We start from the raw sequence: 230,686 nt of genomic DNA, 5'->3' as shown, positions 1-230,686 counted from the left end.
CTGCCTAAAAATGAGGAAGGTATAAATCCAACTCAACATTATTATTTAGCCACGATTACCGATCCTAATTTACTCAATAATCCAAGTTATGCTGAAGAATTTGCACAATATATTTTCAAATTAGAACCACGTCATCGTGCAAAAAATCTAGAAAATTATGTTCAACTCACCGCTCGCTATCAGTTTGGCTTAATTTCAAAAAAACGTTCTTCCACCTATTTAATTGAAACAGATAATCAGCAGAAAATTACTGCTCAGGAAGTTTCTTCACAACAACAAACGCAAATTGGGGGTGGATATTAAGCCCAAAATAAGGATAAAAAAAGACCACGTTTTGGAACGTGGTCTATAAAAATGGTGGCTATGACGAGACTTGAACTTGTGACCCCCGCATTATGAGTGCGGTGCTCTAACCAACTGAGCTACATAGCCGTAAACTGTGCGCGCATTATGTGGTTTTCTCACCAGTACGTCAAGTACCTTGCGCGCTTAATTGATCAAAATTTGTTGAAGTGAGCCGATAAGCCGGGTTCTGTCGAGAACGATCATTCCTCTAGGCGTACAATCACTCATACGCTCAAGCGACCTACCCGGATCCAGCATGGGCCATGCCTAAAGGATCCCTATTTGGTCTTGCTTCCGGTGGGGTTTACCATGCCATGAACTGTTACCAGCCATGCGGTGCGCTCTTACCGCACCCTTTCACCCTTACCTCCGATTTCGATTGCTCGAAACCATAATGAAGGCGGTCTACTCTCTGCTGCACTTTCCGTCGGCTCACGCCGCCCAGGCGTTACCTGGCACCTTGCCCTATGAAGCCCGGACTTTCCTCCCCTGCTTCAATCACGGAGATCTCCACAGCAGCGATCGTCTGGCTCACTTCGAGGCGCATAGTATCAAATCTTAGACTTAATTGCTTGCGCTTTTTTGAGCAATCAGCTTTTTATATTTATCCATGAGCTCATCCTCAGTTTCCGCATGATTGGGATCCAACGGAATACAATCCACTGGACAGAACAATTGACACTGGGGTTTATCATAATGTCCGATACACTCTGTGCATAAGTCTGGATTGATTTCATAAATCAATTCCCCCATGAAAATGGCTTCATTGGGACACACAGGTTCACAAACATCACAATTGATGCATTCATCGGTTATATATAAAGACACGCTACCAACCTTGTTGATGTTTACGTTCAAAAGCAGCAACCACAGCTTGCGGTACAAACTTAGTCACATCACCTTTTAAACGTGCTATTTCACGAATCAACGTCGATGAAATAAATGAATACTGTTCTGACGGCGTTAAAAATACCGCCTCAAAGTGTGAATCAAGTTGACGGTTCATATTGGCTAACTGGAACTCGTATTCAAAGTCAGACACTGCACGCAATCCTCGCAGTACAGCCGTTGCTTTATGTTCACGGAAGAAATTCACCAACAAACCATCAAAACCTACAAACTCAACATTATCAAGATGGCTTAATGATGCTTTGGCCAAGCTCACACGCTCTTCTAAACTAAAGAGAGGGTTTTTATGATGACCAATGGCAATGGCTACCACCACTTCATCAAACATACGTGATGCACGTGTAACCAAATCAATATGACCATTGGTAATTGGATCAAAAGTCCCCGGGTAAATGACGCGAGTTTTAGACATCCATTTTTACTCTGTTGATTTTGTAGAGCCACATTTTAGCAAAAACTTGTTTTATAGGTGAAGAAACTCCATAAATTTGAAAAAACTTCACCTTAACCCTGCTTTAAGGCACAATAGGTACATTGTTGGAAGTAATTGATTATGGCGAAAGCAACTGTAGTTAAAAAAAATACCAGCGGGACGATTGCACAGAATAAACGTGCACGTCACGACTATTTTATTGAAGAAAAATTTGAAGCTGGCCTGTCACTGCAAGGCTGGGAAGTGAAATCATTACGTGCAGGTCGTATGACGCTGTCTGAGAGTTATATCACCTTTAAAAATGGTGAAGCTTTCCTGTTCGGTGCTCAAATTCAGCCTTTACTCAGTGCATCTACGCACATTGTTCCTGAAGCGACCCGTACCCGTAAATTATTGTTGAACCGTCGTGAACTCGATAAGCTACTCGGCGCAGTCAATCAAAAAGGTTATTCGTGTGTTCCGCTTGTTGCTTATTGGAAAGGACCACGTGCGAAATTAGAAATCGCTTTAGTGAAAGGCAAACAGCTGCATGACAAACGTGCCACGGAAAAAGACCGTGACTGGCAACGTGATAAAGCCCGTATTATGCATAAATAATAAAAAACCTCCCATGTGGAGGTTTTTTATTATTAATAATCAGCTTTTAGCTCGACCAAATATTTTCCGAACTTTCGAGCAGTTTCCAAGTCGCCTTCGGGTGGGGTTATTTCAATACTGGCGTTGTCTGACTGCGTCATCAAGCCTAAAAAGCTCGACATCCGATTAATATCGTGTTGGCTACGTCCCGTCGGCATAAACGGTAAACCAGCCCACAACATACCATGCTGCATAGCAAATAAATTAATCTGTTGTAATACCGCCAGTTTATCGCCACTTAAGCCACCACCATTGGTAAAGCCTGCAGCCAGTTTTCCTTGCCAAGCCCGTGCTAACCAACGCTTAGAGGAATCTTCCATAAACTGCTTAAGCGCTGCTGTAAGACTGCCCATATACGTTGGGCAACCCATCACAATAATATCGGCCTGATCTAACAAGTCCCACTGCACTGCAGCAACAGAAATTAAATGCACATCAGCACCCGCCTGCTCTGCACCTTGTGCAATATACTGAGCGACTTTCGCCGTATGACCATAGGCGCTATGATAAACCACACACACATGAACAGGTGCAGCAGAAACAAGATCAGGTACAGACATGGAAACTTTTAAGACCAAAGAATTGAGTTAAGTTTAACACTTCCACTCGCTAAGTGGGGAGTAAGTGCAAGGATTAAAACAGCCAAGCACTTCATCAAAAGCCAAAACTATTGCATAAACACAAAGGTCGCCATACGCCCAGTTTTGGCATGACGGCGATACGAAAAATATTCATCAGACTGGCTAAATGAACACTGATCACCGCCAGAAACCACTTGAACACCATGCTGTTTTAGAATGAATTTTGCGATCGCATATAAGTCAGCATAATATTTTCCAGCTTGTGCACCTGTTTGAAATGCAGACTCAAGCTCAGCATACTTTGAACAAAAAGCTTCTTTTACTTCCGCCCCAATTTCAAAACAAGGTTGGCTAATAGCCGCACCCAACCAAGCCCATGTCGGCTGAGTATTCATACTGGCAATGGTATTTTCAATAATGCCATGTGCCAACCCACGCCAACCTGCATGCAAATTGGCCACTTCAGTTCCATCCGCATTGCCTAAAACCACTGGCAAACAATCGGCTGTCATCATCATCAGGGCATGCTTCGGGCGCTGCGTCACCAAACCATCCCCTTCTTGAGCATCAAAGTCAATTTGCTCATTCACTACACGGCAAATGGTGCTGTGAGTTTGCGTCATCCACGTGATTTTATCGACCCCATAGCCTGCAAATTCTTCGAGCAAGATCATGCGATGCTGTTGCACACGTGCAGCATCATCCTGTACATGCAAAGCCAAATTAAAGCCTTGTAGTTCAGATTGAGTGGTTTCTAAAGCACGATCATGATGCACACGGGTTTGCCCCACAAAAACACCTGCCGGAAGTCCTTGAACAAATTGCATATATGGTCCTTATGATGATTCAGCTATAACTTAGTAGGCTTTGTTCTCCGTACGGAGTACATCGACAAGGGTCGCCAAGTCTGCAGGCCACGGCGCTTTAAACAACATTTCTTCACCTGTACGAGGGTGTTTCAAACCGAGCTCTGCTGCATGCAAGGCTTGGCGTCTGAAACTACGTAAAGTCTCATCTAAAAGTTCTGTTGCACCTGCGGGCACGCGTACACGTGGCATATACACAGGATCGCCAACTAAACCAAAACCAATATAACTAAAATGCACACGAATTTGATGTGTACGTCCAGTTTCAAGACGAGCTTGAATACGGGTGAAATGTTGGAAGCGTTCTTTCACGTTGTAGTGTGTTACAGCGTCTTTACCACCTGGTAATACCGCCATTTTGACACGATCTACAGGGTGACGTTTAATCGGCTCATCCACCGTGCCGCCAGCAATCACATTGCCATACACAATCAGGTCATAAACACGGTAAACCGTTTTTTTCGCCAATTGCTTGCTCAGTGAAAATTGCGCTTCTAAATTTTTCGCAACGACCAATAAGCCTGACGTATCTTTATCAATACGATGCACCAATCCCGCACGAGTCAGTTCTGCCGATTTTGGATAGTGATGCAATAATGCATTGACCAACGTACCCGATGAGTTGCCCGCACCTGGGTGAACCACCATCCCAACAGGTTTATTAACAACAATAATGTCGTCATCTTCATAGACGATATCCAGCGGAATATCTTCAGGCAGACTACGAGTTTGGGCTTCTAACTCAACTTCAAGGGTTAACAGTTCAAATCCTTCACATTTATATTTCGGTTTGACACTGTTACCATTTACCAACAAATGGCCTTCTTTTAGCCACTGTTTGAGTTTTTCACGCGAAAAGTCGCTCCAAATCGTTGCTGCAACTTGGTCTATACGCTGTCCGAGATAAGTTTCATCCAATTGAAATTGCAACGATAAACGTGTTGCAGTAGAGCTTGAAGTATGGTTATCTGCATCCTCAGAATCTTCAAGTAAATTGAAATCAGTTTCAGGGAAATTTGGATCGGAAGATTGTGCTTGAGCCATTTGATCATTCAAATAAAAGTGATTTAATAGCGCAATTGTAGCTCATTGCCCGTATTAACAGAGGAATTTTTATGTCGCTACCACATTATAAAATGACAATGCTTGCTCTAACGATTGGCATTGCATCTGCAATGGTAGGCTGTAGCAGCAATCCCAAGAAAGAAGTGGTAGATACCGGTCCACAATCGAGTGAACAGGTTTATATTCAAAAAGCAGAAAAAGCACTGCAAAGTGGTCAATATACCGACGCTGCAAAACACTTAGAAGCATTAGATACCTATTACCCTACAGGTGAATATGCGCAACAAGCTCAACTAGAGCTGCTCTATGTGAAGTTTCAGCAAAAAGATTATGAAGGTGCGATTGCACTGGCTGATCGTTTCATTCGTTTGAACCCTCAACATCCAAATGTGGACTATGCCTACTATGTCCGTGGCGTAGCTAATATGGAACAAAACTATGATGGTTTGATTCGCTATACATCTTTAAAGCAAGCACATCGCGATGTGAGCTATCTTAAAGTGGCATATCAAAACTTCGTAGACTTTATTCGTCGTTACCCTTCAAGCACTTATGCTGTAGATGCCGCACAACGCATGAAGTTTATCAGTAATGAGTTGGCTGAAAGCGAAATGAATGCAGCACGCTTTAATATCAAACGTAAAGCATGGGTCGCAGCACTAGAGCGTGCTCAATGGGTGATTGAACATTATCCACAAAGCCCTCAAGTGCCTGAAGCTTTAGCAACTGTTGCTTATTCGTATGACCAATTGGGCGACAAGCAAACTGCTCAACAATATACCGATGTCTTGAAACTAAATTATCCAAATTTAGTAAAATCGAATGGTGAAGTGAACTTACGCGCTGCACGTAAAGAAGCAAGTTGGGTCAACCGTGCGACTTTAGGTGTGTTTGGTCGCGAAGAACAAAACAGTTCTGAAGAAAAAATCGAACAGCCGAAACAAACAACAGAGCGCAGCTTTACCAACCGTATCAGTTTCGGTTTACTGGATCGTCCTAAAACACAGCAAAACATCAATACTGAAACCGAATAATTCCTCTGAAATATTCGCTATTTTAGAAAGGGCAAGTTATCATACTTGCCCTTTTGTTTTGTACGATTTCCGCTTGATCAAAACGCCTAAAAGGTATACAAAACAATCTAGATTCGATGGTTTTTTGCATTTTAAAACCTCCATCTCGGCTTCTTTTCACGGTTCAAAACATCAGCGACTGACGATTCGACATGGCTATTCCTCAACACACCATTGACCAAATTTTAGATCGGACCGACATTGTCGACCTGATTGGTCAACGTGTGAAACTTAAAAAGTCAGGTCGCACCTATTCAGGCTGTTGTCCGTTCCATCAAGAAAAATCACCATCTTTTCACGTGTATCGTGACAAACAGTATTTCCACTGTTTTGGTTGTCAGGCCAATGGTAATGCCATTCGTTTTTTAATGGACATCGACAGTCGTAGCTTTATTGATGTGATGAAGGATTTGTCGAGCCAAACAGGTATCGAACTTCCAAAAGACAACCGTGACTCGAAAAAACTGGTGTATAAGCGCGAAGCTAAACCTGTCCAAAAACCACAGGTCGATGTCGCAGAAGCGAAGAAAACTGAGCCAGCTCCAGCACAACCTGAGTTTCAGATTGAGCATGATCCTTTTGCTGAATTTCAGTCCATGGACTACCAAGAAGGCTACGCTGATTTTGATACTTTCGAGGGATTCAACACCGCCCCCGTTCAGGAAGGCAACTTATACGACCTGTTAGAAAGTATTGCGCAATACTATGAGCAACAACTACCGCATAGTCGCTCTGCTCAGCAGTACTTTAAACAGCGTGGTCTCAGCCGAGATACCATTGCATATTGGCGTTTAGGTTATGCACCTGAAGACTGGCAACACTTAGAAAAAGCCTTTCCGCAAGATATCGAAGGCTTAAAGCTACTCGGATTGATTCGCACCAGCGACAACGGTCGTGACTTTGACTTGTTGCGGGATCGTGTCATATTTCCGATTCGCGATGCCAAAGGTCGCGTAGTGGGCTTCGGTGGTCGTGCCTTAAATGACGAAATTAAACCCAAATACATCAACTCGCCAGACTCTGAAGTATTTCATAAAAACCAATTACTTTATGGTTTATATGAAGGCCGTAAACAAAAAGCCCAAGACTGGCTGATGGTCGAAGGCTATATGGATGTGATTGCGCTACAGCAGTATGGGATTGCAGGTGCTGTGGCGACCTTAGGAACTGCCAGTAACACCGAACACTTAAATATTCTGTTTAAACAAAACAACCGTATTACCATTGCCTTCGATGGTGACGTAGCTGGACAAAAAGCGGCTCGCCGTACTTTAGAAATTGCATTACCGTTGCTCAATGATGGTCGCGAGCTGAAGTTTTTTGTTTTACCAAATGATCATGACCCTGACTCACTGATTCGTCGCGAAGGTATTGAAAACTTTAATAAACTGCTCCAACAGGCTCCTCTTCTATCAGACTTTGTTTTTGCACATCTAACGCAGAACCATGACATCAGTAGCCCTGAAGGTAAAAGTCAGGTCATGAGTGAGTTACGTCAACTGACGGACTTATTGCCCAAAACAGGCTCTTTCCGTTATTTGCTGAATCAATCCTTTAAAGAAAAACTCGGTTTTGGTCGTCGCTGGACACCTCAAGTCAGCAACGATGCCTCGTTGTCTTTTAATATTCGCACCAAAGATGAAGACTTCGCCCTCGCCGTTCTGATCCATCACCCGTTTTTGTATATTCACTTTGAAACTCTACGCGCCTATTTACCTGAAGATGAACTTTTAGCGCATGTGCTACAAGTCTTAGATGGCATCTTTGATGATTTACCTGATGACCAAGAACTGGCAACCTATTATGTTTTGGGTGCATGTAGCCGTTATGCCAACGCAATTGCCGATATTATGCAGCGCACCAATATTGAAGTTCTGACCAAAACACCTGAAATGGCCGACAAACTGGCCAGTGAATATGCTCTCTCGCTTGAAGAAAAATATTTGCGCCAAAAACTAAAAGCGCCTTTAAGCCTGCTTGAATCGCGTAATCTACGTCAAAAACTGAATGAATTGACCAAAAAAATAGGTTTAAGACTGATTACTTAAACCTATTGCATTTTTATATTTAGATTTACTTTTTAGTTTTACGACGTTTAGCAAAAGTCTCATTTAAACACGTTTGCATTTGTTCAAAATGACTTGGATCTTCTGATTTGGCTGCTTCACGCAGCATAATCGAGGTCGGATGTAGCAACTTCTGCGTCAAACGATGTGCAAACTCTTGCATCACCCGTTCAGGCTTTTCTCCTTTCGCAATCCGTGCCAGCGCTAGATCTAATTCTTCTTGTCTTAACTGTTCACCTTGCTGACGGTAAGCATGGATGGTTTCACCTGCGAGATTAACCTTCTGCTGGGTCACCAATTCGGTTGCTAATTGGTTGACCATCACCTCAGCTTCAACCGCCGCCTGACGACGTTGAGCAAGGTTTTCATCAATCACCGACTGCAAATCATCTACGCCATATAAATAGACGCCATCCAAACTTTCCACTTTCGGATCGATATCACGCGGAACAGCCAAATCCACCATCAACATTTGTTGATAACGACGCTTTTTTAAAGCAGCTTTGACATCTGGATAATGAATCACTTGATGTAAACTACCGGTACAACTGGAAATGACATCTGCACGCGCTAAGTTATTGGCCAACTGATCAAATTCAATGATTTCAACATCTACACGATGAGCTATTTCTTGAGCCAAAGTTTCAGCCCGTTCACGTGTACGGTTACAAATGAGGATTTTTGCGACTCCCATTTCAGCCAAATGCTTCGCAACTAAGCTATTCATTTCGCCCGCAGCCACCACCATGACCGTCAACTTTTCAGGCTTACTAAACACTTGTAATGCCAGCTGAGCCACCGCGTAGCCCATCGATACGGCATGACTACCCACAGCCGTTTCAGAGCGGACGCGTTTCGCCGCATAGAAGGCATATTCAAAAATTCGGTTTAAATGAGGAGAAACAGTATGAGCCGTCTTCGCTAGAGATAATGCAGATTTAACCTGCCCCAAAATTTGCGGTTCACCAAGCATGAGTGAATCTAAACCGCTTGCAACACGCATCAAGTGAGTGACAGCCTGCGCATTTTCATAACGGTATACATGATTCAACAATTGTTTAACATCTATGCCATTTGCTTGGGCGAGCCAGTTCAATACCATATCTGAGTTTTCAGACATGGCATACACTTCTGTTCTGTTACACGTAGACACCACTACCATTTCATTTAAGTCTTGGTTTTGGCCTTGTTGCTCAAGCAGTTGCGTTAACTTTTCAGGGTTAAATGCAATTTGCTCACGCAATTCTACGGAGGCGGTTTGATGGTTGACACCCAATGCAAAGAAAGACATATCAGATCATCATTTCGCTAAATTTATGCTATTGTGCAATAACGGTGTCATAAAAAGCATTACTTGGATCAAGAAAAATTGCGTCAAACACATTGCCGACTGAGCGGCGCGAGAATTAAGCAATATTCTACCACATTCTTACTCGTCGGTAGCATGGCATCTAGTGCTCATCTTAGAGCAGCTGGAGATTTTTCGCTATCTAATTATGATGCAATTCAACAAAGTATGATTGCCGAATTTGCACTGGCTTACCAAGACAGCGCGACTGCCCTGCACAACTATACTGTGCTGGCGATTAAAAGTAATTCCACCACCATTAAACAGCGTGCTTTAAATATTGCCCTTGAACAAAATGACTTGCATGCCGCACTCGACATTGCAACGCATTGGGTGGTGCAAGAGCCCACCGATGTTCCAGCCTTATTTTATTTGTCGCACATTGCACTTAAAGCACATGAATATGAACTTGCAGCTGAAACACTCGACAAAATTCTAAACATTGATGCCAATGCCGATTTAGAGCAAATCCTTGCGGGGATTGCTCCTGAAGAACCTGAAGATCAAGAAATTCTCATCCAAGCGTTACGTTCGAGTAAAGAGCGGAACAACCCCTCTATTTTAGCGTTGATTGCAGGTTTAGAGGCGCAAAATGGACAGCTTGAGCAAGCCCTAGCCACCATTAATAAAGCCCTAAAAAAGCGTGGAAAAGTCACAGGCTACATCCTGATGAAAGCCAACTTACTCAGCGCACTCGGTCAAGAGGAAGAAACCCGCAATTGGTATGCAAAATCAAGTCGTAAACACCGCGACAATGTCGATATCCGTTTAGCCGAAGCCAAATATCTGATTAAAATTAATGCGTCGAATGAGGCCTTAACCAAGCTTGAGAGCCTGATTAAAAAATGGCCTGACCAAGAAGAAGCCTTGTTTATTGCGGGGTTAACCAGTATTGACTTAAAGAAGTACGAAAAAGCGGAAAAATATCTGGTTGAACTACGTAATTCAGCCGAATATCAAAATGAAGCCTATTACTATCTCGCGGTGAATGCTGAACGAAAACAGCATTTTGAAACAGCAAAAGCCTACTATCGTCTTGTCGATGGTAGTCTGTATACCGTATCTCGTCGTAGCCTCATCAGTATCTATACCCAGCAAAACAAACCCAATGATGCTTTACGCTTTTTAACCCAAGAGCGAGTGAACTATCCACAACATGCAAGCTTCTTGTATCAGGCACAAGCCGATATTTTAAAGCGCATGAATAACAAAGCCGCGGCCATGCGACTGTTAGATGAGGCAATTAAAAACTTACCGGATGATCCTGAACTGATCTATTCTGAAGTGCTAATGTTGGATCCACATACGGATAAAGACAAACTTGAAAAGTTGCTCAATCAACTGTTAAGTATTGAACCCAATAGCCCAACCTATCTCAATGCTTATGCATACACTTTAGCCTTGCAAAACAGACGCTTAGATGATGCGCGTAGATTTGTTGAACATGCTTTAGAATATGCTCCTGAGCAAGCCTCCATCTTAGATACCTTAGGCTTTATTTGTTACTTACAAAATGACTTTAGCACTTCAGCCAAAGTCTTAGAAAAAGCCTACCTCATCAGTGGTAGTGTCAACATTGGCGTGCGTTATGCGCGTTCAGTCTATATGCTCGGTGATCTGCAAAAATTCTCCACTGTGTTACAACAACTCAAACAAAAACATCCAAATGATCCTCAATTGGATCAACTCAATACTTTATTGTTACCCCAACAACTGAAAAAGAGCTCATAGTTTTTATGCGTATTTTCTCAAATCTGAGCTTAAGCTTACTTGCTGCAAGTAGCTTGGCACTAACAGGCTGTCAACAATTTACCAAACCTCAGCTTGATCCAAACAGCATACAAACCGAATCGGATCAACACTTTAGCTTACAGGGTAAAATTGGGGTGCGTACACCTGAACAGACAGGCAGTGCTTTTTTCACATGGGTACAACAACAACAAGAGTTTGATATTGAGCTCAGTGGAATTTTAGGCGTTGGTAAGACGCAAATTACTGGTCGTCCAGGTGAAGTTAGCCTGAATAGTGCTAAAACTGGCCTCATCCAAGCTGAAACTCCTGAAGAACTTTTAAAAACAGCAACAGGTTGGCAAGCACCCATCACCCATTTAGTCAATTGGGTTCAAGCCAAACCCGCAACAGTTCAAGCACAAATCCAACGTGACAGTGCCAAACGCGCAATACAGATCATTGAAGATGGTTGGAGCGTTGAGCTGAGCTATAACGAACAAGCCCATATGCCAAATCGGTTGATTTTAAAACAAGCACTTGAAAATGGTGCAGAAAACCGTATTACAATGGTCATTCAAAACCGCTAGTTTATCTCGTTATGATCCGTATCCCTGCCCCATCAAAGCTGAATTTATTTTTACACATTACGGGTCGCCGTGAAAACGGCTACCACGAACTGCAAAGTATTTTTCAGTTGATCGATCTATGTGATTGGTTGGAATTTGAGCCTCGTAAGGATCAAGAGATTCATATTGAAGGCTTAAACAGTGTCGATTTGAGTCAAAATTTGATTTATAAAGCGACGCAGATACTTAAGCCCTATGCACAAACAGCTACCGGTTTATCCATTCGTCTTGAAAAAAATATTCCGATGGGTGCAGGCTTAGGTGGTGGTTCATCGGATGCCGCGACGACATTAATCGTGGTCAATCAACTGTGGCTGTGCGGGCTAAATACTGAGCAACTAGCAGACTTGGGGGTTCAGTTAGGCGCAGACGTTCCCATCTTTGTCCATGGTCGCAATGCATGGGCTGAAGGTATAGGTGAGCGCTTAACATTCATAGACTTAGATCAAAAACAATACATTGTGTTAAAACCTGATTGTTTTATCAGCACTCAATTGCTTTTTTCACAAAAAACATTGACAAGAAACACGAAGAGCTCTAAATTTTGCGCCTATCAGTTAAAGCCATCTGATTTTGGAAATAATTTTGAGCCTTTGGCAAGAAGTTTATATCCAGAAGTAGATGAAGCAATGCAATATCTCGACCAGTTCGGTGTTGCAAAACTTACAGGTACAGGTGCTTGTGTTTTTGCTGAAGTAACGAGTGATATGAACATTGATGATGTTCTTGCAAATGCACCATGTAAAGCTTACTTGGTCAACAGCTTGAATGAATCACCAATAAGACATTTCCACGTTACCTGATAGGGGTATCGCCAAGTGGTAAGGCACCGGTTTTTGATATCGGCATCCGTTGGTTCGAATCCAGCTACCCCTGCCATTTTATTTCACCTGTAGATGACTGTACTAGGGGTATCGCCAAGTGGTAAGGCACCGGTTTTTGATATCGGCATCCGTTGGTTCGAATCCAGCTACCCCTGCCATTTTACAGTAATCAAATTTAGGGGTATCGCCAAGTGGTAAGGCACCGGTTTTTGATATCGGCATCCGTTGGTTCGAATCCAGCTACCCCTGCCATTTTCCAAAAAAGACAGAACAACACTTTGCTGTTCTACTGTTAATTTACCTTGACAGAAAGACGCAAAAATATTAAAGTTCTGCCGCATTAGGGGTATCGCCAAGTGGTAAGGCACCGGTTTTTGATATCGGCATCCGTTGGTTCGAATCCAGCTACCCCTGCCATCTAATTCCTAAATTGCCAACCGCCAAGGGTGCTTCATGCCCAATCTTGTCGTTTTTAGTGGATCTGCACATCCACAATTCGCCCAAAAAGTCGTAAGCCACTTGCACATCCCTTTAGGTGCTGCATCTATTGGTCAATTTTCTGACGGTGAAATTGCTGTCGAAATTACTGAAAATGTTCGTGGTAAAGACGTATTTATCGTACAACCTACTTGTGCCCCAACGAATGATAACCTGATGGAAATCCTCGTTATGGCTGATGCTTTGCGTCGTGCAAGTGCTGGTCGTATTACCGCAGTGATTCCTTATTTCGGTTATGCACGTCAAGACCGTCGTCCTCGTTCATCACGTGTTCCAATTACTGCAAAAGTTGTCGCAGATATGCTGACAACTGTAGGAATTGACCGTGTGGTAATGATCGACCTTCACGCTGACCAAATCCAAGGTTTCTTCGATATCCCTGTAGACAACATCTACGGTACACCAGCGCTTTTAGCTGACCTTCGTCAACAATCACATGATAACCTCATGGTGGTTTCCCCTGACGTGGGCGGTGTCGTTCGTGCACGTGCTGTTGCTAAACAAATGGGCGATATTGACCTTGCTATCATCGACAAACGTCGTCAAAAGGCAAACGAATCACAAGTCATGCACTTGATTGGTGATGTTAAAGGCCGTGACTGCGTGATCGTAGATGACATGGTGGATACTGCAGGTACGTTATGTAAAGCTGCTGATGCATTGAAAACATTTGGTGCGCGCAAAGTGGTTGCTTATGCAACTCACCCTGTTTTATCAGGTAAAGCTATCGAAAACTTGAAAAACTCTGTGATTGATGAATTGGTCGTTACAGACACCATTCCTCTTTCTGAAGAAGCTCAAGCTCTTGGTAAGATTCGCCAAGTTTCAGTTGCGAGTATGGTTGCTGAAACAATTCGTCGTATTAACAACGAAGAATCTATTAGCGCAATGTTTGATTCTTATCTATAATATAGCGCTGAATTTTAAAAGCCCTGCCCAGTGCAGGGCTTTGTCTCACTAGGTCGGTCGCAGATCTAGTTTATTTAAAACTTAAATTAAGGATGTCTATCATGGCAAACTTCGTATTAAACGCTCAAGCGCGTGAAGCAGCTAACCAAGGGAAAGGTGCGAGCCGCCGCCTTCGTCACGCTGCTCAAGTTCCAGCTATCATCTACGGTGGTGCTGCTGAACCTGTAGCTGTTACTTTAGAACTTCGTGAGCTTGTTAAAGCTTTAGAAAACAACGCTTTCTTCGAAGAAGTTGTTGAAATCAAAGTTGGCGACAAAGTTGAAAGCGTTAAAATCAAAGCGTTACAACGTCACCCAGCTAAAAACACGCCTATGCACGCTGACTTCGTTCGCGCATAAGTGTTATTGGTGTAATTAGTGTCAAATATTTCACTGATTGTTGGTTTGGGCAACCCAGGTTCTGAGTATGCCCAAACCCGCCATAATGCAGGGGCCTGGTTCGTAGAACGCCTTGCAGAGCAATATGGCATTACCCTCAAGAAAGACCCGAAATTCAATGGATTTAGTGGTCGTGGCAATATCGAAGGTCAAGACGTTCGTCTTCTTCTACCTACAACCTTTATGAACCTTTCCGGTAAAAGTGTTGTTCCTTTCGCCAAATTCTACAATATCGCACCTGAATCGATCCTGATTGCCCATGATGAACTGGATATGAATCCTGGTATCATTCGTCTGAAAACGGGTGGTGGTCACGGTGGCCATAATGGTCTACGCGATATCGTGCCGCATATTGGTTCAAACTTCCATCGCCTGCGTATTGGAATCGGTCATCCTGGTGCCAAAGACCGTGTTTCTGGTCATGTGCTCAGTAAAGCGCCCAGCAGCGAACAAAAGTTAATGGATGATGCAATTTCACATGCGCTCGCACGTACCAAAATGCTGGTGAATGCAGAAGTACAGCAAGCCATGAATCAAATTAATGCCTATAAGCCTAACTGATCATTCAAAAATCGCTGGACAATTCCGCTTGTCAGAAAGATCATTTAAGCGCAAAATGCGCAAGCCTACCCACTTATCCAGTGTCGTAGAAATTGATTCAACCATATGATGATCAAAGTCTTAGTTCAACTCAGGGGACGCTAGCCATGCTATCTCGTTTATTAAAATGCAAAATTCACCGCGCTCACGTTACACATGCAGAATTACACTATGAAGGTTCATGTGCAATTGATGGCGTTTTGATGGATTTAGCTGGCATTCGCGAATACGAAGAAATTCATGTGTGGAACGTGACCAATGGTAAACGTTTTGCAACTTATGCCATTCGTGGCGAAGATAATTCAGGCATCATTTCAGTCAATGGTGGCGCTGCACATCAAGCCGATGTAGGCGATATCATCATTATTGCAACTTTTGGTGATTTCACTGAAGCTGAAGCAAATGCACATCAGCCACGCTTGGTCTATGCAAATCCAAACAATACCGTCAGCCATACTGCCAACTGTATTCCGGTACAAGTCGCTTAAGTCGATTCGACCAGATTCCCAAAGCTCGCACCTCGCGGGCTTTTTTATGGCCAGAATGACTAAATATAATTAACTGCCCTGCCGCCAGCTTTTAGAACTTTCACAATTTAGGAGCTTTAAATGGGAGTCAACAAGATTAACCAGTAAAGCCTTTCCATTTTCCTTAAGCTTAAGTTCGGCAAATTTGGCATTGCGATAACACGGCTCCAGGCCTTCGGCGAATAAAAAACTTCTCGATGCAGGATAAAGCTCGCTATAGCGATTATTCGGGTTTTGTAAAATCAGTCGAGCTGTACGAACATTTTTCGGCAACTCAAAATAGCTATGGATCACGCGCCTCTGTGAATCGAGTTCAACATGAGTGAGCACCGAAGATTTGTTCTTAATCACTTCATCAAAATAATGACCTGAAAAAATCTGATCTTCTTGATTGCTGTTGGCTTGGCTGGTACTTTTTGGACTCAAATGCTGATGCGCAAAATAAAGTTGATAATTCAGCGCCATATAATCCCCCTGAATAATCGAACGCGGGTCTACAGGTTGCAAACGCACATACATGGTTTGACTATTGTTTAAGTGCCATTCATTTTTAAAAATTAAGCCTAAAAATACCGCGATGCTGAGTAACGCCAAAACAAGAGGAATCATTTTCTTCATATGCCGAACTCATCTTTTTGCTTAAATAGCATTAAGCTCAATGTCAGCAAGAGCAACATCAGACCTGACAAGAACATGCTTAAACTTTTAATTAGAAAGGTCACATCAAGGGAATAATATAAAAACCCTAAAATTAAAGCGAAAGTTGCCAGCGCAAATCCATAGATCACTTTATCTTGTGTTTTTAATGCCCATGAAATGATGGCCAAACAAATAAAAATATCGAAATAACCATAAAAAATCAGCCCTACTGCAAAAGCAGTCAAAATAAAATGCGCAAATAATTGAAACTGCTTTTGAATATGTAAAAAGACAAAAAGTACAAACCATAAAATCGGTAAGCCAAAAGCCAATATCGGAATGTGCTCAATTTTCGCTAATTCATATTTTCCAAATAAAGTATAAAAGCCCATGGAAAATAGAATAATCCCAAGCAATGCAAGCAATACACTGCGTTGATATTCAATTGGCTGTATGAATTTTATAGCCAGAATTCCCAGATAAAAAACATAATTCCAAAGTGCTAAATAAACAAAATTTTCAACAATATTACGCCAACTGAGATATGCATTGATATCCCAAATACACGCCACACCTGCTGCATATAAACCCAAAATTTGAATAAAGACAAAGAACCAATGTGTTCGCATGAAATAAGCGAGTGCTAGCATCGCCAATTGTAAAAATAGAATAGGAAGAATTTGATTCATTAAATCAACGGTGTGAAAGATGACCGCAATTTGTCCTGCAACCCAGAGACAATAAGCGAATTGTCTTAAAAATAAACTTTGTTTAGCTTTCAATAAGTAAGCCGCCAAAGCCACAAAAACAATGCCCATAATCAAAGAGAAATTTCCCCAAAAGGTCAGCATCAACGTTGCAAAGACGATGCCCGCAATCCAAGCTCCCACAGCAAGTGGAATAGCATTGAAACGACTATGTGGAATAAATTTAATCAACATGTAAGTGATGAAAGCAAACCACGCAAAAATAATCAGTGCGATAAAAAATAATTCAAAAATTTCATTCTGACCAAACCACTCCGTCACCGCCTTCACAATGATCAAGGTAAAGCTAATGCCTAAGCCAACGGCTGAAAGTGCGCTACATAGCTGATCTTTATTTTGATAATAGTAAGCCAGTGAAATGCCCAACAAGAGAAAAGACACTGTGAAATAAAGAATGCTTTTATCCGCATAGAGATACATCGCCATATGCCAAACCGAGAGAATGGCAAACCACAGCAAGAATAAATAACGGAGTTTCGAATAATATTTATTGCAGAGATAGAATTGAATCAGTGCAAATACATGAATACTGATTAAGAAGAGATCTGGATATTGGTCTCCCCAAAAGGTTTGGATAAAAAACAGAAACAGCGCCAATTGGCTGGTAATACATAAAAGAAAAAATACACCGATATTCGGACGATATAACCACGGTAAAAGTAGCACAGACCAAAGTAGAAATAATAAATAGCTGTCAGCACCCGTTTGATAAATTTGACCAATCACAGCCAGACTTAAACCAATCATCAAACCACAGATACTATGTAAACATTGCACGAGAAAATCATGTTTTGTCAGCCACAAGCTGCAAACCGCACTGAGGAATAATAACAACTGAGGAATAGCCAGCTGAATATTGTGTGGCAACATAAACCAATTGGCGGCAACCAAATACAACATACTGACCGCAATGAGTGTAAAACCAAAAACTTGCAGATGCTTTATAAAGGATTCAGCACTCCAAGGGTAATCATATTGTTGAATTTTGATCAATTCTAACTCCTCACTCTTATTTTTATCTTGATCATTTCAAACCATTCAAACTATAGAAAAACTTCTTATTCATGTTTATGGTTTTTCTCAGATATTCATTTTTGAACATTAAACTCATACTAAGTGAAATCATACACAGAGAGTGTTGGTCTTTAGCAAACCAATAACATAAACAACCCTATAGCAAAAATTGTTCTATGTATAAAACTGATCATTCTAAAACTCCCCCTGTTTTTCTAAATATTTAGCACTATAATGGGCTTACATCGCTTCAGGGCGGGGTGTAATTCCCCACCGGTGGTAAGTTCAGTTAAATGACTCAGACTGAATCAGCCCACGAGCCAGCCAAGCAGAAATCATCTATTTGGCTCGCAGATTTGGTTCAATTCCAAAGCCGACGGTATAGTCCGGATGAAAGAAGACGACGTGACCAATAGAATCGCAGGTGCAAACCTGTGAGGATTTATTGCTACGCCAATTTTTCAAAGTCCTGAAATGTTCAACCGTACTTCAATTTTACGCGAGCGTTTCAATGTCTAGTTTGATTCAACCCGAAATTTTCTTTTCAGCCCTTTCTCCAGCTGAACAACGTATCCAGCAAGCTTTAGAAGATATCCGCCAAGGCAAACCTGTTTTGGTGATGGATGACTTTGACCGTGAAAACGAAGCCGACCTCATTGTTGCTGCTGAAACTCTCACCGTCGAAACAATGGCACGCATGATTCGTGATGGCTCTGGTATTGTCTGTTTATGTCTGACCGATGAATTGGCCGATCATTTAGAGCTTATGCCTATGGTGTCAGATAACTCAAGTCAGTTTAAAACAGCTTTTACGGTGACAATTGAAGCTGCAACTGGCGTGACCACAGGTGTGTCTGCGCAAGATCGCACCACCACAGTCAAAGCAGCAATTAAAGATGGGGCTGTTGCCAGCGACTTAAACCGCCCTGGTCATGTATTCCCGCTTCGTGCACGCCAAGGCGGTGTACTCACCCGTCGCGGTCATACCGAAGGGACGATTGATTTAGCACGTTTAGCAGGCTTAAAACCAGCAGGTGTCTTGTGTGAACTAACCAATGCCGATGGGACTATGGCCTCTGGCATTCAAGTGTTGGCATATGCGCAAACGCATCAATTGACTGTGATCACCATTGAAGAATTGGTGCAATATCGCATTAAACACGGAGTCTAATTTTTAGGCTCCTAATCAAAAAGCCTCCATGTTGGAGGCTTTTTGATGCAGCACCATCAGCATCAAGCAAAGACAGTATAAATACCATAGAGCGCAATACTGAACAATATCGCACCACAAACGCCTAATAACTTATTGTACAAAGCGGACTGCGATAGTTTATTAAAACCCAAATAAACCAAAGACAATGTGCTGAAATCTAGAATAATCCAGAGAATGGTCAATAGTACAAGGCTGACATCGACATTACTGGTGACCCCAATGAACTGTGGGAAAAATGAAGCAAAGAAAATAATATCCTTCGGATTTGCAATACCCACCAAGAAACCTTGCTTAAAGCCTCCCTGCACCGCCTTTAGTTGCACAGGTGATGTTTCTGTTTCTTGTGCAATGGCTTCTTTTAAAATTTGAAAGCCAAGATAAGCAATATATACGCAGCCTAAAATCTTAATCGCATTTAACCAATGCTCTGCAATGTTTAAAAATTCTTTTAAGATGAGCACAGATAGTACAATAAGAACCAAAGAGGCTAAATTCGTCCCAAAAATGGTTTTTAAGGCTTGTTTATACCCACCTTTTAGACCTGCACTGGCAACCAACAACATCACTGGGCCAGGTGTTGCGATCATGACCACCACAGCCGTACAGTACAACGCCAGTTCGAATACATTCACCATCGAAAAACCCTTTCCCGCAGTTACTCTCGCAAATAGCTGAGGTATGCGGAGTATTCTTTTTCTATATCAAACCAAGAGGACTTATTCGTCCTCTTCCACATGGATGAGATGTTGTCGAATTGCGTCAGCACGCAAAAATGCCAAATCATAACTGGCTGTAGCAAGTGCAAGAACACGGCGTTCAAACTCTTGCCAAATCGGTTTCACTTGCTGCGCTTGAATGCCTAAACCACTTTCTTCGGTAAAGTTCTTATTTTTTTCACATACTTTTAACGCATGATAAAGCTTCCGCCCTTTTGATGCGTCGGGACGTAAACGAACGCGTTTAGATAAAACAAAAGCTTCGACCTGCTGCACATCAGCAAAAGGCAACATTGGCACTAAAATTTGGTCTAGTTGCGCATCTAAGCGTTGCCAAACTGAACGATGCTGCTCCGAAGTGTAGGTGTTCCACTGAATCACTTCATGATTAAAACGACGACAACCACGACACACAGAATCACCAAATACCGTTGAACAACGCCCTGCACATGGGGTCAAAGAGGCAATTCGACGATCTGTACTCAAAACATACTCCTGTTAATAAACGCACCAAAACAAAACGGATTTTGTCTTTGGCAACTGAATATACACGCTCACCTACTACTTGAGAAGCCATTTAAAATGTTTACTTATCTCGCATCTTGATTCAATTCCATGTAAAATGTGGGCCTTAAAATTATCTATCAAAATACATTGGAGTACTCCATGAACGCTACTGTAGAACAGCTTGCACCTGTAGAACAGCAAGCGACGACTGGTTGGGTTGTTGCCGCACTTTATCAATTCAAAGAAGTTCAAGATCCTGCTGATCTTCAACAACGTCTTTTAGACTTGGTAAAAACCATCAACCTATGTGGTACTCTGATTGTAGCGGGCGAAGGCATTAATGGTACGGTTGCAGGCGACCGTGCCGCGATCGATATGATTCATCAATTCCTTCTGAATGAAGGTTTTAACGAAATGGAATACAAAGAGTCTGACAGTGCAGACAAACCATTTCGTAAAATGAAGATCAAACTTAAAAAAGAGATCGTGACTTTAGGCGTTGAAGTAAAGCCACGTGATTTAGTCGGTCACTACCTTGATCCGAAAGAGTGGAATGACCTGATTGCTCGTGATGACGTCATTTTGATCGATACTCGTAATGACTATGAATACAAAGCCGGAACATTTAAGGGCGCTATTGACCCTAAAACAGAAAGTTTCCGCGAATTTCCAGAGTACGTTAAGCAAAACCTTGAACAGCACAAAGATAAAAAAATTGCGATGTTCTGTACAGGTGGTATCCGTTGTGAAAAATCAACCTCCCTTCTTCTTCAAGAAGGTTTCAACGAGGTTTATCACTTAAAAGGCGGCATCTTAAAATACTTAGAAGAAACCCCTGCTGAACAAAGCATGTGGGAAGGCGAATGTTTCGTTTTTGATGGTCGTACTGCGGTCACTCATGGTGTTGAAGAAGGCCTTAACATTAAGTGTCATGCTTGTGGTTGGCCACTTCTTCCTGCTGAAGCAGAAGAAGCTAGCTATGAACATGGTGTGTCATGCAAATACTGTATCGACAAAACCACAGAAAAACAAAAAGAAGGCTTCCGTATGCGCCAGTCGCAGATTGCTGCGGCTAAACGTAAACGCCTTTAAAATCATTCAGATGATTTAGTTCAAGAATAAGCCCTCATTTGAGGGCTTATTTTTTTATCCAGTTCGCGTTTTTTAAAAATATTTAACAATTTTGTCACAACATTGAACTCAATCTGAGTCATACTGTATAAATAATAAGCTAAAGTGGTGTCCTGTAGGTCTCCACATAACAATAAAAATGACATGCCTAAACGACGAAAATAGGATGATTGCCATGCATAAAATAATCATGCCCCGCCATCGCACATTGATTCGCAATGCCGCAGCAAACCGTATCGAGCAATATCACAATACCAGCTTCAACGAAATCAAAAGCAAGCTTGAACAACGCACGCATTTGTTTATTGTGGTTTTGGGCATGTTGATTGGTTCAAGTATCGCGCTCGGCATTGGTTACCATTTAAGCTCAAATCTCTTAAATTATACGTTGCTCAGTTTAATCCCGATTGCGTTGGCCTATAGCTTACGTAAAGTCTATATTCACACCCTGACCCACACTCGTTTCGACGAATAGAAAACAATACATTTCAATTCTTTACCCACATGCGATAAGTCCTTAAGATAACTTATCGCATTTATTTTTATGGTCTATATGAACCTCACTGCATGGATCATCTCCGTCATGGAACAACTGGGTTATTGGGGAATAGCCTTACTGATGTTTCTTGATAATGTTTTTCCGCCTATTCCTTCTGAAATTATTATGCCTTCTGCAGGTTATGCCGCATCACAAGGTGAGTTGGTGTTAGTTGGGGTGATTATTGCAGGATGTATTGGTTCACTCTTTGCCGCGGCAGTGCTGTATTGGATCGGCTATCAATTTAAACAAGAGTACATTTTCAGATGGGTCGACCGCTATGGTAAATATCTATTTATCAAATCCGCCGATGTGAAAAAATCCTTAGATTGGTTTGAGCAGTATGGTCACCGTATTGTATTTTTTGGTCGCATGATTCCTGCAGTGCGTTCACTGATTAGTATCCCTGCGGGGATGAGCCGTATGCCCTTTTGGAAGTTCATGTTTTATAGTGGACTCGGTACAATTATCTGGACAACATTTTTAGCAACAGTCGGCTATTACTTTGGTGAAAACCAAGCACTGATGCATCAAATTTTTAGCAAAGTCGGTTATGTCATTATTGCCATTGTCGCTGTGATTATCCTTTGGTTTTTATATCGCAGACATTTAGGTAAAACACGCGGCTAATTTATTTATTTTGGGGAAATACATGAAACACTATTTACTGCATTTTGCGGCGGTATATAGCATTGCTTTGGTGCTGTTAATCACCGTACTGGTCTTTGGTTTAAACCTTGGCGGCTTAACCTTAATTCCGACTTTAGTGGCTTGTGCACTAATTAGTGTCGGGCACTTCGTAAAAAAAGAACACCGTGTTCCAAACAATCATGAAAAAATTCAACTGGTTTGGGGTTCAAGTGCTGTCGCAATTATCATCGGTAGTTTCTTTGTACTGTTTTTAGTACTAATGAATCCCAATGCTGAAGCGATTATGAAATCCGTCGATAATGCTGGCATTGGACTCACCGCTGTCGTTATGCTGTGTATGGTCGCGATTCATGGCGCTATTTTTCATATTGCCTATGGTTGGTACGCAGACTATTGTTTTAAACAGTTGCCATAAAAAAAGCACCTCGTTTGAGGTGTTTTTTTTATGCTTGATAGATAACAATCAAATGCCACACGTGATTAGTGCTTTTGAGCGGAAAGTGCCATTAACTTTGTTTGGCTGGCTCTCATTTCTTCAATCAACCAATCTTTAAAAATGACTTTATGCGGATCATCCTCAAAAGGAGATGCGGAAAGTAAATAATAAGCAGAGCCATCTTGCACAATCGGGCTAAGCATATCTAACATTTGAAAATCGAGCTCTTTTTCAACCATATAGGCTGAAACCACTGTTGCCCCTAACCCTGCTAAACATGCCTCTATACACAAATAAAAATGTTCCAATGCTACTTTTTGAAAATGCGTAAACTGCGCTTTATATGCATCTTTAAATTGTGTCCAAAGTTTAGGTCGCGGACTGGAAATAAACAGCTGTGAGGTCAGGGCTAAATGCTTGTGACGCGATACACCAACCATATGCTCATCCGCCATTTTTTCACTATAAATGGCCTTGCCCCACTCAAAATCATTACGCCTTAAGGCCAAGTCAATGTTTTGCACTTTAAAATCCGCTTCTCCACCAGCTGTTAACAAACTGATATCAATCTCAGGATAACGCAGCTTAAATTGAACTAAACGCGGAATCAGCCATTTCATGGCGATAGTCGGTTCACAGGATAAGATTAAGGTCTTCTTCTCATTCTTCTTTTCTCTTATCATCTGCACGAGGCACTGGTCAATCTGAGGAAACACCTGCTCACAACAATCAAACAGTGTTAAGCCATCTCCCGTCAGCTGTAACTTTTTGCCGTCACGAAGAAATAAACGACGCCCCAGTGCCTCTTCCAAATTTTTTAACTGTTTACTGACCGCCCCTTGAGCGACAAAGAGTTTTTCAACAGCGATAGTTACACTGTCATAGCGGGCGACATAATAAAAAAACTTAAGAGAATTCAGTGATAAACGCTCAATCATTCTAAAAACTCATCAAAAGGAAAGAATTAAAATCGATTTCCACTATAGCAAATATATGAAAAATATATAAATCCTTTAATTCAATCCGAACAAGGATCAATGAGTGAATGAAATGATAGCGATTGCAATCATTACCCTACTTGCAGTCATTAGTCCTGGTGCTGACTTCGCTTTGGTCAGCCGAAATAGTTATCTATATGGGCGTAAACAAGGGATCTATACCGCATATGGTATTGCTTGTGCTGTATGGATCCACATTAGCTATAGCGTACTGGGGCTCAGTTTCTTAAAGCACTACATTTCCGAACCTATTGCATATCATTCAGTATATTGGCGCGCTGTATCTGATGTATATCGGGTACAAAACATTTACCCAACAGCAAATTAGTGACCATGCCACTCATACTTTACTGCATCCACGTCAAGCATTTATACAAGGTTTTCTTGGCAACAGTTTAAATCCCAAAACTACACTATTTGTGATGAGCATCTTTGCACAGTTGTTGCGAGGCAATAATGGTCTGATGCATTTAATCGGTTATGGCATTTTTATCTCGGCCAGTCATCTATTGTGGTTTTTGCTCATTTCACTATTCTGCTCTACCCCAGTGATCCGAAATAAAATTTTACGCAAACAAGTGAGCATTAACCGTGTCATCGGTACCGTACTCGCAACTTTAGGACTTTGCTTATTTCTCACAAACTAAGCATGAGTGATACCTGCGTTTAAACACTAAAATTTGGGCATAAAAAAACGTCCTCTAGGGACGTTTTTTTATTTGCTTGCTAATGCCTGCGTCGCTGATGTCACGACGCAAGAACAATTATGCTGGCGTATGATACATGAGATAAAGTTCGTTTAAGTTCTCTGGAATTTCTTCTGCAAGCTCATCCATTAACTGACCGTTACGACGGAAAGTTTCCATTTGCGGATCTTCTTCATCAATCCCACTAAATACCATAATTGGTAAAGTAAGATCGACCAATTGCTCTTCAAACTCAGGCGTGAACCATGCATCTTCATTGAGGAACATTGCATCGACAAAACCAACGCTCCAATCCCCTAGACTTGACTCAACATCGGCCTCTTCAATTTCAAAAGGAAATTCAATCCCTTCTTCATTGGCAAGGTTTTGACGAATAGACTCAAGCCAAGCTTTCACTTGCGCGATGATCTCGGCAGGCACTTTCTTTTGATTATTATCAAAAAGTTCATCCAACCATTTTACAAAAGTAGGACCAACTGCAATTGCACACAAGAAACCATGAGTCGCTGCAAAATCTAGACCATACTCATTTTGGTCACCATCTAGATATTCGCTCAATAAGTCTAAATCTAAAGCACTCATTTCAAATCCAAATTCAGAAACTGATTAGGGCATTAGCATAGCATTTTCAGACACGATGCTACATCTGATTTTAGTCTTCTTCGTCGTCAAAATCGTCGTCATCGTCGATGTCGTAATCAAAATCTTTAAGCTCACGTTCCAAACGGCGCTGTGCAAGAAGGTCATCAATCAGGCGACGTTTTTCTAATGATTCTTTCGCACTAATTTTACTTGATGACTCATCAAAATTAACATCATCATCAGCGTAGTTATCATCTAGTTCAAAATCTGTAGAAGACACTAAAACTACCTCATAGTGAAAAAATGTGAAGGGTCTTAGCCGCTATTTATATGGGTTACAGAACCTTGTCAAGTTTTATTTGCATTTAGAGCAATTAATTTGATTTTTAGTCTTTATTTCTAACCAATTTTTATGGCATGATATAATCCACCCTGCGTCTTTGTAGTTTACGACTTTAAATGGTCACATAAAATCCAAATTGTTCAGATTTCAAATTTGGGTTTTGAACTTGAGTACGCTCGGGATGAACTTGAAAACAACAAATTCACCCCCATCTAAATCACTGAATTTATATTTTTAATATTTTATCAGGCAGCTTTTGGCTGACTATCCCTGATGGAATACGCAGTTATTTACAAATAAGTTTATGAAGCGAATTGTGCCCAGATGCACAGTTTTCCACTGCCACAGATTCAACGAAGAGTAAGCAAAGATGAGCGATATGACTTCCCCTACTTCACAAGTAGCGGCTCTGATTAGCCGAGGCAAAGAGCAAGGTTACCTAACTTACGCTGAGGTTAACGATCATCTCCCAGACTCGATCACTGAAAGCGAACAGATTGAAGACATTATTCAAATGCTTCAAGACGTCGGTATTCCTGTGCACGAACGTGCACCTGAATCTGATGATGCAATGTTTGAAGGTGGTAATGAAGCTGCCGATGAAGTTGCTGAAGAAGAAGCCGCTGCTGTTCTTGCCTCTGTAGAAAATGAGCCTGGTCGTACCACTGACCCTGTCCGCATGTATATGCGTGAAATGGGTACTGTTGAACTGTTAACGCGCGAAGGCGAAATTAGTATTGCAAAACGTATTGAAGAAGGGATTCGTGACGTTCTTCACTCGATTGCTTACTGGCCAAATGCGGTTGAAGTGGTATTACAAGAATACAAAGATTATGAAGCGGGCGAACGTCGTCTTGCGGACATCCTTTCAGGTTATTTAGACCCTGAAACCGATGAAGCTATTCCAGAAGTCCTCGAAGAAGAGTCTGAAATTGATGAAGAAGAAGACTCTTCAACCAAATCAACCAAAGATGTAAAATTGGATGATGACGAGGAAGAAGAAGAGTCTGAAAGTGATGATGATTCTGAAGGTGAATCTGGCCCAGATCCTGAAATTGCCAAAGCGCGTTTTGACGAACTGACTGCGGCTTGGAAAAACACCCGAACCATCATCGAGAAACATGGTCGTTCAAGCAAAGAAGCAGAAGACGCTTTAGAGTCACTTGCAACTGTGTTTATGATGTTCAAATTTACACCACGTTTATTTGACATCATTTCAGAAATGATTCGTGGTACACATGAACAAATCCGTACCTCTGAACGTGAAGTAATGCGCTATGCAGTACGTCGTGGTCGTATGGATCGTACTCAGTTCCGTACCTCTTTCCCAGGTCAAGAGTCAAACTTTGCTTGGTTAGATGAACAAATTGCGAAAGCTTCGCCAGACCAAAAAGGCTATCTTGAAAAAGTACGCCCTGACGTTTTAGCGTTCCAACAAAAAATTGCAGACATTGAAAAAGATTTGGACCTTGATGTGAAAGGCATCAAAGAGATTTCAAAACGTATGGCTGTAGGCGAAGCGAAAGCACGCCGCGCGAAAAAAGAAATGGTTGAAGCGAACTTACGTTTGGTCATTTCGATTGCGAAAAAATATACCAACCGTGGCTTACAATTCTTGGACTTGATCCAAGAAGGTAACATTGGTTTGATGAAAGCGGTAGACAAGTTTGAATACCGCCGTGGCTATAAGTTCTCGACTTATGCAACGTGGTGGATTCGTCAGGCGATTACTCGTTCGATTGCCGACCAAGCACGTACCATTCGTATTCCAGTACACATGATCGAAACCATTAACAAGATCAACCGCGTATCACGCCAACTTCTGCAAGAAATGGGCCGTGAACCAACACCTGAAGAACTAGGTGAACGTTTGGAAATGGATGAAGTTAAAGTGCGTAAAGTGCTGAAAATCGCCAAAGAACCAATTTCGATGGAAACACCGATTGGCGATGATGAAGATTCGCACTTGGGTGACTTCATTGAAGACAGCAACATCACGTCACCTGTCGATGCTGCAACGTCTGAAGGCCTAAAAGAAGCAACTCGTGAAGTGCTTGAAAACTTGACTGAACGTGAAGCGAAAGTCTTGAAAATGCGTTTTGGTATCGACATGCCAACGGACCATACTTTGGAAGAAGTGGGTAAACAGTTTGACGTGACACGTGAACGTATTCGTCAGATTGAAGCGAAAGCACTGCGTAAATTACGTCACCCTTCTCGTTCTGAACACTTACGTTCATTCCTAGAAAATGACTAATTAATACCGATACATTGGAGACTTGAAATTTAATCTCGAGTCTCCATTAAGTATTTAAGAGCAACACCTAACGCCTGCAGTTTCGCAGGCGTTTGAAATAAGGGGGACTGACGCTCATGACTATGTTAGACCGTACACCATCACGTGAATTACAAGAACATCTTTGGGTATTCCCTATGGACTACCCGATCAAACTCATTGGCTTTGCCAGCACTGAGTTACATGTTGCAGTGGTTGAAATTTTAGTCAAACACTTCCCTGAGTTTGATGGTGAATCGATCCAAGTCCAGCCATCACGCACAGGTAAATACCATTCTTTAACTGCTCAATTGCGTTTTGAAGAATTAGAACAAGTTCATCAACTGTATGCAGACCTTGCGGCTTGTCCGTTAATTAAAACGGCGCTGTAATTCAAATGATGTATCAATGAGACACGCTTACGAGCGTGTTTTTTTGTGCCTAAATTTTTGATCTATTGAATTCAGCTTATTCACTGAAGAAATCCCCCTACGCTCTAGATCTTTTCTTTATAATTTCAGACATACTTTTTGTTTTATAAGGACGCAAGTGCCGTGTCTGATGCCGTTCTCAAACCACAACTGATTATTCGCCAGTTTGATAATTTAACTTCATATGCTGACCGCTTTGTAGAAATGAAAGCACTGACTGAACAACGAGATGCAGACACACCAGATGAACTTTGGATTTTGCAACATCATGACGTGCTCACCCAAGGTCAAGCTGGAAAACCTGAACACATCCTCATGAGCAGCAACATTCCCGTAGTACAAACGGATCGCGGGGGGCAAGTCACTTGGCATGGTCCTGGTCAGTTGGTGGCCTATTTTATGTTTGACCTCAACCGACTTGGTTGGAACGTCCGCACCTTGGTGTCTTATGCTGAAAACCTAATGATTGAGTTACTCAAAAAATATAACATTGAAGCCTATGCCAAACCTGATGCACCCGGCGTGTATGTCGATGGACGCAAGATTGGCTCATTGGGTTTTAAAATTCGTAAAGGCCGCAGTTATCACGGTTTGTCCTTAAATATTGATTGTGACTTATTTGGGTTTCACACCATTAATCCATGCGGCTATGCGGGCTTAGAAATGGTGCGTATCTCAGACCTCAAACCAGACTACCCGCACTTTGAAAACTTATGTGCCGACATTATTGAAACTTTACAGCACAGCGGTTACTTTAAAGAAGTTCAAGTACAGCATATATAAAGGCTTTGCTTTTCATGGAAAAATAAATTAGAGTATTTACTCTAAACTAATAATTATTTTTAGAAAGGACAACAGCGAGTGATTAACGTAAATTCAGTGAAACCCGCTCTGCAATTGACCTATGTCAAACTTATGATGGATGTGATTGGCCGAGGATTGGTCATGGCCAGCCAAGTCGATAGTGAAATTCAGCAAGAAGTTGCCAAATTTCCAGCCAATTTCACCTTATCGATGAATGTCTTTCCAAACGGCCCGGCTTTTTTAGCCAAAGTGACCGAAGACCATCAACTTGAACTGCTGACACCTGGCAGCCTAAAAGCAGATTTAACGATTACTTTTAAACATTTAAGTCATGCCTTTTTAGTATTTTCATTTCAAGAAAGTACAGCACAAGCATTTGCACATGATCGTATGATCGCAGATGGCGATATTTCCTATGCAATTCGCCTCGTCCGCTGTCTAAATAAAATGGAATCCTTGATTTTGCCAAAAATGGTTGCAGAACTTGCCGTCAAAGAATACCCAACTGAATTGGGCTTAAAAGAAAAACTCACTGGTGCTGCAAATATTTATCTCAAAGTAGCCCAATCATATTTAAAACGGAGTGCATAACATGGCGAAGCCTTATTACGAATTTTTCTGTCCTGTAAAAGTGATCACTGGTCATGCTGCTTTAGAACACATTCCGTTTGAACTGGCAACATTAGGGGCAACCCGACCTTTAATCATTACCGACAAAGGTGTACGTGCCAATAACTTACTGGCACCCATTGAAGCAGCATTTGAGTCTACCGATGCGGTAATTGGCGCAATTTTTGATGATGTTCCACCCGATTCAAGCTTAGAGACAGTACGTAAAGCGGCCAATTTATATCGTGAACACCAGTGCGATGCGATTATTGCTGTCGGTGGTGGATCGGTGATTGATACCTCGAAAGCCACCAATATTTTGGTGTCTGAAGGTGGTGATGACTTACTGAAATACTCTGGGGCACACAACCTACCTAAACCACTCAAACCCTTTTTTGTGATCCCAACTACATCAGGTACAGGGTCTGAAGTCACCATGGTTGCGGTGGTGTCTGATCCAGAGAAAAATGTCAAACTGCCTTTCGCATCATACTATTTAATGCCGCATGCTGCGATTCTCGATCCACGTATGACTCAAACCTTGCCACCGCACTTAACCGCGATGACTGCAATGGATGCCATGACCCATGCCGTCGAAGCCTATACATGCATGGCACACAATCCCATTTCAGATGCTTATGCTACAGCTGCAATTAAAAAAGTCAGCAATCATTTGTTTAATGTGCTGGATAATCCAAGCGATGCCAACGGCCGCTTAGAATTGGCTCAAGCTTCGACCATGGCTGGCATTGCATTTTCAAACTCGATGGTGGGCCTTGTACACTCACTTGGACATGCCTTAGGTGCAGTTGCACACTTGCCGCATGGACTATGCATGAACCTGTTCCTCCCTTATGTCCTTGAATTTAACAAGGAAGTGAATGGTGACAAGGTTGCAGAGCTCCTGTTACCACTTGCAGGGCCAGACATTTATGCGCAGACTCCTGCCCACTTACGTGCAGACAAAGCCATCAGCACATTACTCACCATGCGTGATCGCTTATTTACCCTAACCAAGTTACCCCGTACCTTGAGAGAAACAGGAAAAGTGACCTTAGAACAACTGGATGAGGTGGCAGAAAAGGCCCTCAACGATGGTTCAATCATTTACAATCCGAAAGAAGCCAGCTTAAAAGATTTAAAAGCAATTTTAGAAAAAGCTTGGTAATTCATAAAAAATCAGCCAATATAGCGACAATCTTAGCCTGATGCTTTTTTAAACATCGGGCTTTTATTTGCCATAAGGAATAATGCTTTCCTTATACCTATTGGCATAAAAACTGCTAAAAAATCTGAAAAAGTTACTGACAAAAGCGGCCAAATTAATGTAGATTGGCGCACTTTTGAAATTAAACACAGGGGGGATCGTTCGTCTCAAACGATCCTTATTAAACATGACTGATCCTTGATCAACGATTAAGAGGATAACGCCGTTGACTAATATTTCTGGGACTCAATCGGCAGCTAAACTGCAAAAAACGCTAGGTCTCTGGCACATCATTATTATTGGTTTAGCTTATATTCAACCAATGACATTATTTGATACTTTCGGTTTAGTATCAGAAGAAAGTCATTATCATGTGCCAACGTCATATATCATTGCTTTAATTGCAATTTTATTCACGTCGATCAGTTATGGTCACATGATTCGTCGCTACCCTTCCTCGGGTTCAGCCTATACCTATGCGCAAAAGTCCATCCATCCGAATGTCGGATTTATGGTCGGTTGGTCATCATGGTTAGACTATTTATTGTCTCCAATGGTCAACATCATTCTTGCCGTGATTTACCTTGAAGCCTTATTCCCTGATGTAAACCATTGGGTCTGGGTGGTTGGTTTAACTGCATTTATGACCGCGGTCAACTTACGTGGTGCACGCTTCGTTGCAAACTTTAATGGTTTGATCGTTTTTGTACAGTTAGGTGTGATTGCTTACTTCACGTGGATGGTTTACAGCTTACTTGCTGGTGGCGTCAACGCAGATGGTACTTTGGTCAATGCGAAATATCAGTTATGGAGTTTAGAGCCATTTTGGAATGAGCTTACTTCACTGGGTGCCCTGATTACAGGTGCAACTTTGCTGTGCTTCTCATTCACAGGTTTTGACTCGCTCAGCTCGCTGGCAGAAGAAACAAAAGATACCGAGAAAACACTACCTAAAGCGATTTTCTTAACGGCACTCTTGGCTGGTGTGATCTTTATTATCAGCACCTACTTCATGCAGATTTACTTCCCGAACGATCCAAAGACTTACTTTGAAGATGTTGCTGCAACACAGCCTGACATTTTACAAGCCGTCGGTGGCGTTGCGTTTAAAACGGTGGTGTTGTACTTTGCAATTGTGACTGTTATGGCATCAGGTATTTCGGCACATGCAGGCGTTTCACGCTTAATGTATGTGATGGGCCGCGATGGCGTGATTAACAAGAAGATTTTTGGTCATATTAGCCCGAAAAGCTTCACACCGTCTTATAACATTCTCATTGTAGGTGCTGTAGCATTAACCGCTGGCTTCATGGACTTAGACATCGTTATTTCGATGATCAGCTTCGGTGCATTAACTGCATTTACCTTTGTAAACTTATCGGTGATTTCAAGATATGCACTGCGTGATGGCCGCACAAAGAATATTAAAGATATCTTTAGCTTTGTGATAATTCCAATGTGTGGATTCCTCAGTATCTTTGCCATGTGGCTAGAGATTGAAGAAACCGCGTTGAAATTCGGTTTATGGTGGGCAATGTTTGGTATTTTATACTTAGGTTATAAAACCAAAGGCTTTAAGCAACCTGCACCACAACATAATGAATTTGACGATCCGCTCTAATCTTTCATTCAAAAAGAAAAAGACGCCAAGTGCGTCTTTTTCTTTTTTAAACTAGAGCTAAAAAACTAGCCCTTAAATTGTTTAGTCATTTTAGCAATACGCTGTGCATAGGCTTTTGTGGTTTCGAGATCCCCGGCTGGGATTTCATCCGTACTTGCATCCGATGGTGATTGCACCAACAAGCCTACAGAACCACCCAAATTATTTACATCTTGACGGGTTGCCGCTTTACTATTAGCAGGCAATAAGCCCAAGCTTACCCAAATACCGCCATGCTGTGATGCTAGTGTTTGTAGTTGAATTAAGGTCACTTGCTTATCACCATTTAAGCTTGCACTATTGGTAAAGCCACCGAAAATTTTGGTGGTGTTTCAAAAAGTATGCTAGTTAATTCTGTCAATAGAGAAATTGAAAATAAGTAAATTAAATTCACTATATTTTTAATGCTTTATGAGATTTCAATTGTGGTTAAAATATAATCAGCATACTTTTTGAAACACCACCAAAATTTTATCTTGCCATGCACGAGTAAACCATTTTTTTGAAGATGCATCGGCAAACTTTTTAAATTGCCACGGCGCAGTGCCCATATAAGTTGGTGCACCAAATACAATTGCATCAGATTGATCCAATGTCTGCCAATCTTGTTCTGGAATGTCTCCATTTGGATCAATCTCCACCAGATTTGCACCAATTTCTTGCGCAAAAGTTTGTGCAATCACTTTGGTATGTCCATAGCCTGAATAAAAAACCACTGAAATATTCGACATTTTATTTTCCTCTTTTGAATCACTTGATTGACATTGCTTCGTCAAGCATGACGCTGCGTAAACCATTAAAAATAAATAGTATGAAATATCTTAAACACTTGCCTGATCGGGCTTAAGTTTCACATAACTTGCAACTTCATCGCTTAGGCCCTGTTTCAACTGCTGGGTCTTTTCACCGACCAAAACTTCATAAGCATTTTGCTCGATGCCTTGAAAGATTTCTTGAGCTACTGTTTCCGGCGCAATCTTCGGAATGGGTAATGAACGAGTCAGATCGGTGTCAATAAAACCCACATGCACCCCCATGATCTGAATATTAAATTGAGACAACCACTGACGACTTGAGTTGGTATATGACCATGCTGCCGCTTTAGAAATGGCATAACTGGTCAAAACAGTGCTTGGCTCCCAGGATACATCCGAGAGAATATTGACCACATAAGCCTGTTGGTTCTTTTTCAAGATCGGAGCAAAAATTTGCGTCACCCGCATCAAGCCCAACAAATTGGTTTCCAAAATTTTTTGCGTAGTCGCAATGATATTAGCATCGACAGGATGCTCATTCAGAAGCGCAATGCCCGCGTTATTCACAAGAATTGTGGTATCTGCGCATTGTTCTGCTGCCTGCTGAATAGATACTTCATCATTTACATCCATTTGAATCGGGGTAAGCCCTTCTTCCTGAAAACTCCCAATCGCATACCCACATAGATCTTTTTAGCGCCCTGACGACGTGCCTCCCGAGCGATGGCAAGTCCTAAGCCACGGTTCCCACCCGTAATAAAAACAACAGCCTCTGAAACTCTCATTATGTGATCCATCCAATTGCTAGCATCTTGCGAAAGCGTAGTCTGATGACAGCGCTGCATTAAGTCTGTACTCATGATACACTTATGAAACCTAGTATCAATTAGTTACTACTTGGTAACTGGTCTGATTGATTGTTTCAAATGAAGATAGAACGTAAAAGGAGCATGGTTAAAAATGAATAAGCCAATGAAATTTAATATTTTTCATCCAGATTGTCCTGCTCGTCTTTTTTTTGAAAAATTTGCAGACAAGTGGATTTTATTGATTGTGTATACGCTGGATCAAGAGTCGCAACATTTTAATGAGCTCAAGAAAAATGTTTTAGGTATTTCCCCTAAAGTGCTGTCACAAAAATTAAAGATCTTAGAGCGCGATGGTTTTTTGACGCGAACCATTCATGAAGATAACGTGATTCGAGTGGAATATGCGTTAACCGAGATTGGCAAAGACTTTGCTCAAAATGCCTATCAAATGAAAGATTGGGTCGAAGCCAATATGCTTAAAGTTTTAAAATCCAGAGCTGGATTCGATCAAAAGCTAGAAAAAACAGAGCCCGCTTAAGCGGGCTCTGTTACAGCAATTTGATTAGGCTAAAGGCTTAAAACCCTGCTGACGCCATGCTTCATACACAACCACGGCGGTCGCATTGGATAAATTCAAACTGCGCGAGTTTTCAGCCATAGGTAGACGAATCCAATGCTCTTTTGGAAACAACATACGAATCTGCTCAGGCAGACCACGCGTCTCAGGTCCCATGAGTAAAGCCACGGGGCGATTCAAATCCGAAGTATGCGGCGTTTCCGTTCCTTTGGTGGTTAGAGGATAAATCGCGTTTATATCGACACCTTTTAGGGCTAAATTTGCTAAACACTCATCGAATGTTTCCCAAATTTGCATGCGCGCCCACTCATGGTAGTCCAAACCTGCACGTTTAAGTTTTTTATCATCCAGTTCAAAGCCGAGAGGCTTAACCAAATGCAGCTGCGCTCCAGTATTGGCACATAAACGAATGATATTGCCTGTGTTTGCAGGAATTTCGGGCTCGTATAAAACAACATGGATCACAGCTTTTCTCTACTCTTTCAATTTGGCAAAAGTTAATCTTGCCACTGTAATTGTTCACGCAAGCTTACTACATCACCAATGATGGTCAATGTAGGCGCTTGAATATGATTTTCTTCAACTTTTGATGCGATATCCGCTAAGGTCCCGACCACCACTTTTTGTTCTGACGTGGTACCTTTCGAGATCAAAGCAACGGGCATGTCTGGGCGCTGCCCATGCTCAATTAACTTTTCACAAATTTTTTCTAAACCGACCAAGCCCATGTACAGCACAAGCGTTTGATTCTGATAGACCAACTCATCCCACGGTAACTCAGGCGAACCTTCTTTTAAATGTCCCGTAAGAAAACGCACGCTTTGCGCATAATCGCGATGTGTTAAAGGAATACCTGCATAAGCCGAACAACCCGAAGCTGCTGTAATCCCTGGCACTACTTGAAATGGTACGCCCGCGGCAAAAAGCTCTTGAATTTCTTCACCACCACGACCAAAGATGAAAGGATCGCCGCCTTTTAAACGGCAAACACGTTGACCTTTTGAGGCAAATTCTACCAACAAAGCATTGATGCCTTCTTGCGGAACAGCATGGTTAGAACGGGCTTTACCCACATAAATTTTTGTTGCATCGCGACGGCAGAGTTCCATAATCGCAGGAGAAACCAAACGATCATAAATCACCACATCGGCTTGTTGCATCAAACGCAATGCTTTGAGGGTCAGCAACTCAGGATCACCTGGACCTGCACCAACCAAATATACCTCACCTTTCGGTGTTTTCCACTCCAACAGCGCTTGCTCGATTAAACGATCTGCTTCTACAAGATTGTCATGAAAAACCTGTTCTTTCAGGGGACTTGCATATAAGTCTTCCCAAAAAACACGGCGCTCATCAGGATTAGAAATCTTCGCTTTCACCGCTGCACGCCATTTTCCTGAAAACTCAGCCAGCTTACCCATGCCATGTGGAATACTGGTTTCAAGCTGGGTTCGAATTTGGCGAGATAAGACGGGGGATGTACCATTGCTGGCCACTGAAATCACCAAAGGCGAACGATCGACAATAGCAGGAACCATGAAACGGCAATGCGGTGGATCATCAACACTGTTGACCAGTATTTTCAGCGCTTCACAGTCCTCAAAGACTTGAGTATTCACCGCATAATCATCTGTTGCAGCAATCACTAACCGATAGTCATTGAGTTGAATCTGCGCAGGATATAGCGCTTGGATATATTGCCCTTGGCTTTCTTCAACCAGTTGCAATAAATTTGCATCAATATCAGGAGCAATGATATGAATCACTGCCCCTGCTTTATGTAACAACACTGCCTTACGGTAAGCAATATGCCCACCACCGACAATCAGACAAGGTTGCTGCTGCAACTTTAAAGAGATTGGAAAAATATCCACACACGACCTCAATGAGTTTTATCTGACAGTCTTAAAGCAATTATTGTGCACAAAACTGTGCAGTACATCGACTTTATTAGTCAATGTACTCAGCACCGCCCATATATGGACGAAGCACGGTTGGGATTTCAATCGAACCATCAGCACGTTGGTAGTTTTCCATGACCGCAAGTAAAGTACGGCCCACAGCCAAACCTGAACCATTCAGCGTATGTACAAATTCAGTTTTCTTTTGGTCTGCACGGTAGCGTGCTTTCATACGACGCGCTTGGAAATCGCCCATGTTTGAACATGAAGAAATTTCGCGGTACGTATTTTGACTTGGTACCCAAACTTCAAGATCGTAAGTTTTAGTTGCACCGAAGCCCATATCACCACCACAAAGAATGATCTTACGGTACGGTAAACCAAGTGCTTTCAAGATCCCTTCAGCATGACCTGTAAGCTCTTCAAGTGCTTGCATTGAGTCTTCAGGTTTAACAATTTGCACCATTTCAACTTTGTCGAATTGGTGTTGACGAATCAAGCCACGCGTATCACGACCGTATGAACCTGCTTCACTACGGAAACATGGCGTATGCGCTGCATATTTCAGTGGTAAACGGTCTGCATCAATGATTTCATCACGCACGAAGTTGGTTACAGGCACTTCCGCAGTTGGAATGAGGTAATACTCTTTTTCACCTTGTAATTTGAATAAATCTTCTTCAAATTTAGGCAATTGGCCTGTACCACGGAGTGAGTCAGCATTGACTAAATATGGCACATAAGCTTCGGTATAACCATTTTCCAAAGTATGTGTATTCAACATGAACTGTGTAATCGCACGTTGTAAACGAGCAAGTGGTCCTTTGAGCACGCTGAAACGAGAACCTGTCAATTTGGTCGCTGTTTCAAACTCAAGACCACCCATCCACTCACCAAGGTCAGTATGGTCTTTAATTTCGAAGTCAAACGTACGCGGCGTACCCCATGTGAGGATTTCCACGTTATCACTTTCGTCTTTTCCTTCAGGAACAGACTCATCTGGCAAGTTTGGAATGCTAAGTGATTTTGCTTCAAGTTCAGCTTGTAATTCAGACAAAGCGACTTCTGCGGCTTTGATTTCATCACCAATCGCTGACATGCGCGTCATAATTTCAGATGCATAACCACCAGCTTTTTTAATTTGGCCAACTTGTTTTGCACCCGAATTACGTTCTGCCTGAAGAGATTCAGTTTTGGATTGAATCTCTTTACGGCGAGCTTCTAGTGATGCCCATTCTTCAACATTCAGTTGTACACCACGTTTTGCTAAGGCTAAATTTACAGCCTCAATATTATTTCTGAGTAATTTCGGGTCGATCATAGCCAATCTTTTGCAAAGAAAAAAACTGGCTATAGTGTAAGCGCTTCAGGCCGAAAAATACAGTCACGCGATCACTAGCTGTGGCTTATTACAGCAATTTTCATGGCTTTTCTTTGCTCGCTTTTTCTCGTTCAGCTGCATAATCGACAAAACTCGGCAAATATTCCGCCTTAATTAAGCCGCTGGCTTGTTGATACGGTAAAACCAATTCAGACATCCCTTCTGCATAAGACGCTAATTCATATAAGGGATAGACGAACACCACACCTTTGGCACTCATATAATAATTATCTGTCAGCTTCAATTGCTCGCGTGAAATATTATGATCGGACAGCCACATGCTATTGGCACTATATAATGCATCTAATAATTGCGATTCAGTCTTGTCTACCACGATATCACTCAGCGCAACCCGTTTTTTCGTTGCCAAATCTAAGGTGATGTATTCGTTGTGATACATGCCATGCGCGGCACGCGCTGGGTAGTGATAATACATCAAGACAAAATCAGCATATTTTCCACGCTGCGCCACATAACGGACATCAGACAAAGTTTCACTGAGCATGTTTTCATCGATCTGTGGCTTTGCTTGCTTCGAGCTTTCAAATGCCACAGGATTGGCTTTTTTCATCCGTTCATCAAAATATTGATTGATCCATGGGACATTGGTGTCCAAGCTGTACAGCTGGTATTGGGTACATCCTTCCTCATCACATGCAATAGAACGCGCCAATTGTAATGGTCGAACTTTTGCCTCAATCAGTGGTAAAGTCTGTGTGACTTGAGCTGGTTTAGTTGTCTCTTCACTTTTTGCAGCATTACTGTCATTTCGTGGCTGACATGCGCTGAGCAATCCCGCGCACAACATCATTGCGAAGACAGATCCAATTTTATTGTTATGAAGTAATATCATGATTTACCCGCAGTTAAGTATTCAATAGCACAGACTATACAAAGCACAGTCATAACTTCCCACCACGTTATGTAACTGAACGTGATCCAATAAAAAACCACCCGAAGGTGGTTTTAAACAACAGGCTCATATTATTGGTCAATAATGTCTGTGCCTTTAGGCGGAGTAAAATTAAAGGTTGAAGCTGGAATATTGGTATTTACCTTAGTGTTATTAAAACGTACATAGGTTGTTTGTCCCAAAGAATCCTCTAAGATCATTAGCGTCGGCGCATTTTTCGCACCAAAACTGATCGTTAAACTTTGAAATGCACCATCATCGCTTTTTGGGTACAAGGTATAGTAGGTTTTGCTCTGATTTGGTTGCGTAATACGGTATGACTTACGAATCTGTTCCGTATTCCCTGACAATAATAGTGCAGGGGTATTCGCCACCTGTTCATCTAAAGTCTGACGAACTGCTTGCTGTAAGTCTGGATCATAAATCCAAACCGTTTTGCCCGAAGTCACAATGGTTTGTTTTGCAGGGCTTGTTGTTTCCCAATAGAATTTCCCTGGACGCTCAACTTTCATCACCCCTTTAAAGGTCTGATTCATATGCTGAGCAGATAAACCTTGTTTCTTCGGTGCTTTAGATGAATTTGTGACTTTGGTGGTTTGCTCAAAGTTAGAACTGATACTTTGAATACCACTCAACTGTTTCACTAAACTCGTCGTCGCTTGTTGCTCCGATGCTGCAACTGGAGCTGCAAATACTGTACTGCTCATAACAGGGCCAAGTGTTACTACACCTACTGTCATTGCACATAAAGTCTTACGAAGCATTTTCATAATCTCACCTTTTATAATTTGCGCAGTCGCAATTTGTTAGATGAGCTATCTTAAATCAAATTTTATGGCTAATAATTGAGAATATAAGAAGATTTGTATATTTATTGGTGCTTAATGTTGTGAAATATCCATCATGATGAAGATCAGATGTGCTCTTTACATATAGAAAAGCCTCTGAATGTGCAGAGGCTTTTCTAACTGAGGTTAAGAATTATCACTGTCATTTCCATTGCCAACCAATTGCTGCACCTGCACCGAAGTCTCCTTCACTATTGGTTGTCACAGCTACTTTGTATACATATTTGTTACTTTCAGTCACACCGCTGAGACCAAAAGCATAACCTTGCTCACCTTCCCATGTACCCACGCCGGCACTAAACATATTGTAGCCAGCATCTGTCGGTTGCGGTAAAGATGCTATTGCGATACTTGATGCCACTGCTGCATAGGTTCGATCTTCGAGTTTTCGCATATCTCGGTTCAAGGCATTTACACGACTATCCGTATAAGCATTTGCTTGATTGAGGGTTTGTTGCCCAACTTGGTTCACATAAGTTTTTGCTTCATTCAAGATGTAGGTATCAGCAGCATCCATCACTTCTTTAGAGATCCCATTGGTACCGTTTGTACCTTTAAGACTTGCTAACCATTGAGTAATGCTGCCCTCAAAGCCATTACCAACTGCAACATCATAAGCACTAAAACCTGTTGCACCAGTCATCCCTGTATTACCCATATCGCCTTTTAAGCTCGCAAGCCATTCAGTGATGCTACCGTCAAAACCATTAACTTGCGCAACTTGATAAGCATTGTATCCTGTTGCACCTGTTGCTCCAGTATCACCTTTTACACCTTGGAGGCCTTGCTCACCTTGCGCTCCAGTATCACCTTTGGCTCCAGTAGCACCTGTTGCTCCGGTATAACCTCTGTCACCCTTATCGCCTTTCACACCTTGGATACCTTGCTCACCCTTATCGCCCTTGGCTCCTGTGTCGCCTTTTTCTCCTGGGATGCCCTGTGGTCCCTCTGGACCTATTGGTCCTTGTGGTCCCATAGGACCTGGAGTTCCAGAACCGTGTCCATGTCCGTTACCATTTCCATGTCCGTTACCATTATCATGCGAACCATGACCATACCCATTTCCGTTCCCATGTGACTCGTGTCCTTGTCCCTGCCCTTGATGATTATCTCCCTGAGTTGCCCATGCTGCATTCCCCATGGCCAATAAAATACTCAACAACAATAATTTCGGAGTAAGTCTCAGATTAGCAACAACGCTCTCTCTCAACGTGTGATCTATGAGGAATGCGTAACACTGTCTCTTTCATCATATGGTTTTGTTCAATTTGACTGTCTTGTTTTGCAACAGAAACCATATGGCAGCAGGATTTTCCCAAGACTTTTGTGAATATTTTGTTCATATCTGTCTGCCTTTCTTTTAGTTTTGTTTTTTTATTACACTCCTATTTTTTGTGACACACATCGCTATTTATTGGTATTTAGTGTTTTATTTAAAAATTAAAAATACAAGAAAAATAAGCTAACCATATGAATAGACGAAAAAAAACCCACAAAACTGTGGGTTTTTTTACTATTAAAACTTACGCTTCAACAGTTACGTAGCGACGGCCAAACTGACCTTTCACTTCGAATTTTACTACGCCGTCAGCGGTTGCAAACAAAGTATGGTCACGGCCCATACCAACGTTTTGACCTGCGTGGAATTCTGTACCACGTTGACGAACGATGATGTTACCAGCAGTCACAGATTGACCACCGTAAATTTTAACACCAAGCATTTTAGGGTTCGAATCACGACCGTTCTTAGTCGAACCACCGGCTTTTTTAGTTGCCATGTCTCATTACTCCTCGTGATTAGCCTGAAATAGCTGTAATTTTCAACTCAGTGAACCATTGACGGTGACCTTGTTGTTTACGGTAGTGTTTACGACGACGCATTTTTACAATACGGATTTTGTCGTGACGACCATGGCTAACTACTTCAGCAGTTACAGTAGCACCAGCAACAACTGGAGCACCGATTTGAATGCTGTCGCCATTTACTAGCATTAATACGTCATCAAACGTAATAGTTGCGCCAGTTTCAGCTTTCAACAATTCAACTTTAAGGGTTTCACCCTCTACAACACGGTGCTGTTTACCACCGCTTTGGATTACTGCGTACATAATGTACTCCAAACATGCCCGTGTCGTCGTGCCGATAAAGGAAGATATCGATCTTAATACGAACGCCACTGGGGTTAATCAAGGGCAAGGATTTTAAGTGATATTCACTCAAACAACAAGAGATTTGCCGAACTTATTAGACTAAATTAACGATTATTTAATAATCGAGAAAAACTCAATCAACAAATTAAAGTTCAACTCTTGCTTGACTTTGCTTACAATGAAATAGATTTTTAAAATCAATCCGCTATAGTATGGATGAATTGATTTTTAAAATGTAAATAAGCCTACAAATGCAGTACGCTTATACATTGGGTAAATAAGGAACTGTCTTTCGTAAAATATAGCCTCGCACGCTAGCGAGTCTCATTTATGATTAAAATGAATCATTTAGACAGGTATCCCTATTTGCACAATATTGGTAATGCTGATTTTTATCACTTTATATAGATGAGGCCGCTCTTCAAATGACCATCGACTTTAAGCAAGATATTCTCGCCCCTGTAGCTCAAGACTTTGCCACGATGGACACATTTATTAATGAAGGCATTACCTCTAAAGTGGCATTAGTCATGGCGGTGAGTAAACATGTGGTTGAAGCAGGTGGTAAACGCATGCGTCCCATTATGTGTTTATTGGCCGCCAAAGCCTGTGGTGCAGAAGACCTTGAACGCCAACGTAAACTTGCTGCAATCATTGAAATGCTGCATACCGCAACTTTAGTCCATGATGATGTGGTCGATGAATCTGGCTTACGACGTGGTCGCCCAACGGCCAACGCGACTTGGAACAATCAGACCGCAGTACTGGTGGGTGACTTTCTAATTTCACGTGCCTTTGATTTATTGGTCGATCTCGGTGATATGACCTTACTCAAAGATTTTTCTACAGGGACTTGTGAAATTGCCGAAGGTGAAGTACTACAACTTCAAGCACAGCACCAGCCTGAAACCACAGAACAAACGTATTTAGATATTATTCACGGTAAAACCTCACGTTTATTTGAACTAGCAACTGAAGGTGCTGCCATTCTCTCTGGGACACCGCAGTACCGTGAACCGCTGCGTTTATTTGCAGGCCACTTTGGCAATGCCTTTCAAATCATTGATGATATTTTGGATTACACCTCAGATGCGGAAACATTAGGTAAAAATATTGGCGATGATTTAATGGAAGGCAAACCGACTTTGCCGTTAATCTCAGCATTGAAAAATACAACGGGTGAAGAACATGACATTGTTCGTCGAAGTATTGCGACAGGTGGAACGGCAGATCTTGATCAAGTCATTGCTATCGTAAACAGTTCTGGCGCACTCGATTACTGTCGACAACGGGCGCATGAAGAAACCGAAGCCGCACTTCAAGCATTACAGGCTTTACCTGACAGCCAATATCGTCAAGCACTGGTCAATTTAACCCAACTGGCTTTACATCGAATTCAATAACAAATGATGCTTTAAAATGTTTTTAACTTGCCTATGCATATAAAATTTAATGATCTGTTTTCTCAAATGCAGCAACAGCTTGAGCAACCTCAAGCTGTTTTAAATGATCAACTTTTAATTGAGTTGGTGGAGCGTATTCGTCCAATAGATGCGTATCAAACCGATGAAATCCACCAAAAATTTCAAGCGCTCATTCAAGCATTACTCATCACTCCCGATGCCGCATCAACCTTACAAAGCTTTGTACTGCGGCTTATTTCCCAATATAAACAAACCAGTCTTTATGCCGATACAGGTATCTTGTCTTTAGATGGGTTTTGGAACCAATTGTCACAGCGTTTAGGGGCACATTTTCTCCCGCTGATTAATGACGAAACTCAACTGCAAAATTTAGTCCGTCGCGTTTTTCCCAACCGAAGTGACAAATATTGGCTCGATAACATCCGAGACAGTGACTGGCTACAACTGCTGAACCTGCTCAATCACGGGCATGCCAATCAAAAAGAAAAAGTCAAAATTCGCAGTGAAGTGATTAAAGCCATTACGGTGTTGTCTTATCGGATTAGTGGTATTGGTTTATATCCAGAGTTTATTAATGCGCATCCTGAGCTGACCGAATATGAATCGCCTTTTTTAGTGCAGAACCGCGAAATTGTCGAATTCATTCAACAGTATAAAAAGGCACATCAAGACGCAGAAACCTCGAGTGTGGTTGCCCCACCCGACGCTTCTCAAGCGCTGGTCATGATTGAGCAGTGTCGTGATGTGGTATTGAAAATTCGTCGTGCGACTAGACGTATTGGAGTCAGTGTCAGTTTAACCTATCTGATTTCCTTACTTGAGCAATGCTTAGACCGCGTCGAACTGTTGCTCAATTTAATTGTAGAAGAAGGCGAAGTACACTATGAAGCGGTGAGTATGCTCTTGGTCGATATTACCGCTGCGATTTATAGCGAACGCAGCGTACGCTCTCTACTCACTACCAATAGTGAACTAATTGCGTTACAGGTAACTGAAAATGCCAGTAAAACCGGGGAACACTATGTAAGTACAGACAAACAAGGCTTTTTAGCCATGTATAAGTCCGCAGCGGGTGCAGGAGTTATTATTGCCATTATGGCAACGCTCAAAACCTTGTCGGCACGTATGGTCATGGCACCACTCATGCAAGCCTTTATTTACAGTATGAATTACTCACTAGGTTTTATGCTGATTCATGTATTGCACTTTACTGTAGCGACCAAACAACCCGCAATGACTGCTGCAGCCCTTGCAGCAACAGTACAACACCGCAAAGGTTCTAAAACCGCGCAAATTGCTGAATTAGCAGCATTGATTATCAATATTATCCGTACCCAGTTCATTGCTATTTTGGGAAATATCTCGATTGCCATACCCGTTGCAGCCTTTATTGCATGGGCTTGGGCAACGGGGCTACACGAACCGCTGATGACACATGCAAAAGCCAGCAAAACACTACACGACCTGAATCCATTTACCTCTTTAGCCATTCCCCATGCTGCTATTGCTGGCGTGTGTTTATTTTTGTCAGGTCTGCTGGCGGGTTATTTTGACAATATGGCGGTTTATCGCAAAGTTGGCCCACGCTTAAAAGCACACCCTCGCCTCAAAACCATCATGGGACAAGAACGACTCGACAAATTTGCAGGCTATATAGAACGTAACTTAGGTGCGTTAGCGGGTAATTTTTTGTTCGGAATTATGCTAGGAAGTATGGGAACGATTGGCTATATTTTGGGTTTACCCCTAGATATTCGCCATATTGCCTTTGCTTCAGCAAACTTCATTCAAGGCCTGATGAATATTAATGGTAGTCCTGAGATTGGCTTGATTATTGTATCGTTCCTCGGAGTGCTCGCTATTGGTCTAACGAACTTATTTGTCAGTTTTACCCTCACGATTATTGTGGCTTTACGTGCACGTCGAGTTCGATTTGAACAATGGAAACCTTTAGCAAAATTGGTCCTCACCCATTTTCTGACTCGCCCTAGTGATTTCTTTTGGCCCCCGAAAGTCCCACTTGAAGTTGAAGAAAGTTCAAACAGTACAAAACACCATCCAAAATGATTTTGTACTGATTTTGAGCTCTTGTTACACTGTAAACAAAATTTTATACATGATTAATCAACACTTGAATTAAAGTGTACTGATGAGTACACTTTAACCCAGTAAATAACCGCGCTTAAATCGGTTGAAATGACACGAGTTCCAGCATGCCTTACTTGTTGCTTTTTATCGGTATTATTTTATTTATAATCAGTGCATTAGTTCTAAGCATTCAACCACTTACAGATTTAGATCTGGCGATGGTCGAATATTTCAGCACATTAAGAACTGAACCTATAGATAAGCTTGCAATACTTTTATCAGCACTCGGCGGCATGCCGTTTGTATTATTTCTAACCACTCTATGGTGTTTCCATCGTGCATGGTATAAAAAGTATAGAGATGTTGTTTTTATTGGTTTAGGCGTTGTTGGAAGTATTGCTTCTGCTTGGCTACTTAAATTTCTAATTTCAAGACCACGCCCACCAGAAATGTTTCACCTAGTGACGAGCTATGGTGCTTCCTTTCCGAGTGCGCACAGTATGTATGCTGCCACTTTGGCGTGTCTTGCCATTTTCTTAAGTCGACCATTTCCTGCACATCGTTATGTTGTATGCATTGCTCTTTTATGGATGCTGATGATGGGAATTTCAAGGGTCTATCTTGGAGTACATTTTCCGTCCGACGTTCTCGCAGGTTGGAGCATTAGTATTATCTGGATTTCACTGCTTTACATCTTGTGCGGCAGATATACCCAATTAAATACACATTATTTTTAGATAAGAATCTAATCGAGGTGGAACAATGATGTCGGCAAAGCTTTGGGCCCCAGCCCTTACCGCTTGCGCATTAGCAACGAGTATTGCACTTGTTGGTTGTAGCAAAGACCCAAAAGATGCGCAGCAAGCTGGCGCTTCTCAACAAACGCCACCTACTGAAGTCGGTGTCATTGTTGCACAACCACAAAATGTAGAACAATCTGTAGAGTTATCTGGCAGAACCACGGCATTTGAAATCTCTGAAGTTCGCCCACAAACGAGTGGAATCATTCTAAAACGTTTGTTTGCGGAAGGCAGTTATGTACGTGAAGGTCAAGCACTTTATGAACTTGATGCTCGTACCAACCGCGCAACATTTGATAATGCCAAAGCAGCATTATTACAACAAGAAGCGAATTTAAGCACACTCAGAACCAAACTAAATCGTTATCAGCAACTGGTTTCAAGCAACGCTGTTGCGAAACAGGACTATGACGACTTAGTGGGTCAAGTAAAGGTTGCTGAGGCACAAGTGGCCGCAGCACGTGCTCAAGTTAAAAATGCTGAAGTGGACTTAGGTTATTCAACCATACGCTCACCAATTTCAGGTCAAACCAACCGCTCTACAGTTACTGCGGGTGCTTTGGTGACTGCAAACCAAACAGAGCCATTGGTGACAATTCAACGTTTAGACCCAATCTATGTTGATATCAACCAATCTAGTTCTGAACTTCTTCGTTTACGTCAACAATTGAGTAAAGGTAGCTTAGACAGCAGTAACAACACCCGTGTGAAACTGAAACTTGAAGATGGCAGTGACTATCCAATCGAAGGCCGCTTAGCGTTCTCTGATGCCAGTGTCAACCCAGATACAGGGACAGTGACGATTCGTGCGGTGTTCCCGAACCCGAATCACTTGTTGCTTCCTGGTATGTTTGCCAATGCACAAATCGTTCAAGGCGTAATCCCGAATGCGATGTTAGTGCCGCAAATTGCAGTGACTCGCACACCAACAGGTCAAGCGATGGCAATGATTGTGAATGACAAAGGCGTAGTAGAGCCTCGTCAAATCACTACAGTTGGTATTCAAGGCCAAGACTGGATTGTAACTGAAGGCCTTAAAACAGGTGAAAAAGTTATTGTTGACGGAATAGCGAAAGTTAAAGCTGAACAGAAAGTTGTTGCTAAACCGTATCAACCTAAAGCAGCCGCACCTCAAGCTCCAACAACAGATGCTAAAAAGACAGAAGCTGGTGCAAAAACTGAACAAAAAGCTACTTCAAACGCATAAGGGGTAGACTGAATGGCTCAATTTTTTATTCATCGCCCCATTTTTGCGTGGGTGATTGCACTGGTGATTATGTTGGCGGGTATTATCACGCTGACAAAAATGCCGGTTGCCCAATATCCGACGATTTCACCGCCCTCGGTGACAATCTCTGCAACTTATCCGGGTGCTTCTGCACAGACTGTTGAAAACACAGTCACTCAGATCATTGAACAACAAATGAATGGTCTGGATGGTCTACGTTATATCTCTTCAAACAGTGCGGGTAACGGTCAAGCGTCTATTAACTTAAACTTTGAACAAGGCATCGATCCTGATATTGCTCAAGTTCAAGTACAGAATAAACTACAATCGGCAACGGCGCTTTTACCTGAAGATGTACAACGTCAAGGTCTAAAAGTCACCAAGTCTGGTGCGAGCTTTATGCAAGTTCTTGCATTTTACTCTCCAGATGGAAGCTTATCTGCTGCCGACATTAAAGACTATGTAAACTCAAACATTTCTGAACCGCTGAGCCGTGTTGCAGGTGTGGGTGAAGTCCAAGTTTTTGGTGGTTCATACGCGATGCGTATTTGGCTTGATCCAGCGAAAATGACCAGTTTACAAATTACTCCAAGTGATGTTGCAACTGCCATTAATGCGCAAAACTCACAAGTGGCGGTAGGTCAGTTAGGCGGTGCACCATCTGTGCAAGGTCAAGTGCTGAACGCAACAGTGAATGCTCAAAGTATGTTGCAGACGCCTGAGCAGTTTAGAAATATATTTTTGAAAAATACAGCCTCAGGTGCTCAAGTTCGCTTAGGCGATGTTGCTCGTGTTGAACTCGGTTCAGATAACTATCAGTTCGACTCTAAATTTAATGGTAAGGCTGCTGGCGGTGTTGCGATTAAACTGGCAACTGGTGCAAATGCACTAGATACAGCAGCGGCTGTAGAAAAGCGCCTGAGTGAACTTCGTAAAAACTACCCAAATGGTTTAAAAGATCAACTGGCTTATGACACCACACCGTTTATTAAGCTGTCGATTGAAAGTGTTGTACACACGTTGATTGAAGCTGTCGTGTTGGTATTCATTGTCATGTTCTTATTCTTACAGAACTGGCGTGCCACGATTATTCCAACATTGGCTGTTCCAGTGGTTGTATTGGGCACATTTGCTGTCATTAACATCTTCGGTTTCTCAATCAACACGCTCACCATGTTTGCGATGGTCTTAGGGATTGGTCTTCTGGTCGATGATGCGATTGTTGTGGTGGAAAACGTCGAACGGGTAATGCAAGAAGAACACCTCGACCCTGTAGCTGCGACCGAAAAATCAATGCAACAGATTTCTGGTGCCTTGGTCGGTATTACCAGTGTATTAACTGCGGTATTCGTACCGATGGCATTCTTTGCAGGTACAACCGGTGTTATTTACCGTCAGTTCTCGATTACGCTAGTTACCGCAATGATTTTGTCACTGATCGTGGCATTAACATTCACTCCTGCCCTGTGTGCAACCTTGTTAAAACAACACGATCCGAATAAAGCAGAAAGTAATAATATTTTTGCGCGTTTCTTCCGTTGGTTTAACAGCAGCTTTGAAAAGCTATCCGTAAAATACCAAGGTGGTGTCAACCGTATGACCCATCATAAAGTATTTTCTGGTGTGGTTTATTTACTGGTGATTGCAGGCTTAGTTGGCCTATATAAAGCTTTACCATCCTCATTCTTGCCTGACGAAGACCAAGGTGTCGTCATGACTTTAGTTCAGCTTCCACCAAGTGCAAGCCTTGAACGTACCGATAAAGTCATCACCACAATGACAGACTATTTCATGAATAAAGAAAAAGAACATGTAGAGTCTATCTTTACTGTTTCTGGTTTCTCATTCACAGGTGTTGGTCAAAACGCAGGTCTTGCCTTTATCAAGCTGAAGGACTGGAGTGAGCGTACGACACCTGAGTCGCAAATTGGTGCCATCATCCAACGTGGTATGGCATTGAATATGATTGTGAAAGACGCATCTTACATCATGCCATTACAGTTACCTGCAATGCCTGAATTAGGTGTATCTGCTGGTTTTGACATCCAATTAAAAGATGCGAGTGGTCAAGGTCATGAAAAACTGATTGCTGCACGTAATGCGATTTTAGGTATGGCAGCACAGGATAAACGCCTTACAGGTGTGCGTCCAAATGGTCAAGAAGATACACCTCAGTATCAAATTAGTATTGACCAAGCACAAGCAGGCGCAATGGGTGTCAGTATTGCGGATATCAATACAACCATGAGCATGGCTTGGGGTGGTTCATATATTAATGACTTCGTAGACCGTGGTCGTGTGAAAAAAGTCTATGTGCAAGGCGAAGCAAATGCACGTATGATGCCTGAAGACTTGAACAAGTGGTATGTACGTAATAGTAGCGGCACAATGGTTCCTTTCTCAGCATTTGCAACAGGCGAATGGACTTATGGTTCACCACGTCTAGAGCGTTATAACGGTGTATCTTCTGTAAACATTCAAGGTACTCCAGCACCGGGCGTAAGTTCGGGTGATGCAATGCTCGCGATGGAAGAAATTATTGGTAAGTTACCATCTATGGGCTTACAAGGTTTCGACTATGAATGGACAGGCTTATCTTTAGAAGAACGTGATTCGGGCAATCAAACAGCTCCGCTGCTTGTTCTTTCAATGCTTATCGTCTTCTTATGTCTTGCCGCATTGTATGAAAGTTGGTCTATCCCTGTTTCAGTATTGCTAGTTGTACCACTCGGTATTCTTGGTGCATTTGCACTGACATGGTTAGGTATGATCATTAAGGACGATCCAAACTTATCGTTCAACATCTACTTCCAAGTTGCGATTGTTGCCGTGATTGGTCTTTCTGCGAAAAATGCGATCTTGATCGTAGAGTTTGCAAAAGAGTTGCAAGAACAAGGTGAAGACTTGTTTGATGCAACCCTTCATGCTGCAAAAATGCGTTTACGCCCAATTATCATGACCACCCTTGCATTCGGTTTTGGTGTTCTTCCGCTTGCCCTTTCAACAGGTGCTGGTGCAGGTAGCCAACACTCGGTAGGCTTTGGTGTCCTTGGTGGTGTAATTAGTTCTACACTGTTGGGTATTTTCTTCATTCCAGTATTCTTTGTTTGGATTCGTAGTATTTTCAAATACAAACCTAAGAAACAAAATAATCAGGAGCAAACATCGTGATGCAAAAAGTATGGTCTATTTCAGGTCGTAGCATTGCGGTATCTGCACTTGCGCTTGCTTTGACTGCATGTCAAAGCATGCGTGGTCCAGAACCCGTCGCTCAAGCGGATATCCCAACAGGATATATTGGTTCAACGACAGGTCCATCTGTTGCAGAACAAGGCTATAAAGACTTTTTTGCTGATCAGCGTTTAGTCCAAGTCATCGAGTTAGCACTAGCCAATAACCGTGACCTCCGTACGGCGACTTTAAATATTCAACGTGCTCAGCAAGCGTATCAAATTAGCGAAAACAACCAACTGCCAACCATTGGTGCAAGTGGTAGTGTGCTTCGCCAAGATACACTCAGCAGCAAACCTATGACAACCTATAATGTTGGCCTTGGCGTAACTGCGTATGAGTTAGACTTTTGGGGTCGTGTTCGTAGCTTAAAAGACAATGCTTTAGACAGCTATTTAGCGACTCAAAGTGCACGTGATGCAACACAAATTTCGTTGATTGGTCAGGTTGCGCAAGCATGGCTGAGCTATTCGTTTGCCAATGCCAACTTAAAACTGGCAGACCAAACCTTAAAAGCACAGCTTGAATCATACAATCTGAACAAAAAACGTTTTGATGTCGGTATCGATAGCGAAGTCCCTGTACGTCAAGCGCAAATTTCGGTTGAAACCGCACGTAATGACGTTGCGAACTACAAGACTCAACTTGCACAAGCACAGAACTTACTCAACCTGTTGGTGGGTCAGCCTGTTCCTGCAAACTTATTGTCTCCTCAACCTGTGAAACGCATTACCCAAAGTACGGCGTTGACAGCGGGCTTACCAAGCGACTTGTTAAATAACCGTCCTGATATCCGTGCTGCGGAATATCAATTGTCTGCTGCGGGTGCCAACATTGGTGCGGCAAAAGCACAGTTGTACCCAACTATCAGCTTAACGGGTACGGCAGGTTATGCATCGACAGATTTAAGCGATTTGTTTAAATCAGGTGCCTTTGTATGGTCACTTGGCCCAAGCTTGGATATTCCAATCTTTGACTGGGGTACACGTCGTGCCAATGTGAAGATTTCAGAAACTGACCAAAAAATTGCGTTGTCAGATTATGAAAAAACCATTCAAACCGCTTTCCGTGAAGTGAATGATGCCTTGGCAGTACGTGAAAATATTGGTGACCGTCTAGCAGCGCAACGTCGTCTGGTAGATGCAACCAACACCACCTATAAGCTTTCAACGGCCCGCTTCCGTGCAGGTATCGATAACTACCTCACTGTACTTGATGCACAACGTACATCGTACTCGGCGGAACAAGGGTTGTTATTGCTTGAACAAGCAAACTTAAACAACCAAGTTGAAGTATATAAAACTCTCGGTGGCGGTGTAAAAGCCAATACGTCGGATCAAGTGGTGAAACAGCCTTCTTCTTCAGATGTGAAATACAACAAAACAGCGAACTAAGGTTTGCAACATCAAAAGCTCACTTCGGTGGGCTTTTTTATTGCTTTTTGCTGGGCTTTTTCCTATCTTCAAAGATAATCAAATCATTTAAATATTGAAAATTATGTAAGCGTCCGCTGAACCCCATGTCTATTTTTTAATTTGAGTTGGATTTCCAGCGGTGTGGTAGCAATTCTTCTATTTGGGTCACTTTATGGGTCGGCAATCTTTTCAGCACATCACTTAAATAGGCATACGGATCCAGCCCATTCAGCTTTGCTGACTGGATTAAAGTCATGATGTTTGCCGCTCGCTGACCACTACGCAGCGAACCTGCAAATAACCAGTTCTTACGTCCCAACGCCCAAGGCCGCACCTGGTTTTCCACCCAATTATTGCAAATCGGTAGATTGCCATCATCCAGATAGCGGCTTAAAGCTGGCCAACGCTTCAGAGTGTAATTGATGGCCTTGGCGGTTGGAGAACTCGATGGCACCGTCAGTTGATGCTGGTTGAGCCATTCATACAGTTGTTGCATCACCGGTTGACTATGCTGTTGTCGGTATTCGCGGCGCTGTTCTGCTGTACCATCGGTCTTTCTCCTGAGTTCTGCTTCTATGGCATACAGTTTCTGAATCAGCACTAAGGCCTGTTCAGCGACCTGACTTTTCTTGGTCACATGCAGTTCATGGAATTTACGACGAGCATGCGCCATGCAGCCCACCTCAATGACTTGGCCTGATTTAAAGCGTGCTTTATAACCACTGTAATCATCACAGACTAGATGGCCCTGCCAGTCTTTCAGGAACACTTCAGCATGCTGGCCTGAACGACTATCCTGAAAGTCATAAATCACGGCTTGAATTGGATTATATTGGGTTGTTGCATAGGCCCAGACATAACCTTTCTTCGGTTTTTTCTCATCATCACTCATCCGCATGATGGTGACCGGCGTTTCATCGGCATGGATCACCCGCTGTTGCAGCACCACCTCTTTTAAAGCATTGGCCAGAGGTTCCAGTTCTACACCGCAGCGACCTATCCAGTCAGATAAAGTTGATCTAGAAAGCTCGATTCCCGCCCGCTGATAGATCAGACGTTGACGGTACAGCGGTAAATGATCTGCGTATTTCGAGACCAACACATGGCTAAGCAGTTCAGGACTGGCAATGCCTTTATCAATCACATAGGCGGGCATCGCTTGCTGAGTCAGTGTGTCACACTGATCACAGACCCATTTGCCACGCACATGCTGTTCCTTATAGAACTGTGCCGGTCTGAAATGTAGTTTTTCACTGATATCTTCGCCGATACGACGCAAGGTGCAGCCACAAGCACATTGGGTTGATGTTGGTTCATGCTCGATACGGATGGTGTGTAGATGATCGGGCAGCAGTCGACGTTTAGGTTTGTTGACTGTGGCTTTGTGTGTCGCTGCATCAGTTTTATCTGCATTCAGCCGTTCCAGTTCCAGATCAACAGCGGCAATATCTTCTTCGACCGCTTCATCCCAGAGATGGATTTGTTTTGCGGTGAGATGTTCGTTTTTACTGTCGAATTTGTGCTTTTTAAACAGCGCAAGTTCATGCTCGTATTTTTGATTGAGAATGGAAAGATGCTGAACTTTGGCATCTAATTGCAGATTGGATACTTCAAGATGCTGAACTTTGGCATCTAATTGCTGGTTTGATTGTGCCAGAGACTGATGTTGCATTGCCAACTGTCTAGTAAATTCCAGCAGTTGTTCATGGGTCAGTTGGCTTAAATCAGGCAGTGTATTCATGACCGCAGTATGCCTGAGGTCATGAGAAGAATGAAATAGAACGTTTGGAGAATAGCAACTTGGACCAAGCTAGTTTAGAGCATTGTGACCACTTGCTGTCGTCCAATGCGCTGCCAAGGCAAACCCTGGATCAGTGCCTGTAACTGTTCTGGGCTGAGGGCTACGCTTTCACCCTGGTGAACTTTAGCCCAGTGAAATTTTCCCTGTTCCAACCGCCGAGCACACAGCCAGATCCCCAGTCCATCATGTACCAGCACTTTCATGCGATGGCCACGTTTATTACAGAACAGGTAAGCACAATGCGGTTTGATGTAGCCAAAGGCTCTCACCACCTGAGCCATGGCCGTATCCATACCTGCACGCATGTCCATGGGCTGGGTAGACAACCAGATTTCATCGATACGGATCATGTTGTAAGTGCCTTGAGTAATTCTGCTAAAGCAGATATTTCTGATACTTGCCATTTCAAGCCAATTTCTGCTTTTGAGTGGGGTAAAGTAATTTGAACCGTTAACATGCCAGTAGAAATAGGATCTAATGGTGCAGAGCAAGATAAGGCAATAAATGCAGGTTTATTCGGTAGTAGTGAGCGATCATTCCCTGGCTTAGCATCAATTAAGCGAATCCATTTGGATACAAGATTTGTATTCAATCCATGTTGCAAAGCGACCGAAGCAATTGAAACCTCCGATGCTTTACACGCCTGAACGATCTGCTGTTTAAATTCAGCACTATATGTTCTTCGTTTTATCGTAAGAGATGCGATGGATGTCTGGTTATTTGTAGTCATAAATTTAAGTTCCCACTTGTTTTTAAGTGAGGACTAAATTAAGGCTTATAGGACGAATTCATAAGGTGTGTTCAGCGGACGCTTACAAAATTATGCTTTTAAGTAACCTTGAGTCTGTTCCTGGACATCGCATTTCTCAACAACTGGATGTAGTCTATGGCAGTACGGTTCGGAGTAAACATGTCGGGCGCGACTTTTTGGCAGGGTTAAAAAATATTGTCGGTGGTGAGCTCACTGCCTATACCGAGCTTTTAGAAGAATCCCGCCAAGAAGCCATGAATCGTATGATTGCAAAAGCACAAGACTTAGGGGCCAATGCCATTGTAGGTATTCGTTTTTCAACCTCAAATATTGCCCAAGGTGCATCTGAGTTATTTGTTTATGGCACTGCAGTCCGTGTCACACCGTTAGACAACCATCTCCCCGATCCATTTCCAACACAGGCCTAAGCAATGGAAAGTTTAGTTTTCCAACTGCTGATCTTTGCGGTGCTCTTTAGCGTCGGTTTTAGCTTTGGTCGCTACAATGAACGCAAACATTTGGCGCAGCTTGAACAGAATGAGAAGCGTCTTGCTTACATTACCGTGGGTAATTTACGCAAAGTAAGCTTCGAGCAGCCTGGGCACCTGATCAGTAGCAATGTTGTGATTTCTCATGATTATTTCAAATATGTGTTGGCGACCGTGCAAAACTTTTTTGGGGGTAGACTCACCAGCTATGAAAGTGTCATCGATCGTGCCCGTCGTGAAGCTATCGTCCGACTCAAACTTGAAGCGGAAAAGCACGGCGCAACGCATATTGCTTGTATGCGACTGGCGACCACAGAAATGGGCATGCAAGGCGGTATGGTTGAAGTCTTTGCTTATGGGACTGCCATTCAAAATCCTTAAACAGCGACTATTGACCAATCATCCATTCACTAAACTCAAATAGCATGAGCGTTCAAAATAGCTCATGCTCGCTCACCTTCTATCGTACATTCGGTTGGTGATTACTCACTAGAGCATAATTCTCTACACTAAACATAATAAAAATGGACTTCACCTACACTACAAAGAGGTCACAGATAATGAAATCTTTAGCACTGAAAATAAGTATGGCTGTACTCAGCATGATTGCACGTGTAGCCAAAGCTGAATTAATTGTACTGGCATCGCCTCAAAGTAATGATGCGTACTATGCAAAAATGATTGATGATATTTTTGATTTTCACGTCGATTATGCAAAAAAAAATTATTAAAAACGGAGACAATGTCGTTGTTCTGACGGACAAAGGCCTCTACCCCGACTATGTAAAAGCTTTGGGCAACAAGCATGTGGCAATCGCACCGATGCATGACATTTGGATGCGCGACTTCACCAGCGCCAATCCTGCTCAACCCGTCATGTTCCGCTACACGGCGGCAGGACAAGGTGGCGCTAAAAAAGGTCAGGCCATTTCAGATGAAGTGCAAGACGAATTTAAGTACTACAGCCAAAAGGCTGGCTTACAGTTTTCGCAAAGGAAACTATTGAATGATGGCGGAAACTGGGTGGAAGATGGTTATGGTAATGTCGTCCTCAGCACCAAATTCCTAGCGGATAACAAGCTCACCGAAAGCGAAGCCCGTAAGAAACTCATGGCGCTGACGGGTGCAAAGCAGATTGCGTTCATTGAAGCCGATGAACAAGGGGGCTTGGAACATGCCGATGGCGTAGTAAGCTTTGTCGACCAAAATACCTTGGTGATTAACTCCTACCCTGAAGATCCCGACTATGCCAAGCAACTCAAAGCAGATTTAAAGCGCGGCATTCCCAATGTTAAAATTCGTGAAATCATCACCCCTTATGATGGCAGCGAAATCTACGATGAAAAATTTGGTTCTGCATGTGGCCTATACACCAATATGCTGGTGACGCCTGAACGGATTTACTTCCCGCAATTTGGGATTAAAGAGGATGCTGTCGCTTTACAACAAATTCGTAGCGTAACGAAGCGTACTGTTGTTCCAGTACAGTCTTTTAATGTCTGTCATATGGGCGGCGGTGTGCGCTGTATGTCTTGGCAAGTACGTGGGAAAAATGCGGAATTGTTTTTAACTATTTAAATAAAATCAGTAAGTAGTACAGCTCTCCCCCCCCCCTATCAAAGCATCATAGGTATCTACACATCTTGATGTACCTAATGCAATTGTTGCGATTTCATTCAGTTCATCTATTGAATATTCTGAGAGCAGTTGAAGAGTGTTCAGTAAAATCGAAAGTCCTGCCAATATTGCAGGTGCACTTTCCAACTTACCTCTCTTCTGCTGTCGGCCTGAAAGACGGGCCAGAAATATACGAATTTTCTGATTTTGTTCATCTTCAGAACGCTGTATTCGCCAAGTCAGTACACACGCCATACTGCTGATCAGGAGCCGTCTTAAAATCGCTGCAGGTGTGGTCTGAAGCCATGATTCAACGTCATGGCCTGCCTGCTTCAGAAGCTTGAAATAGCACTCAATTGTCCAGCGCCAGTAATACCAGGTGGTTAATTCTACCGCATCAATCTCTGAAGAAACATTGCTGATCAGCGACCATCTCGCGACTGTTTTACCTTGAGCATCTTTCACCACAGCAACAATTAATCTGGCTGTAACTGCCTTGCCTGGCTGGGGAGCAACCCGTTGGCCTAAATCATCTTTTCTCTTCGGTTTTGCTGCACGCGTTATCCGAATATCGGTTTCTCCAACATGCAGCATATGCCTGTTTCCTTTATAAGCAATCGGCTTAACTTGCTGAGTTACTACTTTTTCTGCGACTTCTGCAACTTTGTAGGTTTCCCCTTGATGCTCAATCCGATGGCTTTCTTTGGCCCGAATCAACCATTTGAAACCATGGCTGCTGATTTCCCTCAAGTGGGCAATCGAGTCTCCTTCACGGTCAATGATATGGACTTTTGTTTTCTCAATCGGATACTGTTCAATCGTTTTGATTTGTTCTGCGAGTGAGTCCAAATGGGACTTGCGCTCGCTGTATTGTTCACTGAATGTGGAATAACAGCCGGATGCATCTGTTAGCGTCTGAGCTAATGGCGCAATTGGGAGCCCTGATGACGCATCGACAAGTAAACTGCTTTGCAATTCATAGCCTGAATTCGCCTCTGTTCTTTGAAGACGCCGAACCTTATGACTGTGCTTCACATACTGCAGTTGAGACCAGTCATGAACGATTAATGCATACTGATGCGGTGATGTCTTGATCTGTTCGCATGCAAGAAGCTTAATCGGCTGGTTTAATTGACTAAAAGAGATTTTATTATTATTCAGGAATCGCCAAACAGCCTGTGTAGTTGAGAAACTCGACTTTTGGGTAGAGGCCAGGTCTTTGATTGCGGGAGCAAGTGAAGCAAGAGGATTCATATTGAGTTTTACAAGGCTGTTATAACGTTTGACAAGACGCTGATCCAGACCAGAGATGTTAAATTGAAGAGCATGCTCTTCAATTTAACGCAAAGCTCGGAAATTGTGTAGATACCTATGATCAAAGCATAGGGGAATATGGGAACAACATCCCCCCCCAAAAAGGCAGGTGGAAGTGACTTTCCTCCTGCCTTTTTAAATTTACTTCACTTTCATCTTACGAATCATTTTATACAACGTGGTAGGCGATAAACGAGACACCAGAACCCCCATTTTCTCCTTACGTCCACCGACTACGATGTATTCTTCACCTTTAATCAAAGCGCTCACCACCGTTTGCGCAAAAATATCGGGTTCTAAACCATTTTCAATCGCTTCGTCTTGATGACCCTGTGGTTTACCCGCGCCATTTAAAGCATTAAACGAGACATTGGTTTTAACAAAGCCTGGGAAAATCACCGATACATCTACGCCCTCATTGGCCACTTCGGCACGCAGGCTATTTGCCCACATATGAATGGCAGCCTTGGCTGCTGAATAGCTGGCACGGTACTGCGTCCCCAACAACCCCGCAACACTCGAAACAAAAGCAATACGGCCAGATTTTTGCGCTAAAAATGTCGGCAGAACGGTTTTGGTTAAAAACACTTGTGAGAAATAATCCACTTCCATAATCGCACGTTCAGTCTGCATGCTGGTATCAGCAATCAAGGCACGTTGGCTTAAACCCGCATTATTAATCAGCCAATCAATTCGACCTTTTTTCTGTAGCACTTGCTCATAGGCATGACGAACTTGAGCTTCATCGGTAATGTCGGCACAAATGGAAATGTGTTGATCTGGATTGAGCAGCCCGACACGGACTTTTTCGAGTTCATCAAACCGTCTTGCCGTGAGTATCACCTCTGCCCCTTGTAAAGCACACTCTTTGGCTAGTGCTTCACCTAACCCAGAAGATGCCCCCGTAATCCACACCACCTTAGCGTCTAAACTGTTTAACTGTGCCATGTCCTTATTGCCTCATACCGAAGTTTTATTTGCAGATTGATCATTTAAAAAAGTCAGGAAATGATCGAAATATTGACTCATCATCTGCGCATCATAGATACGCCCTAACTTATCAAAACGTTTATAGCCCAACTGAGTCGTTAAGTTAATCACCCCATTTAGTGTTTTATCGACCACCAGATTAAATTTAAGCATTTTTTTGGGTTCACGGACCAGACTGGTCACCCCTTGATCGACAATTTGTGTAAATACCTTCAAAGCTGGAGCAACATAACTGTTATTGCCCTTTTCCATCTGTTCCGCACAACCCAAAAGTTCGGTAACTAAGGTTTTTTCGACTGGGTAGCTTAAAAAATGCGGTGGTGTTTCAAAAAGTATGCTGACATTAAATGAAACCATTATTGATGTAAAAAAAGGTTAAGTCGAAGGCTTTAAAATGGTTTTCAATCTTTTTGGAGAAATTACAACTCTTTCTAAAACCGCGCCTAATTCTATGCCTTATTTTACAATTATTACCTTCAATACCTACGGTAAAAAACTTACCAATACTTTGCTTGCAGTTTTTAAAAGCAGTGATGAAACTGTCCCAATGATCACTTGCAATTCGGGTGTAATGAATACCTAATTGTTTAAGCTTTGTCTTCAACCGTTGGACTGTAGCTAAATCTCTCTTACCCCAAACATAAGCAACAATCTCACCTGTTTCTCGATGGTAGGCGTAAATAAGCCATTGTTTATTATTTTTATTTCCAACAAAAGTCCAGAATTCATCTACTTCGAGAGATTCATAATGACTTTGTTTAGGCTGAATTTGATAGGTCGATTCAGTTAAAGTCCGTAAAACTTTACCGATACTAATGCGCTCAACTTCAGCGATATCTCGTATACCGCTGCCTCTGACCATCAACTGTAATATTTTACGAGTAATGCCAGAATTACATCCTAGATAGCTCAGAGCATGGTCACCAATAAACTGACGTTTGCAGTCTTTGCATTGATAGTTTTGTTTCCCATCTACTTTGATGCCATTTTTCTTTATACTGTCACTGAGGCAGGTTGGACATTTGATTTCTAGAGTTATTTGCATTTCTCTATTTTATCAAAATTCAACCTGCTTTTTTTCAGCATACTTTTTGAAACACCACCAAAAATGCATGCTCTCGGTGTCATACATCATTTGCTCTAGATAATTCACCATTGGAATTAGACGGTCATTTGAAAAAAACGACACGGACCACGGCATGTACTTACGCATAGTGTCCACAATATGCTGAATAATTTTCTCAGACTCCCCATCGCCTGAGGTAGACAAGCGTGCAAGATCACCAAAGACTTGATCAATCACTTCACATGAAATATCCGCTAAAACCTCACCCAAAGGTTTGGCAAGGCTTTGGCTTTCGCCTGCATTAAGCTGTTGATGAATGTGGGCAAAGCGTTGGTGAGTTTCAGGTTTTAATTTTAATGATATTTGATAAGTCATAGTGATCCCCCTTTTTTTGATTTTTACTGCGAACAAAGCGCACTCTAGGTTTAGACACATCATAAAGCGCTCTGCATCATGTCGCAATTGCTAGATCAACGCATTTGCTTTACATACCCCCATTTGCGATTTCTTTGCTACAATAGATGCAATTTTTTATCTACTTTTGAACTGTTTGAACTATGACTGATTCAGCGCAAAATATCGCTACAACTTACGATCCGACCGAGATCGAGAAAAAATGGTACCAAACTTGGGAAGAGAGTGGCTATTTCAAGCCCTCTGAAAAAGGTGAGTCATTTTGTATCATGATTCCGCCACCAAACGTCACCGGTAGCTTGCACATGGGTCATGGTTTTAACAATGCCATTATGGATGCCTTAACACGCTACAACCGTATGTCAGGTAAAAATACCTTATGGCAACCGGGTACCGACCATGCGGGTATTGCCACGCAAATGGTGGTTGAGCGTCAGTTGGGTGCTCAAGGTGTGAGTCGTCATGACCTCGGCCGTGAAAAATTCATCGAAAAAATCTGGGAATGGAAAGAGCAATCAGGCGACACCATCACCCGTCAAATCCGTCGTTTAGGGTCATCAGTCGACTGGTCTCGTGAACGCTTCACCATGGATGAAGGTTTATCCAATGCCGTCAAAGAAGTGTTCGTTAAACTGCACGAAGACGGTTTGATTTACCGTGGCAAACGTCTGGTAAACTGGGATCCAAAACTGCAAACTGCGCTTTCTGACTTAGAAGTTGAGTCGGATAAAGAAGAAGCAGGTTCACTGTGGCACTTCAAATACTTCTTTGAAGATAAAAACTTACGTACCCATGATGGTAAAGACCACATCGTTGTTGCGACCACACGTCCTGAAACATTGTTAGGTGATACCGCTGTTGCTGTGGCACTGGATGATGAGCGCTATACTCACCTTGTGGGTCAAAACATTATCCTGCCAATTACAGGCCGTGCTGTTCCAATCGTTAAAGATGAATATGTCGATAAAGAATTCGGTACAGGCTGTGTGAAAATCACTCCTGCACATGACTTTAACGACTATGAAGTCGGTAAGCGTTGTGAATTGCCTATCATCAATATCTTCAATAAAAATGCAGAAGTATTGGCTGAGTTTGAATATATCGCGAAAGCGGGTGAACAAATCTCGAAAACCATTGCTGCCCCTGCGGACTATATTGGTTTAGAGCGTTTTGAAGCACGTAAAAAACTGGTTGAACAAGCAGAAAGTGAAGGCTGGTTAGATCAAATTCAACCATACACCTTGAAACCACCTCGTGGTGACCGTTCAGGGGTAATCGTTGAGCCATTATTGACGGATCAATGGTATGTGAAAATTGCACCATTGGCGCAACCTGCCATTGAAGCGGTTCAAGATGGTCGTATCAAATTCGTGCCTGAACAGTACAGCAACATGTACATGGCATGGATGAACAACATTCAAGACTGGTGTATCTCTCGTCAACTTTGGTGGGGTCACCGTATCCCAGCTTGGTACGATGCTGAAGGCAACATCTATGTCGGTCGTGACGAAGTGGAAGTCCGTGAGAAAAATAACATCCCTGCTGATGTTGCGCTTAGCCAAGATGAAGACGTACTCGACACTTGGTTCTCTTCTGCACTTTGGACGTTCTCAACTTTAGGTTGGACTGGCGATGCCAAGAAAGATGCGGAAAACTATTTCCTCAATACCTTCCACCCAACGGATGTATTGGTGACTGGTTTTGACATCATCTTCTTCTGGGTTGCTCGTATGATTATGTTTACGATGCACTTCATGAAAAATGAAGATGGTACGCCACAAGTTCCGTTTAAAACGGTCTATGTTCACGGTTTAGTCCGTGATGGTGAAGGTCAAAAAATGTCGAAGTCGAAAGGCAACGTGCTTGACCCACTCGATTTGATTGACGGTGTAGACCTTGAGACTTTGGTACAAAAACGTACGACTGGTCTAATGAACCCGAAACAAGCGGCGAAGATTGAAAAATCGACCCGTAAAGAGTTCCCAGAAGGCATTCAAGCATATGGTACAGATGCGGTTCGCTTCACTTTCTGTGCACTTGCCAACACAGGTCGTGACATCAAATTCGACATGAAGCGTGTTGAAGGCTACCGTAACTTTGCCAACAAAATCTGGAACGCAACTCGTTTCGTGATGATGAACTGTGAAAATCAAGAAATTGGTAGCGAAGTTCGTCAAGACCTTTGGGAATTACCTGAACAGTGGATCGTAAGCCGTCTACAAAAAGCAGAAGCAGCGGTACAACAAGCTTTCGCAACTTATCGTTTAGACTTGGCTGCACAAGCGATTTACGAGTTCATTTGGAATGAATACTGTGACTGGTATGTCGAACTGACAAAACCTGTTCTGAATGATGAAAACGTATCGGTTGAGCGTAAAGCTGAAGTTCGTCGTGTACTCCTTGCAGTCATGGAAGCGTCTTTACGTCTTGCACATCCGCTTATGCCGTATTTGACTGAAGAAATTTGGCAGACGCTTGCACCGAAACTCGGTATTTCTGGCGAAACTATTATGCTGGCGCAGTACCCTGTTGCCAATCCTGAGCGTGTAAACGAACAGGCTGAAGCAGATATGCAATGGCTTCAAGGTTTGATTGGTGCGGTACGTAACATCCGTGGTGAAATGGGCTTAGGTAATGCACGTCTATTACCAGTGCTTCTACAAAACACAACGGAAGCTGAGAAAGCACAGATCACACGTATTGAAGCGTTGTTTAAAGCCTTGGCGAAAGTTGAAAGCATTACGTTCTTGGCGAATGGCGAACAACCTCCATTGTCTTCTTCCTCTGTGGTTGGACATGCGTCTGTCTTTGTTCCTATGAAAGGTTTAATTGACCCGAAAGCAGAATTAGGTCGTTTACAGAAAGACTTGGACAAAGTGCAAAAGCAACATGACGTCATTGCAGGCAAACTTTCCAATGAAGGTTTTGTGGCTAAAGCACCTGCGGCTGTAGTTGAAGGTGAGAAAGTGAAACTTGCTGAGTTTGCTGACCAGTTAGCGAAAATTAAAGCGAATATGGAGCAAATTGCAGCGCTTTAATGTGTTGTTAATTTAATCAAATTTGTAGTATAAAGGGCTGATTATTCAGCCCTTTATATTAACTATGACTTTAGAATTTGATGCAGTAAACGGGAAAAAATATTATTTATCTAAGAGAGCTTTAAAACATATTATTGATGGTGAGTTTGCCACTCAACCGATTGGAAATGGTCAAACAAAGTCAATTTTAACTAGTGGATTACATATTAAAAATGGCTTTGAGTCTTTCTTAAAAAACCACCCAACTATAGCGCACTTATACAACTACAATTCCTCGTTACATGAGGATTGGTTCTATGTTCGAGAACTACAAAATGGTGTATTAACAGCGAAATTACCAAGAACCTTATTCAATAAACGTGCTGCATCAGCAACTCTAGCAGTAGATAAATATTATATTTCTGGTTATCTATGGAAAACTTTATTTCCCGAAGAAACAGATGAAACAAAATTAATTGAGTATATAAAAGAAGGTTTAGAAAATTTAGATTTGGAAAATTCTAAAAATGATCAATTAATCGGTTACTGTAATATTCAATCAGATCCAACTAAAATTATACGTTTGATGTATTTTGTACATGATGATAAGAATATTGCTTCATGCTTTCCAACATGGACACAGCCATATACAGGAAATAATGGCAAAGCTTTTAGTCACAAACATGTTTTATCCTATCCTATTGTACAATCTACTATGATGATAGATTATGAATTCGATAGAAAACAATTACCTCTGACCAAGTTAGATACGGAACTACTAGAAAATAAAGTTAGTTTACTTACAGGCGAAGATCATTTTACAATTGAAAAAGACATCCAAAATTTAAACATTAGGTTAACCTCTAATCGAACTCCTACTGTTATTTTATTTGAACATGAAATTTTCAGCTTATTAGCAAATACACCAAGAATTTTTTTAGAAAGAGAGATTCCACAACCTTTACATTATGAAGAATATGAGTCAAATAGAAATAAGATATTTAAGAAAATTACTAAAAAGCAAAAAAATAGAAAAAAGAATATTAAAGAATTTATTGAATATATAAAATCAATAAGCATAATAAAATACAATTTTGAATATTCAACATACATATACAATAATTTTTCTAGAATAGTATTTCATTTTACTCATCTCATCAACTGTGCTAATATTTATGAAAACATTGTAGAATCTATAAAGATAATTTATATTTGTGATAATAAAGATAAATCTATATATCTATTAGAAAATCTTGACCAATTATTAGAAAATCTTATTACTTTTAATTTCTATGATCATTTGCAAAAAAGCGGATATTAACTCTAATTGCCAATCTGTGCTATACATATCACGATACGAAAATAATTGAAAAATTTCTCAAATCTTTAATGAAATGCCCTTCACGTTTTAATTTATTAAAAGAATACAACCAATGTCGCATGTCTCTTAATTTAATTAAAACTCCTAAAATATATAATAATATTGGTGAACTTTTAGATGAAATTGGCTTAACCAATAATTTAGGGTTCTCAATTCCTGATGTAATTGATTTTCTGAAAGAAACATTAGAAGAAAATTATCTCATAACCCCATTACAGATGGATTTTGATGAGTATCTTTTAGACTTAATTTTTAAACAAAGTCCAAACTTCCCTCTACTTGTACAAGACCATTGTAGATATATAAATGACATAGATTTTATGAGCTTTTCAGCTATTTTATGTAGTCATATAGATAAATTAATTGAGAAAAATATTTATAATGATGAATTAGCAAATAATTTATATGAATTACTTGATGAATATATCAAAATTCAAGTAGCACAAAGAAAGCAGTTAAATTTACTCTATAGGATTAAATATAATGCAAATCATGAAGAAGCTAAGAAATTAGAATTCCCACTGACTTTAACTGAACCAAATAAATATACAATTTGTCTATATATAGAAAGATTCTTTAACTCAATGTTTTCTCAAAGATTATGTAATGAATTAAAAGAATACTTAACACAAAATAACAATACAACATTGATTCAGAAGATTGAAGAAAAAATTGAAGTCAAAATTGGAAAGGATATTCCACCAAACCCAGAGTTTTTACCTGAATTTATTAAGGAAAAAATTGGTTTTCAATAAATAAACTACATACTTGTACCTTGTAAATTTAAAAGCTTGTTTTCCTCTCCTTTTAGGAGAGGGCTAGGGAAAGGTGCTTTTAATTTTTTCATTATTAAACCGACCCTCTTCCCCCGCCTTCTCCCAAAGGGAGAAGGAGCTTACATTATTGATTTACTTTCAGTTCAAAACACACCTGTCACAAATCCTCCAAAACCCCATCCGTCAGCACCAACACATCAGAATTCCAGTACCGCACGGCAGTTAAGCCCAAAGCCTCTAAAAAAAATTGGTTCGTTCAACATCATATGCCATGAGATCATTAGTTCCATGCTGACTGCCATCCAACTCAATGATCAAGCCAATTTCATGACAGTAAAAATCCACAATATACGGTGCAATCACATACTGTCCGCAAGGAGGTGAGGGAAAATCAAAGTACCCCATGTTCCAACAACATCTCCACCCCACTCAGCTTTTTCATATACACATGCTCGGCTTTTACTTTTTTGCTTATTTATTATAGATATGCAAAGCCATCTACGCCACCAAAGCAATCAAGTCATTAAAGATGGAAAATACGCTAATCGATCAAAAAGCGTAAAGTCTTTCCAACGGAGATGCTGTGCGTAACGTGATTTATCTAGCAATTGTGATGCAGCGTCTAAAAAGTGAAATACGCTTATCTTGCGCTGCTGTGCAGCTCATGGCGTTTAGCCATGAGTCGCTTTATTATTGAATTTGTTGACCGCCCCTAAGCAATCACCTTTAATTGATGAAAATCAATTACACAAAATTATTTACAGGCTCAACCCACTTTAAAAATTAAATGACCAGCCGAATGCTCTATTTTTAAGTAAGTTTTTTAAACAATCAAAATCCTTATAACTATTTAAACACTGTTCATCTTGCAATAGCTTTCTTCGAATTTCTGTCAAATCATATTGGTACTTCTTTGCCAAATCAGCAGGTTTAAAAGTCTGTTTATAAAAACCTGAGCTTTCCCAATCAAATGAGTAAATAATGTGATCTAACTCAATTTGCAATTGCTCAATTTGATCTTCTAGCAATAGATTATAAGATTTCAAATGTTCATTTGCGATTTTAACTGCTAGTTTTTGATCACCTTGTTCTGTATAAGCACGTAACTTTAACAGCGTAAGTAAATCTTTTTCTTCAAGTGCAGTATTTGCTTGCTGCAAAAGCTCAGTTTTCTCTATACGTTTTTGCTCATCTCGTTCACGGTCAGGATGGATCATAGAGGCAATTTTTAAATAAATGCTTTTTAATGACTGCCCTGCCATTTTTTTTGCATCTTCAAGTTGCATTTGCTTCTTTAAAATTTTCTTTTTTTCTTTTTCTGCAAACTTTTGATATGCCTCACGTTCATGATCATTAAGTTGATTTTGAATGAAATCAGCTTCCTCTCGATCAAACTTTTCTTTTACTTTTTGCATAAACTCTTCAAGATTTTCGAGATCAAAATCAAAGTCAATCCAGTCCTCAGACACACCTAATTGATCTGCAAAAATTTCTTTCATCACTTGTTTTTGCATCATTTCATCAACATCATACTCTGAATGAAAATCATCTTCTGTATTCTCTACTTGTGAGGTAAGCAAATGATCACGGTCTTCTAAAATTTTATAAAATTGAGCAATGACGATGGTCAATGCATGTTGCTCTTCAGACAGATTGGGATTATCTAACAGTTGACTCACTAAAATTGAGATTTTTTCATCTAAACGCTCTAAATGGGTTTTAGCAAATTTATGCGATTGTTTATATTGCCAAAGTACCTCTAGTTGACTAAATAAAACTTGGTGCCATTGGACATATAATGGCAAGAGTTCAACACTTGCATCCTGTTGTACTTTTTGTTGTGCTTGTTGCCACTCAACCAAAGAGAGTTGTAATTTCTCAATTTTTTGAATCTGACGATTAAACTTTTTTTGTTGTGGAGATAAATTTTCAGTTTCTTGATACAAACTTAAATCTAAAATGCTCATGACTTTATTTCAATACAAATGCGATTTGACTCAATATTTTAACAGAAAGCATGCCTACGACTATTTGTTTAAAAAGTAAAATCTTATCTCATAAAACCCCATGCCCCAACAACATCTCCACCCCACTCACCTTTTTCATATGCTTTAAACGTTCCTTTTCCCATTTCACCTGCTGCCTTAACTCAGCAGCATCCTTATCTATCACCTTATACACATCACTCATTTTGAGCTGTTTGGTGTTGATATGACTGCTCAAGTGAAAAGACGCAAAGATCACCACTAACTGGCTTTGCAAATTCTGACTCTGTGCTTCCAAAGACAACTGATAAAACTTCACTTGTTCCGAACTTAAAGCTTTTGAGCTTAGGCCTTTATTGGTCTCTAGCTGTAACTGGAGTTTCAATAGATAAAATAAATCCTGCTCTGCGTAAGCTTCATTGACCGTCTGCAAAAGTTCGGTCTTCTCTAACTTCTTCGTTTCGTCAGGTTCACGGTCAGGGTGAATCATCGCGGTAATTTTTAAATACACCGTTTTCAGTGACTGCGCTGCCATTTTGGCGGCTTGCTCGCGTTTTTCTTGTTGTTTTAACTGCTTGGCACGTTCTCGCTCTGCTTCATATTGGGCAGAATCGTATTCATAATTTTCCCAGTCTACATCCACGTTTTGTTCTACTATTTCAGCGAGGTCATGATTTTGTATTGAGTTCGCTTTGGTTTTCTTCGAGCGTATATGCTCTGCATGCTGCATATAGAAAGTATCAATTTTCTCTACTTGCTCTTTCTGCGCTGAAGTTAGCATTTGTGATTTTCTTAGCATCTTGGCTAAAGCGGCTATTTTGGTGTCAATCTGCGCCAGATCAACTTTGCTAAAGCCATCGCTGGCTAAGTGATTCCATAGAGTATCAAGCTGTGCAAATAAAACCGTGTGTAACTCGCTATACACAGGTAAAAGCTTACTGCGCGTATAGTTTTGAATATCGGCTTGCGCATTTTTCCATGCTGCCAGTTCTTGTTTTTGTTGTTCAATCTGGTCAATTAAGCGATTTAATTTTTTCTGCTGCGGGCTAAGCCTCGCCTCTGGCTGAGCCGTCGTTTTTAACGCTGAAGACATAACCCATCCAATCCAATACAAAGGAGAAATTATAGCGCGATCTGAGCGTACAAGCAGTGCTACTCTCTTTGAGCCAAGTTTAAAATCTGAGTGATTCAAATTTTGAGTGAAAAAAAGCCCATCATTCGATGAGCCTTTTATTGAGTGAAATAGCTTTACCAATAGTTTTCGACCGCAATATTTCCTTCACCACGGCGGTTCATGGTCAGACCACGTGCTTTCAGGGCTTCTTTGGTGTCTTCAACCATTTGCGGGTTACCACACAGCATCACATGGCTGGTTTCTGGGTTGAGACTCAAACCAACTGCTTTTTCAAGCTCACCATTTTCAATCAGTACAGGTAAGCGGTCATGCAATGGCGCATGCGGATCACGGGTAATAATCGGCACAAACTTAAAGCCTGTATGCCCTTCACCAAAAGTCTCTGCAATTTCTTGAATACGTGTTGCATACGCCAGTTCGGAGGCTATACGTACACTATAGACCAGAGTAATGCTCTCGTACTTCGACCACGTCTCAAAGTCTTGTAACATTGAAATAAAAGGTGCCAGCCCTGTGCCTGTGCCCAGTAACCATAAATCTTTTGGTAACGGCAGTTGATAACGCGCCAAAGTCAAAAAGCCGTACGGGATCTTTTCGAGGTAGATGTCGTCATCGACTTTTAAGTGTTGTAAGTTCGAAGTAAATGCACCTTCAGGCACCACAATCGAGAAAAACTCTAAAGTTTCATCAAAGGGAGAGGACACCACCGAATACGCTCGAACCACCAATTCATCACCCACTTTGATGCCAATACGGGCAAATTGTCCTGCGGTAAACTTAAAATGTGCAGGTCGCGTCATAGTGAAGCTAAAAAGTGTATTGGTCCAACGGTGTACGGATAAAACCTTTTCTAGGCTAAATTTTTCAATTGACATGATTTCAGCGTGGCATCAAAGACGTTGCTCATGTTAGCATGACCACATAATTTGTTAATATTTTTTAAATGTTAAGGCTATATTCATGCGCATGACTTTACGCCAGTTGGCGGTTTTTGTAGCAGTTGCTCAAGAAGGCACAGTAACCAAAGCCAGTGATGCGGTTCGACTCACCCAGAGTGCTGCGAGTATGGCTTTAGCAGATCTAGAAGACGGTTTGGGAGCTCCTCTGTTTGACCGTCTAGGTAAGCGTCTTCAGCTCAATGATCTGGGTCGTTTCCTGCTGCCACAAGCTTTAGAAATTTTGGGTCGCTGTGATGCTTTCGAGCAAGCCGCTAAAGGTGAGTTACAAAGCATTGATTTGCGTTTGGGTGCAACCCTGACCATCAGTGACTACCTCATGCCTGACCTAATGGCTGATTTCTTACAAATTCAGCCTCAAGCCCATTTACAACTGCAAGTTGGTAACACCCGTCAAATGATTGAGGCGGTGAATCAGTTCCAACTGGATTTGGCCTTGATTGAAGGCTCTTGTCACTTGCCACAACTGCAATGTATTCACTGGCGGGACGATGAATTAGCGGTCTGCTGTGCACCAGAACATCCTTTGGCGCAGTTAAATCGCACATTAACGCCTGAAGACTTTAAATCGGTCGAGTGGATCTTGCGCGAAGAAGGTTCAGGTACACGTGAAGTATTTGATAATGCTATTTTGAAAGACTTGCCTGATGCCAATATCCGTCTGACCTTGGGTCATAATGAAGCGATTTTAAAAATCGTGGCAGGTGGTTTAGGGATGTCATGCATTTCAAAACTGGCAACGGAACCTTTGCGCGAAAAAGGCCAGTTGGTGGTACTTGATACTCCGTTCTGGTCTCTAACGCGTCCACTGTTCATGTTGGTGCATCGTCAGAAGTACCAAGGCCCAGGACTCAAAGCCTTTATGAAATTCTGCGAAAAATAAGTAAGCAAAAAGCACCCGAGGGTGCTTTTTTTATTTCCCAAATTGGCGCTCACAAGGTTCACCATCATTGTTCCCATCCATTTGGGTATTTGGACAGTTCCTTAAGAAGTATAGCGCTTCTTCATAAGAACGCATTTGAGAGCAATGGGTTCGCCCATCGCATTTAAACTGCCCTGGACTGACAGGTAAACGACCATTTTGTTTATCAATACTTTCAGTCACACGTTCAGAACGGGGTTGATTGGTCTGGTGTAGACCTGCATCTAAATTACGCTTCCCTTGCTCAGAAAGGATTTGATCGGGTAACTTTCCTAGAGCTTTACGCTGTTCTTCTACAATCTGTTGTTGCTCGAGCATCAACTGTTCAGCTTTACGCTGTTTTTCTGCACTATAACTTTGATATTTCCCATAGGTCAAAAAGCCCAATACCGCGACGATAATGATCCCAATCACGGTGATAAGGGTACTTTTATGACCTGCCTCATGGTAACGTGGTGAGGCTTGGGTACGCACTTTTTTCTTATTGGGTGATGTCGTTGCTTTGCTTTCTGAGGTCAGACCAAGCCGCTGGATATTCCCAGCCTTAAACTTGCCTTGGCCTTCTACAATCATAAACTGAAGTGCTTCACCAAGCTTGGGCTCAATGTTGTGCTGTGGCAAATCTTTGATATGAAAAAACACATCATCAATATCCCCTTCCACCTCAATGAAACCAAAACCACGTGAGGTACTAAAGCTTTTGATTTTCCCTTTCAGAAACATAATCTGCTCTATTCAACTGTATTTTTCGTATTGTAATCAATAAAAAAGAGGCTAAAAAGCCTCTTTGCTTCAAAATGCAAAGATTAATCTTTGCACGATTGAACTCTGAATCAACGCTGACTTAGCGTCTAAAATTAGACAATAAGTCTGTGGTGATCGATTTATTATGGCTTGAGACTTTCGACTTCTTGGCTTTGGTAGAGTTATCTTCAACCCGCTCAATTTTAATCGCTTTATAGCGATCGCCATTTTCAACCACATTAAACTTCACGCGTTCATTGCGTTTCGGCTCACCTGAGTCTGCAGGAAAATCCGAGATATGAAAAAATACGTCGCCTTCAGGTGAGGAAATAAAGCCAAAACCTTTGTCAGCGTTATATTGCTTAACTTTTCCTTGATATTGCTCGGCCTTCATAAACAGATCCTAATATGTACACGCTTTGTTGTAGTATATAAAAAAGAGGCTATAAAAGCCTCTTTTTGCTGGGGCTCAATCTTAATCTTTTTGAACTGAACCAAAGATTTTGTCGCCCGCATCGCCTAGACCCGGCACGATATAACCATTGGCATTTAAGCCTTGGTCAATTGAAGCCGTGAAAATAGTGATATCTGGGTGCGCATCCAAAACACGTTTAATACCTTCAGGCGCCGCAACCAACACCATCACACGGATGTCTTTACAGCCACTTGCTTTCAATACATTAATTGCAGCAACCAATGAAGAACCCGTTGCAAGCATTGGGTCGATGATCATCGCTAAACGGTTTTGTACATCTGGAACTAACTTTTTGTAATAAGTACGTGCTTCAAGCGTTTCTTCATCACGCTCTAAACCCAATACAGAGACTTTAGCACTGGGAATCAGGTTTAAAAAACCATCTAACATGCCAATACCCGCACGTAAAATTGGTACAACCGTGATTTTTTTACCCACAATGCGATCTACTGTTACTTTACCATTCCAACCATCAATTTCATGGTCGCAAACAGGTAAATCTTTGGTCGCTTCATAGGTCAACAGCATGGTCACTTCTTGAGCCAGCTCACGGAAGTTTTTAGTGCTGATATCGGCACGACGAAGAAGACCAAGCTTATGACGAATCAGTGGATGACGAATTTCATGGATAGCCACGGGAGAGCACCTAAAAGGTAAAATAAAATTCCTTACATTATAAAGCTTTTTATCGTGCGATAAAAACAAAAAAGCCCCCAATTCATGGAGGCTTTTTTGTTAAAACGAAACGTTTTTAAAAATTAGTGCTGTTGAGAAAGCATAAAGTGGATTGGAGATAGAATCTCTGACTGAAGTGCTAACTTGATAATTGGATCTGGATAGATACCAATCACAAGCACTGCTGCCGCAGCTAAAAGCACCATAATACCACCCACTTTTTGGCCCCAATGATCCACAGCATCTACACGAGGTGCATCTGGTGGTGTCATGTACATAACAACCATCACACGGAGGTAGTAGTACAGACCAATACCAGAACCAACGATGATCATCGCAGCAAGGAACCAGTGCTGAGTCGTTACCGCAGCCATGACTACAAGGAACTTACCAATGAAGCCCGCTGTCAATGGAATACCCGCAAGCGATAGCATCATCACGGTTAATACGGCAGTCAACACTGGACGACGCCAGAATAGACCGCGGTAGTCCGCTAAACTTTCTGCTTCGTCTACGTTGTTGTATGGGCTAGACATCAATGCAACAGCACCGAACGCACCAATCGTGGTTAACACATAAGTGATCACATAGACCGATACGTTACCAAGGCTTGCATACGTCATGCTGATTAAACCAATCAACAAGTAACCAAAGTGTGCAATTGAAGAGTATGCCAAGATACGTTTCAAGTTCACTTGTTTCACTGCAAGGAAGTTACCCACCAAGATCGATAATACCGCAATCACGGTTAAGATCGTCACGATTGAGTCAACAAGAATCGCACCTGATGTTAGGATGTAACGTACAAACAAACCAATCGTCGCTACTTTTGCAGCTGTAGCAAGGAAAGTTGCGATCGGAGTTGGTGCACCTGCATAAACGTCTGGTGTCCATTTGTGGAATGGCGCTAAAGACAGTTTGAATGCCACAGCAAAAACAATCAGGCCTAAACCTAAAAGTACCATTGGCTGTTGGATGTTTTGCATTAACGCTTGAACATTGTCATAGAACGACATTGAACCTGTGTACGCGTAAATATAAGCCATACCCATCAACAACATTGCCGAAGCTGTTGCTGAAAGCACCAAGTACTTCACACCCGCTTCTAAAGACTTAGAGCGCTGGTGTGTATAGGCCAATAAGCCATATACAGGAATCGACATCAACTCAAGGCTAATGAAGAACGATGCATAGTGAGAACTTGCCACCATTAACATTGCACCAGTCACTGATGACAACATTAAGATATACAGTTCTTCACGATTATCTTTATAGCTTTCAATATAAGCATGCGACAGAGTACAGCATGCCAAAGCAGCAATTAGAATAATTACTTGGTACAGCAAGGTGAACGCATCCACCATAAACATACCCATCACGTTCGCTGGTTTAAAAGCACCACCGAACATTGTGAAGAGTACATATGCTGCTGCAAGGTTTAAGCCCACCACTGATGCTGTTGCAATTAAGTTATGGTTACGCTTAATTGCAGTAAGAATCATCACGACGATCGTTGTTAAAGCAACGATCATCACAGGAGCTAAAGGCATAAGCTCAGAAAATGACATTGTGAAGTTCATGACTTATTGCATCTCCACATTTTCGAGTTGAACAGTTGCTTGACTCGCAACGTCAACTACTTCTTGTACAGGAATGTAGCTGTTCGCTAACCACGCCATGCTTGAATTTGAAATATCAAGGAAGCTTTGTGGGTACAAACCAAGCCATAACAGACCGAAAGCACAGATTAACAAGATCACTACTTCACGCACATTTAAATCTTTCAATGGGTTGTTGTAGTGCTGCTGTTGTTCTTCGTTTGGCGTACCAAACAACGCTTTGTGGATCAGAATCAAGCCATAAAGACCTGCAAATACTAAGCTTACTGCTGCAAGAATAGTAAACACTGGGAATTTTGCATAAGAACCCATCAGGATCAGGAACTCACCAATGAAGTTACCTAGACCTGGAATACCCACAAGCGCCGCCACGAAGAACATGAGGAAGAATGCAAGATATGGGAACTGACCACGCATACCGCCCATCAAACGCATATCACGTGTATGAACACGCTCGTACACTTGACCACACATAATGAACAATGCAGCAGATGACAAGCCATGTGCCAACATCATGATCATCAAACCTTGGAAGGTTAAGATGTTACCTGCGTAAATCGCAAGTAAAACAAAGCCCATGTGTGAAATTGACGTGTACGCAAGTAAACGTTTCATATCGGTTTGCTGGAAAGCACACCAAGCACCGTAGAAGATACCGATTAAACCGAAAATGATCGCGATGTCTGCAAACTGTGCAGAAGCCGCTGGGAAGAATGGAATCACAAAACGTAGTAAACCATATGCAGCGGTCTTAATTAAGATACCTGCAAGGTCAACCGAACCTGCTGTAGGTGCTTGTGCATGCGCATCTGGTAACCAGCCGTGTAATGGGAAAACTGGAAGTTTTACCGCAAAACCGACAAATAAACACAGCATGAATGCATAAGCAACGGTAGGTAATTCTTTGTCTAAAGTGTTGGCTACAGCTAATAAGTAGTTGTAATCAAAACCGATCATACCCGTCATCATGTAACCATAAACCACAAGGCCTAGGATACCGATCAACATAATAAGACCAGCGACTTGCGTATAGATAAAGAATTTGGTTGCAGCGTAAACACGTGATTTACCTTCTGCCCCTTTATGACCCCAAAGCGCGATCAAGAAGTAGATAGGTACAAGCATCATCTCCCAGAAGAAGAAGAACAAGAACATGTCAATCGCTAAGAATACACCGATCACACCACCCAAAGACCATAAAAGGTTTAAGTGGAAGAAACCAACATTCTTTTGAATTTCACCCCAAGAACAGCCGACAGCCAACACACCTAAAAGTGCCGTTAAGCCCACCATTAATAGAGATAGACCATCCACCGCTAAGTGAATGTTAATGCCTAAAGTCTGAATCCATGGCAACATGAATTCAGCAGACCACGATGGCACTTTCGCGCCAAGTTCGTAGTTAAATGTACCTGTCTGCCATAGGGCAACAGTTAAGCCCAAAGTAATGAGCATACCCACTAACGCGATATAACGCGGCAGTTTGTCGTCGAGTTTGTCGACTAACCAACAAATAAAACCAGCAACGAACGGAACTAAGATCAGCGCGGGTAGAATCCAGTTGTTTGTGATTTCCATCTTATTTCCCCACGATCTGAGTGACGATCAAGACCATTAGCAATACAAAGATACCTAATGCCATGCTTGATGCGTAATCACGCAATGAACCCGTCTGACGTGAACTTGTGAAGCTGTGACCGCCTTTTACAAGTGCAGGCAAGACTAACCACAAACGATCAATTGGATCACGACCTAAAATCTTCGCAATAAGCAAATATGGTTTCACAAAAACGATGTCATACAGCGCATCGAAGCCCAGTGCATTACGGCAAATGTTTGCAAGACCTGCACCCAATGACGTTTTAGCAAAGCCTTTCACTGCGCTATAAGCAAACGCGAATAAGACCACACCAATCACTAAACCAACCAATGCAATACCTACAGCAGTCCATTCAGCGCTATGCATGCCATGTTCTAAAGCTTCAGGAATCACAAATGCTGGAATTTTTGCTGCATTTAAAATGCTTTCCACAGGTGCTTTAAGTGCCGCACCGACGAAAGTTGAAAGTACAGCAAGAATCGCCAAAGGACCCCAGAAGGTAATGCCTTTAATCGCATGATACGGCGTATTTTCTTTACCAAAGAACACAACCCAAATGAGGCGGAATGTGTAAATCGACGTTAAGAAAGCACCAGCTACACCCACCCAATACAATGAGTTATATACTGCGATTGATTCGCCTTGTACCCAAACTGCGCCCAAGATCGCGTCTTTCGAGAAGAAGCCCACGGTGAAGTATGGAATCGCGGCCAATGCACCGCCACCAATGGCGAAACAAGCAAATAGGAATTTGTTCTTGTAGAACAAACCGCCCATCTTGAAGATGTTTTGTTCGTGGTGGTAAGCCAAAATCACTGCACCTGAAGACAAGAACAATAATGCCTTGAAGAATGCGTGAGTCAGCATGTGGAACAGGCCTGCTTGGTAAGCTTCAGCACCCACAGCCATAAACATATAACCCAGCTGACTCATCGTTGAGTAAGCCAAAATACGTTTGATGTCGGTTTGAACCAATGCAGCAAAACCAGCCACCAACAACGTTACCGCACCAGTGATTGAGATAAACATCATCACTTCAGGGGCCATTTCAAACACGGTGTACATACGGCAGCACAGGTAAACACCTGCAGTTACCATCGTTGCAGCGTGGATCAATGCAGATACAGGAGTAGGACCTGCCATTGCATCGGCCAACCATGTTTGTAATGGGATCTGTGCAGATTTACCTGCAGCACCCAAGAACAACATCAGTGCTGTCCAAATGGTTAAAGATGAACTTTGTGTCATCACTGTTGGTGCAGCTGCAACCACTTCAGCAATGTTTAAAGTACCGAACTGTTGGTAAATTAAGAACAAAGCGATCAGTAAGAAAACGTCACCGACACGTGTTACGGTAAATGCTTTAATTGCTGCAAAACCATTTGCAGGGTTTTGGTAGTAGTAACCAATCAGCAAGTAAGAGCATAGACCTACGCCTTCCCAACCTAAGAACAATAACGCTAAGTTATCGCCCAATACGAGCAGCAACATGCTGGCAACGAACAGGTTGAAATAAGAGAAGAAACGCGCGAAGTCTTCTTCACCACGCATGTACCAAGATGCAAAGATGTGAATCAGGAAACCCACACCCGTCACCATACCCATCATGAGCAGTGATAGACCGTCAAGATGTAAGCTAATGCCTGGGCTTAGGTTACCTACATTGAACCATGTCCAAAGATGTTGAACATAGGTCACTTTGCCATTGTTAACAAAGTCTAAACCAGCGATCAAAGCAACCAATGCAGAAAGGCCAACCGCCCCCACACCAATAATAGCAGCGACATTTTCAGGAAGCTTGTTGCGACCTGCCGCTAAAAGGACAAAACCAATGAGCGGGAATAATACTGTTAAATATAAAAAACTCATCCGCGCATCTCACTAGCAGCATCCACATCCAAGTGATGGAAGCGATGGTAGAACTGAAGGACGATCGCAAGACCAATACAAGCCTCTGCCGCAGCAAGCGTTAAGATCAGAATAAACATGATTTGTCCGTCTGGTTGTACCCATGCACTACCAGCCAAAACAAACGCAAGCGCAGCTGCGTTCATCATGATTTCAAGGCTCATTAACATAAATAATAGATTGCGTCGCACCATCACACCGTAAAAACCCAGTGCAAAAAGAATGGTTGCAACAATCAAACCATGTTCTAAAGGGATGTTGCCCATTATTGTTTGTCCTCTTCTGCACCTGGTTCACGTTTGCCAAGATGGAATGCTGCAACCAACGCAGCAAGCAATAACATGGCAGCAACTTCAACCAATAATAAATAGTGAGTAAAGAGTGCTTGGCCAACGGCTTTTGGACCCACAACTTCGGTACCCATAACAGGGCCAGCCACTGTGTAGTCAGAGCCGAGCATCCACACCAACACCAAGCCCATTAAGAAGCTCATGAGTGCTGGATATGCCCAAGCAGACGATGTTAACCATTTACGTTCTTGTTCAACGGTGTGTTGACCAAGGTTTAACATCATCACTACGAATACGAATAACACCATGATCGCGCCTGCATAGACGATGATCTCAAGCGCGCCAGCAAATGGCGCACCTACGATCATAAACATGCCTGCAACCGCAAGAAGTGACACGATCAAGCTTAATAAAGCGTGTACAGGATTCGCGTTGGTCACAACACGAATCGTAGAAACGATGGCCACAAGTGCCATCAAATAAAATGGCCACATCATGGTAATAAGCTCCGTACATCAACTGGTGCGCTTTCACGCTGCGCTTGACCTTTGTCTTTTCCAGTTACAGCCATACCTGTTACACGGTAGAAGTTGTAGTCTGGGTATTTACCAGGACCTGAAATGAGTAAGTTTTCTTTCTCATATACCAAGTCTTGACGAACGTATTCACCCAACTCGAAATCTGGAGTCATTTGAATTGCAGTCGTCGGACATGCTTCTTCACACATACCGCAGAAAATACAGCGTGAGAAGTTGATACGGAAAAACTCCGGATACCAACGACCATCTTCTTTTTCTGCTTTTTGTAGTGAAATACAGCCAACAGGACATGCAACTGCACATAAGTTACACGCAACACAACGTTCTTCACCATCTGGGTCACGTGTTAACACGATACGACCACGGAAACGTGGTGGAACAATTTGTTCGGCTGGCACTTCTGGGTAAAGAATGGTGTCACGTTTACGTGTCACGTGTGAGAAAACCATCCACAGTGAACGTACGATTGACCCGAACCCAGCTAGAATTTTATACATTTTATTCTCCCTGCCCTTACCACAGAATCACTGCGCCAGTAACTAATAAGTTAACTAACGCTAATGGTAAGCAAATCTTCCAACCAAAGTTCATCACTTGGTCATAACGCGGACGCATAAGTGAACCACGAGCCAAGACAAACATCATCACAAAGAATGCTGTTTTGATAATGAACCAGAATACGGGTGGAATGAACGGAATATCGATGTTAAATGGCGCTAACCAACCACCGAAGAATAGCGTGACGATCAATGCAGAGATCAGAACTACGTTGACGTATTCCGCAACGAAGAACATCCCCCATTTCATACCGCCGTACTCGACGTGGTAACCTTCCGCCAATTCTTGTTCTGCTTCTGGTTGGTCAAATGGGTGACGGTGAGTGACCGCAACACCTGCAACCACGAAGATTAAGAAACCTAAGAACTGTGGGACGACAAACCATACATCTTTTTGTGCTTCTACAATTTCACGCATGTTGAATGAGCCTGCAATTGCAACCACACCCATCAATGAAATACCCAAGAACACTTCATACGAAATGGTTTGAGCTGCAGAGCGTAGACCACCAAGCAATGCATATTTGTTGTTTGATGACCAACCACCAAACAATACGGCATAGACTGCAATACCTGCCATTGCCATAAAGAACAATAGACCGATGCTCATGTCTGCAACACCTAAGTATGGTGATACAGGAATAACCATGAACGACATCACCGCTGTTGCCATGGCAACAGCAGGAGCTAAACGGAAAGTCAATTTGTCAGCAAACTTTGGTGTCCAGTCTTCTTTGAACATGATTTTCAACATGTCAGCAACGATCTGGAACATTCCCCCAGGACCTACACGGTTCGGACCATAACGGTCTTGCCATAAGCCCAGTAAACGACGCTCAATAAAAGACATCAACGCAGCGATGAGTACTACAACGAGTAAAATCACAATCGCTTGAATGACTGAGTAGGCAATTGGCCAGTTCTCAGCCCAAAGCGGCGTTTGACGGATTAATTCTTGTTGCATGAATTACGCTCCTACCGCGACTGATACAGGCTCAGCAAGTGAAACCGTAGGTGCAAGACCAACTGGATAACCAATATAACCTGTAGGTAAATAATCAATCACTTGAACTGGAAGTACGATCGAAGTCTCACCTGATTTCACAGTGATTTTTTGACCATCTTGAACATTCAAACGAGTTGCATCTTGCTCACCCACTGCAAAGACCGCTTCAGGAATACGCGATTCCATCGCAGGTGTTTTCACAGTAAATTCACCAGAAGCAAAAATGTGATGCATCGGCACTAAACGGAAGCTTTCAGGGTTTGCAACCACAACCGCTGGAGCAACGAAAGTACGTGCTGGGCGCTTCGCTAAACGATCGAATAAACGCACACCCGAATCACCACCTTTTAAGTGACCACCCACGTTATCTTGGAATTTATTCCAAGCTTGCGGTGAGTTCCAACCTGCTGACCATGCAAATGGTACCAGTGGAGACGGCGTCTGGTTCCCGACATAACCTTCCATAGAGAAGGTTAATGCCGAGTCGATATCTGTCGGTTGTTTCGGCTCATGCACGTTCAATGGTGCACGCATAGAGGTACGACCAGAGTAACGACGCGGTTCACGCGCAACTTTCAAACCATGGACACGGAAGCCCGCATCTGGAGCCACATCTTGAATCGCAGCAAGTGCAGGTACGTTTTTCGCAACTGACTCGATGACATCGTCAAGCAAGGTCCAAGAAATCGCTTTGCCCTTCACGCCGGTTTCAATGGCATGTAACCAGCGCCAAGATTCTTTGATCGCCAGTTCAGGTTTGTAGTAGCTAGGGTCATACACTTGGTAGAACCGTTGTGCACGGCCTTCTTGAGAGACAACCGTACCATCACCTTCAGCAAATGACGCAGCAGAAAGTACGATATCCGCTTTCTTCACAGTTTCAGTTTCAGAGTGATCTAGAACAATCACGTTTTTACCAGAAAGTGCTGCTTCAACTTGTACCGCTGGCAAACGACGGAATAGATCATTTTCAACGATCACAACCGTGTCATAATCTTGTGCAAATGCTTGCTCTAAGCTTTGTCCACCGAAGATTGCTAAGCCCATAGAGTTCACTTCAGGAACCGTTAAGCTTAAGCCAGCATTTCCACCAAGGTTTTGCGCAACTTGTGCAGCAGCTTCCATGATTGATGCGTCTTGTAAACTTGTACCTGAAATGATCAGTGGTTTCTTCGCCGCTTTCAATGTATCTGCAATGTTCTGAGCAAATGCTTTCGCATCATCCGCTAGACCAAGAATTGCATCACCTTTTACAGCCGAAGCAACGGCAAAACCTAAACGAGCGATATCGTTTGGAGAAGCAACCACTTCACCTGCAGCAACATCAGCTAAGCGTGTTTGCGTTGCCGCAAGGATGAAAATCGGTGATTTCGCATCTTGAGCAATACGTTGTAACGGTTCTGCTAACCAGTCTTGGGTACGACGTTCCGCAGCCATTTCTTTGGCTTTGTTTTTCGCCGCTTGACGAACAGACAACGCCATACGTGGCGCAGTTTGCGTTAAATCTTCACCCAAAATGAGCACAGCATCATAGCTTTCGATTTCACGCATACCTGGGTTATATACACCTTCGGTTTGCATGATCGATGCAGCCAATTCAACCAAGTTTTGCTCTTTTTGAGACATACCTGTTGAATAGTTCTCTTGACCAACTAATTCGCGAAGCGCGAAGTTCGACTCAAGTGATGCACGTGGAGAACCAATACCCAAAACTTTTTTGCCTTGGATATTTGCAATCACGGTATCTAATGCCTGATCTACAGAAACTGTAGTTGCTTCAGCACCATCACGGAACTGCGGTTGACGTGGACGATCTGCACGGTTCACATAACCTGTACCAAAACGACCTTTATCACAAAGGAAGTATTGGTTCACTTCACCGTTGAAACGGTTTTCGACACGACGAAGTTCGCCATAACGCTCACCCGGAGAGATATTACAACCCGAAGAACAGCCTTGGCATACGCTTGGCGCATACTGCATGTCCCACTTACGGTTATAGCGTTCTGAGTGAGTTTTGTCGGTGAATACACCTGTAGGACATACTTCAGTCAAGTTACCTGAAAATTCAGACTCTAAAGTGCCTGACTCAGGACGACCAAAGTAAACGCGTGACGCGCTTGCATACACACCAAAATCTGTACCACCCGCATAGTCGTTGTAGTAACGAACACAACGGTAACATGCAATACAACGGTTCATTTCATGTGAAATGAATGAGCCCAGCTCTTGGTTGTAGTGTGTACGTTTAGTGAAACGGTAACGACGACGGTCGTGTTGAGTCATCACTGTCATATCTTGTAAATGGCAGTGACCACCTTCTTCACAGACTGGACAGTCGTGTGGGTGGTTGGTCATCAAGAACTCAACAATTGACGCACGGAAGTCTTTCGCTTCTTTGTCTTCAATCGAGATGTAGGTATTGTCAGATGCAGGCGTCATACATGACATGACTAAACGACCACGCGTATCTTCAGGATTCGCGTATTGAGTCACAGCACATTGACGGCAAGAACCGACAGAACCTAAGGATGGATGCCAACAAAAGTACGGGATATCAATACCCAAAGACAAACATGCTTGCAGCAAGTTCTCTGAGCCATTGACTTCGTACGATTTGCCATCGACATGAATTGTAGCCATAGTCGAATTCCTTAAGCTTGTTCTACGTTGCTAGTTTGCGCAGCAGCATTTACTACTTTTGCTTCAAACTCGCCACGGAAATATTTGAGTGCACCCATCAACGGTTCCATTGCACCTGGAGCATGCGCACAGAAAGTCTTACCAATCCAAAGCTTACGAGTAAGTTCTTGTAAGTGATCGATATCTTCTTTCTTACCTGTACCATCTTCCAATGCTTTCAGTGCTTTCACCGCCCACGGTAAACCATCACGACAAGGCGTACAGAAACCACATGACTCACGTGCAAAGAATTCTTCTAAGTTACGTGTCGCTGAAACCATACATTGCGTTTCATCAACCACCATCAGCAAACACGTACCTAAACGTGAACCTGCTTTCATGATGCTCTCAGCATCCATCGGTAGATCAATGTGTTCAGCAGCCAAGAAGTCTGTAGACGCACCACCCGGTAACCATGCTTTAAGCTTTAAGCCATCACGCATACCGCCCGCATAGTCTTCAATGACTTCACGCGCAGTTGTACCAAATGGAAGCTCCCAAAGACCAGGGAATTTCACCTTGCCAGATGCACCATAAATTTTTGTGCCTGGATCTTTCGACTTACCCGCAGATAAGCCGATATACCATTCAGGACCACGCAACATGATTGCCGGTAAGTTATTGTAGGTCTCTACGTTGTTAACAATGGTAGGACGACCCCAAGCACCTGCAACTTGCGGGAATGGTGGTTTCGTACGTGGGTTTGCACGGCGACCTTCAAGCGAGTTGATCAATGCAGTTTCTTCACCACAGATATAACGACCCGCACCCGTATGCACATGCAACTCGAAGTTCCAGCCAGTTCCAAGGATGTTCTCACCCAAGTAACCTTTGGCACGAACTTGCTCAAGCGCTTCATTTAAGTACGCAGCTGCTTCAATGTACTCACCACGAATGAAGATATAACCATGGGTTGCTTCTAGCGTATACGCTGCAATCAACATCCCTTCGATCAATTGGTGAGGAAGTTTTTCCATCAACAAACGGTCTTTAAAGGTCCCTGGTTCCATCTCATCGGCATTACAAATCAGGTAACGTGGCCCTGAATTGTCATTTGGCGCCATCAAAGACCATTTGATCCCTGCTGGGAAGCCTGCACCACCACGACCTTTTACGGTCGCAGCTTTAATCACTTCAAGCACATCTTTCGGCGGCATGGTGATTGCTTTTTTCAGACCCGCGTAACCTTCAAGCGCTTCGTAATCATCTGCATTACGAACGTGCTCTTGCTTACTCAAACGCCAAGTTAATGGATGCGTTTCTGGGTTACCTTCGCCATAAATTGGTTTTGGTTCGGTATTCATACATACTTCTCCAATAACTGTTTCACTGAAGAAACTTCAACCAAACCGTGAGTGTCTTCATTCACCATTAAGGTTGGGCCTTTGTCACAGTTACCTAAGCAGCAAATCGGCAGCAAAGTAAAACGACCATCAGCAGTCGTTTGACCAAACTGAATGCCTAACTCGCGCTGAAAAGCTTCTGCTAAAGTTTCCGCACCCATCAAGAAGCATGCGATCGAGTCACAAAGTAAAATGACGTTACGACCCACGGGTTGACGGTAAATACGGTTATAGAAAGTTGCAACACCTTCCAAATCAGCAACACTGATTGTCAATAACTGAGCAATGGCGTTTAGCTGCGCGTCATCTACCCAGCCATTACGGCGCTGTACACACTTCAAAGCATCCAAAGATGCTGCGCGTGGGTACGGGTAGTGACCAATGTGATGTTCAATTTCGTGGATTTCGTCCGCAGTCAAAATCCCTTGAACATTCACGCGTGGCTTTTTATCAGTCAAAATCATCATAATGCGTTTACCCCTTAGCGATCCACGTCAGCCATAACGACGTCAATTGTCGCTAAATAAATGATCAAGTCAGATACCAGACTGCCGTTAATCACAGAAGGCATTTGCTGTAAATGCGTGAAAGTCGGTGTACGAATACGGGTACGATAACTCATCGTTGACTTGTCTGAAGTCAAGTAGTAATTCGACGCACCTTTGACCACTTCCGCCATTACAGATGCTTCACCTGCAGGCATTACAGGACCCCAAGATACGCTTAAGAAGTGCGTAATCAAGGTTTCAATGTCTTGTAAAGTCTTGTCTTTTGGTGGTGGAACAGCCAATGGGTGATCTGCTTTGTATGCACCAGAAGGCATGTTGTCTAAACATTGCTTCACGATTTTGAGTGATTCTTCAATTTCACGGAAGTGAACCATCACACGTGCATAAGCATCTCCTTCGTACTCAAGTGGCACATCGAAGTCGTAGTTTTCATAGCCACTGTACGGGCGATATTTACGAACGTCGAAATCAATACCTGTTGCACGCAGACCTGTACCAGTCACGCCCCAAGCCAATGCAGATTTTGCATCATATTGAGCTACGTTACGGGTACGACCAATAAATACTGAGTTGCGTAATGCAGCGGTGTAGTATTCATTCATACGCTTCGGCATCCAATCTAGGATTTCACGAATCAGATGCTGCCAGTTGTTTGGCAAGTCATGCGCTGTACCACCGATACGGAACCATGCTGGGTGCATACGGTAACCGGTGATTGCTTCAATCGCGTCATAGATTTTTTGACGATCCGCAAACATGTAGAAGACTGGTGTCATACCGCCGGCATCTTGAATCGCAGTACCGATATACAATAAGTGGTTATTGATACGGAACAATTCAGACATCATGACACGGATACATTGTGCACGGTCAGGTACAGTAATACCCGCCATTTGCTCCACACCCATCACATAAGGCATGTTTTGCGCACAACCACCTAAGTAGTCCACACGGTCGGTATAAGGAATGAATGAATGCCAAGTTTGACGTTCAGCCATCTTTTCCACACCACGGTGGTGATAACCGATATCAGGCACACAGTCTTTCACTTCTTCACCATCCAACTGCAAGATTACACGGAAAGCACCGTGAGCAGATGGGTGGTTAGGACCCAAGTTCAAGAACATGAAGTCTTCGTCTTTATTACCGCGCTTTAAGCCCCAATCTTCAGGCACAAAGCGTAGGTGTTCCTGCTCGAAGTCTTGTTTAGCTTGGTTTTGCATGTACGGGGTATATTCCGTAGCACGTGCAGAGTATTCTTTACGAAGTGGGTGACCTTCCCAATAGGTTGGCAACAAAATACGACGGAGCATTGGATGCCCTTCGAAATTGATCCCGAACATATCGTAAGCTTCACGTTCGTACCAGTTGGCATTTGGCCAAATATTGGTTGCAGTTGGAAGATTTACATCATTTTCACTCAATGCAACTTTGATACGAATATCACTATTACGCTCAAGCGATAATAAGTGATAGAACACAGTAAAGTCAGACGCAGGCAAACCGTCGCGGTGTGTACGTAAACGTTCATCTACCGCAGACAAGTCAAACAACATCACGTATGGACGTGACACTGTACGCAAGAACATTAAAACTTCTTGTACGCGCGCGCGCTCAACCCAGACCGTTGGAAAGTCTTCAAAAGTCGTTTGCACATAGAAGTTCTCGCCAAATTTGGTTTTGAGCTCTTCTACAATTGCAAATGCTGGGCGTGAATCAACTTGCGCTGACTCTGGCATAGCGTTTTCAGTTTCAGCCATTGGCTTGGCTTCCTATTTAATACAAATTCATTCAACCTAAACGACAACTACACCCAGACCGAGTGCATCAAAACAACTGTCGTTTAAATTATTTAATTTCATCCATAGAGCGTAAGTTTTTCACTGCAATACGTTCAGCATTCTTACGGTCACGTTCTGGCATCATCTTTGGCTTATACACTGGCTTAAGATCATCACCAATCACGGCAGAAAGTGGACGGCGCTCTAATTGAATTTGGTCTTGTAACAACATTAATGCTTGGATTAATGCTTCTGGGCGTGGTGGGCAACCTGGAATATAAACATCGACTGGGATGATTTTATCCACACCTTGTACAACTGAATAAATATCGTACATACCGCCAGAGTTTGCACATGCGCCCATTGAAATAACCCACTTCGGTTCCAACATTTGTTCATATAAACGTTGAATAACTGGAGCCATTTTAACGAAACATGTACCTGCAACAATCATCAAGTCAGCCTGACGAGGTGAAGCACGGATTACTTCGGCACCGAAACGCGACAAGTCATGCACGCCAGTTAAAGTCGTTGCATACTCTACGTAGCAGCAAGATGTACCAAAGTTAAACGGCCAAACTGAGTTCTTACGACCCCAGTTCACTGCTGTATGTGCCACGTCCTCTAAACGAGTCATGAACACATTTTTATTCACTTCTTCTTCAAGCGGATCCGTTACGATTTGACGCTCTTGAAGTGGATATTGATCAGCATCCGGATTCGCACGGGTTAATGTATATTTCATCCCGAGTTACTCCTTAATAGATGATGTAGCCGGTGTTTTTGCTTTCACACGACCAGAAGATTGAGCTGGAATTTGACCTGTAGGGTCCATAACCAACTCTTCGATAGAATTAAAGCGAGTAATGTCTGCAAGGTTCATATTTGCTGAACCAATTTTCGATGGCACACTTGCTGATTTACGACGATCGGTCGGCGCCCAATTTAAAGCACCTACAGAAATTGCATAAACCAAAGCAATCAATAAGTCGACCACAAAAATCACTACAGTTGTAAAACCGAACCAACCGACTTCACGCACTGATGTTGCCCAGGCGTAGAGATAAAGTGCTTCTAAGTCAAATACTACAAAGAAAATTGCAACCAAGTAAAACTTAGCAGACAAGCGGATGCGTGCTCCACCAGCACCTACCACACCTGACTCAAATTGCTCTTGCTTGGCACGGCCCCATGACTTACCCCCAAGGAGTAAAGGAACTGTGAGCATAAAGACGCAAAGAAATGTAACGCCGATCACGAAGGCAATAATTGCCCAATCGTATGGAGTAATGGCACTCATGCGGGGATAACTCCTGGCAGGCCTAATTTATTAACAAAGAATGTATGTATTGGCCTTCAAATACACCAAACACAAAATTAATCCCGCCAATTGTACCCGATTGCTGACGTAAGTTGCTAGCTTATAGACCTTCGTCTTTAGGATGATTTCTCTTCGTTTTTTGAGATTTTTTCGATGAAAGCCCTTTTATTTCGAAACCAATCGTTTTATCTAATAAAACACTACTATTCTATTATTTTTCCAAATTTTGACATTCAAACAAAGCCTATAAACCATTTTTCAACCTCATTCCGATAACAATCACACAATCAGCAGTTTAAAAAACGCAGCTCAGCAACCGCAGCATTTTGCTGATCTAAAAAGTACAAAAGTAGATTAAGTCACTCATATTTTTTGTATTTTTTTGCAAATCGCCCCAATCAATTAATGCACTTGGCTTTTTCTTGTGCTATTGATATAGACAACCAACAACAAAGAATAAGGAGCACCACATGAGTCTGGAATTCACCCATAAACCTAACTATTTTTTATTTGCCCAGTTGCTTATTCGCCATGTTGAAACTTATGTTCGTAAACACCCCGATGCCAACAATGCCATCTTTGATTTACGCGACATTTATGAACTTTTTCGCCAAGACAAAGCTTCAGCCACCACCAACCTTGATGGCATTATGAATATTGTGGATGAATATAAAATTGAAACGATTAATGGTGATCAAAAGCTCATTAGCCGTTATGGCATAGATATGCAAAACAACTCGTTATTGATTGACTTTAATGCAGATGCGCTTGAAAGCCTAAAACAAGGCAAGCAGATTATTTCTCCCGATGCTAGCATCCAAGAATAAGTCAGCATGAAAAAATAAAAAAGCACCGAATTTCGGTGCTTTTTAATGCTTAACTTTTTGAGTCTGTATTATCTTTGACACTATATTTCTTTTTAGACTTACTAAAGTGGTGTGCCGGCCATGTCATGGTAAAACGTGCACCACCGAGACTTGGGCTTTGATCCACTTTAACGCTACCACCAAACCAATAGGCAATTCGGCTCACAATCGACAAACCCAAACCATAGCCACCCGATGCTCGAGTCCGGCTATCATCCAAACGTGCAAAGGCTTCAAAAACGCGCTCTCGCTCGTCTTCTGGAATACCAGGCCCATCATCTTCAACACAAACATAGGCCATACCGCTGTCATTAATACCACCACTGACCAGTACCTGATGGTCGCCATAACGAACCGCATTACCAACCAAGTTCTGCACCACGCGGTGTAAATAACGACGTTCAGCTTCAACTTTTAAGGTTAAAGGAGGAGCATTTAAATGAATTTCTTTCTGGGTTTTTAAGGCTTCCGTCTCAACCACCACCTGATCTAAGACTTCAAACAATACAATGTTTTCAATATCGAGTGATGGTGTGCCCTGCTCTAACTTTGCGTAGGTCATGATTTCATCAATGAGGGTATTTAAGGCCTCAATGTCTTTATCAATCATATCGACTTGCTGAAGACGATATTCATAATCATCTTCTTCAGCCAACATTTCCATACCAAAACGAATCCGAGCAACAGGCGTACGAAGCTCATGTGATACCGCACGCATCAGCTCACGCTGCGCCTCGATGAGTCGCTGAATATGATCCGACATGCTGTTATAGCTATTGGCTAGACTGGCCATTTCATCCGTGCCGTCGACAGGCAAACGTAGGGTCATGTCACCCGCTTTCATACGGTTTAAACCATAATTGACCTCACGCAGTTTACGCTGCATCGGTACAAGCAAGCCATACACCCCCAAACTCAGCACAAACAGGCTCAACAAGGTAATCCCTGCTGCGAGCTGAAACGGCATCCAGTTGAAAATAGGCACAGGACCCAATACCAAAACCTTGCTCGGTGAACTAGGTAAAGGTGGAGACACAATAGAAATGGTGGTGCCACGCACAGAAGCACTATCACGATATAAGATCACGCTATGATCTAAACGCAAACGACCAATCTGCTCCGACTCTAAAGCCAGATTTTGTACTTCTTCAATTTGCACAGGATAAGAGAAATGTTTCTGTACTTTTTCCAAGTACTCTTCTTCTTGGCCTGGGTAATACACCAGATAATCTAGGATAAAAATCGGGAGTGCTTTCATTTGCAGCTCACCAATTTTATCTACTTTAATATACAGTAAATGATTCGGATCATCTTTTAGACCAATGATCAGGTACGCCACTTGCGTTTGCGCATCATAACGCACAGCCGCTTTACGCTCACTGATCCGCTTTAATTCTGCACGACTCAAATCCACTTTATCGGCTGGGATCATATTAATCGGTAGTTCAAGCAAATCTGAGGCATCTGAAATCCAGTCTGCTTTTTGCTGTGCATTGGTCTGACGGGATACACCTTCACTAATAATAAAGGAAATCCCGTCCGTCAAAGACTCGCGATATTCTTGCACTCGCTGATAGTTAATAATTTGTACAAGCAAATATCCCATGAGGGCAACAATAGCGACCAGCACTACCAGCCCAGCATAGATACGCAAGAATATACTGTGTTTGAACACTAAAAATGTCCCGTTTTAACGAATCAAATAAACGGCTTAAAGACCATTGGTTTCTTTTACAAATAAGTAGCCTTTACTACGTACCGTTTTAATACGTTTTGGATTTTCAGGATCATCACCAATTTTTGGACGAATACGCGAAATACGCACATCAATTGAACGGTCTTGACCGTCATATTCGATACCACGTAAGCGTTCGAAAATGTCTTCGCGAGAAAGAATGCGGCCTGCATTTGAAGCCAACAACCACAATAAATCATATTCAGCGCTGGTAAAGTCAACCAACTCACCATTTAAAGTCACTGAACGACCACCGTTATCGATCACCAGATCATCAAATTCGATACGCTGTGCAACTTCATCTTCAGGTGCTTTGTCAGTACGACGTAATAAGGCACGAATACGTGCAAGTAAAACACGTGGCTGAACTGGTTTTGCAACATAGTCATCTGCACCCATTTCTAGACCAAGCACTTGATCCATATCTTCGGTACGTGCAGTCAACATCAAAATCGGTTGGTGATAATGTGGACGAACTTCACGGCAAATGGTTAAACCATCTGCACCTGGAAGCATCACATCCAACACCACCATATCGGGTTGTTCTGCAATAATACGGCGAATGGCACGGTTACCATCGGGTTCTACCCCAACCTCAAGACCATTACGGATCAGGTACTCTTGAGTTAAGCGAGCTAGGCGCTCATCGTCTTCTACGATTAAAATTTTTGGTAACTTTTCTTCTTGGCTCATGGAGTGCCCCTTTATTTTGACGACTTAACGTATCCTTTAAAATCCAAGGGATACGCTCTGATATATTTTGCAATATACACACGTTTACATTGTAAACAAGATCTTGTTCACCAAACTGATACATCAAAGTAGCATTTTGTTATACATTTTTTCAGCCTCCAAATGAGCGCTTTCTCGCGTTTGCTGTATATCCAACCAAAGCAAAAGAAACGTTTCTTTACAAAATGACGATTTTTCATACCAAGTCACTGTTTGAACAGTTTATAACTCACTCATTCGTCTGTTTTGAACTTATCCACAATGTTATCTATAAGCACTTAAACCGAGCTTTGTTATGCTATCGCCTTGTCTAATAAGGCTTAATACAAGAATCATAAAAAAGGGATCTTTTTGAGATCTTTTCGAGACCAGATCGATCAAAATATTTAATAAAATGTCAATATTGATCTACCCTGAATTTTCCCGTATCTTGTGTTCAATTAATTTTTAAACCACTAGGTCTTGTGTTTAAACCTCAAACACTGTGGCATAAAAATTGCCCAGTTCAAACGGTCCATAGACATAAAAATAGATGACAAAATGGAGCTATGCTAGCATGAGCGTATCGAATTCAACCCCTGGTCAAATTCAGGTGATTAAACGCACTGGAGATGTTGCCAGCTTTGACGCAGAAAAAATCTCTGTTGCCATTGGTAAGGCATTTTTGGCTGTTGAAGGCCAACAAAGTGCTGACTCAAGCCGCATCCACGATCGTATTTCTCAACTTACCGAGATGGTATTAAATACGTTCAGTCGCCGCCTACCTTCTGGCGGTACAATTCACATCGAAGAAATCCAAGACCAAGTTGAACTTGCGCTGATGCGTACAGGTGAACAGAAAGTTGCTCGTGCGTATGTCATCTACCGCGATCAACGTGCTGATGCACGTAAACAAGCAGGTGAAAACCATCACCCAACCTTACAAATCACTGACGCCAATGGACAGCTTCAACCGCTTGACATGCGTAAGCTTGAAGCGACTGTAACAAAAGCGGCTGAAGGTTTAGAAGGCATCAATGTTCAAGCGATCATCGATGAAACCATTAAAAACCTTTACAACGGTGTAAAAGCGTCAGATATCGCAACCACGATGATGATGGCAACACGTACCCGTATCGAACAAGAACCAAACTATACCTACGTGACGGCTCGCCTACTTCGTGATGAATTGGTCGCAACTGGTTTAACTTTCCTTGGCTTGTCTGAAGACACAGCTGAAGGCGATGCTTTAGAAACTTTCCTGAAGAAAGGTATTGAGCTAGACCTACTTTCACCAGAGCTTCTCAACTTTGACCTTGCGAAATTGGCCGCAGCGATTCAACCAGAACGCTCAAACCAATTTACGTACTTAGGTCTACAAACATTATTTGACCGTTACTTCATCCACTCAGATGGCGTACGTTTCGAATTGCCACAATTATTCTTTATGCGTGTTTCGATGGGTCTTTCACTCAACGAAGCAAACCGTGAAGAACGTGCAATCGAGTTCTACAACTTATTGTCTAGCTTCGATTACATGGCGTCTACGCCTACCCTGTTTAACTCCGGTACGCTACGTCCTCAATTGTCGAGCTGCTACTTGACCACGATTGATGATGACCTATATGACATTTATGGCGCGATGCGTGATAACGCAATGCTATCTAAATGGGCAGGCGGTTTAGGTAATGACTGGACGCCAGTTCGTGCTTTGAACTCGTATATCAAAGGTACAAACGGTAAGTCACAAGGTGTAGTTCCATTCCTTAAAGTGGCGAACGATACTGCTGTTGCAGTAAACCAAGGTGGTAAGCGTAAAGGTGCAGTCTGTGCATACCTTGAAACTTGGCACTTGGACATCGAAGAATTCCTAGAGTTACGTAAAAACACCGGTGATGACCGTCGCCGTACGCATGACATGAACACGGCAAACTGGGTTCCTGACTTATTTATGCAACGTGTTTTTGAAGATGCTGAATGGACACTGTTCACGCCGTCTGAAACACCAGACCTACACGACTTAATGGGTGCAGAGTTCGCTGAACGTTATGCACACTACGAAGCGATTGCGAAAGAAACAAACATGTTGCACAAGAAAATCCGTGCAAAAGATTTGTGGCGCAAAATGCTGTCGATGTTGTTTGAAACAGGTCACCCGTGGATCACATTCAAAGACGTATGTAACTTACGTTCACCACAACAACACGTTGGTGTAGTTCACTCTTCTAACTTGTGTACAGAAATCACATTAAATACAAGCAAAGATGAAATTGCGGTATGTAACTTAGGTTCGATCAACCTTGTACAACACGTTCAAGGTGGTGTGTTAGACCGTGAAAAGCTTGCACGTACAGTTAAAACAGCGGTTCGTATGCTCGATAACGTGATCGACATTAACTACTATGCGGTTCCACAAGCGAAAAACTCGAATTTGAAACACCGCCCAGTAGGTATGGGTATCATGGGCTTCCAAGATGCGCTGTATGAAATGCAACTCGCTTATGGTTCTGATGCAGCAGTAGACTTTGCTGATGAATCGATGGAAGTGATCAGCTACTACGCAATTTCAACATCAAGTGATTTGGCTGTTGAACGTGGTACTTATGAGACATTTAAAGGTTCACTGTGGGATCAAGGTATCCTGCCAATTGACTCACTAGACCTTGTTGCTAAAACACGTCCTGAGCGTATGTTTGAAGTTGACCGCACTCAACGTTTGGACTGGGACACTTTACGTGCCAAAGTTCAAAAAGACGGTATGCGTAACTCGAACGTGATGGCCATTGCACCGACTGCAACCATTTCAAACATTTGTGGTGTGTCTCAGTCGATTGAGCCAACATTCCAAAACTTATATGTAAAATCGAACCTATCAGGCGAATTCACAGTGATCAACCCGTACCTAGTACGTGCGTTGAAAGACCGTGGTCTGTGGGACTCTGTGATGGTGAATGATCTGAAACACTTTGAAGGTTCGGTTCAGAAGATTTCTCGTATTCCTGAAGAGCTTAAAGCAATCTTCGCGACGGCATTTGAAGTTGAGCCACGCTGGATTGTGGATGCTGCATCACGTCGTCAAAAATGGATCGATCAAGCGCAGTCTTTAAACCTTTACATCTCTGGTGCAAACGGTAAGAAACTTGATTTGACCTATAAAATGGCTTGGTTACGTGGTCTGAAAACAACGTATTACCTTCGAGCTTTAGGTGCAACTTCTGCTGAGAAATCAACCATTAACACTGGTGTATTGAATGCAGTAAAACCTGCAACTGTAACGGCAGCGCCTGTTGCAGCAGTTGCTCAGGAAGTTAAACCAGAAGTGGTTGCTGAAGATGAAGGCTTCGGTCAAGCAGCTCCAGTGCCAATGGCGTGTTCAATTGACAATCCAGACTGTGAGGCTTGTCAGTAATCACCTCCCCTAACCCCTCCTAAAAGGAGGGGAATTACACCAAACTTATTGAGGTGTGAAAATCCTTCTTTAAAAAGGGGGATTTAGGGAGATTAAAAAATTAAAGACAACCTAGGAAATCACCATGCTCCATATGACACATAACTATATGTTAGGTCTTGCGACCTTGGTGATTTCCTTTGTGGTTTTGTTTTATATGCCGATTGCCTACTTTTGGGTAAAAGCAAACCAAAGCAAAAAGCGAAAGCAAAATAAGTCGTGAGAATCACGTTCTATGCACAGTTTTAGAACAACGGTTGGCAAAACTTAATTTTGCTTTCACAAATTAAGCGTATAGTAAGACATCTCAGCAATGCTGGATGTCGATAAAAGATATAAAGCAACGTAGAGAGAATTGATATGTCTATCCTAAGTTGGGACGATTTCGAAGATGATTCGCAAAAACCGGCTGCACCTGAACACAAGTCTGCGCCCGTCGAACCGCAAAAAGCGGCTAATCCGCAGATGGTATCTTCTACAGAGCAACCACAGAAGAATGTGGCAACTGCACAACCCGCTTCAACCCCTAGAAGCCGATCAACAAATCCAGCCGATCCGTTGGCAAGAGCATCTAACGCCTTAGAAAGTTTAGATGTTGCTCCTGGTCTAGAAGAACTAGAAATGGGTGCGCAACGTGTACAGGTTGACGACAAAGCGATGATTAACTGTCGTGCGGACTTAAACCAACTTGTACCGTTCAAATACGAATGGGCTTGGCAGAAATATCTAGACGGTTGTGCAAACCACTGGATGCCACAAGAAGTCAACATGAACCATGACATCGCGCTTTGGAAGTCTGAAAATGGCTTAACTGAAGACGAACGTACTATTGTTATGCGCTCTCTTGGTTTCTTCTCTACAGCAGACTCATTGGTTGCAAACAACTTGGTATTGGCGATTTACCGCCACATTACCAACCCTGAATGCCGTCAGTACATTTTGCGTCAAGCGTTTGAAGAAGCTATTCATACTCACGCTTACCAATACTGTATCGAATCTTTAGGTATGGACGAAGGCGAAGTCTTCAACATGTACCGCGAAGTTCCATCAGTTGCGCGTAAAGCAGCTTGGGGCTTGAAATATACGCAGTCTTTAAGTGATCCTACTTTCCAAACTGGTACACCTGAAAACGACCAAATTTTGCTGCGCAACTTGATCGCGTTCTACTGTGTCCTTGAAGGGATCTTCTTCTACTGTGGTTTCAGCCAAATCTTGTCGATGGGCCGTCGTAATAAAATGAATGGTGTTGCTGAGCAATTCCAATACATCTTACGTGATGAGTCGATGCACTTGAACTTTGGTATCGATATGATTAACCAAATCAAGATCGAAAACCCAAGCTTGTGGACTGCTGAATTCCAAGAAGAAATCATTCAAATGATTCTTGAAGGCACAATGCTTGAAATCGAATATGCGCGTGACACTATGCCACGTGGTGTATTGGGTATGAATGCTGCGATGATGGAAGAATACTTGAAATTCATCTGTAACCGTCGTTTAGCACAGTTGGGCTTGCCTGAGCAGTTTGCTGGTGTGAACAACCCATTCCAGTGGATGTCTGAAATGATGGACTTGCGTAAAGAGAAGAACTTCTTCGAAACGCGTGTGACAGATTATCAGACTGGTGGTGCGCTGAGCTGGTAAGGTAAACCGTCACGCGACACATATGTTGTCATAGAAAAAGGCTGCTATTTGCAGCCTTTTTCTATTAGAAACAAATTATAGTAATTCTTTGATCATACTTATTGAAATCAAATATTCTTGATGATCATCTCTAAATTTACAGAGTAGCGTACTTCTGTACTTTAATCTTTTTCACAGCGCAAAAAGGCTTTTATTCAAAATCACATATCACCAGCTGCCAATAAATCATGATGTTTATCACAATATATTCATTATACCAAGTATAATTCATGTCATTATTCACACTTACAAAGATCCATAAAGGTATATCGACCAATGATTTTGGGGCAAGTTTGTTATTTAAAAAAATGAATCTACTATCTTTCTTGGGCCATTCAGGCATTTCATTATAAGATCTCTCTGTACACGACAAATTTCACAGAACCCTTATCCTATCAGGGTTCTGCCTTCTTAAAATTGCCAAAATTTCCTTAAACTCTTCTTTTTTCCCAAAACCAATTAAACGCTGAATCGCCATTTGAACATAGTCTAAACCATAGCGAAATAAACTCATTGAGAGTCGTCCATGCTTCTTTATTTTTATCGCTTTTTTTTGATCATGTTGCCATTCACCCGTTAAGTAACACCAACAGAAGCTTATAGCTAACACCGCAATCAATTTTTTCACTCGTCTAGGGTCTGTCAAGCGCGTATTTTCAAGATTAAACCCGCGTCCTTTGAGACAACTGAATAAGGTTTCAATTTCCCAGCGTAATGCATAATCCTGAATAGCATTGGCATTAAACTGAGGAGAAACGACGAGTAAAAGCTCTCCATTTTCTAACTGTAGTGCACTTATATATAGTTTCACCCGACCAACCAAAATCCGTCGTTTACGACATTCAATTTGACCAACTTTAAGATGGCGAAATAAATCACTAATTTTATGATTCTTTCCTAAATGATTGGTGACAATGAAGTTTTTTTAACACGAATGCAGAAGTTGATGTCTTGTTCAATTAACCATGTAAACCACTGCTCACCGATAAACTCTCTGTCTGCGAACACATTCACAATACGGTCTTTACCAAAAATGGCTATAAAGCGTTGAATCAAAGCAATGCGCTCTTTCGTATCTGAATTTCCACGTTTATTAAGCAATGTCCAAAGGATAGGTATCGCTATTCCACGATAAACGATTGCGAGCATCAGGATATTAATATTTCGTTTTCCCCATTTCCAATTGGTTCTATCTAAAGTCAGTTGCACTTGGTCGAATGAAAACATATTGAAAATCAACTGAGAAATTTGACGATAATCAAAATACTGACCTGCAAAGAAGCGCTGCATACGTCGATAAAATGATTGTGGTAAGCACTTGATGGGCAAGGCTTTAGATGCAGAAGAAAGATTACATGTTTGCTTTAAAATAATCACAAGCATGATGAGCGCAAAGCACTTTAAATGTGACTTGTTCCATTTTAGAGATTTGTTTAAGATAAGATATAACTCATTGAGATGTATCATAGTATTCGTCGTTAGAAAACAATTATTGTGACATTATTTCAATGAGTTATCTATTTTTGTCGTGTACAGAGATAAGATCTAATAGAATTTCCTAAATCCAACTCCTTAACGAGGATCTTCTCCAAGCATTCACAAATATGTATTTCCTTACTTTTCACTGAAATTTCTCAACACTCTTTCCCCCATCTTACTGAAAAACAAATATTTAGAGATAGATCACTATATACAGAAATAACTCCCCAATTATAAAAATATTCTGTATATGGTTTTACATCATCTACTTTTTTATTCGAAAATTGTGTTTTATCAAAATAACCTAAAAGACTATCCATCTTTAGATCAAATTCATCATAAGATTGAACCGTACCAGGTTTGTCGGAGACTTTTTTATTTAAGTTAGGCCACCTGACCTAACGGGTTAATCTTATCATAGTACATTGCTTCAAACTCAAAAGGCGATACATAACCCAGTGCACTGTGTACACGCTTTTTATTGAACCAATCTACCCAGTTTAGTGTCGCAAGTTGTACATCTGCTAAACCTTGCCAATCTGCTTTTAAATATTCAATCACCTCTGTTTTGTATAAGCCATTCACCGTTTCAGCCAGAGCATTATCGTATGAATCACCAGTTGTACCGACTGATGCTCGTAAATTTGCAGCTTCTAAACGATTGGTATAGCGAATAGAAAGATATTGAACACCTCTATCGGAATGATGAATCACATTCTTTGGCATGCCTCGATCGTGCAATGCTTGCTCCAATGCATCGAGCACCATATCTGTATTCATCCGTGTCGATACTTTCCATCCAACAATTGCTCGTGAGAACACATCAATAACAAATGCGGTATATACCCAGCCTGAATGAGTTTGAATATAGGGGTGAGTAGACCAAGGGAATTTCACCCTTAGCCCCTCGCAGAACCGGACATGAACCTCTCAGCTCATCCGGCTCCCATTATCCAACCGATGGTAAACATCCCATTTTCCAGTGCACAAAGGCATTTGGAAAATCACGCGCAAGTCGCCCTAAGGCATATCTAGCCCGTCTTTTATGACGGGCCAAGTTTTTATACTTACGCCTCATCCAGCGTATAAGATAAGCATTCATGTGTTGCCAGATCGCTGACATTGCTGAACCATGGAATCGACCATAGTATTGCTGCCAACCTTGAAGAATTGGATTGAATATTGCAGATAAATCACTTAATTCGCGATTACACATCAGATGTAGATGCCATTTCCGAATAGTCTGTCGCATTGCTTTAAGTGCATCACGACTGACTGCAGGAGAGAAATTTACATAAACTCTTTTATACTTGTCCACAGCCTTACGGGGCCTAAACGTGTACCCGAGAAAAGTAAATTGAACATCGGGATATGCTTTACGACGATTAATATCTTGGCAATAAACAATCTTTGTCTTGTCTGGATGCAATTCGAGACCACATTCACGAAATCGTGCATCGATCTTTTGTAAAACAAGTTTGGCTTGAGATAAACTCCGACAATGAATTACGCCATCATCTGCATAACGGCAGAACCGTACACTTTGAAGATGTTTCGTAATCCACATATCAAAAGCATAATGCATAAATAAATTCGCCAATAAAGGACTCACAACACCACCTTGTGGTGTGCCGCGATTCCTTTCTAAAAGATGGCCATTTATGTGTTGCATTGGTGCTTTTAACCAACGTTGCACATATAAAAGAATCCATGGAATTTCACAGTGTTTCTTGAGTGCACGCATGAGTAAATCATGGTCGATGTTATCAAAGAGACCTTTGATATCAAATTCCACAACCCAGTCATAATCCCAACTTCGTCTCCTCACTATCGCAATTGCATCATGGGCAGAACGCCCCGGACGATATCCATATGAGTTTGGATGAAATAATGGATCAATTTTCGGCTCTAATAAGAGCTTAACTGCTGTTTGCGCGACTCGATCTGCAACTGTTGGAATACCTAGTATACGCACGCCACCTGACTTCTTTGGAATCGGAACAGCCTTAACTGGCGGTGGAAAATAACTGCCAGAACAAAGTCGATTCCATAGTTTGTATAGGTTGTTCTTTAAATGCTTTTCGAATTGCTCAATAGATTCATGATCAACGCCTGGAGCGCCACCATTCTCTTTGACTTTTTTAAATGCCTCCCAAATTAACGCTTTAGGAATATTAAATGGTTTGGTCATAAAGTTTTGCTCCTCCTGCTTGCACAGTTGACAAATCCGTAGACCTGGATAATGCAACCCCTTCGCTCCATTACCATTACAGTAACTTCAACACTACTACGAGTTGCTCCGCCCCTTGGTGACGCATTGCTATTATCAGCCTTGCCTTTTGAGCTTGTGCCTTTCGCTTGACATCGCCACCGAAGGTTCCCGCAGTTCAACGTAAGAGCCTGAATTAGGATCGCGCTGCCTCTACGCCGGACACCGAATGGCCCGTAAGCAGGTAACGGCCAAACTAATCGCGGGGTAACTTCCATCCCCGGTTTTGATGTCATTTGAGTACTTTCGACACTTGAACGGCAGTTCACTGTTGTTCGCCTTCCTAATTCTTACCTGACATCTCTACGATACCTTTTCCATAACGCTCACGACCGGGACTTTTGATCCAAGCCGCTTATGGTGGTTTGCTACCTGCTCCTGCAAGCCGATAGCGAGGGGCCATACCCTCATCTCTTACGCCGCTTGCTGCGGCACACTAAAGTCACCCACCCATAGTTGGTTTGGATGATCAGCATTAAAATTACGTTTCACTAAATCATCTGCCCGTTTTTGGTCATCTCGGCTACGGGTGGTTTGTTTATTCTTACCTCGCCAAACACCTTGTATACCTAGTTTTTTCATTAATCGAGCAACAGTACAGCGTGCAATAATATAGCCTTCACGTTTTAATTTTTGCCAGACTTTACGTACACCATATCGACCTGAACTTTCCTTCCAAATTCGTTTAATCTCCTCAGCATGATGCAAGTCATGTAAATCTCGCTTTGCTCGATGTTCCCTTGCGAAGCAATGCTTCTCATCGCAGAGATCTAGAGTCCGGTAATAGGTTGAAGGTGCGATCGGTAAAATTCTACAAATCGCATCAACACCATATAAGTCTTTATTGTTATGGATGAAATCCACCATTATTTGTGTGGGCGGTCGAGCTCCGCCTGGGCGAAAAAAGCGGCTGCTTTACGTAGAATTTCATTGGCACGTTTTAATTCTTTAATTTCACGTTCCATTTGCTTCATTTTTTCTTGATCAGATATCTGTTGTACTTTAACTGGATTTTGTTTATCTAAATATTTTTGATACCAAACACGTAGTGTTTCAGGAGTACAACCTATCTTGGGAGCAATAGCAGTGATCGCAGCCCAATTCGATGGATAATCTTTTTCAGATTCAATCAATAATTGAACCGCTCTTTCTCTGATTTCAGGGGTATATTTTAATTTTGTCATCGGAATAGTCTCTCAGAATATTGAGTCTCCGACAAACCCGGTACGGTTCATATCCTTGGTTAGAGGGCCCTTATTTTATATAAAAAGGAACATCTTAAGTTCCTTATGGCTCACATCAATGACTTAAATCCAAAGACCAAATCTCTTCATACAAAAGGTGATTTTGAAGCTCAGGCAACACTTGTCATTACCCTCAACATTCGCTCATTAATCTTAAGGTAGATATTGACTTCGAGCATAATCAGCCAAGTCTTTAGGATAATAGGGTTTATCCCGATAGCTACTATCATCTATTCTTAATATAACGGTAACTGCCGCGGCTTCAAGTGACCAATAGCCTGGAAATTGACTACTCTTATGCCGATCATGATAAGGCTCTCGTTTACTGGCGCCATACCAGTCATCTAGATACTGTGAAATCAGTTTTGGGCGGTCTTCTTCTTTGGCTGTAAAGACTTTATCTAGCTTTCGATAAGGCAACTGCCTTAAATATACAGCTGAAATTTCACGCTCAGGTAACCATGGTGATACCAACTTATCTAACAAGGCATCTTGTTCATCATTTTCATAAGCCAAAATATCCATGATCGTAGGCAAATGTTCAGGTTGAACAAACAGAATCGAAAAGCAGACTAACTGTAGTGCTTCCCAATAGTCACCTGTAACCAATTCTAAATGTGGTACTAAATGACCATCACACTCACTACTTTGATGAAAGTCTAAATGACAAGATTCTGCTTGTTTAAGAGCATAAAGTACATTTGGAAAGTATTCAGACAATACCTTTGCAGAAACACCTGCCGAATAACTAAAGACTATAAGTTCCAAAGAAGCTTCAAAAAAATGATTAGATGATAGGTAAATTGCACCTTTCGGTTTATCTTTTAAAAGTTCTTTGTCGTTGAGTCTCTCTCCAATTGTTTGGACGGACTCTAAAGCTTGATTTATAACATATTCATAATCTTTATATTTTTGATATGGTTCTCTTTTTTGTATTTTCCAATCACTTTCATTCAGTAATCCAATCATCAAAGTTATTCCATCGTTGCTATATCTGACAGTAAAATTATTGGTTGTTTTAAATTGTTTCGTTTACTTTTGGAACAATCATACCCTTGGTTAGAGAGCCTTGATTTTATATAAAAGGAACATCTTAAGTTCCTTATGGCTCACATCAATGACTTAAATCCAAAGACCAAATCATTCCCACCACATATATTGACTGCGAATTTTGGCATAATCTTCTGTCCAGTTTAAAAGATATAGGGAAAGTTCTTAAATAAATACAATAGACTTCCGTCATAAATCAAAAAACGTACAATTTATTTGATCTTAAATTAATCAGCAAAATTATTTAATTCAAGAGATAATCCTTGGATGAAATTCAAAGATATTCAAAAATTATCAGACGTTAAGTTTCGTAGGCTTACCGGTGTTAGTTGGGCTACATTTAACCTCATGTTGGCCGAGCTAAATAAGCATTTACCTCGTCATATTGGTAAAGGACGACCGCATAAATTACCGTTGGAAGATCGTTTGCTCTTATGTATAGAATATTGGAGAGAATATCGAACATTTTTCCATCTTGGTATGAGTTACGGTGTATCTGAAACGAGTGCAATTCGTATCACACGTTTTATTGAAGATACCTTAATCGGTTCTGGAAAATTTAACTTGCCAAAACAACTTCCTAATCGAGATGAAGTGGATTGGGAAGTTGTTGTGATTGATGCAACTGAAATATTAGTTCAACGTCCAAAAAAAACAGAAGAAATGGTATAGCGGTAAAAAAAAGCGACATACCTTTAAATTTCAGCTATCTATGCACTATACAACAGGTGAAATACTGAGTGTATGTGGAAGTCATGGAAGCATGCATGATTTTAAAATATTTAAAAAAAGCATGAGGAAATTAAAATTTAAGCCCTTTTTTATCGTTGATAAGGGGTATTTAGGGATAAAGAAATTGGGTTTTGGATGCCTCATGCCATCTAAAGCAAAGAAAACTGAAAAACTAGATTCTGAATTAAAAAAGTTAAATAGAGAGATTGGTCGTAGACGAATTCAAGTAGAGCATGTATTTGGAAGGATGAAATGTTTTAAGATTTTATCTTGTGTATATAGAAATCGTCGTAAAAGATTAAACCTGCGGTTTAATTTACTTGCTGGCATATACAATTTAGATTGGGTGAAAGATAAACAATTAAATTGATTGAAAAATGATTTATGAAGGAAGTCTAATATCCTCGCCTTAAGAATATTGTAATGAAATAAAATTTAAGGCATCTTTTAATCTTTGATGCCCAACAGTCTAATTTTACTGGATTTAGCATTTGCCTTATATTTTTGAAAACCGTCAGTTACTGAATAAATGCCATTTAAAAATTCATCACAACATTCCTGATAATCTAGTTCTGTTAAATAATTATCTCTAAAATTTTCATGAATTAATATTTTTTGATTAGATCGCTGTTCCCAATCAATATTTAAATCACTTATTTGGTTATTCAACTCTTTTACTCCGGCAACATTTCATTTAGTAAAAGTAAAAAACCATCCAAACGTAGATGGCTTTTCTCAAATGATTCAATTAATTTTCATCATCCCAATACCAATAGACCTCTCCCCAATCTAGTTCTGAAAAGGTTGGAAGAATATCACCTTGTTCAAAATACTGTCGTAAATCCGGTCGTGCTGGAGTTTGCCAATAGCCTGTTTGTGGGCATGGCTCTCCACCTTTCACTTTAAGTTTTTCTTCTTCCAATGATAGGTTACTAACCTTATTGACTCGTTTGCCTTCAGGCCAACTGCTATCTTCATCAAAACGGGCAATCCATTGGGGAGAACTTTCTATATCAAATCTTGGATTAGGGTCATCATCCCATGCATCTAACGTAGTTAGCTTCAAGTCATTACAACGTATTGGTTTTATCAGGTCATTTGCCCTCACCAATAAATCTGGAATACCCTCTTCAACAGGATAAAGTGACAGTTCCCCAAGTTGAATCCAAAGACTGAATTTTTCAGGATCTGTTGCATCTAGCAATTTGGTGATCTCTATCCGTGGATCATCTAGTTTTAAGCGGATTTTCTCCTCGCTTAAACCTAATTTATCGATCCAATAGGGAGATAATAAAAAACACCAAGTTGGGGTGCGAATTCCTGCGGCTAATGAAGGTGTATAGATAAAGCCATCCAAATCATCATGGGAGTGATTCATATTAGGATGATCTATATCCAGCCCATAAAAGTAATCACTAAAAATACGTTCTGCTGTTTCAAACTCAGGCGAAACAATATTAAAGTTTGTCGAATTTCCAATTTCATAGCCACTATAAGCTTGTATCGGATTAAGTTTAATTAAACAATGTTGAACAAACTGATACCATTTTGACTTATGTTCTCTATACCATTTTTCACCAAATGACAGCTTTAATGTCGTATACCTACTATTATTGTTATCTGAAAATTGAGCACAAAAAGCCCAACGGGCACTTTGAATTGAAGAGTCTGCTGTCGTTGCAGCAATAAAATAAACAAAGTATTTTTTATAGCCCTCATGCATTTGCTCCATCATTTCTTGACGAGTTTTTTTCCACTTCTCAGCTTTCTTCCATGTACTTGCTCCATCTTTTGCTTTTCTATAACGCAACTTAAATGGCCTATCAATTATTTCATTTTCAAATGCTTCATAAACGTCAATTGCTTTATTAGCAACCTCCTCCACTTCATCATCCTGATGATAAATGTAAAAAGTAATATATGGAGCTATGCCAAACTCTTCTTGTTCATAGCCATAGATATGGTCACTATCTTTTTTAAATTCTGCTATATAGTCAACGACTTCTTCTTCGCTTAAAAATAATTTATCATCATGTATTGCATCACTCATCGTCTTGTACCACTTCCTTTCGACTTCTTTAACTTCTGCTGTTGTGATTGATCCTTGGGACTCACATCTTCTAGATAACGGAATGATGACCATTTAAAACCTTCGCCTTGGTATTCTATGGACTTGATCCCTACGAGTTTTTTGGTATCAGGCAACTTACCGACTTGATCAAATTTGGTTGAGCTACGTTGTGCCTCATAAATCCATCCAGCCACAAATAATCTATCTATGGTGATCTCATCGAGCAATTTACTCCGCCATATTTATTAGATAATTTAGCCGTTATAAAAAACCATCCAAGTGAGGATAGCTTTTCTCAAATGATTCCAATTAATCTTCACCGTCAAACTGCCAGTACACATCCCCCCAATCACTTTCAAAATCAGGAAAAATGTCACCTTTATTAAAAATCTTCTTGATTTTTTTTTGCTGTAGTGTACCAATAGCCTGATTGAGGGCAATGCTCCCGACCCCGAACATTATTTGTGAATTGATGATCAATAGGATCGTTAAGTGGATGTGTAATTCTCTCCCATACTTCTCCATTGAATCGAATCAATTTTTTATAAGAAAGAACCCATAGAATACCTTCTTTTTCCTCTATAGACGTAATTCCTTTAATATCTTTAATGGCATCAACTAATTGATAAATTCCTTCTGCATATATATATAGGCCATCTTCTGATGCAATATATAACTTATCTTTATAGTAAGCGGTAGAATAGAAAGTAGAGTTGATACTTATATTTTTTAGATTTTTAAAACCATCTTTAAAATTACCCTTTATTAAAGTTCCATACGCTCCTGAAATTATAATGTTCTCTTTATCTGGGCATATTGTAATTCCATATAAAGGGGAAGGAGTTATTCTTTCAATAACATTCCAAGATGATCCATTATAATGGGATATGAAACCTTCATTTTTTTTATACCACAAATATAAATATCATTAGAATTAAATCCATTTATATCATAAAGATTAATATCAAAGCTCAACTCCAAATCCATATTTAATTCATCTGTTTTTGGAATATTTAATACTTCTTCAGAAAAACCTATTCCTAATGCTCTCCAATCCTCATTATGATTCACATAAATTTGAGATCCATCGCCACAAACATACAACAAATTATCTATAACTCTAATTCTATTGAATTGCCCTTGGATTTTGGAATCATCAATCTCGCGAATTTTTTGTAGTCGATTTTTATTTTCTTGAAAGATGCATAAGTCACCATCTTGCTCAAGTGCAAGCAAAGAAGATACCCCTGAATTTTCAAAAAAGGCTACGGAAATAACTTTCCAACCATCTAAATCTATACCTACCCATTCATTAGATTGGTGTTTATATATGAATGTTTTTGAAAAGAGATCCCAAGTATCTAAGCTATCAAGATTAGAAGTCAGATAAAAATTTGATTGGCTTATAGCACAACCAGTAATAAATGTTATTGATGAATTATTCATTTAGCTTAATCTCGAAGTCATTCACTTAATAGGTGATCCAAAAACATTGGGAGGTAGTGTCCTAGCAGTGTTACCCCTTACATCTACTCGTACTCGATAAGTAGGAGCTAATCCTTTTGCCTGATGATAAACACGCAATTGAGTAGCTAGACTTACTGCACTGCATTATCTAACTTCAAGGTGTCTATAAAATTGGTTACTATTCAATGGTAACGTTCTGTAGAGACTGCCTAAACTATCAACAAACTACTCTCTACCCGCCCAATACCAATAGACCTCTCCCCAATCTAGTTCTGAAAAGGTTGGAAGAATATCACCTTGTTTAAAGTATTGTCGTGAATCAGGTCGTGCTGGAGTTTGCCAATAGCCAGTTCGTGGACATGACTCTCCACCTTTCACTTTGAGCGCCTCTTCCTCTAACGATAATCCATTCACCTTATTGATTCGTTTTCCTTCAGGCCAACTGCTGTCTTCATCAAAACGACGCATCCATGCAATACCCTCTTCGTAACTCAGATGCTCATTTGGATCATCATCCCATTGTGCATAACCGACCAGTTTCAGCTCATCACAACGTATCGGCTTAATTAAAGCATTGGCATAAACAGGCAAAACAGGCACACCGTCTTCAACAGGATACATGGAGAGTTCCCCAAGTCGAATCCATAATCCTGTTTGATTTTCTGGATACTCGATTTCCTTAATTTCAACTTCTTTAAAGCGGTTAAAGTAAGCTTTGATCTCTTCGGCAGTTTTATCTAATTTTGTAATCCAATATGGATCCAGTAAAAAGCTCCAGACAGGTGTTCGAATGCCAGAGCCTAATTTTCGTTCATTGATATAACCATCAGGGTCATCATGAGTATTACTGCCATTAAAACTCGGATGATCAATATCAACTCCATAGAAAGCTTGAGTAACAATCTTTTCTAAACTGTTAATTTCATAACTACCTAAATGCAAAGACGCGGCTTGAGCTATCTCAAATCCACTGTAGGTATGACGAGGCTTTAATTTATCAATACAACGTTCAACAAACTGATTCCACTTCTCTTTATTATCCTGACTTGCAATATACCAAGCATACCTAAAGTTCATTTTTAAGACACTATATGTATCAGTATATGGCGTTACTCTAAAATAATATGCCCATACTGCTGAGCTAATTTCTGTATCATCTGAGGCTGTTGCAGCAAATGATAAAAAATCATCTCTAGCATATTGTTTTTGGCAAGTTTGCTCTAAATCTGCCAATAACATTTGAGCATTTTCAGATTTAACAAATATATCTTTAACAGGATGTTTGAAAGAAATCCATTCTTCATTTTTGATTTGGTTAAACTCATTAAAGATTTCAATGAACTTATTAATCAGTTGTGGGGCTTCTTCTGCTGAGTGATAAACATAAAAAGAAACATAGGGTCCAATACCGTATACATCCCCCCCTTCGTCACCAATTACCCAGAGTTTATCCGTTGCTTTAATCTTTTCAATCCATTCAGCTTGGTCTGCTTCGCTTACAAAAGGTTCAACCGTACTCATTATCGCCCACCTCCAGCAGACTTCTTGGTTCCTGTTTTTTCATTCGGTTTTTTCTTACCTTCTTCTAAGGCGATATCTTCAGGGTATCGAAACAAAGAAATATAGCCACCTTCATGTACGCCCTTACCCGAATAGTTGTTATGTTTGCCATACTTTTTCTCCTTTGCCTTTTTACACGCCTCTAATAATCGATCATATTGGTTAAACTGCTTATCTTTAATCGAATCCTCCTGAAACTTGATTTCTACAATCGCAAAAAGATTTGTTTTTGAGATCGGTTCCAAACGAGATTCTGCAATAACTAGATCGGCAGCTTTGGTCGGACTGCGTTGTGCCTCATAAATCCATCCAGCCACAAATAATCTATCTATGGTGATCTTATCGAGCAATTTACTCCGCCATATTTTTTAGATAATTTAGTCATTATAAAAAACCATCCAAATAAGGATGGTTTTTTATAAAATGATTAAATTATTTTTCACCATCCCAATACCAATACACTTCCCCCCAATCGAGCTCGATAAGTGCAGGAACAATCTCACCTTGTTTAAAGTATTGTCGTGAATCTGGTTGTGCTGTTGTTCTCCAATAACCTGTTTTAATACAGGCTTCTCCACCCTTAACTTTCATTCGTTCTAATTGTTGATCATCTAAAACTACTTTTGACTGTGTTCGAGCAAAATCAACCAAATCTTTTGGATAGAACTGATGTTCACGATATGACGTATCATCTATATCCAGCAACCACGTTACCGCTGCTGCTTCCCATGACCAATAGCCATAGTAACCTCTTCCTGATCTTAAATCAGTTTGAGGATGCTGATCATAATAAGGCTCTCGGCGGCTCGCCTCATACCAATCTTCTAAATATTGCAGCATTAAAGCTGGACGCTGTTCAGGTGAAGCATTAAACACGTTAATCAGCTTACGATAAGGCAAATGTCGTCTTGCTTCATCTGGTGGAGTTCCACGATCTGCAACAAATGGAGCAACTAAACGTTCAATTAATCCATCTTTTTCCTGTCCTTCAGGTGTTGCTTCTACATAGTCAATGATTGGCATAATCCGATCCATCTGGTCTGCATAGCCAGTCAACAGCCCAAAACAAATCAGACGTAAAGCAATATACCAATAGTCTTCTGTTCCCAAACTAATATGCCAAACAAATCGTCCATCAGCATCAGGACTTAAATTATATAAATGGCTTGCTTCTGCGTACTCTTCTGTCCAATGAAGTAGATATGGATATATTTCTTTTAAAAACTCAAGACTTCCGCCTGCCGAATACTGTAAAGACATTAAATTTAAGACATCGTTTAAACGCTGATGACCTGCCGCAATATAGCCACCATATTTTTTTTCATTTTTATAATTACTAAAACCATCCGTTACGGAATATATCCCATTCACAAATGTATCAAATCTTTTGCTATACATTTTTTGTTCAAGCAAATTATCTCTAAATAAAGCAGGGTCTTTTATTTCTAAACTTAACCACTTTTGCCAATCTATTGTCTGCTCATTTACTTGTATGGACATTTATTAACGCTCCAGCATGTCATTCGGTAAAAGTAAAAAAACCATCCGAAAGAGGATGGCTTTTCTAAAATGATTAAATTATTTTTCACCATCCCAATACCAATAGACCTCTCCCCAGTCTAGTTCTGAAAAGGTTGGAAGAATATCACCTTCTTCAAAATACTGTCGTAAATCCGGTCGTGCTGGAGTTTGCCAATAGCCTGTTTGTGGGCATGGCTCTCCACCTTTCACTTTAAGTTTTTCTTCTTCCAATGATAGGTTACTAACCTTATTGACTCGTTTGCCTTCAGGCCAACTGCTATCTTCATCAAAACGGGCAATCCATTGGGGAGAACTTTCTATATCAAATCTTGGATTAGGGTCATCATCCCATGCATCTAACGTAGTTAGCTTCAAGTCATTACAACGTATTGGTTTTATCAGGTCATTTGCCCTCACCAATAAATCTGGAATACCCTCTTCAACAGGATAAAGTGACAGCTCCCCAAGTTGAATCCAAAGACTGAATTTTTCAGGATCTGTTGCATCTAGCAATTTGGTGATCTCTATCCGTGGATCATCTAGTTTTAAGCGGATTTTCTCCTCGCTTAAACCTAATTTATCGATCCAATAGGGAGATAATAAAAAACACCAAGTTGGGGTGCGAATTCCTGCGGCTAATGAAGGTGTATAGATAAAGCCATCCAAATCATCATGGGAGTGATTCATATTAGGATGATCTATATCCAGCCCATAAAAGTAATCACTAAAAATACGTTCTGCTGTTTCAAACTCAGGCGAAACAATATTAAAGTTTGTCGAATTTCCAATTTCATAGCCACTATAAGCTTGTATCGGATTAAGTTTAATTAAACAATGTTGAACAAACTGATACCATTTTGACTTATGTTCTCTATACCATTTTTCACCAAATGACAGCTTTAATGTCGTATACCTACTATTATTGTTATCTGAAAATTGAGCACAGAAAACCCAACGGGCACTTTGATTAGGAGAATTCCCTGTAGTTGCTGCTATAAAATATACAGGATACCTCTTAAAACTTTGGTGCATTTCATTGATTAACTCTTTATGAGAAGGCTTCCATTTATTGGCATTTTTCCAGACACCTGTATCCCGATAGCGTCGCTTAAATGGCTTATCAATTATTTTATTTTCAAAATCTTCATAAATATTGATAATTTTATTGGCAATTTCCTCTACTTCATTATCCTGATGGTAAATATAAAATGTGATGTAGGGACAAATGCCAAACTCTTCTTGTTCGTACCCATAAGTGTGATAACTATCTTTTTTAAACTCTGCTATATAGTCAGTCACTTCATCTTGACTTAAAAATAACTCTTCGTCATTCATTATATTTTACCCTTTCCTTTTGACTTCTTTGGCTGTTGCTGTTGTGGTTGATCCTTAGGACTTACATCTTCAGGATAACGAAACAGTGACAACTTAAAGCCCTCACTTGCCGTTATCTTGCTGGTTTTCTTTTCTGCAGCACATTGCTTTTTTAAATCGTCATAAGCCTTAAATTGCTTATCATCAATTCGATCACCTTGAAACTTGATTTCAACTAATGCAAAAATATTGGTCAGAGTTAAAGGTTCACCACGATACTCAGGAATAATAATATCAGCACCAATTGTATTCTTTCCTTTATAGGGCATCGGCCAGAATGGATTGATATCAGAACCTGTACGCTTGATTCGTGTTTTCCCCTCTAATAAAGGTGCAAGGTACTTCTTCGTTTTAACATCATAACCAAAACAGACTTCAGCTTTTAATGGACTTTTCCATTTGACAATTTCATCCATGAATTCAAACATAAAATTTACAGCAAGTTGTTTCAGTCTCACAATGATATATTCATCAACATTTGCTCCTGCCAGTTCTTGAGCACTCATTTTTAGAAGCTTTGCAACAACATCCACTTTACTTTTAGGAACTATATCCTTTAACTTTTTCCCTTTCTGCTTTCTCAACTGAATCATAGGTAGTTGTTCTGCTTTTTCACAAACCTGACTTATGATTGAACGAAATGGTGTCTTTTGTTTGATTGCAGCAGTAATCACATTACTTTTTGTCTGGGGTCTCCCAGATGCAGCTTTGGTATTGTTACTTTGCTTATCACCAGTAGTTAATGTCGTTAGTAAGACCTTTTCTTTTTCCTTATCAATTTTATCTGAAATCTCTTGACCAAGATTTTTCATGATTTTTTTAATTTCTTCTTTAGCCTTTTTAATGTTGTCCTGATAGTTTTTCACCTCACCATAAGCATTAGAAGCTGTACGGTATATTTCATATGCTGTTATTGCATAACCTGCCAATTTAACAACGACAATAATAGCTGGAAGCATCGTTACTCTCCATCCAACTCAGATTCTAGTTTTTTTGATTTTTCTTCTAATTTTGCTTCCCAATTTTCAGTCAATCGCTCGCTTTCTCTCATCACCGATTTATATCCAATAATTCTTTCTCTAGTTTCCGTAACAACCTGCTCTGTAAATCCGTACTCATCTGTAATACCTTCTTTCATTAAATTATTCTGATTATCAGAAATAAAGTACTTATATCCTTTAAAATTTCGACCATCTGCTTTAAATAGTTGATATTGCGCTGAGTAAGGTGACTGAGCAAATTCTAGTTTAGGTAATTGGGGCAAATTAGGTGAAACCTCTCCCCCGCTCATAAACTTATGTTGCCCCGCCTTAACCTCAAACTTTCCACTCGTTGTTGCAAAGACTCCAGAACTATTAATCTTAAGTTCCGAACCATCAGCGATTAATTTAATTTCTTTAGGGCTGGTAATGTAAATGGCATCTTCAGTTGAAATGATCTGTACACCTTTACGTGCTATCAAATCAGCCCCATCTGCTTGAGCCTGTATTTCAACTTTGCCTTTACCTGCATAGAATTTCGCACCGTCCTGTGCTGCAAACAAACTGATTTTACTTTGTGCATGTGCAAGTAAATTCTTTTGGGTACTAAAATTAATACTGCCCCCTGCACTATGACCAATTTGACCATCTGCTGAAAGGTGAACATCTTCATTTGTAGTCAGAGCAATCGAATGGGGGGAGGTCAATATCATTAAAGCTTGTTTAAATGCTTTTGCCTTCGCCTCACTTTCTTGTTCAATTTGTTCAATAAACTCTTTTAGATTATCCAGTATTTCTAATGGATCGGTTTGTTGATTTTTAGCAATATCACTTAAAGCTTTACTGTTCGTCTGACTATCTTCTAGTTGTTTCTTGGCAATTTCAGCATCTAGATGCTCACCTTTGGCTTGATCTTGTTTATACGTGGAAACAAGTAAGCCTTGCCCAGCACGGACGGCCCCCCACTGGTCAGTACGCAGTTCAAAACCTTCACCTCGTCCATCACTTGTGTCCGTTTCTTTAGGATGACTCAGATTCCCTAAATTCAGTTGTGTCGCACCATGACTGCTTTGTAGTTGGGTACTGATCTGACCCGTCGTGTCATCAAAGCGTAGTTGCCCGAAGCCCTCTCCTTGGTACTCTTTTGATCGAATCCCTGCCAGTTTTTTCGTATCAGGCAGTTTGCCTGTATTGTCAAATTTGCTTGGATGACGTTGTGCTTCATGGATGCGCCCCACGACAAAGGGTCTGTCGATATTGCCATCAAAGAAGTCGATAACCACGATTTCACCAATACGCGGTAAGAAGCGTGCACCATAACCTTCACCAGCCCAAGGTGTGAGCACATCAACCCAAGCAGAATCTGTGTCATTGTCATTTGAACCTGCACCGCCATCGTGAGTATTGTCTTCACTACGGGTGAACAGGAAACGGACTTTAATACGCCCCCATTCATCCACGTGAATTTCTTCACCACTTGGTCCAACCACTTTCGCGCGTTGTGGTGATGCAATAGGGCGTTGTCGCAGCGGATTGTACTCTGGAACAATGCTGATATTACGTCGTTGTAAAACAAGGTGATTGGCTTGGCGTTCGTCTTTATTATTTGTTGTAATTTCAGCCTGTTGCCAATTGGTTTGTTTCAGCAAAGCTGTGATTTGATCGGTCAAATCTTTAGGTAAATTATTCTGATTATAGAATTTTTTTGATGTGATAAAAATTCTTTGTCCGAACCACTATGCTGATCAATTTCAGGGTGCTCATTGAGTTCAAACCAGTAACCCACTTGTGCATCTCGTACAGTCGAGGTAGCCATAAATTGTTTGGCTTGTAAGTCGTAATAGTGACCAAGATTTTGATTAAACTTTTCAATCTGACTATTGCCTGATTTGGTCGTTCCATCTTCACCTTTAAGGTCTTGTATCCATGCAGGTGAGAAATGCCACGCTTGCTCTAAACCTAGGCTGGCGTTGTCTTGATTATCACTATGAATATGTTTACTTTGAACTGAGCCCGCACCTTCTTCTACTTCTAAAGTATTTGCTTGCCAATGTTGAATATGGACAGATGTTGGTTGTATAGAACGCTGCCCGACAAAATTTGTAATCGAATCACTGCTTTCTACAGCACTGCTACGATGGAAGCGAATATTCTGACGCTCTAAACTTTGATATTGGGCATTGTCATCAATCAGTCTAAGTTTTTGTGGCTGAATAGGTTCACTTGAACTGGACACTTTGAGCTGAGATTCATCAATAAGCCAGTTAATCCCCTCTGAAGAGAGCAGCCTTTGAATAAACTCACTATCCAATTCATTCGCTTGCATAATGAATGGGCGCACATCATATTCTTTACTTAAACCACTTTTATCCAAAATCAAACTTGAAGCAAATAAGGGACTACGTTGCAGCCACTCGGCAAAAATAGTTTGAACCACATCAACAACAGACTTCGCCATGAAAACTCTAGAATTACGTCGATGCTTCCATAAGGCTGTCGGGTCTTCCACGGTTAAACGGTATATGGTTAAAGCGCCATCGCTTGCTCCTACATCGGCCTTGGTGATGATGCCTGAAATACGATTGAGTTCTGATTTATCAGTGACAATATCGACAGCCACCTGACTACCAATAAATTGCTTTAACGGAATATGAGCGGAGGTAGATAAGCAAAGAAGCTGTAACTCTATACCTGCATTCAGTTCATGCGTTCCATCTATGCGCTGAAGGAATACTTGTTCGTTAAGCGAAGTATTACTGAACTGAATATGAATGGCACGTTTTTGTGCACTAAGTCCAAGTTGCTCTATTGCAGCGTAAATATTATTGGGCATCGTTATTATTAAATTTTAAGTTGTGGCTGATTGTACAAAAGTCTCAAAAAAAATCTTTAATTTTTTGTAACTTTAATCTTTGTACACGACAAAAAAAGATAACTCATTGAAATAATGGCATAATACTTGTTTTCTGACGACGAATATGATGACACATTTCAATGAGTTACATCTCATCTTAAACAAATATCTAAAGTGGAACAAGTCACATGTAAAATGTTTTACACTGATTATGCTTGCATTAATTGTAAAACAGACATGTAATCTTTCTTCTGCATCTAAAGCCTTACCCATCAAGTGCTTACCACAATCATTTTATCGACGTATACAACGCTTCTTTGCAGATCAGTATTTCGATTATCGTCAAATTTCTCAGTTAATTTTCAATATATTTTCATTTGATAAAGTCCAATTAACTTTGGATAGAACTAATTGGAAATGGGGAAAACGAGATATCAATATCTTGATGTTAGCCATCGTCTATCGTGGAATAGCGATACCTATTGTTTGGACATTGCTCAATAAACGTGGAAATTCAGATACAAAAGAGCGTATTGCTTTGATTCAACGCTTTATCTCCATTTTTGGTAAAGATCGTATTGTGAATGTGTTTGCAGACAGAGAATTTATCGGTGAGAAATGGTTTACATGGTTAATTGAAAATGACATTAACTTCTGTATACGTGTTAAAAAAACTTTATTGTGACCAATCACTTAGCCAAGAATCATAAAATTAGTGATTTATTTCGTCATCTTCAAGTTGGTCAAACTGAATGTCGTAAACGACGTATTTGGGTTGGTCGAGTGAAACTGTATATTAGTGCGCTACGATTAGAAGATGGAGAACTTTTACTTGTTGTTTCTCCTATGTTTAATGCTTCTGCTATTCGTGATTATGCATTACGCTGGGAAATCGAAACCTTATTTAGTTGTCTCAAAGGACGTGGATTCAATCTTGAAAATACTCGTTTAACAGACCCTAGACGAGTCAAAAAATTGATAGCAGTGCTAGCTATCGGTTTCTGTTGGTGCTATTTAACAGGTGAATGGCAACATGATCGAAAAAAAGCGATAAAAATAAAGAAGCATGGACGACTTTCAGTAAGTTTATTTCGCTACGGTTTGGACTATGTTCAAATGGCTATTCTACGTTTGATTGGTTTTGGAAAAAAAGAAGAATTTAAGAAAGTGCTCGCAATTTTAAGAAAGAATAAGCCTGATAGGACAAGGGCCCTGTGAAATTTGTCGTGTACAGAGAACTTTAATAGAATTTTTAAGTTTCAGAGCCTTTTTTCAATAAATGACCGATCCATCTGTAAGTTTCTATTTTTCTAGTTTTTATATTATCCCCCATATTCGCTTAACCCAATTCATTCCTTTATCCATTCTAGAAATATTAAAGTTTTTCAGTTAATACCAGACCACTAAAATTTTATTTTTTTCATACTGGTTTGCAATTTACTCAAACTTCATTTAACCCGTTAATAATTACAGCCTTCTACATAACCCGCAATTCTTGAAGCTGTTGCTTTTCAGGCAATATAGGCACTCCCCCATAGATGATACAGTAGGCTACTACCAATAGCTTATACATAGTAGCAATTGAGCTGCTATCGACAGACAGTTTAGATCATCACCTTATGCAGGATAAATACAAGTTAAGTACATCAATTATTATTCGAAAAAAAGACCCAGTTATTCACGTTAGATTTTTAAATTGAGATCCAGCCAGCTTATGTATATCAATATATGGCATAGAATTAATTACACAGGAAAGATGAGAAAAGCTGAATGAAAAATTATAGTTTATTATAAGTTATACGCGTGATTTATTGATTATCTCTGCAAATTTCAACGGTTGTATTGGTCACGAATTAAATCAAGATTGCAACTTTCCGGATTTGGTATAGCTCAAATACATTAAGTTATACATAAAAATTAAAAACTGAGTGTTTATAGTTTCTTTGGGCTTTGTTGCACAAACCTATCTGTAAAGGGTTTTTCAGCGATATAATTTTCAAATGAAGAAGCCTACACACAAAATCTACCGCACAACCAATTGGCCCGCATATAACCGAGCACTCATGAGTCGCGGAAATATTGCCATTTGGTTTGATCCTGCTACGCAATGGTATGCGCCATCAAAAGGCAAACAAGGGCGAAATCAAACCTACTCCGACGCAGCCATCCAATGCTGCTTAATGATTAAATCCTTATTCCGTCTGTCTTTACGTATGGTCACTGGCTTTGTGCAAAGTCTGATTAAACTTTGCGGATTAAATTGGATAGCTCCAGATTACACCACGCTTTGTAGAAGACAAAAGCATATTGATATTGTAATCAGCTACCAAAAAAGTAGCGATGGGCTGCATCTACTCATGGACTCTACAGGCATGAAGTTTCTAGGTGAGGGCGAATGGAAACGCAAGAAACATGGACCTGAATATCGTCGCCAATGGCGTAAACTTCATATTGGTATAGATGCTAAAACCCTACAAATACGAGCAGTTCAGCTTACAACCAATAATGTCAGTGATTCACAGGTGCTTGGTGATTTACTTAATCAGATTCCACAAGATGAGCGGATTGACTCTGTTTATACCGATGGAGCTTATGACACCAAGCAATGCCGTCAGGTCATTGCAGATCGGCAAGCGCATGCGGTGATTCCACCTAGAAAAAATGCGAAACCATGGAAAGATACAAAGAGTAGCTCGCTAGAGCGAAATGAATTACTTCGAACAATTAAACGTTTAGGCAGGACACTATGGAAAAAATGGTCAGGCTATCATCGGCGAAGTTTGGTTGAAACTAAGATGCATTGCATCAAATTATTAGGAGATAAACTCAGTGCAAGGAGTTTTGATAGCCAAGTGAATGAGATCCATGCACGTGTAGCAGTCCTTAACAGATTTACGGAATTAGGTCGACCACTTACCCAAGTTACGCCTTAAATTTGGCTCAATTAGGGGCGCTTTGCATTTCAAATCTTTGTGCAACAAAGCCGTTTCTTTGAATCATCCTATTTTATAATATGTTTTATCCTCAATTCTTTTGGCTTTAATTCCCTCAATTCACATAAACAACGAATATGATTTAAACCCTATTTTTAAATAGTTTAATGTCAAACTACCCAAAGCTTGATCATAAAAAGCACCATTAGCTCCCCTATGCGCTTGTTTTGGTGCAACTCTAAAAACACTTAGACTCACTCAATTAATCCAAAGCTTTACTCTCAACCAATTGATTTATAAAAATTATAACTAAAGATAAATAAAATTGATTAGATTGGCATAGATTCTGCATTTTTGTATTCCATCATGTATACAAGTTGGAATGCAAAAAATGAGTCAGAACAAATGCATTGGCTGGACACTTCAAGAATGGCAAACCGCTTATCTCAACCAAGATATTCATCTTGAAGATTTAATCGACTATGTAGCGCAACTACCCCAACCTGATCATGCATGGATTTCAATTGCTACGACAGAAATACTTTCCCAACAAATTGAAGCCTTAAAGCAAAAAGCAGAGCAAGCTACAGACCTCAGCAAAGAATTACCTTTATACGGTATTCCGTTTGCAGTGAAAGATAACATCGACGTTGCTGGTTTTGTCACCACGGCCGCATGCAAAGCCCTGACAACTGTTGCTACACAAGATGCAGAAACCATTCGCCTGCTTAAAAATGCAGGGGCAATTGTTGTAGGAAAAACCAATTTAGACCAATTCGCAACGGGGCTTGTCGGGACACGCTCTCCCTTTGGTGCAGTCAGTAACACGTTTAATGCTGACTATGTCAGTGGTGGCTCTAGCTCTGGTTCAGCCAGTGTTGTGGCTCGTGGCTTGGTACCCTTTGCACTCGGAACAGATACCGCAGGCTCTGGCCGTGTTCCTGCTGCATTTAACAATATTATTGGGCTAAAACCGACTAAAGGTCGTTTTTCAAATCGTGGTTTATTACCAGCTTGTAAAAGCTTGGACTGTATTTCAATTTTTGCATTAACGGTAACAGACGCCGACACCATTGCCCAAACGGTAGAACATTACGATGCGTTAGATAGCTATTCACGCCAGCACCCCAAAACTACACCTGCGAAACTCTCGGCTAAACCACATTTTGCTATTCCCCAAAAACTAGAATTCTTTGGAGATGACCAAGCTAAATATGCCTTCCAACTGGCTGTAGAACAGTTAAAAGTTCTCGGTGCTGAAATTACTGCAATTGATTTTTCAGCGTTTGAACAATTGGCAGCCCAACTCTATCAAGGCTCATGGGTGGCAGAACGTACAGCGGCGGTTGCCGAGTTGTTGGCGCAGCAGCCTGAGGTTTTCGATCCGACAGTGCGTGCAATCATTCAAAAAGGTCATGATTTTAGTGCAATTGATGCCTATAACGCGGAGTACTTAAAGCAAGACTTAAGCCGAAAAATTCAAGACACTTTGGCCCAATTTGATGCATTGATTGTTCCCACCTCTCCAACCATTCACACCCTTACAGAAATGGAACAGTCACCGATTAGTCTGAACTCTGAGTTTGGGACTTATACCAATTTTACCAACCTCGCCGATTTAAGTGCCCTCGCCCTACCCGCGGGTTTCCGCACCGACGGTTTACCTTTCGGTATCAGCCTAATTGCACCTGCATGGTATGACCAAGCCCTGATTGAATTTGGGAAAATTTGGCAGACGCATTTGAACTTAAAGCTGGGGGCTTTAGACCGATATGCATCTATTCCAAAGCTACAGAACACAGTCTCTCCACATCATATCCGTGTTGCGGTGGTTGGCGCACACCTGACTGGAATGCCGTTGAACTTCCAATTGCTCACACGTGATGCTGTGCTTGTGGAAACCACGCATACCGCTGAGCACTATGCCCTGTTTGCACTGAATGGCACGATCCCGCCTAAACCCGGTCTAGCCCGAGTCGATGAACACGGTCAACAGATCATTGTTGAACTGTGGGATGTACCCACCGCTCGCTTTGGAGAGTTTGTCGCAGAGATTCCGACACCACTAGGCATGGGCAATGTCGAACTGGCAGACGGTCGATGGGTGAAAGGTTTCATTTGTGAACCTTATGGCTTGAACGATGCCGAAAACATCAGTCATTTTGGTGGTTGGCGTACCTATATCCAGCACCGTAACAATTCAAAAGTAGAACAAGCTTAGTCAAATTTAGGAATTTAAAATGTTTAAAACTGTATTGATTGCAAACCGTGGCGAAATTGCCGTACGTGCAATTCGCACTTTAAAAAAACTGGGGATGACCAGTGTAGCGGTATATTCAGACAGTGATCGTTACGCACAACATGTCAAAGACGCGGACATTGCCATTGCTCTAGACGGCTTAAAACCATCCGACACTTATTTAAGCATTGAAAAATTGATTCAAGCCGCTCAAAAAACGGGGGCTGAAGCTATTTTCCCGGGTTATGGCTTCTTATCAGAAAGTGCTGAATTTGCAGAGGCTTGTGAGAAAAATAATATTGCCTTTATGGGGCCAACAGCGACACAAATTTTAGAGTTTGGCCTGAAACACCGTGCACGTGAGCTTGCCGCCGCAGCTCAAGTGCCCATGACACCAGGTACAGGCCTACTTGGCAGCTTAGATGAAGCAATTTCTGCGGCTACAGAGATTGGTTACCCCATCATGCTGAAAAGCACCGCAGGCGGCGGTGGTATTGGTCTCACCCGCTGTGATAACGAACAAGCCTTAGTTGAAGCTTATGAAAGCGTCAAACGTTTAGGCGCACAATTTTTTAAAGATTCGGGCGTATTTTTAGAACGATTTATTGACCGTGCACGCCATGTCGAAGTTCAGATTTTTGGTGATGGTCAAGGTCAAGTGGTTGCATTGGGCGAACGCGACTGTTCATTGCAACGTCGTAACCAAAAGGTAGTGGAAGAAACCCCTGCGGCTCATCTGCCCGAAGCCACACGTCAAAAACTACACCAAGCAGCAGTTGAACTAGGCAAATCGGTCAATTACCGCAGCGCAGGTACGGTCGAATTTATTTATGATGCTGCACGTGATGAATTTTACTTCCTTGAGGTCAATACCCGACTACAAGTAGAACATCCTGTCACTGAGATGGTGACGGGTTTAGACCTGATTGAATGCATGCTTAAAGTCGCTGCGGGCGATGCACTGGATTGGACTGCGCTTAGCAACATCCAACCGCAAGGTGCGGCGATTGAAGTGCGTATTTATGCAGAAGATCCAGTTAAGAACTTCCAACCCAGCCCAGGTGTACTGACCGAAGTTGTATTTCCAGACAATTGTCGTGTTGATACATGGGTCTCAACAGGAACAGAAATTTCGCAATATTTTGACCCGATGATTGCCAAAATCATCGTACATGCTGACACCCGTGCACAAGCCATTGAGCAACTAAAAAGTGTGCTCTCTCAAACTCGTTTAAATGGTATCAGCACCAACTTGGACTATGCACATAACGTAATTTCCGATGAACGCTTTGCACAAATGCAAATCTGGACACGCCTGCTAGACGACTTTGACTACGTGCCGAATGTGATTGAAGTTCTCAAAGCTGGCACACAAAGCTCGATTCAAGACTTTCCGGGACGTGTTGGTTATTGGGATATCGGTGTACCACCCTCGGGTCCTATGGATGACTATGCTTTTCAATTGGCCAATCAAATTGTGGGGAATGATGCTAGCGCAGCAGGCTTCGAGTTCACTCTGCAAGGCCCAAGTCTCAAGTTTCACCAAGACAGTGTGATTGCACTGACAGGTGCGCCATGCCCTGCGCAACTCGATGATAAGTCCGTGACCTTTTGGCAGCCGATTCACATTCGCGCAGGTCAAGTACTCAGCTTAGGACAGGTCGAGTCTGGTTGCCGTAGCTATTTAGCACTGCGTCATGGACTCGATGTCCCCCTATATTTGGGCAGTCGTTCGACTTTTGCTTTAGGTAATTTTGGCGGGCATGCAGGACGTGTACTTCGTGCAGGCGACATGATCAAACTCGTCAACACAGCCCATCCAAATAGTGATATCCCTTTAGCCATGCAAGAACCACAGGCTCTATCTCCTGCACTGATTCCAAGCTATGGCAAAGAATGGAAAATTGGGGTGCTGTATGGACCACATGGTGCACCTGACTTTTTTAAACCCGAATATATTGAAGAGTTTTTTGCATCCGAATGGACCGTACACTTTAACTCCAACCGTTTAGGCATCCGACTATCAGGGCCAACACCAAGCTGGGCACGTGAAAATGGCGGTGAAGCAGGGCTCCACCCATCCAATGTCCATGACTGCGAATATGCTATTGGTGCGATTAACTTCACAGGTGACTTCCCTGTCATTTTAGCCAAAGATGGGCCAAGTCTAGGAGGTTTCGTTTGCCCTGTAACTATTGCCAAAGCTGAACTTTGGAAAGTGGGTCAACTTAAGGCCGATGATAAAATCAGCTTTTATCCTTTAACTGTTGAACAAGCCAATGCCTTAGAACAACAACAAATTGAACGGATCGAAAACTTTGCCCACGCAGCCCTTAATTCTGAGCCGCCAAGCAGTGACATTCCGCCATCCGCAATTCTTGCCAGCTTAGAGGCAACTGACGTGTCTCCACGCACGGTATACCGCCAAGCGGGTGACAGCTATATCTTACTGGAGTACGGTGACAACGTTTTAGACTTGGCCCTGCGCTTGCGCGTTCACCAATTGATACAATTAATCCGCGCAGCCAATATTAAAGGCATATTGGAACTGTCCCCCGGTGTACGCTCGCTGCAAATCAAATATGATGGACTCACGCTTCCACAGCATCAATTGATCGCATTTCTACTCAAGCTTGAACAGCAAATGGGGGATTTAAGCCAAATCAAGATTCCGTCACGGATCATTCATCTACCCATGGCATTTGAAGACAGTGCAACTTTAGGTGCTGTTGAACGCTATCAAGAAAGTGTCTGTGCCAAAGCGCCTTGGCTACCGAACAATGTCGATTTTATTCAACGCATCAATGGCTTAGACAGTCGTGAGCAAGTCAAAGAGATTATTTTCAATGCTAACTACCTCATTTTAGGCCTTGGTGATGTTTATCTCACCGCCCCATGTGCAGTACCGATTGACCCACGCCACCGCCTATTAAGTTCAAAATACAACCCTGCACGTACTTTTACCGCTGAAGGTACCGTAGGCATTGGCGGCATGTATATGTGTATCTACGGTATGGACTCTCCAGGCGGCTACCAACTGGTCGGACGCACTCTACCCATTTGGAATAAGTTTAAAAAGAACAAACAGTTTGGCGACAAACAATGGTTTCTAAACTTCTTTGATCAAATCAAATACTTCCCCGTATCTGAGTCAGAGTTAGAGCAATGGCGTGCCGACTTTGAAAATGGTCAAGCACAAATTCAAATTGAAGACACTGAATTTGACTATGCCGCGTATTTACAACTGCTTGAAGATGAAAAAGACAGCATTGCCGAGTTTAGAGCACAGCAACAACACGCTTTTAGTGCTGAAGTGGGCTTATGGAAAGAAAGCGCTGATCATCAAGAGCATCTGATTGCAGAAGTACCTGATGAGACTGACTACAGCGCCTATGCAGCACTACATGCTTCGATGACCGGTAATATTTGGAAAATATTAGTGGAACAAGGTCAGATTGTGAAAAAAGGTGAAACCATTGCTATTATTGAAGCCATGAAAATGGAATTACCGGTGTACGCTGCGGATGATGGTACTGTCAAAGCCATTATTTGTCGGGCTGGACAAACCGTTCATAGCGGTGAGCCTTTGGTTTATATGGAATAACGCATGCCGAATATGACACGTGCAGGTTCAAGTTCAGACAATTTGTCTGAACTGGTTTACCAGCAAATAAAAAACGATATTTTTGATTTCAAATTGATGCCGGGTGAACGTTTTACCGAATCCGAAATCGCCTTGAACTATCAGGTCAGTCGTACGCCTACACGACAAGCGCTATATCGTCTGCAACAAGAAGGCTATGTAGAGGTAGCATTTCGTAGTGGCTGGACTGTCCGTCCATTGAACTTGCAATACTACGATGAGCTGTATGAGCTACGCATCATGATTGAGCAGTACGCAATTCGAAAGTTATGCAGCAGTGCATCTCAGCCATCGAAGGAAATGAAACACCTACACAAAATTTGGATGGTTGCACCTGAGCAGTATCTGTCAAGTTTAAAAGCCATGGCGAAAATTGATGAAGATTTTCACTGTGCATTGGTTCGTGCCATTGGCAATCAAGAAATGATCAAAATTCACCAAGAAGTCAGTGAAAAAATTCGCATTATTCGTCGCCTCGATTTTTCAAAAACAGATCGGATTGAAGCCACCTATGCGGAGCATCAAGCCATTTTGAATTATATAGCACAGCAACAGACGGAGCTTGCCGTTGAAAAGATCAGTACTCACATTCAACAAAGTCGAGATGAGGTAAAAAAAATTACCTTAGGTATGCTTAATCAGCATGCTGTTGTGAAAGCAAGTCGCTAAGCACTCGATCAACATTCCACTCTCAAATAAAAAAGGCGCTTCATGCGCCTTTTTTAAACCTTTGGACTTAAGCAGGAATACGCAGCACTTGGCCTGGGAAAATATCATCTGCATCTTTCAATAGCGGACGGTTGGCCTCAAAAATTTTATTGTATTGGTTGGCATCGCCATAAAATGCTTTGGAAATTTTCGATAAGTTATCCCCCGATTTAACTGTGTAGAACTTACTTTCAGGTTCAGGGCTAGCTACAGTGAGTTGATCATCGACTTGTGCCACATGGTCAATATTACCAACGGCTAAAACAATCTTTTCTTTATCGGCTTGGGTCTGAACTTGCCCTTTCACGGTCGCCAAATCCGTGGTGGAGTTATAGCTGACTGAAAGTCCCGTCACAGATAAGCCCAATGCTTTGATATGACCCAATAACTTGTTGGCAATTTCTTGAGCCGATGGCTCTGCTGGTGTGCTTGGTGCGGCTTGAGGCTCGGCTGCTGCTGTGTTCTTCTTACCAATGCCTTTAACAAAATCAAAAAGACCCATGTGTATGCTCCATCTTGTTATATCGGTGTTGTTATATTGAATGCTCAAAAATGAGACACCCTTTTTTATACCCAAAAAAGACAACAGATTTGGTAGCGAATAGTCCTCTTAAAGTAAAACTTTGTAAGTTACCCGAGTAAATAAAAGATTTTAAAGGTGGGTTAGGCGCTTTGCGTTTTTTGAAAGGCATAAAAAAGCCACCCAAGTGGGTGGCTTTTTCATTCAGCAAAGCTGAAACAATATGTATTAACCTAGTTTCTTAGAAACATAGTCAATCGCAGATTGTACAGTTGTGATTTCGTTAGAATCTTCATCTGGGATTGTGATGTCAAAGTCGTTTTCGAAAGACATAACAAGCTCAACAAGGTCTAAAGAGTCAGCACCTAAGTCATCCATGAAAGATGCTTCGTTTTTGATTTCTTCAGCCTTAAGACCAAGTTGTTCTGCAACTGCTTGCTTGATGCGTTGTTCGATATCGCTCACAGGAATTCTCCTCATTGCTTGTGGCGTTTTTAATGCCGTTAGTTTAATTGAATCTTTAAAATTTTGAAAGTTTATCCATCAGCCAATTAGCTCATGTATAGACCACCATTTACATGCATTACCGTACCAGTAATGTAATTTGCTTTGTCTGATGCCAAGAAGCTCACCGCATTTGCAATATCTTGTGGATCACCTAAACGGTTCAAGGCCACTTGATCGCTCATTTTTTTACGGATGTCTTCGCTTAATTGCTCAGTCATTTCTGTTGCAATAAAACCAGGCGCCACTGAGTTTACAGTGATTTGACGGCTGCCCATTTCTTTTGCAAGGCTACGGCTAAATGCTTCAATACCAGCTTTCGCGGCTGAATAGTTGGCCTGACCTGGGTTGGCAAAATGCGCAACCACAGAACTAATATTAATAATTCGTCCAAAACGCGCTTTGGTCATACCCTTTAAAACGCGTTTCGACAAACGGTAAACTGCTTTTAAATGGATATTTAAAATGTCATCCCAGTCATCTTCTGACATACGAAGTAACAAATTATCTTTGGTAATCCCAGCATTGTTCACCAAAACCAACACAGGGCCATAGTTTTGTTCAATGTCAGTTACAAGCGCATCAATGGCAGCACCATCACGAACATCGAGTACTTTACCTGCACCGTGTTCACCGAAGCTTACAGCAAGTTTTTCTGCACCTGACTCAGATGTCGCAGTACCCACAACAAAATAACCGTCTTGAATAAGTTGCTGAGCGATGGCAGCACCAATCCCTCGACTTGCACCTGTCACGAGTGCAATTTTGCGTTCCTGTGTCATGCAATTTTTCCTTCAGCCACTAAAATGGCATTTAGTGCATCTTCCAAGCGTGATTTACTATCGAGTGGAAATGCTTTTTCAATATTGGGTAGACGTTTTGCCAAGTTTGCCAAAACATTGCCTGGACCACACTCTGCAACATATTGGATCCCTTGATCCTGAATAGACTGCATGGTTTTGGTCCACTGTACAGACTCATATAACTGAGCCGTAAGTGCTTGGCGGACTTGTACTACATCTGTAGCAATTTCCGCGCCCACATTTTGTATTACAGGTATGCTAGGCAGCTCAATGGCAGTTTGTTCCAAAGCTTGTGCGAACTGCTCTGCAGCAGGCTTCATCAATGAACAATGCGATGGAACAGAAACTGGGAGTGCAATCGCTTTGCCGCTGTTTTCTTTGGCTAAAGCCATGACTGCTTCAACTGCTGCTTTTTCACCCGCAATGACCACTTGACCTTGAGCATTGTAGTTAGCCGCTTCAACCGAACCCTCAGCCTGACTCGAAACCTGTTGGCATAAAGCAACAACTTGCGCATCGTCCAAACCTAAGATGGCCGCCATTGCGCCCTTTCCTTGCGGTACAGCACTTTGCATGAGTTTGCCACGTAAGTTTACCAACTTGGCTGCATCGCCTAAGCTTAGGCTTCCTGCTGCAACCAATGCACTGTACTCACCGAGTGAATGTCCCGCCAAATACTTGGGTACAACACCACCGAGTTCTAACCATACACGCCACAAGGCAATGCTGGCAGTCAACAACACAGGTTGGGTAAATTCAGTTTGATCTAAACCTTCGCCAGATTGTGCAATGTGCCACAAATCGAATCCAACCGCTTTAGAGGCTTCTGCAAATGTTGCTTCAACACTGGCAAATTGTTCTGCCAATTCAGCCAACATACCAACCTTTTGTGAACCCTGACCGGGAAATACAAAAGCTGTCTTTGTTGCCTGAGCGACTTGATCAAGTTGTTTCGCAGACATAAAAAAGTCCTTTCTTGTCTTTGCTCTCGTTTATGGAGCGAAAATTTAACACTTAATTTAGGTCGATGTAATTGCCAAATACAACAAAAACCAGCGCATTAAAATTTAGAAATAAAAAAAGGGAGCTTTACGCTCCCATTTTTTTCACTAAGCTTTACGCTCAATGCTTCGACAATTATTCAGCAGATGCTTTAGCGAATAATTGACGACCACGGTAGATACCATCTTTAGATACATGGTGACGACGGTGAATCTCGCCAGTAGCTTGGTCTACAGTTAATGCATTCTCGGTTAAAGCGTCATGTGAACGGCGCATGTCACGGCGAGAGCGACTTTTACGGTTTTGCTGAACGGCCATGATGGCTCCTTACAAATCGAAAAATATGGATCAGAACAAATTCAGTTGTCTTATACAGAAGAGTATAACACAAAAATTAGTTAAGTTTACCCTTCAAACCTGCCAAAACATCAAACGGATTATCCCGCTTTTCTTCAACAAGTTCTTCAACGGCAGGTTGGTGCTTATGTTCACAAGCGTCATGCTTAGCAGACAAAGGCATCAACAATAACAATTCATCTTCTATCAGAGACAGTAAATCAGCCGTCGCAGGCGCATCATAGCTACCTTTTGTCGTTGCTTCACTCTCACCTAAGACGATGAAATCAGCATCCTCATCCAAGCGCTCTATCAGTGACTCATCATCCACTAGAGCTAGATGAAAATCTAAAACGAGTTCAATGTTTACCGTGCCTAAACAGCGCTGGCATTCCATTGGAACATTCGTTTCAACGTGACCATCTAGCCATACAATACGATGATACGCATCCATTGATAGCTTACAGTCTATGTTAATCAATTGATCATCAATTGATCCAACAGCTTCACGAGCAATACGAACAAAGCGAGACAATGGCAGTGTTCCTGCCCATGTAAAGCCTTGTTCGGCCCATTTAAACGGCTCAATCTGTGCCGGAAAGGTATTTGCTGACATAATTAAGGCGGCAATTCTACAAATTCATCAGTACTCTGTCAAAGATTAAGATACAATTTCGTACTTATTTAGACAGACCATTTGGGTAACTTAAGTCATGCATCTGTTGCAGCCGCAAACAGAAGTGAGTATTTCATCACTTGTGAGCACAATTTCAACTATCAATTCTGACATTTCAAACCGCCAAGCGCAACTCTCGACGTGGAAGAATTTGTGTACAGAAGCAGAACAAGTTGATTGGCTCATCTTACACTTTAATCGTTGGTTTTCCCACCTGAATGTCAACTTGGTTAAAGGTGACTTTGAACCTGAATATTTTCCAGCTACAGACAGCACCCCTGCGCGTATCCAATTTGCCCATGGTTTTTTTAATAGTGCCTTGCATGAAATCAGCCATTGGAGCATTGCAGGAAACAAACGTCGTCTACTCCCCGACTTAGGCTACTGGTATGCACCCGATGGTCGCACAGCGGAACAACAAGCTTTATTTGAACAGGTTGAAATTAAACCGCAAGCCATTGAATGGTTATTTGCCACAGCTTTTGGTCGGAAGTTCCGTGTTTCCTTAGACAATCTGACTGGTGAAGGAGGTGACGGCAACCGCTTTAAAGACCATGTTTTCGCTCAAGTTCAGGCTTATTTTTCAGGCCAAGCCCAATTACCGCGCGATGCGAAACACTTCATTGACTGTATTTGCCTATGTACTCGTGCTAGCAAAACATTACAGAGCGATGAATTTCAAAGAGAAATGCTCGACTAAATTTAGCACGATTCACATTTTGGTCATTGAACATCACCGAGATAAAGCGCGATAATGTTGAAAAAACCATCAGGAGATAAAAACGATGCTTCATTTAAGAGTCCATCCTGATAACCCTCAAGCACGCTCAATCAGCCAAGCAGTAGAACGGATTCGCGCAGGCGATGTGGTGGTGTACCCAACTGATGCCGCTTATGCCATTGGCTGCCAGATTGGGAATAAAAATGCCATGGAGCGGATTGCTCAAATTCGCGGCCTTGGGGCCAAACATCAATATGCCATCATTTGTGCAGATCTGTCCGATATTGCCACTTATGCCAAAGTGGACAATGCTATGTATCGTTTACTGAAAAACAATACACCAGCCGTGACCACCTTCATTTTGCCTGCAACCAGTGAAGTTCCAAAACGCTTGATGCATCCAAAGAAGAAAACCATTGGTTTACGCATTCCAAGTAACCCAGTGTGCCAAATGTTACTCAAAGAGTTAGGCGAGCCGCTACTAACCAGTACCTTAATCCTGCCGAATCAGGAAGAACCGCTGGATGATCCCTATGATATAGAAATGCAACTATCAAAACGAATTGATGTGTTTATCGACAGCGGGCTGGGCACATTAAGCACCACCAGTATTGTCGACTTATCAGGTGATCACCCTGAAGTGATTCGCCGTGGGCTTGGCGATGTCAGCGCATTTGAGTGATGCGCTGCATTTATTCGCTAGGGAAACTGAATCTCACATTCTCAATAGATCAACATGACCCTGTTTACGGTTTTGCTCAATCTGAATCAATTTCCCGAGCAACATAGTTTATATGTGCAGCGTCCTTGGACACTTGAGTCCGAGACTTTGGTGCAAAACCCGAGTTCAATCAACTGCATTATGCGGGAAGAGAATCTGTATAGCTATTTCCTGCCGATCGCGACCATCCAACAATACTTCAAATATCTTGAACCCAAAAATCTCTGCCTACAAGACAGCTGTCAGCGCATCATTGAATTTGCGCTACAAGGACCTGAGTAAATTGTGGATGAATCTTTTCCTTGGCGTCAACTGACGCATTTATGCATATTTTGGACGTACTTTACATCCCTAGGCTTTCAAATCAGTACACATCCATAAAAATTAAACCACTTCACCTGTGTGGCTTTAGCGCTCACAACCGATGTTACTGCAAAGAGCCATCTTCATTTTAAAGTGCGGAAAAAACAGCCAAGTCCATTCTTTTGAGTGGTTCATCTTCCGAAGCAGTTTGCTACTGTACGGCCAGAACATCAAACATACTTCGCCGTACATTGACGATGGATCGTCATGGGCATGAAAAACAGCCACATCATAATCAAATCAATAAGGACAAAAAATGCCGAACCAAGGGAATATAACAAGATTAGGCCTGTTTGCAGTTTCAACTACTCCAGTGCATCTAAGCCAATCCATTACATTCAGTTTCCAACTATTCAGGTTTCCCCCAAACAGCTATCTCAGCTTCGTTTAAATCGAACCTGCAACAGGTTGCATGAGATGAGGCAAAGTTGAGAAAGCCTCATGTCTGGAGTTCTAACTCAATCGGAATACCCAAACATCTAAGCCTTTTTATTCTGTAGGTCTTTTCTTTCTACTTCGCATTTTCGCGCATTTTTTTCAAAACTAAATACGGTTTTTCAACACCACAACAAGGAAACTTTTAATAAGGGATTGTATATGAACAAAAATAGACCATTGAATTCAATACCGAAACCACTGACACGCATCCTCACCTTGGTCGCAGCTATTACAGCATCACATGTCGCTTTAGCCGCCGCCGAAGACCAAAGTACTCCACATCAAGCCCTCAATCAGACAGGCTTGGTCTTACCCCAACCCACACCCGCATTTAAAGGGGTGATTAAAGAAACCTTTGAAGGCTCTAAACAAGATTTCCCTCAACCGATAAAAGCATCTAAAGATGCACCCAATGTGGTGGTGATTTTGTTAGATGACTTGGGCTTTGGGCAAGCTGGCACCTTTGGGGGACCTGTGCCGACACCTGAAATGGATGAACTTGCAGATGATGGTGTAATCTTCAATCGTTTTCATACCACAGGGATTAGCTCTCCAACACGTGCAGCGCTTTTAACGGGACAAAACCCACATCAAGTTGGAGCGGGAACCATTACCGAACTTTCAACGGGTTATCCGGGGTATAACACGATATGGCCTAAGGAAAGTGCCAGTGTGGCTAGAATCCTTAAAGACAATGGTTATGCCACTGCGGCATTTGGTAAATGGCACAACACCCCTGACTGGGAAACATCCCCTGTTGGACCTTTTGAGCGCTGGCCAACAGGTCTCGGTTTCGAATATTTTTATGGCTTCTTTGGTGGTGAGTCGAGCCAATGGGAACCACAGCTGATCCGCGGGGTGACACCCGTTGAACCCACTAAACGACCAGAGCAAGGCTATAACCTGAATGTTGACTTGGTTGATGATGCAATTGGTTGGATCAATCGTCAAGGCTCAGTCTCTCCAGATAAACCGTATTTTGTCTATATGGCACCCGCTGCCGTCCATGCACCACTGCATGTCAATCAAGAATGGATTGATAAGTTTCAAGGTCAGTTCAAGCAAGGTTGGGACAAAGTCCGTGAAGAAACCTTGGCCCGTCAGAAAAAACTTGGTATTGTCCCTAAGAATACCGACTTGACTCCTCGCCCAGACAGTATTCAAGCTTGGGCTGCTCTGAGTGCAGATGAGAAGCGCTTGTTTGCAAAACATCAAGAAGTCTTTGCAGGTTTTCTCGCACAAACAGATCATGAAATGGGACGTTTGATTAAAGCCATCAAGAAACTTCCAGATGCAGACAATACCCTCATTATTTTTATTGCGGGGGATAATGGTGCCAGTGCTGAAGGGACGTTAACGGGTACTATCAATAACCTAATGACTCAAAATGGTTTTCCAGATACCGTTGAAAATCAATTAAAACACATTGATGAAATTGGCGGACCAAAGCACGAAAACCAATATCCTGTCGGTTGGGCATGGGCTGGCTCTTCCCCGTTCCAATGGATGAAACGCGTTCCTTCTCACTTCGGGGGAACACGTAATGGCATGATCGTTTCTTGGCCTGCGAAAATTAAAGCCACGCATGCGATCCATAACCAATTCCATCATGTCTCCGACATCACCCCAACTATTTTAGAAGCAGCCAATATTCCGCAGCCCAACTTAGTAGATGGTGTAAAGCAAACGCCAATGTCTGGCATTAGCATGGCATACAGTTTCAATGATGCAAAAGCCAAAGATCAGCGTCATACCCAATACTTTGAAACGGGTGGACATAGAGCCATCTATCAAGACGGTTGGGTTGCCTTATCCTTCCATGGCGTACCGTGGAAGCTCAGTGGCTCTTTAGGCTTTAAAGATAGTCCATGGGAACTATACAATATCAAACAGGACTTTTCCCAAGCGCATGACCTAGCAGCCAAAGAGCCTCAACGCCTAGCAGAAATGCAGAAACTGTTCGACCAAGAAGCAGGCAAATATGGTGTGTACCCATTAGATGCCCGTTTTGTGGAACGTGCCTTTAATCCAGAACGGCCTTCTTCAGTTCGTGGCCGAAAGCAATTCACCTATTCAGCAGGAACCACGCGTCTACCTGAAGGCAGTGCACCACCCATGTATCAACGCTCACATAGCATTACAGCTGACGTTGTCATTCCTAAAAGCGGTGCCAATGGTGTAATTGTGGCTGAAGGTGGTTCAGGTGGTGGCTTCTCTTTGTATTTGGAAAATGGCATACCTGTATACGAATACAACTTCTTTGTCCAATCGTATTATCGGATTGCTGCCACTAAAGCATTAGCACCGGGTAAACACACCATCGTCGTAGACTATCAACAAACTCCGCGTGAAGGTCGACATGGTATTGGCGGACCCGTGACCATCAGCGTCAATGGCGAAACGGTTGCCCAAGGTCAGGTTGAAAAAGTGGTTCCTTATCGCTTCTCCGCAACTGAAACCTTCGATATCGGTATGGACTTAGGCTCAACCGTTTCACCTCGCTACAATGAAAAAGCGCCGTACCCATTTACAGGTCAAATCGATACCGTCACAATCGATTTAAAAGACTAAATATTTTTAAACACGACGATCTGAGATTGATCAACACCCCAAAATTTGAGACTTCAAAGTCTCTGAAGTTGGAGCAGCACTGAAATACGTTCTTCGTATTTCAGCGCTATTCTTTAAGGTATTCATCCAATGCCTATTTTGTAGGCTGCTTTTGAGATTCATAATGCCGCACTATGCAGCCCCATCTAGCTACTTACAATAAATCGATTATTTTTCAAACCACAGGACTAGGCCCTAAGTCCGTCATGTTCTCTTAAACCCAACCCATTTCTGCAGATTTAGCCACGACATCAGCAGATAAAAAGCATCACACAAATAAATACTCTCTATTTATTTACAGCTTTTTTTGTTATTTGGTCGGTGAAATCATGTATTCATGCCGCAATTTGTTTTACACTAAGCCCTATTAAAATTATGTATTTTTTAAATCGCCTCTACTTTTTCTCCTTAAGTACTGATTCGAAAAAACATAATCATGCCTTTGAAAATTCGCGTGGCCAATAACTGTAATGAATCAATCCGTCCATAATGCCATGGAAGATCTTCCACAAATCCGTGTTATGGATGAGTGGCATGACTCCATCCCCGAGGATTTATATATTCCTCCAGCTGCATTTGAAATTCTTTTAGAGCATTTTGAAGGACCACTCGACTTTCTGATTTACCTGATTCAAAAAAATGGCTTCGACTTATTACAGTTAGATATTGCTCCGATTGCAGCGCAATACCTGTCTTATATGGATGCCATGAAGTCGCTTAACATTGAGCTGACAGCAGACTATATGGTGATGGCCGCGCTCTTGGCTGATTTAAAGTCACGTTTGCTGTTGCCAAAAGCACCGAATGCAATCCAAATTGAAAAAGACCCAAAACAAGAGCTGATTGACCGTTTAGAAACTTATCTCCGTATTAAACAAGCGGCTGAACGCTTGGGGCAGATGCCTATATTAGAGCGAGACACCTTCTCAACCAATGTCAGCTTAGGCCAAACTCTGGATAATAATGATGGTCATGATGTACAACAGCTGCGTGATGCACTGTTCTGCGTGTTTAACCGACCTGAGCCGATCACCCATCAAATTGCACAAGAACCAGTTTTACTTGAAGAGCGTATGGCTTTTATTGAAAGCAAAGTCGCTTCAGGTGAAGTTTTAGTTTTTGAATCTTTGCTGCGTCCCATTCAAGGACGTATGGGCATGGTCGTGACGTTTATGGCCATTTTAGAGTTAACCCGCCAGCAACGTATTCAAATTGTGAGTTCAGGTGTTGAAGCACCGCTTTCGATACAAGGAGTCAAAAAATAATGTTAGAACAAACCGCTCCTGTAACGAATGAAGACAACTTGCATGAAGTACTGATGCAGTTAGAAGCGATTATTTTTGCCAGTGATGCGCCTGTTTCACTTGCGCGATTGAAAGAATCGTTCCAAAATCAATATAGCAAACAAGATTTACGCCAGTTTTTACAACAACTTGCCATGTTACAACATGGTCGTTCGATTGAACTGATTGAAACTGCTCAAGGTTTTCGTTTTCAGGTTCGAGCAAAATACCGTCAAATCGTTGCACAAACGTGGCCAGAGCGACCAACTCGTCTCTCGCCATCGCTACTCGAAATGTTGGCCGTGGTTGCTTATCATCAACCCGTCACTCGAGCAGATATAGAACAAATTCGAGGAGTCTCAAATAACAGTCAACTGTTACGAACGTTATTTGATTGGAACTGGATTAAAGAATCTGGTTTTCGTGAACTCCCAGGAAGACCTGCGTTGTTAGTTACGACGCCCCAATTTTTAAATGCATTTGGCCTAAATTCTTTAGGTCAGTTGCCTCCCCTGCAGGATGCCAAGGAAGCTTTTATGGCGCTCGATGCGAATGCACCGAAGTCGTAAATAGGTGAACTGTTGATGATAATTTCTAAGGTTATGCTGTCATGAGTGAAAAGTTGCAAAAGGTACTCGCACGAGTTGGTTTGGGTTCTCGCCGTTATATGGAAGAAGTCATTGCCGCTGGTCGTGTGAGTGTCAACGGCCAAGTTGCCCAAGTAGGCGAACGTATTGAACCAGGTGATGAGCTTCGCATCGATGGTCGTAAAGTATCGTTCCAAATTGAAGATGAAATTCGTCGTCGTGTTCTGATTTACTATAAACCAGAAGGCGAAATTTGTTCACGTAATGATCCTGAGTCACGTCCAACTGTATTTGAGCAATTGCCTGCAATCGCGAATGATCGCTGGGTAATGGTCGGTCGTCTGGATATTAACTCAACAGGTTTACTGCTATTTACAAACGATGGTGAGTTGGCGAATCGTCTGATGCACCCATCGAATGAAATCGAACGTGAATATGCTGTGCGTGTTATGGGTGAAGTAACTCCGCAAATTAAAAACAACATGCTCAAAGGCGTGGTGTTGGATGATGGCCCTGCTAAGTTCGAATCATTCTCTGAAATTGGCGGTGAAGGGATTAACCGTTGGTTCCAAGTGGTGGTAAAAGAAGGTCGTAACCGTGAAGTACGTCGTATTTTTGAATCACAAGGTTTAAAAGTCAGCCGTCTACTCCGTACACGTTATGGCACGGTTATTTTACCGCGTGAATTACGTACGGGTCGTTGGATGGAGTTGGACAAAAACGACATCGACAACTTAACCAAAGCGGTTGAGCTAAAGCCGCGCCAAGGCACTGGTTTATACGGCATGGCAAAACGTCGTACTGAACGTATGCAAGAAAAACCAATGGCTGCGCGTCGTGGTGGTTTCTTACGCCAACAGCGCCGTGACAATGAAGATGAAGGCCAACAACAAGCGAAGCCAGCTTTCAACCGTGAACGTCGTGAAAATCCAAATGGACATAGCCAACGTCGTCAGGACAATGCACAAACTGGTTATGGTCAACGTGAACCACGCCAAAACTCAGGCTATGCACAACGTGACAGCCGTCCAGAGAACTTTGGCAACAAAGGCACTTATGGTCAACGCGACACGCGTGATGAAAATGCGCCACGTAAACCTTTTGGAAATAAAGGCTTTAAGAAGTTTTAATTTTTAAAGTCAAAATTTGAGCCACTTTCGAGTGGCTCTTTTTATATGTGTTTACGATGCAATAATCACTTTCTATTCTGTAACACGAACAAGCTGCAAACCCCTCATAAAAAACGCCCAATCTATTGAGCGTTTTTATTATTACAACAACAGCCACCCATTCATGACACACTTTGCGGAATAGCACTAAGTAAGCGTTTGGTATATTCATGCTGTGGTGACTGGTACAAATCATCTGAATTGGCTATTTCCACCAAATCACCATGATTCATCACCATAATTTGATCTGAAATATATTTCACCACTGATAAATCATGTGAAATAAAGATATAACTCAGTCCAAATTCATCCTGTAAATCTTGCAGCAAATTAAGTACTTGGGCTTGTACCGAAACATCCAACGCTGAAACCGACTCATCACAAATCAAAATTTCAGGTTTTAAGGTTAAGCAGCGCGCAATGGCAATACGTTGACGTTGCCCACCAGAAAACTCATGTGGATAACGATAAAAAGCCTGTGCAGGTAAGCTCACGCGTTCTAACAAGTCCAAAGCCATCTGTTTACGTTCAGCATCATTCGCGCCGATACGATGCACTTGCATCGGTTCCATTAAAATCTGCCCGACAGTAAAACGAGGATTGAGTGATGCATAGGGATTTTGGAAAATAATTTGAATCTTGCGTTGATACCGAGCAAACTCTTTTTCTGACATGGCCAAAATATCTTGACCTTCAAACAGCGCTTTACCCCCTGTTGCCTCCTGTAAGCGCATCAGCAATAATCCGATGGTGGTTTTCCCCGAACCAGACTCACCCACCAAGCCCAAAGTCTTGCCTTTTGCCAGTTGAAAACTCACGCCTTTGACCGCTTGAAATTCCTCTTTTCCGAATAGTCCTTTACGACTATAAAATGACTTTTTAAGGTCACGCACATCTAAAATGATCTCTTCTTGGCCAGTTAAACCGCGAGATCTTTGTTGAAGTGACTCGACATCGACGGTATGCGTTTCAATATAGTCATCGCCCTTTTGTTGCATAAAGTCACTGATCATCGGCAAACGCATAGGACGTTTAGATAGTTGCGGACGGCAGTGCAACAACGCTTTGGTATAGACATCTTGAGGGCGTTCAAGCACATCTTTAACCCAGCCTTGTTCACGAATTTGACCCTGCCGCATCACGATCACCTGATCAGCAATTTCCCCGACCAAAGCCAAATCATGGGTAATAAACAGCATCGACATTTGATGCTTCTTCCGCAAAGACTCCAGCAAATCTAAAATTTGCTTTTGAATGGTGACATCCAGCGCTGTTGTCGGTTCATCCGCGATTAATAGTTTTGGTTTACATGCAATTGCCATTGCAATCATAACGCGCTGCTGCTGACCACCCGACAACTGCCCCGGATAAGCATCAATCTTGGTTTCAGGAGATGGAATTCCCACTTCTATCAAGAGTTCCAAAGCACGTGCACGCGCCTGCTTACGACTCATGCCCAAATGTAACTGCAAAATTTCGGCTATTTGTGAACCTACCGTAAACACAGGATTTAAGGATGACATCGGCTCTTGAAAAATCATGGCAATATCTTTACCACACTTTTTCCGCATTTCACGGCGCGGTAAGTCGAGTAGGTTTTTCCCCTCAAACAGAATTTTACTGTCCGAAGCAATTTGACTGCTTTCTGTAGGTAATAGCCCCATAGTCGCTAGCGATGTGACCGACTTCCCACTGCCTGACTCCCCAACCAAGGCCACAGTGGTATTCACTGGAATACTAAAACTGATGCCTTTGACCGTTTCAATGTACTGCTTTTCTTCATTTCTAAAGCTGACACGCAAGTTTTCCACCTGAAGTAAGGCTGGCGCTGTCATATGATTAAGTTCAGACATTCTCATGCTCCTATTTCAGTTTTGGGTCTAATGCATCTCGCAGTGCATCGGTAAACATTGAAAATGCAGTGACCAGAATAGCCATCGCCACAGAAGCGGCCGCTAACTGCCACCACTTGCCTAAAATCAACTCACTTTGTGCTTCATTCAACATGCTGCCCCATGACACCACACCGACAGGGACACCAAAACCTAAGAAGCTCAAAATCACTTCTGACTTAATAAAGGCCACCACCAATATTGACATTTGAACCAGCGCAATATGACTGACATTGGGAAATATATGCACAAAGATGCGTCGGCTATGACTCACCCCAATCGCTTTTGCAGCCAGCACATATTCCCGCGAAGTATGCTTCATATATTCTGCACGAATTAAACGATATACCCCTGTCCACCCCGTTAAACCCAAAATCAAAACAATGGATAAAACACCTTTTTGTTGCAATACTGCGGCAATCGCTAAAACCAAGAGCAGATAAGGAATCGAGGTAAAAATGTTATAAAACCAGTTCAAGACATCATCGACCCAGCCGCCAAAGTAGCCCGAAATGGCACCTAAAACCGTGCCAATCACGACAGCAAGAAAAGCTGCGACTAAGCCAACAATAATTGATGTTTCTGCACCTTTAATGGTTTTCAGTAAAACACTTTGTCCCCATTTGTCGGCACCTAAAATCAGGCTTTGCTTGAGTTCCGCTTGTTGATCTAGTAAATGACTATCCAGCGCTTGGTCAATCGCTTTCATATCTTCGGCTAAAGGATCAACAACCCCATAGTAATCAATAGCACCAGCTACACCCTGTTCAGCAGCAATTTCTGCATTGAGCTCACGAATCACATCTTTTAAAGGATCAACAGGATTTTCAGGAACAATCTCTTCAATTTTTTGCGCTTCGTTTTGCGGGAGTGGCACTGCAGCTGCCCCGATAAACGTAGGCGGTGCATAACTTACAGCGACTTCTTTGTTCCAGTTTTTTGCAATTAAGCCAGTCGATGACAAAATTAAAAGTACAAAATAAAACAGTACGATTAGGAGAGAAAACATGGCGATTCGATCGCGTTTTAAACGGCGCATGGCGAGTTGCCATAGCCCTGTAGATGCTGTTGTAGGTTCAGCAGTATCTGGTTTTCTTTTAGTGAGAACACTGAGCATAATTCACCTACTTCAACTGTACACGTGGATCGACCCATTTATAAATCAAATCGGCAATCAAGTTGAAAAACATCGTTGCGAAAGCAACGTACACAGTAATGGCTTTAATCACAGGAAAATCACTACGCTCTACTGCAATAATCACTTCACGACCAATGCCCGGAATACCAAAGAAACGCTCAATCAAAAATGCACCAATCAGCAAAGCAGGTAAACTTGCCATCACGTCTGTAATAATTGGAATCGAGGCATTACGTAGCACATGCACACCTAAAATGCGCCGTTCGCCAATCCCTTTGGCACGTGCAGTACGAACATAGTCTTGATTGACTTCATCCAAAACAAAACTACGATACAACCTTAAAGTCGGGGCAATACTGACCACCAACATGATCAGAATAGGCAATAAAGCATACTTAAACAGGTTCTCGCTAAAGCTATCGCTCCAGCCTTGGACTGGAAACCAGCTCAGCTGATAGGCAAAGACATACTGAAAAACAATGATATACACCAAGATACTGATCGACATACCGATGGTACACATCATCATCACCATACGATCCGTTAAACTGCCGCGCACCGCTGCTACCGCCAAAGCCAACACAATAGAAATGATGGTTTGTAAGATCGTCAGTGGAATGAGCAAAGTCAGCGAAGGCCCGAGTCGTGTCATAATGATTTGCGATACTGACTCCCCTGTACTCCAACTTAGCCCATAATCAAATGTCAAAATCTGCTTAATGAAGATCCACAATTGCACATAATAGGGCTGATCGACCCCAAGCTGTTGTCGGATATTTTCAATCTGTTCAGGGTTCGACATTTTCCCTGCCAAAATATAGGCAGGGTCGCCACCGACCCAATTAAACAAGAAGAAAATCAGCAACACCACCCCAAGCATGGTCGGGATCATTTGCCAAATTCGACGAATAATATATGCCAGCATAAAAATGCCCCTTATTTCACCCGTTGACCGGTAATTTCATCGAAAAAGGCTTTGTTATCAGGCTCACGACCCAAAAAGTCTTTGACCAATGCTTTGGCAGGTTTTTGACCACCTTGGGACAAAATCGTTTGACGATAGTGCTGTCCCACTTCAGGGTTATTTAAGTTATCACCAAAGGCTGAAAGCATGTCCAATGCCATCACTTCTGACCACATATAGCCGTAATACCCGACTTGATAACCGCCCATGATGTGACCAAACTGCCCCGGAAACTCGGTGGTTGGAACATAACCCAAGGCCGTTGCGCCTTCCATTTTTTCCCAAACCTTTAAGGGCTGAACCTCTCGTGCATCACTGCCATGTAGCGCCATGTCATACTGCGCATACAACGTCTGACGAGCATAATGCAAACCACGCCCATAACTATGCACGGCATTGAGTTTCGTAATCAGCGCATCATCCACGCGTGGGCAGTCAGGTTTGCAGTAGTCTGCCACCTTTGACAAAGTCTCTTTACGTCGCGCCCATTCTTCATACATTTGTGACGGCGCTTCGACAAAGTCCCGTTCAACCGAAGTTCCTGACTGAGATGAAAAGCGTGTGTTGGATAAAATGCCATGCAACGCATGACCAAACTCATGTACAAAAGTTTCTAACTCATCACTATTTAAACCATTGCGGTTAAAGTTAGTCACCAGTGCTGAAATCGGTTTGCGCCCAGTTAAGCTACTCCCGCCATAAACACCCCACACAGCAGCATGTCCATATTTACCTTTACGTGGAAATTTATCCATATATAAGCCGCCGAGCAGTTGCCCAGTTTTGGCATCGGTCACATCGTAATATTCCACTTCATCTTGCCAAACCTCGACTTTGGCAGGCTTAAACTTGATGCCATACAGGTTTTCAGAAATGGCAAATAGCCAGTCTTGAGAGGCTTGCGTTGGGAAGTATTGACGTAGCTGTTCTTGGTCGACCTGATACTTGGCTTTGCGTAATTTTTCACTCCAATATGCTTCGCTCCAACGCTCAATACGGGCTTGCTCAACAGGAATATTTAAACTTTGCGCTTTAAACTCACGTAGAGTTTGGACTTCCTTTTTCTCTAGGGGAGCTACGGTAGCATGTACATCTGCCAAGAATTTATTCACGGTTTCAGGGTTTTTCACCATACGACTTTGCAATACCCACTCGGCATAACTGGACTTACCAAACAGTTGTGCTAACTCATAACGTAGGTCCATGGCTTGCTTCAGCAGCGCTAAATTTTTCTCACCGCCACGTCGGGTAAATGCAATTTGATAACGCTTACGTGCTTCATCGTTATCTGCCAACTCCATAAACGGACGATAATCGGGATACTCAAACCCTAACAGATAATTACCCTTGTCATTTTTCTTTAAGCCGTCGATATAACTTTGTGGCAGGCCTTTTAGCTCATCAGGGCTAAATTCGAGTTTTTCAGGATTATCACGAACATTACGCGCATACTCTTGTTCAATTTTTGCCAGTTCATCAAAAATCGCTTTTAAGCGTGCTTGTTTATCCGCTGAAAGCTGTATCCCTGTTTTTTCAAAGCCCTCCAAAATATCTTCACGGAACTTGGCTTCAATCGGATCAGCAATTTTTATTTTCTTAATTTGTTGATATAGCTTTGGATTCTGATACACATCGGTTTGGAATTGGCTAATTTTAATTTCACAGTCTTCAGCCGCTTTACGCAGTGCTTCATCAGGGTCAACATTGCTATACAGACCAATCGGGCCATAAAAGTCTTCAAATGATGCAAAAATACGATCCCATTCAGCCAATACGGGCGCTGCTGTCGTTTCGTTTTTAAGGGGCTTATTTTCAAACGTTTTAAGTTGCTTTTTCACATCCGCAATTTTGGCATTACAGATTGCAGGGATGTCTTTAGCTTGAAAGCTGGGTAATGTTTGGCGCGGTGCTGTTTCCGCCAAAGCCATCTGACTCATCCCTAGGCCCAACATGCACAATGCAGTGAATTTAAAATGTTGCTTTTTCATCATGACTCCAGTTTTGTTTAATTTCTATTTTTTCAAATCAATATCGATATACATCCACTCTGCGGGCAGTATGGGATGCTTTTTAAAACCAATCACACGCGGTTGTGCCAAGATATTGCGGTAACGCGCCCCAATCACCTGCACAGGCATATACACTTCCAGCAGGCGTGACATTTTGGCGTAGATTGCATCGCGCTCTGGGCTTGGTGTCATCTTTTGGGCTTGTTCATATAGGCGGTCATATTCAGGAATTTTGACGCAGCCATTGTTGGTGATCTTGATGTTTTTGCCATAAAACAACTGCATAAAGTTATCTGCATCTGGGTAGTCTGCAATCCATGCTGATGCTTTAAACATGGTTTTACATTGTTTTTCTAATTTCAAAGCCTCAGCAAAAGGCATCGACTTGGTGGTCATTTTAATTTTGATACTGTCTAAGGTTTTCTTCCAAAACTCGGCCTGTTGCTGACTGCGTAAATTATTGCCCGAAAGCGTCATCTCAATCACCAAAGGTTTCCCATTCGGCTGAGTACGCCAACCATCCGCAGCTACTTTATAGTGATAACGATCTAACAATAAATTTGCCGCTTTGACTGAGTAAGGAATACTGCTTCGATAATTGGGATCGTAGCCCACCACACCACTTGGAATCGGTGCTTGCAGTTTTTGCGCATCGCCTTTTTGTAAAATATTGATGTAATTATCGGCTGAAAAAGCCATTGCCATAGCACGGCGCAGGGCAATTTTATCTTTACTTAAGCCGCCGACTATTGGGTTTTGCATATTCCAATAATGATAGTCAATCGAGGGATCGGTGATTCGTGACAGCTGTACGCCTTTCTTAACCAATTCCGGTTTTAGTTTTCCATCTTGCAAGGCTTGAACCGTCAGCTCACCATCTAAGGCAAACAAATCCACTTCATCTTTAATAAAGGACAACCATCGCGACTGGCCTTCTTCCATCACCTGAATATCAATCACGCCAATTTGCGGCATCTTTTTGCCTTGCATGGCTTTGACAATCTTTTGGTCATCAGGCGTACTGGCCTTAAAGTTCCAAACAAAACTTCGGAAATCAGGATTGGCCTTTAAAATAATCCGCGAACCTGGCGTCCAACGGCTGAGCATATACGGCCCAGTGCCTATTGGATGCCCCATCACAAAACCCGCTTTGTCACGATATTTTTCGATGACTTCCCGTGCAACTGCACCCGCAGGCTGATGTGCTAGCAACATTGGAAAGTTCTGATCAGGGCTGGTCAGGCGAATAACCAAGGTATAACGGTCTGGTGTTTGCAAGCCTGCGACAGATTGGTCGTAATTGAATTTCCCCGTTTTCTGCGCCTGTTTCAGCAAAGCCTCCATCCCTAAGATTCGCCCATCGAGCAGCCAACTGTTGGGTGAACGCAAGCTCGGATCCAGTAAGCGTTTAAAGGTATACACATAATCAGCCGAAGTCAGCTCACGCTTTTTACCTTTAAACACTGGGTCTGCAGCAAAATAAATCCCCTTTTGCAAACGAATGGTATAGGTCAATCCATCCGGGCTCACCTCGGGTAAAGCCGCAGCTGTTCGTGGTACCAATTTCGCAGGTGAGGCCAAATAATCATAGGTAAACAACGTTTCAAAAATCGATCCATTAACATGAGCCGAGTACAAGTCATGCACGCCCGCAGGGTCAAAGCCTGTTTCAGCCACAGGAAAAACATAACGTAAAACTTTTTTCGGGTCGGCAGGGCTTTGTGCAAAACTGGAAACTGAACTGCTCAGCAGAATGCTGCCTGCCAAAATTCCCAAACCCCATCGTTTCAATGTCTGATTTAGATCTCTCATTATGTTCTACATCTCAATTATTTTTTTATGGGCTGAATATCAAGATATTGCCAGTTGGTGTTCATCATCGGATGTGCTTTAAAACCCTGAACTTGTGGATGTAACAACCAATTTCGAATACGACTGTTATGAATAATCCATGGATTATCGGCCTCAATTTGACGACTGAGTTTTTCATAAAATGGCAAACGCTGAGGCGGTGGTAAGGCCATAGCCTGTGTATAAAGTGCATCATAGGCTTTGGACTGGTAGCAACTGAGATTGCCCTGAGCCGAATTGGGCCCATACAGCAGTTGGGCAAAGTTTTCCCCTTCAGGATAGTCTGCAATCCAAGCCCCACCCCAAATCATATATTTACATTGCATCGCTGCTTTTAAATTGTCAGCAAAGTTACTCACCACAAAGTCGGCACGCAGACCAATCGCATCTAAATTTTTCTTCCACAGTTCAGATTGAATCACGGAACTGGAACTGTTTTCAGTCATAAACTTAAGCGTTAGAGGCTGACCATTCGGTAGCCGACGGTAACCATCTCCCCCCTTTTTATAACCGAAACGATCCAGTAATTTATTCGCCAAGAGCGGGTTATAGGCCACGCTACTCCGATAATTCGGATTAAAGCCTTGTACCCCCTCAGGCACCAACATCTCCGACTTCACCGCCTGTCCTTTATACAGTTGTTTAATGGCTTCTGCTTGGTTATAAGCCAGACTAATCGCACGTCTTAATGCAACTTTTTCAAGCCCAAAACCGCCCACTGTAGGGTCTTGCATATTAAACATGGTATAGGTGATTTCAGCGTCTTTATTGGGGAAATGTTGAATGCCTTGCTTGACCAGTTCAGGTTTGAGTTGCTTACCATTTAAAGCCTGTGGTACCGCATTGGAAGTCAGTTTGTCAAAGTCGAGTTGCCCCGATTTGAACGCGAGCCAGCGAGACTGTTCTTCTTCAATAATACTGACGCTGACTTTGCCGATTTGCGGCATTTTTTTGCCTTGCATCTCCTTGACCAGACGGTTGTCCCAACTCGAACCTGTAGATTTAAAATTCCATGTAAAACCACGATATTTCGGGTTGGCCACCAGTTCAATACGACTCCGCGGTACATATTTACTCAGTTGATAAGGCCCTGTCCCCACGGGATGCTGCGCGATTCGGTCCCCATAAAACTCCACCACTTCCCGCGCTGTTCCACTAAATGTGGCGTAAGCTAAGATATAGGGAAAATTATAGTCAGGACGAATTAATGTGATTTGTAGTGTGTATTTATCGAGGGCTTTTAAACCCGGAATCGCGGCATCATAATTAAACTGGCCTGTTTTCTTGGCTTGAGCAACAGCAGCATCGCCACCGACAATTTTGCCCTCAATAAATGAATAGGTCGGTGAGCGATTTTTCGGATCCATAATCCGCATCATGGAATAAATATAATCCTGCGCGACCAACTCCCGCGGCTTGCCTTTGAAAGCCGCGTCATCACTAAAATAAATATTGGGCTGAATTTTAAAGATATAGACTTTGCCCTCTTGTTCTATTTTTGGCATCGACACTGCTGTGTTTGGAACCAATTGAGCGGGGCGTGCCAAATAATCGTATTTTAAAAGTGGTTCAAAAATGGCTTGGGCAATACTACCACTATAAAAATTATAGGTTTTAACCGTATCAAAACCATCATCAGGCGCTTCATAAGCGATATTTAATACTTTGTTTGGATCTGCAGGCGACTTTGCATAGGCAGAAAAGCCAAAACCCATCGCAAGGGATAAAGCAGCAAGCTTCAGTTTTTTTGAATTCAAGTTCATACCTTTACACATCTTTTTTTTAAGCAAGGTGATCTCACGCCATCCATGTTCAATGTCAGTGTTTTATTTTTCAGACCACACTGACAAAAACTTAAAACATAAACCCATGTTTTATAAATTAAATTTTAATTATCAAAATTTAAAAAACGGTCATGGGCAAATATTCACCTCAGCAACAAAGCGAATATCATGCCACGCCTATTTTTTTATCATTCTAATTTAACATTTTGTAAGAAAAATATATGGATATTAATTAGTTATAAATCAGAGGCTCAACTCACATCGGAACATTTTGCCAATTAGTAGCTATTTTTAAACATTAGGTTTAAATAAACTATTGCACAGATTTAATACACCAATGATTCAAATTCGAACATCTCAAGAAATACAAAAAACCAAATAAAACATCACAAGTATTTATTTATTAAAGATAAATATTAATATTTCAGTATAATTACAAATAAGATTTTGTATTAAAAATTCAAAAAATCACGACTCATTTTTGATCACTTATTATATGAATAATCATTTTATGATTATTTTTTAATCGATTTATAAGTAATTTTTTGCTATTTTAATTTTTTAAATTCTAGAAAAATGAAAACAAGTTACATAAATCCATACAAATAATAAAATAAAACAATATTTTCCAATAACTTAATTCACAGTCTTTTGTCTATCCCTGAAAGTTGGCATTTGCCTTGCACTCCCTCAGCACAGCAATACCGCTAAATATAGAAAAAGAAGGGTTGAATTTACGATGCAAAAAAACAAATTTGTTCGATCTATGGGGACCCCAACCATCAGCAAATCAATACTTAAACTAAGTACCCTGACTTTAAGTATGATGTGTTTGTCTTTAGCTCATGCAGAAGAAACCGAAAGCTCAGTCTCAGCAGAACCAACTAAAAAAGTTGCTAAAGTGACTGTCACTGGCTCCTCTATCAAAGGAGTTGCAGCTCAAAGTTCTTCACCCATTACGGTCATTAAAGTCGATGAAATTCTCAAACAAGGCGTTACTACCACTGAAGAAGCTTTATCTAAAATCACTGCCAACCAATCAAACTTTGTAACCGCTTCAAATGTTGGTACAAGCAGGACACAGGGTTCATCAGCAAATTTAAGAGGATTAGGTGCAAATAAAACATTGGTTTTACTCAATGGTCGGCGTTTAGCAGCGAATGCTTATGATAGTGGTGTCACAAACTTAAATATCATTCCACTTGCTATGCTTGATCGCATTGAGGTTTTAAGGGACGGTGCTTCTGCTGTCTACGGAACAGATGCCATTGGAGGCGTAGTCAACTTTATTACCAAAAAACAGTTCAATGGCTTAAATTTTAGTGCCGACTATCAAAAGCCTGAAGAAAAAGGTGGAGAACAACAAAGTTATTCAATTTTTGGAGGCTTTGGTGATTTAGAAGAAAATGGTTTTAATGCTTTTGGGGTAATTGATTATCGTCGCGGCGAAGATATCATGGCGCAAGATCGTAAAGCCAGCCGTCGCGGTGGTGTCTTACCCGAGTTAGGGGTTAATAGAACCAGTAGCGGATCATTTCCAGCTAATTTATATGATACAGCAACGGGTACATTTGGTAACCCTTATGCAAAAACAGGTTGCGGTAATAGCCCTCTCGTCTTCAGTAATGATGGTTTAACTTGTCGTTATAACAGTCAGGCTGTTATTGGTATCATCCCTCAAACAGAAGACATATCTGTAATGGGGCGTATCACTACAAAAATTAATGATAATTTTAATGCAATTGGTGAGTACGTCTACGCGCGAAGTGAAGTCACGACATCAGTTGCTCCAGACGTGTTCTTTGACTTACCCATGAATCCATCTAGTAAATATTATCCTGGCAAAGGAATTACGCCTGCAATGGATAATGTCAGCGGCCCTCTTGAGTTATATCTTCGTTCTCAAGCTGGTAACCGAGTTAGTAGTAGTGTGAATGATTCACATCGTATATTTGCAGGCCTAGAAGGGGATGCATATGGCTGGGATATTAACACCGGCGTAACCTATGCCCGTAGCAACGCAGCCGATAATATTTTAAGCGGTTATCTCAATTATGATAAAACAGCTGCGGCATTATTGAATGGCACACTCAATCCCTTTGGTGCACAAAGCGAGGTAGATGGCAATGTATGGAGTGATTTAAGTGTTACAGGGCAATATTTAGATGCCAAATTAGATTCAACCACTGTCGACTTTACCGCAAGCCGCCCAATTTATACTTTACCAGCAGGTGACGTAGGATTTGCTATCGGCGCAAGCTATCGCCGTGATGATTGGCAATCAAAAACGCTTGCAGAAATTGCAAGTGTTGCCCCAAGCACAGGCGTAGATCCCACAGAACCTGTCAATGAAGGTTCGCGCAATATTAAAGCTGTTTTCACCGAATTACACATTCCTTTGCATAAAACTTTAGAGGCTCAACTTGCAGCCCGATACGATGATTACAGCGATTTTGGTGACGCATTCAATCCAAAATTTTCTCTTCGTTGGGAACCACTTAAACAATTAATGTTCCGAACAAGCTATACAAAAGGATTTAGAGCACCAACCTTACAAGAAATGTATTCACCAAAATCGGTAACTAATACAGCAGCAACTTACAATGACCCTGTACTTTGCCCTGGAGGCGTACCTGCGACAGGATCGCTACCAGCACGTGATTGCGGTATGCAGTTTGATCGTCAGAATGGTGGTAATAAAGACCTTGAACCAGAAAAGTCTGACTCATTTACTGCTGGCATCGTCTTTGAACCTATTAAAAATCTTGTATTTACCTTAGATTATTTCGATATCAAAGTGAAGAATCAAATCACAACTATTTCTGAGACGGCCATTTTTGCTGACCCAGTAAAATATGCGGATAAATTTATCCGCAATGCTGATGGTTCTCTCAACTATATCAATACAACGAATCAAAACTTAGGTGGTATTAAAACTTCTGGTTTTGATGCAGGTATCGCTTGGCGTTCTCCAATGACAACTACTGGACAGTTTGGAGCGAGTATTGATGGCACTTATGTAACAGATTACCAATACCAAGAAAACAAAGGTATGCCTTGGATTGGCGTAGCAGGTAGTTACGCTGGCTTAGATTATCAAGCAATTGTTTTACGCTGGAAACATACCGCCAATTTAGACTGGCGCTATGAAAATTGGGCAATAAACTTACAACAAAATTTCTCTAAAGGCTACACAGATCAAAACTCAGGCGGCCAAGACCACAAAGTAAGCGATTACATAACCTACAACTTATCTGGTACTTATAAAGGTTTTAAAAATTTAGAGCTCACCATGGGGCTCAAGAATATGTTTGATGCTGAACCACCAGCGTCAAATGTACTAGATAACTTCCAAATGGGATACGACCCACGTTATGCAGATGCAGTAGGACGTACCTACTTCGCTCGTGGTACCTATAAATTCTAATACATCCTTACCACTACAACATGGTTTTCCCTCTGTTGTAGTGGCTCAAACTAACTCTTTAATTTAGAAAATTATTATTGTTTTGATCACAATTTAGCAACTTCATTTCTAGAGTTATGTACGGATCAAAGATTACATTTTAGGAGTAACTATGGGCACTACATTTGAAGATTTAGAAAAAAACTCCGCCAAAAAACTCACAGGTATTGGCGTTGTGATTTTCTTACATGTTCTTGTTGGCTTGGTGCTAATGGCGGGCTTGGCAAAAGATATTGTCAAACCCTCAACCGAACCTGTGGAATTGGTCATTCTGCAAGATATCAAGCCGCCTGAGCCTGAACCACCTAAAGAAGTTCCACCAGAGCCACCAAAAATGGTGAAAAAAGTAGCGCAGCAGCCTGACCCTAAACCTGTAGAAAAAGTAGTCCCAGTGCAAAAAACAGTTGCTACACCCGTCACTAAACCGACGATAAGCACGCCGACGCCAGTTGCATCATCGCCTTCTCCAAGCCCATCTCCAACCCCAACACCGACTGCCGCTGCTCCATCACCTGCACCCAAACCCACAGGTGTTACACGTGGAGTATCGGAAGGTGAAGCTGGATGTAAAGCACCAAGCTATCCACGCGAAGCAGAGATGAGTGGTATTTCAGGCACCGTACTGATTTCGGTCTTTGTCGATACCAATGGTAAAGCCCAAGAAGTCAAAGTAAAGCGTTCTACAGGTGACCGTACTTTAGACCGTGCTGCAACGAAAGCGTATAGCTTGTGCACATTTAAACCTGCAATGAAAGATGGCGTAGCTCAAAGCGCTTGGTTCGACATCCCATACGAATTTGTTCTCGAATAATTGAAAAAGATCAGCCGACATTAGGAGTTACACAATGCAAAAATTAAAAAACTTTACCGCAGCAAGCCTACTTGGAATGAGCACATTACTTCCTCTACAAGCTGTTTTTGCAGAGGAAACCGCTGCGCCCACTACAGCACTAACTACACCAGCCGCCACGACTGAAAAAACAGCAACACCTGTTCCCCCACCCTTAGCTGAAAAAGCACCTACTGTTTCAGAAAAAGTACATAACCCTTATGGCTTAGAAGCAATGTGGAAAGAAGGTGATCTGGTGTCTAAAGTGACACTGTTTATTTTGGTGATTATGTCGATTGGGACATGGTACATCATCATCACCAAGTGCTTACAGCAAGGCAAAATTCGCAAACAAGGCCAACATGCCGATAAAAACTTTTGGGAAGCAACCTCTCTCGATAGTGCAACTGAAGGTTTAGATGATGCCAGTGTGTACCGCTTTATTGCTGAAAAAGGCATTAAATCCACAAAAAATCATGGTGGAACATTATTAGAGCGTATCGACTTTAATACTTGGGTCACTATCTCGATTCAACGCGCCATCGACAAAATTCACAGCCATTTAAGTGGTGGGCTGGCTTTTCTTGCAACTGTAGGTTCAACCGCACCTTTCGTGGGTTTATTCGGTACCGTTTGGGGCATTTACCATGCGTTAACCGCGATTGGGGTATCGGGTCAAGCATCTATTGATAAAGTCGCAGGCCCTGTGGGTGAAGCCTTAATTATGACTGCAATTGGTTTAGCCGTGGCTGTTCCAGCAGTGCTTGGTTACAACTGGTTAACTCGTCGGAATAAAGCCGTGATGGAAGAAGTTCGTACCTTCGGTTCAGACCTGCATGCGGTGTTGTTAAGTGGTGAAATCAGCACCAACAATCCTGTTAACCGTGACATGAAATAAGAACATGAGGAATCAGCCATGGGAATGACGGTAAATTCAAATGACAGCGATGATGATGTAATCGGAACCATTAATACCACCCCTCTGGTTGATATTATGTTGGTTTTACTGATTATTTTCCTCATTACAGTGCCTGTTGCGATTCATACCGTGCCAGTCAATTTGCCTGAAGAAAGGAATGTGCCTTATGAAACCAAACCTGAAAATATTCAACTCGCAGTCAATAAAAATGGCGATATTTTCTGGAATGAAAGTTACATTGCCGATAAAGCAACATTACTCACTCGGTTACAGACAGAGGCACAAAAGAGACCTCAGCCCGATGTTCACATTCGTGGTGACCAACTTACGCCATACGATGCGATTGACCAAGTCATTACTACCACGCAGCAAGCGGGGATTGGCAAAATTGCCTTTGTCACCACACCGCCCTCTTCACCTTAATCAAAGAAGGATTCAGCTATGGGTATGAATGTTGGTTCCAACCAAGATGATGAAGATGTGATGCTTGATGTCAACATGACGCCTTTGATTGATGTCATGTTGGTATTACTGATTATGTTCATTATCACGATTCCATTGCCAAACAACGCCATTAATATCAACCTCCCGAATGGCACACCACCACCAGTTCAGGAAAAACCACCTGAAATCGTGGAACTACGCTTAGATGCTCAAGGCAAAATGTTTTGGAATGAACACGCTGTGGAGTCCAAACAAGCGCTCGAAGCCTTGTTTCAAACCGTTGCTCAAAAAGCAGATCAAGACCAAATTAAACTCAAAGCTGACCGCGCAACGGAATATAAATACATTGCGATGGTCATGGCCGCAGCCCAACGCCTTGATGTGAAAAAAATTGGAGTCGTGAGTAATCAATAAATAAAACCGTCAAAAAAACCGCTGACAGCTTTTGCTGTTCGCGGTTTTTTTATTTTTTTAGAGACTCTGCGAATTACTTCAATACGGGGATGTCCATCCACAAGGCTTGCGGAAAATGTGTCGCCAAATAAGCTTTTAAATAGGTCGCAGTATCTTTAGAAATGAGTTCATCTTGTGACTCATCATTTAAGTTATAGGCTAAAGCGTAAAGCTCTAAACCACGGTTTTTCAGTGCTTCTAAACTTAAAATGGTATGGTTAATACTGCCCAAACGCCCTGAACTTACCAAAATGACAGGCAGTTGCTTAGCTGCAATATAGTCAATACTGAGCAAATCCGTGGTTAAAGGCACCATCAAACCACCCGCACCTTCTAACAACACCACCTCATATTTTTCAGCCAGCTGCTGAGTAGCACGCTCGATTTTTGCAAAATCAATCTCACGACCATCAATTTTAGTCGCTAAATGTGGCGATGCAGGATAACTAAAAATTTCAGGCATGGTCAGCTTACTGTCATCTTCAGGAAACCAACCCATACCCATAATTTTACGGTGCTGTTCAATGTCTTCAGAAACATCCACATTACCCGTTTGCACTAGCTTTTGGGTAATGGTTTTTTGGCCTTGTTCATTCCAAAGCTTGGCTAAGTAGCCCGTAGTATAGGTTTTCCCAATGCCTGTATCGATTCCACTGATAAAGTAAACTGATCCAGTCATGGCATTCTCCGTGCAATACAATAAATAGGGTGATAACTCAGGCGATAATGAATCTGTCCTGATGTATCGAGTTGTGAAAACTGTTGATAATCTTGATAAAAGCGTTCAAGGGAGTGCTTGGTCCAACGAAAGCTCGATGCAGTTGCCGTGACACCTGTGGCTTTTAAATGTTGCAGTACCTGTTTCGGTGTCGCAAAGTCTAAGTACTCAATTTGTTCAGACAAATGCAGAACATCAAAACCTTGGTTTTGCAATTTTTCCCGTAGTTGATCGAGGTTTACATAATCTAAACCTTGCCCCGTTAAAGTCTTAATCTCTTGTAAATTCCGCTCGCCAAAGGTGGAAAAACAAAATAGACCTTGTGGAAGCAGACTGTCATTCGCTTTCTGAAAAACAGCAGCAAGATCTGTCATCCACTGCAGTGCAGAGGTCGATACAATCAGTTCTAAATGAGCTGGAAAAACAAGCTGTTCAATATCGCCTAATAACCAGTCTATATTTGAATAACTCTGAAAGTGCTGCTGCACCTCAGCATATAAGTCATTCAGTAGATAGTGCTGAATTTGGAAATCCTTCAGCAAAAGATGGCTTAAATTGCCTGAACCACAACCAATTTCAAACACCCGCTCAAATTGCGATTTAACAGCATAACGTTGGATTAAATTAAAAAGCTGGCGTGCAATTTGTTTTTGCACAACCGCATGTTCACTGTAGCTTTGCCCTGCCTGAGCAAAGCGCAATGCGACTTGTGCTTTATCAATCTCTAAATTCTTCACGACTCACTCACAACAACTGAATCAACTGATCTAAATCAGTATGGCGAACTTGAGCGGTTAAGGAAATACGTAGTCTAGAACTATGCTGCGGCACAGTCGGCGGTCGTACAGGCATAATATAAAAACCTGCTTGTTGCAAAACTTTCGCCTTCTCCACCGTTTTGCTCGAATCACCGATGATCACAGGGATAATTTGAGACGTTGATGGACAATCAAAACCTTTGGCCTGAACCGCTTGCTGCAAGGTCTGACTGATACTGTGTAAATGCTGTCTTGAGGTCTTTAACTGCAAGACTTTTTGCAAGATAAAATTGCTCCACGCCATGCAAATCGGCGGTTGTGCCGTACTAAAAATCAATGGGCGCATCGTATTGATGAGATAGTCTCGAATCACAGGATGACAAATCAGATAGCCGCCGATTGAAGCCATAGCCTTACCCAAAGCACCAACCAAAAAGTCGATCTCATCAATCACTTGATATTGCTCGGCACAGCCCAAACCTTGCTCACCACGCACACCAATACCATGTGCTTCATCGACATAGAGCATGACTTTTTCAAACTGTTTTTTGATGCGGACCAATTCAGCCAAATCGGTTTCGTCACCATCCATACTAAAAATGGACTCGGTCACCACAATGATTCGCTCAAAAGCATCATCGGTATGATACTTCTGCAAAAGTTGGGTTAAATGTACCAAGTCATTATGCCGATAACGTACCAACTTCGCTGTCGATAAACGAATACCATCAATCATGCTGGCATGAATTAATTTATCAGCCAGAATTAGGGTTTTACTGTCCGCTAACGCAGGTAAAATACCAATATTCATGTGATAGCCGCTGTTGAATACCAAAGCCGCTCGACCATGAAAAGCTTGACTCAGACTGCTCTCAAACTGTTCATATTCAGGAAAATTACCCGTTAATAAACGTGAAGAAGCTGAACTCATCCAGCGCTGCGCATTTGGTGTTTCATCGAAAAACTGTTCTCGTAATTCGATATTTGCAGCCAATCCTAGATAGTCATTCGATGCCAAATTCAACATCTCATGATCATTGATTCGAATCATCCGCCCTTGCTGCACATTGGACGTAAACCGGCGCAAATTGCCTTGCTGTTTAAGGATATCCAACTGCGCTGCAAAATGCTCTACATGCCTCATACAACAGGCTCCTGCATCTGCACCACCACTTCAACCAATTGCTCAAGCAAGGTCTTCAGTTCCTGTGAGGTAATCACATAAGGGGGCATCACATAAACCAGTTTTCCAAATGGTCGCACCCAAATACCACGGCGGACAAACTCCTGTTGTAAGGTCTTCATATCTACATTAAACGTCAGCTCAACCACACCGATGGCACCCAATACACGAACCTCGTGTACATATTCAAGTGACTGCAACGGGGGCAAAGCGGTACGAAGTTGTGTTTCAATGCGTTGAATATTGCTTTGCCAATCTCCTGAGATTAGGAGTTCTGTACTTTTCGCCGCCACCGCACACGCTAAGGGATTAGCCATAAACGTTGGGCCGTGCATAAACACACCCGCTTCGCCTCGACTGATGGTTTCAGCAATATGCTTCGTGGTTAAGGTTGCAGACAAAGTCATATAGCCGCCTGTCAAACCTTTACCCATACACATAATGTCAGGTTCGACCTGTGCATGCTCCCAAGCAAAGAGTTTCCCCGTACGCCCAAAACCAGTCGCAATTTCATCAAAAATCAGTAAAACACCATATTTTTCACAGAGCAATTTGGCCTGTCGTAAATACTCAGGATGATAAAAACGCATCCCTCCTGCACCCTGAACAATCGGCTCAACAATCAGCGCGGCGATACTTTCATGCTGTGCAGCTAAGGTGTTTTCAAGCTCACAAATGTCCTTCTGATCCCATGCTGCATCAAAGGCAACTTGCGGTGCAGGAACAAAAATACGATTGGGTAAGCTTGAGCCAAAAATTTGATGCATCCCTGTGACAGGGTCACAGACCGACATCGCATTCCACGTGTCACCGTGGTAGCCCGAACGCGGGGTGACAAAATTGGTTTTGTCTTGTTTCCCAAGCGAAGTCCAATACTGAACTGCCATTTTTAACGCCACTTCAACCGCAACAGAACCCGAGTCTGCATAGAAAATTTTATCTAAACTTGGCGGGGTGATTTGCAACAGTAATTTGCCCAGTTGAATGGCGGGATCATGGCTAAAGCCACCAAACATAATATGTGACATGTTTTGCAGTTGGTCTGTCACGGCCTGATTCAGTTCAGGATGGTTATAGCCGTGTATGGTGCACCACCACGAAGACATTCCATCAATCAGCTGACGACCATCCTCTAGTTCAATGGTTGAGCCAAAGGCTTTTTTAACTTTAAAGGTGGGGAGCGGATTGGTCATCGAGGTATAAGGATGCCAAATATGTTCCCGATCAAATGCTAAGTCATCCAACTCACCATCCAATTTGGCATTGATCTCAGTCATCCTTAACTCCATATCGACTACAGTTACAGCAAAATTTCAATTTGACTGATCTTAAACCTGCGCGCATCAAAAAGAAATTGCGATATTCGCCACTCAGCGAATTGTTTAATCCATTTTTTGTAAATATTGGCAGATTTTGTCAGTTACGTCATCGGCATGAAAAACTGGAAGTCCATGTGAACCACTTAAAAGCATCGCATCTAAAAAATTTGCACCTAAAGCTTTTAAATTATCCAAGACTTTGTAGCTAACTAAAAAATCTTGTTTGGCCAATAGATGGAGTTGATGTCCCGTATAATTTTGTAAGATCTCAACCGTATTTAAATACTCTAAACAATTGAGTCCCTGTCTTAAAAGATCTAAAGACTGAGGCTGAATCAAACTTTGCAACTGCAAAAAATCTTGCTTGGTGGTTGCTGTCCCCTGGCACACCATAAATCCAAATTTCTTTAAGGTTGCAATCGCATCTGCTTCGAAGGATTGTTTAAAGCTTTGAAATGTCGCTGGACTCATCGCAGTTGGCCAGTTTTCATGCGCCACAAAGCACGGATTTGAAGCCAGAGTGATTAACACTTTTTGCTGTTGATACTGCTGTTCAACAGCCGCGACCAATAAAGTTGCCAGTTGCCCCCCCAAAGACCAACCTATAATGACATCAAAATCTTTGGCTTGTTCAGCATGTTGCTGCAACACCTGTGTATCCAATCCATTAAAAATATTGATCAGCTCAACCATATGCCCTTTGTGCTGCAAAGCATGAGCCAAAGGTTGCAGTAACTTGGTCCCACCACCCCAGCCCGTGATGAGTAAAATACGTTGATTCAATGCAAACCCTAAAACTGTAAATTTCAAACAGTATAAAACCTCAGACTCCGTTGCAAAGCAAGCCCTTTGAATGAACAGCAAATTTAAATAATTGTTCAAACCTGAACATGAAAATCTCAACACTTTAGTGCCTTAAAATTTGCTAAGATCAATGGAATACATTTCTGGACAGCCTACACAATGAAAATAATGCAAATGGCAACGATTAGCTTAATTTCCCTAGGTAGTTTCTGTGCCATCAGTAGCGCCACTTATGCAGCACCAACTTTTTCAAGCGCTTCATCAGACCAAAAACAATGGGTCGGCAAGCCCGCACCGAGTTTTAAGTTACAAGATCAAAATGCCAAATGGCATGAGCTCAAACAATATCAAGGCAAATGGATCGTTCTGTATTTTTATCCGAAGGATGACTCGCCGGGCTGCACCCAAGAAGCCAATCAGTTCAAAGCACTCTACCCACAATTTAGCAAAAAAAATGCGGTGGTCTTAGGCGTGAGTTTGGACGATGTACAGTCACATCAAAAATTTTCTAAAAAGTTGGGACTGAATTTCCCTATTTTGGCTGATCACAATCATCAACTGGCAAATCAACTCGGCATCGTGCGGAACTTAGGTATCGCGAAAATTGCCAAACGTGAAACCTTTCTGATTGACCCACAAGGTACGGTGGTCTATCACTACAGCAGTGTAAATACCCAAACCCATGCGGGACAAGTATTGGCAGATATTCAAAAATTCTCTAAAAAATAACCCATACAAAAAAGCCTTCGGACATTGATTCGAAGGCTTTTTTGATTACTTAGTATGTAAATGCAAAAGCCACCTTTACATCAAGTGGCATGTATCTCTTACATTTGAGACTGAATGTAGTTTTGCAGACCAATCAACTCAATTAAACGTAATTGTTTTTCTAACCAATAGGTATGGTCTTCTTCGGTATCTGACATTTGCTGACGTAACATGTCACGGGTAATGTAATCACCCTTTTCTTCACACAATTTTACGCCTTGCGCTAATTTTTCACGTACATGGTATTCAAGCTTTAAATCGGCTTTTAAGCATGAAACCACATCTTCACCAATTTCAACGTCATCACGTTGCATATTCGGTGTACCTTCCAAAAACAAAACACGGCGAATAATCGCATCTGCATGTTGTGCTTCTTCTTGCATTTCATGATCGATACGTTCAAAGATTTTGCTTAAGCCCCAATCTTCATACATGCGTGAATGAATGAGATATTGATCGCGTGCAGCCAACTCTCCACCGATCAACATATTTAAGTAGTCTACGACTTCAGGATTGCCACGCATTTCAAAATCTCCATTCTCTAATGCAACTATTATGGACACATTTAATTCACTTTGCAAAAGATAAATTATGTAAGTTTATGATTTTTATAAAATTAAAATGAGAAACATACGCATTTGCAGTATGAATCATCAAAATAATAGTTATAAAAGAAGCCTTTGCAAAACTTTATCCTTTTTGCAAAGGTTTTTTAGGCTTGAACCACCCTGTGCTTCATTTTGTAACCATTAAAAATGCTTCTTATTTCAGCCTTGGAACGGTATTCCTTCTTTCACTTGTTCTGAGCAACGGACCAAAGAGAACCCACTCCTGCGGACTGGACTCGGGCCTGAGCTTGGCGATAAAAACGGAAAAATAACCCTGCAAAAAGAATAGCAAAGACGTCAATCCACCATAAAGAGGAAGAAGATGACCATAGTCCAATCTCAGGTAAGAGCAGTGCTATAGCAGAAGTCAAAGGCGTAAGCAGTAAAACAATCACAATCGACAGCAATAACGTTGGCAATGCTCGTGCCGCGCCCAGTACAAAGCTCAGCATTAAACTGAAGATAAAAATCGCATAATAGATATACATAAACCATGCATTGATACTGTGTAGCTCAGGACTGAATACATAGGCCCAACGCCCGATCAACATACTCATAACAATGCCAAAGACCGTTCCCAAACATGCCCCTATGGTTAAGTTTGCAACGAATTGCACATCTTTACGCTGTGTAGGTGGTGCTAAATTTGGATTTTTTTGTCGCTTTACACGCGATTCAATCCATAGAATATTGCCTGAGTAAAATAAAAATGCTCCGCCTAGACCCAAGGCCAAATACAACCAACGGGTAAAATCTCCGCCATAGTTACCAAAGTGCAAACTGAACATCGATCGAATCAGTTGATCTAGACCAGAACTTTGGGTATTTAAATTGGCTGTACTATAGGGTGCAGGCTGATAAGGATTGAAGAACATCACGTCGAAGTTATCACCGCGTAACATCTGATCTGGACTATATAAACTGACGCGTGCCGATGCCTTGGCAGGTTGGTCTAGATTGTTAAAGCTTACAGACGAGACCTCATAGCCCTGTGCTTGTTGCTGTACCTTTAAGAGTATTTTTTCAACATCCAGTTGAGGCACCGGATCTGCAATCTGCACCGCAGCGGGACGTTCAAACAGTGGTTTACCTTTGGTGACCAACTGCCCCAAGCCATCATAAAATAAATCATGAAATGCAAAAACAATCACCGTCACACTAATCAAAATATGAAACGGTAAACTGGTAATGCCAATCACATTATGCGCATCGAGCCAAAAACGTTTTTTGTTCTTACCTTGCCGTATCGCAAAATAGTCTTTGACCAACGTCGGCAAGAGGATGATTAAACCTGTCATTAGCGCCAAAAAATATAAGACCGAAACCACACCCATCACATAAACACCGAGTGTATGATGCCCAAGCATCCCCGGAATACCTGCGGTTTCATGCAGCTGTTCAATCAACCAACCCAGTTTAGATAAGTTTTCTTGTTCAACCTGTAAAGTCCCATCTGGTTTCAGTGTTGCTAACATCGCGCTTTGATCGGTATCAAAGGCATGATCATCATGTACTTGACTTTGCGCAGGTTGCCACTGAATCGGGGCATAATGAAACTCTTTGGAGTTTAAATTGATCTGAAAGCTTTTTTGAGCTTCAGGATAATGCTGCTGTACCTGTGACACCAAATCGTTGTACTGATGGAATTCAACCGTATTTAAACTTTGTTGCGGTGGCGTTGCCCACTTACTCAAATCATGCTGAAACATACTCAGTCCACCTGCAAAAAAGCAAATGAACAAGAGAATGCCTGCACAAATTCCTACCCACGTATGTAACTCTTTGGCCAGTCGGAGAATATCTGTACGTACCTTCATGCCCTATTGCCCTCTGAGCCAAAACACAAGTGTGTAAGCCACGATATTGAAAAACAGATAAATCACAATGGACTGCCATCCACGTGGAATAAAATAGGCCACGAAAAAGAGTGGTAACCAAATCCACGGAATCGACCACATCCCTAACTGTGGAGCAAGACTACGATACTCAGATTGCAGTCCCCACATTGTGATTAATGCAGCTAAAGCGAAAGCTAGGCTGAGTCCAAGAACTGCTCCTGCAAAGCTTTTCGTCCACCAGTCAGGTTGTATCTTTTGATCGCGTAGTAACCTCATGCGTCAAAGCCCCATGTAATAAAGGAATAAATGGTAGTGCTGACCACAACACCAATGGCATCAGTAACCACATCAACACCGCCACCAGTTTTGGTAATACCGCCAGTAAAAGAACCAATGCCAAAATAAAAGCAAACCACCCGACCCAACGATACTTTTTCGCCACAGCCTGTTTAAGAACCGTTTGATTAGGATGGGTCAAATACAGCAGTACACAACCACCGCAGCACAGGAATAAACCGAGAAATTTCATCATTGCGTTCAACTTAAATGAGACAGCATTCAGACATAAAAAAGCCCACTGCATCGCAATGGGCTGATCATAAAAATTAGAAATCGAAAGTGACGCCAAGTTTATAGGTACGTGCACCACCAACCGTTGCATAGTAAGAGTTGAACACACCTTCCCAATATTTTTTATTAGTCACGTTATCGACATTGGCTAGGAAAGTCGTGTTTACACCACCCAGTTTTGTTTTATAGCGCGCACCAACATCAAGAATAGTATAGTCAGGAAGTTTATAGGTATTCAAACTATCTAAATATTGTTCACTAACATAGTTAGCCCGAGCATTAACATTTAAACCATCTACCACAGGTACGGCATAATCCAAGCCTAATGAGGCAGTAAAGTCTGGCACACCATAAATCGTATTGCCTGAAATATCAGTGGTGCTTGTAGAACCTTTTGTATATTCAGCATCAATATAAGCCATGCTTCCCAGTAGATTTAAGTCCTCAGTCAAATTCCCTGAGAAGGACCATTCAATACCACGTGATCGACTTTCCCCACCGTCTTCAGTGATCTGTGTATTACCATTAACCGCTGTCGCCAAAGCTGTTGTGATCAGAGTCGGTTTTTCAATTTGATAAAGTGCCAAGCTATTTAACCAAGAACCAGCTTGATACTTTGTCCCCACTTCATATTGCTTCGTTTCGTAAGGCTTAAACAGTTTTCCTTCATTCACATCCGCGGTAGAAGTTACTGAGTCTGCTTTTGATAAACCTTCAACATAACTTGCATAGAAAGATAAATTTTCTCCAAACGGTTTGATTACGATGCCTAAACTTGGTGAAAGCTTATTTTCATCGTATTTCACATCTGTAGTGAGACTTTCTAACTGCATATCTTGATAACGAGCACCCAAAATCAACTGAAATTTGTCATCCAACATTGAAATTTGATCCGTCAAAGTATAACTCATGAATTTATCATCTTCATAAGGTACAATTGTTGGATAGGTCGTTGGCATTGTCCCGTTCGAGTTAGGATTATAAAGATTCGTTGTAAATGATGAACTTGTCGCACGAGAGTGTTGATCGTATTCGCGATGCACATAATCTGCACGTAACCCAAGGGTATGTTTAATGGCGCCTGTATTGAATTTAGTTTCAATACCCGTATTACCACTTAGGTTATTTTCTTTAGATGCGACTCGATAGTACTGCGAAGTTGCATCACCTGCACTGTTCTGCAAGATCATACGCGTACCAAAAATATGGCCCGAATAACCTTTTTCAACATAACCCACACCTGCAAAAACCTTGGTATCAGGAGTGAATTTATATTCTCCATTTAAGCCCGCATAACGGCTATAGGTTTCCCCATGAATTTGATCAAAGTAATTATTATCACCCTTTGGTGCAGCAACTACGCCTGTTTTTTGCATAGAGACCATTGCAGGTGAACCATTATCACGGTTTTCACGAATGGCATAAGCATCAAAGTTTAGTTTTAATTTATCGGTCGTATAGTCTGCTGCAATCGAACCCAGTGCTAAACGATCATCCATACCTTCAATAAGATGCTCACCGTCTCCATATGTGCCGTTTACACGAACGCCAAATTGTTTTTGGTCACCAAAACGACGAGAAACATCTACATTGGTTTTATAATAACTCTCATCTTCTAATGACGTCGAAATACGTGTTAGATCTTGGTCGGCACGTTTAGAATTAGCAATCACTACTCCGCCAACGCTTCCTGCTGGTGCCATACCTGCAACCAAAGCATTCGGCCCTTTCAATACTGTCACCGATTCTAGTAAATCTGTTGGTATACGTCCCATAGGAGCTACAGCGTATAACCCGTTATAAGCCATATCATCATAGCCGACACTAAAACCACGAATTTGGAAGTTTTCGTTTAAATGACCTTGATTGGTCGTCGCACGAATACTGGCATCATTTTCTAAAACTTCCCCCACTGTAGATGCTTGTTGATCACGAATCAGTTGCTCTGTATAAGTAGAAACCGTAAATGGTGTATCAATCGCTGACTTATTCCCTAAAGCACCCAAGTTAGCCGCCTTCGCCAATTTACCATCGGCATAGCCTTGTTGTGATTGCGCTTCTGATTTTAAGGCAGGTAAAACTGAAACCTCCTCTGCAAAAGCAAGCTGTAAACAGCCTCCACCCATCATCAAAAGCCCAACAGAGCTTGCAAGAATTTTCTTAGAGAAGGATTTCATTTTAAACAACACTTATTTTTAATGAGAATCATTATTATATGTAAAATAATTATCATTATTTATTGTATTTTATCATTTGACTTATCTATCTGATCTAAAATACAAATTTAAGGTTACTTCAAAAAATACGTTCTACTCGCTCATTTTCAATACAGTGTGGTGCAATATTATAAAATGACGCATAAGTCAGACACCTGTTCACCCCATAGGCAAAGACTTTCATGGCATTCACGTTTACACTAAGCCAATACTTAAAACAACAATGGGTAATCTATGACAAACTTAGCAACACAAGCACCGGTACTGGTTACAGGTGCATCGGGTTATATTGCCAGTTGGGTGATTCAAAAATTATTAACCCAAGGGTATACCGTTCATGCCACTGTACGTGACTTGAACAAAACCCAAAGCTTCGCGCATTTATCTAAAATTGCAGACAGCAGTGCTGGAACACTGAAACTCTTTAAAGCCAATTTGCTCGAGCCCAATTCCTTTAAAGAAGCGATGCAAGACTGTGAAATTGTTTTTCATATGGCCTCTCCTTTCGTAGTCACCAACTATAAAGATGCGGTGAAAGACATCATTGAACCTGCTGTTTTGGGCACAGAAAATGTCTTAAACACTGTCAATGAAATCGAGTCCGTTAAACGTGTCATTGTCACTTCGAGTATTGCGTCGACCTATGGCGATGCCATTGATATTTTAAAAACAGACCATAATACTTTTGATGAAAGTCACTGGAACAGCAGCAGTTCTGAGACCCATCAGCCGTATCCCTACTCTAAAGTGATGGCTGAGCGTAAAGCTTGGGAAATGGCTGAGGCACAAGATCGTTGGCAGTTGGTCTGCATTAACCCTGCGTTGGTCTTTGGTCGTTCATTGACACCAAATACACAGTCAGGCTCAATTGAGGTCTTACAACAGTTTACCAATGGTTTGACTTTAGCTGGTGTCCCACCTATGTGGAATGGTGTGGTCGATGTTCAAGATGTTGCTGAAGCACACTTACAAGCAGCATTCAACCTAGAAGCAACGGGTCGTTACATCGTAAGTGGTGGAACTTTAAGTCTGCTTGAAATCGGTCAATTGCTTAAAGCACATTTTGGTTGGAAGTTTCCATTTCCACGAAATGAACTGCCCAAAGCAGCCTTTAAGGTGATTGGTCCATTCATTGGTTTTAGCCGCGAGTTTGTTGAGCTGAATATGGGTTATCCAATTTATTTTGATGCGAACAAGAGCCAAAAAGAATTGGGTTTAGAGTACCGAGATGTCAAAGAAAGCCTCGTTGAGCACTTCCAACAATTGCTCGATGACGGTGTCATTAAGCAATATATTCCCTGAAATAAACAACCTAAGTTTGACTTAAATATTCCTCCAGCTCATTGAAAAGCAATGATCTTGGCGGAGTCTTATCAAGTTCTCACCCCATTTCATCATTAGCCTGCAGCTGGCCCTACTTTTGTTTCGGCAAAAGTAGGCAAAACCATTGTCATCTGCAAAACCTGTTCTCTTTTTGATGTATCAGAAATATGTCGCAGAAACATTATCTTACTTACACCACGCAGGTTGCAGATGACGTGCCCAAGTATCATATTTCTGATTTAACCTGAGTCAACAATCTAAACGTCTAATTGACCACAATCTTTCATCAGTTGAATAAACTCAGCTTCGTTGATCACAGCAATCCCAAGCTTCTCCGCTTTATCCAGCTTTGAACCTGCTTTTTCACCTGCAACAACACACTTGGTTTTACTCGACACACTACCACTGACACGTGCGCCCAGTGCTTGCAAGAGCTGTGTTGCTTCATCACGCCCCATCGTACTGAGTGTACCCGTCACGACCCAACTTTCTCCATTTAGAGGTTGGCGACTTGGTGCCACAGGCGCGTCCCAGTGAATACCTGCCGCCAATAATCGGTCTAAAACTTCAAGATTATGTGGTGCTTGGAAAAAGTCGACAATCCACTCCGCCGTGATATCCCCCACATCTGGAGTTTTCTTTAAAGCTTCAATGTCTGCAACACGTAGCGCATCTAAAGTTTGGAAAGTATTGGCCAACATACGTGCTGTGGTTTCACCCACTCCACGAATCCCCAGTGCATAAATAAATGCAGCCAAAGTGGTTTTCTTACTATTTTCAATCGAATCAATCAAGTTCTGAACGGACTTCTCACCCATTTTTTCAATGGTTAATAGCTTTTCTCGGTGCTCATGTAGGTGATAAATATCAGCCACATCTTTAAGCAGATCAAGATGTAACAGTGATTCGACCCAACGATCCCCCAAACCTTCAATATCAAGAGCTTTACGTGATACAAAGTGGCGAATCGCCTCAATACGCTGTGCGGCACAATACAAACCACCTGAGCAACGTGCTAAAGCTTCACCTTCGGGCATCACCACTGGCGATTCACACACGGGACATTGGCTCGGGAGTTCAACTTCAGTCGCATCGACAGGACGGAATTCAGGCCACACTTTTTCCACTTTGGGAATCACATCACCACTACGGTAAACACTGACAGTATCGCCAATTCGCACATCTAAACGGTGAATTTCCCCAATATTATGCAAGGTCACATTTGAAACGGTCACGCCGCCCACAGCAACAGGATTCAAACGCGCCACAGGGGTCAATGTACCTGTACGCCCCACTTGCCAGTCAATATTTTCAACCGTGGTGAGCGCAGCCACCGCAGGGAATTTATAAGCCGTTGCCCAACGCGGTTCACGACTTAAAAAACCGAGCTGTTGCTGTTGTTTGAGACTGTTGACCTTAATCACCATGCCGTCAATTTCCACACTCAATTGTGGTCGTTCCGCATTGATTTGCTCATAAACAGCTTGAACTTCTTGAATACTATCGCAGACAAAATGACGTTCACCAACTGCAAAACTAAACTGTTGCAACCACGCTAGACTTTCCGACATGGTGCTTTGACCATGATTTGGTTCACACTGCGCAATACCATAAGCATAAAATGCAAGTGGACGCGAAGCCGCAATATTCGGGTCTAACTGACGTAGACTTCCAGCTGCGGCATTACGTGGGTTGGCAAAAGTCTTCTCACCTTTGGCTTCGTTTTCTGCATTGAGCTTTTCAAAGCCTGCTTTAGGCATCAAAACTTCACCACGAACTTCCAGTAGCGTAGGTACTTCGCCCTGATCTGTACTCAACACCTTCGGCAAGTTACGAATGGTTTTGACGTTTTGGGTAATGTCTTCCCCTGTCTCACCATCACCACGCGTTACCCCACGCACCAGCACGCCATGTTCATACCACAGTGAAATCGCAAGACCATCAAACTTCAGCTCGACATCATATTGAATCGTTTGATTCGGCAAACGTTCTTCTGCACGGCGTGCAAAGGCAAAGAGTTCTTCTTGATTAAACACATTACCTAAGGACAGCATCGGTACCACATGCGTCACGCTAGTAAACTTCGCCAAAGGTTTAGCACCGACTTTATTGATCGGGCTGTCTGGCTGAATACACTCAGGGTATTGTTCTTCTAAAGCTTTCAGTTGATGAAAGAGCTGATCATATTCACTGTCTAAAATGGTCGGCTGATCCATCACATAATAAGCATGATTATGCTGTGCCAAAATTTGGATCAGTTGACGCATTTGCGCAACGACAGTCGAAGGTTGAGTCATAATTTCACCATAAAAAAGGGCGGTCTTTGTTCCGCCCTAAAAATTGTATTTCTACTGTCTATTATAGAAATCGTTACCGCTGCTTTCAATCAGATTAAGCATCGATTGCTTGTCCAGCACGGTAATCAATCGCCAAGTGGCGCCAATGCTCACGCAGTTGTGGCGTGAACTCTTGGTTATTTTGATCATAAACCGTTCCATCGATTTCACGGGCAATTAAACGTGAAATACTGTCCATGGTGTCAAAGGCATTTTGCACGTCACGGTGTGGTAAGGCCAAGAAAAATGCCAAGCCTTTAATTGGATCGGTCGACAGATTTTCCAAGTCAAAACCATCCATGCCTGTATCAGTAATTTGCAACACAGAGAACAGTAACTTGGTTCCATCTTCGTTATAACGATGGAAACAAGACATTTCGCCAAAACGTAAACCATACTTCATTAAAACTTTTAAAGTTTTCTCACCAGACAATGCACGACGTTCAGGATAAACATTCAGGGCTATAAACGACTCTGCTGTGGCTAAGGCACTTTCATCATCGACAATTTTTTGCTCATACAAATGTGCATCTAAAATGCTGCTTTCATCGTCAAACTCTGAAATTTCAGCTTTTTCGACGTCGGCATTTAAACTAAATTCAACTTTATCCGCTTTTGCTTGGTCATCAACAAGTGAGGAGCTTGCACTTTCAGTCGTTAATTCCGTTGCATCAACTACCGCATTCTCAGGAGCGACTGAGTCTACTGCTTTATTTTCTACCTCAGCTGACGCATCCAAACTTGGTTCAGTACTGCTGCTTTCGAGCACACTGTCTGCATCCAAAGCTTTCGGTTCGGCTTTTTCAGACAGTGTCTCTTCTACAGAGTTTTCGTTTAAAGTCGGCTCTTTACGTTCAGCCTCTTCAACTGATACCGTCTGCAGTTGATCACGTACGTGACGCGGGATAATCGGTTTTTGACTGTCAGCATCGATATGCAATGCAGACTCAAGTGAAGGCGCTGCATCTGCCGGCTTTCGAAAAATCATTCGAACCCCAAACAGCATAATGATCACTGCTATGACGATACCAATAATTGTTGTGTATTCCATCTTATTAGGCCTCCGCGACTAAACCGTATTCTTTTGCCTGTTCTAAATTTACAGTCACTAATTTTGATGTTCCCGGTTCAGGCATCGTAACACCTAACAAGTCGGTCGCCATCGTCATTGCGAGTTTATTATGGGTAATGTAAATGAATTGCACCTGTTCAGAAAGCTCTTTTACAAGATTACAAAATCTTCCCACGTTCGCATCATCCAAAGGTGCATCTACTTCATCCAAAACACAAAATGGCGATGGGTTGAGGCGGAAAATCGCAAACACCAAGGCCAATGCCGTCAGGGCTTTTTCTCCCCCTGAAAGTAACGCCAAAGAGCTATTGCGTTTGCCTGGCGGACGGGCCATGAGTTTAACCCCAGACTGCCAGTCATCTTCCAAAGTCAGACTCGCTTCTCCACCATTGAAAACTTTCGGGAACAGATCTTGTAGTTCGGTATTAACCCGATCAAAAGTGCTCATGAACAGTTTACGGGTTTCTTGGTCAATACTTTTCATTGCAGCACGCAACTGCTCAACGGTATTTTCCAAATCTTGAATTTGATGGCTCAACTCTTCAAAACGTTTAGACACTTCTTCATATTCTTCTGAAGCCGCCAAATTGACTGCGCCCAATTTCTCAAACTGCTGCTGTGCTTTTTCCAAAATCTGTTGATGGCTACTAATATCAATACTCAAACCCTCAATAGCTTCAACATTCATCTCTTTCAGCTGTTCAGAATAATGTTGTAAGTCTGACTTTGCCGCTTGCCACGCCAAACGTTTCTCTTCTAACTGGGTTCTCAGCTTTTCATCTTGTTGTTGCTGTTGATGACGGTGTTCGGTCAAACTTTGCTGGCGCTCTTGCACTGCATTCAGTTCAACTTGCCATTCAGACCATGTCTTTTGCAGCTTTTCAGTGATCTGTGCTTGTTCGCTAAACTGGCTTTCCAAGGCCGGCAGCTCAAGTTGTACAGGGTCAATAAACTTTTTGGCCTGCTCCATCTGTGACAAAATTTGCTGATACTGCGCTTTTAAGAAAGTACTGTCTTTCTCTAACAGTTCAATCTGCTGTGTGGTTTGCACCGCCTGACGACGCACCATTTCAAGCGCCTGCCAAACCTGCTGTGCCTGCTGCTGGCTGTCATCCAGTTGCTCAGTCAAAGACTCCACTTGAAACTGCATAGTTTTGTAGTTTGGCAAGTTTTGCTCGAGCTTAATATTCAATGCATGCAGATCAATCTCTAGATCATCTTTTTGCATGGCATCTTCTTCAAGCTGACTGTCTAACTGCGCCAGTTGATTGGCCAATTGTTGCTTTTGCACTTCAAAAGCTTGGTTGGTACTTTGTACTTTGGCAATATTCAAATCAATCTGCTGCGTCGCTTGAGCTTCTTTTTTCAACAGTTGTTGATCCGCTTTTAACTGCTCATCCACCGCTTGGACTTGAGTACGAAGCTCTGTCGTTTTCGTTTCAAGCTGAGTCAGAAGTCCCGTTTTTTCAGCAAGACTCTGTTCAATTTCATCTAAACGAATCCGATGGCTTAGCGCCCCCTGTCCAGCTTGGCTTGCTTCGTCATAATCCAAACCAATCACCCAGTCCACGCCGACATGGTAACCGTCTAAACTCAGAAGAGACTGACCATCTTTCAATTGCTTTTGCAGCGCTAGGGCTTGTTTTAAGTTGGTGGTCACACCCACCTGCTGCCACAAAGAGGATTGCGGCGATTCAATCCAACTGGCTAGGCTATCGCAACCTGCAATTTCGATCAGTTCAACATGCGGCTGAGGCGTTAACTGACGTGCAACGGCATCGGTGAATGCATCGCTGTTGTCCAAACAATGCGCTGAAAGCCATTTGGCTAAGAATTTTTCGACCAGCGCGGCATGCGTTTTAGCCGCATCTTTAAGCTTCAGCACATGCATCAACTGTGGATGATCACTATTTTTTAAGGCACTGACTTTGACCAACAACTGCTTTAGATGCTTCTGCTCGGCACTTAAAACCTGTATATCTGCTTTGTGCTGATTCAACTCAGTTTGAGCAGCTTGATGTTGGATACGCAAATCATCCAGCTGCAACTGCACCTCAATGATACTTTGCTCACGTTGTAATTGCTGCGCCTCGGCGTCTTGCTTGGCATGTAACAGTTGATCAATCGCATCCAACTGGCTTTGGTTTTGAATTTGCGCCGCTTGCTGCTCTAAAATTTGCTTTTGCTGTTCAAAGCGTAAAATATTTTTGGCCAACTGTTCACTTTGCGCCAACATTTGCGTTTTTTGTTGCTGCTGTTTTTCTACCAAACTTTTGACTTGTTCAAACTGTTGAAGCAACTGTTGCTGCTGTGCTTTTAAATCCGTTAAACCTTGGCTTTGCTGTTGGTTTTGACTTTCTTGCTGTTGTAACTGTTCGGTATGAAGCTCATTTTGTTCGTGCAAACTTTCCAGTTGCAGCTCGATCAGTTGCATCCGTTCTTTGGTTTGCGCCTTCTGCTGTTCAAGCTGTGCCAAAGTAGTGGTGTTTTGCTGGAACAGGCTCTGCTTTTGTTCCAAAGTCATTTTCAACTCAGCCAGCTTTTTCTCTGCCTGTTGCCACTCACTCTGTAGTGGCGTGGACTGCTGAATCAGGCGTTGAAATAGCTCACTGGTTGACGTCAAATCATGCTCTAAAGTCGTTAACTCTGAACGCACCAACTTGAACTGATCGCCCAAATCATTCATGTGCAACGTATATTCTTGCTGTAAACGGCTGCTTTGTTCACATTGAAAAGATAAAACTTCGACTTTAATGGTGCGAATTTGGCTTTCCAGTGTTTTGTACTGAATTGCGGTTTCAGCTTGACGTTTTAAAGTTTTTAACTGTGATCTTAACTCGGAGGCAATATCTTCTAAACGCGATAAATTTTGCGTGGTGTGATCCAAATGTAATAAAGTTTCACGGCGACGTGCTTGATAACGCGAAACCCCTGCGGCTTCCTCAATAAAAACCCGCATTTCTTCAGGTTTTGCATCGACCAAACGGTTGATCATGCCTTGTTCAATAATCGAATAAGAACGTGGCCCTAAACCTGTGCCCAAGAATATATCTGTAATGTCCCGACGACGGCACTTGGTACCATTTAAAAAGTATTCAGACTTGCCATCTCGGTTGACCTGACGTTTAACCGCCAGTTCGGTATAGGCATTATAGCTACCGCCTAACTTGCCATAAGTGTTGTCAAAACGCAGTTCTACACTGGCGACACTGACAGGTTTGCGCTTTGCCGTGCCTGTAAAAATGACATCCTGCATACTGCCACCACGCAACTGACGCGCACTGGATTCGCCCATGACCCAGCGAATAGCATCGATCACATTGGATTTGCCACAACCGTTCGGCCCAACGACTGCGGTACGGTTATCTTTAAAGTGTAATGTGGTACTGTCGGCAAAAGATTTGAAGCCGGAAAGTTTTAAACTGCTTAAACGCATAATGTCCTGACTAACGTCGTGAGCGTCTCGCCCACGCAAGTTCAATTTGTTTCATTCGGGTCAGAGATCCCAACACCAAGTTACGTAAGTGTCGACAAAAATCTTCCATAAATAAAGTAGCTTGTTGTGATTTTCTGATTAAAACCGCATCAGTCACCAGTTTAAATAAATCATAAGATTCTTGTAACTCTCTACGCGAAGTATTTAAGGTTAAAAAATAGCTCCGACGTATCGAGGGCAACAGTTCTTGGTAAAACTTCATCAAATAGGCATTGCCCACCATTTCATGCTGGCGTGCCAATCCTTCAAAAATCAAATCATAAAATTTTTCGATACTGCCCTGTTTCAGCTGATTCCCCAACTCATCCAATAACAGCTGTAAACGTTCCGCTTCATAGCTGCGCCATGTTTCCGCAATGCGTTGCACAATTTGCCCCAATAGCAGACTGCTGGTGTCAAACAAGGCGCGCACTTGCTGAGCGGACATTTCAGAGACGATAGCGCCACGGCGCGGGTAGATTTCAATCAGATGTGTGCGTTCAAGCAGTAATAAGGCCTCACGCACCGAGCCGCGACTCACATCCAGTTCAGCGGCAATACGTAATTCTTGTATGCGCTCACCTTCGACCAACTCACCGCGAATGATTTGTTCACTGATGTGCTTGGCAATTTGTTCGGACAAACTCCCTGTATCATGTGCTTGCATACTGTTCCTAACTTGTTTTTATAAGATGCAATCCATGGTCTTTAGTGACCTATTTTTAGGTTTTACCCGATCTTAAACGCTAAACACTATGTCATTGTCTAACAATTTTACCGTCTATAATGCCAATCAACAGCAACGCACACAACATTGTCAAAGAAATTAAGAACTAAAACCTTGATAAATAAAATATAAACCAACTACCACCAACAAACCAGCAAAACACTTTTTCAACATCGCAGGCGATAAAAGATGCGCCACTTTCGCACCAGACTTTGCGGTGATAAAACTCATGACCGCAATCCCGAAAAATGCATAGACATGAATATAACCAATGGTATTTGGTACATTGACCTCAGCCCGATGCCCGAACCACATAAAACCTATAGCGCCAGCCACTGCAATAGGTAAGCCACAAGCCGCAGACGTCGCCACCGCTTTTTGCATAACCACACCATGACGGTTTAAGTATGGCACCGTCAAACTCCCCCCACCAATGCCAAAGATCGCAGAAGCCACACCAATGCCTGCACCGACAAATAACTGTTTACCCGTAGACGGTAACTGACGCGATGGATCGACCTCAACATGCGCGCCACTAAACATTTTGTACGCCACCCAAACCGCAAAAAAACCGATCAGCAGTTGTAAGCCATGTCCTGACATATAGTCTGCAATGCCCGCACCTAAAAAAGCACCCATAACTAAACCTGGGGCCAAATTGCGAAACACAGACCACAACACGGCTCCACGTTTATGATGTGCACTCACTGAACTCATTGACGTGACAATAATAGTCGCTAGTGATGTGCCAACCGCCATGTGCATAATGACGCTCGGGTCATAGTTCAAATGAGTAAACACCACATATAAAATCGGGATGATAATGAGTCCACCACCGACCCCAAATAGCCCCGCAGCAAAACCAGCGATTGCGCCAATCAGTAAATATATGATTAACTCCATGATCATTTTTCACTTTTCTCAGATTCATATGGATTTAGAGACACGCCAATTACAACAGCTTCTCGCTGAAGCACAGCAACTTCCTGAAGTTTTATTGCTCAAGCCAGTTACCACATCCACCAATGATGATGTGCGTGAAATTGCGCAAAAAGGGATTCAGAGCGTTTTGGTCTGCAGTACACGACAAACTCAAGGTCGTGGACAGCGCCAACGACAATGGGTTTCTCCTGAAGGAAACATCTATTTAAGCACATTACTACAGACCAAAACACCTATAGATGGGCGCTTGGCTTTAGAAATTGCGTTAAATATCTTGCAAATGCCGAGTTTGCAGGGCCTTGCTCTGCAAGTGAAATGGCCAAATGACCTTTACAGTGCTCAAGGTAAATGGGGCGGAATTTTAGTTGAACCACTGTCGAGCCACCAAGCTATTATTGGGGTAGGTATCAATATCAACCAAGTCGAAGATACTCAGCTTGATCAAGCCACCAGCTCACTTGAACAGCTGGGTTTAGCCCAAGCAGATCGAATTAGCTTAATGGCAGAACTGTATCTGGCGATTCAACAGGCAGGCCTATGGTTCACCCATAATAGTGCAAATCTGACTTCTCGTTTCAATCATTACGCAGCATTTATGCAGCAACAGGTTGAATTTGAACATATGAAGGGTCTGTCTCAAGGCCTATTCTTAGGCATTCAAGATGATGGTGCGGTACAAATTCAGACCACCAATGGTGTTGAAAACTTTTATCAAGGCCGTTTACGCCCAGTGACCCCTGTTTAAATGATTGAGCATCATCATGAAAAATTTATGGTTAGATATTGGTAATACTCGTCTGAAGTATTGGATTACGCAGGAAGATCAAATTTTGGAACAAGGGGCTGAGTTACATTTACAGTCCCCTGCCGATTTACTTTTAGGTCTAATTCAGCATTTTAAAAACTTAAACATCCAACAGATTGGCGTTTCTTCGGTTCAGGACAAAAAAAATAATGACCGAATCCGTAGACTTTTAAAAAGTTTAAATGTGCCGATCATCTTTGCCCAAGTGCAGGCCAACTATGCTGGCTTACAATGCGGCTATGAACAGCCTGAACAACTCGGGATTGACCGTTGGCTGCAAGTGTTGGCAGTCGCACGTGATCCTGAGCAGAACTATTGTGTCATTAGTTGTGGTACGGCGCTAACCATCGACTTGGCGGATGGTTTGCAGCATTTGGGCGGCTATATTTTACCCAACCTCTACTTACAACGAGACTCGCTGATCCAAAACACCAAAGGCATTAAAATTCCAGATGCGGCTTTTGATGAACTGGGGCCTGGTCGTAATACCATCGACGCAGTTCATCATGGAATTTTGCTCGGCTTGGTCAGTACCATTGAAAAAGTCTTGCAACAGTCTCCACGCCAGCTGATTTTAACTGGCGGTGATGCACCTGTATTTGCGCGCTATTTGGCAGAGTATGCACCATGCATTGAAAATGATTTATTACTTAAAGGGCTACAATATTATATTCAGCATCAACTCTGAGCCACCGCCTGCTGTTGTAAAAGGGGTTTTAAGGTATTGAGCAGTAGCTCAAATTCAGCATAGCCATTTTCACGCATAAAATGCCCTGCACGTTTCACCTCCAGTACCTCTGCACTCAAGAAGTGCCCAAAGGTAAGTGCCAAAGGAGGTGGAACATAAGAGTCATTATTGGAAAACATAAATACACGTGAAGCGATGTGAGAGTGGAGTATACCGCTGTCCAACTTCGCTTGCGCAATAAAGCCACTTAACTCAGGTAAGCTTTTTAAAGCCGCTTTAAAGCCCGCAATACAGAAGATCGCTTTGATTCGACGTTCACGCAGTTTACTACTGAGATAATGTAAAGCTGCTAGACACCCCAAACTATGCGCAATGATGATGGTATTTTCATCCAAAGTGGTCATTTGCAGGGCCAAAGCCTGTTGCCATTCTTCGAAATGTGGTGCATCGCTGTGCGGGAGCACTAAGCGTTTTACTTCAGCATGCAGATCCATCTGACTGAGTTTTTGACTTAGCCACGGAAACCAATGGTCATTGGGCGATGCTTGATAGCCATGCACAATATAGATATGTTGTTTTGATCCATTCATTTTCAACTTCTTATTATAATGTTTGAAAAGAATAAATTTTACGCAACTTTCAAGCCATAAACAGTGCGTTTTTGTTATTGATTGAGGGTATTGAAAATACACATAATATTTTCCATGACTCACAAAACAACAGAAAAAAAAGGCGCTCAACGCGCCTTTTTCTGAAATGGTAAGAAGCAGATTACTTTTTATCGTTCCCACCAAATAATGGTCCCATTCCGCCGCCACCACCAAACTGTTTTTGCATACCGCTTAATGATTTCATCATTTTTGCCATACCCGATGGATTGGCAAATTTCTTCATCATTTTAGCCATTTGCGCATGTTGTTTAATCAACTTATTGACTTCAACGACATCCATACCACAGCCTGCTGCAATGCGCTTTTTACGGCTTGGGTTCATCAGATCTGGATTGCGGCGCTCTTTGATGGTCATCGATTGGATAATCGCTTCCATCTTTTTCACTTGCTTTTCAGGGTTCGCTTGCGCCAATGCATCTTGAATCCCTGCATTGCTCATGCCAGGCAACTTATCCAAGAAACCCATCATGCCGCCCATTTTATTCATTTGCTCAAACTGCATTAGCATATCTTCAAAGTTGAAGCTGCCACCTTTTTGCAGTTTTTTCGCCATTTTTTCGGCTTTTTCTTTGTCGACTTTACGCTCAAGCTCTTCGACTAAAGAAAGTACGTCACCCATACCCAAGATACGCTGTGCAACACGTTCAGGATGGAATGGCTCTAAGGCATCGAGCTTTTCACCCATACCTAAGAATTTGATTGGCTTACCTGTGATTGCACGTACTGAAAGCGCCGCACCACCGCGCGCATCACCATCAGTTTTGGTCAGAATCACACCCGTTAATGGCAGTGCATCATTGAAGGCTTTGGCTGTATTTGCCGCATCCTGACCGGTCATTGCATCGACCACGAACAAAGTTTCAGTTGGCTTAATCGCCGCGTGAAGCTCTTTGATCTCGTCCATCATTTCATCGTCTACGTGTAGACGACCTGCAGTATCGACAATCAAAACATCCGCAAACTGAATTTTGGCTTGTTCAATTGCACGTGTTGCAATGGTAATTGGTTTTTCGTCAGCACTCGATTCAAAGAAAATCGCGCCAACTTCACCTGCAACGGTTTGTAGCTGTTTAATTGCTGCTGGACGGTAAACGTCGGCAGATACCATCGCTACTTTTTTCTTTTGACGTTCTTGTAAGAAGCGAGCAAGTTTTGCAGCCGTTGTTGTTTTACCTGCACCTTGTAAGCCCGCGAGTAGGACTACAACAGGAGGTTTTGCTGCAAGATCAAGGCTTTCATTTGCCTCGCCCATCATTTTTGTTAATTCGTCATGCACGATTTTAACAAATGCTTGGCCCGGCGATAATTGAGTCATGACCTCTTGACCCAACGCCTCTTCCTTAACTTTCGCGATAAATTCACGAGTTACAGGAAGTGCAACATCGGCTTCAAGAAGTGCCATACGTACTTCACGTAGGGTATCTTTAATATTGTCTTCGGTTAGCTGCCCAGAGCCAGTAACATTTCTTAAACTCTGCGTGAGTCGTTCCGTTAAGGTATCAAACATTGCAAAATCCGCTTAAAATTGCTAGTTGCAAAAAAATCTTTCTTAAAATAGAAAATTTATGCATAGAATGCTATAGGATACTGTAGTTCGCACCGAATTTATATAAATGAATATTCATCATCCTGAAAAAGGTTTGACATGATTAGCCTGCCCTTGGTTTACACCATCTTAGCATTAGTCGCTTATACCACCTCTTTTTGGTATTTGTTTCTCAAATTAATGGCTAAACGTGATCCAAACCATTGGTTTATTGGCATTATTTTAGGCTTAGGCTTATTACTGCATGCAACTGTTTTGTACCATGACATGCTCACGCCGATGGGAGTGAATTATGACGTTTTTGTCTTAATGTCATTTACATCGGGGCTCATGTTGTTACTTAGTCTACTCTATAGCACTTATCGTCCAATTCTAGCTTTGAACCTGATTGGCATTCCTGTGGCTGCTACAGGACTCATTTTAGGTTTTGCCTTTAGCCAGTCCACTCAATTTATTGAACAGCGCTCATTGGGTTTAGATATTCATATTATTTTATCGCTGTCGGCCTATGCGGTGCTACTCATGGCGACCATACAAGCCGTGATTTTATGGTTCCAAGATCGTGAGTTAAAGAACAAACAGAAGAAACGCTTTTGGGTTAACTTACTGCCCTCTTTTCAAGCGATGGAGTCTTTACTGTTTGACTTAATTAAAACGGGGTTTCTTTTACTAACCGTGGCGTTGGTGTTTGGTTTCTTTACTATCGATAACTTTTTTGCCCAACATCTGGCACATAAAACCGCTTTTAGTATTATTTCTTGGTTTGTGTATGGGGCTTTACTCATCGGACATTACCGTTTTGGTTGGCGCGGTCAAAAAGCGATTCGTTTTACCTTAATTGGATTCTTCTTGTTGGCTATAGGTTTTATCGGATCTAAGTTTGTATTGGAAATGATTTTAGGTCGATAAAGTCTTTTTAGTTTTACTAGGCTTTGTTGCACAAACATTCAAAAGCTAAACTTCTTCCAAGTTATCTAAATTTAAGTGGCAACTTGGGTAAGTGGTCGACCTAAATCTGTAAATTTATTTAATACGGCCACACGTGCATGAATCTCATTGACTTGGCTTTGAAAGTTTCTCGCACGGAGTTTATCGCCTAATAATTTGATGCAATGCATCTTGGTTTCTATCAGACTTCTGCGATGATAGCCTGACCAGTTTTTCCATATTGTTCTTCCTAAACGTTTAACTGTTCGAAGTAATTCATTTCGCTCTAGCGAGCTGGTCTTTGTATCTTTCCAAGGTTTCGCATTTTTTCTTGGCGAAATCACCGCATGTGCTTGTCGGTCTGCAATTACTTGACGGCATTGCTTGGTGTCATAAGCCCCATCAGTATAGACAGAGTCAATCTGCTCATCTTGTGGAATCTGATCGAGTAAATCACCAAGCACTTGTGAATCACTCACATTATTTGTAGTGAGTTGAATAGCGCGTATTTGAAGGGTTTCAGCATCTATACCAATATGAAGTTTACGCCATTGGCGACGATATTCAGGTTGGTGTTTCTTACGCTTCCATTCATCTTCGCCTAGAAACTTTAAGCCAGTAGAATCGACGATGAGCAATATATTGCGCAAGGCAGTCCATTGCAACTCTTCTCATAGTTAATTGCAATATCAATATGCTTTTGTCTTCTGCAGATGGTGGAATAGTCTGGTGCTGTCCAATCTAATCTACAAAGATGAATGAGACTTTGCACAAAGCCAGTGACCATGCGTAAAGAAAGATGAAATAAGGATTTGATCATTAAACAGCATTGGATGGCTGTATCTGAATAAGTTTGATTTCGACCATGTTTACCTTTGGGTTGAGCGTACCATTGAGTCTTGGGATCAAACCAAATTGAGAGATTTCCTCGATTTATTAATGCACTGTTATAAGAAGACCAATTGGTTGTACGATAGATTTTAGGTGTGGGCTTATTCATTTGAGAATTATATTGTGGAATAAGCCTTTAGAGATAGGTTTGTGCAACAAAGCCTTTTTATATGCTGGTTCTTCATAAGCGCCTTCTTGAAAATATCCTCCCATTGCTAGAGAAGATTCAGAAAGCAATACTTTGTCTTTAGTTTTTGTTAAACAGTAGCTAAAGCCAAAATTTTCAATATTAATTTCATCTTTTTTAAATATATCTACTTCTATTTTTTTTGAATAACATGAACTTGCAATAAAACAACTGAATATAAATAAAAGAAATTTCATCATCTTAAGTTCCAAAAAAGAATATCTGTGGTTCTGACATTTGGTCTATCATGAATAAAATAACAACTATCCCTATCGTGCGGGTTGTATTCACATCTACAGGAAGCTTCGATTAGTATGTGACAGAGTTCTGTAGCCTATAGCATTGATTGATAAATCTTAAGTACGTAAGAAAGATAATAAAATGGATCATTTTTTATCCATCCGTTATAATGGCTAAATATTTACCCCCCTTCTTCCAATTTAGAGTAACGCCAATGAAGTAAGTCTTATTTTCCGTCAAATCTAATTTATGTGTTTTCTGACGTGCAAAATAAACTTATTTACTACTCTAGGACTTACGCAGTATTATTTATAGATTCTCTGTGGTAGCAGATGATTTTTATCGAGAATAAAGTCATCAATGAAGTTTTTGATAACTGGTCTAAATAATTTCTTCTGCCAACGATATACATTTTCAAAGATCCGCTCAAACTGGTTCTTTTGTATCTCGACGTAGGCCATCAAGGCTGAAAAAATATGATTCAAAATCAGTTTAGATCGTCTTACTTGAAACTTTTCAATATGACAAACCTGTTTAATCACCCGGTGATATTGCTCTATTTTCCAATGACTTGAATGTAATTCATGAAAACCCTCAAAGGACAATAAATCATCTTCATCTTGATGCACAATATAAAACCTCTGCTGTTCTTTTAACTGAGTCTTAAATAATTGTACAAAGCCAAAATCTTTGAGCCAGACCACTTGACCCTGATGGAAATTCGGCAATAAACGCAGTTGAAACCATTGTCCTTTTTCTGGGGAAACCTTACGGTTACAGTCGATACCAAACATAAATCGAATACCATGTTTTCTTATGGTTTTTAGATTTGCAATCGATGAATACCAACTATCACCTGTAATGAATTGAATCTTTGCACCCCAACTGAGTACTTCACTTAACATATCCATAAAGTAATCATTCTTGGTTTTACTTTCAGATTTGTCATAAATTCGGAAATTAATTGGAATATTTTGACCATTTTGATCTGTCGCATACAAGGTAATGAGATTAATACCCTTGACGGATCGGTGGTGTTTGCCTGACCAAAAATAGCTAACTAAGTCCATATGCTGACTATACGGTTTATCTAAAACAGTATCATCAATACTGACTATAAGTTTATTATTATCAATATGTTGAATTGCTTCCTGATATAGGTCGTGAGGTGTGTAGTCTTCACGCTCTAGAAAGCGATTTACACTATCATGCGAGATATTATAAGTCTCGGCAAGTTGTGTGCAGCTAATAGAGTTCGGTTCTGTCATGAGAAAGCCCATATAAATGGGTAGAGTACAAGTTGCTGTAGAAGCATGTTTAATTCGTCTGATCACAGATACTTTATAAAGTATTTTAATACTTTTTTGAATCCGTCAATGCGTAAGTCCTATACTCTATATCTCTATAAAAATTTATTTTGTATGTCCTGTATAAAGGAGTCTTCAATGACCCAACAGGCCTGTACTGTAAAAAATTTCGGCGTTCAATTTGCTCATGAACCACTTTTTCAGCATTTAAACTTTGAATTGCCCGCTGCCCAATGTTCAGCGCTGATCGGACGCAATGGTCAAGGCAAATCAATATTAATGTCCCTACTCACTCAGGCGCACATGCCCAATTATGCGAGTGGCGAAGTGATTTAGCGTATGCCATTTTCCTACTTAAGTCAGCTCGAGCGTTTAAGCAACTGTACGCTTGCCGAAGCCCTTAATATTGCTGACCTGTATGTAAGTTTTCAGCGTATTGAACAATCGACTGCGAGCTTTGAAGACTATGATCGCGTCGAACATGCATGGCATCAACCCACTGAATGGTTGAAATTGCTAGAAAGTGCCAACTTACCTACAGATCTATCTAGCTCAGTTTCTCAACTCAGTGAAGGTCAGAAAACCAAACTGGCACTGTGTCGCCTTTTTTTACAAACTGAGCATTATTTACTTCTTGATGAACCCAGTAATCACTTAGACCATGCAAGTCGTGCGTGGTTAAGTCAAAAAATCCTTCAACATCCTGCGGGCTGTTTAGTCATTAGCCATGACCGCACATTGTTAAATCAAATCTCCAATACCTATGTTTTAAATGATTTTGGCTTGCAACACTTCCGTTGCAACTATGCCGAGTATCAGTCACACACAGAGCAACACCAGCAGGCACTACAACACAATATCTCGCAAGAGAAACGCGAACTAAAACAATTACAAGTCCAACAGCATGAGCAGCGCATGAAAGCTCAGAAAAGGCAAAAGTCTGGGAAGAAATTACGAAGCTCTGGTTCTCAAGCCAAAATCCTACTCGACTTTAAAAAAGAACGTGCGAGTCAAACCTTATCGGGAGTCGCGCAGCAACAACTTCGCCAAAAGGAACAAGCGCAAGATGAGCTCAAAAACAAACAGCAGCAACTAGAACAGATTAAGTCACAAAAGTTTGATTTCCATTTTCAACCTAAACAAACTGGTGAAATTCTTCGTTTGAAAGAAGTGGGTTTAGCAGCACTTTCTATCTCGCCTATTTCTTTCGCCTTACACAACGGAGAAAAAATCCAACTGCGCGGCCAAAATGGTTCAGGTAAGTCGACCCTACTTCGTGCCATTCAAAATCATAGTCATGTTCAATCGGGAGACATTTTTAAGCGTGGAGCATCGTTATATTTAGATCAAAACTTTAGCCTACTGAATCCAGAACTGAATGCGGTACACAATTTACAATTATTGAATCCGTCTTTGTCCGATGAGGAGTGTCGGAATCAATTGGGGCAACTTCGAATTCGACGAGATAAGGCTCTGCTTCCCATCTCACTACTCAGTGGCGGTGAACAACTCAAAGTCGCTTTACTGTGTATCAGTCTCGCAGCACAGCCTGTGGACTTACTGTTACTGGACGAACCCGAAAATCATCTCGACATCAACTCAAGACAACTGTTGGCACAGGCTATACGCGATTTTACAGGGGCGGTTATTTTAGTTTCACATGATGACGCCTTTGTCGAGGAGACACAGATTCAAAGCTATTTCGATTTAACCCAAACGCATTAGACTAGACAGCGTGATCGGATTTGCGTATAACACCGTTTTTCTATTTGACTGGTGACACCGCTGTGAAACTCATTCTTGCACCAATGGAAGGCTTAACCGACCCAATCATGCGTGATGTGCTCACGTCTGTAGGTAGCTTCGACTGGTGTGTGACCGAGTTTATCCGTGTGACCAATTCGGTCTTACCCGATCATATTTACCACCAGTATTGCCCTGAATTACTCAATGGCGGAAAAACAGCGGCGGGAACACCCGTGCATGTGCAGTTTTTGGGTAATGACCCTGAAATGTTGGCTGCCAATGCCATCCGTGCAGTGAAACTCGGTGCGCCCGCCATTGATATGAATTTTGGCTGTCCAGCCAAAACCGTGAACCGTCACCGTGGTGGCTCGGTGCTTTTAGATGAGCCAGAAGTAGTACATGAACTGGTCAAAGCAGTACGTGATGCGGTTCCTGCACATATTCCTGTTTCTGCGAAAATGCGCTTAGGCTATATGGACCGACATTTTATGTTGGACAATGCTCATGCCATTGAAGATGCAGGTGCGGCGTGGGTTACCGTGCATGCACGTACCAAAGCCGATGGTTATACCCCACCCGCTTTTTGGGATCAGCTCCGCCCGATTCGTGAAGCTTTAAAGATCAATGTGATTGCCAATGGCGAAATTTGGAACAATACAGACGCGAAACAGTGTCGCTTAGAGTCTGGCTGTGAAGATTTGATGATTGGACGTGGTGCCGTGACCACACCCGATTTGACCCAATGTATTCGTCAAAATATCGATACACCTTTGCTGACATGGAATGAGCTACTGACCTTACAAATCCGTTTTTTAAACGGCGGCTATAAAAAAGAAATGAATATGGTCGGACGTTATAAGCAATGGCTTGGCATGATGTCTAAACACTATCCTGAAGCCAAAGCCCTATGGGATGAAGTCAAACGTATCAAGCCGCTGGATGACATTATTCTTAAACTAAACGCAAGCTCGACTTAATCCGTTCGCGCAACGATCGCGACATAAGTGGGTAAGTTCCACGCACCACCTGCAAAGCCTTTACATTGCTGCGATTGTGCCTGATAACTGAGGACAAAAGCCTTTCCATTCCAAGCCCACTCGGAACGAATACCACAGTCTGCGATACCCCGCCCTTTTTGCTCTGAGAAAATTTGCGCCTCACTAAAACTTGAGCCTGATGTGGTGACTTGCTGCTGAATCTTTTGTAATGCTTTGTCCATGACCCAGTAGCCTAGACCTTCATTATACGCTCCACGCCAACATGGCACTTGAACCACCACTTGTTCCGCATTCAGCGGATAGACTGAAACCCGATCTTCCTCAAAAAACTGTGCCTCATAGAGATTTGGACAGCCTTGTTCATCTGTTTTTGCTTTTAACTTTTTAAAGAGTTGATTGGCAATCTTACTGTCCACGGCAAAGTGGCTGGCAACCGCAGGGCGATACCCCGTGATGCCAATTTGGGGGATGGCTTTGGGTTGTAAAACATTTTGCTCAGACTGATTGCCTTTTTGATATACCGCGTTCGGTGTATTTACACGCTTTTGTATATCATCCATTTTGAGCAAAACTGCATTTGCCCCAGCAGTTGAAATTTGCCATTGCTGTGCTTGGGTCGTGAGACGAATATCTTCCGCACCCACCAAAGCCTTTAGCAACTGCGCACTTTGAGCACTGGACAGTTTCGCTGTACTTTTCTTGGCATCGATGGTCAGACTCCCCAGAGATGTTCCTCCTACATTTAAACTGGCTTCAGTATCCTGCGTAAACTCCTCAGCCACTTGAATTTGGCTGAGCACCGCACTGCCTGCACCTGCCGGACGAGAAATCAGTAATGAAACTGGATGACCAAACTGAGCATCACTTTGATACCCTACCGCGCGGCACATACCCGTATTATCACAGGCAAGCTCCCAGTCTTTATGCATAAAATAGTTACCCGTTTCAGCATGAGTCAACTGGCTCAAGGCACTCATCAGCAACACACCAATAATGGGACTATTTCGTTTTATGATCTTATTATTCAACATATGCACTCACTCCACTTTAGAGGAATATAATCTTGCACTCAAAAACTGCGGCTTTGCACGATACCTGTATAATTTAAACAATCTTCAACGCGTATCCGTTGTACTTTCGACAGCTGATCTATATCAAACCAAGCATAAGCCGTATGTTCATCACTGAGCCTGATCTCAGCAGATGCAGCCAAATGGCATCTAAAAATAAAGGCATGCGAGGTCACTGCCGAATGAAAATACACACCCGATAAATAATCGATCTGAACTTGACAACCGAGTTCTTCTTGGCACTCACGCAGCAAAGCCTGATGAATAGTTTCTCCCATATCCAAGGCTCCACCGGGCAGCCCCCAAGCCTGATCGGCATAATTGGCTTTCAGTAATAAAACCTGTCCTGCATCATTGGTTAGCACCGCATGAGAACTCAGTCGGTAAAAGTCTTGAAATGCCATAGATACCTTCTTCTTAAGTTGTTCATGTTGTCATTCAAACATAGCCCAGCAAAACGGAGGTGGCTCAATCTGTATCCAATCTAAAGCTTTAGCGAGCTCAGTCTGGAAAATGAATCGGCTTTGACATTTTAGTTTCAAAGTCCACAGGCACCGAAATATGCTGATGGGCAACCAACCACTCACCTGCCGTTTTTTGAAAACATAGCGTGGTTCTGCACCAAGGAATCTCTGGGGTTGCAACGCCACTGGCATGATCCAATTTAGAATAACAATGTAAAAAAGCTAAACCGTCACGACTAAAAATATTGATATTACGCCTGAACACTTTGATTTCCCCCTGAAAAAATGGGGCATATCGTCTCCACAATTCTTGATAGGCTTGCACGCCTTGCAGCTCAAACCCAATATCAAACAAGCTGACATCACTCTGACAAAGACGAATGATATTTTGTACATCCATTTTACAAATGGCATCATCCCATTGTTTGAGTTTGAAGATAATTTCATGCCCTGCATGCTCATCTCCAACTAATCGAAAATCCACATCACACTCCCACACTACAAATCAAACCGCATAAAAAAACGCGTGCGCCATCCATAGCAAACACGCGGTTTTCTTTAATTCTTAAAACAAGCAAAATATGTAATCTGATCTTAAGTCGTCAAATCCTTAATCGTGGTACTTGAACCATTGTTTTTGACCGACTCAATGCCTTTATCTCGAGATTGCTCACTGGCATAAAACTGACTGGTACCAATAATCTGATGATTGGCAGCCTTTAAGTTAAAATAAGGTTTGCCATTTTTGGCTTCTAAGCGTTCATAACGCGTATCATCGGGGCTATTTTTTTGCACCGACTCAATTCCATTATGCGCTGACGCTTTTGCTTTATACAGTTCACTGGTCAAAATGACCTCGCCATTTCCCGCTTTTAAAACAAAGCGATATTGGCCATCATTTGCCTGACTTACTTCGTACCATCCTGACATAAGCTCACCTATTGTTATTTTAAAGTGATTGTAGACCCACTAAAACTGAATAAAAAAACATCCAATTTCATAAAATATAAATGACTTCTTTTATAAAAAAAAGTGCATTTACTACCAGCCCAAATTTTATTTTTTTAAAATAACAGCGCTATATGAATAACGCATGACAGCTACAAACCGTTTAAATGACACGCGATATCGGCCCAATAAACGGTTTGGCGCTCTTCCTAATTTTATGCTTTTAATACCAATTTGCTATAACTGCTTTTTGGCATTTCAATAATTTCTACACAAATTTGTACCGTTAAATCCTGAGGGGCTGTAAAGTTTTGCTGCAATGTTTTAAGTAATTTGCTCGAAATGGCACACTTAGTGGCTTCATCTCGTCCGCTTAATAAAGACACTTTGGCATGCAAATAAGCCTGCGCATCGCCTTCTACCCCAATCACAAAATCGGACTGTCGAATGGCACGACTTTTGATGTCATTGCCCGATTGTACAAACTGACCATCCAGCAAAGCTTGGTTTAACGCCAGTAACATCGGCTTAACATCAAGGGTGTCGATATTATCTGAATATTCAAGGTGGATATGTGGCATAACGTATTCTTCAACAGTTTTTATCTTTATAGCATGCTGTGCTGGTGTTTCAACGCTTAAATGTCTTTTCAAAATGTCTAAAAAACAAAAACGGAGTCCAATTGACTCCGTTTTAATCTCGAGCTGCAAACTCAGCGCATTAGGCTTTTTTCACATACTCAGATTTCAGTTTCATCGCACCGACACCGTCGATCTTACAGTCAATGTCATGACCATCTGCGGCATCTGGCAATAAACGAATATTTTTCACTTTGGTTCCGACTTTCACCACCGATGACGAACCTTTAATTTTTAAATCTTTAATCACCGTTACCGTGTCACCGTCAGCAAGTAAGTTGCCGTTGGCATCTTTAATTGCTACCACTTCTTCAGTTGCTTCTCCCTCTTTCCATTCATTTGAACATTCAGGGCAGATCAGCAAGTCACCATCTTCATAGGTATATTCGGACTGGCATTTTGGGCAGTTGGGTAAAGACATAAAAACCTCAAAAATAAAAAAATAAGCAATTCACATTGCTCAAAACGCCAATATAGCATTTTTCAGATGAAAACGATGCGAATCACATATTTATTTTAAGGCTTTAACTTTGTCACAGGATGAATAAAATAAAACCTAAAAAATATAAATTTCCCTGTAGTAGCATCAGCTCAACACTTACTTTTGTTCCAAACACTGCTTCAAAATCACCACATGGTTATGCTGTTCTTCTTTGGCTGCGGTGAGTAACGTGATCTGCTCACGCACCGCCAATTGGCGCAAATCATTCAACTCGGCGGAATGTGCTTCCAGTTCTTTCATATAACGGACTTTAAACTCATCCCAGTGTGCCACCATGTCTTGGTGATACCATTTCCGTAGTTCATTGGATGGTGTGAGAATTTTTGGCCATTCATCTATTTTTGCCTCAAGTTTTGAGACCCCTCGTGGCCACAACCGATCAACCAAAACCCGTTTACCATCCTCGTCCTCAATAGGCGCATAAATCCGCTTCATGCGTATTGGCATGCAGAACTCCTTTTATTCTTTTGTGCAACTTATTCTATTGTTCAACAATGACGAAGCACTATTCATCGGGAATGTCTGGATTCACTAAAAAAGCCAAGAGTTGCAACGACTCTTGCCAGCCCAGATAACAGCCATCGACAGGAATCACATCGGGTAAACCAGACTGCGTAATATGAACCTCAGTACCGACAGATACTTCTTTGAACTCAACACGCACTTCAATTTTACCTGCTAGTTCAGGTACATCGAACTCATCGGTATAGCGTAATAAACTGTTTTCAACGATTTCATGATAAGTACCATGAAATGAATGCTGCATGCCTGTACTGAAGTTAGTAAAAAACATACGATATTGACCACCTTCACGCAGATCAAACTGATCTACATGTGCGGTAAAGCCATGTGGTGCCATCCATTTCACTAATGCATCTGCAGTGGTAAAAGCACGATAGACGCGCTCGACGGGTGCACTAAATACGCGGTGTAATTGAACACTATTTGACATGATTTTTCTCGTTCTTTTCAAATATTCAGATTTAGTTTAAAACGCTCAAACCCACATACTGTATTTTTTTGTGCATCTTTTTTTAAATAGCCAAACTCGGCCCGCTGGCTTTTCTACCCACCAATAAAAAAAGCATGTTTTTCAACATGCTTTAAATTTGACCATTTTTTTAAGCCTGACCTTGCTCATAGTCCTCGTCATCTTCGTCGTCATAGACATAGGCCATACAGCCCCAGCCATCATATTCGCCACCAAACTGTTCTGCAATTTTAGTAAACCATTGTTCTAAGTCGACAATGTCTGAATACTCAGGTTCCATATACACATAGATGGTAATAATCCACTCAGATACATCGCTTTCTTCATCGACAAACAACGTGATTTTTTGCTCTTCTTGTAATAAATACAACGCACACTTTTCTGCTTGTGACTGTTCTTGAAAGGCAATCGAATATTCTATTTCATGCGGTTCCGATAGGTCGTCGCCATCCTCAGCCATTTGCCAAAGTACATTTCCGTTATCATCATCTGGATATAATTCATAATCACGTGTCATGCGTATGTCCTTGTTATCTTTTTAGCCAATATATCGTTGGCAAGTGACAAAATAGTGACTTCAACATAGCATATTTTGCTCATTTTTATAGCAGTTACGTCTGATTTCTCGAAGGTTGTTTAGACTTTATTTCACGCTGGCTTTGCCGTGTTAGTGTAAAATCCGATGCTCAACTAAAATGTCCGCTTGAAACTGTAAATCACTGCTTTTTAAGTTTTCTAATAAGGCTGCAAATTTGAGTTCTTCTAGGCGTAAAGCCAAATAACTGTCTTGTATCTGAGTATGACCAAAGGCCGCACCATAGTGATTGATAAGGGTAAAGTCATCCTGCAAAGCTTGAATCAAAAGGCCAAGATTGTCTTTGCTCACACGCTGTAAATAAAAGTCTGCTTTCGTATTAAACAACTGTGAAACCAAGACCATCATCGATAATCGTCGATGTTCATCCATAAAGGCGCAGGTCACAACGTCGTTTTGCTCAACTGCACGAATCACCTGTTGCCGAACTTTCAGTAAATGGCCGGCCGCATCCATTTTCCCGTAGCCTTCAATGAGTTCATCTAACAACTGCTCCGAAGGCAGTTGATAACTCTGGCTGTAGGTTTCAATTTTATGGTGTAGGGCCTTTGATATTTCAGCCAGATGTTGTCGTTCTTCAGCCATGTGAAAAAAAGCACCCAGTTTTTCTCTGGCGCGCAGCATGCTCATTTCTTTGGCTTTACGCTCATATTCCGTTAAGAAGTGATGTACTTTTTCGATACGCTGCCGACATTGTTTGAGCATTTGTTCAGCATCAAATTTAACCGTTTCAGCAAACAATTCAACTTGGTTGTGCCGTTCAATCACATAGTGTTCGACATCAATAATTTCTTGGTAAGGACTCAAAGTTTCGTTTCGTTGTCTGAGTGTTCCAAGCTCAATTCTTAAACTGGTCAGCCGATGTTGTAATTCACTTTGCTGCTGTTCATAAACTTCTAAACTGTTTCGACTGCGCTCTAAATTGATTTCTAAGGATTCAATCTTCTTTTTTTGGGCAAGGCTGTGTATTGTTTGCCGACATATAACCGCACACAGCAGGACAAGAATGACAGCGAGTACATAAAGCATGGCCTATCTCCCTAAGGGAATGTCATTTTTATTTTAAAGACTCAGCTGTAAGAACACATGAAACTCAAACAGTAAGCCTTGGAACAGACAAACATATTTTCATTCAATTTCAATCAGTCATGACGATGGCCAAAAAGCCAAACTCAAATGTTAATTTCAACAAAGATAAGCACACTGGATAAAAGTGCACTTACACAACTTACGCTAACGGTTTTTTAAACTGCCCGATATCCCAAATTTTAAGTATTTCTCAAAATATAGGCAAAGTGTGACACAGTTAGAATGGCACACTTCCATGAATCGCGACCGCTTTCCCACTTAAAGGCTGCTGAAAGGCGAGAAAACTGGCATGTAAAGCCATACGTTTTAATGGACTCCGTGTCGGCTCAGGGTGATACAACTTATCCCCTGTAATTGGATGCCCAATATATTGCATATGCACACGGAGCTGATGTGAACGCCCCGTAATTGGGGTCAGTAAAACTCGCGTAATATCGGTCTCAATGTCATAGCTAAGAGCTTGATAAAGTGTTTTTGCAGGTTTGCCCAACTCAAAGTGTACGATCTGCCGTGGTCGATTTTCCCAGTCAGTAATCAGTGGTACTTCAACACAGCCTTCGGCATCCAACTGGCCTTGAACTAAAGCAATATAGTGTTTATCCACCGTGCGGGCTTGAAACATTTTGCTGACGGCAACTTCGGCATCGCGGTGCTTGGCAAACATTAAAATTCCCGAGGTCGCCATATCTAAACGATGGGTAATTTTGGCATGTGGGTACTGCGCTAAAACCCGTAAATAGGCACTGTCTTGGTGTTCTGGTAAACGCCCCGGTACAGACAACAAGCCCGCAGGCTTTTCAATCACCACCAAATCATCGTCTTCATAAACGATCACCAAGTCTTCTTGGGGTGGTGAATATATAAAGTTGTCATTTAGAGCCATAGGAATAACAGCATACAAAAGCGAGCGCGAAAAATAGCAAGCTGTGTTTCTGCTGTCAATCATTCACCAAATATGGAAAATAGCCTTAATCCTAGGCGTCCATCACCCTATATAAAGCCAACTTTTTAGCAGGGCTGATGGATTGAGAGCTTAAAATAAAATGATGTAAGTGAAACTACAACAGCAGAATTTTTCGGTTTTATCGGGAAATATTAAAATTTATTTTTTTTGATTTATCTTTTATTCGAGTTCAAATTTTTTAGGGTGTCTGGGAAAACATATTGTTTACTTCAACTATCATAACTTTGTAAGTAATGATCTTATAGCCTATAAACTTTTGATTTATAGCGTCCTAAGCCGAATCAAGACCTTTTGGGTAAGTACTACTCACGCGTTTTGCGCCACTGGTAGCATGCTACTCTTTTCGATCCCGTCACACCCTTGAGATATAATTTAACAATCCAAGGGCGGGATTGTTTCCCGAAGATAAAGTCTTTTTGGCCATTTTTGGAAAAAAATCTTGGCTTTCAGGTTATCTAAAAAATGTTTTCCCAAATGCAGCGTATTTATGATTTTTTTCTCACATAAAATCACTTTTCTCAGGATTTTATTTCTTTACTGCATCACAGATGAGAAAATCAACTTCCTGCGCAGACCTGCATCAGCTGAATGAGATTCCCGCAGGTATCATCAAAGACTGCAACTTTAACTTTTCCGGCCCGCATCGGTTCACTGGTAAATTGCACCCCTAAGTTTTTGAGTCGTTCATATTCCGCATCGAGGTCATCCACTTGAAAAGAAGTATAGGGAATCAGGTCTGCTTTAATTGCGGCCTTAAACGGCTGTGCCGCGGGATGTGCATCAGGCTCCAGTAGCAGTTCAACACCCTATGGACTTTCGGGTGAAACCAAGGTCAGCCAACGATAATCACCCACAGGTACATCATGTTTGATTTTAAAACCGAGTTTTTCTGTATAAAACTGACAGGCTTTTTCTTGGCTATCGACCATGATACTGGTGACATATATTTTCATTGTTGTTCCATATTTTTTATCAGACTTTTAATGGTTATAGCAGAACTCTAAGCGTTCCAATGTTATCAAATCGCATTTTTTTTAAAGCCGTTTTCGCAAACCAAAGCGCCAATTTGTTTTGACACAGTTAGAGCAAATATTTGGATAAATTCGGGGCAATATAGATGCTTAAAATGGAAGAAAATATTTGAATGGACGTGTCTTTTATCGTGTTGTTTTTATCATGTTGTTTCTAGGGATCAGGAGATAACTTCAACGATTAAAACTGGGTAAGTTCTAAACTTTTGCCTATAAATGGATAATCTATAGCGTCCTAAGCTGAATCGAGACCTTGTGGGTAAGTACGACGCTGATCTGATAGATAACAAGTCGCAAACTACTCTTTTCGATTCCTGTGCCCTTAAACGCTATATTAAGCAAATTGGTGCGGGATGAATTTCCGAAGATCGGCTAATTTCAAGCAATGATGAAAAATATTTCCCTAAATAAAACCAAATTTGATAAAAATATTCATAATGGCAATTGAATCATCTATTTCATCGCATAAAAATGAACTTCTATCATTTTTTACACCATCATTTCAGAACGCTTAAGTCCCCATGTAACCTTGCAGCCACGTTGCAATAAACCACCATAAACTAATCGCGGACATACCACAGAGTAAATTAGCTAAAACCTTCTGCAGATTACTGAGCTGAGACAGATAGATTTTTCGGTTAATCACATACGCAACCACAGCTAAGGCTCCACCGATTGCACCACCAATCATCACTAAAAACAAAGGCCAACCTGCCATCAAATGAGCCGCCGTACTCAGCTTAGGTTTCTCTTCAACACTCAAGAGTAGTTCTTTATTTTCCATCTCTTTCCCCTATACCTGATCAAGCAGTCATGTGACTGATGGCTCAGACTCACGTCACTCATAAAAGTGTATTTTGAAATATAAGTTAGCAAAAACTAAGCCAAGACTATTCAAGACTCAGATCGTCGATGTCCTGAATTTTGCTCAAATACATTGGAGCAACATTCACTTTGCTCCATGTTTCTTTAAATTTAGGGTCGCTATCCGGGTCTTTGTTGAGATTTTCTCTGACCAGCTTCTTAGCGGTGAGAAAATTGACACTGGTTTCACTATTCACATAAGGGCCGAAATTATCTGAGCTGTCATAGCCAATCAGACGCATATCACGTCCCTCTAAACGGAACTGATAGGCCCAATATCCATAACGGCCATGGGCATAATGTAGTTTTAACAGGCCTTTTTCGATAGAGGGCACCAACTCAGGCGCAAAGTACACACCGCCATCTTCATTTTCTGAAGAAAACAGTGACAGGTTCTGAACGACTTTTTGGTAGTGCCCTTTGGTATTCAACAGCACAATCACACCACGGCGGTTGCGATCTAGTTTCCCACGGTATTCATCGGTGACCCACTGTTTCGGATCTGTACCTTTGACGATTAAAACCACATCTTTCAAGCCATCTTTGTTTAAGTCCCCTTGCACGACCTCAAACACCGTATATTTTGTGGGAAGGTAAGCTTTGTATTGGCTGGTGGCTTCTTGACGCTGAATATCTGCTATATCCGTTGCACTTAAGTTTTCAGCATATAGATTGGCGGAGATACCCAACATTACAGAAAACATTAGAGAAGTTTGAATGAACTGATTTTTCATAGTTTTGTTAATTTTTTAAATAAAGTAGTTAAGCGAGCACGCTAATGAATGCCTCATTTTTGGCATCTGTACTACAGATTAGCATTTATCAGAAGCCTATTTATAGGATGCTCTACAATTAAAAACAGATGACTGTATCAGTGTCATATTTTGATTGCTGCCGTTGAAAACTTTCGGCTAAAGTGACGAAAGACCATTCAAATACGTTTCATCATACAAACTAAAACTGTCCGCTGGTGCTGTGCCTTGCGCTTTCTCTGAGTGCATGCAAAGTGTTAAAAACACATATCGTTAAAGTCACTAGCTCAACCGAAGCACAGCCAAATGAAGTGTTATTAAAAACCACCAAAGGCTATGTGTACTTATCGACACAGAACATGACGGAAAAACAAAAGCACATCCTAAAAAACCTGCGTCCTTTTCAGTGCTTAGAAATTAAAACACCTGAACAGTTTGCCATGCAAAACAGAGTGGTTCGATTTTCTGACTTTAAAATTAGCGCTTTAGTCGAAGCTGACCGTGAGTGTCGAAAAATTAAGGTCGCGACCCGAATTGAAATCCATTAATGTTGTAATGCTTAAAAAATAGAACCTCCATATCCAACAATGAAAAGCTCTGCATAAATTGCAGAGCTTTTTTGATTTTGATTATTTGAAACAACACTTGTCACAACCTTCGACTTTTTCTCTGGGCCAGTTCATTCTTGCCCGCTTATAAGCCAGCTCATAATTGGCAAAATAACCAATCAGAATTTGATCCTCCGAGCTGGGTAAGTCTGCACAGCCTAAGGATGCATTATGAATATGATGGATGCCTTTTTCACTAGGCTGTTCATTTACAATAAATTTTATCATTTACAGTTCCCCGAATAATTTTTATAAAGTTCAACTACAAACAAACCCATACAAAAAGTATGTATTTATAAAATTAAACGGATGCCGTATGAAAATCAATCATTATTTTAAAAGTGAAACTGACCTCTAAGTCATATCAACCTAAAAGAATTGATGTCCACATAAGCGAAAAATTAGCCACTCTATCTTTAAATTTAGAGGCCCAGCAACACCATAAGAAAACGACTGAAACTATAAAGGTGTGCTGATACTTTCTTGTTTTTTGCGTTTAAACCAACGCACGGCCCAGACCGCCAAAATAATGCCTACAATCACCACCAAAACTGGAACCAGTAGTGAAAGCACGGACAGTAAAACGGCTCCGACCCATTCCACTGTAGACACCAGTGGGTTAGCTACACCGCCTGTCGTCGCGGTTGAAACCCCTCGAACGGCAACGGTACTCATTTGCACAGCACCTGCTGTTCCCCCACCGACAATAATTGCTGCGGCCCAACTGGCAAACTGCGACATTTCCCCGCTGCTGACCGCCATAGTGGTGAGTGTTCCTGCGACCATCGCGGCTGGCGTTGCAATGGTGTCTAAAGCGTTGTCTACCCATGGTATGTAATAAGCTGCGATTTCACAGACAGTTGCAATAGCTAAGGCAATGCATACCGATGGCATGCTTAACCATTCAAAACCTTGCATGGGCTCGAACCAACCCATAATAGATGCAAGGCTCATGACCAAGAGTGGGACAAAAACACGAAAGCCACAGGCCGCACTTAAGCCAATGCCGATACAAAGTCCTAATATGGTTTCCATGTGCTTTTCCTATGTGGCTTAAGTTGGATGTTTTTATCTTTTTTATGACTTAGCAAAAAGCCCTATCGGGTGATAGGGCTTTTCTTTTAAACAGTGGGTAACTGTTAAATCTTGGGCTTAGGCATTCTTATTGTTAAATTGATTGCCTTGGCATTTGGTACACGGGGGTAAACGATCTGTACCAATTTCTAAGTAGACGCGGTGTCCGCATTGAACACAAAAATAGAAGCCTGTTCCGGGTTTTTCGCCAGCAGTAACCATTTTTGTTCTCCATAGGTTTTAGAAATGGTGAACAAAGTATAGCCTAATTTTGATGTATGTCTACTGTCTATTTTAAAAAATGATGGTGTCATTTTTGTAAGAAATGATGTTAAAGTTCTTCTCGCTCTTGCGGTGATTGATCTACTCTTTCTTCGAAATAGAAGTCAGAAGACATTTCAGAAAATATTTTGAAAAGCTTTTCTACGTTAGTTGTTTTCTCTTGGACTGTATTTTCTTCAACTCTAGGGGACATTTCCATTTCTTCTATAGACATGTATAACTCCTAATTTTATAGAGTTTTAGTTCCATCCTTTCTAGGATGAAACTAAATAATAATTATGTATCACAATAAATTATAGGGATAACATTTGCTTCTTTAGCAGCATGCGAAAAAGAAGATATTATCCATAATAATTGAATGATATTTCCTCGAACTTTTTGTTTACTTTTTAATTTATTAAATTCCATCGCTATTTCTTGCTTAGAAATAAAACTACAACTTAAAATACATTTTCTATGCAGTTGAAAATGCTTCAATAAATCCTTTAAATCACTATCAAGTGTTTTATTAGATTTTCGTATTCTAGATATATTGGTTTTAACACCACTACTACTTATATAACTTTTATACATTGTTTTATTAATTTTATCGATGAATTGCTCATTGCTAAAAAACATGGCGAATTCAAACATGAGGTGCGACAGTTTCAAAAGCCATATGATAATCAACAAGCTGAGCAAATTTCTCTAATGGTGTAAGCCAATCTAACGCCTTTCTAGGACGAGTATTCAGTGACATGGCAACTTGATTTAAATAATGCTGATCTGCCTGATTTAAATCAATCCCTTTAGGTAAATATTGCCTAATTAAACCATTCATATTTTCGCATGTGCCTTTTTGCCAGGGTGAATGTGGGTCACAGAAATATACATCTATGCCTAAATCTTCTTCGAGTATTTTATGTTCTGACATCTCACGTCCACGGTCATAGGTCAACGTTTTACGCAGTTCTGCAGGTAAATATTTCAGAGCTTCAGTTAAAGCCTTGCGCACTGATTCTGCCTTTGCATCAGGTAATGTTGCCAAGATACAGAGCCGTGTATTTCGTTCAATAAGTGTTGCTATCGAACTTTTATTGTCTTTACCTTTAATTAAATCAGCTTCCCAATGACCCGGTATTTTTCTTTCTTGAACTTCGGCTGGGCGCTCATGAATAGTTTTAATATCCTGTAATATAGAATCTTTTTTAGGTTCACCGTTAGCTTTTCGCTTTTTATTTTCATGACGCAGACAGGATAATAAGTCTTTTTTCAACTCACCCTTTGGTAATGCTCGTATCGTTGAATAAATCGTTGTATGGCTTACATTCATTGTTTGATCCAAATCAGGAAATGTCTTTAAACGCTTTGCTATTTGCTGAGGAGACCATAAACAACGGATCGCTTCAACAATAAATTTCCAGAGGATTGAATCGATTTTGAGTTTTCTGTGACCACGTCTACGTCTAGCAAAAGTGTTATCAGAAGCATATTGAGCTTGATAAACGTCATTGATGCTATTTCTTTTAAGCTCACGATAGATCGTACTAGGATGTCTTTTAATAAGTTCAGCAAATTTTCTGGCTGAAAAGCCTTCTTTTCTTGACTCAAGCATTAATGCAGTACGATCTTCAAAGTTAAGATGATGGTATGACAATTTTATATACTCCATAAACCCTTTAAATTAATTAGGTGGTTTATGTCGCACTTCAAGTTTTACTCTGCCCATGTTTCCTAAATTCTTCTCTGTACACGACAAAAATAGATAACTCATTGAAATAATGTCACAATAATTGTTTTCTAACGACGAATACTATGATACATCTCAATGAGTTATATCTTATCTTAAACAAATCTCTAAAATGGAACAAGTCACATTTAAAGTGCTTTGCGCTCATCATGCTTGTGATTATTTTAAAGCAAACATGTAATCTTTCTTCTGCATCTAAAGCCTTGCCCATCAAGTGCTTACCACAATCATTTTATCGACGTATGCAGCGCTTCTTTGCAGGTCAGTATTTTGATTATCGTCAAATTTCTCAGTTGATTTTCAATATGTTTTCATTCGACCAAGTGCAACTGACTTTAGATAGAACCAATTGGAAATGGGGAAAACGAAATATTAATATCCTGATGCTCGCAATCGTTTATCGTGGAATAGCGATACCTATCCTTTGGACATTGCTTAATAAACGTGGAAATTCAGATACGAAAGAGCGTATTGCTTTGATTCAACGCTTTATAGCCATTTTTGGTAAAGACCGTATTGTGAATGTGTTCGCAGACAGAGAGTTTATCGGTGAGCAGTGGTTTACATGGTTAATTGAACAAGACATCAACTTCTGCATTCGTGTTAAAAAAACTTCATTGTCACCAATCATTTAGGAAAGAATCATAAAATTAGTGATTTATTTCGCCATCTTAAAGTTGGTCAAATTGAATGTCGTAAACGACGGATTTTGGTTGGTCGGGTGAAACTATATATAAGTGCACTACAGTTAGAAAATGGAGAGCTTTTACTCGTCGTTTCTCCTCAGTTTAATGCCAATGCTATTCAGGATTATGCATTACGCTGGGAAATTGAAACCTTATTCAGTTGTCTCAAAGGACGCGGGTTTAATCTTGAAAATACGCGCTTGACAGACCCTAGACGAGTGAAAAAATTGATTGCGGTGTTAGCTATAAGCTTCTGTTGGTGTTACTTAACGGGTGAATGGCAACATGATCAAAAAAAAGCGATAAAAATAAAGAAGCATGGACGACTCTCAATGAGTTTATTTCGCTATGGTTTAGACTATGTTCAAATGGCGATTCAGCGTTTAATTGGTTTTGGGAAAAAAGAAGAGTTTAAGGAAATTTTGGCAATTTTAAGAAGGCAGAACCCTGATAGGATAAGGGTTCTGTGAAATTTGTCGTGTACAGAGTAAATTCTTAAGACCTTGTCCTACCACATCATGCAAATTACTAGCTGATGTTGATTTTTTCCCATGCTTAGAATGAATAAAATTAATACTAGGATCTGACAAATTTAATGTTATATGGTCTGCCCATTCATCCCCCAAATCATCACAAAAGATATAATGATCCTTTAAATGTAACTTTTCCACAAAACCAAACATTGAATTTTTATTAAATACTTTTTGATTTTTTCTAAAATTACCTTTCTCATTTATAACCTTATCAATTCCCAATTTAGGAACTAAAATATCTAAAATACTATCAACTTCTGATACTCCAGATACATCTTCAAAACAATGATCAATAAAATACATGTATTTAGGATCATCAAAAGTAATACTATAAAGCCCCTTTTTATTTATATAACTTATTAAGCTTATTGCTTTATTATTTTCTTCAATTTTAAAATTTTTAAATGCTTTAGTTGAGATTGATAAACTTTTAGAGTTAACCTTTAATTTTGATTTATTTTTTGGCTCAATAATATTGTTATTTGCATCAATTTCATAAACTTTCCTAAGTTCATCTAGCAACACAACTTTTATATTCTCTTTAATATATTTTTCAATTATTTTTTTCTTTCTTTGGCCTCTAACCTTTCTAGAAGTTTGCCATTTTATTTTAATATTTCCACTTAACAATTCATCTTCAATGAATGAAGCGTCTACAAGTAATGCAGCTGGTTTAGTAACTTTAAGTACATCTACTAACTGAACCTTTCTAGCAAAAAGATTTAAAAATTCATTTGAATTAGCTGTTTGTAAAAGTTTAATTTGTTCATGTATCCATTTAACAATATCATCGAGGGGCAGTCTTGTTGAAGACTCTACAACTCTTCCAGTACCTGATATAGATTTTATATTACCGCCATCTCTTACTTTTATGTGGGATGGAATTGAGCGGCCAGCTGCATGAGTTGATAACGTTCCTTTTAAATTAACTGCTTCATAAGAACGGTTACGAACTGCTTTATCAGATATAGTCATATTTCTAAGGGATAGCTTTTGGAATTCTGCATCTTTCCCTAATAATTTACTCAACTCCTGGCTTAAAACTAGGTCAAAATTATTATTTAACAATTGCGAAAAATTTGCACAACTTTTACTCATTACAATCAAATAATCATCTAGTTCAAGTAAAATAATATAGGCAAATATTCTATCTTTTAAATCAGAATCTTTAAGAAAATATACTGGCTTTTCAGTAGGAAAAACTTTTATTGTAACTTTATATTCTACATCATTAGAAATAGATCTAATGTCCCTATAAACATCAATTATAAAATCTTTACCTTGTTCTTTATTTGACACCGCCTGATCTAACACATTTGAAAGGATATTGTCACTCAAAGATTTCTTTGTTTTGTAAAACTGCATATTTTTAGTTAATTCCAGACCTTCTGACATATTCCCCCCATTTTCTAAATAAAAATACCCTACTTAAAGTAGGGTATTTTTACAACATTTTCAATTACTTTCAGCTTAAATCATCAAGCCACATTCCCTTCCAAGAAATCCTGTGCAAAGCGTTGCAATACACCACCCGCTTCATATACAGACACTTCTTCTTCGGTATCTAAACGACACGTTACAGGAACTTCAACGATTTCACTCTTACCTTCATCCGTCGCACGTTCAATGACTAAAGTTAACGTCGAACGCGGCGCAATATTACCAATCACGCTATATAGCTCAGTACCATCTAAACCTAAAGTTTTACGGTCAGTTCCTGCTTTAAACTCAAGCGGTAACACGCCCATACCCACAAGGTTAGTACGGTGAATACGCTCAAATCCTTCCGCCACAATCGCTTCAACACCAGCAAGACGCACACCTTTTGCAGCCCAGTCACGGCTAGAACCCTGACCATAGTCTTTACCTGCAATGATGATGAGCGGTTGCTTACGATTCATATAAGTTTCAATCGCTTCCCACATACGCATCACTTCGCCTTCAGGCTCAACACGTGCTTTCGAACCTTGCTTGATCGTACCGTCCGCACGAACCACCATTTCATTAAACAGTTTCGGATTCGCAAACGTTGCACGTTGTGCCGTCAAGTGGTCACCACGGTGCGTTGCATAGGAGTTAAAGTCTTCCTCAGGTACGCCCATTTTATGTAGGTACTCACCCGCTGCCGAATCCATCATAATTGCATTCGATGGTGACAAATGATCTGTGGTGATGTTGTCAGGCAAGATCGCAAGTGGACGCATATTTGCCAGTGTACGAGGTGCAGCCAAAGCCCCTTCCCAGTACGGTGGACGGCGGATATACGTACTTTGTGGACGCCAGTCATATAACGGACTTGCCGCTTTTTCCGTTACACCCAAGTCAAACATTGGAATGTACACTTTACGGAACTGTTCAGGTTTTACCGCTTCTTTGACCAAAGCATCAATTTCTTCATCTGAAGGCCAGATGTCTTTGAGGTAAATTGGGTTACCGTCTTTGTCGTTTCCTAATGCATCTTTTTCAATATCAAAACGAATGGTTCCTGCAATCGCATACGCTACAACCAGCGGAGGAGATGCCAAGAACGCTTGTTTTGCATAAGGATGGATACGACCATCGAAGTTACGGTTACCCGAAAGTACCGCAGTTGCATACAGGTCACGGTCAATAATTTCTTGTTGTAATTTAGGGTCTAAAGCACCTGACATACCGTTACAGGTGGTACATGCATACGCCACGATACCAAAACCGAGTTTTTCTAAATCAGTCAATACGCCTGCTTCTTCAAGATATAAAGCAGCAGCTTTAGAACCAGGTGCAAAAGAAGATTTCACCCAAGGTTTACGTGTTAAGCCTAATTCATTGGCTTTACGTGCCAATAAACCTGCTGCAACCGTGTTACGTGGGTTTGATGTATTGGTACAAGAAGTAATGGCAGCGATAATCACAGCACCGTCAGGCATTAAACCATCGGTACGCTGTTCAACCACACCTGCAATGCCTTTGGCTTTTAAGTCGCTGGTTGATACACGTGCATGTGGATTCGATGGCCCTGCAATATTACGCGTTACAGTCGATAAATCAAAACGCAGTACACGCGGATATTCTGCCTGAGTCATTTCAGATGCCCAAAGACCAACTTCTTTGGCATAAGTTTCTACAAGTTTGATTTGATCTGCTTCACGACCTGTCAGGGTTAAATAATCAATCGTGTTTTGGTCGATATAGAACATTGCCGCAGTTGCGCCATATTCAGGTGTCATATTGGAAATCGTGGCACGATCCCCCACTGACATGCTGTCTGCACCTTCACCAAAGAACTCAAGGTACGCACCGACAACACGTTCTTTACGTAAGAATTCAGTTAACGCTAAAACGATATCTGTTGCAGTAATCCCCGCTTGACGTTGTCCAACAAACTCAACCCCGATAATATCTGGAAGACGCATCCAAGAAGCACGACCTAACATTACATTTTCAGCTTCTAAACCACCGACACCAATCGAAATCACACCAAGTGCATCGGTATGCGGTGTGTGTGAATCTGTACCGACACACGTATCTGGGAATGCCACGCCTTCACGGCTTTGCACCACAGGAGACATTTTCTCCAAGTTGATTTGGTGCATGATGCCATTACCCGCAGGAATCACATCAACATTTTCAAATGCTGTCTTGGTCCATTCAATGAAGTGGAAACGGTCCTCGTTACGGCGGTCTTCAATAGCACGGTTTTTCTCAAACGCCTCGGGATCAAAACCACCGTATTCCACAGCCAAAGAGTGATCGACAATCAACTGTGTTGGCACAACAGGATTCACTTTCGATGGGTCACCGCCTTGATCTGCAATGGCATCACGTAAACCTGCAAGGTCAACCAATGCCGTTTGTCCAAGAATGTCATGGCACACCACACGCGCAGGATACCAAGGGAAATCGTGATCTTGTTTTGAGAAAATCAGTTCTTTTAGTGACTGCTCCAAAATGGCAGGATCACAACGACGCACTAACTGTTCAGCCAATACTTTTGAGGTGTATGGAAGTTTTGCATAAGCGCCTGGCTGAATCTGTTCAACGGCTTCTCGCACATCAAAGTATTCTAGCTGGGTGCCTTGCAGTGGTTTGCGGTGATTCTTGTTCATAGCGTTCCTGCCTTTGGTGTTTCATTTTTCTTCACTGTCTTTACTAGACAATTAATCTTTGTCTGCTAGGCATACTACACTGTCGAAAACCCATTTCCCAAATCGTTTATATTTCATAAGCTTAGGTATAAAAATAGGGGGTTTTGAAATATTTAGTTACATTAACTTTTAAATATTTACTCTAAATATGATTTTTTCTGAAAAATAGCGGAAAATAGCCCTAATTCTTTAGTATTAGATTTTAAGGTAGGCGAGCAATTCATGAGCGATCTAGCTTTCTCCTCTTTCACTTTAATTGGTGTAGATGCACTCAAATTTTTACAAGGCCAAGTGACGGTCAACGTTGAAACTTTAGCTGAAAATACAACGCAATACACCGCCATTTGCGACTTGAAAGGCCGTATTCACTTTGGTTTGTGGCTGACAAAACGTAACCCTGAACATTTTGAAATTGTCACCACTCAAGACCAGTCGGAAGAGTTTGCCAAGCACATTAAAAAGTTTGGTGCTTTCTCTAAAATGAAACTTGAATCTATGGGTTCAGTTTTTCCAACCTTCACGCAAGACCGTACCACCTTCTCTGCTGAGCCTACAGATATTGCAGCATGGCAAGTGCAAGCCATCACCCATGGTGAAGCGTTTATCGAACAAGCGATTGAGCATGTGTTTCAACCTCAAGAGCTACGTTTACACCAACGTGAGGGCGTGCACTATGACAAAGGGTGTTACTTGGGTCAGGAAGTGATTGCACGTTTATGGTTTAAAGCCAAACCCAAAGCATGGTTGCATTTAATTCAGGGTACAGGCAGCGCGCCTGCACAAGCTGAACAGTTGAATAAAGGTATTCAAGTGGTGAATAGCGCTGCGATTGATGGCGGTTATGTCGCGTTGGTGGTGGCACGTCCTGAGTCTTTGAGTGAACTGGATGTGACAGTTTTAGACTTACCAGAACGCTTAAATGGTGATGTGGCAAGACCACAGTAAATCTTTAAATTTTATGCTGTTATGATAAATGAGCCTCTAAAACTTATTCTTGCTTTTAGGGGCTTTTTTAAAACTTAAAGTGATGAGGACTCTTTCTTCCTCACATAATAAATCACTCCACCCTTATCATCTGAAAAATAAAATGAATTTGCATCTATACGGTAAATATCCGCAGGTCGACCATTCACCTTATTCCCCACTAAAAAACCATCCATAAAGGTTTCAAGTTTTTGCCCTTTACGCATAATCACAATTTTATAGCCATGACCAATTGTGGCATCCGTAGAACCATGAAGAGCCACTAAAAAAGAGTTTTTAATGAGGTCATCCGTATTTGGATGATCAAAATAGTCAAAGCCTAGTGCTGATGAATGTGATGGGAAATAGGCATAAGGAGATGGTACATTTTTACATCCTGTTGGACGTTTAAAATTTGGATCTGCAAAAATTTTACCTTTAAACGAATAACAAGATGGCCAACCATAATCTGCATCACGCTTGAGTGCATAAAAAGTTTCATCAGGTTTATGTTTACCCAAATGGTCTGCACCTTGATTGGTGGCAAATAAAAATTTACCCACCCATTTCAAACCGACGGCATTACGCAAGCCTGTGGCATAAATCTTTTGTTCCGAACTATCGGGATTCATTTCTAAAACTGTTGCTCGAACTTTTTCTTTCTCAGTACAAGCATTACAACTTGAGCCGACTGAAACATAAATTTTCCCGTTTCCACCCACGGCAATAGTTCGTGTTAGATGCCAGCCACCATATTTATAACTTAAACCATAATCAGGAAAAGTCGCTAAAACTTCAGCTTTGGCCGTGGGTTTAATTTCGCCTTGGGTAAATTTCTGTCGGGTGAGCTGATGCGTTTCAGCTAAATATAACCAATCTTGCCCTGAAGAATCGGTATAAAATTGGACTGAATTTGGATTTTTCAAACCTGTCATATAAGGAATAATTTTGCCGAATTTTCCTGTTTCAGCATTCCATTCATCCAAAATATAAACGATGCCTTTATTATTGTCGGTCAAATCCTGCATATCTGTGACAAACATTCTACCGTCAGGTGCTTTGCTAAAAAAACGAACACGTTTTAAACCCTCAGCCGCAGGAATGATGTCGTAATTTGCTGGCAGATTGAGAGAAAAACGCTTCCCATTTTTCAAGCTGATTTGATGAGGCACAAGATTTGGCTGCCCTGCTAAAACTGCCATTGAACCAACTAAACATATGAATAAGATTGAGAATATTTTTATCATTTTAGAGACGTCTCGATTCATCTTATGAAAAGTAACCTTCTTTTTTATATGATATAACTTGGATGATGAGCACATAGTCAAACGCTTTTGCTAGAAAATCGTATAGGCTCTTCATATACAAAATATTATTTTATATTATCTTTTAGCCTAACCACTGCAAGTGTCTTTACAGTGGGTTAAAGCCTTCATTCTCGTTCTGTGGCTATAAAAAGAACATAAAAAAGTATTGCTTTAGAACGCTATAGTAACCATCAGTCCTTGGATAAAAAAGGCTCATACAAGGACTTAAACCCTTTTAGAGCCTTATTTAATAGTTCACTCATTTACAATGAATATTAAACATCAAAAATCATGAAACAGCTTATTCATGTCTTTGCAGAGATAGTCTTTAAATGAAAAGTCTCGTGCATGTTTAGCATCAAATTTTGCGGTCACACCATCTTTTTCAAAGATATATACACGGTCATCTTTGCTCACTAAAAACTCACCACCCAATTTCATCAATAAGGCATCAATTTTTTCACCATCTGGAATCGACTCATCGGCCAAAACTTTTAAATAATTTCGCTTAATTGACTTAATAAACATGCTGAACTCACTACTCATTTTCAGCGCTATTTAAACAGAATCTAAGCCAGAATCCTAATAAAACCCGAAGCCATCACCTACAACTACCAATAACCCATTGCACTCCTTTCCACTGTACATCACGCGGGTTGTATTGGAAAAAGATATACCGATCAACACAATCAACGAAAATTTGTAAGACCAAGACACAATTCAGATATTTACATTCACACAATTCAACTTATGATGTGAAATGACTCAAAACAAATACACACATAGATGGACTTATGTGTAAGAAAAAGGTTTATAAAACATGAAGAAAATCGTACTTGCAAGCTTAATTGCACTCACTAGCCAGCTTGCACTTGCAGCCACCACTCAAGATACCATCAACCCCGAATTTGCCAAGATAGAGGAAATGGTCAAAGCCAACAATATGACGGGGGCATATCAGGCTTTAGAAAAACTGGCAAAGTCTGGCAACCCACAAGCCATGTATAACTTGGCTTATTTGACTCAGACTGGCCAAGGCACAGCGAAGAATGAGAAGAAAGCCATTCAGCTCTATCAAGATGCTGCAAACAAAGGCTACCCTGTTGCGCATTATGTGCTTGCGAAAAACTATGTCACGGGTACTTTAGGCTTACCTCAAGACATTAACAAAGCCAAACAACACTTTGAAGCCGCATCTAAACTAGGCTTTGATGATGCAACCGTTGAATATGCCGTGCTGTTATTTTCTGAAAATAAACCAGAGTCTGAAAAGTTAGCCCTTAAAAAACTTGAGCCTTTGGTGAAAAAAGGCAACTATCAAGCCATTCATGCACAAGCTTTATATGACATCAGCACAGGCTTTAAAAACAAACAAGAAGCACCCATTCAAAAAGGCCTCAACAGCATTCAAGACTTAGCCAAAAAAGGTTACATTCCTGCCCTGATGGCCGTAGGCAATATGTTTGCTAATGGCAATATCATTCCGCAGAACTTGCCTGAAGCGAAGAAAATTTTCACCGCTTTAGCCAAGGAAAATGTGCCACAGGCCAAAGAGTCTTTGGCGATGGTTGATAAAATGATTGCCGATCAAGCTAAAGCTCCAGCTGCAACAGCTGCGGTCAAAAAATAAATCTCTTCTTCAAAAAATACTCTCAATTGAGAGTATTTTTTTCACCACCAAAGACCAATCAAGACACTGACCACCACAAAACTCAATAGCGTGCTGATCATCAGTGGAGTGAATGCTTTTTCATTTAAGCCATACACTTGCCCAAAAATTCCAAATAGAGAAGGCATCGGTAAAGCCGCAATCAAGGTCCCTGCATAAATCATCTTTGGGTCCAACTCAGTCAAATAGGTCAGCCCTAAATAAACCAATATTGGCATACAAATATTTTTAGATATCACCAGATAAACGGTTTGTAAGTTAAACGATTGAATGGTTAGCCCCACCATTCCCCCACCAATAATAAAGAGCGCTAGAGGTGCAGCAGTCTGACCTAACATCGCAAACACTTGGTCAATTAAATGTGGAATTTGAAGTTCGAAAATCGCACAACTCATGCCAAGCATCACCGACAAAAACAGTGGATTTTTGAGTAGCGTGAGAAATGTGGTTTTTAAAATGGAGGCTAAATTGGCTTGTCTTTGTCGCCCTATTTCTGCCAGAGTGAGCATCAGCGGTACAAGAAATACACTTTCAATGATCACCACCAATGAAATATAAATCATCGCTTCACTTCCCATCAGCAGCGTCAAAATTGCTGCTCCCAATAACCCCGTATTGGACATGGATGCACCCAGTGAAAAAACTGCAGCATGGGTAAAGTGATCCTTAAATAGCTTTTGACCTAAAATAAAAGCCGTAAAAAATAAGCCAAAGGTCACAGCTGCATAAACATAAAAATAAGCGGGATACCAAATTTCATGCAAATCTTTTGAAGCTAAGGCATGCAACAATAAAGCAGGTAACGCAATTTTGATGACAAAAGCACTGATCGCAGTCATTTGCTCTTTAGCGAGCAACTGGATTTTGACAGAGGCAAAACCAAGGAAGAGCAGGAAAAATACTGGAAAAATTACCGAAAAAATCATTCAAGCTGTTCCTTTTCCAGATGATGTAAGTAAAGACTTATCCTAGGATACACCTTTACTCAGTTGAAATATTTTAAAAGACCAATGGGCGAATATATGATTAAAACGCAGAAAACAAATCTTTGATCCCATGTGGCTGACACCGTAAATACTGCGGTGCGATAGAGACTTTCCCACCCAGTTCTGCAGCGGCATGCCACGGCCATCGTGGGTCATACAACATGGCACGCGCCAGACCAATTGCATCGGCTTCTTGCGCTTCTAAAATATGTTCAGCCTGCTTAGCTTCTGTAATCAAGCCCACCGCAATGACTGGAATTTTCACCGCTTGTTTCACTGCATGGGCAAAAGGCACTTGATACTTGGGCTTAATCTGAATGTCTTGTTCCACATGCAAGCCGCCACTTGAAACATGAATATAAGCCGCACCGAGTTGCTCTAACGCTTTCGATAGCCCAACCGTTGAATCAATATCCCAACTTTCTGTTGCAGTCGACTCCATCCAGTCGGTCGCAGATAAACGTATACCTACGGGATAATTTTCAGGAACAGCTTGTTTAATGGCTTGGAATACTTCTAAGGTAAATCGAATGCGGTTTTCAAAACTTCCGCCATATTCATCAGTCCGTCGGTTCGACAGCGGTGACATGAACTGATGCAACAAATAGCCATGGGCTGCATGTAGTTCGATCAGCTCAAAACCTGCATCTACAGCGCGTACTGCAGCACTGGCAAAGTCATCGATGATGTCTTGCATCTCCGCCACACTCAAAGCATGTGGTGCATGCTCTTCAAGCTTAAAGGGCACATCACTGGCAGACACCGTTTGCCAACCATGCGGTTCATTCGGTTTGATCTGACCTTTTCCCGACCAAGGACGATCGGTCGATGCTTTACGTCCCGCATGTGCCAGTTGAATGGCAAAAGGCATTGGAGAGAGTGTTTTGACTTTTCTGAGCAAGGCTTTCATTTGTGCACGTTGCAAATCATTCCACAGTCCTAAGTCCGCAAAACTGATCCGTCCTACCGCTTGTACGGCTGTCGCTTCAACAATACATAAGCCCGCACCTGACAAAGCATAATTGGCCCATTGTTGCTCATGCCAATAGCTCAGCTCACCCGCATCATTGGCTGAGTATTGGCACATCGGTGCAATCACGATTTTATTTGTTAAGTTTAGATCCCCAAATTGAATGGGTTGAAATAATAATGGCATCACAGCTCTCCCTGTACTCACTATGATCTATAACAAATAAAGTGCCTTGCATTCAACGCTAAAAGTGCAAATCTGCTGTCAGATCTTTGCACTTTTATAGCTATCTATTTAAAAAATAATGCGGCTTCCAAGCCCCAAGACCAACGCATTATCCACCACATGGCTGGAACCTGAGTTGATCACATATTGGATGTTGGGACGTAGCATTAACCACGGCGTAGCGTTATAGCTATAGTTCAGTTCAATATTGTATTCCGCGCTCGCATCATACTGTACTTTACCCGCAGTGAATCGCTCATTCAGATGTACACGATTCACCCCCAAACCTACAATATCCGTCGGATGCTGCTCAAATACCCCAATATATTTCAGCCCCACTTGTTGTGAGTTATCTACTTTATTAGTAATGCGATCATGCCATGTAAAGTTGGCAAAACTATGCAAGCCTTGGCGCCCTGCACCCGTTGAAGTCAGTTGCTGTTCGATGGCAATCCATCCTGCAAATGTCCGGTCTTCGCCAACCACACCTTTGCCATAAGCCACGTCATATTGGTTATTTGGATCATCTGCGGTGTTATATATCCCACCGACCCGATAACTCCCCGCCAAACCATTGAATAGTGCTTTCGGTGTCCAAATCACTTCTACTGGAATAGTCACACCGTCGGCATGTTCTGTGTCTAGGCTCCAACCTTGTCCCTCGGCTTTGCCATTGCCATTATCTGGATTAAATTCGTACACCCCAATTTGCGTTGCCACTTCAGGAGTCACTTGATATTTAATGCGACCGCCCCATTGTGAAACCGGCGTATTCATCCAGATATTGCCCTGCCATTTCCCCATTTGCGCGGCACAAAAGGCATTACTGACAAAATCACAGGCCATCACATCAAAATCAGAACCCAAACCCAGTCGCCCAACTTTGACACTGAGCCCTTGTTCTTTAAAACGCTTTTCAATCGAAAGCTCAGATAAACGGCTGTCTTGGTTTCCACGGCCATAAGTGGCTTGCACATTGGCTAATTGCGGTGCAGAAGGATCTTGCAAATCTCGAATTGAGGTACTTTGTCCTTGACGCGCAGTCGCAACAAAACGAACAGTGACCCCTTCCCAGCCCGCTAGCTTTTCTAAATCAAATTGTGTTCCTAACCAAAACTGCGAAGCGGTACTTGGGCTTGCACCTGCATTGCGACCGCCATCCGCCAAATAGTTGGTATCTGTTAAAGCATTGGCTTCAAACTTAATGCCTTTTTGCGCCAATTCAGTTCGTTTTCCCTGCCAGTCACCAAACAAATACTGGCCATGTACATCCAACATTTGCTCCGCATGACTCACTGTCGCCCAAGCACACATTGCTGTTACAAATAAAGAGAAAGAAAACTGTCGCATAAAACCTAAGCCCCAAACTAAAATGAAGAACAATCCATTTCATTTAAATGAAAAATTTAATGAAAAGTACATAATTTTTAAACAAAGATCTCAGCAAAATTTTTATCATTAAGTCAAAAAAAAGTTATCAATATCGTCCACAGCTATAAATAGAAGATTTGATTTGGGTGATTCATAACAGCTTTCAGTCAATTCAAGAGTGTAATTTGAGGAGGAGGATTCCTGATCACCACAAACAATTCCGCACTAAGTTTTGTACAAATGTGCTAAAGGCAAGTCTCTCGTTGAAATCACTTGCAATCTTGCGTGTACACCGCAATATTAGCCTCAAGTTTTATCATCTCATGTTGCCATGCCAGAATTACCAGAAGTTGAAACCACCAAAGCCAGTTTAGCGCCGTTATTAGATCAACAGGTGCTTAGTGTTGAAGTTCGCCAGTCGAGCCTACGCTGGCCGATTCCCGCAGATCTCAACAAACTGGTGGGTCAGCGTTTAATTCAACTCAAACGCCGCTCTAAATACATTTTGGCCATTTTTGAACAAGACACTATGCTTTGGCATTTGGGTATGTCTGGTAGTTTCCGTATTTGTGAGGTGGGTGAAACCCTGCGTAAACACGATCATTTGATTATTCGTTTTGAAGATGTCGAGCTACGCTACCATGATCCGCGCCGCTTCGGCTGTATTTTATGGTTGGATGAATATTCGCAAACTAAGTTAATCGATACCCTTGGGCCTGAACCACTGAGTGCTGATTTTAACGCTGAATATTTAAGTCAAAAGTTGAAAAACAAACAGGTCGGCATAAAAGTTGCAATCATGGATAATCACGTGGTGGTTGGTGTCGGAAATATCTATGCCACAGAGAGTTTGTTTAATTTGGGCATACACCCTGCGCAAGTGGCATCTAGTTTAACGTCCAACCAAATTGAAAAATTGGTGGTCGAAATTAAACGTATTTTGCAGCAGGCCATCGATTTAGGTGGGTCTACCCTGCGGGACTATTCCAATGCTATGGGTGAAAATGGCTACTTTCAACAAACCTTATTGGCTTATGGCCGAGCAGGTGAAATGTGTGTGAACTGCGAAACCACGCTTGAAAACATCAAACTGGGACAGCGTGCTTCTGTATTTTGTCCCGAATGCCAACCGCTGAAAAAAGTGCAACCTAAGCCCAAAGCCACAGCTCGAGGAAAAACCAAATGAAAACTGCCATTGTTCGTCATATTTTGGTCAAAGACAAAGACCTCGCTGAACAACTGAAAAAGAAAATCCACGATGGCGCCGATTTCGCCAAAATTGCCAAGCAATATTCCACCTGTAATTCAGCTAAACGCGGTGGTGAACTGGGTGAAGTCAAAAAAGGCCAACTGGTGCCTGTGATTGATAAATTGGTCTTTAGTGCTGCTGAAAAAGTACTACATGGTCCCATCAAGAGCCAATTTGGTTTTCATTTACTAGAAATTAAATTCCGTATGGATTTTTAAAAGCTGTGCGTTGTGTGATGTGTTTAAGCCTAAACACATCACGAACACTGTATTTGATTAAGCCTCTTTCATCTCATATATCCAAGCATCAACGTGTTCGCCAGATTCCAACGTCCCTTGTACCCTCACCCGTTGATACTGTATCCCTTCAAACGCATCCAACGCATCCCAATGTTCGGTTAATTTTTCACTGCTAAAAAAATATCCTTCAACCGCTGCTGCTTGCGGATCTAAAACAATGGCGAATAAGCCTTTGTCGGGTCCCCAATCCAAAATATGCACCACGCCATGCACATAACCTTTTTGCCATGTTCCACCTATGCACTCTAAAAGATGGGCATTTTCATGATTTGGACGAAGTGTCCCGTAGACAAATAATTGGTTCATTCGGCATCCCCATAGCTATTCAATCAGCGCGCATCATAAAGTCAAAATTGTACAAAAACCAGTCTTTGGATAAGTCTCAGACATAAAAAACGGCACTTGATGTGCCGTTTTATTTTAACCGTTCGATTACTGACGTTTTTTCAATTCATCACGAATTTCACGTAGCAACGCGATATCTTCTGGCGTTGCTGCTGGTTCTGGCGCTGCTTCTTCTTGTTTACGGCGCATACGATTAATCATTTTCACCATTAAGAACACCACCCATGCCAAAATGATGAAGTTAATTAAAATCGTAAGGAAGTTACCATAAGTCAGGACGTTTACCCCAGCTTTGGTTAGCTCATCTAAAGACTGTAAATTATTTGGGTTATCCCCTAAAACAAAGAATTTCTGTGTGAAATCTACACCACCACCAGTCACAACCGTGATCAATGGCATGATGATGTCTTTCACTAATGAGTCAACAATTTTACCAAATGCACCACCAATAATCACACCGACAGCCAAGTCGATCATGTTGCCTTTTACCGCAAATTCGCGGAACTCTTGAATAATACTCATTTAAATCTCCAGTTTTTTTTGACTTTAATTTATGTGACGAAGTATACATTAATTTTATAGCTTCATTTCCACGTAATTTACTCGGAAATCATCTGCTTTTATATATTGGTTTGCTAATTTTAAACAAAAAAATGCCATCAATAAATTGATGGCATTTTTAAATGTCGCGGCCCCGCATGGGGCAACATCATTTTTAAAACTTATTTACCAGAACGGTTACGTTTACGTTCGTTTTCAGTCAAGTAACGCTTACGGATACGGATTGACTTAGGTGTTACTTCAACTAATTCATCATCTTCAATGAATTCAAGTGCTTGTTCAAGCGTATATTCAACAGCAGGAACAAGAGTCAACGCATCATCAGTACCAGAAGCACGTACGTTTGTTAACTGTTTTGCTTTAGTTGGGTTAACTGTCATGTCATCTGAACGAGAGTTAATACCAATGATCATACCTTCGTAAACTTCTAACTGAGGTTTAGCAAATAGACGACCACGGTCTTGCAATGTGAACAATGCATAGCCAAGGCAAGTACCTTGAACCATAGAAATCAACACACCGTTTTGACGTTTCGCAACAGTACCTTGTTTCATTGGACCGTAATGCGAGAAGCTTGATGTCATGATTCCTGTACCAGAAGTCATGGTCAAGAATTCTGAACGGAAGCCAATTAAACCACGTGAAGGAACAGTTGCCTCAATACGGATACGGCCTTTACCGTCAACTTCCATATTCGTCATTTCGCCTTTACGATGACCCATTTGTTCCATTACAGAACCTTGGTGCTGTTCTTCAACGTCAAATGTTACGTTTTCGTATGGTTCTTGCTTTTCGCCATCAACTTCTTTCAAGATTACTTGTGGACGAGATACGCCCATCTCGAAGCCTTCACGACGCATGTTTTCAATAAGAACTGAAAGGTGAAGTTCACCACGACCAGATACTTTGAAACGGTCTGGACTATCAGTGTCTTCAACACGTAACGCTACGTTATGAATCAATTCGCGGTCTAAACGCTCACGGATGTTACGTGAAGTTACAAATTTACCTTCTTTACCAGCAAACGGTGAGTTGTTTACTTGGAAAGTCATCGTTACTGTAGGTTCATCTACAGACAATGGTGGTAAAGCTTCAACATTTTTCGGATCACAAATTGTGTCTGAGATATGAAGTTCATCAATACCTGTGATACATACGATATCGCCTGCTTGAGCAGAATCAACATCAACACGTTCTAAACCGTGGTAACCCATGATTTTTAAGATACGACCGTTACGAGTCTTACCTTCTTTATCAATTACAGTAACTTGAGTGTTCAGACCAACTGAACCACGTTGAATACGACCAACACCAATAACACCTACGAAGCTGTTATAGTCAAGTGAAGAAATCTGCATTTGGAATGGACCATCAACATCAACTGCTGGTGGCTCAACAATGTCTACGATGGTTTGGAACAATGGAGTCATATCTTCAGCAAGTTCTTCTGGAGATGGACCAGCAACACCACGAAGACCTGAAGCGTAAACAACTGGGAAGTCTAACTGTTCGTCAGAACCACCAAGGTTATCAAACAAATCAAATACTTGGTCAATAACCCAATCTGGACGTGCGCTTGGCTTGTCGACTTTGTTGATAATTACGATTGGCTTCAAACCACGTGCGAACGCTTTTTGCGTTACGAAACGAGTTTGTGGCATTGGACCTTCTTGAGAGTCAACAAGAAGAAGTACACAGTCAACCATAGACATTACGCGTTCAACTTCACCACCGAAGTCTGCGTGTCCTGGGGTGTCGACGATGTTAATACGGTATTCTGTATTGGTACGTGCATCTAACCATTTGATTGCAGTGTTTTTTGCAAGAATGGTAATACCACGTTCACTTTCAATCGCGCCTGAATCCATGACACGCTCAATCTCGCCTGCACGATCGCCAAGTGCACCTGATTGCTGTAAAAGTTTGTCTACTAGAGTGGTTTTACCGTGGTCAACGTGCGCAATGATGGCAATGTTGCGGAGAGTTTTGATATCTGACATGTAAATTCGATACGCCTAAAGTTTGAGGGCAAATTATACAGAAAAATAATAGAATTTAGTAGTGACAGTTTATTGACAGACTCATTTTTTTTGATAAGTGGTGTGTAATTAATTTTGTAAAGCTGTGTAAAGCGATTAGAATAGCGCCACCTTGCTAACACCCTTTGACATATGTCTGATCAAAATCTCTCTTCCAATCAAACAGATCAACTCGATTTGGTCTATGGTTTAAACGACCGCCCTCGCCCAATCATTGCTTTTCTTGCTGCCTTTCAACATCTCCTTGCAATTATTGTCCCAATTGTTACTCCGGGCTTACTCATCTGTCTAGCGCTTGGTGTATCGAAAGAAGACACCAACATGATTTTATCCATGTCTTTGGTCATTTCAGGGATTGCAACCTTCTTACAATGTAAAAAAGTTGGACCTTTTGGTGCAGGCTTATTGATTGTTCAGGGCACCAGTTTTAACTTTATCGGCCCGATTATTGGAATTGGCTCTACCATGGTTGCTGCAGGTACTCCTGTAGAATCCGTCATGGCTGCAATTTTTGGTGTGGTAATCGCAGGTTCATTTATTGAAATGGGCGTGTCACGTATTCTGCCGTGGGTGAAAATGCTCATTACCCCATTGGTAACAGGCATTGTGGTGTTATTGATTGGTTTGACTCTCATTAAAGAAGGTCTGATCAGCATGGGTGGTGGCTATCAAGCCATGTCAAACAATACCTTTGCCAATACAGACAACTTAATCATGTCCTGTACAGTACTGGCACTGATCATTATATTGAACCGTATTCGCATTACTTGGGTAAAAAGTTCGGCTATTTTAATCGCACTGATTGTCGGTTATGTGTTGGCAGGCTTTATGGGGCATCTCGACTTTTCAGGTCTTCAGGATGCACCTCTGGTTCAAATTCCAACCCCAATGCACTTTGGTTTAGACTTCTCTTGGAGTTTGTTTATTCCAATGGCCTTTATTTACCTTGTGACCTCTTTAGAGGCGATTGGTGATATTACGGCAACCTCTAAACTCTCGAACCAACCTGTCGATGGTGCAACATGGATGGAGCGTATTAAAGGTGGTGTCTTGGTGAATGGTGCAAACTCTTTCCTTGCGGGTATTTTCAACACCTTCCCTAGCTCGGTCTTTGCACAAAACAATGGCGTAATTCAACTCACTGGCGTTGCGAGCCGTTATGTCGGCATCTGGATTGCCGCATTATTGGTGATTCTAGGTTTACTCCCTGCTGTTGCAGGTGTGATTCAGGCAGTGCCTCAAGCTGTTTTAGGCGGCGCTGTGATGGTGATGTTTGGAGCTGTAGCAGCTTCTGGAATTAACATTCTGTCAGGTATTCATCTTGACCGCCGCGCACTACTGATTATTGCCATTTCATTGGCACTCGGTTTAGGTGTTGCACAAGTTCCACAAATTTTGGAACACTTACCTGAATTATTCCGTAACATCTTCAGTTCAGGTGTTGCGACAGGTGGTATTGCAGCTTTGTTATTAAATATTATTCTTCCTGAAACGAAGAAATAATTGTTCATTTCAGTATGCACTTTGCCCAGCACTGTCTGGGCATCGTTTTTACAATGGAGTATATAAAATGGATCCACGAAGTGAAGTTGTTCTTCGCCAGCAAGAATTTCTCTCTGGTTCAGTTTTACTGGTCAATGCACCGTGTGACGAATTAAACACACAGTTAATTGGTACTGTAGAACCACATTTTTGGACATGGAATTTTAACGAATTACAATATTTCCAAAACCAACAAAGTGATGTGCATTTTGGTACAGATTTGCCTGATGTCGCTTTTGATCAAGCCATCGTGTTTGTTCCAAAGTCAAAAGAACTACTCAATTATGTGCTACACCAACTGGTGAGTCGTTTGGCCGTAGGCGCATCGATCTTTTTAGTCGGTGAAAAGAAGGGCGGTGTAGAGCGCGCTTCTAAACAGCTGCAACCTTTTGGTAAAACCCTCAAATTAGACAGCGCTCGACATTGTCAAATGTGGCAGTTAATCACCGAAAAAACCGTAACCGCAAAACCTTTGGCTGATTGGGCACAACTCTATACAGTGCCAACCCCGAAAGGTGAATTACAGATTTGCGCATTACCGGGTGTGTTTAGTCAAAATCGTCTAGACGTGGGCACAGCGGTTTTATTGCCTCATCTTTCACAGGTCACTTCTGGAAAAATTGCAGACTTTGGCTGTGGTGCAGGCGTGATCAGTGCTTATTTGGCCAAGTTAAATCAGAAAAATCGCATTTTTGCACTGGATGTCGATGCCTTTGCACTCGCTTCAACAAAAATGACTTTTGAGAAAAATAACCTTTTACCAGAACAACTTGAGATTAAAGCGGTACACGGAATTGAGGATGCTCCTCTGTTTTTACACGCAATCGTCAGCAATCCCCCATTCCATCAAGGCATTCATACAGATTACAATGCCAGCGAAAATTTATGCAAAACATCCCGTCGCCATCTTAAATCGGATGGCGAGTTGTGGATTGTTGCCAACCGCTTTCTGAATTATCCATTACTCATTGAGCAAAGTTTTGGCCAATGTACAACCAAAGCCGATCAACAAGGCTTTAAAGTGCTTTTTGCTAGCACACAAAAGAAATCTTAAGGAACAATGATGAGCGAAACGACTCAACCAGCTCAACTCAAGCGGAAGCTTGGAGCTCGCCATCTGAATATGATCGCCATTGGTGGTTCAATTGGTACAGGTTTATTCCTTGCCTCAGGTGCAACCATTGCAAATGCTGGCCCTGGCGGGGCGTTATTGGCCTACTGCTTAATTGGTGTGATGATTTACTTTCTCATGACCAGTCTGGGTGAGTTGGCAACACACAACCCAACATCGGGTGCATTTTTCACCTATGGCACCAAGTATGTTGAAGGCGGTTTTGGTTTCGCCCTTGGCTGGAACTATTGGTATAACTGGGCCATTACGGTTGCATTTGAATTGGTTGCAGTTCAATTCATCATGAAATTCTGGTTTCCCGACCTGCCCGGTTTCTACTGGAGTGCTCTCTTCTTAGCTGTTGTCTTTGGGATCAATGCACTGACAGTCAAAGGCTTTGGTGAAAGTGAATTCTTCTTCTCCTTAGTCAAAGTCCTTGCCATCATTGTGTTTATCATCATTGGTATTTTCATGATTGCTAAAATCATGATGACGCCTGGTGTCGCAACTTTTGCCAACTGGACCAAAGGTGAAGCGCCCTTCGTTGGTGGCTTATCTGCACTGATTGGTGTGGCGATGATTGCAGGGTTCTCGTTCCAAGGTACCGAAATGGTCGGTGTTGCTGCAGGTGAATCGAAAGATCCACAAAAGACGATCCCGATTGCCATCAAACAGATTTTTTGGCGGATTCTACTGTTTTATGTGGTGTGTATTTTCATTATCGGCACACTCATTTCATATGATGATCCACTTCTATTACAAGCAGCTTCATCAGAGAATATTGCACTCTCGCCATTTACCCTCCTCTATGAAAAAGCTGGATTTGCCTTTGCTGCCAGCGTGATGAATGCTGTGATTTTAACTGCGATTCTATCGGCAGGTAACTCAGGGATGTATTCATCGACGCGTATGCTGTTCAATATGGCTCAAAATGGTAGTGCACCTAAAGTGTTTGCCAAATTAGACCCACGCGGCGTACCCATGAATGCACTTTATGCGACAACAGCAATTGCGGCACTTTGCTTCTTAACCACCTTCATTGGTGAAGAACAAGTCTTCAACTGGCTGCTCAACATGTCTGGGATGTGTGGCTTTATCGTTTGGTTAGGGATTGCTGTTTCACATTATCGTTTCCGTAAAGGCTATGTTGCCCAAGGTCATAAGGTTGAAGACTTAGCTTATCGTGCGAAATTCTTTCCCTTTGCACCGTGGTTTGCCTTTATCCTGTGTGCAATTGTTGTTTTAGGTCAAAACTACCAAGCAGTACTTGATGGCGAATGGCTCTCTGTTTTATCGACCTATATTGGTATTTTCTTATTCTTGACAATTTGGCTTGGTTATAAATGGAAATACAAAACCAAACTGGTTTCTTACCAAGAAATGGATGTCAGTCCAATGAATCCTGATCGCGAATAAAATTCTTTCATAATAAAAAAACAGCCTTCGGGCTGTTTTTTTATTATCATTTATTCATTTACTAAAGCCGTAAAGCATAAATTAATAACGCAATTTTCAATAAGACAGTTCAATTATTGAAGTTACATAGAATCGATAGTTATGACTCGGATCCATCCTAAACTTAGTTAATATTCTGTAACTAGCATCCGTTCACTTGCGCGATGAACAATTTACATACTTAGGCAGTAAAAAGGACATATTTGATTTAGCTCCCTCCCTATTCGCACTGCCATAACCAAATGTTACGGATCATTGAGTACTGATCTCTATCTAATTTTTAGACAGAAAATAAAGTAACTTCAAATTATCCCAAGCTAGAAATGTTATCTCATTGGTAAACAAATCTTTATAAAACTAAACCCTTAGAAATATCCATTCATTCTAAAGGCAAAGTTATTATCAATGTCGTGAAGCATGAGTGACTAAAATCCACTCTTCATTCTTCTTATATTCATCCTCTAAAATGAAATACTTCTAACAGTGTCTTATATCCTATGCGTAAAGGACCATGACCACCGTAACTATTAAAGACTCTTGTATTGAGCTTGAGTTTATTTTCAACGATTTGAGTTAACATAAATTTCATTATTTTAGACATAAAAAAACGACTCCGAAGAGTCGTTTATTAGTTAAAACTCAGATTATTGAGCTTGAACTGTACGGCTGCCAGAAATTGTCGCGAATACACGACGGTTCATAGCACGGCCTTCTTTAGTGTTGTTGTCAGCAATCGGTTGGTCCCAAGCGAAACCTTGAGTAGACAAACGAGCTGGGTCAACGTTGTATTCGTTTACTAGAGACGATTTAACAGAGTTAGCACGAGCTAAAGATAAACGTTCGTTCAATGCACGTGGACCAGTGTTGTCTGTGTGACCTTCGATGCGAGCAGTAGCGTTTGGATATTCCACTAACTTCTCAGCAACTTTAGCGATTTCAGGCTTGTATTGGTCTTTGATGTTTGACTTGTTTGTATCAAAGAACACACGAAGTTCCATGTTAAGGTCTTCAGTTAACTCTTGTGGCTGAACTGGAGCAACTGGCTCAACTGGAGCAACTTCTACTACAGGAGCAGCTGGCTTCAAGTGACCACCAAGAACTACGTTAAGACCAGCTAAAGCTGTGTAGTCCCAAAATTTTTCATCAAAGTTATAAGTACTACGTGCTTCTGTACGAAGAGATAAAGCATCGTTCAAACGGAAGAACGCACCTATACCAGCATTACCGATTGTACCTTCGATATCTTCGTCACTATCATCTGAAGAGTATTTATAGTGGCCAGCACCTAAAAGTACGTATGGCTTGATTTTGCTGTCATAATTTTTCGTGATCAAATCAGAAGTAACATAAAAGTTACCGGCAAGCTGCTGTTTCTTATATTCACCAACAGTTTCACCAGCTGCACCTGCTATATCCCCAAAAGAGTCTGCAAGACCAGTTGCTTCGATATCACCTTTTACTTGAGAATATTCAGCTTCAAAACCTAACCACGGAGTTAGTTCAACACCAAGAGCAGCACCTACGAACAAATCGTCTTGAAGTTCGATATCGCTTTCAGTTAGCTTGTTATTGTTGTGTTTAGTATCAACAAAGTTGTAACCAAGCATTAATGGTGTAACAGTTACGCCCGCGTTTGCAGCAGCTAAAGGAGCAGCTACGAGCATTGCTAATGCAATACGACTCATTTTCATGGATTTATCCTCCAGAGATAACAATTGTTTTTCAAGCTAAGCTTAAAATTATTTAACCATTCTGAGATAGGCTTTTTTATACCCCAGTTTTATTTTTAAGCTATTCGCAATGAATCATACAAACACTTTATTTTTTTTCCAAGTGCTTGATAACTTTAATCAAGTAAATTATTGACAAAATTACTTACAAATTCCGTTGTAATTCGGTAATTTTTTACTCAATTTTTACTTGTGAATAGCTTATTTTCACTTGTCTTACATTTTAACAGCTTTTTAAACAAGTTGAGTACTACTAATTATGTATAAAATTTGTTTGATAAACAAAGCTTTAATAAATAAAAAATAGCCCACAACAATAAAACTGGATAACCATATGTTTTTTATCAATAAAAAAGGGTTCACATTATTTGAACTCCTGATCACTATTAGCATTATTCTGACCATTTGTACAATCGCACTTCCTCACTTTCATCAGTATATGGCCTCACAAGAGCGAAGCAAAACACTGAATACATTAAGAAATAGTATTCAGGCAGCCAAAAACATGGCTAACCTGCAACGTCAAAATATCACCATTTGTCCGAGTCAAGACCTTGTTCAATGCCAAAATCATCAATGGAACACAGGTTTTATTGTATTTATCGATAATAATAAAAACCGACGAGTAGATACCAGTGAAACGATTATTCGGACAGAACAACAGCAGCTCAAATATGGCAATCTTGATTGGCGTGGTGCACTCAACCTTCCATCATTAAGCTTTAAAGCTGAAAATGGCCTCCCCCTTGGCTCAAATGGAACCTTCTATTACTGCTCTATACAAAGTCAGGATCACTTTAAACTGGTCATGAGCAAAATGGGGCAGATCCGAACAGAACGACTCAATACCTGTAACTAGACCCATGAGTCCATAATCACGTTTTAAGCTTTTCTCGCTAGCAAATTTGCATATACTGCTTAAGTTTCCAACAAAACGTATAAGTGATTCGGAGAAGAAAATGACAGACATCGTAATTGTGAATGGTGCTCGTACAGCAATGGGCGGTTTTCAAGGCAGTTTAGCCAGTGTGACTGCTCCTGAACTCGGTGCTGTGACAATTAAAGAAGCGATTGCTCGTGCTGGCCTACACGCAAACGATGTAGAAGAAGTCATTATGGGCTGCGTTCTACCTGCGGGATTAAAGCAAGGTCCAGCACGTCAAGCTATGCGCCAAGCAGGTTTACCTGATTCAACAGGTGCCGTGACCATCAATAAATTATGTGGTTCTGGCATGAAAGCGGTAATGCAAGCTGCGGATATGATCAAAGCTGGTTCAGCAAATATCGTGGTTGCAGGTGGCATGGAGTCGATGACCAATGCTCCTTATATTTTAACCAAAGCGCGTGCGGGCTACCGTATGGGACATGGCGATGTCAAAGACCACATGTTCCTTGATGGCTTAGAAGATGCAGAAACAGGTCGATTGATGGGTTCTTTTGCACAAGATATGGCCAATACCCGTGGCTATACGCGTGAGCAAATGGATGCCTTCGCGATTCGTTCTTTAGAGCGTGCACAAACAGCGGTCAACGAAGGTTACTTTGCAGATGAAATCGTGCCTGTGACCGTTTCATCTCGCAAAGGTGATGTTGTCGTTGATAAAGATGAGCAACCGTTCAATGCCAATATTGCAAAAATTCCAAGCCTTCGTCCTGCTTTCGCTAAAGATGGCACCATCACTGCAGCAAATGCAAGCTCAATCTCGGATGGTGCATCCGCACTGGTTTTAACTTCAGCAGAAAATGCATCGAACAAAGGTTTAGCACCATTAGCGAAAATTGTGGCTTATGCCTCGAATTCACAACATCCATCAGAGTTCACCATTGCACCAGTCGGTGCAATTGAAAAAGTGCTTAAGAAAACAGGTTGGAATGCGCAAGACGTAGACCTTTGGGAAATCAATGAAGCTTTTGCAATGGTGACCATGTGTCCAATCGATGACTTCAAACTTGATCCAGCAAAAGTGAACATCAATGGTGGAGCTTGCGCATTGGGTCACCCTGTCGGTTCAACTGGTTCACGTATTATCCTAACTTTGATTCATGCGCTTAAACGTACAGGGGGTAAAAAAGGGATTGCGGCACTATGCATCGGGGGTGGTGAAGCGACGGCTGTAGCGATTGAATTACTTTAAGATGCAAGTAACCATCTTTTATCAACATATTTGATACAATAAAAGATTGGATTATTCGCTGATATAAAAGCGACATTTATGAAAATCCCTCGACTTCGAGGGATTTTTTATTACAAGATTGTATTAGGGCCGATCTCAACGACTTGTTAAAATAACGACGAAAAAAACAACAAGGATAAGACAATGCAACTGAATCACTACCTCAACTTTGACGGTCAAACTGAAGCCGCTTTTAACTTTTACAAATCTGTCTTTGGTGGAGAGTTTGCAACGTTTATGCGTTATGGAGATTTACATTCAGTTGAAAGTTCCGTCACCCTTTCCGAAGCTGACCAACAAATATCATGCATCTTTCACTTCCCATCAATGCCAGCACGATTCTGACGACTTCGGATACAGACGATCAGTTTTGTGCTCAAAGCAATACTGTCTTTACTGTAGGTAACAACCACTATATTTCGATTAACTTAGATGCCCATGAACAAGCCGATGCTAAACGCTTATTTGATGCACTTTCAGTCAATGGAAAAATAGAGATGCCTTTAGAGAAAACATTTTGGGGCGCACTCTATGGTGCATTTACCGATCAATTTGGAGTGAAGTGGATGGTGAATTGCCAATTACAAGAAGGATAAATACATCTTCTTTTTTAAACATCAATATTTGAAAATTGCGCAATAATAGTGAGTCCAACAGTAATAAAACCGATACCGAGCCATCCAGCCAAATCAATGTCCTGTCCTAAGAATGTTTTAGCAAGGAGTGCTGTGGCGATGACACCAATGCCAGACCACAGCACATATAAAATTCCCGCTTGCATAAATTTCAAGGCATAGGCGGCACACGCAAAAGAAATCATATAAAGCACCAGTGCAATACCTTGATCCAACTTATTAACCAAGCCATTGCCTTTCGCGGAATAAAAAGTCGAAAGCACATCTGTAGCAATAGCAATAAGTAACCAAATGACACCGGGATTAATTTTTGCAAAAAGTGCCATCATGTCCAATTTACCTGCTTCTTTTTCTTCAATTTGTTCTTCAAAAATGCTGCGTATAAATACAAAAAAGCTGAACCGAAGTCCAGCTTTTTATTCACTTAAAAATTTAAGCGCCCGTTTGATAACTGGCTTGTGCAACGGCTGTTGATGCTTGATACGGATTTCTAAAATCATTTAAACCCGCAGCAGCTTCAAGAATGTCTTTACCTTCTTTAATAACAAAGGTATCAAAACCTGAACGTTTCATGTAGTTCAAGACATCTTTAAACACATCACCTGTTGCGCGTAGTTCACCTTGGAAACCTTGGCGACGTAATAGCGCTGCAAATGAATAGCCACGACCATCGTTAAAACCCGCAAAATCAATAAAGATGGCATCTAGCTGATCTAAAGGGAACTCATGCGTTTCAGGAGAAGCATCAACTGTAACCAGTAGTGCTTTTTTACCTGAAACTTGAGTCAATTGATCTAACTGCTCAACCGTTAAAACCACATCACCTTGCGGTAAAACACCATCTTCACCAATCACTTGATAAGTATTGTCTGCAATCGAGCCATCTTTAGAGAGGACTTGTAGTGCTAGATTAAGCATATGCACGCTCCTTAAAGGGTTGAATGCCCACACGGCGATAAGTATCGATGAATTCTTCACCCTCAGCACGAAGGTCAAGATAGGTATTTAAAATTTCTTCAACAATGTCTGGCACAACTTCAGCTGCAAATGATGGGCCTAAAATGTCACCAATTGAAGCATCATGATCTGCATTACCACCCAAAGTGATTTGGTAGAATTCAGCGCCTTTTTTGTCCACACCTAAAATACCAATGTTGCCCACATGGTGATGACCACAGGCATTCATACAACCTGAAATATTCAGATCCAGTTTGCCAAGGTTATAAATGGTATCTAAATCATCAAAACGACGTGAAATCGCTTCAGAAATTGGAATTGATTTTGCATTTGCCAGTGAACAGAAGTCACCGCCTGGGCAGCAAATAATGTCTGTTAAGAAACCAATGTGTGCACGTGCTAGATTATTTTTCTCAAGAATAGTCCACAGTTCAAATAAATCTTTCTGCGGAACATCCACCAAAGAAATATTTTGCTCATGCGTGGTTCGCAGTTCACCAAAGGTGTATTTGTCTGCAAGGTCTGCAATCAAATTCATCTCTTCCGTAGTCACGTCACCCGGTGCAATACCCGTACGTTTCAACGAAATCGTTACAATACGATAGCCCTTCACTTTATGCGCATTGGTATTGATATTGAACCACTGTTTGAATTTCGGATGTGCAGCAAACTGTTCAGAAAAATCTTCATTTGCATAATCTTGATAATCAAACGGTATAAATTCTTCGTCTAATTTCTGCAAAATTTCAGGCTGAATTTTTAAAGTTTTAATGGTGTGCGCAAACTCAGCTTCGACTTTTTCAGCAAAAACTTGAGGCGTCAACGCTTTCACCAAAATCTTAATACGTGCTTTGTATTTGTTATCACGGCGACCATGTAAGTTATAAACACGCAGTACGGCTTCTAAGTAAGCAATCAGGTCTTCACGTGGCAAGAAGTCACGAATGAAACTACCAATCACCGGGGTACGACCTAAGCCTCCACCGACTTTAATTTTATAGCCAATTTCGCCCGCTTCATTTTTAACGATATACACCCCAATATCATGGAATGAGGTCGCTGCACGATCGGTTTCTTCAAGTGCGGATACCGCGATCTTGAACTTACGTGGCAAGAAAGCAAACTCTGGGTGGAAGGTTGACCATTGACGGATCAATTCACACGTTGGACGTGGGTCAGCCACTTCACCAGCAACCACACCTGCATATTGGTCTGTAGTCGTGTTACGAATACAGTTACCTGAAGTTTGGATCGCATGCATTTGTACAGAAGCTAGCTCTTGAAGCATGTCTGGAACATTTTCTAGCGCAGGCCAGTTAAACTGAATATTCTGACGGGTTGAAACGTGTGCATAACCACGGTCAAACTCAGTTGCAAGTTCTGCAACTTTGCGCAATTGCGTTGAGTTCATTAAGCCATAAGGCACAGCAATACGTAACATTGGCGCATAGCGTTGTACATAGAGACCGTTTTGAAGACGTAATGGGCGGTACTCATCTTCAGTGAGTTTTCCAGCTAAATAACGTTCCGTTTGGTCACGGAACTGTGCAACACGTTCATTGATCAGTTGCTGATCGAAATCAGTATATAAATACATGGCGTACAGCTAGTAGTTTCATTATAACGGCTGACAGCATAACGAGATTTAAACTATCAACAAAATGCGTTTTTTACATATTTCATAGCTGTTTTATTGATAAGGATAAGTAGATGTACTGTTTGTCCCTAATCCTAAAGGTTTTTTCTGATTAAAGTATTTTTTATTAGATACTTATACATTATTCAGCTAACTCCGTTCAGCCGATCACATACACACTAACCAATGCATTGCTACCGCATAAATTTTAAACCCGGCTTTCTGGGCAGATCTCAATTTTTCTATTGCTTCCTCGTTCTCACTTTGCCCTTTTAAACCGACTTCACATAAAAATAGCCTGACGAATCAGGCTATTTGAAAGTTTAAATGACTACAGAAGATTATTTTGCATCGGGCAAGGCATACGCCACCAAAGCATCTCCCATCTTGGTGCCAAATGAACCATGACCACCCGCCATAATGACCACATACTGTTTGCCATTGGCTTCATAGGTCATTGGTGTTGCTTGACCGCCCGCTGGTAGACGACCTTTCCAAAGTTCATCACCATTGGTCACGTTGATGGCACGGATATAATTATCCTGCGTACCACCGACAAACATTACATTCCCCGCAGTTGAGATTGAACCACCAAGCATAGGAACCCCCATTTTAAATGGTGGTAATTGAATCCCCGGTAAGCTGTCACGGATCGTACCAATACGACGTTTCCATGCAACTTCGTGAGTATTTAAATCTACACCTGCCACAAAGCCCCAAGCAGGCTGTTTACATGGCAAACCAAATGGAGACAAGAACGCACTGATCTCTACACCGTAAGGCACACCATACATCGGTTGTACACCCGCTTCGGTGCCTGCACCTTTGGCTGTTTTCGGACGGTTTGGATCGGCTGGAATGAGTCGAGAGACAAACGGTAAACCGATTGGGTTCATCACCGCAATTTGACGGTCAGGGTTAACGGACATACCGCCCCATTCAAATACACCTAAATTACCTGGAAAAACCAAAGTTCCATTTTCTGAAGGTGGGGTATAAATACCGTCATAGTTCAGTTTGTGGAAAGACACACGGCACATCAACTGGTCAAACATGGTTGCGCCCCACATTTGCTTATCTGTCAATTTCTCTTTTGGCGCAAGGTCAAAGTCAGAGAAAGGTTGTGTCGCAGAGTAACGCTCACCTTTGGTTTGCGGCCCACGTTTCACCGTTTGTGGTACAGGTTTTTCCGTAATTGGAACAATGGCTGCACCAGTACGACGGTCTAGAACAAAGGCATTACCTGTTTTCGTTAACACGTAAATGGCAGGAACCATTTTGCCCGACTTGTCTTTAATGTCAGTCAATGTCGGTTGTGATGGTACATCCATATCCCACAAATCATGATGCGTGGTTTGGAAATTCCACACCAACTTACCTGTTGAGGCATTCAGTGCCAGCATTGAGTTGGCATAACGCTCATGCAACTCGGTACGGTTACCGCCCCAAATATCTGGCTTACCCACACCCGTTGGAATGTAAACCATATCCAAAGCTGCATCATAGGCTAATGGTGCCCAAGCATTCGGTGAGTTTTGAACATACTTTTGACCTGGAGCTGGAATCGCATTTGGATCTTCTGCACCTGTGTCAAACACCCACAACAATGCGCCTGTATTCACATCATAACCACGGATCACACCTGAAGGTTCTTCAGTTGAATAGTTATCTGTGGTTGAACCCGCAATAATAATAGTCGTTCCTGTGACCACAGGTGGCGACGTTGGGATATAACCGCCCGGATAAGGGAACGGCATATCTTTTTGTAAGTCAACTTCACCATTTTTACCAAAGTCAGTACAACGCTCACCAGTATCAGCGTTGATAGCAACCAAACGGCCATCATTCACAGGTAAGATTACTTTACGTGGACACAGCTCAGACGATGACTTTTTATTCTGCAAGCTGGCTTCAAAACCAGCCGTATTGTTCGCATCATAATAAGACACGCCACGACAGGTTAAATGTTGGAAAGTATTGTCCGCTTTGAGTTTCGGATCAAAAGTCCATTTCGCCTTACCTGTAGCTGGGTCAAGTGCAACCAGTTTTTGGTGCGTGGTACAAATATACATATTGCCCCCAACTTTAATTGGGGTGACCTGATTGGTGGTTTCACCAGAGTCATTTTCTGTTTTAAAGTCGCCTGTGTTATAGGTCCAAGCGACTTTTAAATCTTTAACATTCTCAGAATTAATTTGCGTTAAAGGAGAATAGCGCAAGCCAGACTGAGTACGGCCATAAGCAGGCCAGTCGCCATCAGCAACACCCGGAATGGACTGTGCAGTTGCAGGCTGCTTGCTACTTAGTTCACCTCGAATTTCTTGAGGATCATTAAACACAGCAAAAATCATCACGGCAATAGTCACCGCCAGTGAACCTGTTAAAACCAGTTTTGCACTTTTTACGTTGTCAAAACCACGCGTTACCGCTGGAATGAGTAACCATAAGCCAAATAAACCAAGGATATCTAAACGTGGCGCCAAGGCAAAGAAGTCTGAACCCACTTCCCATAAGCCCCAAACCACTGTACCCAAGACCAACAACGCATAAACGATTAATGCCGTACTTTTTAATTTTTGCAGTAGAACTGCAGTCGCGATGAAGAGTAAACCTGCAATGATGTAGTACCAAGACCCACCAAGCACTGCAAGATAAATCCCTCCTATCAGCAGGACTAAACCAAAGATCACAGCAATCACAGCTGTAAAAGTTTTAAGCCCTGAACCTGAAGACGGAGTACTCATATTGACCACCTTTTTCTTAGATTCTGTTAAAAGCCCATATCGTTTCAATATCGATATGAGCACCTAGACAGTTTTTAGATTTTAAGTATCTGTCCAAACGACTTATTTCGAACAGTTTTATGCTTTGAACAACCGTAAAAAGTATTTATCAACCTTGCTGGACAAATACTTATCGATCTAGAAACTAAAATGCGGTCTGGAATTTAATTCCGCCGACCCATGCATTTTCACCATTTTTATACGCGCCTACATGGCGGATATATTGAATATTCGGACGAATGGTTAACCAGTTGGTTGCATGTAAACCGTAGTAAACTTCTGCATCATATTCTTCGCTACGACCATCATTTAGATCATCGTTCAAGTTGATACGTGCAAGACCGAAAGCAATTTCATCTTTAGGACGTGAATCCATCGCGCCTTTATAAACCAGACCGATATTTTGCATATCGCTAACGTTGTTGGTTTCTGAATCATGCACAGTCGCGTTGACAAAACCAGTGAGACCACGAGAGACATCACCGTTATGTGCAGTTAATTGTTGCTTCGCAACAATCCAGCCACCTTGATGCTGATCTTTTTGATCTTGATGAGCAATGACTACAGCATCAGCTGTGCTGTAGTAATAACCGGCACGGTATTCACCTGGAAGTTTTTGTGCACCTATTTTCGGTGTCCAAACCAGTTCCGCAGGAATAATGGCACCATGAGAACCATCGGTGCTGAGATTAAAGCCTTTACCGCGCTCTAAATTTTCAGGGTTGTATTCATACACCCCAACTTGTGCATACAGGTCTGGCCGAAGGTTATATTTGACTCGCGCAGCCCATTGGCTGACAGGCCAGTTGTACCACTGGTCACCGACCCCGTTACCAACTTGAGAGCCACAGAGCGCAAGGTTTTGGAAATCACAGTCGAAACTGTTGAAGTCTTCACCTTCACCAAAACGACCGACTTTGATGTCTAACTTTTGATCCATGAACTTTTTCTTAATCCACAAATCGGTTAAACGCCACGTTTGACCACGTCCCCACACTTCTTGAGTGGAACTTAAATGTCCATCTAAAGCATCGGATGTTTGAGAAAGTGAACGCCCATTGCGTTCGGTAATGGTGATTTGGGCCTCAGTATCCTGCCAGCCCAAAATCTTGTCTAAATCGAAATGCGTACCAAATGCAAACTGGTCTGCATATTCGGTACCATGACTTGAAGAATGTGAGGCATCGAGCAATGTTGCCATTTCACCCGTATAGCCAAAGCTAAAGTCGTAGCCTTTTTGCTGTAATGCGCTGCGCTGACCATTCCAGTCACCCAGCATCCAAGGGCTTTGTGCCTCAAAGGCATTTGCAGCATACACACTTTGAAAACAGCAACTGAGCGCTAAGAGACTGAGGTTAAAACACCAACTTCTTTTACATTTATTCATAATTGGTGACCTTTCTTACAAAATTACAACTAATCGATATGATACGCTTTATTTGTATAAAAACCCATTTTATGACGTTTTTTTTGTTTTAAATATATCCAAATTATCGTTATATGATATTTACAAGGAATCAAAACCAAGTGGTTTGCCTATAAATTCATATCTTATTTTTGAACGTGAAAACTTAATTGGACAAGCTAATTGTTGTTCGCTTTTTGTACTCCCCTCTTGTAAAGGTACAGAAATCACCCATGCACGATCTTTGGCTAACTGCGAATCGAGTGCTTCATCCAACTTTAATACAGGCTCAACGCAGACATCTTGCTGCTGAAAAATTGCGTTCCACGTGGCAAAATCTTGAGTTTTAATTTTGTCTTTTATTGCTTGTTTCACCACCTGACGGTCTTCGGTTGCCAGTGAGGCTCCTTTTTCAGCCACAATCGGCAATTCTAAAATCTGGGCCAACCCATGTAAAAACTGTGGCTCTAAACTCCCAATCGATAAATAACGTCCATCTTGCGTTTCATAATAGTCATAAAAAGTCGCACCATTGAGATAGCTTTGCTCAGGCCCTTGTTTTTCCTGTCCTGCTAAGCTCGCAGCTGCGGCCATGCTACTGAGCCCCACCACACAGTCGGTCATAGAAATATCAATATACTGCCCCAAACCACTACGCTGTCTTTCAATTACTGCGGCTAAAATTCCAATCACGCTATGCAAAGAGCCGCCTGCAATATCCGCAATTTGAATCCCCATTGGTGGTGGCCCACTGTGCTGTCGTCCGCTATGTCCCGCGATCCCTGACAAAGCCACATAGTTGATATCGTGTCCTGCTTTATTTTGATACCCCCCTGTTTGCCCATAACCCGTAATGGAACAATAGATCAAGCGTGGATTAATTTCAGATAAGGTCTGATAGTCGAGTCCCAATCTTTGCATCACACCTGGACGGAATTGTTCAATCACAATGTCATAGTCTGAAATTTTCGATTTGATCAGTTCAATATTGGCAGGATCTTTCAAATCCAATGCCACTGCATGCTTATTTCGGTTGAGATAACTATGTGCTGTGGCCTGTCCATTGGCATAAGGTGGCATTAAACGGATCAGATCGGGGCGGGTTGGAGACTCGATGTGGATCACTTCTGCACCTAAGTCTGCTAAGTACATTGTTGCAAAAGGTCCAGGTAAAAGTGTAGAAAAATCGAGAACTTTCAATCCTTTCAATGCCATATCCATGTTTATTTTCTCTTTTTATGTTGATTTTTTAGCTATTTTAGAAATATAAAAGCAACAAAACAATGTCATGTTCAGCCATTTACCTTGATCATTTCGGCAATTTAACATGTAAAAAGGCAAAAAACTTTAGTGTAAATTGCCTAAAATACTTTTTTTAGCGTCATTTAGGTCAAACGCAAGTGAATATAAAAGAGACTGAAGGATTAAATATGAGCCGTGATACCATTAGTATCCATTTCGTCAATGCGGCTTTAACTGGCGTAAAACGTCTCGGCATGGATGTCGAAACATTACTTTCTCACGTAGGGATTGAGGCAGAACTGCTGCGTCAACCTAAAGCCCGTATTTCTCCAGAACAATATACTCGCTTCGTTAAAATGTTATGGATGGTGACCCAAGACGAACATGTCGGCTTCGATAAGCAACCACGTCGTTTAGGTACGTTTGCCATCATGTGTCAGTTGATTATTCATGCCAAAACCTTAGGTGATGCTTTAGAACTGTCTTCACAG

General features: G+C 41.6%; 204 protein-coding genes, 5 tRNA genes, 1 other RNA gene, 16 pseudogenes, 1 riboswitch and 1 other annotated feature (2 of these 228 running past the window's edge). Of the genes and pseudogenes, 85 read left to right on the top strand and 141 right to left on the bottom strand.

Annotated features, from left to right (window positions below; all coding sequences use genetic code 11):
* Positions 1-303: the 3' end of an RDD family protein gene (locus AC4MDD_RS04645; protein ID WP_078389147.1), read on the top strand. Its footprint begins 690 nt before the window's first position; the window shows 303 of its 993 coding nt (coding positions 691-993); its start codon lies off the left edge, out of view; it ends in the stop codon at positions 301-303.
* A 52-nt stretch (positions 304-355) separates the two neighbouring features.
* Here the strand turns inward: AC4MDD_RS04645 and AC4MDD_RS04640 are convergent.
* The 4 genes from AC4MDD_RS04640 to coaD form a co-directional block, all read right to left on the bottom strand.
* Positions 356-432: transfer RNA gene (locus AC4MDD_RS04640), tRNA-Met, on the bottom strand.
* Between the two features lie 73 nt (positions 433-505).
* An RNA gene (gene rnpB / locus AC4MDD_RS04635) (RNase P RNA component class A) lies at positions 506-883 on the bottom strand.
* Between the two features lie 26 nt (positions 884-909).
* Positions 910-1,173 (bottom strand): YfhL family 4Fe-4S dicluster ferredoxin, encoded by a 264-nt coding sequence (locus AC4MDD_RS04630; protein ID WP_004695536.1) that lies wholly within the window; start codon positions 1,171-1,173, stop codon positions 910-912.
* Between the two features lies 1 nt (position 1,174).
* On the bottom strand, positions 1,175-1,666 hold the full coding sequence (gene coaD / locus AC4MDD_RS04625; RefSeq protein ID WP_491882373.1) for a pantetheine-phosphate adenylyltransferase: 492 nt from the start codon (positions 1,664-1,666) through the stop codon (positions 1,175-1,177).
* Positions 1,667-1,807: 141 nt separating this feature from the next.
* On the opposite strand from coaD, the gene smpB reads away from it, so the two are divergent.
* The gene (gene smpB / locus AC4MDD_RS04620; protein WP_004695532.1) at positions 1,808-2,284 is read left to right on the top strand and encodes an SsrA-binding protein SmpB; all 477 of its coding nucleotides are present in this window, start codon (positions 1,808-1,810) and stop codon (positions 2,282-2,284) included.
* Between the two features lie 32 nt (positions 2,285-2,316).
* On the opposite strand, the gene AC4MDD_RS04615 is transcribed toward smpB, so the two are convergent.
* From AC4MDD_RS04615 to rluD, 3 genes are all read right to left on the bottom strand, one after another.
* A complete protein-coding gene (locus AC4MDD_RS04615; RefSeq protein WP_005400401.1) occupies positions 2,317-2,883 on the bottom strand; it encodes a flavodoxin family protein in 567 nt (188 codons plus the stop codon).
* A gap of 107 nt (positions 2,884-2,990) precedes the next feature.
* A complete protein-coding gene (gene pgeF / locus AC4MDD_RS04610) occupies positions 2,991-3,731 on the bottom strand; it encodes a peptidoglycan editing factor PgeF (RefSeq protein ID WP_201952151.1) in 741 nt (246 codons plus the stop codon).
* Between the two features lie 30 nt (positions 3,732-3,761).
* Positions 3,762-4,814 carry a 23S rRNA pseudouridine(1911/1915/1917) synthase RluD gene (gene rluD / locus AC4MDD_RS04605; protein ID WP_087012731.1) on the bottom strand — a complete coding sequence of 351 codons (1,053 nt, stop codon included), beginning with the start codon at positions 4,812-4,814 and terminating at the stop codon, positions 3,762-3,764.
* 71 nt (positions 4,815-4,885) lie between these two features.
* Between rluD and AC4MDD_RS04600 the strand changes: the two genes are divergently transcribed.
* Together AC4MDD_RS04600 and AC4MDD_RS04595 are read left to right on the top strand one after the other, a co-directional pair.
* Positions 4,886-5,869 (top strand): outer membrane protein assembly factor BamD, encoded by a 984-nt coding sequence (locus AC4MDD_RS04600; RefSeq protein WP_491882372.1) that lies wholly within the window; start codon positions 4,886-4,888, stop codon positions 5,867-5,869.
* Between the two features lie 191 nt (positions 5,870-6,060).
* Entirely contained in the window at positions 6,061-7,956 is a 1,896-nt protein-coding gene (locus AC4MDD_RS04595) for a DNA primase (protein ID WP_491882371.1), read from the top strand.
* A 25-nt stretch (positions 7,957-7,981) separates the two neighbouring features.
* Here AC4MDD_RS04595 and hemA read toward each other — a convergent pair whose 3' ends face one another.
* Entirely contained in the window at positions 7,982-9,265 is a 1,284-nt protein-coding gene (gene hemA / locus AC4MDD_RS04590) for a glutamyl-tRNA reductase (RefSeq protein WP_491882370.1), read from the bottom strand.
* Between the two features lie 78 nt (positions 9,266-9,343).
* Between hemA and AC4MDD_RS04585 the strand changes: the two genes are divergently transcribed.
* The 11 genes from AC4MDD_RS04585 (at position 9,344) to panD (ending at position 15,435) form a co-directional block, all read left to right on the top strand.
* Positions 9,344-11,053 (top strand): tetratricopeptide repeat protein, encoded by a 1,710-nt coding sequence (locus AC4MDD_RS04585; protein WP_491882369.1) that lies wholly within the window; start codon positions 9,344-9,346, stop codon positions 11,051-11,053.
* A gap of 5 nt (positions 11,054-11,058) precedes the next feature.
* Entirely contained in the window at positions 11,059-11,640 is a 582-nt protein-coding gene (lolB, locus tag AC4MDD_RS04580; protein ID WP_491882368.1) for a lipoprotein insertase outer membrane protein LolB, read from the top strand.
* Positions 11,641-11,651: 11 nt separating this feature from the next.
* Positions 11,652-12,482 carry a 4-(cytidine 5'-diphospho)-2-C-methyl-D-erythritol kinase gene (ispE, locus tag AC4MDD_RS04575; RefSeq protein WP_491882367.1) on the top strand — a complete coding sequence of 277 codons (831 nt, stop codon included), beginning with the start codon at positions 11,652-11,654 and terminating at the stop codon, positions 12,480-12,482.
* Between the two features lies 1 nt (position 12,483).
* Positions 12,484-12,558 (top strand) — tRNA-Gln (locus AC4MDD_RS04570).
* 28 nt (positions 12,559-12,586) lie between these two features.
* Positions 12,587-12,661 (top strand) — tRNA-Gln (locus tag AC4MDD_RS04565).
* A 19-nt stretch (positions 12,662-12,680) separates the two neighbouring features.
* Positions 12,681-12,755, top strand: a tRNA-Gln gene (locus AC4MDD_RS04560).
* 90 nt (positions 12,756-12,845) lie between these two features.
* A tRNA-Gln gene (locus AC4MDD_RS04555) sits at positions 12,846-12,920 on the top strand.
* Between the two features lie 36 nt (positions 12,921-12,956).
* Complete coding sequence (locus AC4MDD_RS04550) at positions 12,957-13,910, top strand: ribose-phosphate pyrophosphokinase (RefSeq protein ID WP_004695513.1); 954 nt, start codon at positions 12,957-12,959, stop codon at positions 13,908-13,910.
* Between the two features lie 101 nt (positions 13,911-14,011).
* The gene (gene rplY, locus AC4MDD_RS04545; protein ID WP_004695511.1) at positions 14,012-14,308 is read left to right on the top strand and encodes a 50S ribosomal protein L25; all 297 of its coding nucleotides are present in this window, start codon (positions 14,012-14,014) and stop codon (positions 14,306-14,308) included.
* 18 nt (positions 14,309-14,326) lie between these two features.
* Complete coding sequence (pth, locus tag AC4MDD_RS04540) at positions 14,327-14,908, top strand: aminoacyl-tRNA hydrolase (protein WP_005097742.1); 582 nt, start codon at positions 14,327-14,329, stop codon at positions 14,906-14,908.
* A 146-nt stretch (positions 14,909-15,054) separates the two neighbouring features.
* A complete protein-coding gene (gene panD / locus AC4MDD_RS04535) occupies positions 15,055-15,435 on the top strand; it encodes an aspartate 1-decarboxylase (protein WP_005097743.1) in 381 nt (126 codons plus the stop codon).
* 69 nt (positions 15,436-15,504) lie between these two features.
* Here the strand turns inward: panD and AC4MDD_RS04530 are convergent, their stop codons facing one another.
* Together AC4MDD_RS04530 and AC4MDD_RS04525 are read right to left on the bottom strand one after the other, a co-directional pair.
* On the bottom strand, positions 15,505-16,092 hold the full coding sequence (locus AC4MDD_RS04530; protein WP_491882366.1) for a GDYXXLXY domain-containing protein: 588 nt from the start codon (positions 16,090-16,092) through the stop codon (positions 15,505-15,507).
* Positions 16,089-17,873, bottom strand: coding sequence for a DUF2157 domain-containing protein (locus AC4MDD_RS04525; RefSeq protein WP_491882365.1), 1,785 nt, complete (start codon positions 17,871-17,873; stop codon positions 16,089-16,091). The genes AC4MDD_RS04530 and AC4MDD_RS04525 overlap by 4 nt, the downstream gene beginning before the upstream one ends.
* Before the next feature lie 264 nt (positions 17,874-18,137).
* A riboswitch (FMN riboswitch) is annotated at positions 18,138-18,300 on the top strand.
* 105 nt (positions 18,301-18,405) lie between these two features.
* Between AC4MDD_RS04525 and ribB the strand changes: the two genes are divergently transcribed.
* Positions 18,406-19,065: a 3,4-dihydroxy-2-butanone-4-phosphate synthase gene (gene ribB / locus AC4MDD_RS04520; protein ID WP_168158174.1), complete on the top strand. Its 660-nt coding sequence runs from the start codon at positions 18,406-18,408 to the stop codon at positions 19,063-19,065.
* A gap of 62 nt (positions 19,066-19,127) precedes the next feature.
* Here the strand turns inward: ribB and AC4MDD_RS04515 are convergent, their stop codons facing one another.
* Complete coding sequence (locus AC4MDD_RS04515) at positions 19,128-19,742, bottom strand: LysE family translocator (RefSeq protein ID WP_419276329.1); 615 nt, start codon at positions 19,740-19,742, stop codon at positions 19,128-19,130.
* Between the two features lie 81 nt (positions 19,743-19,823).
* Positions 19,824-20,309, bottom strand: coding sequence for a DUF1289 domain-containing protein (locus tag AC4MDD_RS04510; protein WP_317109806.1), 486 nt, complete (start codon positions 20,307-20,309; stop codon positions 19,824-19,826).
* Positions 20,310-20,489: 180 nt separating this feature from the next.
* Here AC4MDD_RS04510 and trhO point away from each other — a divergent pair, with 180 nt between their 5' ends.
* The 4 genes from trhO (at position 20,490) to AC4MDD_RS04490 (ending at position 23,065) form a co-directional block, all read left to right on the top strand.
* Entirely contained in the window at positions 20,490-21,422 is a 933-nt protein-coding gene (gene trhO, locus AC4MDD_RS04505; RefSeq protein ID WP_151835873.1) for an oxygen-dependent tRNA uridine(34) hydroxylase TrhO, read from the top strand.
* Positions 21,423-21,636: 214 nt separating this feature from the next.
* Positions 21,637-21,936 carry a hypothetical protein gene (locus tag AC4MDD_RS04500; protein WP_004695491.1) on the top strand — a complete coding sequence of 100 codons (300 nt, stop codon included), beginning with the start codon at positions 21,637-21,639 and terminating at the stop codon, positions 21,934-21,936.
* A gap of 78 nt (positions 21,937-22,014) precedes the next feature.
* A complete protein-coding gene (locus AC4MDD_RS04495) occupies positions 22,015-22,629 on the top strand; it encodes a DedA family protein (protein WP_317109800.1) in 615 nt (204 codons plus the stop codon).
* A 22-nt stretch (positions 22,630-22,651) separates the two neighbouring features.
* Positions 22,652-23,065, top strand: a complete 414-nt coding sequence (locus AC4MDD_RS04490; protein WP_333641536.1) for an ABZJ_00895 family protein — start codon at positions 22,652-22,654, stop codon at positions 23,063-23,065.
* A gap of 65 nt (positions 23,066-23,130) precedes the next feature.
* Here AC4MDD_RS04490 and AC4MDD_RS04485 read toward each other — a convergent pair whose 3' ends face one another.
* Complete coding sequence (locus AC4MDD_RS04485; protein WP_333641534.1) at positions 23,131-24,024, bottom strand: LysR family transcriptional regulator; 894 nt, start codon at positions 24,022-24,024, stop codon at positions 23,131-23,133.
* A 103-nt stretch (positions 24,025-24,127) separates the two neighbouring features.
* On the opposite strand from AC4MDD_RS04485, the pseudogene AC4MDD_RS04480 reads away from it, so the two are divergent.
* Positions 24,128-24,731: pseudogene (locus AC4MDD_RS04480) on the top strand (LysE family translocator).
* A gap of 117 nt (positions 24,732-24,848) precedes the next feature.
* Here the strand turns inward: AC4MDD_RS04480 and AC4MDD_RS04475 are convergent.
* Positions 24,849-25,373: a YecA/YgfB family protein gene (locus AC4MDD_RS04475; protein ID WP_201952167.1), complete on the bottom strand. Its 525-nt coding sequence runs from the start codon at positions 25,371-25,373 to the stop codon at positions 24,849-24,851.
* A 70-nt stretch (positions 25,374-25,443) separates the two neighbouring features.
* Positions 25,444-25,653 carry a PA3496 family putative envelope integrity protein gene (locus AC4MDD_RS04470; protein WP_004982817.1) on the bottom strand — a complete coding sequence of 70 codons (210 nt, stop codon included), beginning with the start codon at positions 25,651-25,653 and terminating at the stop codon, positions 25,444-25,446.
* A 433-nt stretch (positions 25,654-26,086) separates the two neighbouring features.
* Between AC4MDD_RS04470 and rpoD the strand changes: the two genes are divergently transcribed.
* From rpoD to AC4MDD_RS04440, 6 genes are all read left to right on the top strand, one after another.
* Entirely contained in the window at positions 26,087-27,973 is a 1,887-nt protein-coding gene (gene rpoD / locus AC4MDD_RS04465) for an RNA polymerase sigma factor RpoD (RefSeq protein WP_183173044.1), read from the top strand.
* Between the two features lie 122 nt (positions 27,974-28,095).
* Positions 28,096-28,383, top strand: coding sequence for a YbeD family protein (locus AC4MDD_RS04460; protein ID WP_010327321.1), 288 nt, complete (start codon positions 28,096-28,098; stop codon positions 28,381-28,383).
* Positions 28,384-28,545: 162 nt separating this feature from the next.
* The gene (lipB, locus tag AC4MDD_RS04455) at positions 28,546-29,205 is read left to right on the top strand and encodes a lipoyl(octanoyl) transferase LipB (RefSeq protein ID WP_491882364.1); all 660 of its coding nucleotides are present in this window, start codon (positions 28,546-28,548) and stop codon (positions 29,203-29,205) included.
* 132 nt (positions 29,206-29,337) lie between these two features.
* Entirely contained in the window at positions 29,338-29,817 is a 480-nt protein-coding gene (locus AC4MDD_RS04450) for a hypothetical protein (RefSeq protein WP_373863461.1), read from the top strand.
* A 1-nt stretch (position 29,818) separates the two neighbouring features.
* The gene (locus AC4MDD_RS04445; protein WP_491882363.1) at positions 29,819-31,003 is read left to right on the top strand and encodes an iron-containing alcohol dehydrogenase; all 1,185 of its coding nucleotides are present in this window, start codon (positions 29,819-29,821) and stop codon (positions 31,001-31,003) included.
* A gap of 265 nt (positions 31,004-31,268) precedes the next feature.
* On the top strand, positions 31,269-32,663 hold the full coding sequence (locus AC4MDD_RS04440; RefSeq protein WP_004695470.1) for an APC family permease: 1,395 nt from the start codon (positions 31,269-31,271) through the stop codon (positions 32,661-32,663).
* A gap of 65 nt (positions 32,664-32,728) precedes the next feature.
* On the opposite strand, the pseudogene AC4MDD_RS04435 reads toward AC4MDD_RS04440, so the two are convergent.
* From AC4MDD_RS04435 to AC4MDD_RS04425, 3 pseudogenes are all read right to left on the bottom strand, one after another.
* Positions 32,729-33,013: pseudogene (locus AC4MDD_RS04435) on the bottom strand (flavodoxin family protein); the annotation flags it as partial.
* A gap of 156 nt (positions 33,014-33,169) precedes the next feature.
* Positions 33,170-33,433 (bottom strand): annotated as a pseudogene (locus AC4MDD_RS04430) (flavodoxin family protein); the annotation flags it as partial.
* 90 nt (positions 33,434-33,523) lie between these two features.
* Positions 33,524-34,302, bottom strand: a pseudogene (locus AC4MDD_RS04425) (SDR family NAD(P)-dependent oxidoreductase).
* A gap of 115 nt (positions 34,303-34,417) precedes the next feature.
* Between AC4MDD_RS04425 and AC4MDD_RS04420 the strand changes: the two are divergent.
* Positions 34,418-34,804, top strand: coding sequence for a winged helix-turn-helix transcriptional regulator (locus AC4MDD_RS04420; RefSeq protein WP_004695464.1), 387 nt, complete (start codon positions 34,418-34,420; stop codon positions 34,802-34,804).
* A gap of 24 nt (positions 34,805-34,828) precedes the next feature.
* Here AC4MDD_RS04420 and AC4MDD_RS04415 read toward each other — a convergent pair whose 3' ends face one another.
* The 8 genes from AC4MDD_RS04415 to rplU form a co-directional block, all read right to left on the bottom strand.
* Positions 34,829-35,308, bottom strand: a complete 480-nt coding sequence (locus AC4MDD_RS04415) for a tRNA (cytidine(34)-2'-O)-methyltransferase (protein ID WP_004695461.1) — start codon at positions 35,306-35,308, stop codon at positions 34,829-34,831.
* 32 nt (positions 35,309-35,340) lie between these two features.
* Positions 35,341-36,717 carry a siroheme synthase CysG gene (gene cysG, locus AC4MDD_RS04410; RefSeq protein WP_114837045.1) on the bottom strand — a complete coding sequence of 459 codons (1,377 nt, stop codon included), beginning with the start codon at positions 36,715-36,717 and terminating at the stop codon, positions 35,341-35,343.
* A 76-nt stretch (positions 36,718-36,793) separates the two neighbouring features.
* A complete protein-coding gene (gene serS / locus AC4MDD_RS04405) occupies positions 36,794-38,065 on the bottom strand; it encodes a serine--tRNA ligase (protein ID WP_491882362.1) in 1,272 nt (423 codons plus the stop codon).
* Positions 38,066-38,165: 100 nt separating this feature from the next.
* Complete coding sequence (locus AC4MDD_RS04400; protein ID WP_491882361.1) at positions 38,166-38,936, bottom strand: RsiV family protein; 771 nt, start codon at positions 38,934-38,936, stop codon at positions 38,166-38,168.
* A gap of 173 nt (positions 38,937-39,109) precedes the next feature.
* Positions 39,110-39,808 carry an outer membrane lipoprotein periplasmic chaperone LolA gene (gene lolA / locus AC4MDD_RS04395; RefSeq protein WP_010327331.1) on the bottom strand — a complete coding sequence of 233 codons (699 nt, stop codon included), beginning with the start codon at positions 39,806-39,808 and terminating at the stop codon, positions 39,110-39,112.
* Between the two features lie 220 nt (positions 39,809-40,028).
* Positions 40,029-41,096, bottom strand: coding sequence for a YadA-like family protein (locus tag AC4MDD_RS04390; RefSeq protein WP_491882360.1), 1,068 nt, complete (start codon positions 41,094-41,096; stop codon positions 40,029-40,031).
* Between the two features lie 313 nt (positions 41,097-41,409).
* Positions 41,410-41,664 carry a 50S ribosomal protein L27 gene (gene rpmA / locus AC4MDD_RS04385; RefSeq protein WP_004695443.1) on the bottom strand — a complete coding sequence of 85 codons (255 nt, stop codon included), beginning with the start codon at positions 41,662-41,664 and terminating at the stop codon, positions 41,410-41,412.
* 19 nt (positions 41,665-41,683) lie between these two features.
* Complete coding sequence (gene rplU / locus AC4MDD_RS04380; protein ID WP_004695441.1) at positions 41,684-41,995, bottom strand: 50S ribosomal protein L21; 312 nt, start codon at positions 41,993-41,995, stop codon at positions 41,684-41,686.
* A gap of 467 nt (positions 41,996-42,462) precedes the next feature.
* Here rplU and sdsA point away from each other — a divergent pair, with 467 nt between their 5' ends.
* The 6 genes from sdsA to adeK all read left to right on the top strand — a co-directional run bounded on the left by sdsA (position 42,463) and on the right by adeK (position 52,202).
* Positions 42,463-43,440: an All-trans-nonaprenyl-diphosphate synthase gene (gene sdsA / locus AC4MDD_RS04375; protein ID WP_004982856.1), complete on the top strand. Its 978-nt coding sequence runs from the start codon at positions 42,463-42,465 to the stop codon at positions 43,438-43,440.
* A 33-nt stretch (positions 43,441-43,473) separates the two neighbouring features.
* Entirely contained in the window at positions 43,474-45,528 is a 2,055-nt protein-coding gene (locus AC4MDD_RS04370) for a site-specific recombinase (RefSeq protein WP_419381208.1), read from the top strand.
* Between the two features lie 146 nt (positions 45,529-45,674).
* Entirely contained in the window at positions 45,675-46,286 is a 612-nt protein-coding gene (locus AC4MDD_RS04365; RefSeq protein WP_491882359.1) for a phosphatase PAP2 family protein, read from the top strand.
* Positions 46,287-46,311: 25 nt separating this feature from the next.
* Positions 46,312-47,556, top strand: coding sequence for an efflux RND transporter periplasmic adaptor subunit (locus AC4MDD_RS04360; RefSeq protein WP_078389122.1), 1,245 nt, complete (start codon positions 46,312-46,314; stop codon positions 47,554-47,556).
* A gap of 12 nt (positions 47,557-47,568) precedes the next feature.
* Positions 47,569-50,748: a multidrug efflux RND transporter permease subunit AdeJ gene (gene adeJ / locus AC4MDD_RS04355; RefSeq protein ID WP_491882358.1), complete on the top strand. Its 3,180-nt coding sequence runs from the start codon at positions 47,569-47,571 to the stop codon at positions 50,746-50,748.
* A complete protein-coding gene (adeK, locus tag AC4MDD_RS04350; RefSeq protein WP_491882597.1) occupies positions 50,748-52,202 on the top strand; it encodes a multidrug efflux RND transporter AdeIJK outer membrane channel subunit AdeK in 1,455 nt (484 codons plus the stop codon). The genes adeJ and adeK overlap by 1 nt, the downstream gene beginning before the upstream one ends.
* A 136-nt stretch (positions 52,203-52,338) precedes the next feature.
* On the opposite strand, the gene tnpC is transcribed toward adeK, so the two are convergent.
* The 3 genes from tnpC to tnpA all read right to left on the bottom strand — a co-directional run bounded on the left by tnpC (position 52,339) and on the right by tnpA (position 54,754).
* Positions 52,339-53,964, bottom strand: a complete 1,626-nt coding sequence (tnpC, locus tag AC4MDD_RS04345) for an IS66 family transposase (protein WP_201949790.1) — start codon at positions 53,962-53,964, stop codon at positions 52,339-52,341.
* A 74-nt stretch (positions 53,965-54,038) separates the two neighbouring features.
* Positions 54,039-54,374: an IS66 family insertion sequence element accessory protein TnpB gene (tnpB, locus tag AC4MDD_RS04340; protein ID WP_004642106.1), complete on the bottom strand. Its 336-nt coding sequence runs from the start codon at positions 54,372-54,374 to the stop codon at positions 54,039-54,041.
* A complete protein-coding gene (gene tnpA / locus AC4MDD_RS04335) occupies positions 54,371-54,754 on the bottom strand; it encodes an IS66-like element accessory protein TnpA (protein WP_490752644.1) in 384 nt (127 codons plus the stop codon). The genes tnpB and tnpA overlap by 4 nt, the downstream gene beginning before the upstream one ends.
* 92 nt (positions 54,755-54,846) lie before the next feature.
* Here tnpA and AC4MDD_RS04330 point away from each other — a divergent pair, with 92 nt between their 5' ends.
* The 4 genes from AC4MDD_RS04330 (at position 54,847) to AC4MDD_RS04315 (ending at position 56,841) form a co-directional block, all read left to right on the top strand.
* Positions 54,847-55,203: a YbjQ family protein gene (locus AC4MDD_RS04330; RefSeq protein ID WP_005400360.1), complete on the top strand. Its 357-nt coding sequence runs from the start codon at positions 54,847-54,849 to the stop codon at positions 55,201-55,203.
* A 3-nt stretch (positions 55,204-55,206) separates the two neighbouring features.
* Positions 55,207-55,644, top strand: coding sequence for a YbjQ family protein (locus AC4MDD_RS04325; protein WP_491882357.1), 438 nt, complete (start codon positions 55,207-55,209; stop codon positions 55,642-55,644).
* A gap of 179 nt (positions 55,645-55,823) precedes the next feature.
* The gene (locus tag AC4MDD_RS04320; RefSeq protein ID WP_228740204.1) at positions 55,824-55,994 is read left to right on the top strand and encodes a hypothetical protein; all 171 of its coding nucleotides are present in this window, start codon (positions 55,824-55,826) and stop codon (positions 55,992-55,994) included.
* Positions 55,975-56,841: an agmatine deiminase family protein gene (locus tag AC4MDD_RS04315; protein WP_491882356.1), complete on the top strand. Its 867-nt coding sequence runs from the start codon at positions 55,975-55,977 to the stop codon at positions 56,839-56,841. The genes AC4MDD_RS04320 and AC4MDD_RS04315 overlap by 20 nt, the downstream gene beginning before the upstream one ends.
* Before the next feature lie 6 nt (positions 56,842-56,847).
* On the opposite strand, the gene AC4MDD_RS04310 is transcribed toward AC4MDD_RS04315, so the two are convergent.
* The 5 genes and pseudogenes from AC4MDD_RS04310 to AC4MDD_RS04290 form a co-directional block, all read right to left on the bottom strand.
* Complete coding sequence (locus AC4MDD_RS04310) at positions 56,848-58,134, bottom strand: transposase (protein ID WP_491882355.1); 1,287 nt, start codon at positions 58,132-58,134, stop codon at positions 56,848-56,850.
* A gap of 201 nt (positions 58,135-58,335) precedes the next feature.
* Positions 58,336-59,142, bottom strand: a complete 807-nt coding sequence (locus AC4MDD_RS04305) for an SDR family NAD(P)-dependent oxidoreductase (RefSeq protein WP_491882354.1) — start codon at positions 59,140-59,142, stop codon at positions 58,336-58,338.
* A gap of 12 nt (positions 59,143-59,154) precedes the next feature.
* A pseudogene (locus tag AC4MDD_RS04300) lies at positions 59,155-59,499 on the bottom strand (hypothetical protein); the annotation flags it as partial.
* A gap of 28 nt (positions 59,500-59,527) precedes the next feature.
* The gene (locus AC4MDD_RS04295) at positions 59,528-60,229 is read right to left on the bottom strand and encodes an IS1-like element ISPa14 family transposase (protein WP_219349264.1); all 702 of its coding nucleotides are present in this window, start codon (positions 60,227-60,229) and stop codon (positions 59,528-59,530) included.
* Between the two features lie 60 nt (positions 60,230-60,289).
* Positions 60,290-60,625, bottom strand: a pseudogene (locus AC4MDD_RS04290) (hypothetical protein); the annotation flags it as partial.
* 182 nt (positions 60,626-60,807) lie between these two features.
* On the opposite strand from AC4MDD_RS04290, the gene AC4MDD_RS04285 reads away from it, so the two are divergent.
* The 3 genes from AC4MDD_RS04285 (at position 60,808) to AC4MDD_RS04275 (ending at position 65,817) form a co-directional block, all read left to right on the top strand.
* Positions 60,808-63,702, top strand: a complete 2,895-nt coding sequence (locus AC4MDD_RS04285) for a valine--tRNA ligase (RefSeq protein WP_491882353.1) — start codon at positions 60,808-60,810, stop codon at positions 63,700-63,702.
* A 64-nt stretch (positions 63,703-63,766) separates the two neighbouring features.
* Positions 63,767-65,002, top strand: coding sequence for a hypothetical protein (locus AC4MDD_RS04280; protein WP_491882352.1), 1,236 nt, complete (start codon positions 63,767-63,769; stop codon positions 65,000-65,002).
* A gap of 119 nt (positions 65,003-65,121) precedes the next feature.
* Positions 65,122-65,817 (top strand): hypothetical protein, encoded by a 696-nt coding sequence (locus tag AC4MDD_RS04275; RefSeq protein WP_078426494.1) that lies wholly within the window; start codon positions 65,122-65,124, stop codon positions 65,815-65,817.
* Positions 65,818-65,995: 178 nt separating this feature from the next.
* On the opposite strand, the pseudogene AC4MDD_RS04270 reads toward AC4MDD_RS04275, so the two are convergent.
* The 4 genes and pseudogenes from AC4MDD_RS04270 to AC4MDD_RS04255 all read right to left on the bottom strand — a co-directional run.
* A pseudogene (locus AC4MDD_RS04270) lies at positions 65,996-66,207 on the bottom strand (endonuclease domain-containing protein); the annotation flags it as partial.
* A 407-nt stretch (positions 66,208-66,614) separates the two neighbouring features.
* Positions 66,615-67,805: a molecular chaperone DnaJ gene (locus AC4MDD_RS04265; protein ID WP_491882351.1), complete on the bottom strand. Its 1,191-nt coding sequence runs from the start codon at positions 67,803-67,805 to the stop codon at positions 66,615-66,617.
* A gap of 88 nt (positions 67,806-67,893) precedes the next feature.
* Complete coding sequence (locus AC4MDD_RS04260; protein WP_491882350.1) at positions 67,894-68,916, bottom strand: molecular chaperone DnaJ; 1,023 nt, start codon at positions 68,914-68,916, stop codon at positions 67,894-67,896.
* A gap of 155 nt (positions 68,917-69,071) precedes the next feature.
* Positions 69,072-69,833 (bottom strand): ferredoxin--NADP reductase, encoded by a 762-nt coding sequence (locus AC4MDD_RS04255; RefSeq protein ID WP_490792171.1) that lies wholly within the window; start codon positions 69,831-69,833, stop codon positions 69,072-69,074.
* An 85-nt stretch (positions 69,834-69,918) separates the two neighbouring features.
* Between AC4MDD_RS04255 and gigC the strand changes: the two genes are divergently transcribed.
* Entirely contained in the window at positions 69,919-70,797 is an 879-nt protein-coding gene (gene gigC / locus AC4MDD_RS04250; protein ID WP_004695408.1) for a LysR family transcriptional regulator GigC, read from the top strand.
* A gap of 30 nt (positions 70,798-70,827) precedes the next feature.
* Here the strand turns inward: gigC and AC4MDD_RS04245 are convergent, their stop codons facing one another.
* The 16 genes from AC4MDD_RS04245 to ndhC all read right to left on the bottom strand — a co-directional run bounded on the left by AC4MDD_RS04245 (position 70,828) and on the right by ndhC (position 87,864).
* Positions 70,828-71,559: a cold shock domain-containing protein gene (locus AC4MDD_RS04245; protein WP_490792172.1), complete on the bottom strand. Its 732-nt coding sequence runs from the start codon at positions 71,557-71,559 to the stop codon at positions 70,828-70,830.
* Positions 71,560-71,680: 121 nt separating this feature from the next.
* The gene (locus tag AC4MDD_RS04240) at positions 71,681-71,974 is read right to left on the bottom strand and encodes a cold shock domain-containing protein (protein ID WP_058870137.1); all 294 of its coding nucleotides are present in this window, start codon (positions 71,972-71,974) and stop codon (positions 71,681-71,683) included.
* 81 nt (positions 71,975-72,055) lie between these two features.
* The gene (gene upp, locus AC4MDD_RS04235; protein WP_005400348.1) at positions 72,056-72,691 is read right to left on the bottom strand and encodes a uracil phosphoribosyltransferase; all 636 of its coding nucleotides are present in this window, start codon (positions 72,689-72,691) and stop codon (positions 72,056-72,058) included.
* A 122-nt stretch (positions 72,692-72,813) separates the two neighbouring features.
* A complete protein-coding gene (nuoN, locus tag AC4MDD_RS04230) occupies positions 72,814-74,310 on the bottom strand; it encodes an NADH-quinone oxidoreductase subunit NuoN (RefSeq protein WP_005400347.1) in 1,497 nt (498 codons plus the stop codon).
* A 3-nt stretch (positions 74,311-74,313) separates the two neighbouring features.
* Positions 74,314-75,921, bottom strand: coding sequence for an NADH-quinone oxidoreductase subunit M (gene nuoM / locus AC4MDD_RS04225; protein ID WP_491882596.1), 1,608 nt, complete (start codon positions 75,919-75,921; stop codon positions 74,314-74,316).
* A 7-nt stretch (positions 75,922-75,928) separates the two neighbouring features.
* Positions 75,929-77,818, bottom strand: a complete 1,890-nt coding sequence (gene nuoL, locus AC4MDD_RS04220) for an NADH-quinone oxidoreductase subunit L (RefSeq protein ID WP_005400345.1) — start codon at positions 77,816-77,818, stop codon at positions 75,929-75,931.
* Positions 77,815-78,123 carry an NADH-quinone oxidoreductase subunit NuoK gene (gene nuoK, locus AC4MDD_RS04215; RefSeq protein WP_004695395.1) on the bottom strand — a complete coding sequence of 103 codons (309 nt, stop codon included), beginning with the start codon at positions 78,121-78,123 and terminating at the stop codon, positions 77,815-77,817. Before nuoK ends, nuoL begins: the two co-directional genes overlap by 4 nt.
* Positions 78,123-78,641: an NADH-quinone oxidoreductase subunit J gene (gene nuoJ, locus AC4MDD_RS04210; protein ID WP_171054232.1), complete on the bottom strand. Its 519-nt coding sequence runs from the start codon at positions 78,639-78,641 to the stop codon at positions 78,123-78,125. Before nuoJ ends, nuoK begins: the two co-directional genes overlap by 1 nt.
* Positions 78,641-79,183 carry an NADH-quinone oxidoreductase subunit NuoI gene (gene nuoI, locus AC4MDD_RS04205; protein WP_004651038.1) on the bottom strand — a complete coding sequence of 181 codons (543 nt, stop codon included), beginning with the start codon at positions 79,181-79,183 and terminating at the stop codon, positions 78,641-78,643. The genes nuoJ and nuoI overlap by 1 nt, the downstream gene beginning before the upstream one ends.
* A 16-nt stretch (positions 79,184-79,199) precedes the next feature.
* Positions 79,200-80,207 carry an NADH-quinone oxidoreductase subunit NuoH gene (gene nuoH, locus AC4MDD_RS04200; protein ID WP_490747465.1) on the bottom strand — a complete coding sequence of 336 codons (1,008 nt, stop codon included), beginning with the start codon at positions 80,205-80,207 and terminating at the stop codon, positions 79,200-79,202.
* A gap of 3 nt (positions 80,208-80,210) precedes the next feature.
* Positions 80,211-82,892, bottom strand: coding sequence for an NADH-quinone oxidoreductase subunit NuoG (gene nuoG / locus AC4MDD_RS04195; RefSeq protein ID WP_490747464.1), 2,682 nt, complete (start codon positions 82,890-82,892; stop codon positions 80,211-80,213).
* Between the two features lie 11 nt (positions 82,893-82,903).
* Positions 82,904-84,235: an NADH-quinone oxidoreductase subunit NuoF gene (gene nuoF, locus AC4MDD_RS04190; RefSeq protein ID WP_005400342.1), complete on the bottom strand. Its 1,332-nt coding sequence runs from the start codon at positions 84,233-84,235 to the stop codon at positions 82,904-82,906.
* Positions 84,232-84,741 carry an NADH-quinone oxidoreductase subunit NuoE gene (gene nuoE, locus AC4MDD_RS04185; protein WP_279688081.1) on the bottom strand — a complete coding sequence of 170 codons (510 nt, stop codon included), beginning with the start codon at positions 84,739-84,741 and terminating at the stop codon, positions 84,232-84,234. The genes nuoF and nuoE overlap by 4 nt, the downstream gene beginning before the upstream one ends.
* A 14-nt stretch (positions 84,742-84,755) precedes the next feature.
* The gene (gene nuoC / locus AC4MDD_RS04180; protein ID WP_491882349.1) at positions 84,756-86,543 is read right to left on the bottom strand and encodes an NADH-quinone oxidoreductase subunit C/D; all 1,788 of its coding nucleotides are present in this window, start codon (positions 86,541-86,543) and stop codon (positions 84,756-84,758) included.
* 88 nt (positions 86,544-86,631) lie between these two features.
* Positions 86,632-87,309: a NuoB/complex I 20 kDa subunit family protein gene (locus tag AC4MDD_RS04175; RefSeq protein WP_004695382.1), complete on the bottom strand. Its 678-nt coding sequence runs from the start codon at positions 87,307-87,309 to the stop codon at positions 86,632-86,634.
* Positions 87,310-87,315: 6 nt separating this feature from the next.
* On the bottom strand, positions 87,316-87,864 hold the full coding sequence (gene ndhC / locus AC4MDD_RS04170) for an NADH-quinone oxidoreductase subunit A (RefSeq protein ID WP_419276568.1): 549 nt from the start codon (positions 87,862-87,864) through the stop codon (positions 87,316-87,318).
* Between the two features lie 491 nt (positions 87,865-88,355).
* Here ndhC and AC4MDD_RS04165 point away from each other — a divergent pair, with 491 nt between their 5' ends.
* Positions 88,356-88,712: a hypothetical protein gene (locus AC4MDD_RS04165; RefSeq protein ID WP_201702634.1), complete on the top strand. Its 357-nt coding sequence runs from the start codon at positions 88,356-88,358 to the stop codon at positions 88,710-88,712.
* 49 nt (positions 88,713-88,761) lie between these two features.
* On the opposite strand, the gene bfmS is transcribed toward AC4MDD_RS04165, so the two are convergent.
* Both bfmS and bfmR read right to left on the bottom strand, forming a co-directional pair.
* On the bottom strand, positions 88,762-90,426 hold the full coding sequence (bfmS, locus tag AC4MDD_RS04160; RefSeq protein WP_004695377.1) for a sensor histidine kinase BfmS: 1,665 nt from the start codon (positions 90,424-90,426) through the stop codon (positions 88,762-88,764).
* Positions 90,427-90,462: 36 nt separating this feature from the next.
* Entirely contained in the window at positions 90,463-91,179 is a 717-nt protein-coding gene (bfmR, locus tag AC4MDD_RS04155; RefSeq protein ID WP_004695375.1) for a response regulator transcription factor BfmR, read from the bottom strand.
* Positions 91,180-91,774: 595 nt separating this feature from the next.
* Between bfmR and AC4MDD_RS04150 the strand changes: the two genes are divergently transcribed.
* The 3 genes from AC4MDD_RS04150 to AC4MDD_RS04140 all read left to right on the top strand — a co-directional run bounded on the left by AC4MDD_RS04150 (position 91,775) and on the right by AC4MDD_RS04140 (position 96,289).
* Entirely contained in the window at positions 91,775-94,606 is a 2,832-nt protein-coding gene (locus AC4MDD_RS04150; protein ID WP_491882348.1) for a ribonucleoside-diphosphate reductase subunit alpha, read from the top strand.
* Positions 94,607-94,730: 124 nt separating this feature from the next.
* Positions 94,731-94,868: a hypothetical protein gene (locus AC4MDD_RS04145; protein WP_004695369.1), complete on the top strand. Its 138-nt coding sequence runs from the start codon at positions 94,731-94,733 to the stop codon at positions 94,866-94,868.
* 137 nt (positions 94,869-95,005) lie between these two features.
* Positions 95,006-96,289: a ribonucleotide-diphosphate reductase subunit beta gene (locus tag AC4MDD_RS04140; RefSeq protein WP_335997564.1), complete on the top strand. Its 1,284-nt coding sequence runs from the start codon at positions 95,006-95,008 to the stop codon at positions 96,287-96,289.
* A gap of 415 nt (positions 96,290-96,704) precedes the next feature.
* On the opposite strand, the gene AC4MDD_RS04135 is transcribed toward AC4MDD_RS04140, so the two are convergent.
* The 5 genes and pseudogenes from AC4MDD_RS04135 to AC4MDD_RS04115 form a co-directional block, all read right to left on the bottom strand.
* Positions 96,705-97,795 (bottom strand): IS4-like element ISAba1 family transposase gene (locus tag AC4MDD_RS04135; protein ID WP_100607965.1). Its coding sequence is split into 2 segments (ribosomal slippage): positions 96,705-97,255 and positions 97,255-97,795, totalling 1,092 coding nucleotides; the frame shifts between segments, so codons are not numbered across the junction.
* 396 nt (positions 97,796-98,191) lie between these two features.
* Positions 98,192-98,677, bottom strand: a pseudogene (locus AC4MDD_RS04130) (IS3 family transposase); the annotation flags it as partial.
* Positions 98,678-98,756: 79 nt separating this feature from the next.
* Positions 98,757-99,998 carry a group II intron reverse transcriptase/maturase gene (gene ltrA / locus AC4MDD_RS04125; protein WP_004826931.1) on the bottom strand — a complete coding sequence of 414 codons (1,242 nt, stop codon included), beginning with the start codon at positions 99,996-99,998 and terminating at the stop codon, positions 98,757-98,759.
* A gap of 504 nt (positions 99,999-100,502) precedes the next feature.
* Positions 100,503-101,260, bottom strand: a pseudogene (locus tag AC4MDD_RS04120) (IS3 family transposase); the annotation flags it as partial.
* Positions 100,869-100,985: a sequence feature (AL1L pseudoknot), on the bottom strand. (Overlaps the previous pseudogene by 117 nt.)
* A 213-nt stretch (positions 101,261-101,473) precedes the next feature.
* Complete coding sequence (locus AC4MDD_RS04115; protein WP_491882595.1) at positions 101,474-102,286, bottom strand: PoNe immunity protein domain-containing protein; 813 nt, start codon at positions 102,284-102,286, stop codon at positions 101,474-101,476.
* Positions 102,287-102,718: 432 nt separating this feature from the next.
* On the opposite strand from AC4MDD_RS04115, the gene AC4MDD_RS04110 reads away from it, so the two are divergent.
* Positions 102,719-103,042, top strand: a complete 324-nt coding sequence (locus AC4MDD_RS04110) for a helix-turn-helix domain-containing protein (protein WP_020753140.1) — start codon at positions 102,719-102,721, stop codon at positions 103,040-103,042.
* A 37-nt stretch (positions 103,043-103,079) separates the two neighbouring features.
* Positions 103,080-103,472, top strand: a pseudogene (locus AC4MDD_RS04105) (transposase family protein); the annotation flags it as partial.
* 77 nt (positions 103,473-103,549) lie between these two features.
* On the opposite strand, the gene AC4MDD_RS04100 reads toward AC4MDD_RS04105, so the two are convergent.
* The 11 genes and pseudogenes from AC4MDD_RS04100 to AC4MDD_RS04050 all read right to left on the bottom strand — a co-directional run bounded on the left by AC4MDD_RS04100 (position 103,550) and on the right by AC4MDD_RS04050 (position 114,908).
* Positions 103,550-103,771 carry a hypothetical protein gene (locus AC4MDD_RS04100; RefSeq protein ID WP_176538171.1) on the bottom strand — a complete coding sequence of 74 codons (222 nt, stop codon included), beginning with the start codon at positions 103,769-103,771 and terminating at the stop codon, positions 103,550-103,552.
* A 79-nt stretch (positions 103,772-103,850) separates the two neighbouring features.
* On the bottom strand, positions 103,851-105,140 hold the full coding sequence (locus AC4MDD_RS04095; RefSeq protein WP_491882594.1) for a type VI immunity family protein: 1,290 nt from the start codon (positions 105,138-105,140) through the stop codon (positions 103,851-103,853).
* Between the two features lie 92 nt (positions 105,141-105,232).
* Positions 105,233-105,382: pseudogene (locus AC4MDD_RS04090) on the bottom strand (hypothetical protein); the annotation flags it as partial.
* A 173-nt stretch (positions 105,383-105,555) separates the two neighbouring features.
* Positions 105,556-106,089, bottom strand: coding sequence for a hypothetical protein (locus tag AC4MDD_RS04085; protein ID WP_491882347.1), 534 nt, complete (start codon positions 106,087-106,089; stop codon positions 105,556-105,558).
* Positions 106,017-106,619: a hypothetical protein gene (locus tag AC4MDD_RS04080; RefSeq protein ID WP_491882346.1), complete on the bottom strand. Its 603-nt coding sequence runs from the start codon at positions 106,617-106,619 to the stop codon at positions 106,017-106,019. The genes AC4MDD_RS04085 and AC4MDD_RS04080 overlap by 73 nt, the downstream gene beginning before the upstream one ends.
* Before the next feature lie 246 nt (positions 106,620-106,865).
* Positions 106,866-108,161 (bottom strand): type VI immunity family protein, encoded by a 1,296-nt coding sequence (locus AC4MDD_RS04075; RefSeq protein ID WP_491882345.1) that lies wholly within the window; start codon positions 108,159-108,161, stop codon positions 106,866-106,868.
* On the bottom strand, positions 108,161-108,550 hold the full coding sequence (locus AC4MDD_RS04070; RefSeq protein WP_491882344.1) for a hypothetical protein: 390 nt from the start codon (positions 108,548-108,550) through the stop codon (positions 108,161-108,163). Before AC4MDD_RS04070 ends, AC4MDD_RS04075 begins: the two co-directional genes overlap by 1 nt.
* A gap of 82 nt (positions 108,551-108,632) precedes the next feature.
* A complete protein-coding gene (locus AC4MDD_RS04065) occupies positions 108,633-109,700 on the bottom strand; it encodes a PoNe immunity protein domain-containing protein (RefSeq protein ID WP_491882343.1) in 1,068 nt (355 codons plus the stop codon).
* 78 nt (positions 109,701-109,778) lie between these two features.
* Positions 109,779-111,056 carry a type VI immunity family protein gene (locus AC4MDD_RS04060; RefSeq protein WP_491882342.1) on the bottom strand — a complete coding sequence of 426 codons (1,278 nt, stop codon included), beginning with the start codon at positions 111,054-111,056 and terminating at the stop codon, positions 109,779-109,781.
* The gene (locus tag AC4MDD_RS04055; RefSeq protein ID WP_078426824.1) at positions 111,056-112,054 is read right to left on the bottom strand and encodes a hypothetical protein; all 999 of its coding nucleotides are present in this window, start codon (positions 112,052-112,054) and stop codon (positions 111,056-111,058) included. The genes AC4MDD_RS04060 and AC4MDD_RS04055 overlap by 1 nt, the downstream gene beginning before the upstream one ends.
* A gap of 2 nt (positions 112,055-112,056) precedes the next feature.
* Positions 112,057-114,908: pseudogene (locus AC4MDD_RS04050) on the bottom strand (type VI secretion system Vgr family protein).
* A gap of 148 nt (positions 114,909-115,056) precedes the next feature.
* On the opposite strand from AC4MDD_RS04050, the gene AC4MDD_RS04045 reads away from it, so the two are divergent.
* The 5 genes from AC4MDD_RS04045 to AC4MDD_RS04025 all read left to right on the top strand — a co-directional run bounded on the left by AC4MDD_RS04045 (position 115,057) and on the right by AC4MDD_RS04025 (position 124,413).
* A protein-coding gene (locus tag AC4MDD_RS04045; RefSeq protein ID WP_326942947.1) for an IS4-like element ISAba33 family transposase occupies positions 115,057-116,147 on the top strand; the annotation gives its coding sequence in 2 pieces (ribosomal slippage) (positions 115,057-115,597 and positions 115,597-116,147; 1,092 coding nt in all).
* A 782-nt stretch (positions 116,148-116,929) separates the two neighbouring features.
* Complete coding sequence (locus tag AC4MDD_RS04040; RefSeq protein ID WP_053579251.1) at positions 116,930-117,862, top strand: IS5-like element ISAba12 family transposase; 933 nt, start codon at positions 116,930-116,932, stop codon at positions 117,860-117,862.
* 391 nt (positions 117,863-118,253) lie between these two features.
* Entirely contained in the window at positions 118,254-120,083 is a 1,830-nt protein-coding gene (atzF, locus tag AC4MDD_RS04035) for an allophanate hydrolase (RefSeq protein WP_491882341.1), read from the top strand.
* Between the two features lie 19 nt (positions 120,084-120,102).
* Complete coding sequence (gene uca, locus AC4MDD_RS04030) at positions 120,103-123,705, top strand: urea carboxylase (protein ID WP_491882340.1); 3,603 nt, start codon at positions 120,103-120,105, stop codon at positions 123,703-123,705.
* A gap of 3 nt (positions 123,706-123,708) precedes the next feature.
* Positions 123,709-124,413, top strand: coding sequence for a GntR family transcriptional regulator (locus tag AC4MDD_RS04025; RefSeq protein ID WP_491882339.1), 705 nt, complete (start codon positions 123,709-123,711; stop codon positions 124,411-124,413).
* Positions 124,414-124,480: 67 nt separating this feature from the next.
* Here AC4MDD_RS04025 and lysM read toward each other — a convergent pair whose 3' ends face one another.
* The 6 genes from lysM to AC4MDD_RS03995 form a co-directional block, all read right to left on the bottom strand.
* Entirely contained in the window at positions 124,481-124,954 is a 474-nt protein-coding gene (lysM, locus tag AC4MDD_RS04020; RefSeq protein ID WP_279690623.1) for a peptidoglycan-binding protein LysM, read from the bottom strand.
* Positions 124,955-125,200: 246 nt separating this feature from the next.
* Positions 125,201-125,437 carry an acyl carrier protein gene (acpP, locus tag AC4MDD_RS04015; protein ID WP_004695351.1) on the bottom strand — a complete coding sequence of 79 codons (237 nt, stop codon included), beginning with the start codon at positions 125,435-125,437 and terminating at the stop codon, positions 125,201-125,203.
* An 86-nt stretch (positions 125,438-125,523) separates the two neighbouring features.
* On the bottom strand, positions 125,524-126,258 hold the full coding sequence (gene fabG, locus AC4MDD_RS04010; protein WP_062034057.1) for a 3-oxoacyl-ACP reductase FabG: 735 nt from the start codon (positions 126,256-126,258) through the stop codon (positions 125,524-125,526).
* The gene (fabD, locus tag AC4MDD_RS04005) at positions 126,255-127,241 is read right to left on the bottom strand and encodes an ACP S-malonyltransferase (protein ID WP_491882338.1); all 987 of its coding nucleotides are present in this window, start codon (positions 127,239-127,241) and stop codon (positions 126,255-126,257) included. The genes fabG and fabD overlap by 4 nt, the downstream gene beginning before the upstream one ends.
* 175 nt (positions 127,242-127,416) lie before the next feature.
* Positions 127,417-127,599, bottom strand: coding sequence for a 50S ribosomal protein L32 (gene rpmF, locus AC4MDD_RS04000; RefSeq protein ID WP_004695348.1), 183 nt, complete (start codon positions 127,597-127,599; stop codon positions 127,417-127,419).
* Between the two features lie 76 nt (positions 127,600-127,675).
* Positions 127,676-128,233 (bottom strand): YceD family protein, encoded by a 558-nt coding sequence (locus tag AC4MDD_RS03995; RefSeq protein ID WP_078426153.1) that lies wholly within the window; start codon positions 128,231-128,233, stop codon positions 127,676-127,678.
* A 97-nt stretch (positions 128,234-128,330) separates the two neighbouring features.
* Here AC4MDD_RS03995 and AC4MDD_RS03990 point away from each other — a divergent pair, with 97 nt between their 5' ends.
* The 7 genes from AC4MDD_RS03990 to rluB all read left to right on the top strand — a co-directional run bounded on the left by AC4MDD_RS03990 (position 128,331) and on the right by rluB (position 136,146).
* Positions 128,331-128,993 carry an elongation factor P hydroxylase gene (locus tag AC4MDD_RS03990; protein ID WP_491882337.1) on the top strand — a complete coding sequence of 221 codons (663 nt, stop codon included), beginning with the start codon at positions 128,331-128,333 and terminating at the stop codon, positions 128,991-128,993.
* Positions 128,994-129,078: 85 nt separating this feature from the next.
* Entirely contained in the window at positions 129,079-129,696 is a 618-nt protein-coding gene (locus AC4MDD_RS03985) for an L-threonylcarbamoyladenylate synthase (RefSeq protein ID WP_004695345.1), read from the top strand.
* A gap of 54 nt (positions 129,697-129,750) precedes the next feature.
* Complete coding sequence (locus AC4MDD_RS03980; RefSeq protein WP_279043354.1) at positions 129,751-130,017, top strand: hypothetical protein; 267 nt, start codon at positions 129,751-129,753, stop codon at positions 130,015-130,017.
* Positions 130,018-130,695: 678 nt separating this feature from the next.
* Complete coding sequence (locus AC4MDD_RS03975) at positions 130,696-133,107, top strand: sulfatase-like hydrolase/transferase (RefSeq protein WP_491882336.1); 2,412 nt, start codon at positions 130,696-130,698, stop codon at positions 133,105-133,107.
* 509 nt (positions 133,108-133,616) lie between these two features.
* A complete protein-coding gene (locus AC4MDD_RS03970) occupies positions 133,617-134,411 on the top strand; it encodes a segregation and condensation protein A (protein ID WP_005400316.1) in 795 nt (264 codons plus the stop codon).
* Positions 134,411-134,998 (top strand): SMC-Scp complex subunit ScpB, encoded by a 588-nt coding sequence (gene scpB, locus AC4MDD_RS03965; RefSeq protein WP_010327370.1) that lies wholly within the window; start codon positions 134,411-134,413, stop codon positions 134,996-134,998. The genes AC4MDD_RS03970 and scpB overlap by 1 nt, the downstream gene beginning before the upstream one ends.
* Before the next feature lie 41 nt (positions 134,999-135,039).
* The gene (gene rluB / locus AC4MDD_RS03960) at positions 135,040-136,146 is read left to right on the top strand and encodes a 23S rRNA pseudouridine(2605) synthase RluB (RefSeq protein ID WP_491882335.1); all 1,107 of its coding nucleotides are present in this window, start codon (positions 135,040-135,042) and stop codon (positions 136,144-136,146) included.
* Positions 136,147-136,307: 161 nt separating this feature from the next.
* On the opposite strand, the gene AC4MDD_RS03955 is transcribed toward rluB, so the two are convergent.
* Genes AC4MDD_RS03955 through AC4MDD_RS03930 form a run of 6 tightly spaced genes read right to left on the bottom strand, consistent with a single transcriptional unit; the run spans position 136,308 to position 145,814 of the window.
* Positions 136,308-138,038, bottom strand: coding sequence for an ABC transporter ATP-binding protein (locus AC4MDD_RS03955; protein WP_491882334.1), 1,731 nt, complete (start codon positions 138,036-138,038; stop codon positions 136,308-136,310).
* 10 nt (positions 138,039-138,048) lie between these two features.
* A complete protein-coding gene (locus AC4MDD_RS03950) occupies positions 138,049-139,194 on the bottom strand; it encodes an ABC transporter permease (protein ID WP_491882333.1) in 1,146 nt (381 codons plus the stop codon).
* A 7-nt stretch (positions 139,195-139,201) separates the two neighbouring features.
* The gene (locus tag AC4MDD_RS03945; protein ID WP_491882332.1) at positions 139,202-140,140 is read right to left on the bottom strand and encodes an ABC transporter permease; all 939 of its coding nucleotides are present in this window, start codon (positions 140,138-140,140) and stop codon (positions 139,202-139,204) included.
* 11 nt (positions 140,141-140,151) lie between these two features.
* Entirely contained in the window at positions 140,152-142,167 is a 2,016-nt protein-coding gene (locus AC4MDD_RS03940) for a M3 family metallopeptidase (protein WP_491882593.1), read from the bottom strand.
* Between the two features lie 24 nt (positions 142,168-142,191).
* Entirely contained in the window at positions 142,192-144,000 is a 1,809-nt protein-coding gene (locus tag AC4MDD_RS03935) for an ABC transporter substrate-binding protein (RefSeq protein WP_491882331.1), read from the bottom strand.
* Positions 144,001-144,017: 17 nt separating this feature from the next.
* Complete coding sequence (locus AC4MDD_RS03930; protein ID WP_491882592.1) at positions 144,018-145,814, bottom strand: ABC transporter substrate-binding protein; 1,797 nt, start codon at positions 145,812-145,814, stop codon at positions 144,018-144,020.
* A gap of 748 nt (positions 145,815-146,562) precedes the next feature.
* Between AC4MDD_RS03930 and AC4MDD_RS03925 the strand changes: the two genes are divergently transcribed.
* The 5 genes from AC4MDD_RS03925 to AC4MDD_RS03905 all read left to right on the top strand — a co-directional run bounded on the left by AC4MDD_RS03925 (position 146,563) and on the right by AC4MDD_RS03905 (position 151,895).
* A complete protein-coding gene (locus tag AC4MDD_RS03925) occupies positions 146,563-149,250 on the top strand; it encodes a TonB-dependent receptor (RefSeq protein ID WP_491882330.1) in 2,688 nt (895 codons plus the stop codon).
* 151 nt (positions 149,251-149,401) lie between these two features.
* Entirely contained in the window at positions 149,402-150,100 is a 699-nt protein-coding gene (locus tag AC4MDD_RS03920; protein WP_491882329.1) for an energy transducer TonB, read from the top strand.
* 34 nt (positions 150,101-150,134) lie between these two features.
* Entirely contained in the window at positions 150,135-151,016 is an 882-nt protein-coding gene (locus AC4MDD_RS03915; RefSeq protein ID WP_078389254.1) for a MotA/TolQ/ExbB proton channel family protein, read from the top strand.
* 18 nt (positions 151,017-151,034) lie between these two features.
* Complete coding sequence (locus AC4MDD_RS03910; RefSeq protein ID WP_325087543.1) at positions 151,035-151,460, top strand: ExbD/TolR family protein; 426 nt, start codon at positions 151,035-151,037, stop codon at positions 151,458-151,460.
* Positions 151,461-151,478: 18 nt separating this feature from the next.
* Positions 151,479-151,895, top strand: a complete 417-nt coding sequence (locus AC4MDD_RS03905) for an ExbD/TolR family protein (protein ID WP_062034043.1) — start codon at positions 151,479-151,481, stop codon at positions 151,893-151,895.
* A 73-nt stretch (positions 151,896-151,968) separates the two neighbouring features.
* Here AC4MDD_RS03905 and bioD read toward each other — a convergent pair whose 3' ends face one another.
* The 5 genes from bioD to AC4MDD_RS03880 form a co-directional block, all read right to left on the bottom strand.
* The gene (bioD, locus tag AC4MDD_RS03900; protein ID WP_491882328.1) at positions 151,969-152,613 is read right to left on the bottom strand and encodes a dethiobiotin synthase; all 645 of its coding nucleotides are present in this window, start codon (positions 152,611-152,613) and stop codon (positions 151,969-151,971) included.
* Positions 152,610-153,389: a malonyl-ACP O-methyltransferase BioC gene (bioC, locus tag AC4MDD_RS03895; RefSeq protein ID WP_491882327.1), complete on the bottom strand. Its 780-nt coding sequence runs from the start codon at positions 153,387-153,389 to the stop codon at positions 152,610-152,612. The genes bioD and bioC overlap by 4 nt, the downstream gene beginning before the upstream one ends.
* A 7-nt stretch (positions 153,390-153,396) precedes the next feature.
* Positions 153,397-154,554, bottom strand: coding sequence for an 8-amino-7-oxononanoate synthase (locus AC4MDD_RS03890; RefSeq protein ID WP_491882326.1), 1,158 nt, complete (start codon positions 154,552-154,554; stop codon positions 153,397-153,399).
* A complete protein-coding gene (bioA, locus tag AC4MDD_RS03885; RefSeq protein WP_491882325.1) occupies positions 154,551-155,870 on the bottom strand; it encodes an adenosylmethionine--8-amino-7-oxononanoate transaminase in 1,320 nt (439 codons plus the stop codon). Before bioA ends, AC4MDD_RS03890 begins: the two co-directional genes overlap by 4 nt.
* Positions 155,871-155,975: 105 nt before the next feature.
* Complete coding sequence (locus AC4MDD_RS03880) at positions 155,976-156,722, bottom strand: alpha/beta hydrolase family protein (protein ID WP_490450340.1); 747 nt, start codon at positions 156,720-156,722, stop codon at positions 155,976-155,978.
* 153 nt (positions 156,723-156,875) lie between these two features.
* Here AC4MDD_RS03880 and AC4MDD_RS03875 point away from each other — a divergent pair, with 153 nt between their 5' ends.
* On the top strand, positions 156,876-157,445 hold the full coding sequence (locus tag AC4MDD_RS03875; RefSeq protein ID WP_490450339.1) for a peroxiredoxin: 570 nt from the start codon (positions 156,876-156,878) through the stop codon (positions 157,443-157,445).
* Positions 157,446-157,543: 98 nt separating this feature from the next.
* Here AC4MDD_RS03875 and ftn read toward each other — a convergent pair whose 3' ends face one another.
* The 5 genes from ftn to AC4MDD_RS03850 form a co-directional block, all read right to left on the bottom strand.
* Complete coding sequence (gene ftn, locus AC4MDD_RS03870; protein WP_004695301.1) at positions 157,544-158,008, bottom strand: heteropolymeric bacterioferritin subunit Ftn; 465 nt, start codon at positions 158,006-158,008, stop codon at positions 157,544-157,546.
* 269 nt (positions 158,009-158,277) lie between these two features.
* Positions 158,278-159,909 (bottom strand): PepSY-associated TM helix domain-containing protein, encoded by a 1,632-nt coding sequence (locus AC4MDD_RS03865; protein ID WP_078426132.1) that lies wholly within the window; start codon positions 159,907-159,909, stop codon positions 158,278-158,280.
* 3 nt (positions 159,910-159,912) lie between these two features.
* A complete protein-coding gene (locus tag AC4MDD_RS03860; RefSeq protein ID WP_078426131.1) occupies positions 159,913-160,206 on the bottom strand; it encodes a hypothetical protein in 294 nt (97 codons plus the stop codon).
* A complete protein-coding gene (locus AC4MDD_RS03855) occupies positions 160,172-160,462 on the bottom strand; it encodes a hypothetical protein (RefSeq protein ID WP_161489510.1) in 291 nt (96 codons plus the stop codon). The genes AC4MDD_RS03860 and AC4MDD_RS03855 overlap by 35 nt, the downstream gene beginning before the upstream one ends.
* A 73-nt stretch (positions 160,463-160,535) precedes the next feature.
* Positions 160,536-162,677, bottom strand: coding sequence for a TonB-dependent receptor (locus AC4MDD_RS03850; protein WP_491882324.1), 2,142 nt, complete (start codon positions 162,675-162,677; stop codon positions 160,536-160,538).
* A gap of 273 nt (positions 162,678-162,950) precedes the next feature.
* Here AC4MDD_RS03850 and AC4MDD_RS03845 point away from each other — a divergent pair, with 273 nt between their 5' ends.
* Positions 162,951-164,018 (top strand): SDR family oxidoreductase, encoded by a 1,068-nt coding sequence (locus AC4MDD_RS03845; RefSeq protein WP_078426129.1) that lies wholly within the window; start codon positions 162,951-162,953, stop codon positions 164,016-164,018.
* A 278-nt stretch (positions 164,019-164,296) separates the two neighbouring features.
* Here the strand turns inward: AC4MDD_RS03845 and ligA are convergent, their stop codons facing one another.
* The 5 genes from ligA to AC4MDD_RS03820 all read right to left on the bottom strand — a co-directional run bounded on the left by ligA (position 164,297) and on the right by AC4MDD_RS03820 (position 172,552).
* A complete protein-coding gene (ligA, locus tag AC4MDD_RS03840) occupies positions 164,297-166,336 on the bottom strand; it encodes an NAD-dependent DNA ligase LigA (protein ID WP_491882323.1) in 2,040 nt (679 codons plus the stop codon).
* A 94-nt stretch (positions 166,337-166,430) separates the two neighbouring features.
* Complete coding sequence (locus AC4MDD_RS03835) at positions 166,431-167,426, bottom strand: cell division protein ZipA C-terminal FtsZ-binding domain-containing protein (RefSeq protein ID WP_491882322.1); 996 nt, start codon at positions 167,424-167,426, stop codon at positions 166,431-166,433.
* Positions 167,427-167,430: 4 nt separating this feature from the next.
* A complete protein-coding gene (gene smc, locus AC4MDD_RS03830) occupies positions 167,431-170,883 on the bottom strand; it encodes a chromosome segregation protein SMC (protein WP_491882321.1) in 3,453 nt (1,150 codons plus the stop codon).
* 10 nt (positions 170,884-170,893) lie between these two features.
* Positions 170,894-171,589: a GntR family transcriptional regulator gene (locus tag AC4MDD_RS03825; RefSeq protein WP_491882320.1), complete on the bottom strand. Its 696-nt coding sequence runs from the start codon at positions 171,587-171,589 to the stop codon at positions 170,894-170,896.
* A gap of 159 nt (positions 171,590-171,748) precedes the next feature.
* Positions 171,749-172,552, bottom strand: coding sequence for a sulfite exporter TauE/SafE family protein (locus AC4MDD_RS03820; protein WP_201706705.1), 804 nt, complete (start codon positions 172,550-172,552; stop codon positions 171,749-171,751).
* A gap of 28 nt (positions 172,553-172,580) precedes the next feature.
* On the opposite strand from AC4MDD_RS03820, the gene AC4MDD_RS03815 reads away from it, so the two are divergent.
* Entirely contained in the window at positions 172,581-173,336 is a 756-nt protein-coding gene (locus AC4MDD_RS03815; RefSeq protein ID WP_176538503.1) for a biotin--[acetyl-CoA-carboxylase] ligase, read from the top strand.
* A 16-nt stretch (positions 173,337-173,352) separates the two neighbouring features.
* On the top strand, positions 173,353-174,084 hold the full coding sequence (locus tag AC4MDD_RS03810) for a type III pantothenate kinase (protein ID WP_491882319.1): 732 nt from the start codon (positions 173,353-173,355) through the stop codon (positions 174,082-174,084).
* On the opposite strand, the gene AC4MDD_RS03805 is transcribed toward AC4MDD_RS03810, so the two are convergent.
* The gene (locus tag AC4MDD_RS03805) at positions 174,075-174,674 is read right to left on the bottom strand and encodes an RBBP9/YdeN family alpha/beta hydrolase (protein WP_491882318.1); all 600 of its coding nucleotides are present in this window, start codon (positions 174,672-174,674) and stop codon (positions 174,075-174,077) included. The genes AC4MDD_RS03810 and AC4MDD_RS03805 overlap by 10 nt on opposite strands.
* A 181-nt stretch (positions 174,675-174,855) precedes the next feature.
* Positions 174,856-176,262, bottom strand: coding sequence for a signal recognition particle protein (gene ffh, locus AC4MDD_RS03800; protein ID WP_010327404.1), 1,407 nt, complete (start codon positions 176,260-176,262; stop codon positions 174,856-174,858).
* A 138-nt stretch (positions 176,263-176,400) separates the two neighbouring features.
* On the opposite strand from ffh, the gene AC4MDD_RS03795 reads away from it, so the two are divergent.
* Positions 176,401-177,210, top strand: a complete 810-nt coding sequence (locus tag AC4MDD_RS03795) for a cytochrome C assembly family protein (RefSeq protein ID WP_201706707.1) — start codon at positions 176,401-176,403, stop codon at positions 177,208-177,210.
* A gap of 71 nt (positions 177,211-177,281) precedes the next feature.
* Here AC4MDD_RS03795 and AC4MDD_RS03790 read toward each other — a convergent pair.
* The 3 genes and pseudogenes from AC4MDD_RS03790 to AC4MDD_RS03780 form a co-directional block, all read right to left on the bottom strand.
* A pseudogene (locus AC4MDD_RS03790) lies at positions 177,282-178,228 on the bottom strand (IS5 family transposase).
* On the bottom strand, positions 178,225-178,506 hold the full coding sequence (locus AC4MDD_RS03785) for a hypothetical protein (protein ID WP_491882317.1): 282 nt from the start codon (positions 178,504-178,506) through the stop codon (positions 178,225-178,227). Before AC4MDD_RS03785 ends, AC4MDD_RS03790 begins: the two are co-directional and overlap by 4 nt.
* 345 nt (positions 178,507-178,851) lie before the next feature.
* Positions 178,852-179,880: an IS701 family transposase gene (locus AC4MDD_RS03780; protein WP_491882316.1), complete on the bottom strand. Its 1,029-nt coding sequence runs from the start codon at positions 179,878-179,880 to the stop codon at positions 178,852-178,854.
* Positions 179,881-179,991: 111 nt separating this feature from the next.
* On the opposite strand from AC4MDD_RS03780, the pseudogene AC4MDD_RS03775 reads away from it, so the two are divergent.
* Together AC4MDD_RS03775 and AC4MDD_RS03770 are read left to right on the top strand one after the other, a co-directional pair.
* Positions 179,992-181,578: pseudogene (locus AC4MDD_RS03775) on the top strand (ATP-binding cassette domain-containing protein).
* Between the two features lie 62 nt (positions 181,579-181,640).
* On the top strand, positions 181,641-182,576 hold the full coding sequence (locus tag AC4MDD_RS03770) for a tRNA dihydrouridine synthase (protein ID WP_491882315.1): 936 nt from the start codon (positions 181,641-181,643) through the stop codon (positions 182,574-182,576).
* Here AC4MDD_RS03770 and AC4MDD_RS03765 read toward each other — a convergent pair.
* The 14 genes and pseudogenes from AC4MDD_RS03765 to AC4MDD_RS03700 all read right to left on the bottom strand — a co-directional run bounded on the left by AC4MDD_RS03765 (position 182,573) and on the right by AC4MDD_RS03700 (position 192,445).
* Positions 182,573-183,628, bottom strand: a complete 1,056-nt coding sequence (locus AC4MDD_RS03765) for a DUF1176 domain-containing protein (RefSeq protein WP_491882314.1) — start codon at positions 183,626-183,628, stop codon at positions 182,573-182,575. The genes AC4MDD_RS03770 and AC4MDD_RS03765 overlap by 4 nt on opposite strands.
* Before the next feature lie 38 nt (positions 183,629-183,666).
* A complete protein-coding gene (locus tag AC4MDD_RS03760) occupies positions 183,667-184,071 on the bottom strand; it encodes an NUDIX hydrolase (protein ID WP_491882313.1) in 405 nt (134 codons plus the stop codon).
* A gap of 97 nt (positions 184,072-184,168) precedes the next feature.
* Positions 184,169-184,615, bottom strand: coding sequence for a YybH family protein (locus tag AC4MDD_RS03755; RefSeq protein ID WP_058870190.1), 447 nt, complete (start codon positions 184,613-184,615; stop codon positions 184,169-184,171).
* Positions 184,616-184,725: 110 nt separating this feature from the next.
* Complete coding sequence (locus tag AC4MDD_RS03750; protein WP_004695228.1) at positions 184,726-185,061, bottom strand: YegP family protein; 336 nt, start codon at positions 185,059-185,061, stop codon at positions 184,726-184,728.
* 233 nt (positions 185,062-185,294) lie between these two features.
* Positions 185,295-185,660: a 5-carboxymethyl-2-hydroxymuconate Delta-isomerase gene (locus tag AC4MDD_RS03745; protein WP_078426117.1), complete on the bottom strand. Its 366-nt coding sequence runs from the start codon at positions 185,658-185,660 to the stop codon at positions 185,295-185,297.
* Between the two features lie 139 nt (positions 185,661-185,799).
* The gene (locus tag AC4MDD_RS03740) at positions 185,800-186,138 is read right to left on the bottom strand and encodes a zinc ribbon domain-containing protein YjdM (protein WP_004695225.1); all 339 of its coding nucleotides are present in this window, start codon (positions 186,136-186,138) and stop codon (positions 185,800-185,802) included.
* A gap of 177 nt (positions 186,139-186,315) precedes the next feature.
* The gene (locus tag AC4MDD_RS03735; RefSeq protein WP_491882312.1) at positions 186,316-186,666 is read right to left on the bottom strand and encodes a DUF488 domain-containing protein; all 351 of its coding nucleotides are present in this window, start codon (positions 186,664-186,666) and stop codon (positions 186,316-186,318) included.
* A 58-nt stretch (positions 186,667-186,724) separates the two neighbouring features.
* Positions 186,725-187,171: an SRPBCC family protein gene (locus AC4MDD_RS03730; RefSeq protein WP_010327413.1), complete on the bottom strand. Its 447-nt coding sequence runs from the start codon at positions 187,169-187,171 to the stop codon at positions 186,725-186,727.
* Positions 187,172-187,340: 169 nt separating this feature from the next.
* Complete coding sequence (locus tag AC4MDD_RS03725; RefSeq protein WP_004695219.1) at positions 187,341-187,727, bottom strand: ribonuclease E inhibitor RraB; 387 nt, start codon at positions 187,725-187,727, stop codon at positions 187,341-187,343.
* Between the two features lie 150 nt (positions 187,728-187,877).
* Positions 187,878-188,834, bottom strand: coding sequence for an SNIPE associated domain-containing protein (locus AC4MDD_RS03720; RefSeq protein ID WP_491882311.1), 957 nt, complete (start codon positions 188,832-188,834; stop codon positions 187,878-187,880).
* A gap of 277 nt (positions 188,835-189,111) precedes the next feature.
* Positions 189,112-189,777 (bottom strand): pseudouridine synthase, encoded by a 666-nt coding sequence (locus AC4MDD_RS03715; RefSeq protein ID WP_491882310.1) that lies wholly within the window; start codon positions 189,775-189,777, stop codon positions 189,112-189,114.
* A 638-nt stretch (positions 189,778-190,415) separates the two neighbouring features.
* Positions 190,416-190,787, bottom strand: a pseudogene (locus AC4MDD_RS03710) (VOC family protein).
* Positions 190,788-191,400: 613 nt separating this feature from the next.
* Positions 191,401-191,673, bottom strand: a complete 273-nt coding sequence (locus tag AC4MDD_RS03705; RefSeq protein WP_234963501.1) for a hypothetical protein — start codon at positions 191,671-191,673, stop codon at positions 191,401-191,403.
* 106 nt (positions 191,674-191,779) lie between these two features.
* Positions 191,780-192,445, bottom strand: a complete 666-nt coding sequence (locus AC4MDD_RS03700) for a hypothetical protein (protein ID WP_491882309.1) — start codon at positions 192,443-192,445, stop codon at positions 191,780-191,782.
* A gap of 314 nt (positions 192,446-192,759) precedes the next feature.
* Between AC4MDD_RS03700 and AC4MDD_RS03695 the strand changes: the two genes are divergently transcribed.
* Positions 192,760-193,053 carry a hypothetical protein gene (locus AC4MDD_RS03695; protein ID WP_491882308.1) on the top strand — a complete coding sequence of 98 codons (294 nt, stop codon included), beginning with the start codon at positions 192,760-192,762 and terminating at the stop codon, positions 193,051-193,053.
* An 81-nt stretch (positions 193,054-193,134) separates the two neighbouring features.
* On the opposite strand, the gene AC4MDD_RS03690 is transcribed toward AC4MDD_RS03695, so the two are convergent.
* The 6 genes from AC4MDD_RS03690 to AC4MDD_RS03665 all read right to left on the bottom strand — a co-directional run bounded on the left by AC4MDD_RS03690 (position 193,135) and on the right by AC4MDD_RS03665 (position 196,120).
* Entirely contained in the window at positions 193,135-193,341 is a 207-nt protein-coding gene (locus AC4MDD_RS03690) for a hypothetical protein (RefSeq protein WP_004695205.1), read from the bottom strand.
* A gap of 231 nt (positions 193,342-193,572) precedes the next feature.
* The gene (locus tag AC4MDD_RS03685; RefSeq protein WP_491882307.1) at positions 193,573-194,148 is read right to left on the bottom strand and encodes a DUF4126 domain-containing protein; all 576 of its coding nucleotides are present in this window, start codon (positions 194,146-194,148) and stop codon (positions 193,573-193,575) included.
* 117 nt (positions 194,149-194,265) lie between these two features.
* On the bottom strand, positions 194,266-194,409 hold the full coding sequence (locus AC4MDD_RS03680) for a zinc ribbon-containing protein (protein WP_004695201.1): 144 nt from the start codon (positions 194,407-194,409) through the stop codon (positions 194,266-194,268).
* A 109-nt stretch (positions 194,410-194,518) separates the two neighbouring features.
* On the bottom strand, positions 194,519-194,683 hold the full coding sequence (locus AC4MDD_RS03675) for a hypothetical protein (RefSeq protein WP_491882306.1): 165 nt from the start codon (positions 194,681-194,683) through the stop codon (positions 194,519-194,521).
* Between the two features lie 62 nt (positions 194,684-194,745).
* Entirely contained in the window at positions 194,746-195,102 is a 357-nt protein-coding gene (locus AC4MDD_RS03670; protein ID WP_491882305.1) for a hypothetical protein, read from the bottom strand.
* Positions 195,095-196,120: an IS30-like element ISAba125 family transposase gene (locus AC4MDD_RS03665; protein ID WP_001988464.1), complete on the bottom strand. Its 1,026-nt coding sequence runs from the start codon at positions 196,118-196,120 to the stop codon at positions 195,095-195,097. The genes AC4MDD_RS03670 and AC4MDD_RS03665 overlap by 8 nt, the downstream gene beginning before the upstream one ends.
* A 143-nt stretch (positions 196,121-196,263) precedes the next feature.
* On the opposite strand from AC4MDD_RS03665, the gene AC4MDD_RS03660 reads away from it, so the two are divergent.
* Positions 196,264-197,354, top strand: a protein-coding gene (locus AC4MDD_RS03660; protein WP_100607965.1) for an IS4-like element ISAba1 family transposase whose coding sequence is annotated in 2 segments (ribosomal slippage) — positions 196,264-196,804 and positions 196,804-197,354 — 1,092 coding nt in all. Because the reading frame shifts where the segments join, the coding sequence is not laid out codon by codon here.
* Here the strand turns inward: AC4MDD_RS03660 and AC4MDD_RS03655 are convergent.
* Both AC4MDD_RS03655 and acnD read right to left on the bottom strand, forming a co-directional pair.
* Positions 197,316-198,812: a hypothetical protein gene (locus AC4MDD_RS03655; RefSeq protein WP_491882304.1), complete on the bottom strand. Its 1,497-nt coding sequence runs from the start codon at positions 198,810-198,812 to the stop codon at positions 197,316-197,318. The genes AC4MDD_RS03660 and AC4MDD_RS03655 overlap by 39 nt on opposite strands.
* Positions 198,813-198,895: 83 nt before the next feature.
* Positions 198,896-201,502, bottom strand: coding sequence for a Fe/S-dependent 2-methylisocitrate dehydratase AcnD (acnD, locus tag AC4MDD_RS03650; protein WP_491882303.1), 2,607 nt, complete (start codon positions 201,500-201,502; stop codon positions 198,896-198,898).
* 261 nt (positions 201,503-201,763) lie between these two features.
* Between acnD and ygfZ the strand changes: the two genes are divergently transcribed.
* Positions 201,764-202,486: a CAF17-like 4Fe-4S cluster assembly/insertion protein YgfZ gene (ygfZ, locus tag AC4MDD_RS03645; protein WP_078426449.1), complete on the top strand. Its 723-nt coding sequence runs from the start codon at positions 201,764-201,766 to the stop codon at positions 202,484-202,486.
* 74 nt (positions 202,487-202,560) lie between these two features.
* Here the strand turns inward: ygfZ and AC4MDD_RS03640 are convergent, their stop codons facing one another.
* Together AC4MDD_RS03640 and AC4MDD_RS03635 are read right to left on the bottom strand one after the other, a co-directional pair.
* Positions 202,561-203,751: a PQQ-dependent sugar dehydrogenase gene (locus tag AC4MDD_RS03640; RefSeq protein ID WP_491882302.1), complete on the bottom strand. Its 1,191-nt coding sequence runs from the start codon at positions 203,749-203,751 to the stop codon at positions 202,561-202,563.
* A gap of 342 nt (positions 203,752-204,093) precedes the next feature.
* Entirely contained in the window at positions 204,094-204,339 is a 246-nt protein-coding gene (locus AC4MDD_RS03635) for a hypothetical protein (RefSeq protein ID WP_004695190.1), read from the bottom strand.
* A gap of 292 nt (positions 204,340-204,631) precedes the next feature.
* On the opposite strand from AC4MDD_RS03635, the gene AC4MDD_RS03630 reads away from it, so the two are divergent.
* A complete protein-coding gene (locus tag AC4MDD_RS03630) occupies positions 204,632-205,441 on the top strand; it encodes a tetratricopeptide repeat protein (RefSeq protein WP_151835781.1) in 810 nt (269 codons plus the stop codon).
* A 41-nt stretch (positions 205,442-205,482) separates the two neighbouring features.
* Here AC4MDD_RS03630 and AC4MDD_RS03625 read toward each other — a convergent pair whose 3' ends face one another.
* From AC4MDD_RS03625 to AC4MDD_RS03615, 3 genes are all read right to left on the bottom strand, one after another.
* Complete coding sequence (locus tag AC4MDD_RS03625; RefSeq protein ID WP_491882301.1) at positions 205,483-206,406, bottom strand: AEC family transporter; 924 nt, start codon at positions 206,404-206,406, stop codon at positions 205,483-205,485.
* Between the two features lie 100 nt (positions 206,407-206,506).
* Complete coding sequence (locus tag AC4MDD_RS03620) at positions 206,507-207,622, bottom strand: NADH:flavin oxidoreductase/NADH oxidase (RefSeq protein ID WP_491882300.1); 1,116 nt, start codon at positions 207,620-207,622, stop codon at positions 206,507-206,509.
* A gap of 108 nt (positions 207,623-207,730) precedes the next feature.
* Positions 207,731-209,011, bottom strand: coding sequence for a carbohydrate porin (locus tag AC4MDD_RS03615; RefSeq protein WP_491882299.1), 1,281 nt, complete (start codon positions 209,009-209,011; stop codon positions 207,731-207,733).
* Between the two features lie 352 nt (positions 209,012-209,363).
* Between AC4MDD_RS03615 and mutM the strand changes: the two genes are divergently transcribed.
* Entirely contained in the window at positions 209,364-210,218 is an 855-nt protein-coding gene (mutM, locus tag AC4MDD_RS03610) for a bifunctional DNA-formamidopyrimidine glycosylase/DNA-(apurinic or apyrimidinic site) lyase (RefSeq protein ID WP_491882298.1), read from the top strand.
* On the top strand, positions 210,215-210,499 hold the full coding sequence (locus AC4MDD_RS03605) for a peptidylprolyl isomerase (RefSeq protein ID WP_004695176.1): 285 nt from the start codon (positions 210,215-210,217) through the stop codon (positions 210,497-210,499). The genes mutM and AC4MDD_RS03605 overlap by 4 nt, the downstream gene beginning before the upstream one ends.
* A gap of 57 nt (positions 210,500-210,556) precedes the next feature.
* Here the strand turns inward: AC4MDD_RS03605 and AC4MDD_RS03600 are convergent, their stop codons facing one another.
* From AC4MDD_RS03600 to typA, 3 genes are all read right to left on the bottom strand, one after another.
* Positions 210,557-210,886, bottom strand: coding sequence for a gamma-glutamylcyclotransferase family protein (locus tag AC4MDD_RS03600; RefSeq protein ID WP_491882297.1), 330 nt, complete (start codon positions 210,884-210,886; stop codon positions 210,557-210,559).
* Positions 210,887-211,012: 126 nt separating this feature from the next.
* Complete coding sequence (gene mscL / locus AC4MDD_RS03595; protein ID WP_491882296.1) at positions 211,013-211,447, bottom strand: large conductance mechanosensitive channel protein MscL; 435 nt, start codon at positions 211,445-211,447, stop codon at positions 211,013-211,015.
* A gap of 200 nt (positions 211,448-211,647) precedes the next feature.
* Positions 211,648-213,486, bottom strand: coding sequence for a translational GTPase TypA (gene typA, locus AC4MDD_RS03590; RefSeq protein ID WP_004695169.1), 1,839 nt, complete (start codon positions 213,484-213,486; stop codon positions 211,648-211,650).
* Positions 213,487-213,657: 171 nt separating this feature from the next.
* On the opposite strand from typA, the gene AC4MDD_RS03585 reads away from it, so the two are divergent.
* From AC4MDD_RS03585 to AC4MDD_RS03575, 3 genes are all read left to right on the top strand, one after another.
* A complete protein-coding gene (locus AC4MDD_RS03585) occupies positions 213,658-215,028 on the top strand; it encodes a uracil-xanthine permease family protein (protein WP_491882295.1) in 1,371 nt (456 codons plus the stop codon).
* Positions 215,029-215,095: 67 nt separating this feature from the next.
* Positions 215,096-216,121, top strand: a complete 1,026-nt coding sequence (locus tag AC4MDD_RS03580; protein ID WP_491882294.1) for a methyltransferase — start codon at positions 215,096-215,098, stop codon at positions 216,119-216,121.
* Positions 216,122-216,130: 9 nt separating this feature from the next.
* Positions 216,131-217,594, top strand: a complete 1,464-nt coding sequence (locus AC4MDD_RS03575; RefSeq protein WP_491882293.1) for an amino acid permease — start codon at positions 216,131-216,133, stop codon at positions 217,592-217,594.
* A gap of 683 nt (positions 217,595-218,277) precedes the next feature.
* Here the strand turns inward: AC4MDD_RS03575 and omp38 are convergent.
* Positions 218,278-219,324: an outer membrane protein Omp38 gene (gene omp38 / locus AC4MDD_RS03570; protein WP_491882292.1), complete on the bottom strand. Its 1,047-nt coding sequence runs from the start codon at positions 219,322-219,324 to the stop codon at positions 218,278-218,280.
* A gap of 373 nt (positions 219,325-219,697) precedes the next feature.
* Between omp38 and AC4MDD_RS03565 the strand changes: the two genes are divergently transcribed.
* The 3 genes and pseudogenes from AC4MDD_RS03565 to AC4MDD_RS03555 all read left to right on the top strand — a co-directional run bounded on the left by AC4MDD_RS03565 (position 219,698) and on the right by AC4MDD_RS03555 (position 222,133).
* Positions 219,698-220,222 carry a GspH/FimT family protein gene (locus AC4MDD_RS03565; protein WP_491882291.1) on the top strand — a complete coding sequence of 175 codons (525 nt, stop codon included), beginning with the start codon at positions 219,698-219,700 and terminating at the stop codon, positions 220,220-220,222.
* Positions 220,223-220,322: 100 nt separating this feature from the next.
* Positions 220,323-221,498 carry a thiolase family protein gene (locus tag AC4MDD_RS03560; protein WP_004983123.1) on the top strand — a complete coding sequence of 392 codons (1,176 nt, stop codon included), beginning with the start codon at positions 220,323-220,325 and terminating at the stop codon, positions 221,496-221,498.
* 183 nt (positions 221,499-221,681) lie between these two features.
* Positions 221,682-222,133, top strand: a pseudogene (locus AC4MDD_RS03555) (VOC family protein).
* 14 nt (positions 222,134-222,147) lie between these two features.
* On the opposite strand, the gene AC4MDD_RS03550 reads toward AC4MDD_RS03555, so the two are convergent.
* The 6 genes from AC4MDD_RS03550 to AC4MDD_RS03525 form a co-directional block, all read right to left on the bottom strand.
* Positions 222,148-222,501 carry a DMT family transporter gene (locus tag AC4MDD_RS03550; protein ID WP_491882290.1) on the bottom strand — a complete coding sequence of 118 codons (354 nt, stop codon included), beginning with the start codon at positions 222,499-222,501 and terminating at the stop codon, positions 222,148-222,150.
* A 103-nt stretch (positions 222,502-222,604) separates the two neighbouring features.
* Entirely contained in the window at positions 222,605-223,090 is a 486-nt protein-coding gene (locus tag AC4MDD_RS03545) for a DUF934 domain-containing protein (protein WP_491882289.1), read from the bottom strand.
* On the bottom strand, positions 223,083-224,726 hold the full coding sequence (locus AC4MDD_RS03540; RefSeq protein WP_491882288.1) for a nitrite/sulfite reductase: 1,644 nt from the start codon (positions 224,724-224,726) through the stop codon (positions 223,083-223,085). Before AC4MDD_RS03540 ends, AC4MDD_RS03545 begins: the two co-directional genes overlap by 8 nt.
* Positions 224,727-225,106: 380 nt before the next feature.
* A complete protein-coding gene (locus tag AC4MDD_RS03535; RefSeq protein WP_491882287.1) occupies positions 225,107-227,509 on the bottom strand; it encodes a glucose/quinate/shikimate family membrane-bound PQQ-dependent dehydrogenase in 2,403 nt (800 codons plus the stop codon).
* A 184-nt stretch (positions 227,510-227,693) separates the two neighbouring features.
* On the bottom strand, positions 227,694-228,935 hold the full coding sequence (locus tag AC4MDD_RS03530; protein ID WP_491882286.1) for a carbohydrate porin: 1,242 nt from the start codon (positions 228,933-228,935) through the stop codon (positions 227,694-227,696).
* A gap of 120 nt (positions 228,936-229,055) precedes the next feature.
* A complete protein-coding gene (locus AC4MDD_RS03525; protein WP_491882285.1) occupies positions 229,056-230,174 on the bottom strand; it encodes a CaiB/BaiF CoA transferase family protein in 1,119 nt (372 codons plus the stop codon).
* Between the two features lie 209 nt (positions 230,175-230,383).
* Between AC4MDD_RS03525 and AC4MDD_RS03520 the strand changes: the two genes are divergently transcribed.
* Positions 230,384-230,686, top strand: the beginning of a protein-coding gene (locus AC4MDD_RS03520; RefSeq protein WP_004695134.1) for an AraC family transcriptional regulator. It continues 708 nt past the right edge of the window; 303 of the gene's 1,011 nt are visible here — the first part of the coding sequence; its start codon is at positions 230,384-230,386; the stop codon falls past the right edge of the window.

The organism is Acinetobacter sp. CAU_H_29a_1 (assembly GCF_058599505.1).
Note: the sequence above shows the minus strand (reverse complement) of the source record. Positions and strands in the feature narration are given on the sequence as shown.

What these genes read in the sequence shown, in the direction of transcription:
- coaD (WP_491882373.1), bottom strand. Translation starts at nt 1,666, where the DNA reads ATGTCTAAAACTCGCGTCATTTACCCGGGGACTTTTGATCCAATTACC.
- smpB (WP_004695532.1), top strand. Translation starts at nt 1,808, where the DNA reads ATGGCGAAAGCAACTGTAGTTAAAAAAAATACCAGCGGGACGATTGCA.
- AC4MDD_RS04615 (WP_005400401.1), bottom strand. Translation starts at nt 2,883, where the DNA reads ATGTCTGTACCTGATCTTGTTTCTGCTGCACCTGTTCATGTGTGTGTG.
- pgeF (WP_201952151.1), bottom strand. Translation starts at nt 3,731, where the DNA reads ATGCAATTTGTTCAAGGACTTCCGGCAGGTGTTTTTGTGGGGCAAACC.
- rluD (WP_087012731.1), bottom strand. Translation starts at nt 4,814, where the DNA reads ATGGCTCAAGCACAATCTTCCGATCCAAATTTCCCTGAAACTGATTTC.
- AC4MDD_RS04600 (WP_491882372.1), top strand. Translation starts at nt 4,886, where the DNA reads ATGTCGCTACCACATTATAAAATGACAATGCTTGCTCTAACGATTGGC.
- AC4MDD_RS04595 (WP_491882371.1), top strand. Translation starts at nt 6,061, where the DNA reads ATGGCTATTCCTCAACACACCATTGACCAAATTTTAGATCGGACCGAC.
- hemA (WP_491882370.1), bottom strand. Translation starts at nt 9,265, where the DNA reads ATGTCTTTCTTTGCATTGGGTGTCAACCATCAAACCGCCTCCGTAGAA.
- lolB (WP_491882368.1), top strand. Translation starts at nt 11,059, where the DNA reads ATGCGTATTTTCTCAAATCTGAGCTTAAGCTTACTTGCTGCAAGTAGC.
- ispE (WP_491882367.1), top strand. Translation starts at nt 11,652, where the DNA reads ATGATCCGTATCCCTGCCCCATCAAAGCTGAATTTATTTTTACACATT.
- AC4MDD_RS04550 (WP_004695513.1), top strand. Translation starts at nt 12,957, where the DNA reads ATGCCCAATCTTGTCGTTTTTAGTGGATCTGCACATCCACAATTCGCC.
- rplY (WP_004695511.1), top strand. Translation starts at nt 14,012, where the DNA reads ATGGCAAACTTCGTATTAAACGCTCAAGCGCGTGAAGCAGCTAACCAA.
- panD (WP_005097743.1), top strand. Translation starts at nt 15,055, where the DNA reads ATGCTATCTCGTTTATTAAAATGCAAAATTCACCGCGCTCACGTTACA.
- AC4MDD_RS04530 (WP_491882366.1), bottom strand. Translation starts at nt 16,092, where the DNA reads ATGAAGAAAATGATTCCTCTTGTTTTGGCGTTACTCAGCATCGCGGTA.
- ribB (WP_168158174.1), top strand. Translation starts at nt 18,406, where the DNA reads ATGTCTAGTTTGATTCAACCCGAAATTTTCTTTTCAGCCCTTTCTCCA.
- AC4MDD_RS04515 (WP_419276329.1), bottom strand. Translation starts at nt 19,742, where the DNA reads ATGGTGAATGTATTCGAACTGGCGTTGTACTGTACGGCTGTGGTGGTC.
- trhO (WP_151835873.1), top strand. Translation starts at nt 20,490, where the DNA reads ATGAACGCTACTGTAGAACAGCTTGCACCTGTAGAACAGCAAGCGACG.
- AC4MDD_RS04500 (WP_004695491.1), top strand. Translation starts at nt 21,637, where the DNA reads ATGCATAAAATAATCATGCCCCGCCATCGCACATTGATTCGCAATGCC.
- AC4MDD_RS04495 (WP_317109800.1), top strand. Translation starts at nt 22,015, where the DNA reads ATGAACCTCACTGCATGGATCATCTCCGTCATGGAACAACTGGGTTAT.
- AC4MDD_RS04490 (WP_333641536.1), top strand. Translation starts at nt 22,652, where the DNA reads ATGAAACACTATTTACTGCATTTTGCGGCGGTATATAGCATTGCTTTG.
- AC4MDD_RS04485 (WP_333641534.1), bottom strand. Translation starts at nt 24,024, where the DNA reads ATGATTGAGCGTTTATCACTGAATTCTCTTAAGTTTTTTTATTATGTC.
- AC4MDD_RS04475 (WP_201952167.1), bottom strand. Translation starts at nt 25,373, where the DNA reads ATGAGTGCTTTAGATTTAGACTTATTGAGCGAATATCTAGATGGTGAC.
- rpoD (WP_183173044.1), top strand. Translation starts at nt 26,087, where the DNA reads ATGAGCGATATGACTTCCCCTACTTCACAAGTAGCGGCTCTGATTAGC.
- AC4MDD_RS04460 (WP_010327321.1), top strand. Translation starts at nt 28,096, where the DNA reads ATGTTAGACCGTACACCATCACGTGAATTACAAGAACATCTTTGGGTA.
- AC4MDD_RS04450 (WP_373863461.1), top strand. Translation starts at nt 29,338, where the DNA reads ATGATGGATGTGATTGGCCGAGGATTGGTCATGGCCAGCCAAGTCGAT.
- AC4MDD_RS04445 (WP_491882363.1), top strand. Translation starts at nt 29,819, where the DNA reads ATGGCGAAGCCTTATTACGAATTTTTCTGTCCTGTAAAAGTGATCACT.
- AC4MDD_RS04420 (WP_004695464.1), top strand. Translation starts at nt 34,418, where the DNA reads ATGAATAAGCCAATGAAATTTAATATTTTTCATCCAGATTGTCCTGCT.
- serS (WP_491882362.1), bottom strand. Translation starts at nt 38,065, where the DNA reads ATGATCGACCCGAAATTACTCAGAAATAATATTGAGGCTGTAAATTTA.
- AC4MDD_RS04400 (WP_491882361.1), bottom strand. Translation starts at nt 38,936, where the DNA reads ATGATGTTGTGCGCGGGATTGCTCAGCGCATGTCAGCCACGAAATGAC.
- lolA (WP_010327331.1), bottom strand. Translation starts at nt 39,808, where the DNA reads ATGAAAATGCTTCGTAAGACTTTATGTGCAATGACAGTAGGTGTAGTA.
- rpmA (WP_004695443.1), bottom strand. Translation starts at nt 41,664, where the DNA reads ATGGCAACTAAAAAAGCCGGTGGTTCGACTAAGAACGGTCGTGATTCG.
- rplU (WP_004695441.1), bottom strand. Translation starts at nt 41,995, where the DNA reads ATGTACGCAGTAATCCAAAGCGGTGGTAAACAGCACCGTGTTGTAGAG.
- sdsA (WP_004982856.1), top strand. Translation starts at nt 42,463, where the DNA reads ATGACCATCGACTTTAAGCAAGATATTCTCGCCCCTGTAGCTCAAGAC.
- AC4MDD_RS04370 (WP_419381208.1), top strand. Translation starts at nt 43,474, where the DNA reads ATGCATATAAAATTTAATGATCTGTTTTCTCAAATGCAGCAACAGCTT.
- AC4MDD_RS04365 (WP_491882359.1), top strand. Translation starts at nt 45,675, where the DNA reads ATGCCTTACTTGTTGCTTTTTATCGGTATTATTTTATTTATAATCAGT.
- AC4MDD_RS04360 (WP_078389122.1), top strand. Translation starts at nt 46,312, where the DNA reads ATGATGTCGGCAAAGCTTTGGGCCCCAGCCCTTACCGCTTGCGCATTA.
- adeJ (WP_491882358.1), top strand. Translation starts at nt 47,569, where the DNA reads ATGGCTCAATTTTTTATTCATCGCCCCATTTTTGCGTGGGTGATTGCA.
- adeK (WP_491882597.1), top strand. Translation starts at nt 50,748, where the DNA reads ATGCAAAAAGTATGGTCTATTTCAGGTCGTAGCATTGCGGTATCTGCA.
- tnpC (WP_201949790.1), bottom strand. Translation starts at nt 53,964, where the DNA reads ATGAATACACTGCCTGATTTAAGCCAACTGACCCATGAACAACTGCTG.
- tnpB (WP_004642106.1), bottom strand. Translation starts at nt 54,374, where the DNA reads ATGATCCGTATCGATGAAATCTGGTTGTCTACCCAGCCCATGGACATG.
- tnpA (WP_490752644.1), bottom strand. Translation starts at nt 54,754, where the DNA reads ATGACTACAAATAACCAGACATCCATCGCATCTCTTACGATAAAACGA.
- AC4MDD_RS04330 (WP_005400360.1), top strand. Translation starts at nt 54,847, where the DNA reads ATGCTTTTAAGTAACCTTGAGTCTGTTCCTGGACATCGCATTTCTCAA.
- AC4MDD_RS04325 (WP_491882357.1), top strand. Translation starts at nt 55,207, where the DNA reads ATGGAAAGTTTAGTTTTCCAACTGCTGATCTTTGCGGTGCTCTTTAGC.
- AC4MDD_RS04320 (WP_228740204.1), top strand. Translation starts at nt 55,824, where the DNA reads ATGAAATCTTTAGCACTGAAAATAAGTATGGCTGTACTCAGCATGATT.
- AC4MDD_RS04315 (WP_491882356.1), top strand. Translation starts at nt 55,975, where the DNA reads ATGCAAAAAAAAATTATTAAAAACGGAGACAATGTCGTTGTTCTGACG.
- AC4MDD_RS04310 (WP_491882355.1), bottom strand. Translation starts at nt 58,134, where the DNA reads ATGAATCCTCTTGCTTCACTTGCTCCCGCAATCAAAGACCTGGCCTCT.
- AC4MDD_RS04305 (WP_491882354.1), bottom strand. Translation starts at nt 59,142, where the DNA reads ATGGCACAGTTAAACAGTTTAGACGCTAAGGTGGTGTGGATTACGGGG.
- AC4MDD_RS04295 (WP_219349264.1), bottom strand. Translation starts at nt 60,229, where the DNA reads ATGCAAATAACTCTAGAAATCAAATGTCCAACCTGCCTCAGTGACAGT.
- AC4MDD_RS04285 (WP_491882353.1), top strand. Translation starts at nt 60,808, where the DNA reads ATGACTGATTCAGCGCAAAATATCGCTACAACTTACGATCCGACCGAG.
- AC4MDD_RS04280 (WP_491882352.1), top strand. Translation starts at nt 63,767, where the DNA reads ATGACTTTAGAATTTGATGCAGTAAACGGGAAAAAATATTATTTATCT.
- AC4MDD_RS04275 (WP_078426494.1), top strand. Translation starts at nt 65,122, where the DNA reads ATGTCTCTTAATTTAATTAAAACTCCTAAAATATATAATAATATTGGT.
- AC4MDD_RS04265 (WP_491882351.1), bottom strand. Translation starts at nt 67,805, where the DNA reads ATGAGCATTTTAGATTTAAGTTTGTATCAAGAAACTGAAAATTTATCT.
- AC4MDD_RS04260 (WP_491882350.1), bottom strand. Translation starts at nt 68,916, where the DNA reads ATGTCTTCAGCGTTAAAAACGACGGCTCAGCCAGAGGCGAGGCTTAGC.
- AC4MDD_RS04255 (WP_490792171.1), bottom strand. Translation starts at nt 69,833, where the DNA reads ATGTCAATTGAAAAATTTAGCCTAGAAAAGGTTTTATCCGTACACCGT.
- gigC (WP_004695408.1), top strand. Translation starts at nt 69,919, where the DNA reads ATGCGCATGACTTTACGCCAGTTGGCGGTTTTTGTAGCAGTTGCTCAA.
- AC4MDD_RS04245 (WP_490792172.1), bottom strand. Translation starts at nt 71,559, where the DNA reads ATGTTTCTGAAAGGGAAAATCAAAAGCTTTAGTACCTCACGTGGTTTT.
- AC4MDD_RS04240 (WP_058870137.1), bottom strand. Translation starts at nt 71,974, where the DNA reads ATGAAGGCCGAGCAATATCAAGGAAAAGTTAAGCAATATAACGCTGAC.
- nuoN (WP_005400347.1), bottom strand. Translation starts at nt 74,310, where the DNA reads ATGAACTTCACAATGTCATTTTCTGAGCTTATGCCTTTAGCTCCTGTG.
- nuoL (WP_005400345.1), bottom strand. Translation starts at nt 77,818, where the DNA reads ATGAGTTTTTTATATTTAACAGTATTATTCCCGCTCATTGGTTTTGTC.
- nuoK (WP_004695395.1), bottom strand. Translation starts at nt 78,123, where the DNA reads ATGGGCAACATCCCTTTAGAACATGGTTTGATTGTTGCAACCATTCTT.
- nuoJ (WP_171054232.1), bottom strand. Translation starts at nt 78,641, where the DNA reads ATGTGGCCATTTTATTTGATGGCACTTGTGGCCATCGTTTCTACGATT.
- nuoI (WP_004651038.1), bottom strand. Translation starts at nt 79,183, where the DNA reads ATGTATAAAATTCTAGCTGGGTTCGGGTCAATCGTACGTTCACTGTGG.
- nuoH (WP_490747465.1), bottom strand. Translation starts at nt 80,207, where the DNA reads ATGCAACAAGAATTAATCCGTCAAACGCCGCTTTGGGCTGAGAACTGG.
- nuoG (WP_490747464.1), bottom strand. Translation starts at nt 82,892, where the DNA reads ATGGCTACAATTCATGTCGATGGCAAATCGTACGAAGTCAATGGCTCA.
- nuoF (WP_005400342.1), bottom strand. Translation starts at nt 84,235, where the DNA reads ATGAATACCGAACCAAAACCAATTTATGGCGAAGGTAACCCAGAAACG.
- nuoE (WP_279688081.1), bottom strand. Translation starts at nt 84,741, where the DNA reads ATGATGATTTTGACTGATAAAAAGCCACGCGTGAATGTTCAAGGGATT.
- nuoC (WP_491882349.1), bottom strand. Translation starts at nt 86,543, where the DNA reads ATGGCTGAAACTGAAAACGCTATGCCAGAGTCAGCGCAAGTTGATTCA.
- AC4MDD_RS04175 (WP_004695382.1), bottom strand. Translation starts at nt 87,309, where the DNA reads ATGAAATATACATTAACCCGTGCGAATCCGGATGCTGATCAATATCCA.
- ndhC (WP_419276568.1), bottom strand. Translation starts at nt 87,864, where the DNA reads ATGAGTGCCATTACTCCATACGATTGGGCAATTATTGCCTTCGTGATC.
- AC4MDD_RS04165 (WP_201702634.1), top strand. Translation starts at nt 88,356, where the DNA reads ATGAGTCTGGAATTCACCCATAAACCTAACTATTTTTTATTTGCCCAG.
- bfmR (WP_004695375.1), bottom strand. Translation starts at nt 91,179, where the DNA reads ATGAGCCAAGAAGAAAAGTTACCAAAAATTTTAATCGTAGAAGACGAT.
- AC4MDD_RS04150 (WP_491882348.1), top strand. Translation starts at nt 91,775, where the DNA reads ATGAGCGTATCGAATTCAACCCCTGGTCAAATTCAGGTGATTAAACGC.
- AC4MDD_RS04145 (WP_004695369.1), top strand. Translation starts at nt 94,731, where the DNA reads ATGCTCCATATGACACATAACTATATGTTAGGTCTTGCGACCTTGGTG.
- AC4MDD_RS04140 (WP_335997564.1), top strand. Translation starts at nt 95,006, where the DNA reads ATGTCTATCCTAAGTTGGGACGATTTCGAAGATGATTCGCAAAAACCG.
- ltrA (WP_004826931.1), bottom strand. Translation starts at nt 99,998, where the DNA reads ATGACCAAACCATTTAATATTCCTAAAGCGTTAATTTGGGAGGCATTT.
- AC4MDD_RS04110 (WP_020753140.1), top strand. Translation starts at nt 102,719, where the DNA reads ATGTTGGCCGAGCTAAATAAGCATTTACCTCGTCATATTGGTAAAGGA.
- AC4MDD_RS04080 (WP_491882346.1), bottom strand. Translation starts at nt 106,619, where the DNA reads ATGAATAATTCATCAATAACATTTATTACTGGTTGTGCTATAAGCCAA.
- AC4MDD_RS04075 (WP_491882345.1), bottom strand. Translation starts at nt 108,161, where the DNA reads ATGAGTACGGTTGAACCTTTTGTAAGCGAAGCAGACCAAGCTGAATGG.
- AC4MDD_RS04065 (WP_491882343.1), bottom strand. Translation starts at nt 109,700, where the DNA reads ATGTCCATACAAGTAAATGAGCAGACAATAGATTGGCAAAAGTGGTTA.
- AC4MDD_RS04060 (WP_491882342.1), bottom strand. Translation starts at nt 111,056, where the DNA reads ATGAATGACGAAGAGTTATTTTTAAGTCAAGATGAAGTGACTGACTAT.
- AC4MDD_RS04055 (WP_078426824.1), bottom strand. Translation starts at nt 112,054, where the DNA reads ATGCTTCCAGCTATTATTGTCGTTGTTAAATTGGCAGGTTATGCAATA.
- AC4MDD_RS04040 (WP_053579251.1), top strand. Translation starts at nt 116,930, where the DNA reads ATGAAGAAGCCTACACACAAAATCTACCGCACAACCAATTGGCCCGCA.
- atzF (WP_491882341.1), top strand. Translation starts at nt 118,254, where the DNA reads ATGAGTCAGAACAAATGCATTGGCTGGACACTTCAAGAATGGCAAACC.
- uca (WP_491882340.1), top strand. Translation starts at nt 120,103, where the DNA reads ATGTTTAAAACTGTATTGATTGCAAACCGTGGCGAAATTGCCGTACGT.
- AC4MDD_RS04025 (WP_491882339.1), top strand. Translation starts at nt 123,709, where the DNA reads ATGCCGAATATGACACGTGCAGGTTCAAGTTCAGACAATTTGTCTGAA.
- lysM (WP_279690623.1), bottom strand. Translation starts at nt 124,954, where the DNA reads ATGGGTCTTTTTGATTTTGTTAAAGGCATTGGTAAGAAGAACACAGCA.
- fabG (WP_062034057.1), bottom strand. Translation starts at nt 126,258, where the DNA reads ATGACACAGGAACGCAAAATTGCACTCGTGACAGGTGCAAGTCGAGGG.
- fabD (WP_491882338.1), bottom strand. Translation starts at nt 127,241, where the DNA reads ATGTCTGCGAAACAACTTGATCAAGTCGCTCAGGCAACAAAGACAGCT.
- rpmF (WP_004695348.1), bottom strand. Translation starts at nt 127,599, where the DNA reads ATGGCCGTTCAGCAAAACCGTAAAAGTCGCTCTCGCCGTGACATGCGC.
- AC4MDD_RS03995 (WP_078426153.1), bottom strand. Translation starts at nt 128,233, where the DNA reads ATGTCAGCAAATACCTTTCCGGCACAGATTGAGCCGTTTAAATGGGCC.
- AC4MDD_RS03990 (WP_491882337.1), top strand. Translation starts at nt 128,331, where the DNA reads ATGCATCTGTTGCAGCCGCAAACAGAAGTGAGTATTTCATCACTTGTG.
- AC4MDD_RS03985 (WP_004695345.1), top strand. Translation starts at nt 129,079, where the DNA reads ATGCTTCATTTAAGAGTCCATCCTGATAACCCTCAAGCACGCTCAATC.
- AC4MDD_RS03980 (WP_279043354.1), top strand. Translation starts at nt 129,751, where the DNA reads ATGACCCTGTTTACGGTTTTGCTCAATCTGAATCAATTTCCCGAGCAA.
- AC4MDD_RS03975 (WP_491882336.1), top strand. Translation starts at nt 130,696, where the DNA reads ATGAACAAAAATAGACCATTGAATTCAATACCGAAACCACTGACACGC.
- AC4MDD_RS03970 (WP_005400316.1), top strand. Translation starts at nt 133,617, where the DNA reads ATGAATCAATCCGTCCATAATGCCATGGAAGATCTTCCACAAATCCGT.
- scpB (WP_010327370.1), top strand. Translation starts at nt 134,411, where the DNA reads ATGTTAGAACAAACCGCTCCTGTAACGAATGAAGACAACTTGCATGAA.
- rluB (WP_491882335.1), top strand. Translation starts at nt 135,040, where the DNA reads ATGAGTGAAAAGTTGCAAAAGGTACTCGCACGAGTTGGTTTGGGTTCT.
- AC4MDD_RS03955 (WP_491882334.1), bottom strand. Translation starts at nt 138,038, where the DNA reads ATGTCTGAACTTAATCATATGACAGCGCCAGCCTTACTTCAGGTGGAA.
- AC4MDD_RS03950 (WP_491882333.1), bottom strand. Translation starts at nt 139,194, where the DNA reads ATGCTCAGTGTTCTCACTAAAAGAAAACCAGATACTGCTGAACCTACA.
- AC4MDD_RS03945 (WP_491882332.1), bottom strand. Translation starts at nt 140,140, where the DNA reads ATGCTGGCATATATTATTCGTCGAATTTGGCAAATGATCCCGACCATG.
- AC4MDD_RS03940 (WP_491882593.1), bottom strand. Translation starts at nt 142,167, where the DNA reads ATGAAAAAGCAACATTTTAAATTCACTGCATTGTGCATGTTGGGCCTA.
- AC4MDD_RS03935 (WP_491882331.1), bottom strand. Translation starts at nt 144,000, where the DNA reads ATGAGAGATCTAAATCAGACATTGAAACGATGGGGTTTGGGAATTTTG.
- AC4MDD_RS03930 (WP_491882592.1), bottom strand. Translation starts at nt 145,814, where the DNA reads ATGTGTAAAGGTATGAACTTGAATTCAAAAAAACTGAAGCTTGCTGCT.
- AC4MDD_RS03925 (WP_491882330.1), top strand. Translation starts at nt 146,563, where the DNA reads ATGCAAAAAAACAAATTTGTTCGATCTATGGGGACCCCAACCATCAGC.
- AC4MDD_RS03920 (WP_491882329.1), top strand. Translation starts at nt 149,402, where the DNA reads ATGGGCACTACATTTGAAGATTTAGAAAAAAACTCCGCCAAAAAACTC.
- AC4MDD_RS03915 (WP_078389254.1), top strand. Translation starts at nt 150,135, where the DNA reads ATGCAAAAATTAAAAAACTTTACCGCAGCAAGCCTACTTGGAATGAGC.
- AC4MDD_RS03910 (WP_325087543.1), top strand. Translation starts at nt 151,035, where the DNA reads ATGGGAATGACGGTAAATTCAAATGACAGCGATGATGATGTAATCGGA.
- AC4MDD_RS03905 (WP_062034043.1), top strand. Translation starts at nt 151,479, where the DNA reads ATGGGTATGAATGTTGGTTCCAACCAAGATGATGAAGATGTGATGCTT.
- bioD (WP_491882328.1), bottom strand. Translation starts at nt 152,613, where the DNA reads ATGACTGGATCAGTTTACTTTATCAGTGGAATCGATACAGGCATTGGG.
- AC4MDD_RS03890 (WP_491882326.1), bottom strand. Translation starts at nt 154,554, where the DNA reads ATGAGGCATGTAGAGCATTTTGCAGCGCAGTTGGATATCCTTAAACAG.
- bioA (WP_491882325.1), bottom strand. Translation starts at nt 155,870, where the DNA reads ATGACTGAGATCAATGCCAAATTGGATGGTGAGTTGGATGACTTAGCA.
- AC4MDD_RS03875 (WP_490450339.1), top strand. Translation starts at nt 156,876, where the DNA reads ATGAAAATAATGCAAATGGCAACGATTAGCTTAATTTCCCTAGGTAGT.
- ftn (WP_004695301.1), bottom strand. Translation starts at nt 158,008, where the DNA reads ATGCGTGGCAATCCTGAAGTCGTAGACTACTTAAATATGTTGATCGGT.
- AC4MDD_RS03865 (WP_078426132.1), bottom strand. Translation starts at nt 159,909, where the DNA reads ATGAAGGTACGTACAGATATTCTCCGACTGGCCAAAGAGTTACATACG.
- AC4MDD_RS03860 (WP_078426131.1), bottom strand. Translation starts at nt 160,206, where the DNA reads ATGAGGTTACTACGCGATCAAAAGATACAACCTGACTGGTGGACGAAA.
- AC4MDD_RS03855 (WP_161489510.1), bottom strand. Translation starts at nt 160,462, where the DNA reads ATGATGAAATTTCTCGGTTTATTCCTGTGCTGCGGTGGTTGTGTACTG.
- AC4MDD_RS03850 (WP_491882324.1), bottom strand. Translation starts at nt 162,677, where the DNA reads ATGAAATCCTTCTCTAAGAAAATTCTTGCAAGCTCTGTTGGGCTTTTG.
- AC4MDD_RS03845 (WP_078426129.1), top strand. Translation starts at nt 162,951, where the DNA reads ATGACAAACTTAGCAACACAAGCACCGGTACTGGTTACAGGTGCATCG.
- ligA (WP_491882323.1), bottom strand. Translation starts at nt 166,336, where the DNA reads ATGACTCAACCTTCGACTGTCGTTGCGCAAATGCGTCAACTGATCCAA.
- AC4MDD_RS03835 (WP_491882322.1), bottom strand. Translation starts at nt 167,426, where the DNA reads ATGGAATACACAACAATTATTGGTATCGTCATAGCAGTGATCATTATG.
- smc (WP_491882321.1), bottom strand. Translation starts at nt 170,883, where the DNA reads ATGCGTTTAAGCAGTTTAAAACTTTCCGGCTTCAAATCTTTTGCCGAC.
- AC4MDD_RS03825 (WP_491882320.1), bottom strand. Translation starts at nt 171,589, where the DNA reads ATGCAAGCACATGATACAGGGAGTTTGTCCGAACAAATTGCCAAGCAC.
- AC4MDD_RS03820 (WP_201706705.1), bottom strand. Translation starts at nt 172,552, where the DNA reads ATGGAGTTAATCATATATTTACTGATTGGCGCAATCGCTGGTTTTGCT.
- AC4MDD_RS03815 (WP_176538503.1), top strand. Translation starts at nt 172,581, where the DNA reads ATGGATTTAGAGACACGCCAATTACAACAGCTTCTCGCTGAAGCACAG.
- AC4MDD_RS03810 (WP_491882319.1), top strand. Translation starts at nt 173,353, where the DNA reads ATGAAAAATTTATGGTTAGATATTGGTAATACTCGTCTGAAGTATTGG.
- AC4MDD_RS03805 (WP_491882318.1), bottom strand. Translation starts at nt 174,674, where the DNA reads ATGAATGGATCAAAACAACATATCTATATTGTGCATGGCTATCAAGCA.
- ffh (WP_010327404.1), bottom strand. Translation starts at nt 176,262, where the DNA reads ATGTTTGATACCTTAACGGAACGACTCACGCAGAGTTTAAGAAATGTT.
- AC4MDD_RS03795 (WP_201706707.1), top strand. Translation starts at nt 176,401, where the DNA reads ATGATTAGCCTGCCCTTGGTTTACACCATCTTAGCATTAGTCGCTTAT.
- AC4MDD_RS03785 (WP_491882317.1), bottom strand. Translation starts at nt 178,506, where the DNA reads ATGATGAAATTTCTTTTATTTATATTCAGTTGTTTTATTGCAAGTTCA.
- AC4MDD_RS03765 (WP_491882314.1), bottom strand. Translation starts at nt 183,628, where the DNA reads ATGTTGAATAATAAGATCATAAAACGAAATAGTCCCATTATTGGTGTG.
- AC4MDD_RS03760 (WP_491882313.1), bottom strand. Translation starts at nt 184,071, where the DNA reads ATGGCATTTCAAGACTTTTACCGACTGAGTTCTCATGCGGTGCTAACC.
- AC4MDD_RS03750 (WP_004695228.1), bottom strand. Translation starts at nt 185,061, where the DNA reads ATGTCAGGATGGTACGAAGTAAGTCAGGCAAATGATGGCCAATATCGC.
- AC4MDD_RS03745 (WP_078426117.1), bottom strand. Translation starts at nt 185,660, where the DNA reads ATGCCACATATCCACCTTGAATATTCAGATAATATCGACACCCTTGAT.
- AC4MDD_RS03740 (WP_004695225.1), bottom strand. Translation starts at nt 186,138, where the DNA reads ATGTCTTTACCCAACTGCCCAAAATGCCAGTCCGAATATACCTATGAA.
- AC4MDD_RS03735 (WP_491882312.1), bottom strand. Translation starts at nt 186,666, where the DNA reads ATGCCAATACGCATGAAGCGGATTTATGCGCCTATTGAGGACGAGGAT.
- AC4MDD_RS03730 (WP_010327413.1), bottom strand. Translation starts at nt 187,171, where the DNA reads ATGTCAAATAGTGTTCAATTACACCGCGTATTTAGTGCACCCGTCGAG.
- AC4MDD_RS03725 (WP_004695219.1), bottom strand. Translation starts at nt 187,727, where the DNA reads ATGACACGTGATTATGAATTATATCCAGATGATGATAACGGAAATGTA.
- AC4MDD_RS03720 (WP_491882311.1), bottom strand. Translation starts at nt 188,834, where the DNA reads ATGCTTTATGTACTCGCTGTCATTCTTGTCCTGCTGTGTGCGGTTATA.
- AC4MDD_RS03715 (WP_491882310.1), bottom strand. Translation starts at nt 189,777, where the DNA reads ATGGCTCTAAATGACAACTTTATATATTCACCACCCCAAGAAGACTTG.
- AC4MDD_RS03705 (WP_234963501.1), bottom strand. Translation starts at nt 191,673, where the DNA reads ATGGAAAATAAAGAACTACTCTTGAGTGTTGAAGAGAAACCTAAGCTG.
- AC4MDD_RS03700 (WP_491882309.1), bottom strand. Translation starts at nt 192,445, where the DNA reads ATGTTGGGTATCTCCGCCAATCTATATGCTGAAAACTTAAGTGCAACG.
- AC4MDD_RS03690 (WP_004695205.1), bottom strand. Translation starts at nt 193,341, where the DNA reads ATGATAAAATTTATTGTAAATGAACAGCCTAGTGAAAAAGGCATCCAT.
- AC4MDD_RS03685 (WP_491882307.1), bottom strand. Translation starts at nt 194,148, where the DNA reads ATGGAAACCATATTAGGACTTTGTATCGGCATTGGCTTAAGTGCGGCC.
- AC4MDD_RS03680 (WP_004695201.1), bottom strand. Translation starts at nt 194,409, where the DNA reads ATGGTTACTGCTGGCGAAAAACCCGGAACAGGCTTCTATTTTTGTGTT.
- AC4MDD_RS03675 (WP_491882306.1), bottom strand. Translation starts at nt 194,683, where the DNA reads ATGTCTATAGAAGAAATGGAAATGTCCCCTAGAGTTGAAGAAAATACA.
- AC4MDD_RS03670 (WP_491882305.1), bottom strand. Translation starts at nt 195,102, where the DNA reads ATGTTTGAATTCGCCATGTTTTTTAGCAATGAGCAATTCATCGATAAA.
- AC4MDD_RS03665 (WP_001988464.1), bottom strand. Translation starts at nt 196,120, where the DNA reads ATGGAGTATATAAAATTGTCATACCATCATCTTAACTTTGAAGATCGT.
- AC4MDD_RS03655 (WP_491882304.1), bottom strand. Translation starts at nt 198,812, where the DNA reads ATGTCAGAAGGTCTGGAATTAACTAAAAATATGCAGTTTTACAAAACA.
- acnD (WP_491882303.1), bottom strand. Translation starts at nt 201,502, where the DNA reads ATGAACAAGAATCACCGCAAACCACTGCAAGGCACCCAGCTAGAATAC.
- ygfZ (WP_078426449.1), top strand. Translation starts at nt 201,764, where the DNA reads ATGAGCGATCTAGCTTTCTCCTCTTTCACTTTAATTGGTGTAGATGCA.
- AC4MDD_RS03640 (WP_491882302.1), bottom strand. Translation starts at nt 203,751, where the DNA reads ATGATAAAAATATTCTCAATCTTATTCATATGTTTAGTTGGTTCAATG.
- AC4MDD_RS03635 (WP_004695190.1), bottom strand. Translation starts at nt 204,339, where the DNA reads ATGTTTATTAAGTCAATTAAGCGAAATTATTTAAAAGTTTTGGCCGAT.
- AC4MDD_RS03630 (WP_151835781.1), top strand. Translation starts at nt 204,632, where the DNA reads ATGAAGAAAATCGTACTTGCAAGCTTAATTGCACTCACTAGCCAGCTT.
- AC4MDD_RS03625 (WP_491882301.1), bottom strand. Translation starts at nt 206,406, where the DNA reads ATGATTTTTTCGGTAATTTTTCCAGTATTTTTCCTGCTCTTCCTTGGT.
- AC4MDD_RS03620 (WP_491882300.1), bottom strand. Translation starts at nt 207,622, where the DNA reads ATGCCATTATTATTTCAACCCATTCAATTTGGGGATCTAAACTTAACA.
- AC4MDD_RS03615 (WP_491882299.1), bottom strand. Translation starts at nt 209,011, where the DNA reads ATGCGACAGTTTTCTTTCTCTTTATTTGTAACAGCAATGTGTGCTTGG.
- mutM (WP_491882298.1), top strand. Translation starts at nt 209,364, where the DNA reads ATGCCAGAATTACCAGAAGTTGAAACCACCAAAGCCAGTTTAGCGCCG.
- AC4MDD_RS03605 (WP_004695176.1), top strand. Translation starts at nt 210,215, where the DNA reads ATGAAAACTGCCATTGTTCGTCATATTTTGGTCAAAGACAAAGACCTC.
- AC4MDD_RS03600 (WP_491882297.1), bottom strand. Translation starts at nt 210,886, where the DNA reads ATGAACCAATTATTTGTCTACGGGACACTTCGTCCAAATCATGAAAAT.
- mscL (WP_491882296.1), bottom strand. Translation starts at nt 211,447, where the DNA reads ATGAGTATTATTCAAGAGTTCCGCGAATTTGCGGTAAAAGGCAACATG.
- typA (WP_004695169.1), bottom strand. Translation starts at nt 213,486, where the DNA reads ATGTCAGATATCAAAACTCTCCGCAACATTGCCATCATTGCGCACGTT.
- AC4MDD_RS03585 (WP_491882295.1), top strand. Translation starts at nt 213,658, where the DNA reads ATGTCTGATCAAAATCTCTCTTCCAATCAAACAGATCAACTCGATTTG.
- AC4MDD_RS03580 (WP_491882294.1), top strand. Translation starts at nt 215,096, where the DNA reads ATGGATCCACGAAGTGAAGTTGTTCTTCGCCAGCAAGAATTTCTCTCT.
- AC4MDD_RS03575 (WP_491882293.1), top strand. Translation starts at nt 216,131, where the DNA reads ATGAGCGAAACGACTCAACCAGCTCAACTCAAGCGGAAGCTTGGAGCT.
- omp38 (WP_491882292.1), bottom strand. Translation starts at nt 219,324, where the DNA reads ATGAAAATGAGTCGTATTGCATTAGCAATGCTCGTAGCTGCTCCTTTA.
- AC4MDD_RS03565 (WP_491882291.1), top strand. Translation starts at nt 219,698, where the DNA reads ATGTTTTTTATCAATAAAAAAGGGTTCACATTATTTGAACTCCTGATC.
- AC4MDD_RS03560 (WP_004983123.1), top strand. Translation starts at nt 220,323, where the DNA reads ATGACAGACATCGTAATTGTGAATGGTGCTCGTACAGCAATGGGCGGT.
- AC4MDD_RS03550 (WP_491882290.1), bottom strand. Translation starts at nt 222,501, where the DNA reads ATGATGGCACTTTTTGCAAAAATTAATCCCGGTGTCATTTGGTTACTT.
- AC4MDD_RS03545 (WP_491882289.1), bottom strand. Translation starts at nt 223,090, where the DNA reads ATGCTTAATCTAGCACTACAAGTCCTCTCTAAAGATGGCTCGATTGCA.
- AC4MDD_RS03540 (WP_491882288.1), bottom strand. Translation starts at nt 224,726, where the DNA reads ATGTATTTATATACTGATTTCGATCAGCAACTGATCAATGAACGTGTT.
- AC4MDD_RS03535 (WP_491882287.1), bottom strand. Translation starts at nt 227,509, where the DNA reads ATGAGTACTCCGTCTTCAGGTTCAGGGCTTAAAACTTTTACAGCTGTG.
- AC4MDD_RS03530 (WP_491882286.1), bottom strand. Translation starts at nt 228,935, where the DNA reads ATGAATAAATGTAAAAGAAGTTGGTGTTTTAACCTCAGTCTCTTAGCG.
- AC4MDD_RS03525 (WP_491882285.1), bottom strand. Translation starts at nt 230,174, where the DNA reads ATGGATATGGCATTGAAAGGATTGAAAGTTCTCGATTTTTCTACACTT.